At 68.6% G+C, this 195,004-nt stretch carries 182 protein-coding genes and 2 pseudogenes; 153 read left to right on the top strand and 31 right to left on the bottom strand.

Going from position 1 to position 195,004, the window contains the following annotated elements:
* The 50 genes from accB to B5F23_RS05650 all read left to right on the top strand — a co-directional run.
* Positions 1-306, top strand: a 306-nt coding sequence (gene accB, locus B5F23_RS05405; RefSeq protein WP_143786365.1) for an acetyl-CoA carboxylase biotin carboxyl carrier protein, incomplete at its 5' end; no start/stop codon positions are given.
* Positions 307-316: 10 nt separating this feature from the next.
* On the top strand, positions 317-745 hold the full coding sequence (fabZ, locus tag B5F23_RS05410) for a 3-hydroxyacyl-ACP dehydratase FabZ (protein ID WP_087352578.1): 429 nt from the start codon (positions 317-319) through the stop codon (positions 743-745).
* 59 nt (positions 746-804) lie between these two features.
* Positions 805-2,142 (top strand): acetyl-CoA carboxylase biotin carboxylase subunit, encoded by a 1,338-nt coding sequence (gene accC / locus B5F23_RS05415; protein WP_087352580.1) that lies wholly within the window; start codon positions 805-807, stop codon positions 2,140-2,142.
* The gene (gene accD, locus B5F23_RS05420; protein ID WP_087352582.1) at positions 2,135-3,856 is read left to right on the top strand and encodes an acetyl-CoA carboxylase, carboxyltransferase subunit beta; all 1,722 of its coding nucleotides are present in this window, start codon (positions 2,135-2,137) and stop codon (positions 3,854-3,856) included. Before accC ends, accD begins: the two co-directional genes overlap by 8 nt.
* The gene (locus B5F23_RS05425; protein ID WP_087352584.1) at positions 3,844-4,662 is read left to right on the top strand and encodes a DegV family protein; all 819 of its coding nucleotides are present in this window, start codon (positions 3,844-3,846) and stop codon (positions 4,660-4,662) included. Before accD ends, B5F23_RS05425 begins: the two co-directional genes overlap by 13 nt.
* A gap of 418 nt (positions 4,663-5,080) precedes the next feature.
* Entirely contained in the window at positions 5,081-5,452 is a 372-nt protein-coding gene (rpsL, locus tag B5F23_RS05430) for a 30S ribosomal protein S12 (protein ID WP_072374142.1), read from the top strand.
* 41 nt (positions 5,453-5,493) lie between these two features.
* The gene (gene rpsG / locus B5F23_RS05435) at positions 5,494-5,964 is read left to right on the top strand and encodes a 30S ribosomal protein S7 (RefSeq protein ID WP_087352586.1); all 471 of its coding nucleotides are present in this window, start codon (positions 5,494-5,496) and stop codon (positions 5,962-5,964) included.
* Positions 5,965-5,989: 25 nt separating this feature from the next.
* The gene (fusA, locus tag B5F23_RS05440; RefSeq protein WP_087352588.1) at positions 5,990-8,086 is read left to right on the top strand and encodes an elongation factor G; all 2,097 of its coding nucleotides are present in this window, start codon (positions 5,990-5,992) and stop codon (positions 8,084-8,086) included.
* Positions 8,087-8,125: 39 nt separating this feature from the next.
* Positions 8,126-8,434: a 30S ribosomal protein S10 gene (gene rpsJ, locus B5F23_RS05445; RefSeq protein WP_072374151.1), complete on the top strand. Its 309-nt coding sequence runs from the start codon at positions 8,126-8,128 to the stop codon at positions 8,432-8,434.
* 293 nt (positions 8,435-8,727) lie between these two features.
* Positions 8,728-9,435 carry a LytR/AlgR family response regulator transcription factor gene (locus B5F23_RS05450; protein WP_158096126.1) on the top strand — a complete coding sequence of 236 codons (708 nt, stop codon included), beginning with the start codon at positions 8,728-8,730 and terminating at the stop codon, positions 9,433-9,435.
* Positions 9,436-9,437: 2 nt separating this feature from the next.
* A complete protein-coding gene (locus B5F23_RS05455) occupies positions 9,438-10,355 on the top strand; it encodes a hypothetical protein (RefSeq protein ID WP_087352592.1) in 918 nt (305 codons plus the stop codon).
* The gene (locus B5F23_RS05460) at positions 10,352-11,299 is read left to right on the top strand and encodes a GHKL domain-containing protein (protein ID WP_087352594.1); all 948 of its coding nucleotides are present in this window, start codon (positions 10,352-10,354) and stop codon (positions 11,297-11,299) included. The genes B5F23_RS05455 and B5F23_RS05460 overlap by 4 nt, the downstream gene beginning before the upstream one ends.
* A gap of 128 nt (positions 11,300-11,427) precedes the next feature.
* Complete coding sequence (locus B5F23_RS05465; RefSeq protein ID WP_087352596.1) at positions 11,428-13,170, top strand: hypothetical protein; 1,743 nt, start codon at positions 11,428-11,430, stop codon at positions 13,168-13,170.
* 184 nt (positions 13,171-13,354) lie between these two features.
* A complete protein-coding gene (locus B5F23_RS05470) occupies positions 13,355-15,193 on the top strand; it encodes a hypothetical protein (protein WP_143786366.1) in 1,839 nt (612 codons plus the stop codon).
* Positions 15,194-15,320: 127 nt separating this feature from the next.
* Positions 15,321-15,941: a bifunctional phosphoserine phosphatase/homoserine phosphotransferase ThrH gene (thrH, locus tag B5F23_RS05475; RefSeq protein WP_087352600.1), complete on the top strand. Its 621-nt coding sequence runs from the start codon at positions 15,321-15,323 to the stop codon at positions 15,939-15,941.
* A 279-nt stretch (positions 15,942-16,220) separates the two neighbouring features.
* Positions 16,221-16,841: a 50S ribosomal protein L3 gene (gene rplC / locus B5F23_RS05480; RefSeq protein WP_087352602.1), complete on the top strand. Its 621-nt coding sequence runs from the start codon at positions 16,221-16,223 to the stop codon at positions 16,839-16,841.
* A gap of 37 nt (positions 16,842-16,878) precedes the next feature.
* Positions 16,879-17,505: a 50S ribosomal protein L4 gene (gene rplD, locus B5F23_RS05485; protein ID WP_087352604.1), complete on the top strand. Its 627-nt coding sequence runs from the start codon at positions 16,879-16,881 to the stop codon at positions 17,503-17,505.
* On the top strand, positions 17,505-17,807 hold the full coding sequence (rplW, locus tag B5F23_RS05490) for a 50S ribosomal protein L23 (RefSeq protein ID WP_087352607.1): 303 nt from the start codon (positions 17,505-17,507) through the stop codon (positions 17,805-17,807). The genes rplD and rplW overlap by 1 nt, the downstream gene beginning before the upstream one ends.
* A 141-nt stretch (positions 17,808-17,948) precedes the next feature.
* Entirely contained in the window at positions 17,949-18,785 is an 837-nt protein-coding gene (rplB, locus tag B5F23_RS05495) for a 50S ribosomal protein L2 (RefSeq protein ID WP_087352609.1), read from the top strand.
* A gap of 30 nt (positions 18,786-18,815) precedes the next feature.
* Positions 18,816-19,076 (top strand): 30S ribosomal protein S19, encoded by a 261-nt coding sequence (rpsS, locus tag B5F23_RS05500; RefSeq protein ID WP_072374173.1) that lies wholly within the window; start codon positions 18,816-18,818, stop codon positions 19,074-19,076.
* A 14-nt stretch (positions 19,077-19,090) separates the two neighbouring features.
* Complete coding sequence (gene rplV / locus B5F23_RS05505) at positions 19,091-19,453, top strand: 50S ribosomal protein L22 (RefSeq protein ID WP_087352611.1); 363 nt, start codon at positions 19,091-19,093, stop codon at positions 19,451-19,453.
* Positions 19,454-19,459: 6 nt separating this feature from the next.
* Complete coding sequence (gene rpsC, locus B5F23_RS05510) at positions 19,460-20,170, top strand: 30S ribosomal protein S3 (protein ID WP_087352613.1); 711 nt, start codon at positions 19,460-19,462, stop codon at positions 20,168-20,170.
* Entirely contained in the window at positions 20,170-20,595 is a 426-nt protein-coding gene (rplP, locus tag B5F23_RS05515; RefSeq protein ID WP_087352615.1) for a 50S ribosomal protein L16, read from the top strand. The genes rpsC and rplP overlap by 1 nt, the downstream gene beginning before the upstream one ends.
* Positions 20,596-20,601: 6 nt before the next feature.
* Entirely contained in the window at positions 20,602-20,817 is a 216-nt protein-coding gene (gene rpmC / locus B5F23_RS05520; protein ID WP_087352617.1) for a 50S ribosomal protein L29, read from the top strand.
* Between the two features lie 17 nt (positions 20,818-20,834).
* Complete coding sequence (gene rpsQ / locus B5F23_RS05525; protein ID WP_087352619.1) at positions 20,835-21,101, top strand: 30S ribosomal protein S17; 267 nt, start codon at positions 20,835-20,837, stop codon at positions 21,099-21,101.
* Positions 21,102-21,177: 76 nt separating this feature from the next.
* Complete coding sequence (gene rplN, locus B5F23_RS05530) at positions 21,178-21,546, top strand: 50S ribosomal protein L14 (protein WP_075575863.1); 369 nt, start codon at positions 21,178-21,180, stop codon at positions 21,544-21,546.
* Positions 21,547-21,559: 13 nt separating this feature from the next.
* Positions 21,560-21,877 carry a 50S ribosomal protein L24 gene (rplX, locus tag B5F23_RS05535; protein ID WP_087352621.1) on the top strand — a complete coding sequence of 106 codons (318 nt, stop codon included), beginning with the start codon at positions 21,560-21,562 and terminating at the stop codon, positions 21,875-21,877.
* A 376-nt stretch (positions 21,878-22,253) separates the two neighbouring features.
* Positions 22,254-22,814 carry a 50S ribosomal protein L5 gene (gene rplE, locus B5F23_RS05540; protein ID WP_087352622.1) on the top strand — a complete coding sequence of 187 codons (561 nt, stop codon included), beginning with the start codon at positions 22,254-22,256 and terminating at the stop codon, positions 22,812-22,814.
* 65 nt (positions 22,815-22,879) lie between these two features.
* Positions 22,880-23,065: a type Z 30S ribosomal protein S14 gene (locus B5F23_RS05545; protein WP_075279264.1), complete on the top strand. Its 186-nt coding sequence runs from the start codon at positions 22,880-22,882 to the stop codon at positions 23,063-23,065.
* 90 nt (positions 23,066-23,155) lie between these two features.
* Positions 23,156-23,554 (top strand): 30S ribosomal protein S8, encoded by a 399-nt coding sequence (gene rpsH, locus B5F23_RS05550; RefSeq protein ID WP_087352624.1) that lies wholly within the window; start codon positions 23,156-23,158, stop codon positions 23,552-23,554.
* Between the two features lie 28 nt (positions 23,555-23,582).
* Entirely contained in the window at positions 23,583-24,119 is a 537-nt protein-coding gene (gene rplF / locus B5F23_RS05555; protein ID WP_087352626.1) for a 50S ribosomal protein L6, read from the top strand.
* 59 nt (positions 24,120-24,178) lie between these two features.
* Complete coding sequence (gene rplR / locus B5F23_RS05560; protein ID WP_087352628.1) at positions 24,179-24,547, top strand: 50S ribosomal protein L18; 369 nt, start codon at positions 24,179-24,181, stop codon at positions 24,545-24,547.
* A 9-nt stretch (positions 24,548-24,556) separates the two neighbouring features.
* Positions 24,557-25,078, top strand: a complete 522-nt coding sequence (gene rpsE / locus B5F23_RS05565) for a 30S ribosomal protein S5 (RefSeq protein WP_087352630.1) — start codon at positions 24,557-24,559, stop codon at positions 25,076-25,078.
* Between the two features lie 2 nt (positions 25,079-25,080).
* Positions 25,081-25,266: a 50S ribosomal protein L30 gene (gene rpmD / locus B5F23_RS05570; protein WP_087227327.1), complete on the top strand. Its 186-nt coding sequence runs from the start codon at positions 25,081-25,083 to the stop codon at positions 25,264-25,266.
* A 9-nt stretch (positions 25,267-25,275) separates the two neighbouring features.
* A complete protein-coding gene (rplO, locus tag B5F23_RS05575) occupies positions 25,276-25,725 on the top strand; it encodes a 50S ribosomal protein L15 (RefSeq protein ID WP_087352632.1) in 450 nt (149 codons plus the stop codon).
* Positions 25,719-26,996: a preprotein translocase subunit SecY gene (secY, locus tag B5F23_RS05580; RefSeq protein ID WP_087352634.1), complete on the top strand. Its 1,278-nt coding sequence runs from the start codon at positions 25,719-25,721 to the stop codon at positions 26,994-26,996. The genes rplO and secY overlap by 7 nt, the downstream gene beginning before the upstream one ends.
* Positions 26,997-27,045: 49 nt before the next feature.
* A complete protein-coding gene (locus tag B5F23_RS05585; protein WP_087352636.1) occupies positions 27,046-27,672 on the top strand; it encodes an adenylate kinase in 627 nt (208 codons plus the stop codon).
* A complete protein-coding gene (gene map, locus B5F23_RS05590) occupies positions 27,669-28,460 on the top strand; it encodes a type I methionyl aminopeptidase (RefSeq protein WP_087352638.1) in 792 nt (263 codons plus the stop codon). The genes B5F23_RS05585 and map overlap by 4 nt, the downstream gene beginning before the upstream one ends.
* Before the next feature lie 128 nt (positions 28,461-28,588).
* Positions 28,589-28,807 carry a translation initiation factor IF-1 gene (gene infA, locus B5F23_RS05595; protein ID WP_059052948.1) on the top strand — a complete coding sequence of 73 codons (219 nt, stop codon included), beginning with the start codon at positions 28,589-28,591 and terminating at the stop codon, positions 28,805-28,807.
* Positions 28,808-28,893: 86 nt separating this feature from the next.
* Positions 28,894-29,007 carry a 50S ribosomal protein L36 gene (rpmJ, locus tag B5F23_RS05600; RefSeq protein WP_013252436.1) on the top strand — a complete coding sequence of 38 codons (114 nt, stop codon included), beginning with the start codon at positions 28,894-28,896 and terminating at the stop codon, positions 29,005-29,007.
* Between the two features lie 15 nt (positions 29,008-29,022).
* Positions 29,023-29,394 (top strand): 30S ribosomal protein S13, encoded by a 372-nt coding sequence (rpsM, locus tag B5F23_RS05605; protein ID WP_087352640.1) that lies wholly within the window; start codon positions 29,023-29,025, stop codon positions 29,392-29,394.
* 10 nt (positions 29,395-29,404) lie between these two features.
* Positions 29,405-29,806 (top strand): 30S ribosomal protein S11, encoded by a 402-nt coding sequence (rpsK, locus tag B5F23_RS05610; protein WP_087218572.1) that lies wholly within the window; start codon positions 29,405-29,407, stop codon positions 29,804-29,806.
* Positions 29,807-29,821: 15 nt separating this feature from the next.
* Entirely contained in the window at positions 29,822-30,415 is a 594-nt protein-coding gene (rpsD, locus tag B5F23_RS05615; RefSeq protein ID WP_087352642.1) for a 30S ribosomal protein S4, read from the top strand.
* A 24-nt stretch (positions 30,416-30,439) separates the two neighbouring features.
* Positions 30,440-31,381: a DNA-directed RNA polymerase subunit alpha gene (locus B5F23_RS05620; protein WP_087352644.1), complete on the top strand. Its 942-nt coding sequence runs from the start codon at positions 30,440-30,442 to the stop codon at positions 31,379-31,381.
* 27 nt (positions 31,382-31,408) lie between these two features.
* On the top strand, positions 31,409-31,906 hold the full coding sequence (rplQ, locus tag B5F23_RS05625; RefSeq protein ID WP_087352646.1) for a 50S ribosomal protein L17: 498 nt from the start codon (positions 31,409-31,411) through the stop codon (positions 31,904-31,906).
* Between the two features lie 75 nt (positions 31,907-31,981).
* On the top strand, positions 31,982-34,384 hold the full coding sequence (locus B5F23_RS09700) for an ATP-binding cassette domain-containing protein (protein ID WP_158096127.1): 2,403 nt from the start codon (positions 31,982-31,984) through the stop codon (positions 34,382-34,384).
* 374 nt (positions 34,385-34,758) lie between these two features.
* Positions 34,759-35,553 carry a tRNA pseudouridine(38-40) synthase TruA gene (truA, locus tag B5F23_RS05635; protein WP_087352648.1) on the top strand — a complete coding sequence of 265 codons (795 nt, stop codon included), beginning with the start codon at positions 34,759-34,761 and terminating at the stop codon, positions 35,551-35,553.
* A 28-nt stretch (positions 35,554-35,581) separates the two neighbouring features.
* On the top strand, positions 35,582-36,502 hold the full coding sequence (locus B5F23_RS05640; RefSeq protein WP_087352650.1) for a putative manganese transporter: 921 nt from the start codon (positions 35,582-35,584) through the stop codon (positions 36,500-36,502).
* Between the two features lie 39 nt (positions 36,503-36,541).
* On the top strand, positions 36,542-37,324 hold the full coding sequence (locus B5F23_RS05645; protein WP_087352652.1) for a hypothetical protein: 783 nt from the start codon (positions 36,542-36,544) through the stop codon (positions 37,322-37,324).
* 145 nt (positions 37,325-37,469) lie between these two features.
* Entirely contained in the window at positions 37,470-38,528 is a 1,059-nt protein-coding gene (locus tag B5F23_RS05650) for a glycosyltransferase family 2 protein (protein ID WP_087352654.1), read from the top strand.
* 44 nt (positions 38,529-38,572) lie between these two features.
* Here B5F23_RS05650 and B5F23_RS05655 read toward each other — a convergent pair whose 3' ends face one another.
* Positions 38,573-39,697 (bottom strand): glycosyltransferase, encoded by a 1,125-nt coding sequence (locus tag B5F23_RS05655; protein WP_087352656.1) that lies wholly within the window; start codon positions 39,695-39,697, stop codon positions 38,573-38,575.
* Between the two features lie 89 nt (positions 39,698-39,786).
* Here B5F23_RS05655 and B5F23_RS05660 point away from each other — a divergent pair, with 89 nt between their 5' ends.
* The 4 genes from B5F23_RS05660 (at position 39,787) to ychF (ending at position 44,710) form a co-directional block, all read left to right on the top strand.
* On the top strand, positions 39,787-40,779 hold the full coding sequence (locus B5F23_RS05660; protein ID WP_087352658.1) for a glycosyltransferase: 993 nt from the start codon (positions 39,787-39,789) through the stop codon (positions 40,777-40,779).
* Between the two features lie 251 nt (positions 40,780-41,030).
* Positions 41,031-42,056, top strand: coding sequence for a hypothetical protein (locus B5F23_RS05665; RefSeq protein ID WP_087352660.1), 1,026 nt, complete (start codon positions 41,031-41,033; stop codon positions 42,054-42,056).
* 242 nt (positions 42,057-42,298) lie between these two features.
* Positions 42,299-43,615 carry a 4Fe-4S dicluster domain-containing protein gene (locus B5F23_RS05670; protein ID WP_087352662.1) on the top strand — a complete coding sequence of 439 codons (1,317 nt, stop codon included), beginning with the start codon at positions 42,299-42,301 and terminating at the stop codon, positions 43,613-43,615.
* Between the two features lie 18 nt (positions 43,616-43,633).
* Positions 43,634-44,710 carry a redox-regulated ATPase YchF gene (ychF, locus tag B5F23_RS05675; RefSeq protein WP_087352664.1) on the top strand — a complete coding sequence of 359 codons (1,077 nt, stop codon included), beginning with the start codon at positions 43,634-43,636 and terminating at the stop codon, positions 44,708-44,710.
* A gap of 17 nt (positions 44,711-44,727) precedes the next feature.
* Here ychF and B5F23_RS05680 read toward each other — a convergent pair whose 3' ends face one another.
* From B5F23_RS05680 to B5F23_RS05695, 4 genes are all read right to left on the bottom strand, one after another.
* Entirely contained in the window at positions 44,728-46,968 is a 2,241-nt protein-coding gene (locus B5F23_RS05680; RefSeq protein ID WP_087352666.1) for a toll/interleukin-1 receptor domain-containing protein, read from the bottom strand.
* Positions 46,969-46,977: 9 nt separating this feature from the next.
* Positions 46,978-47,694, bottom strand: a complete 717-nt coding sequence (locus tag B5F23_RS05685) for a hypothetical protein (RefSeq protein ID WP_087352668.1) — start codon at positions 47,692-47,694, stop codon at positions 46,978-46,980.
* A 111-nt stretch (positions 47,695-47,805) separates the two neighbouring features.
* Complete coding sequence (locus tag B5F23_RS05690; RefSeq protein WP_087352670.1) at positions 47,806-49,206, bottom strand: WD40 repeat domain-containing protein; 1,401 nt, start codon at positions 49,204-49,206, stop codon at positions 47,806-47,808.
* 18 nt (positions 49,207-49,224) lie between these two features.
* The gene (locus tag B5F23_RS05695) at positions 49,225-49,584 is read right to left on the bottom strand and encodes a hypothetical protein (RefSeq protein ID WP_087352672.1); all 360 of its coding nucleotides are present in this window, start codon (positions 49,582-49,584) and stop codon (positions 49,225-49,227) included.
* Positions 49,585-49,719: 135 nt separating this feature from the next.
* Here B5F23_RS05695 and B5F23_RS09955 point away from each other — a divergent pair, with 135 nt between their 5' ends.
* The 4 genes from B5F23_RS09955 (at position 49,720) to B5F23_RS05710 (ending at position 55,790) form a co-directional block, all read left to right on the top strand.
* Positions 49,720-49,845: a DNA repair protein RadA gene (locus B5F23_RS09955; RefSeq protein WP_241145807.1), complete on the top strand. Its 126-nt coding sequence runs from the start codon at positions 49,720-49,722 to the stop codon at positions 49,843-49,845.
* A gap of 146 nt (positions 49,846-49,991) precedes the next feature.
* Entirely contained in the window at positions 49,992-52,193 is a 2,202-nt protein-coding gene (locus B5F23_RS05700; protein ID WP_087352674.1) for a DUF3825 domain-containing protein, read from the top strand.
* A gap of 48 nt (positions 52,194-52,241) precedes the next feature.
* Positions 52,242-55,238, top strand: coding sequence for a hypothetical protein (locus B5F23_RS05705; RefSeq protein WP_087352676.1), 2,997 nt, complete (start codon positions 52,242-52,244; stop codon positions 55,236-55,238).
* Positions 55,239-55,250: 12 nt separating this feature from the next.
* Positions 55,251-55,790, top strand: coding sequence for a hypothetical protein (locus tag B5F23_RS05710; RefSeq protein ID WP_143786368.1), 540 nt, complete (start codon positions 55,251-55,253; stop codon positions 55,788-55,790).
* Here B5F23_RS05710 and B5F23_RS05715 read toward each other — a convergent pair.
* Positions 55,774-57,015, bottom strand: coding sequence for a hypothetical protein (locus B5F23_RS05715; RefSeq protein ID WP_087352680.1), 1,242 nt, complete (start codon positions 57,013-57,015; stop codon positions 55,774-55,776). The genes B5F23_RS05710 and B5F23_RS05715 overlap by 17 nt on opposite strands.
* 147 nt (positions 57,016-57,162) lie before the next feature.
* Here B5F23_RS05715 and B5F23_RS05720 point away from each other — a divergent pair, with 147 nt between their 5' ends.
* The 13 genes from B5F23_RS05720 to B5F23_RS05780 all read left to right on the top strand — a co-directional run bounded on the left by B5F23_RS05720 (position 57,163) and on the right by B5F23_RS05780 (position 78,513).
* Entirely contained in the window at positions 57,163-57,891 is a 729-nt protein-coding gene (locus B5F23_RS05720; RefSeq protein WP_087352682.1) for a vWA domain-containing protein, read from the top strand.
* Positions 57,892-57,972: 81 nt separating this feature from the next.
* Positions 57,973-59,172 (top strand): protein phosphatase 2C domain-containing protein, encoded by a 1,200-nt coding sequence (locus B5F23_RS05725; protein WP_087352684.1) that lies wholly within the window; start codon positions 57,973-57,975, stop codon positions 59,170-59,172.
* A 99-nt stretch (positions 59,173-59,271) separates the two neighbouring features.
* On the top strand, positions 59,272-60,780 hold the full coding sequence (locus B5F23_RS05730) for a hypothetical protein (protein ID WP_087352686.1): 1,509 nt from the start codon (positions 59,272-59,274) through the stop codon (positions 60,778-60,780).
* 82 nt (positions 60,781-60,862) lie between these two features.
* Complete coding sequence (locus B5F23_RS05735) at positions 60,863-61,171, top strand: hypothetical protein (RefSeq protein ID WP_087352688.1); 309 nt, start codon at positions 60,863-60,865, stop codon at positions 61,169-61,171.
* Positions 61,168-61,935, top strand: a complete 768-nt coding sequence (locus B5F23_RS05740; RefSeq protein ID WP_143786369.1) for a hypothetical protein — start codon at positions 61,168-61,170, stop codon at positions 61,933-61,935. The genes B5F23_RS05735 and B5F23_RS05740 overlap by 4 nt, the downstream gene beginning before the upstream one ends.
* A gap of 24 nt (positions 61,936-61,959) precedes the next feature.
* Positions 61,960-63,243 (top strand): type IV secretory system conjugative DNA transfer family protein, encoded by a 1,284-nt coding sequence (locus B5F23_RS05745; protein WP_087352692.1) that lies wholly within the window; start codon positions 61,960-61,962, stop codon positions 63,241-63,243.
* 2 nt (positions 63,244-63,245) lie between these two features.
* On the top strand, positions 63,246-64,517 hold the full coding sequence (locus B5F23_RS05750; protein WP_087352694.1) for a hypothetical protein: 1,272 nt from the start codon (positions 63,246-63,248) through the stop codon (positions 64,515-64,517).
* A 5-nt stretch (positions 64,518-64,522) separates the two neighbouring features.
* Positions 64,523-65,632 (top strand): transglutaminase domain-containing protein, encoded by a 1,110-nt coding sequence (locus B5F23_RS05755; protein ID WP_087352696.1) that lies wholly within the window; start codon positions 64,523-64,525, stop codon positions 65,630-65,632.
* Positions 65,629-66,309: a PP2C family protein-serine/threonine phosphatase gene (locus B5F23_RS05760; RefSeq protein ID WP_087352698.1), complete on the top strand. Its 681-nt coding sequence runs from the start codon at positions 65,629-65,631 to the stop codon at positions 66,307-66,309. The genes B5F23_RS05755 and B5F23_RS05760 overlap by 4 nt, the downstream gene beginning before the upstream one ends.
* Positions 66,310-66,368: 59 nt before the next feature.
* On the top strand, positions 66,369-68,816 hold the full coding sequence (locus tag B5F23_RS09705; protein ID WP_087352700.1) for an FHA domain-containing protein: 2,448 nt from the start codon (positions 66,369-66,371) through the stop codon (positions 68,814-68,816).
* Positions 68,813-70,339: a RyR domain-containing protein gene (locus B5F23_RS05770; RefSeq protein ID WP_087352701.1), complete on the top strand. Its 1,527-nt coding sequence runs from the start codon at positions 68,813-68,815 to the stop codon at positions 70,337-70,339. Before B5F23_RS09705 ends, B5F23_RS05770 begins: the two co-directional genes overlap by 4 nt.
* A 45-nt stretch (positions 70,340-70,384) precedes the next feature.
* Positions 70,385-77,233, top strand: a complete 6,849-nt coding sequence (locus B5F23_RS05775) for an ATP-binding protein (RefSeq protein ID WP_087352703.1) — start codon at positions 70,385-70,387, stop codon at positions 77,231-77,233.
* On the top strand, positions 77,233-78,513 hold the full coding sequence (locus B5F23_RS05780) for a hypothetical protein (RefSeq protein WP_087352705.1): 1,281 nt from the start codon (positions 77,233-77,235) through the stop codon (positions 78,511-78,513). The genes B5F23_RS05775 and B5F23_RS05780 overlap by 1 nt, the downstream gene beginning before the upstream one ends.
* A 78-nt stretch (positions 78,514-78,591) precedes the next feature.
* Here the strand turns inward: B5F23_RS05780 and B5F23_RS05785 are convergent, their stop codons facing one another.
* Complete coding sequence (locus B5F23_RS05785) at positions 78,592-80,112, bottom strand: LCP family protein (protein WP_143786370.1); 1,521 nt, start codon at positions 80,110-80,112, stop codon at positions 78,592-78,594.
* Between the two features lie 201 nt (positions 80,113-80,313).
* Here B5F23_RS05785 and guaA (B5F23_RS05790) point away from each other — a divergent pair, with 201 nt between their 5' ends.
* A complete protein-coding gene (gene guaA / locus B5F23_RS05790; protein ID WP_087352709.1) occupies positions 80,314-81,903 on the top strand; it encodes a glutamine-hydrolyzing GMP synthase in 1,590 nt (529 codons plus the stop codon).
* Positions 81,904-82,045: 142 nt separating this feature from the next.
* Here the strand turns inward: guaA (B5F23_RS05790) and B5F23_RS05795 are convergent, their stop codons facing one another.
* Together B5F23_RS05795 and B5F23_RS05800 are read right to left on the bottom strand one after the other, a co-directional pair.
* Complete coding sequence (locus B5F23_RS05795; protein WP_087352711.1) at positions 82,046-83,941, bottom strand: oleate hydratase; 1,896 nt, start codon at positions 83,939-83,941, stop codon at positions 82,046-82,048.
* A gap of 172 nt (positions 83,942-84,113) precedes the next feature.
* Positions 84,114-84,728 carry a TetR-like C-terminal domain-containing protein gene (locus tag B5F23_RS05800; RefSeq protein WP_087352713.1) on the bottom strand — a complete coding sequence of 205 codons (615 nt, stop codon included), beginning with the start codon at positions 84,726-84,728 and terminating at the stop codon, positions 84,114-84,116.
* Positions 84,729-84,879: 151 nt separating this feature from the next.
* Here B5F23_RS05800 and B5F23_RS10055 point away from each other — a divergent pair, with 151 nt between their 5' ends.
* From B5F23_RS10055 to B5F23_RS05865, 14 genes are all read left to right on the top strand, one after another.
* Positions 84,880-85,041: a hypothetical protein gene (locus tag B5F23_RS10055; RefSeq protein WP_342586916.1), complete on the top strand. Its 162-nt coding sequence runs from the start codon at positions 84,880-84,882 to the stop codon at positions 85,039-85,041.
* A 1,145-nt stretch (positions 85,042-86,186) separates the two neighbouring features.
* Positions 86,187-86,816 carry a TetR/AcrR family transcriptional regulator gene (locus tag B5F23_RS05810; protein WP_087352714.1) on the top strand — a complete coding sequence of 210 codons (630 nt, stop codon included), beginning with the start codon at positions 86,187-86,189 and terminating at the stop codon, positions 86,814-86,816.
* Positions 86,813-87,733: an ABC transporter ATP-binding protein gene (locus B5F23_RS05815; RefSeq protein WP_087352716.1), complete on the top strand. Its 921-nt coding sequence runs from the start codon at positions 86,813-86,815 to the stop codon at positions 87,731-87,733. The genes B5F23_RS05810 and B5F23_RS05815 overlap by 4 nt, the downstream gene beginning before the upstream one ends.
* 9 nt (positions 87,734-87,742) lie before the next feature.
* Positions 87,743-88,540, top strand: coding sequence for an ABC transporter permease subunit (locus B5F23_RS05820; protein WP_087352718.1), 798 nt, complete (start codon positions 87,743-87,745; stop codon positions 88,538-88,540).
* Between the two features lie 163 nt (positions 88,541-88,703).
* Entirely contained in the window at positions 88,704-90,656 is a 1,953-nt protein-coding gene (locus B5F23_RS05825) for an NUDIX hydrolase (protein ID WP_158096128.1), read from the top strand.
* Between the two features lie 154 nt (positions 90,657-90,810).
* The gene (locus B5F23_RS05830; RefSeq protein ID WP_087352719.1) at positions 90,811-93,390 is read left to right on the top strand and encodes a hypothetical protein; all 2,580 of its coding nucleotides are present in this window, start codon (positions 90,811-90,813) and stop codon (positions 93,388-93,390) included.
* Between the two features lie 102 nt (positions 93,391-93,492).
* On the top strand, positions 93,493-96,837 hold the full coding sequence (locus B5F23_RS05835) for an AAA family ATPase (RefSeq protein WP_087352721.1): 3,345 nt from the start codon (positions 93,493-93,495) through the stop codon (positions 96,835-96,837).
* Entirely contained in the window at positions 96,834-96,980 is a 147-nt protein-coding gene (locus B5F23_RS09710; RefSeq protein WP_158096129.1) for a hypothetical protein, read from the top strand. Before B5F23_RS05835 ends, B5F23_RS09710 begins: the two co-directional genes overlap by 4 nt.
* Before the next feature lie 60 nt (positions 96,981-97,040).
* Positions 97,041-97,547, top strand: a complete 507-nt coding sequence (locus tag B5F23_RS05840; protein WP_087352723.1) for a YbjN domain-containing protein — start codon at positions 97,041-97,043, stop codon at positions 97,545-97,547.
* A gap of 131 nt (positions 97,548-97,678) precedes the next feature.
* Positions 97,679-99,838 (top strand): Tex family protein, encoded by a 2,160-nt coding sequence (locus B5F23_RS05845; RefSeq protein WP_087352725.1) that lies wholly within the window; start codon positions 97,679-97,681, stop codon positions 99,836-99,838.
* 4 nt (positions 99,839-99,842) lie between these two features.
* Positions 99,843-100,484: a class I SAM-dependent methyltransferase gene (locus B5F23_RS05850; RefSeq protein ID WP_087352727.1), complete on the top strand. Its 642-nt coding sequence runs from the start codon at positions 99,843-99,845 to the stop codon at positions 100,482-100,484.
* Positions 100,485-100,601: 117 nt separating this feature from the next.
* Positions 100,602-101,024, top strand: coding sequence for a helix-turn-helix domain-containing protein (locus B5F23_RS09960; protein ID WP_241145808.1), 423 nt, complete (start codon positions 100,602-100,604; stop codon positions 101,022-101,024).
* A 38-nt stretch (positions 101,025-101,062) separates the two neighbouring features.
* Positions 101,063-101,791: a helix-turn-helix transcriptional regulator gene (locus B5F23_RS05860; protein ID WP_087352729.1), complete on the top strand. Its 729-nt coding sequence runs from the start codon at positions 101,063-101,065 to the stop codon at positions 101,789-101,791.
* A 136-nt stretch (positions 101,792-101,927) separates the two neighbouring features.
* A complete protein-coding gene (locus tag B5F23_RS05865) occupies positions 101,928-104,243 on the top strand; it encodes a hypothetical protein (RefSeq protein ID WP_143786374.1) in 2,316 nt (771 codons plus the stop codon).
* Here the strand turns inward: B5F23_RS05865 and B5F23_RS05870 are convergent.
* A complete protein-coding gene (locus tag B5F23_RS05870) occupies positions 104,240-104,911 on the bottom strand; it encodes a YoaK family protein (RefSeq protein WP_158096130.1) in 672 nt (223 codons plus the stop codon). The two genes, B5F23_RS05865 and B5F23_RS05870, sit on opposite strands and share 4 nt — an antisense overlap.
* Positions 104,912-104,990: 79 nt before the next feature.
* Here B5F23_RS05870 and B5F23_RS05875 point away from each other — a divergent pair, with 79 nt between their 5' ends.
* Together B5F23_RS05875 and guaA (B5F23_RS05880) are read left to right on the top strand one after the other, a co-directional pair.
* Positions 104,991-105,674 carry a class I SAM-dependent methyltransferase gene (locus tag B5F23_RS05875; RefSeq protein WP_087352735.1) on the top strand — a complete coding sequence of 228 codons (684 nt, stop codon included), beginning with the start codon at positions 104,991-104,993 and terminating at the stop codon, positions 105,672-105,674.
* Positions 105,675-105,710: 36 nt separating this feature from the next.
* Positions 105,711-106,697: a glutamine-hydrolyzing GMP synthase gene (guaA, locus tag B5F23_RS05880; RefSeq protein WP_087352737.1), complete on the top strand. Its 987-nt coding sequence runs from the start codon at positions 105,711-105,713 to the stop codon at positions 106,695-106,697.
* A gap of 501 nt (positions 106,698-107,198) precedes the next feature.
* Here guaA (B5F23_RS05880) and bsh read toward each other — a convergent pair.
* Complete coding sequence (gene bsh, locus B5F23_RS05885) at positions 107,199-108,164, bottom strand: choloylglycine hydrolase (RefSeq protein WP_087352739.1); 966 nt, start codon at positions 108,162-108,164, stop codon at positions 107,199-107,201.
* A gap of 200 nt (positions 108,165-108,364) precedes the next feature.
* On the opposite strand from bsh, the gene B5F23_RS05890 reads away from it, so the two are divergent.
* Together B5F23_RS05890 and B5F23_RS05895 are read left to right on the top strand one after the other, a co-directional pair.
* On the top strand, positions 108,365-108,577 hold the full coding sequence (locus B5F23_RS05890) for a hypothetical protein (RefSeq protein WP_087352740.1): 213 nt from the start codon (positions 108,365-108,367) through the stop codon (positions 108,575-108,577).
* A 61-nt stretch (positions 108,578-108,638) separates the two neighbouring features.
* A complete protein-coding gene (locus tag B5F23_RS05895) occupies positions 108,639-109,541 on the top strand; it encodes a DUF5131 family protein (RefSeq protein WP_087352743.1) in 903 nt (300 codons plus the stop codon).
* 36 nt (positions 109,542-109,577) lie between these two features.
* Here B5F23_RS05895 and B5F23_RS05900 read toward each other — a convergent pair whose 3' ends face one another.
* Together B5F23_RS05900 and B5F23_RS05905 are read right to left on the bottom strand one after the other, a co-directional pair.
* Positions 109,578-110,486 carry an ROK family protein gene (locus tag B5F23_RS05900; RefSeq protein WP_087352745.1) on the bottom strand — a complete coding sequence of 303 codons (909 nt, stop codon included), beginning with the start codon at positions 110,484-110,486 and terminating at the stop codon, positions 109,578-109,580.
* Positions 110,487-110,512: 26 nt separating this feature from the next.
* Positions 110,513-111,283: a GntR family transcriptional regulator gene (locus tag B5F23_RS05905; protein WP_087352747.1), complete on the bottom strand. Its 771-nt coding sequence runs from the start codon at positions 111,281-111,283 to the stop codon at positions 110,513-110,515.
* A 308-nt stretch (positions 111,284-111,591) separates the two neighbouring features.
* On the opposite strand from B5F23_RS05905, the gene B5F23_RS05910 reads away from it, so the two are divergent.
* The 12 genes from B5F23_RS05910 to B5F23_RS05960 all read left to right on the top strand — a co-directional run bounded on the left by B5F23_RS05910 (position 111,592) and on the right by B5F23_RS05960 (position 120,956).
* On the top strand, positions 111,592-112,992 hold the full coding sequence (locus B5F23_RS05910; RefSeq protein ID WP_087352749.1) for a glycoside hydrolase family 1 protein: 1,401 nt from the start codon (positions 111,592-111,594) through the stop codon (positions 112,990-112,992).
* A 132-nt stretch (positions 112,993-113,124) separates the two neighbouring features.
* Positions 113,125-114,507: a PTS sugar transporter subunit IIC gene (locus B5F23_RS05915; RefSeq protein WP_087352751.1), complete on the top strand. Its 1,383-nt coding sequence runs from the start codon at positions 113,125-113,127 to the stop codon at positions 114,505-114,507.
* Between the two features lie 146 nt (positions 114,508-114,653).
* Positions 114,654-114,953, top strand: coding sequence for a PTS sugar transporter subunit IIB (locus tag B5F23_RS05920; RefSeq protein WP_087352753.1), 300 nt, complete (start codon positions 114,654-114,656; stop codon positions 114,951-114,953).
* 34 nt (positions 114,954-114,987) lie between these two features.
* On the top strand, positions 114,988-115,323 hold the full coding sequence (locus tag B5F23_RS05925; protein ID WP_075279760.1) for a PTS lactose/cellobiose transporter subunit IIA: 336 nt from the start codon (positions 114,988-114,990) through the stop codon (positions 115,321-115,323).
* 125 nt (positions 115,324-115,448) lie between these two features.
* On the top strand, positions 115,449-116,831 hold the full coding sequence (locus tag B5F23_RS05930) for a 6-phospho-beta-glucosidase (protein ID WP_087352755.1): 1,383 nt from the start codon (positions 115,449-115,451) through the stop codon (positions 116,829-116,831).
* A gap of 109 nt (positions 116,832-116,940) precedes the next feature.
* Positions 116,941-117,426, top strand: coding sequence for a hypothetical protein (locus tag B5F23_RS05935; RefSeq protein WP_087352757.1), 486 nt, complete (start codon positions 116,941-116,943; stop codon positions 117,424-117,426).
* A gap of 54 nt (positions 117,427-117,480) precedes the next feature.
* A complete protein-coding gene (locus tag B5F23_RS05940; protein ID WP_087352759.1) occupies positions 117,481-117,693 on the top strand; it encodes a hypothetical protein in 213 nt (70 codons plus the stop codon).
* Positions 117,694-117,794: 101 nt separating this feature from the next.
* Positions 117,795-117,929 (top strand): hypothetical protein, encoded by a 135-nt coding sequence (locus B5F23_RS10035; RefSeq protein ID WP_275083204.1) that lies wholly within the window; start codon positions 117,795-117,797, stop codon positions 117,927-117,929.
* A gap of 59 nt (positions 117,930-117,988) precedes the next feature.
* Positions 117,989-118,738 (top strand): methionine ABC transporter ATP-binding protein, encoded by a 750-nt coding sequence (locus B5F23_RS05945; protein ID WP_087352761.1) that lies wholly within the window; start codon positions 117,989-117,991, stop codon positions 118,736-118,738.
* Positions 118,731-119,414 (top strand): methionine ABC transporter permease, encoded by a 684-nt coding sequence (locus B5F23_RS05950; protein ID WP_087352764.1) that lies wholly within the window; start codon positions 118,731-118,733, stop codon positions 119,412-119,414. The genes B5F23_RS05945 and B5F23_RS05950 overlap by 8 nt, the downstream gene beginning before the upstream one ends.
* Before the next feature lie 78 nt (positions 119,415-119,492).
* The gene (locus tag B5F23_RS05955) at positions 119,493-120,332 is read left to right on the top strand and encodes a MetQ/NlpA family ABC transporter substrate-binding protein (protein ID WP_087352766.1); all 840 of its coding nucleotides are present in this window, start codon (positions 119,493-119,495) and stop codon (positions 120,330-120,332) included.
* A gap of 225 nt (positions 120,333-120,557) precedes the next feature.
* Positions 120,558-120,956: a DUF3592 domain-containing protein gene (locus B5F23_RS05960; protein ID WP_087352768.1), complete on the top strand. Its 399-nt coding sequence runs from the start codon at positions 120,558-120,560 to the stop codon at positions 120,954-120,956.
* A 9-nt stretch (positions 120,957-120,965) separates the two neighbouring features.
* Here B5F23_RS05960 and B5F23_RS09965 read toward each other — a convergent pair.
* Positions 120,966-121,145: pseudogene (locus tag B5F23_RS09965) on the bottom strand (biotin transporter BioY); the annotation flags it as partial.
* 121 nt (positions 121,146-121,266) lie between these two features.
* Here B5F23_RS09965 and B5F23_RS05970 point away from each other — a divergent pair.
* The 8 genes from B5F23_RS05970 (at position 121,267) to B5F23_RS06005 (ending at position 129,814) form a co-directional block, all read left to right on the top strand.
* A complete protein-coding gene (locus B5F23_RS05970; protein ID WP_087352771.1) occupies positions 121,267-121,842 on the top strand; it encodes a hypothetical protein in 576 nt (191 codons plus the stop codon).
* 131 nt (positions 121,843-121,973) lie between these two features.
* A complete protein-coding gene (gene dpaL / locus B5F23_RS05975; protein ID WP_087352772.1) occupies positions 121,974-123,185 on the top strand; it encodes a diaminopropionate ammonia-lyase in 1,212 nt (403 codons plus the stop codon).
* A gap of 69 nt (positions 123,186-123,254) precedes the next feature.
* Complete coding sequence (locus tag B5F23_RS05980; protein ID WP_206392290.1) at positions 123,255-124,661, top strand: YgeY family selenium metabolism-linked hydrolase; 1,407 nt, start codon at positions 123,255-123,257, stop codon at positions 124,659-124,661.
* 81 nt (positions 124,662-124,742) lie between these two features.
* Positions 124,743-125,945, top strand: a complete 1,203-nt coding sequence (gene ygeW, locus B5F23_RS05985) for a knotted carbamoyltransferase YgeW (RefSeq protein WP_087352775.1) — start codon at positions 124,743-124,745, stop codon at positions 125,943-125,945.
* 142 nt (positions 125,946-126,087) lie between these two features.
* Entirely contained in the window at positions 126,088-127,029 is a 942-nt protein-coding gene (gene arcC / locus B5F23_RS05990) for a carbamate kinase (RefSeq protein ID WP_087352776.1), read from the top strand.
* A 30-nt stretch (positions 127,030-127,059) separates the two neighbouring features.
* A complete protein-coding gene (locus B5F23_RS05995; protein ID WP_087352778.1) occupies positions 127,060-128,013 on the top strand; it encodes an NTP transferase domain-containing protein in 954 nt (317 codons plus the stop codon).
* Positions 128,010-129,380: a dihydropyrimidinase gene (gene hydA / locus B5F23_RS06000; protein WP_087352780.1), complete on the top strand. Its 1,371-nt coding sequence runs from the start codon at positions 128,010-128,012 to the stop codon at positions 129,378-129,380. Before B5F23_RS05995 ends, hydA begins: the two co-directional genes overlap by 4 nt.
* A 47-nt stretch (positions 129,381-129,427) precedes the next feature.
* Positions 129,428-129,814, top strand: coding sequence for a Rid family detoxifying hydrolase (locus B5F23_RS06005; RefSeq protein WP_087352782.1), 387 nt, complete (start codon positions 129,428-129,430; stop codon positions 129,812-129,814).
* 384 nt (positions 129,815-130,198) lie between these two features.
* On the opposite strand, the gene B5F23_RS06010 is transcribed toward B5F23_RS06005, so the two are convergent.
* Positions 130,199-130,576, bottom strand: a complete 378-nt coding sequence (locus B5F23_RS06010; RefSeq protein WP_087352783.1) for a helix-turn-helix domain-containing protein — start codon at positions 130,574-130,576, stop codon at positions 130,199-130,201.
* Positions 130,577-130,741: 165 nt separating this feature from the next.
* Here B5F23_RS06010 and B5F23_RS06015 point away from each other — a divergent pair, with 165 nt between their 5' ends.
* On the top strand, positions 130,742-131,122 hold the full coding sequence (locus tag B5F23_RS06015) for a hypothetical protein (RefSeq protein WP_143786376.1): 381 nt from the start codon (positions 130,742-130,744) through the stop codon (positions 131,120-131,122).
* A gap of 102 nt (positions 131,123-131,224) precedes the next feature.
* Here B5F23_RS06015 and yqeC read toward each other — a convergent pair whose 3' ends face one another.
* Positions 131,225-131,944, bottom strand: a complete 720-nt coding sequence (gene yqeC / locus B5F23_RS06020; RefSeq protein WP_087352787.1) for a selenium cofactor biosynthesis protein YqeC — start codon at positions 131,942-131,944, stop codon at positions 131,225-131,227.
* A gap of 123 nt (positions 131,945-132,067) precedes the next feature.
* Here yqeC and B5F23_RS06025 point away from each other — a divergent pair, with 123 nt between their 5' ends.
* From B5F23_RS06025 to B5F23_RS06085, 13 genes are all read left to right on the top strand, one after another.
* Positions 132,068-133,234 carry a double-cubane-cluster-containing anaerobic reductase gene (locus tag B5F23_RS06025; RefSeq protein WP_087352789.1) on the top strand — a complete coding sequence of 389 codons (1,167 nt, stop codon included), beginning with the start codon at positions 132,068-132,070 and terminating at the stop codon, positions 133,232-133,234.
* An 11-nt stretch (positions 133,235-133,245) separates the two neighbouring features.
* Complete coding sequence (locus B5F23_RS06030; RefSeq protein WP_241145810.1) at positions 133,246-134,031, top strand: acyl-CoA dehydratase activase; 786 nt, start codon at positions 133,246-133,248, stop codon at positions 134,029-134,031.
* Between the two features lie 88 nt (positions 134,032-134,119).
* Positions 134,120-134,770 carry a sulfurtransferase-like selenium metabolism protein YedF gene (gene yedF / locus B5F23_RS06035; RefSeq protein ID WP_206392292.1) on the top strand — a complete coding sequence of 217 codons (651 nt, stop codon included), beginning with the start codon at positions 134,120-134,122 and terminating at the stop codon, positions 134,768-134,770.
* Between the two features lie 3 nt (positions 134,771-134,773).
* Positions 134,774-135,028: a DUF3343 domain-containing protein gene (locus B5F23_RS06040; protein WP_087352793.1), complete on the top strand. Its 255-nt coding sequence runs from the start codon at positions 134,774-134,776 to the stop codon at positions 135,026-135,028.
* A 200-nt stretch (positions 135,029-135,228) separates the two neighbouring features.
* Positions 135,229-136,377: an aminotransferase class V-fold PLP-dependent enzyme gene (locus B5F23_RS06045; protein ID WP_087352795.1), complete on the top strand. Its 1,149-nt coding sequence runs from the start codon at positions 135,229-135,231 to the stop codon at positions 136,375-136,377.
* 393 nt (positions 136,378-136,770) lie between these two features.
* Positions 136,771-138,696, top strand: a complete 1,926-nt coding sequence (yqeB, locus tag B5F23_RS06050) for a selenium-dependent molybdenum cofactor biosynthesis protein YqeB (protein WP_087352797.1) — start codon at positions 136,771-136,773, stop codon at positions 138,694-138,696.
* Positions 138,693-139,568: a molybdate ABC transporter substrate-binding protein gene (gene modA / locus B5F23_RS06055; RefSeq protein WP_087352799.1), complete on the top strand. Its 876-nt coding sequence runs from the start codon at positions 138,693-138,695 to the stop codon at positions 139,566-139,568. The genes yqeB and modA overlap by 4 nt, the downstream gene beginning before the upstream one ends.
* A gap of 65 nt (positions 139,569-139,633) precedes the next feature.
* Entirely contained in the window at positions 139,634-140,323 is a 690-nt protein-coding gene (gene modB / locus B5F23_RS06060; protein WP_087352801.1) for a molybdate ABC transporter permease subunit, read from the top strand.
* Positions 140,320-141,411, top strand: a complete 1,092-nt coding sequence (locus B5F23_RS06065; RefSeq protein ID WP_087352802.1) for a sulfate/molybdate ABC transporter ATP-binding protein — start codon at positions 140,320-140,322, stop codon at positions 141,409-141,411. Before modB ends, B5F23_RS06065 begins: the two co-directional genes overlap by 4 nt.
* Positions 141,404-142,351: a GTP 3',8-cyclase MoaA gene (gene moaA / locus B5F23_RS06070; RefSeq protein WP_087352804.1), complete on the top strand. Its 948-nt coding sequence runs from the start codon at positions 141,404-141,406 to the stop codon at positions 142,349-142,351. Before B5F23_RS06065 ends, moaA begins: the two co-directional genes overlap by 8 nt.
* A 1-nt stretch (position 142,352) precedes the next feature.
* Positions 142,353-143,285: a cyclic pyranopterin monophosphate synthase MoaC gene (gene moaC / locus B5F23_RS10085; protein WP_446723482.1), complete on the top strand. Its 933-nt coding sequence runs from the start codon at positions 142,353-142,355 to the stop codon at positions 143,283-143,285.
* Positions 143,282-144,334, top strand: a complete 1,053-nt coding sequence (locus B5F23_RS06080) for a molybdopterin-binding protein (protein ID WP_087352806.1) — start codon at positions 143,282-143,284, stop codon at positions 144,332-144,334. The genes moaC and B5F23_RS06080 overlap by 4 nt, the downstream gene beginning before the upstream one ends.
* A gap of 2 nt (positions 144,335-144,336) precedes the next feature.
* Positions 144,337-144,873, top strand: a complete 537-nt coding sequence (locus B5F23_RS06085; RefSeq protein WP_241145811.1) for a MogA/MoaB family molybdenum cofactor biosynthesis protein — start codon at positions 144,337-144,339, stop codon at positions 144,871-144,873.
* 709 nt (positions 144,874-145,582) lie between these two features.
* Here the strand turns inward: B5F23_RS06085 and selD are convergent.
* The 5 genes from selD to B5F23_RS06110 form a co-directional block, all read right to left on the bottom strand.
* Positions 145,583-146,623, bottom strand: a complete 1,041-nt coding sequence (selD, locus tag B5F23_RS06090) for a selenide, water dikinase SelD (protein WP_087352885.1) — start codon at positions 146,621-146,623, stop codon at positions 145,583-145,585.
* Positions 146,624-146,744: 121 nt separating this feature from the next.
* Positions 146,745-147,116: a YegP family protein gene (locus tag B5F23_RS06095; RefSeq protein WP_158096131.1), complete on the bottom strand. Its 372-nt coding sequence runs from the start codon at positions 147,114-147,116 to the stop codon at positions 146,745-146,747.
* Between the two features lie 663 nt (positions 147,117-147,779).
* Entirely contained in the window at positions 147,780-148,412 is a 633-nt protein-coding gene (locus B5F23_RS06100; protein ID WP_087352812.1) for an indolepyruvate oxidoreductase subunit beta, read from the bottom strand.
* A 4-nt stretch (positions 148,413-148,416) separates the two neighbouring features.
* Positions 148,417-150,186 (bottom strand): thiamine pyrophosphate-dependent enzyme, encoded by a 1,770-nt coding sequence (locus B5F23_RS06105; RefSeq protein WP_087352814.1) that lies wholly within the window; start codon positions 150,184-150,186, stop codon positions 148,417-148,419.
* A 44-nt stretch (positions 150,187-150,230) separates the two neighbouring features.
* Positions 150,231-151,865, bottom strand: coding sequence for a class I adenylate-forming enzyme family protein (locus B5F23_RS06110; RefSeq protein ID WP_087352816.1), 1,635 nt, complete (start codon positions 151,863-151,865; stop codon positions 150,231-150,233).
* A gap of 186 nt (positions 151,866-152,051) precedes the next feature.
* Here B5F23_RS06110 and B5F23_RS06115 point away from each other — a divergent pair, with 186 nt between their 5' ends.
* From B5F23_RS06115 to B5F23_RS06140, 6 genes are all read left to right on the top strand, one after another.
* A complete protein-coding gene (locus B5F23_RS06115) occupies positions 152,052-152,723 on the top strand; it encodes a response regulator transcription factor (RefSeq protein WP_087352818.1) in 672 nt (223 codons plus the stop codon).
* A gap of 9 nt (positions 152,724-152,732) precedes the next feature.
* Entirely contained in the window at positions 152,733-153,764 is a 1,032-nt protein-coding gene (locus B5F23_RS06120) for a sensor histidine kinase (RefSeq protein WP_087352820.1), read from the top strand.
* Between the two features lie 386 nt (positions 153,765-154,150).
* A complete protein-coding gene (locus tag B5F23_RS06125) occupies positions 154,151-154,930 on the top strand; it encodes an ABC transporter ATP-binding protein (RefSeq protein WP_087352822.1) in 780 nt (259 codons plus the stop codon).
* Entirely contained in the window at positions 154,920-157,043 is a 2,124-nt protein-coding gene (locus B5F23_RS06130; RefSeq protein ID WP_087352823.1) for an ABC transporter permease, read from the top strand. Before B5F23_RS06125 ends, B5F23_RS06130 begins: the two co-directional genes overlap by 11 nt.
* A gap of 326 nt (positions 157,044-157,369) precedes the next feature.
* A complete protein-coding gene (locus B5F23_RS06135; RefSeq protein WP_087352825.1) occupies positions 157,370-157,933 on the top strand; it encodes a PTS sugar transporter subunit IIA in 564 nt (187 codons plus the stop codon).
* Positions 157,934-158,125: 192 nt separating this feature from the next.
* On the top strand, positions 158,126-159,217 hold the full coding sequence (locus B5F23_RS06140; protein WP_087352827.1) for a glycerol dehydrogenase: 1,092 nt from the start codon (positions 158,126-158,128) through the stop codon (positions 159,215-159,217).
* 280 nt (positions 159,218-159,497) lie between these two features.
* Here the strand turns inward: B5F23_RS06140 and B5F23_RS06145 are convergent, their stop codons facing one another.
* The 3 genes from B5F23_RS06145 to B5F23_RS06155 all read right to left on the bottom strand — a co-directional run bounded on the left by B5F23_RS06145 (position 159,498) and on the right by B5F23_RS06155 (position 160,964).
* Complete coding sequence (locus B5F23_RS06145; protein WP_087352828.1) at positions 159,498-159,806, bottom strand: CDP-alcohol phosphatidyltransferase; 309 nt, start codon at positions 159,804-159,806, stop codon at positions 159,498-159,500.
* A gap of 110 nt (positions 159,807-159,916) precedes the next feature.
* Positions 159,917-160,585 carry an HAD family hydrolase gene (locus B5F23_RS06150; protein ID WP_087352830.1) on the bottom strand — a complete coding sequence of 223 codons (669 nt, stop codon included), beginning with the start codon at positions 160,583-160,585 and terminating at the stop codon, positions 159,917-159,919.
* A 70-nt stretch (positions 160,586-160,655) separates the two neighbouring features.
* On the bottom strand, positions 160,656-160,964 hold the full coding sequence (locus B5F23_RS06155; protein WP_087352832.1) for a helix-turn-helix transcriptional regulator: 309 nt from the start codon (positions 160,962-160,964) through the stop codon (positions 160,656-160,658).
* Between the two features lie 284 nt (positions 160,965-161,248).
* Between B5F23_RS06155 and aspS the strand changes: the two genes are divergently transcribed.
* From aspS to B5F23_RS06185, 6 genes are all read left to right on the top strand, one after another.
* Positions 161,249-163,018: an aspartate--tRNA ligase gene (gene aspS, locus B5F23_RS06160; protein ID WP_087352834.1), complete on the top strand. Its 1,770-nt coding sequence runs from the start codon at positions 161,249-161,251 to the stop codon at positions 163,016-163,018.
* Between the two features lie 429 nt (positions 163,019-163,447).
* Complete coding sequence (locus tag B5F23_RS06165) at positions 163,448-163,816, top strand: MarR family winged helix-turn-helix transcriptional regulator (protein WP_275083206.1); 369 nt, start codon at positions 163,448-163,450, stop codon at positions 163,814-163,816.
* Positions 163,816-165,555, top strand: coding sequence for an ABC transporter ATP-binding protein (locus B5F23_RS06170; RefSeq protein WP_087352838.1), 1,740 nt, complete (start codon positions 163,816-163,818; stop codon positions 165,553-165,555). The genes B5F23_RS06165 and B5F23_RS06170 overlap by 1 nt, the downstream gene beginning before the upstream one ends.
* The gene (locus B5F23_RS06175) at positions 165,556-167,394 is read left to right on the top strand and encodes an ABC transporter ATP-binding protein (RefSeq protein ID WP_087352839.1); all 1,839 of its coding nucleotides are present in this window, start codon (positions 165,556-165,558) and stop codon (positions 167,392-167,394) included.
* 573 nt (positions 167,395-167,967) lie between these two features.
* Complete coding sequence (gene crcB, locus B5F23_RS06180; RefSeq protein ID WP_087352842.1) at positions 167,968-168,342, top strand: fluoride efflux transporter CrcB; 375 nt, start codon at positions 167,968-167,970, stop codon at positions 168,340-168,342.
* 11 nt (positions 168,343-168,353) lie between these two features.
* A complete protein-coding gene (locus tag B5F23_RS06185) occupies positions 168,354-168,959 on the top strand; it encodes a flavin reductase family protein (RefSeq protein WP_087352844.1) in 606 nt (201 codons plus the stop codon).
* A 261-nt stretch (positions 168,960-169,220) separates the two neighbouring features.
* Here the strand turns inward: B5F23_RS06185 and B5F23_RS06190 are convergent, their stop codons facing one another.
* Positions 169,221-170,711: a lipopolysaccharide biosynthesis protein gene (locus tag B5F23_RS06190; RefSeq protein WP_143786377.1), complete on the bottom strand. Its 1,491-nt coding sequence runs from the start codon at positions 170,709-170,711 to the stop codon at positions 169,221-169,223.
* Between the two features lie 533 nt (positions 170,712-171,244).
* Here B5F23_RS06190 and B5F23_RS06195 point away from each other — a divergent pair.
* The 6 genes from B5F23_RS06195 to B5F23_RS09865 all read left to right on the top strand — a co-directional run bounded on the left by B5F23_RS06195 (position 171,245) and on the right by B5F23_RS09865 (position 178,297).
* Positions 171,245-173,941 (top strand): phosphoenolpyruvate carboxylase, encoded by a 2,697-nt coding sequence (locus tag B5F23_RS06195; RefSeq protein WP_241145813.1) that lies wholly within the window; start codon positions 171,245-171,247, stop codon positions 173,939-173,941.
* 314 nt (positions 173,942-174,255) lie between these two features.
* Complete coding sequence (locus B5F23_RS10090) at positions 174,256-174,690, top strand: DUF6088 family protein (RefSeq protein ID WP_446723484.1); 435 nt, start codon at positions 174,256-174,258, stop codon at positions 174,688-174,690.
* A 478-nt stretch (positions 174,691-175,168) separates the two neighbouring features.
* Positions 175,169-177,250, top strand: coding sequence for a Spy0128 family protein (locus B5F23_RS06200; RefSeq protein ID WP_087352848.1), 2,082 nt, complete (start codon positions 175,169-175,171; stop codon positions 177,248-177,250).
* A 476-nt stretch (positions 177,251-177,726) separates the two neighbouring features.
* The gene (locus B5F23_RS06205; RefSeq protein ID WP_087352850.1) at positions 177,727-177,999 is read left to right on the top strand and encodes a type II toxin-antitoxin system RelB/DinJ family antitoxin; all 273 of its coding nucleotides are present in this window, start codon (positions 177,727-177,729) and stop codon (positions 177,997-177,999) included.
* Positions 177,999-178,142 (top strand): hypothetical protein, encoded by a 144-nt coding sequence (locus tag B5F23_RS09860; RefSeq protein ID WP_206392298.1) that lies wholly within the window; start codon positions 177,999-178,001, stop codon positions 178,140-178,142. Before B5F23_RS06205 ends, B5F23_RS09860 begins: the two co-directional genes overlap by 1 nt.
* 14 nt (positions 178,143-178,156) lie before the next feature.
* Complete coding sequence (locus B5F23_RS09865; RefSeq protein ID WP_206392299.1) at positions 178,157-178,297, top strand: type II toxin-antitoxin system RelE/ParE family toxin; 141 nt, start codon at positions 178,157-178,159, stop codon at positions 178,295-178,297.
* Positions 178,298-178,501: 204 nt separating this feature from the next.
* Here the strand turns inward: B5F23_RS09865 and B5F23_RS06215 are convergent, their stop codons facing one another.
* Positions 178,502-178,792: a helix-turn-helix domain-containing protein gene (locus B5F23_RS06215; RefSeq protein ID WP_342586918.1), complete on the bottom strand. Its 291-nt coding sequence runs from the start codon at positions 178,790-178,792 to the stop codon at positions 178,502-178,504.
* A 147-nt stretch (positions 178,793-178,939) separates the two neighbouring features.
* Positions 178,940-179,398 (bottom strand): helix-turn-helix domain-containing protein, encoded by a 459-nt coding sequence (locus B5F23_RS10060; protein ID WP_087352890.1) that lies wholly within the window; start codon positions 179,396-179,398, stop codon positions 178,940-178,942.
* Between B5F23_RS10060 and B5F23_RS06225 the strand changes: the two genes are divergently transcribed.
* The 9 genes from B5F23_RS06225 to B5F23_RS09980 all read left to right on the top strand — a co-directional run bounded on the left by B5F23_RS06225 (position 179,307) and on the right by B5F23_RS09980 (position 190,732).
* The gene (locus B5F23_RS06225) at positions 179,307-179,654 is read left to right on the top strand and encodes a winged helix-turn-helix domain-containing protein (protein ID WP_087352852.1); all 348 of its coding nucleotides are present in this window, start codon (positions 179,307-179,309) and stop codon (positions 179,652-179,654) included. The two genes, B5F23_RS10060 and B5F23_RS06225, sit on opposite strands and share 92 nt — an antisense overlap.
* A gap of 291 nt (positions 179,655-179,945) precedes the next feature.
* On the top strand, positions 179,946-182,732 hold the full coding sequence (locus B5F23_RS06230; protein WP_158096133.1) for a DUF7604 domain-containing protein: 2,787 nt from the start codon (positions 179,946-179,948) through the stop codon (positions 182,730-182,732).
* A 97-nt stretch (positions 182,733-182,829) separates the two neighbouring features.
* Complete coding sequence (locus B5F23_RS06235; RefSeq protein ID WP_158096134.1) at positions 182,830-184,383, top strand: SpaH/EbpB family LPXTG-anchored major pilin; 1,554 nt, start codon at positions 182,830-182,832, stop codon at positions 184,381-184,383.
* A gap of 149 nt (positions 184,384-184,532) precedes the next feature.
* Complete coding sequence (locus B5F23_RS06240; protein ID WP_087352858.1) at positions 184,533-185,588, top strand: class C sortase; 1,056 nt, start codon at positions 184,533-184,535, stop codon at positions 185,586-185,588.
* Complete coding sequence (locus B5F23_RS06245) at positions 185,581-186,525, top strand: class C sortase (RefSeq protein WP_087352861.1); 945 nt, start codon at positions 185,581-185,583, stop codon at positions 186,523-186,525. The genes B5F23_RS06240 and B5F23_RS06245 overlap by 8 nt, the downstream gene beginning before the upstream one ends.
* Positions 186,526-186,952: 427 nt before the next feature.
* A complete protein-coding gene (locus B5F23_RS06250; RefSeq protein ID WP_087352863.1) occupies positions 186,953-187,195 on the top strand; it encodes a FeoA family protein in 243 nt (80 codons plus the stop codon).
* 42 nt (positions 187,196-187,237) lie between these two features.
* Positions 187,238-187,480 (top strand): FeoA family protein, encoded by a 243-nt coding sequence (locus B5F23_RS06255; RefSeq protein WP_087352865.1) that lies wholly within the window; start codon positions 187,238-187,240, stop codon positions 187,478-187,480.
* Between the two features lie 122 nt (positions 187,481-187,602).
* The gene (gene feoB / locus B5F23_RS06260) at positions 187,603-190,278 is read left to right on the top strand and encodes a ferrous iron transporter B (RefSeq protein ID WP_087352867.1); all 2,676 of its coding nucleotides are present in this window, start codon (positions 187,603-187,605) and stop codon (positions 190,276-190,278) included.
* A gap of 88 nt (positions 190,279-190,366) precedes the next feature.
* A complete protein-coding gene (locus B5F23_RS09980; RefSeq protein WP_087352869.1) occupies positions 190,367-190,732 on the top strand; it encodes a FeoB-associated Cys-rich membrane protein in 366 nt (121 codons plus the stop codon).
* Here the strand turns inward: B5F23_RS09980 and B5F23_RS06270 are convergent.
* The 3 genes and pseudogenes from B5F23_RS06270 to B5F23_RS06280 all read right to left on the bottom strand — a co-directional run.
* Positions 190,714-191,058: a type II toxin-antitoxin system RelE/ParE family toxin gene (locus B5F23_RS06270; protein WP_087352871.1), complete on the bottom strand. Its 345-nt coding sequence runs from the start codon at positions 191,056-191,058 to the stop codon at positions 190,714-190,716. The two genes, B5F23_RS09980 and B5F23_RS06270, sit on opposite strands and share 19 nt — an antisense overlap.
* Entirely contained in the window at positions 191,048-191,317 is a 270-nt protein-coding gene (locus B5F23_RS06275) for a type II toxin-antitoxin system Phd/YefM family antitoxin (protein WP_087352872.1), read from the bottom strand. The genes B5F23_RS06270 and B5F23_RS06275 overlap by 11 nt, the downstream gene beginning before the upstream one ends.
* A 139-nt stretch (positions 191,318-191,456) precedes the next feature.
* Positions 191,457-191,789, bottom strand: a pseudogene (locus tag B5F23_RS06280) (ATP-binding cassette domain-containing protein); the annotation flags it as partial.
* 348 nt (positions 191,790-192,137) lie between these two features.
* On the opposite strand from B5F23_RS06280, the gene B5F23_RS06285 reads away from it, so the two are divergent.
* Complete coding sequence (locus B5F23_RS06285) at positions 192,138-192,947, top strand: ZIP family metal transporter (RefSeq protein ID WP_087352874.1); 810 nt, start codon at positions 192,138-192,140, stop codon at positions 192,945-192,947.
* Positions 192,948-193,457: 510 nt separating this feature from the next.
* Here the strand turns inward: B5F23_RS06285 and gpmA are convergent.
* On the bottom strand, positions 193,458-194,222 hold the full coding sequence (gene gpmA, locus B5F23_RS06290; RefSeq protein ID WP_087352876.1) for a 2,3-diphosphoglycerate-dependent phosphoglycerate mutase: 765 nt from the start codon (positions 194,220-194,222) through the stop codon (positions 193,458-193,460).
* A 126-nt stretch (positions 194,223-194,348) separates the two neighbouring features.
* Here gpmA and B5F23_RS09720 point away from each other — a divergent pair, with 126 nt between their 5' ends.
* Positions 194,349-194,549, top strand: coding sequence for a FeoB-associated Cys-rich membrane protein (locus B5F23_RS09720; RefSeq protein ID WP_158096135.1), 201 nt, complete (start codon positions 194,349-194,351; stop codon positions 194,547-194,549).
* Positions 194,550-195,004: the final 455 nt, after the last annotated feature.

The following is a 195,004-nucleotide window of genomic DNA, read 5'->3' on the forward strand; positions in this document are numbered from 1 at the left end:
GCCGCGGCCCCCGCGGCCGCCCCGGCCCCCGAGGCCGAGCCGGCCGGCGACGCGCCGCTCGACATGGCCCACACCACCGCCGTGCGCGCCCCGATGGTCGGCGTCTTCTACGCCGCCCCCGCGCCCGGCGCCGAGCCCTTCGTGCACGTGGGGTCCAAGGTCAAGAAGGGCGAGACCCTCTGCGTCATCGAGGCGATGAAGGTCATGAACGAGGTCACCGCCGAGGCCGACGGCGAGATCGTCGACATCTGCGTGAAGGACGGCGACCTCGTCGAGTACGGCTGCTGCCTCATGAAGATCTACTAGGGAGGCGCACGTGAACAAGGAAGAGCTCAAGGGACTGCTCCCGCACCGCGAGCCCATGCTGCTGCTCGACGAGGCCGAGGTCGTCGACGGCGAGGCCCACGGCAAGATCACCATCACCGGCGACGAGTTCTTCGTCCAGGGCCACTTCCCGGGCAACCCCGTGGTGCCCGGCGTGATCCTGTGCGAGATGCTCGCGCAGAACTGCTGCGTCCTTCTCGCCGACGACCTGGCCGCAAAGGGGGCCACGCCGTTCTACACGAGCCTCGACAAGGTCCGCTTCAAGCACCCCGTCCGCCCCGGCGACACCGTGGAGCTCACCTGCCGCCTCACCAAGGCGCGCGGCCCCTTCCGCTTTGCCACGGGCGAGGCGCGCGTGGGCGACGACGTCTGCTGCGTCGCGGAGATGTCCTTCGCCCTGATGCCGGGCGAGAAGAACTAGGGGCCCGGACCCAAGGCAACCAGCGAGGGCGCCCCCGGGGCGCCGGGAGGGGCACTGCGATGTTCGACAAGATCCTCATTGCCAACCGAGGAGAGATAGCCGTCCGCGTGATTCGCGCCTGCAAGGAGATGGGCGTCAAGACCGTCGCCGTCTACTCCACCGCTGACGCGGAGGCCCTGCACGTGGCGCTCGCGGACGAGGCGTACTGCATCGGCGGGCCGCGCCCCGCCGACAGCTACCTCAACGAGGACGCCATCCTCACGACGGCGCTGCAGTCCGGGGCAAAGGCCGTCCACCCCGGCTACGGGTTCTTCTCGGAGAACGCGCACTTCGCCCGCGAGTGCAAGGAGTGCGGCCTCGTCTTCGTGGGCCCCTCGCCCGAGGTCATCGAGCGCATGGGCGACAAGGACGCGGCGCGTCGGACCGCCCGCGGCGCCGGCGTGCCCATCGTCCCGGGCTGCGACCTGCTCGCGAGCGCCGAGGAGGCCGAGGCCGAGGCCGAGCGCATCGGCTGCCCCGTGCTCATCAAGGCGCGCTCGGGCGGCGGTGGCCGCGGCATCCGCAAAGTCGAGCGCCCCGAGGACGCCGGACGCGCCTTCACCGAGGCCCACGCCGAGGCCGAGGCGGCCTTCGGCGACGGCGAGTGCTACATGGAGAAGTTCGTCTCGCCGGCGCACCACGTCGAGGTGCAGGTGCTCGCCGACGCCCACGGAAACGTGGTCAGCCTCGGCGAGCGCGAGTGCTCCGTGCAGCGCCGCAACCAGAAGCTCATCGAGGAGAGCCCGGCGCCGTGCCTCGACGCGCACCCCGGCGTGCGCGAGCGGATGCACAAGGCCGCGCGCGACCTCACCCGCGCCACCGGCTACGTGGGCGTGGGCACGATCGAGTTCCTCTTTGCCGACGACGGTAGCTTCTACTTCATGGAGATGAACACGCGCCTGCAGGTGGAGCACCCCGTCACCGAGTTCGTGAGCGGGGTCGACCTCGTCAAGTGGCAGCTGCGCGTGGCGTCCGGGGCCGAGCTGCCCTTCTCGCAGGACGACGTCCACATCCAGAACCACGCCATCGAGTGCCGCATCAACGCCGAGACCCCCGAGTTCCTGCCGTCGTGCGGCGACGTCACGATGCTGCACGTCCCGGGCGGCCCGCAGGTGCGCTTTGACTCGGCGCTCTACGTGGGGGCCGTGGTGCCGCCCTACTACGACTCGCTGCTCGGCAAGCTCATCGTCTGCTCGTCGACGCGCGAGGAGGCCATCCGCAAGATGCGCTCCGCGCTCGGCGAGCTCGTGATCGAGGGCGTGGCCGAGAACAGCGAGCTGCACCTGGACATCCTCGCCAACCCCGAGTTCGTGTCGGGCAACTACCACACCAACCTGATGGAGCACCTCTATGAGTAAGCGGGAGAAGAGCGTCAACGCCCTCGAGGGGCCGGCGACCGAGGTCATGGCCGAGATGCCGGAGCGCCACATCCTCGTGAAGTGCCCGGGCTGCCGACGCGTGATCGACCAGTACAAGCTCGTGGCCAACCTCGAGGTGTGCCCGCGCTGCGGGCGCCACCTGCGCGTCTCCGGGCGCAAGCGCATGCGCATCACGGTGGACGCCGGAAGCTTCGTCGAGTGGGACGCCGAGCTTGCCGCCACGGACTTCCTGGAGTTCCCCGGCTACGTGGAGAAGCTCGCCGCCGCGCGCGAGAAGACCCACGAGAAGGACGCCGTGGTCTGCGGCCGCGGGAGGATCGGCGGCCACGACTGCGCCCTGTTCTTCATGAACGCCGACTTCATGATGGGCTCGATGGGAACGGTCGTGGGCGAGAAGATCTGCCGGGTCTTCGAGCGCGCCCTGGAGGAGGGGCTGCCCGTGGTGGGCTTCACCGTCTCCGGCGGTGCCCGCATGCAGGAGGGCACGACCTCCCTCATGCAGATGGCCAAGGTCTCCGCGGCGGTGCGCCGCCACTCCGAGGCCGGGCTGCTCTACGTCACGGTCCTGACCGACCCCACCACCGGCGGCGTCACCGCGAGCTTTGCCATGGAGGGCGACGTCATCATCGCCGAGCCCGGCGCGCTCGTGGGCTTTGCCGGCCCGCGCGTGATCGAGCAGACCACGCACAAGCGCCTGCCCAACGGCTTCCAGCGCTCCGAGTTCCTCGTGGAGCACGGCTTCTGCGACCTCATCGTGGAGCGCAAGGACATGGTGGCCACCCTCGCCGAGCTTCTCGCCCTGCATGCGGGAGAGGCCCCGGCCGCGGGCGCCCCGCACGCGCTTGCCCACGAGGAGCCCCGTCGCGGCCGCGGCGCGCGCCCCAAGCGCTCGCCGGAGCCCGAGAGCGCCTACGACATCGTCAAGCTCACGCGCTCCACGGACCGCGCGACGGCCCTGGAGCTCATCGAGCGCGGGCTTGACGGCTTCGTGGAGCTCCACGGGGACCGCCTCTTCGCCGACGACGCGGCCGTGGTGGCCGGCATCGGCTGGAAGGGCGACCGCGTCCTCACCGTCATCGGCATCGAGCGCGGCAACTCCACCAAGGAGCGCGTCCGCCGCAACTTTGGCATGGCGCACCCCGAGGGGTACCGCAAGGCCCTTCGCCTCATGCGCCAGGCCGAGAAGTTCGGCCGCTCGGTGGTGTGCCTCGTGGACACCTCGGGCGCCTACTGCGGCATCGGCGCCGAGGAGCGCGGCCAGGGCGAGGCCATCGCCACCAACCTCGTGGAGATGAGCGGCCTGCGCGTGCCCATCGTGAGCGTCGTGGTGGGCGAGGGAGGCAGCGGCGGCGCGCTCGGCCTTGCCGTGGCCGACCGCGTGCTCATGCTCGGCAGCGCCGTCTACTCCGTGGTGAGCCCGGAGGGCTGCGCCTCCATCCTCTGGAAGGACGCGAAGCGCGCCGACGAGGCCGCCGCGGCCCTGCACATCACCGGTCACGACCTGGCCGAGCTCGGCCTGGTCGACGGCGTGGTGTCCGACCTGGGCCTCACGCACGCAGAGATCGCCCACGACCTCATGCGAGAGATCGAGCTCTCCCTGGACGAGCTCGAGCAGCTTGACGCAGACGAGCTCGTGGCGCGCCGCTACGACAAGTTCCGCGCGATGGGAGGGAGCCGCATATGCTCGCTCTAGTCACCGACTCGACCTGCGGGCTCACCCGCGAGGAGGCGTCCGAGCTCGGCGTCGACGTCGTCCCGATGGCCTACGTCGCCGACTTCGGCCGGCACAAGGAGGGCTTCGTCGGCGAGAACGGCGACTACGTGGGGCTCTTCTCGTCCAGCCGCCACGTCACGACCGAGGCCGTGCGCGCCTCCGCCTTCGAGCGCGTCTTCCGCAGCCACCTCGACGCCGGCGACGACGTGCTGTGCGTCACGATCTCCTCGCGCCTCTCCGGAACCTTCCGCAGCGCGGAGGAGGCCGCCCAGGCCGTGGGCGGCGACCGCGTTGCCGTGGTCGACTCCTGGCTCACCGCCGGCGCGCTCGAGTTTCTCGTGCGCCGGGCGCGCGCCCTCGCCGACGCTGGCCGCAGCCTCGCCGAGGTGGCAGCCGAGCTCGTCGAGCAGCGCGGAGGAACGAGGATCGTCTTCTCGGTCCCGGACCTCTCGGCGCTCAGCCGCAGCGGCCGCCTCGGCGCGATCAGGCGCGCCGTCGCGACCAAGCTCAACCGCTACCCCGTGATGGCGCTCTCCGAGGGCGGCATCGTCAAGCTCACGGACGGCCGCGGCGCGCGCGGCATGGCCGCGGCGATGGTCGACAGCGTGCCCGAGGGGGCCAGCGACCTGCTGATCTCCCACTTCGGGCCGCGCGGCGTCGAGGCGCGCGAGGTGTTTCTCGCCGCGCGCTCGCGCTTCCCCGAGGCACGCCTGCGCGTGAAGGACGGCGGCCCGGTCCTGGCCGAGCACCTGGGCCTCGGAGCCGTCGGGCTCTCCTGGATGTAGCCCTGGCGTACGCTCTCTTTGCACCGCACTCGATGCCCGCACCCCACAGGTGCGGGCATCTTCATACTCTGGAGCGGGGGAGTGCGGGCCGCCTCTCGACGTCTGGCGAGAAGTGCGGGCTGAGGCCGCCGAGAAGCCCGCACCTGTGGGGTGCGGTCCACAAGTGCGGTCCCCGGTTTCGATCCCCGGGTGCGGTCCACAAGTGCGGTCCACAAGTGCGGTCACGGGCTCGCCCCGACGTTCTTCTCGCCGATGCGTGAAGGAGCGGTGAAGGATGGATACGCCCGGACCCGTGGCGTTTTGACAACAGCGCACAGGCAGCGTAATCTTCATCGTCGCGTCAATCCGGGGCAGAGGTGCTGCTCGGCCCTTGAATACGGGTTAACAGGCACAACGTTAGGTATAGAAGGAGAGAGCTTTGCCTACAATCAACCAGCTCGTTCGCAACGGGCGCGTGAGCGTCAAGTCGAAGTCCAAGAACGCAGCCCTGCAGCACAACCCCCAGAAGCGCGGCGTGTGCACCCGCGTCTTCACCACCACCCCCAAGAAGCCGAACTCCGCCCTTCGTAAGGTCGCCCGTGTGCGCCTCGTGAACGGCATCGAGGTCACCGCCTACATCCCCGGCGAGGGCCACAACCTCCAGGAGCACTCCATCGTCCTGATCCGTGGCGGCCGCGTCCGCGACCTCCCCGGTGTCCGCTACAAGATCATCCGTGGCGCCTACGACTGCGCCGCCGTGCAGAACCGCCAGAAGGCGCGCTCCCGCTACGGCACCAAGCGCCCCAAGTAGTAAGCAGCCACTAATCGTCACCAGCTCTAAGGAGATACAACATGCCGCGTCGTGCAGCAGCCGTGCGTCGTGAGATTCAGCCTGACGCCGTCTACAACAACCGTCTCGTGACCCAGCTCATCAACAAGGTCCTTCTCGATGGCAAGAAGGCCACCGCCGAGCGCATCGTCTACGGTGCCTTTGACATCGTTGCCGAGAAGTCCGGCGAGGACGCCCTCTCCGTCTTCAAGAAGGCCATGGACAACATCCGCCCGACCCTCGAGGTCAAGCCCAAGCGCGTCGGCGGCGCCACCTACCAGGTGCCGATGGAGGTCAACTCCCGCCGCGCCACGACCCTGGCCATCCGCTGGCTCGTGAACTTCTCGCGCGCCCGCAAGGAGAAGACCATGGCCGAGCGCCTTGCCAACGAGATCCTCGACGCCTCCAACGGCGTGGGCGCCTCCATCAAGCGCCGCGAGGACCTCTTCAAGATGGCCGAGGCCAACCGCGCCTTCTCTCACTACCGCTTCTAGTCGCTGACCCGAGGAGAGGTAACTCATGGCAAAGGCCAAGTACAACCTTAAGGACATGCGCAACATCGGCATCATGGCCCACATCGATGCCGGCAAGACCACCACGACCGAGCGCATCCTCTACTACACGGGCAAGACCCACAAGATCGGCGAGGTCCACGACGGCGCCGCCACCATGGACTGGATGGTGCAGGAGCAGGAGCGCGGCGTGACCATCACCTCCGCGGCCACCACGTGCTTCTGGAAGGACCACGTCATCCAGATTATCGACACCCCGGGTCACGTTGACTTCACCTCCGAGGTCGAGCGCTGCCTGCGCGTCCTCGACGGTGCGGTCGCGGTGTTTGACGCCGTCGCCGGCGTCCAGCCGCAGTCCGAGACCGTCTGGCGTCAGGCCACGACCTACGGCGTCCCCCGCATCGCGTTCATCAACAAGTACGACCGCGTCGGCGCCGACTTCTTCCACGCCATCGAGACCATGAAGGACCGCCTGCACGCCAACGCCGTGGCGGCCCAGATCCCGATGGGCTCCGAGTCCAACTTCTGGGGTCTCGTCGACCTGGTCACCATGACCGCGTGGGACTTCAAGGAGGACGCCAAGGGCATGATCTACCCCGAGCCCATGGACGCCATCCCCGACGAGTTCGCCGACCTCGCCGCCGAGAAGCGCGAGGAGCTTCTCGACGCCGCCTCCAACTTCTCCGACGAGATCATGGAGGCCGTGCTCGAGGAGGCCGAGATCCCCGTCGACGACCTCAAGGCGGCCCTGCGCAAGGGCGTCATCGCCGGCGAGCTCAACCTCGTCTTCGTGGGCTCTGCCTACAAGAACAAGGGCATCCAGGAGCTTCTCGACGCCGTCGTCGACTACCTCCCGAGCCCGCTCGACGTTGCCGAGATCGACGGCACCAACCTCAAGGGCGAGGATGAGGTCCGTCACGCCGACCCCAAGGAGCCGTTCTCCGCACTCGCCTTCAAGATCATGACCGACCCGTACGTGGGCAAGCTCACCTACATCCGCGTGTACTCCGGCTCTGCCGAGGCGGGCTCCTACGTCTACAACTCGGTCAAGGACTCCCGCGAGCGTCTCGGCCGCATCCTCGAGATGAACGCCAACGACCGCGTGGACCGCGACGGCTGCTCCGCCGGTGACATCGTCGCCTGCGTCGGCCTCAAGAACACCACCACGGGCGAGACCCTCTGCGACGAGAAGCACCCGATCATCCTCGAGTCCATCCAGTTCGCCAACCCGGTCATCGACGTTGCCGTCGAGCCCAAGACCAAGGCCGAGCAGGAGAAGATGAGCGTCGGCCTGGCCAAGCTCGCCGAGGAGGACCCGACCTTCCAGGTCCACACCGACCACGAGACCGGCCAGACCATCATCGCCGGCATGGGCGAGCTGCACCTCGAGATCATCGTCGACCGTTTGCGCCGCGAGTTCAAGGTCGACTGCAACGTGGGCAAGCCGCAGGTCGCCTACCGTGAGACCGCCGGCAAGGCCGTCATGCACGCCGAGGGCAAGTTCGTCCGCCAGTCCGGTGGTCGCGGCCAGTACGGTCACGCCATCATCGACATGGAGCCCAACGAGGAGGGCAAGGGCTACGAGTTCGAGAACGCCATCGTCGGTGGCGTCATCCCGAAGGAGTACATCCCCTCCATCGACAAGGGCATCCAGGAGGCGCTCGAGAGCGGCGTCATCGCCGGCTACCCGGTCGTCGACATCAAGGTCAAGCTCGTCGACGGCTCCTACCACGAGGTCGACTCCTCCGAGGCCGCCTTCAAGATCGCCGGCTCCATGGCCATCAAGGAGGCCCTGCGCAAGTCCGACCCGATCCTGCTCGAGCCTGTCGAGGAGGTCGAGGTCGAGACGCCCGAGCAGTACATGGGCGACGTCATGGGCAACCTCTCCGGCCGCCGCGGCAAGATCGAGGGCATGGAGGACCGTCGCGACACCAAGGTGATTCGCGCCAAGGTGCCGCTGGGCGAGATGTTCGGCTACGCCACCGACCTCCGCTCCCAGACCCAGGGCCGCGCGAGCTACACCATGCAGTTCGACTCCTACGAGCCCGTCCCGAAGAACATTCGCGACGAGATCGTCGCCAAGAACGGCGGAAACGCTTCCTAAGTCAACGATCACGAGCCCTAGCTCATTTGGAGGTACACAGTGTCAAGCCAGAAGATCAGGATTCGCCTCAAGGGCTACGACCACGAGGTCGTTGACCAGTCCGCGAAGCTCATCGTGGACACCGCTCAGAAGACCGGTGCCCGCGTGTCCGGCCCCATCCCCCTGCCCACCGAGCGCAACCTCTACACGGTCATCCGCTCGCCGCACAAGGACAAGGACTCCCGCGAGCAGTTCGAGATGCGCACCCACAAGCGTCTCATCGACATCCTCGACCCGTCCCCGTCCACGGTCGACTCGCTCATGCGTCTTGACCTCCCGGCCGGCGTTGACATCGAGATCAAGCTCTAGGCCGTAGGCCATCTCGCATCTAGGGGAGCCCCCGACCTTCCTTCGAGAAGTGCGCGCTGCGAAACTTCTCTCCGGAAGGTCGGGGGCTCCCTGCGTTATGGACCACGAGGCCGCCGGGTTTGGGGTGGTGGGTCAATTGTTACGAATACCGTGCCAGATATGACAAACCTGGCGAGAAGAACGTGGGCTGAGCTGCGCCTTTGCGCGGCGTACGACGGCACGGGACGGCCAAACATGCCGGGGGGACGGTAAAATGGCTGCGTGATATGCAAGTTCGCTGGGGGGAGGTATCCATGAGCGTTGTCATCGCAGTCGTTGACGACGTTGCCAGCGAGGCTCGCCAGCTTGCGGACATGGTGCGCCGCTCGCCTAGCGTCGAGTCCCCCGATGTCGTCGAGCTCCTCTCCTCCGAGCAGCTGTACGACTACGCCGCCACCGAGCGCCCGCTCGACGTGCTCTTCGTCGACGTGTGCCTCGGACAGGACAGCGGCATCGAGCTCGTGGGCCGCCTCCAGGCGCGGGGGCGCGTCGCCCAGGTTGTCTACGTGAGCGGATTCGACGAGGCACACACCCGCGTCTACCAGACTCCTCACGCGAGCTTCGTACGAAAGCCGCTTCGCCAGGAGGACGTCGACCTGGCTCTCGAGCAGGCTCTCGCGCGACGCGAGGCCGCTTCGGCCGCCCCGCTCATGCTGCGGCACGACCACGTCGTCGACGTCGTGCGGCCCCAGGACGTCCTCTACGTGGAGAGCGACCGCCGCCACGTCATCATCCACACGCGAACGGAGACGCATCGGGTCTACGGCAAGCTCTCCGAGCTTCTCGCCAGCCTTCCGGCCAGCTTCGTGCGCTGCCACCAGAGCTACGCCATCAACCTGGACTTCGTTGACCGGTTGAGCGTCGAGTTTGTCACCCTCACGTCGGGGGAGTGCATCCCGGTGAGCCGCCGCTGGCGCGCCTCCGTCCGAGAGGCGCTCTTCGCGCGAGTTCGGGAGGGGTAGCCGTGCCCGCCCTGACGGCCTTTGCGCAGGTGTACGCCGCGTTTCTGCCCCAGCTGCTCATCGCCTACGCCTTTCTTGACCGGGCCCTGACGCCCCGTTGGGGCGCTGCGCTGCGCGTGACGCAGGTGGTGGTGGCCGCGCTGCTGGTGCTGCCGGTCGGCGACACCAGCACGGTGGGGACGGTGCTCTTCGTTGGAGTGGCGATGCCGCTCGTGTTCTACAAGGACGACGTACGCTTTCGGCTGCTGGTGGCCGCGCTGCTCACGGTGGTGACGAGCGTGTCGGAGTTTTCGGGCATCGCCGTCTGGATGGTCGCCACGGGGTGGGCGGAGTCCAACTCAGTCGTGGAGTCGCTGGCGCACTACCCCGCGCACGTGGCGTCGTCGCTTTTCTGCGCCGCCGTCAGCGCGCTCACGCTGTGGGTGTTTCTCAGGCAGCTTGCCGTGGTGCGGGCCCGCCTCCACGGCCGCGAGCTCACCCTCGTGGGGTTTCTCGTCTTGCAGGCCGCCTCGATCAACCTCTTTGGGAAGGCGATCATGCTGGGCTCGCCTGACGACGCCCCCATCTTCTGGGGAGCCGCCGTCCTCGGGCTGCTCTGCCTTGCGGCGGACGTCGAGGTGCTCCGTGCGGTTGGGCGCCTGCGCCTGAGGGAGCTCGAGGCCCGTCGCGTCGCTCGGATGTCTTGGGCCGTGGAGGAGCTCTCCGCCGGCGCCAGGCGCGAGATGGGCGCGCTCGAGGAGGTCGCCATGCTGCGTCACGACGCGCGCAACCACCTCCAGGTCCTGACGTCGCTCATCGAGCGCGGTCAGCGCGGAGAGGCCGCGTCCTATGCCCGCGCCCTCTCCGCCACCCTGTCATCTCGCGGCGAGAAGAACGCGGCCTCCGGCGGCGCGCCTGGCGACGTGGGGAGCGAGCCATGACGCGGATACTTGCCGTCTGGGTCACGGGGCTCGCCGCGGGCGCCCTCGTGCTGATTACGCTGGCGCTGCTGCGGACGCTGGCCCCGGTCTCGGGGCGCAGGCGCGCGGCGTGCCTGCTGTGCCCCACAAGCCAGATTCTCGTGACGTGGTTCGTGCACGTGGCTGTCTACGAGGGTCGCATCGACGAACTGGCCTCGCTCGCCGTCGCCGCCTGCACGGCTGGGTGCACCGTGCTGTGCGCCGCGCTGCTGCGGGCCCTCGTGGCGGCGGAGGGTGCCGAGGCGGTGGCCGAGGAGGCGCACGTCATGGAGGACGTCCTGGCGGCCCAGCGTGACCAGGCGCGCTCGCTGGCGCGGGCGCGCGACTCTGCCTCCGCGCTCCGCGAGCGCGCGGTTCGGACGCTGGACGGGGTGGCCGAGGCGCTCGAAGGCGGGAGTGACGAGCGGGCGCTCGAACTGCTGGGCGTAGGCGAGCGCTCCCTGCGCGCCCCGGAGCGCACCGCGTGCGCGCAGCCCGCGGTGGCAGCGCTGCTGGCCGCAAAGGCGGAGCGTTGCGCGGAGCTGGGGATGCGCTGGGACTGTCGCGTCAACCTTCCGGCGCGCCCGGACGTCTCGAGCGTGGCGCTCTGCATGGTCTTCTCTAACCTGCTGGACAACGCGGTGGCGGGCGCGCAGGCGTCTGGCGTGCCCGAGCCCTTCGTCCGCGTTCGAGCCCACGTGGCCCACGGGCTTCTCGCCGTGCGGGTCGAGAACCCCTGCGCGCCGGGATCGACGTCCGCGGCGCCGCGCCCGGGCGCGGGCAGTCTTCCCGAGCACGGCTGGGGCCAGCGCATCGTGGCCTCCGTCGCGGCGTCTCACGACGGAGACTTCCGCTTTGGCGAGAAGGACGGCGTCTGGCGCGCCGACGCGATCCTGCAGCTGGGAGAGGGGCAAGACGAGGCGTGAGGCATCACGCTCGCCCGTCTCGCCCGTCAAGTTTGACATGTGAGCCGTCAAGTGTGACAGCGCTCTTGAACCGGCATGCCCCGCGGGTCTAAAAACAGCCTGTATGCTGCCTGAAAGAGGGGGTACCCATGAAGCAACTGACGATGAGGAGGGCCCTTGCCGCACTGGCCCTCGTCGTTGCTGTGCTCGGCCTGGCAATCGTCCCGACCCTTGCTCGCGCCGAGGAGGGAGAGGCGGCTGCGACAGGTGATGTCGCGCTGGCCTCAGCGGAAGGGGCAGGTGACGATGCCCCGGACCTGAGCGGGACCTATCGCGTGACCTTTGACTACGGCGATGCGCGTATCGAGATCAATGATGGCCAGCAGACCTCGGGCTTCTGGTTTATATACACGGACGCGGAAGACCTGACATCAAAGGCCGACACGCTCAACGGCATCATTCAAGATAACGTTGCCGGGACGTTTTACGAAGGTTACACGGCACCCATGCTGTCTGGCGGAACGGGGACCTTCTTGGGCTGGGCAACATCTCCGAACGTCTCGTTTGACAAGGTGCTGGAGCCGAGCGACTTTGCGTATCTCGAGTCCGAGGGCTACTACAACCTGACGGTGACGGCGCGCTGGGGTGTTGAGTCGTCCGGCGGCGAGGAAACGCTGACGAGCTTCAAGATCGGGAACGGCGACATCTCTCTGGACGGGGTGGATGCATACCAGGTTCGCGTCCCCACGACGAGGCTGGTCTGGGAGGCGAATGCTGGGGCGGACTTCGAGGTTATCTCAGTTGCCGTTGCGGATTCCGAGGTTGCATCTGCGCAAAGCTATACGGATCAGATTACCGGGGAGACGGTGTGGAGCGTCGTTCCGGGCGTGGTCGGCGGGACGACGACGCTGACCGCAGTTGCTGTGGATGGGAGCAACCCCAACCTCAAGTTTGAGGACACAGTTACCGTCACCTGCACGCCCGGCGAGGGCTGGGTCCCCGCGCAGGACTTCACCATCGGGGAGGACGGCGTTCTCACGGTGCCGCTGTCCTGGGCGGACCTTGGCGGCTATAGCCTCTTTGACTGGGACTTCATGGAGGCGGTCCACTACGACCTGAGCGTCACCGTTGACGACCCAAGTGTCGCGCGAGTCGAGGGCTACGGGTACTCAATCACGCCCCTCAAGACTGGGACCACCACCATCACGGTGACGATTACCGACAAGTTCTACGGCGGGACCAAGTCCGCAAAGGCGACGCTTGCCGTGACGGACGGCCCGGCGATGACTGTCATCTCCAACGAGCAGGGGGCGACGCTCTCGCACGAGGCGAAGCTGGTCGACGATGGCTTTGACGGAACCTACAACGATGACAGCACGTGGCGCGAGCTCGACCTCGTGACCGAGTGGCTGGGCGGCGAGGCTGCCTCGGCCGCGGGAGACGCCATCAACGCCGCGGTCTCCGGGGTCAGCTCAATGTACGTCTACGACATCCATCTCGAGGAGTATGGTCAGGTCTTCGAGATTCCCGAGGACGACTCGGTGACAGTGACGCTTCCGCTGCCTGAGGGCATGGAGCCCGACGGCGTGCGCGTCTTCCACGTGGCCGACGACGGCACGGTCACGGACATGGGCGCCACGGTCGACGCCGAGGCCCGCACGGTGACGTTCACGACCACGCACTTCTCGACCTTCGTGATCGCGCGGGTCGGGACCGCGACCACGACGCAGCCCGCGGGAGAGCAGACCAAGCCCTCCGAGGTTGAGAAGACCGACAAAGCCGAGGCCGTTCCGGCGACGGGCGACCCGGGCAGCGCGGCCGCCCTGCTCGCGGCAGGCTCCGGCGCGGCGGCGCTCCTCGGCTCCCGCGCGCTCCGCAGGCGTCGCGGCTAGCGACTACACGGCGTAATCGAGGCGCCCCGAGCCGCCAGGCCCGGGGCGCCTCTTCGTATGCGCTCGCCCTTCTCGCCCGCCAAGTTTTACAGGGGAGGGGCCAATATTGACGTCCCCCTTGAGCGGGTGGTCGCCTACGGGATAAAACCATTCTGCACGCTATCTGAAAGATGGGGGTCATGTAATGAGGTCGAAGACAGGAAGATGGGGGCTCCCCACGCTGCTCTGTGCGCTGCTGCTTGCCGTGTGCGTTGCGTGCGGCGTGGCCCCGGCTACCGCCCGCGCCGATGAGGCGAGCGGGTCGAATGGTCCGGACGTGACGCTCTACGTGGTGGAGAACTGCGCGGAATGCGGCGGCGCCCATGCGGGCGACTACCAGCTGCTGGGCGGTCGCGAGATCTGGAACAGCCGCATCGACTACGTCTCCGTTGACGAGGGCGCGGGCGTGGTCGCGGCGGAAAAGGTGCTTGAGGGGTACGACGAAGGGGGCGTCGCCTTCCATCGGGTCAAGGTCTCCTCCCTCAAGCCGGGAACGGCGACCGTCTCCGTGCACTACGTCGACCGCGAGGGAAACCCCAACTCCGACGTCAACTACATCACCGTTGAGGTCAAGTCCGTGAGCGACCCCGCCGATCTGCCGGAGACCTATTCCACGTCGAGCGTCAAGCGCTACGCGATCGACATGGCCGACCCCTTCGGCGGCCTCTCTGACGCCTGGATCACCTCGGACAAGATCATGAGCCAGTCCGTTCTGGACACCATCGCCGAGAACCCTGAGCTTGACTACGAGCTTGGCGAGAGCGTCATGCTGGGCGACGGGCAGGACTACACGTTCATGGGCTGGGCCCACGACGGCCACTCGATGGAACTGGGCTCTGTGCCTTCGGAAGACGCGTTCAGCAACGTCTCTGCGGCGTTCTCCGAGGGGGCGTTCACCCACTACTACGACTGCCCCATCAGGGCAACCTGGAACCCCAACCCGGAGACCGGCGTGTACGAGCCCTGGGCTCCCGGCTCGGGCAACGAGCTGCTGCCCTACGTCCGTACGGCGGACGACTCGATCCTCTCCTTCGTGGACATGCCCGAGCTCGGCGAGTGGTACCGACTCGATTTCAAGTGCTCTGACGGCGTTGCCTACAACGGCACGGTTGGCGGCGGCTCGAGCCGCACTATGACGATCGAGCGCACCTTCCTGGACGCCGACGACCCGCTCTTTGACGCGAACGCCTACACGGAGGGCCCGGTCTGGGTCCGTGGGGACAACGGCGGCGACTGGACCTCCGTCATGTTCACCATCCCGGCCACCGGGGGCGTGAACTACCGCCTCGAGCCGGCGGACGCGGGTACCGTGGCCGTCAACAGCGTCGGCGACGGCATGCTTGGCCTGCGCGTGCAGCTCGACAAGCCCGCTACGCTCGTGGTTGAGCCGTCCGACACGGTGACCATCTCCAACGAGTCCGGTGCCACGCTCACCGTGCCGGCTACCTCGAGCGACCCCAACTTCTATCACTGGCTCACGCTCGAGACCGCCTGGCTTGATGGCGACGCCGCCCAGGAGCCGTTTGACGCGCTCGTCTCTGCGGTGGACGGCGTGACCAAGGCCTACGTGTATGACATCAGCCTGGTCGGGCCTGGCGGCGTGGCCGTCCAGCCGCTCGAGGGTGACGCGGTTGCCGTGACCCTGCCCATCCCTGAGGGCCTCTCCGCCGAGGGTCTCCACGTCTTCCACGTGGCCGACGACAGCACGGTCACGGACATGGGCGCCACGGTCGACGCCGAGGCCCGCACGGTGACGTTCACGACCACGCACTTCTCGACCTTCGTGCTCGCCAACGTGGGCGGCCAGCCCGACGGCGATGCTGTCCCCGAGACCAAGCCCGCGGGCGAGAAGAACGTGGCGGAGCCCTCCGACGAGGCGGTGCCTGCCACCGGTGACGCCGGCAGCGCGGCCGCCCTGCTCGCGGCAGGCTCCGGCGCGGCGGCACTCCTCGGCTCCCGCGCGCTCCGCAGGCGTCGCGGCTAGCGCCCGCAACACCACCCCGAACCGCGCCCCCGGAGACGTTGCGCTCCGGGGGCGCGTCTGTTTTCAAGTGGAAACGTGGGCGCGCTATGATGGGCGCGTCGTGCGGCGCCAACGAAAGGACGTCCCCATGAACATCGTCTGCCTCGACCTCGAGGGCGTGCTCGTCCCGGAGATCTGGGTCGCGTTCTCCGAGGAGTCCGGCATTCCGGAGCTCGCGCGCACCACGCGCGACGAGCCCGACTACGACAGGCTCATGGAGTGGCGTCTCAAGATCCTGCGCGAGCACGGGCTCGGCCTGGCGCAGATCCAGGAGGTCATCGAGCGAATCGACCCGCTTCCGGGCGCGCGTGCGTTTCTCGACGCGCTGCGCGAGCGCACCCAGGTCGTGATCATCAGCGACACCTTCGAGGAGTTTGCCCGCCCGCTCATGGCAAAGCTCGGCTGGCCTGCGCTCATGTGCAACTCGCTCGAGGTGGCGCCGGACGGCACCATCGTCCGTCACCTCATGCGCTGCGAGAGCTCCAAGCTCACCACCGTGCGCGCACTCCAGTCCTGCGGGATGGAGACCATTGCGGCCGGAGACTCCTTCAACGACCTGGCGATGATCCGTGCGAGCAAGGCGGGCTTCCTCTTCCGCAGCACGCCCGAGATCCGCGAGGCCAACCCCGACCTCCCGGCGTACGAGCGCTACGAGGACCTTCTCGCCGCGATACTCGACGCGCGGGGGAAGGGTGCCGTCACTGCTTAAGAACCCGGGACAACCCCGCATTCCTAAGCGGCGCGGCGAAGTGCCCCGCCCCATGGATACGCCCGGCGACGCGGAAAACGCAGCCGCAGCTCAGAGGCCACAAAAAAATTGCGAAGACATTGTGAATTCGCACGTGCACGTGTAGACTAGACAGGCTGCGCTAATGGGGACACGTGTGTCGAGTCCCCGGAGGGGCAGCAGATACAGGACGTGGTCCGCTGGGGACGGGCGCATGGGGCGCCTGAAGAAGCCCATGACCACCGGAGGTTAGGAAAGAGCATGGTCAGCACGATCCTTGGCCGCAAGCTTGGGATGACGCAGATCTGGGACGAGAACGACAACGTCGTGCCCGTCACCGTCATCCAGGCTGGCCCCTGCACCGTCTCGCAGGTCAAGACGAAGGCGACCGACGGCTACGACGCCGTCCAGATCGGCTTCGGAGACATCTCCGCCAAGCACGTCAACAAGCCCATGGCCGGCCACTTCAAGGCCGCCGGCGTCGAGCCGATGCGCTACCTGCGCGAGGTCCGCGTCGAGAACGGCGAGGAGCACAAGACCGGTGACGTGGTCACCGTCGCCGACTTCGCCGACGTCAAGGCCGTCGACGTCATCGGCACCTCCAAGGGCAAGGGCTTCCAGGGCACCGTCAAGCGCTGGAACTTCTCCCGCGGCCCCATGACCCACGGCTCGCGCAACCAGCGCCGTCCGGGCTCCATCGGCCAGTGCGCCTACCCCGCGCGCGTCCGCAAGGGCCTGCACATGTACGGCCACATGGGCGACGAGCGCGTCACGGTCAAGAACCTCAAGCTCGTCCGCATTGATGCCGAGCAGAACCTCATGCTCGTCAAGGGCGCTGTCCCCGGCGGCAAGAACGCCCTCGTCCAGATCCGCATGGCCTAAGTGCCAGGAAAACTCTTAGGCTAACAAGGAGGACAGAATGTCCAAGTACGCTATCAAGAACGTCGAGGGGGCTGAGGTCGGCCAGGCCGAGCTCTCCGCCGACGTCTTCGGCATCGAGCCGAACATCCCCGTCGTCCACCAGGTCGTGGTCTGCCAGGACAGCTGCGCTCGTCAGGGCACCCACTCCGTGAAGAACCGTCACGACGTCTCCGGCGGCGGCGCCAAGCCGTACCGTCAGAAGGGCACCGGCCGTGCCCGCCAGGGCTCCACGCGCGCCGCGCAGTGGACCGGCGGCGGCGTCGTCTTCGGCCCCACCCCGCGCACGCACAACAAGCGCATCAACAACAAGATGGTCAAGCTGGCCATGCGCTCTGTGCTCTCCGGCAAGGTCGCTGACGAGGAGCTCGTGCTCGTCGACGCCCTCTCCTTCGAGAAGCCCTCGACCAAGCAGGCCGTGGCCCTTCTCGGCGCCCTCGGCATCGCCGAGAAGCGCGTGACCGTCGTGGTCCCCGACGACGACATCAACACCTACCTGTCGTTCCGCAACGTGCAGGGCGTCAACGTGATCGGCGTCTCCGAGGCCACCACGCGCACCCTGATCGACAACGGCGCCCTCGTCATGACCACCGACATCGCGAAGAAGCTCGAGGAGGTGCTCGCATAATGAACTCCGTCTACGACGTGATCATCCGCCCGATCGTCTCCGAGCGTTCCTTCGACCTCATGGAGCAGGGCAAGTACACCTTCGAGGTGGCCAAGACCGCTCCCAAGGAGGAGATCGCCGCCGCCGTGGAGAAGCTCTTCGGCGTCCACGTGGTCAAGGTCAACACCATGAACGTCTCCGGCAAGAAGAAGCGCGTCCGCTACCAGACCCCTGGCACCACGCGCTCCTGGAAGAAGGCCGTCGTGACCCTCGCCGCTGGCGAGACGATCGAGATCTTCGGCAGCCAGCAGGCCGCCGAGTAGCTTCGGCACTCCGCCCGGGCCCCCGGAAGGGGGTTCGGGCTTGCATGCCGCGCACGATGGATACGCGCGGTACCGTGGTAATCCGGTGTCACCCGCCACTCCCTGAGCGGGCTGGCCAACGGAAAAGAAGGGAAAGAGTCAATGGCAGTCAAGCACCTCAAGCCCACGAGCGCCGGCAGGCGTTTCCAGACGGTCTCGGACTTCTCCGAGATCACCTGCACCACGCCCGAGAAGTCCCTTCTCGAGCCCCTGCCCAAGAAGGCCGGCCGCAACAACAACGGCCGCATCACCACCCGTCACCAGGGTGGCGGCCACAAGCGTCAGTACCGTCGCATCGACTTCAAGCGCCGCAAGGACGACGTCCCGGCCAAGGTCGCCACGATCGAGTACGACCCCAACCGCTCCGCCCGCATCGCGCTTCTCCACTACGTTGACGGCGCCAAGGCCTACATCCTGTGCCCCGAGGGCCTGCACGTGGGCGACGTCGTCCTCTCCGGCACCAAGGACGTGGACATCAAGCCCGGCAACTGCATGCCGCTCTCCGAGATCCCCGTCGGCACCCTGGTGCACGCCGTCGAGTTCCAGCCCGGCAAGGGCGCGGCCATGGCCCGTGCCGCCGGCACCTCCGTCCAGCTCATGGGCAAGGACAACGGCTACGCCGTCCTGCGCATGCCCTCCTCCGAGCTTCGCCGCGTCCTGCTGACCTGCCGCGCCACCATCGGTGAGGTGGGCAACGCCGACCACTCCAACATCGTGATCGGCAAGGCCGGCCGCAGCCGCTGGAAGGGCGTCCGCCCGACCGTCCGTGGTACCGTCATGAACCCGGTCGACCACCCGCACGGCGGCGGCGAGGGCAAGAACCACACCTCCGGCCGTCCGTCCGTGACGCCCTGGGGCAAGCCGACGAAGGGTTACAAGACGCGCGACCCGAAGAAGGCCTCCAACCGCCTGATCATCCGTCGCCGCAAGTCCAAGTAGCCGCAACACGAGTAGTAGGAGATAGAAAGCATGAGCAGAAGTCTCAAGAAGGGCCCGTTCGTGGAGACTCGCCTCCTCGCGCGTGTCGCCGCTCAGAACGAGGCCGGCACCAAGGAGGTCATCAAGACCTGGTCGCGCTCCTCGACCATCTTCCCCGAGATGGTTGGTCACACGATCGCCGTCCACGACGGCCGCAAGCACGTGCCCGTGTACGTCACCGAGTCCATGGTCGGGCACAAGCTGGGCGAGTTCGCCCCGACCCGCACCTTCCGTGGTCACAAGGAAAAGTAGGGGAGTGTAAGTAGATGCCTCAGAACACCACCACCAACGAGGTCCGCGCGACCGCCAAGTACGTGCGCGTTGCTCCGCGCAAGGCTCGCGCCGTCGTCTCGCTGATCCGCAACCTCCCCGTTGCCAAGGCCCTCGAGGTCCTGCAGTTCTCGACCCGCGCCGCCTCCGTCGACGTGGCCAAGGTCCTGCGCTCCGCGATTGCCAACGCCGTGAACAACAACAACCTGCGTGAGGACGACCTCTTCGTGAAGCTCGCCTACGTTGACGAGGGCCCCACGCTGAAGCGCATCCGTCCGCGCGCCAAGGGCTCCGCGTCGCGCATCAACAAGCGCATGAGCCACATCACCGTCGTCGTCGCTCCCCGAAAGGAGGCGTAAGCGAGCATGGGTCACAAGGTTCAGCCGACCGGCTTCCGTCTCGGTATCACCGAGGAGTGGCGTTCCCGCTGGTACGCCGATAAGAACTACGCCGAGACCCTCGGCAACGACCTCGCCATCCGCTCCTACCTCGAGAAGCGCCTCGCCAAGGCCGCCCTCTCCCGCGTGGACATCGAGCGCGCCGGCGACAAGGTCAAGGTCACCATCTACACCGCCCGCCCGGGCATCGTGATCGGCAAGAAGGGCGCCGACATCGACGTCCTGCGCTCCGACCTCGAGAAGGTCGCCAAGGTCGCCAAGGGCCAGGTCTCCGTCGACGTCGTCGAGATCAAGCGTCCCGAGCTCGACGCCAACCTCGTCGCCCAGTCCGTGGCCGAGCAGCTCGAGCAGCGCGTCGCCTTCCGTCGTGCCGTCCGCAAGGCCGTCCAGTCCGCCCGCAAGGCCGGCGCCAAGGGCATCCGCATCCAGTGCTCCGGCCGCCTCAACGGCGCCGAGATGGGCCGTCGCGAGTGGTCCCGCGAGGGTCGCGTGCCTCTGCACACCCTGCGTGCCGTGATCGATTACGGCACCTCCACCGCTCGCACCACCATGGGTGCCTGCGGCGTCAAGGTTTGGATCTACCTCGGCGAGAAGCTGCCCGGCCAGGCCACCCCGCGCCCGGCTCTCGAGGGCTCCTCGCGTCCTCGCCGCGGTCGTAACGAGAGGAGGGGCCGCTAATGCTCGCACCTAAGCGCGTTCTTCACCGCAAGGTTCAGCGCGGCTCGATGAAGGGTCACGCCAAGGGCAACACCGAGCTGCACTTCGGCTCCTACGGCATCCAGGCGCTTGAGGCCCACTGGATCACCAACCGCCAGATCGAGGCCTGCCGTGTCGCCATGACCCGTTACATGAAGCGTGGCGGCAAGGTCTGGATCACCATCTTCCCGGACAAGCCGATCACGAAGAAGCCGGCCGAGACCCGCATGGGCTCCGGCAAGGGCAACCCCGAGGAGTGGGTGGCCGTCGTCAAGCCCGGCCGCATCATGTTCGAGATCGACGGCGTCGCCGACGAGGTGGCTCGCGAGGCCCTGCGTCTTGCCCAGCACAAGCTGCCCATCAAGACCAAGATCGTCGCCCGCACCGACCAGGACGGGAAGGAATAGCCAACAATGAAGTACAAGGACATTCAGGCCATGAGCGACGAGGAGCTCGCCAAGAAGCTCGAGGAGGGCCGCGCCGAGCTCTTCAACCTCCGCTTCCAGATGGCCACGAGCCAGCTTGACAACACGGCTCGCGTCAAGACCGTGAAGAAGGACATCGCGCGCGTCCTCACCGAGCAGCGCGCCCGTCAGATCGCCGCGGAGAAGTCCGCCGCCCAGAACTAGATCGCAGGAGAATGACTATGGCTGAGACCGAGAAGAGGAACGCGCGCAAGGTCGTCACCGGGACGGTCGTCTCCATCTCTGGCGACAAGTCCATCACGGTGAAGATCGACTACCGCAAGCGTCACCCCAAGTACGGCAAGATGATGACCATCTCCAAGAAGCTTCACGCCCACGACGAGAAGAACGAGTGCGGCATCGGCGACCTCGTTACCGTCATGGAGACCCGCCCGCTGTCCAAGACCAAGCGCTGGCGCCTGGTCGAGATCGTCGAGCGCGCCAAGTAAGTATCAGTGACGAGCCATCCCACGTGTGCGGCGCGTCTGCGCACACCTCTGGGAGGGCAGGTTCGGAGGAACACCAATGATTCAGATGGAGACCATGCTCAACGTCGCTGACAACAGCGGCGCCCGACGCGTGAAGTGCGTCAAGGTCCTCGGTGGCTCCAAGCGTCGCTACGCCGGCCTGGCCGACGTCATCATCGGCGCCGTGCAGGAGGCCACTCCCGGCGGCTCGGTGAAGAAGGGCGACATCGTTCGCTGCGTCATCGTGCGCACCACCAAGGAGACCCGTCGCAAGGACGGCAGCTACATCAAGTTCGACCAGAACGCCTGCGTCCTGGTCGACAAGGAGGGCGAGCCCAAGGGCACCCGTATCTTCGGGCCCGTCGCTCGCGAGCTCCGCGACCACAAGTACATGAAGATCGTCTCGCTCGCGCCTGAGACGCTCTAGGGAGTGAGGACGAATGGCTAAGATGCACGTGAAGAAGGGCGACAAGGTCGTCGTCCTCTCCGGTAAGGACAAGGGCAAGGAGGGCACCGTCCTCGTCGCCAAGCCCTCTGAGGGCAAGGTCGTCGTCGAGGGCGTTGCCATCGTCAAGAAGGCCACCCGCCCCAACGCCCAGAACCAGCAGGGCGGCATCGTGGAGAAGGAGGCCGCCATCGACGCCTCCAACGTCATGGTGGTCTGCCCCAAGTGCGGCAAGCCCTCTCGCATGGGCCACGCCGTGAACGCCGAGGGCAAGAAGGTCCGCGTCTGCAAGAAGTGCGGCGCCGAGTTCTAAGAGCTCGGCCCTAGAGACCTTTCGGGAACCTCCCGGATTTCCTACGAGAAGTGCGCTTCGCGAAACTTCTCTCCGGAAATCCGGGAGGTTTCTTGCGTGTTGCTCGGCCGAGCCCTCTTGTCGCCGCACTGGTCTGTGCTCAGGGGGTCTGGGCAGAGCGTGCGGAATGTGGACATCCCGCGATGTGAGAAATCAACTGGAATTTCTGTGGACGAAGGCATAACATGTTTCCTTGCGTCTGTGGATAGGGAGAGTTCTGTCTCGACGGAACGGTCCTTCTCGCCGGCGCGCCAGACAGGCTCCCGGCCCCGCCAAGGTCGGGAGGCACGAGGTTGGAAACCCCGTGCTGAGAACCCCATGAGTTGAAGGAGTGAACATGGCAGACGAGAAGTACGTCCCCCGTCTCAAGGAGCAGTATTTCGCCACCGTGCGTGACGAGCTCCAGAAGCAGTTTGGCTACAAGAACGTCAACCAGATCCCGAAGATCGAGAAGATCGTCGTGAACATGGGCGTTGGCGAGGCCGCCACTGACGCCAAGGCCATCGACGGTGCCGTCGCCGACCTGCGCGCCATCACCGGCCAGCAGCCGCTCGTGACCCACGCCCGCAAGTCCATCGCCACCTTCCACCTGCGTGCCGGCATGCCCATCGGCGCCAAGGTGACCCTGCGCGGCGACCGCATGTGGGAGTTCCTCGATCGCCTCATCTCCATCGCCATCCCGCGCATCCGCGACTTCCGCGGCATCTCCCCGAAGAGCTTCGACGGCCGTGGCAACTTCTCCATGGGCGTGACCGAGCAGCTCATCTTCGCCGAGATCGACTTCGACAAGATCGACCACACCCGCGGCATGGACATCACCATCGTGACCACCGCTCAGACCGACGAGGAGGGCAAGGCGCTGCTCAAGGCCTTCCACTTCCCGTTCAAGGCTGAGTAGGTCAGATAAGCGAGCAACGGTGACCCGGCGCCGCCGGGCACCAGGAGCACTCTGAAGGAGGATTTGTGGCTAAGACTTCGATGATCGTCAAGGCTCAGCGCGAGCCGAAGTTCTCGACGCGCAAGCAGAACCGCTGCCAGCGTTGTGGGCGTCCCCACTCCGTCTATCGCAAGTTCGGGCTGTGCCGCGTCTGCTTCCGCGAGCTTGCGAGCAAGGGCGAGCTTCCGGGCGTCCGCAAGGCCAGCTGGTAGGACGCAGGGGCTCTCGCGTCCAGGCGCTCGCGCTACGGGTGCGGGCGAACCGGACACGCAGGTTCATCATTACCGAAGGAGAAGGATCCAATGAAGATTACTGATCCCATTTCTGACATGCTGACGCGCATCCGCAACGCGAACGCAGCCAACAAGGCCGAGGTGTCCATGCCCTCGACCAAGGTGCTCGTCGAGGTTGCCCGCGTCATCTGCGAGGAGGGCTACATCGCCGGCTACGAGGTCGAGGACACGACCCCGCAGAAGACCCTCCACATCACCCTCAAGTACGGCGCCCGCCACGCCAAGGTCATCCGTGGCATTCGCCGCATCTCCAAGCCGGGTCTGCGCATCTACTCCACCGCCGACAAGCTCCCGCGCGTCCTCGGCGGCCTCGGCACCGCCGTCATCTCCACCTCCAAGGGCATGATGTGCGACCGCGACGCCCGCAAGATGGGCATCGGCGGCGAGGTCATCGCCTACGTCTGGTAACTCTCGGCAGGAATGAAAGGAGACTGACGTGTCTCGAATTGGTAAGCAGCCTGTCCAGGTTCCGGCCGGAGTCACTGTGACAGTCGATGGCAGCACCGTTACCGTCAAGGGCGGCAAGGGCGAGCTCACCCGCACCTTCTCCGATCTGGTCAAGATCGAGCAGGAGGGCGAGGAGCTCCACGTGGTCCGCGTTGACGAGACCACCGAGTCCAACGCCCAGCAGGGCCTCACCCGCACCCTTCTTCACAACATGGTCGTGGGCGTGTCCGAGGGCTTCGAGAAGAAGCTCGAGCTCACCGGCGTCGGCTACCGTGCCACGCTCAAGGGCAGGGACCTCGACCTCTCCCTGGGCTACTCCCACCCCGTGATCTACGCGGCTCCCGACAACATCACCTTCGAGGTGCCCGACAACACCCACATCACGGTCAAGGGCATCTCCAAGGAGCAGGTCGGCCAGGTTGCCGCCGAGATCCGCATGAAGCGCCCGCCCGAGCCGTACAAGGGCAAGGGCATCCACTACGAGGGCGAGCACATCCGCAGGAAGCTCGGCAAGGCTGCCAAGTAGCCCTAAGGCCAGCAAAAGACCATCACCCCGTCAGGTGATGGCACGTCTAAGGAGAAGGAATGAACAAGCAGCAGGCGAAGAAGGCCGGTCTCAAGCGCCGCGAGCGCCGCGTCCGCGCCAAGATCTTCGGCACCGCTGAGCGTCCGCGCCTCAGCGTGCACCGCACCAACGCCAACATCTACGCCCAGGTCATCGACGATGCCGACGGCAAGACCATCTGCTCCGCCTCGACCCTCGACCCCGAGTTCCGCGCCACGGGCAAGCTCGGCTCCAACAAGGACGCCGCGACCTTCGTGGGCGAGCTCGTCGGGAAGCGCGCCGTGGAGAAGGGCGTCTCCGAGGTCACCTTCGACCGCGGTGGTCGCATCTATCACGGCCGTGTCAAGGCTCTGGCAGACGGTGCCCGCAGCGCGGGCCTGAAGTTCTAGGAGGATTCAATGGCACGTGATCGCAAGCGCCAGCAGGACACGGACCTTCAGGAGCGCGTCGTCTTCATCCACCGTGTTTCCAAGACCGTCAAGGGTGGCCGTCGCATGTCCCTCGTGGCCCTCGTCGCTGTCGGCGACGGCAAGGGCAACGTCGGCCTCGGCATGGGCAAGTCCGCCGAGGTGCCCCTGGCCATCCAGAAGGGCGTCGAGGACGCCAAGAAGAACATGTTCAAGGTTCCCGTGACCGAGCACGGCACCATTCCGCACGCCGTCGAGGGCCACTACGGCGCCGGCCACGTTCTGATCAAGCCGGCCATCGAGGGTACCGGCGTCATCGCCGGCGGCCCCGTCCGTCCGCTCTTCGAGCTCGCCGGCATCACCAACGTGCTCTCCAAGTCTCTCGGCACCAGCAACGCGATGAACATCATCAAGGCCGCCGCCGAGGGCCTGAAGGAGCTCTCCAGCCCCGCCGAGACCGCCGAGCGTCGCGGCCTCACGGTCGGCGAGATGTTCGTCGGGAAGGAGAACTAACCATGGCTCAGTCCCTCAAGATCAAGCTCGTGCGCAGCGCCGTGGCCTCCGTCAAGAAGGACCAGACGGCCACCTGCCGCGCCCTCGGCCTCCGCAAGATCGGCGACGTCGTCGAGCAGCCGGACAACCCGAGCATCCGTGGAATGATCTTCAAGGTCAAGCACCTTGTTGTCGTGGAAGAGAACTAGGAGTCACTCATGCAGCTCAACGATCTGCGTCCCGCTGAGGGCTCGCGCAAGAACCGCAAGCGCATCGGCCGCGGCAACTCGTCTGGTCACGGCACGACCGCCGGCCGCGGCACCAAGGGCCAGCTTTCCCGCTCCGGTGGCGGCAAGGGCAAGGGCTTCGAGGGCGGCCAGCAGCCGCTCGCCATGCGCCTGCCCAAGCTCCCCGGCTTCACCAACCACAACCGCGTCGAGTACGCCCCGGTGAACGTCGCCCGTCTCGAGGTGCTGTTCGCCGACGGCGAGACCGTCGACGCCGATAGCCTGGTTGCCAAGGGCGTCATCAAGCACAACTATATTCCCGTCAAGGTCCTCGGCGACGGCGAGATCACCAAGAAGCTCACCGTCAAGGTGGACAAGGTCTCCGCCTCTGCCAAGGCCAAGATCGAGGCGGCCGGAGGAAAGGTCGAGCAGGCGTGCTAAAGGGAATCGCCAACGCGTTTCGCGTTCCGGAGCTCAGGCAGAAGCTTCTTCTGACGGCAGCCATCCTGCTGCTGTACCGTTTCGGTGCGTATCTGCCCGTTCCGGGCGCGCCGTTCCAGGACATGCTCGGCACCTACCAGGCCGGCTTCTCCTCGAGCGGAGCGATGGCCGTGCTCAACCTGTTCTCAGGTGGCGCGCTTTCCCGCATGTCTGTGTTCAGCCTCGGAATCATGCCCTACATCACGGCTCAGATCATCCTGCAGCTGCTCCAGGCCGTGATTCCGTCGCTCGGCGAGCTTGCCAAGGAGGGCGAGGCCGGTCAGCGCAAGATCACCCAGTACACGCGCTACCTCACGATCGGCCTCGCTCTGCTCAACGCCATCGGCTATCTGTTCCTCTTCAGGACCTATGGCGTGAGCTTCGAGGGCATCGGCGTCCCCGAGCTCCTCATGGACGTCATCGTGGTGTTCACCATGCTGGTCGGAGCCATCGTCATCATGTGGCTCGGCGAGATCATCACCCAGAACGGCGTCGGCAACGGCATGTCGCTCATCATCTTCGCGAACATCATGTCCGGCCTGCCCGCCTCGCTCGTCTCCTCCATCACGGGAACGGGCAACGTCGTCCTGACGGTGGTCACCCTCGTCATCATCGTGGCGATCGTCCCGATCATCGTCTTCGTGGAGCGCGGCCAGCGCCGCATCCCGATTCAGTACGCCAAGCGCGTCGTGGGCCGTCGCATGATGGGTGGCCAGTCCACCTACCTGCCGATCAAGGTCAACACGGCGGGCGTGGTGCCGATCATCTTCGCCTCGGCGATCCTCTACCTGCCCGCGCAGCTCGCCGTCTTCTTCCCGACGGTCGGCTGGGTCCAGGCCTTCGCCAACGCGCTCTCCGCCGGTTGGATCAACTGGGTCCTCTCGGTGGTGCTCATCGTCGCCTTCGCGTACTTCTACTCCTCGATGGTGTTCAACCCCACCGAGACGGCCGACCAGCTTCGCAAGCAGGGTGGCTTCATCCCCGGCGTGCGCCCCGGCGCCGCCACCGCCGCCTACATCAAGAGCGCCATCAGCCACGTCACGCTGCCCGGCGCCCTGTTCATGGCCGTCCTCGCCGTCGTCCCGACGATCATCTTCTCGTTCACGGGTAACTCTCTCATCCAGGCCTTCGGCGGTACCTCGGTGCTGATCATGGTCGGGGTTGCCATGGACACGCTCTCTTCCATCGAGAGCCAGCTCAAGATGCACAATTACGACGGGTTCTTCAAGTAGGGGTCTGTCGCGCAGGGTTGGCAAGCGTTAAGGAAAGGCGGTCGGAGTCATGAACATCGTTCTTCTCGGCGCCCCGGGTGCTGGCAAGGGGACCCAGGCACAGAAGCTTGTCGCGGAGTATGGGTTTGCCCACATCTCTACCGGAGACCTGCTTCGTGCCGCCATCAAGGAGGGCTCCAAGCTCGGCAAGAAGGCCAAGGGGTACATGGACGAGGGCAAGCTCGTTCCCGACGACCTGGTCGTCGACCTGGTCAAGGAGCGTCTTGCTGCCGATGACGCCCAGAAGGGCTTCATCCTTGACGGCTTCCCCCGCAACACCGCGCAGGCGGTCGTCCTCGACTCCGAGCTCGCCGCCATGGGCCGCAACCTCGACGCCGCCCTTCTCGTCTCCGTGGAGCCGGGCGTGATCGTCGAGCGCCTGAGCTCGCGGCGCACCTGCCGCTCCTGCGGCTACACCGCGCCCGCCGGCGTTGACGTCTGCCCGCGCTGCGGAGGCGAGATGTACCAGCGTGACGACGACAAGCCCGAGACGATCCAGCACCGCCTTGACGTCTACGAGACTCAGACGGCCCCGCTGGTCGAGTACTACAAGGGTCATTCGATTCTCAGGGAGGTAGACGGAGACCGTCCCGTCGACGAGGTCTATGCCGACGTGAAGGCTCTTCTCGACCTATGATCAACATCAAGACTCCAGTAGAGATCGAGCAGATGAAGGCCGCCGGGGCGCTGTCCAAGGCGGCCCTTCGTCGTGCTGGCGCCCTGGTCAGGCCGGGCGTGTCCACAAAGGAGATCGACCAGGTCGTGGAGGGCTTCATCCGCCTCCACGGCGCGGTCCCCACCTTCAAGGGCTACGGCGGCTTCCCGGGAAGCATCTGCTCCTCCGTGAACGAGCAGGTCGTCCACGGGATCCCCTCTCCCTCGGTGCTGCTGCAGGAGGGAGACATCGTCTCCATCGACACGGGCGCGACCTACCAGGGCTGGGTCGGCGACAACGCGTGGACCTTCTACGTGGGCGAGCCGTCCGAGGCCTGGAAGGCGCTGTGTGAGTGCACGCGCGACTGCCTGAAGGCCGCCATCGAGCAGGCCGTCCCGGGCAACCACCTCGGTGACATCGGCGCCGCCGTGCAGGAGCTTGCCGAGTCCAACGGCTACGGGGTGGTCCGCGACTACGTTGGCCACGGCGTCGGCCGCGTGATGCACGAGGATCCTGAGGTCAGGAACTACGGCAAGCGCGGCCGCGGCGTTCGCCTCCAGGCGGGCATGGTCATCGCCATCGAGCCGATGATCACCCTTGGCACCTACGCGTGCCGGACGCTCGCCAACGGCTGGACGGTCGTGACCGAGGACGGCCTGCCCGCGGCCCACTACGAGAACACCGTCGCCATCACCGAGGACGGTCCCGTCATCCTCACTCAGGACGACAAGGGCCCCTGGTGCCCGATGCAGGGCGGCGTCGAGGAGTAGCCTCCGGCGTGAGCCCCGAACAAGACGGTTCTTCTCGCCATGTTGTGTTGGTCTGATGCAGCATGGACTCAATTCTGTAAATTCGGTATGATATTTGGTCGCTGTCAGCGTGTGGAGAGGGAAGTAACTTGAGCAAGCAGGATGCCATCGAGCTTGAGGGCAAGGTCATCGAGCCGCTGCCCAACGCAATGTTCAACGTCGAGCTCGAGAACGGTAAGACCATCCTCTGCACCATATCCGGCAAGATCAGGATGAACTACATCCGCATCCTGCCGGGCGACAAGGTCGTCGTGGAGATCTCCCCGTACGACCTGACCAGGGGGCGCATCACCTACCGTTACAAGTAGGCGCGCCTCCAATCAGCCTGGGATATTCACGCCAGCGGCTGGGCGAGTAGATAGGTACGTGTTAGAGCTACCGGAAGGAAAGTCTCATGAAGGTACGTCCTTCGGTCAAGAAGATGTGCGACAAGTGCAAGATCATCCGTCGCCATGGCAAGGTTTACGTCATTTGCGAGAACCCGCGCCACAAGCAGCGTCAGGGCTAAGGAAGGAGCTCCAAGTTGGCCCGTATCAACGGCGTCGATCTGCCGCGCGAGAAGCGCGTCGAGATCGGACTCACCTACATCTACGGCATCGGTCAGACCCGCGCCACCAAGATCTGCGCGGAGACCGGTGTTAACCCGGACACCCGCGTCAAGGATCTGACCGAGGACGAGGTCACCAAGATCCGTGACTACATCGATGCCAACTACACCACCGAGGGCGACCTTCGCCGCGAGGTGCGTCAGAACACCGCCCGCCTCATGGAGATCGGCTGCTACCGCGGCCTGCGTCACCGCAAGGGGCTTCCTGTCCACGGCCAGCGCACCCACACCAACGCTCGCACCCGCAAGGGCAAGAAGCGTCAGATCGGTGCCAAGAAGAGGGGCTAGGGAGTAGACAATGCCGCAGAAGAAGAACGCTCGCACCACGCGCGTCCGCCGCTCCGAGCGCAAGAACATCGCCGTGGGCCAGGCCCACATCAAGAGCACGTTCAACAACACGATCGTCTCGATCACCGACCCCCAGGGCAACGTGATCTCCTGGCAGTCCGGCGGCACCGTCGGCTTCAAGGGCTCCCGCAAGTCCACGCCGTTCGCCGCCCAGCTCGCCGCGGAGGCTGCCGCCAAGGCGGCCATGGAGCACGGCCTGCACAAGGTTGCCGTCTTCGTGAAGGGTCCCGGCTCCGGCCGCGAGACCGCCATCCGCTCCCTCCAGGCCGCTGGCCTCGAGGTTTCGGGCATCCAGGACAAGACCCCCATCGCGCACAACGGTTGCCGTCTGAGCAAGCGTCGCCGCGTGTAGCTAGGAGGAATATCAATGGCTATCGATAGGACCCCGGTCCTCAAGAGGTGCCGTCAGCTCGGCATCGACCCCGTCGTGATGGGCATCAACAAGACTTCCAACCGCGAGCCCAAGCGTCGTCGTCGCCAGGAGAGCGAGTACGGCATCCAGCTTCGCGAGAAGCAGAAGGCCAAGTTCATCTACGGCGTTCTCGAGAAGCAGTTCCGTCACTACTACGTCCTCGCCATGAAGCGCGAGGGCATCACCGGCGACAACCTGATGAGCCTCCTCGAGTGCCGTCTCGACAACGTCGTCTTCCGCCTCGGCTTTGCCCGCACCCGCAAGGAGGCCCGTCAGACCGTCCGTCACGGCCACATCACCGTGAACGGCAAGCGCGTCGACATCCCCTCCTACCAGGTGAAGTCCGGCGACGTCGTGGCCGTGGCCGACAAGGCCAAGGACCTTCTCCCCATCAAGGAGGCCCTCATCTCCTCCGAGCACATGGCCGTGCCGGCCTGGCTCGAGGTTGACATCGAGAAGCTCAAGGGCACCGTCCTCCAGCTCCCCACGCGCGATCAGATCGATCTCGACATCGACGCGCAGCTGATCGTCGAGCTCTACTCCAAGTAAGCCCGACCACGTTTGGAGGTAGCAATGTCCGAATTCATCCGACCCCAGGTGTCGGTCGAGGAGATCAGCGACAACCTCGCGCGCGTGAGCGCCGAGCCGCTCGAGCGCGGCTACGGCGACACGCTGGGCAACTCCCTGCGTCGCGTGCTGCTCTCGTCCCTCTCGGGCGCTGCCGTCGAGGCCATCCAGATCGACGGGGTCCAGCACGAGTTCACGACGGTCGAGGGCGTCTACGAGGACGTCACCGACATCGTCCTCAACGTGAAGGGCCTGGTCTTCCGCTCCATGGGCACCGGTGACGAGGCGGAGGCCTCCATCTCCGTTGACGGCCCGACCACGGTCACCGGCGGCGACTTCGACATTCCGGCGGAGTTCGAGCTCGTGAACCCCGACCACGTCATCTGCACGCTTGGCGCCGGCTCCCACCTCACCATGAGGATGCGCATCGGCGTGGGCCGCGGCTACGTCTCCGGTGAGGACAACGAGCGCGAGAACGACCCGATCGGGATCATTCACGTCGACTCGCTCTACTCGCCCGTGCGCCGCTGCGCGAAGGCCGTCGAGGCCTGCCGCGTTGGTCGTCACACCGACTACGACCGTCTCGTGCTCGAGATCGAGACCAACGGCTCGATCACCCCGCGCGACGCCATCGTCGAGGCTGCCAACATCATCAACCAGCACATGACGGCGTTCATGAGCCTGACCGACGAGGACGAGCCCGTCGAGGACGCCTCGATCTTCGCCGCCGGCACCGTCGAGGACAACGTCGAGCTTGACAAGCAGATCGAGGACCTGGACCTCTCCGTCCGCTCCTACAACTGCCTCAAGCGCGCGGGCATCCACTCGGTGCGTCAGCTCGTGGAGTTCTCCGAGAACGACCTTCTCAACATCAGAAACTTTGGCGTCAAGTCCATCGAGGAAGTCAAGGACAAGCTCGAGACCATGGGACTGTCCCTCAAGGCCTAGGCGCGCCGGATTTAGGAGAAGCAAGAAATGCGACACAACAAGAAGAAGGGCATGAAGCTCGGCACCGACGCCAGCCACACCAAGGCCATGAAGAAGAGCCTCATCCGTGCCCTGTTTGAGAACGACCGCATCAAGACCCTCGACGCGCGCGCCAAGGCCATCCGCGGCGACGTGGACAAGGTCATCACCTGGGCCAAGAAGGGCGACATCGCCAGCCGTCGTCTCGCCATCGCCAAGGTCGGCGACAAGGACCTCGTCCGCGAGGTCTTCGAGAAGGCCTCCCAGGGCATGTGGGCCGACCGCAACGGCGGCTACACGCGCATCATGAAGCTCGGCCCCCGCAAGGGCGACGCCGCCGAGGTCGTCATCATGGAGCTCGTGACCGAGCCGGTTCAGCCGAAGGTCAAGGCCGCTCCCAAGGCCACGGTCACCAAGGTCGAGGAGGCCCCCGTCGAGGAGCCTAAGGCCGAGGAGGCCGCCGAGGAGGCTCCCGTCGAGGAGACCACCGAGGAGAGCGCCGAGTAACACGCGCTCACAGAGGCGATTGACTGGGCCCCGGCTGTGCCGGGGCCCGTTTCTTTGAGGGGGAGGGCGAGACGCATGATAGAGGTCGACGACGCGAGCTTCTGCTACGGCGGGCGCACGGCGCTCTCGGGCGTCTCGCTGCGGCTCGCCCCCGGTACGCGCGTGGTCCTTCTCGGCCGCAACGGATCGGGAAAGTCCACGCTCGGACGCCTTCTGAACGGAGCGCTCGTGCCGAGCGCCGGCCGCGTGAGCGTGGACGGCCTCGTCGTCGGCGAGGCCGCGCCCCACGACCTGGCGCGGCTCGTCGGCTACGTGCGGCAGGACCCGCGCAACCAGATCGTCAGCGCGCTCGTGGAGGACGAGGTGGCCTTCGGCCCGAGAAACCTCGGCCTCGAGCGCTCGGACGTCGACGAGAGGGTCTCCGAGGCGCTCTCCGCGTGCGGGATCGAGTCCCTGCGCGGACGTATGACGACCGAGCTCTCGGGGGGGCAGCAGCAGCTCCTCGCGCTTGCCGGCGTGCTCGCCATGCGGCCGCGCTACCTCGTCCTCGACGAGGCGGGCTCACAGCTCGACGAGAGCTCGCGCAGGCTGCTCACGGGCGTCGTCGACGCTCTCGTGGCGAGCGGTGTCGGCGTCCTTGAGATAGCGCACGCCCCCGAGTCGCTCTTCGGGGCCGACCGCGTCGTCGTGCTCGACAGCGGCGAGGTCGCCTGGGAGGGAAGTGCGACGGGATTTCTCTCGGACGAGGGGGCCCTCGCGCGCTCCGGGCTGGACGCAGACCCCCTCGCGCGCGTCCTATCGCGCGCGGCCGGGCGCGGCTACGCGCTCGGCGCCTCCCTCGACGTCGCCGAGCTTCTCGCCTTCGTCGGGCCCTCGGAGATCGGCCTGCCGTCGGGGGCCGGCGAGCGAACCCGCTCCCACGCGCTGGAGGCAAGCGGTCTGTGCGTCTCGTACCAGGGCGTCGAGGCCCTTTCGGAGGCCGACGTGTCGGCGGCCGGCCTGACGCTCGTCCTGGGGCGGTCGGGCTCGGGCAAGACGACGCTCGCCCGCGCGCTTGCGGGGGTTCTCGAGCCGGACGCCGGCCTCGTCGCGCTCGACGGCGAGCCGGTTCGGGCGGGTCGCGTGGGCCTCTCGTTCCAGCGCGCCGAGGACCAGGTCTTCTGCGAGACGGTGCTGGAGGACATCGCCTACGGCCCCTGTGCGCGCGGCCTCGGCGAGACGGCGGCGCATGACGCCGCGCGTCTCGCAGCGTCCCGGACGGGGGTGGGGGAGGAGCTGCTCGAGCGGTCCCCCTTCGAGCTCTCCGGTGGTCAGATGCGTCGCGTGGCGCTTGCCGGCGTGCTTGCGGGGCGGCCGGACGCCTACGTCCTCGACGAGCCCACGGCAGGTCTCGACGCCCCCGCGCGACGCGAGCTCAGGGCCGTCGTGCGCGGCCTCGTCGACGAAGGGTTCCCGGTCGTCGTGGTCACGCACGACGCGGGCGAGTGGCTCGACGAGGCAGACGACGTCGTTTTCCTGGGCGACGGGCGCGTGAGGGCCCACGTGTCCGCCTCCGAGGCCGCGACGGACGTCTCGCCCTACGAGGCCGCGGGCCTTGAGCCCCCGACCCTCGTGCGCCTGCGCGCCGCACTCGGCCAGCCGCGTGCCCCGCGGCGTGGCGAGGCCCGCTCGGATCCGCGCGCCCGTCGGGAGGCGTCGGCGCCCCGCCCCTCCCGCCGCCGTCACGCCCGCGCCCTCGGCTCCTTCGTCCCCGGGTCCACGCCTGCGCACCGGGCCGACTCCCGCGTAAAGCTCGTCCTTCTCGTCATGGCCTCGATCGCCTCCTTCGCCGCGCCCGCCCCTCGTGGGCTTGCCGTGGCGGCCCTCGGCCTCGTGCTCGCGCTCCTGGCGAGCAGAACCTCCCCTCGACAGGTGCTCAGGGCCCTGCGGCCCGCGGCCCTCGTCCTGCTCTTCGCCCTCGTCGCCAACGCCGTGGTGCTCGTGGGGCAGCCGGGCCTCTCGTCCGCGGGGCTCGCGCGCGGCGCGACCGCGGTGGCTCGAATCGCGCTGGTGGTGGGGTTTGCGCTCGTCTTCTCCTCAACCACCGTGCCGCCTGCCATCTCGGACGCCATCGCGTGGCTGATGTCTCCGCTCCGAGCCCTGGGCGTGCCGGTGGGCGGCGTCTCGACGGCGGCCTCCGTCGCGCTGCGCTTCATCCCCATCACGGCCGAGGAGGTCGAGCGCATCAGATGCGCCCAGCGCGCACGCGGTGCCGACCTCGACGGGGGCGGGGTGAGGTCGCGACTGCGCGGCTGGGCGCAGGTGCTCGTGCCTCTTGTGGTGGGGCTCTTCCGTCGTGCCGACGAGCTCGCGGGAGCAATGGCGGACCGCTGCTACACCGGCGAGCAGACCTCGCTCGCAAGGCCGCTGCGGGCGCGCGACGTGGCACTTCTCGCCTGCGGCCTCGCGTGGGCGGTCACGGCGGCGTTGCTGGCGTAGCGCAGCGCGGCGAGAAGAACGCGGGCACTTCGCGACCGCACCTGCCGCCCGTATCCGGTGTCTGCGCTTTCCGCCCGCACCTGCCGCCCGCACCTGCCGCCCGCACTTCTCAAGTGCGGCCCTCAGGGCGGTTGCGGCCCGCACTTGTCGCCATGCGTCGAGTGGCCCACCGCACTCGATGGCGCGAGCGGCTGAAAACGCCCGCACTTCTTGGGTGAGGGCTCTGAGTGCGGGCGACAAGTGCGGACGACAAGTGCGGGCGGCGGGTGCGGGCGGCGGCTGCGGACGGCAAGTGCGCTTCGCGGGCGCCTGGGGACGCCCGCGCCGGCATCGCGTATCATCGTCGGGGAAACGAAAGCGGGGAGGGAGCACCCATGGCAGAAGCCACGCTCGTCATCAGGCTCGGATACCGCGGGGCGGGCTTCGCCGGGTTTGCGGAGCAGCCGGGAGGGGTGCGCACCGTGGCCGGCGAGCTGCGCGCCGCGTTGGAGACCGCGCTGCGCCGGCCCGTGGAGCTCACCTGCGCCGGCCGCACGGACGCCGGGGTTCACGCCATCGCCCAGTACGTGAGCCTCCCGGTGTTTGACGACGAGCTCGACCTGCCCGCGTACCGGCTCATGCGCAGCCTCGTGGCACTCACCCCCGACGACCTCTCCGTGGGCGGCCTCATGCGCGCCCCCGCGGGCTTCTCGGCGCGCTTCGACGCAATCAGCCGCAGCTACCGCTACCGGATCGCGGCCTCCGACGCGCGCCCCGTGCTCTCGTGGGACCATGCCTGGTGGTATCGCGGCGCGCTCGACGCCGACGCCATGGCCGCGGCGGCAGCGCACCTCGTGGGCGAGCACGACTTCAAGAGCTTCTGCAAGGCGACCTCTGCCGTCGACAAGCCCACCTGCCGGTTCGTGGAGACGCTCTCGGTGACGCGCGTGGAGGAGGCGGGCGAGAAGCTCGTGGCGCTGGACGTCACCGGCAACGCGTTTCTCCACAACATGGTCCGCACCATCGCGGGGACGCTCGTCGAGGTGGGCCGCGGGCATCGTGACCCCTCCTGGGTGGCCGACGTGCTCGCGGCGCGGGACAGGACGGCGGCCGGACCCTGCGCCCCCGCGAAAGGCCTGACCTTCGTAGGGGTAAAATACCCTGAGCTAACTTTGACCCCCTGGGAGTGACCTCCCGGGGACCTCGGGAGGAAATGACTTGGAGCTTCTTCTTCACGTCCTGGAGCACAGCTTCTGGGACACGCTCAGGCTCGTTCCGTTTCTGCTCGTCACCTACCTCGCCATGGAGGCGCTCGAGCACTCCGCCGCCGACCGGGTCCAGGCCGTCGTCGAGCGCTCGGGCAAGGCCGGACCGGTCGTGGGGGCGCTTCTGGGCGCCCTGCCCCAGTGCGGGTTCTCGGCCATGGCGGCGACGCTCTACGCCGGCCGCGTGGTCACGGTGGGCACGCTCGTCGCCGTGATCCTCTCGACCTCGGACGAGATGGTGCCGGTGTTCCTGGCGCACCAGGAGCCTGCGGGCCGGATGTTCGCCATCATGGCGGTCAAGGTCGTGGTGGGCGTCGTGGCGGGGTTTGCCGTGGACGCCTTCCTGCGCGCCTCGCGGCGCTCCGGGGACGGGCACGCGCACATCCACGAGCTCTGCGAGCGCGCCCACTGCCACTGCGACGACGGGGACGCCCACGAGGACGGCCGCGGGGGCGGTCACGCCCACGGCCACGGCCGCTGGGCCATCGTGCGCTCCGCCGCCGTGCACACCGCACAGGTGAGCGCCTGGATCCTCGTCATCACCTTCGTCTTCGGGCTCGTCATCGAGCTGGTGGGGACCGAGGCGCTCGCCGCGCTTCTCGCCAACCACCCCGTGCGCGCCACCTTCGTCGCCGCGCTCGTGGGGCTGATCCCCAACTGCGGCGCGAGCGTGGCGATCACCGAGCTGTACCTCGAGGGTGTCCTCACCACGGCCCCCATGCTCGCGGGCCTGCTCGCCTCGGGCGGCGTGGGCCTGCTCGTGCTGTGGCGCACGAACGCGGGCGCGCGGCTGAACGCTACCATCACCGTCTTTATCTATGCGGTCGCCGTGGCGGTGGGGCTTCTCGCCGGCGCCTTGGGTATTCTTTTCTAGGGCGTGCCGAGAAGGGCGCGCGGGCGAGAAGGGACTCTCATGGCAAGGAAGCGCGAGCGCTTCGAGCGCATCGACGTGCCCCGCGGGGGCCCGCACAGAAACCTCATCGGCGCGGTGGTGTGCGTCGCGGTCTTTGCCGTGGCGGCCCTGGTGGTGTACCTGGTGTGGAACCGCGTGCGGCTCGAGAGCCGCCTCGGCGACGCCAACCTCGACGACGCCCTCGCCGCCCAGGACGCGGAGGTGGTGCCGGACGGCGGCTACGTCGCGTCCACGGACGAGTTCGAGTGCGTGCTGCTCCTGACGGCAGACGGCCTGGAGGACGGGGCCACGCTCAGCGCCGCGCAGATCCTGAGCGTCAACAGGACCCAGGGCACTGCGGTGCTCGCCAACGTCCCCGTGGAGGCAAAGGTCACGGTGGACGAGGAGCCCACGACGCTCGCGGAGCTCTTCTCGTCGAGCGGGTACGCCGCGTGCGTGGCGCCGCTCTCGTCCGCCGCGAACGTCTCCTTCGACCACGTCATCGTCGCCACCGGCGACGTCATAGAGGAGGCCGCCGGCCTGGCCGGGCTGAGTCCGAGCGAGCTCATCAGGAGCGCGTCGGGCCTGCTCTCCAAGCTGAGGACCGACCTCGACGCGCAGGGGCTGCTCTCCCTTGCCGAGACGCTCTCCGACATCGGGGTCGCCAACCTCGCGACCGCCGAGGCGACGCTCGTCGCCGAGACGACGACCGACGAGGCGGGCAACGCGACCGAGACGGGCTACCAGGTCATCGACCGGGCGCAGCTCGGCGTGGCGCTGGGGCTGCTCGTCCCGGCGGCCTAGCCCCGCGGCGGGCGCGCGCCCTTCTCGGCCTGCCCACTGTGCGCATTTTGCCAAGGGGGTTCAGTGAGCCGCCAGGCGGCCCGACACGCTGATACCCTTGAGGGAACGCTCTGACGCGCGGCTCTCGAGACGGGAGGGATCGGGGATGCCGCACTACACGCCCACATCGCCTGTGGTCTCGGTGCTCATGGTCGTCATGGGCGCCGAGCGCTCGGTGAGGCGTGCGGTCGAGAGCGTGCAGAACCAGACGCTCTCGAACATCCAGCTCGTCGTGGTGGACGCCGTCGGCTCGGGCCAGGTGACGCGCCAGCTCGAGTCGATCGCCGAGCGCGACCTGCGCGTCGAGCTCGTCAGCGCGGGAGGGTGCGCGCGCCAGGAGGCCCTCGACCTCGCGCTCGAGCGCTCCAGCGGCACGTACGTGGCGGTGGTCGACGCCGACGGCTGGGCCGCGCCGAAGATGCTCGAGGAGCTCGTCGACCTCGCGGACGACCGCGCGCTCGAGCTCGTCGTGGGCGGCTTCACCCTCGCCCTGGAGACGGCGGGCGGGCGCACGGCCGAGCTCGACGTGGCCTCGGAGGACGAGGTGTTCCTGACGCAGCACGAGTTCAGGGCTGCCGCGTGGCGCATGTTCGCGACGGGGCAGCTGCTCCCGGCGAGCGCCAAGCTCTTCCGGCGGGACCGCGCCGAGGAGTGGGGCGCGCGCTTCTCGGCGGAGCGCGAGAGCGACCACGGCTTCGTCATCTCCTACCTGCGCGACGTGGAGCGCGTGGGCGTCTCCTCGAAGGCTCTCTACCACGTGAGCCGCTCCGTCGCGGGCCGCCCCGAGGGAGGGTACCGCCACCTGGAGGAGGAGCACGAGGCCCTGCTGGGGCTCTACCGCCACTGGGGGCTCGAGGGGGACGCCGCGAGCATGGAGACCCTGCAGAACCGCTACATCGAGCAGCTCGTCGACTGCGTCGAGGACATCTGCCGCGTGGGCAGCCCGGTGAGCTCGGGCGAGCAGCGCCGCCAGGTCGAGCGCATGCTCGGCACCGAGCACGCGCGCTTCGCCGCGAGCGTGGCCCGCCCGCGCAGCAGCCAGGCCCGCTCGATGATCGCCCCCATCCGCGCCGGCAACGTCACCCTGGTCTGCGTCCAGGCGCGCCTGCTCTCGCTGCTGCGCGGAGCCCGCTCGCTCGACGTGGCGCCGGACGCCTTCGTCTAGGGCGGGGCCCCGGACCCCGGTCGTCGGCGTCCCCGCCGCGGCCGCTAGACGCGGCTCCCGCGGCGGCTGCGCGCCGTCCTGAGGGCAAACCCCAGGCCGTTCTCGCGGATGCGGTAGAGCGCCTCCCGCACGAGGTGCGCGAGGTGGCGCCAGTCGCGCCCCCTCGGGGCGGGAAGCCCCACGACCTCGCAGTACAGGCGCTTGCCCCGCGGGCTTATCGCCCCGCTCGAGAGCACCACGGCTGGGTCGAGCCGCTCCATCGAGTCTTTTACGAGCCCGCGCACGGCCTCGTCTCCCAGGCCCGCCCCCTCGGCGGTGATGAGGGCGTAGTTGACGCCGCGCACCGCGAGGGCCTCGAGCACCCGCGGGTCCTTCTCGCCCGCGCGCTCCGCCGCGTCCATCATGTCGTTCCAGCGCTCGAGCGGGGTGAGGGGGGAGCGGCCCGCGAAGGACTCGGCCTCCATGAGGTCGCGCTCCCGGTAGTCGTAGACGCACTCGTCGGTGTAGGCGATGCGCTCCGTGCGGCAGAGCGTCTCCACGAGGAAGGGGTTGTCCGCCCAGCCCGCCCCGGGCACCTCCACAAAGCGGATGCCCTGCTCCTCGAGGTAGGCGCGCCGGTAGAGGGCCGACCAGATCGCGGGGTGGTGCAGCAGCAGCTCAACGCCGTCGCCCACGGCAAACGGTTGGCGGCGCGGGCGGACGCGCCCGCGGTACGGGCAGCTCACGCGGACGGGCCCCGAGCCCGCGGACGCGCCGGGGAAGACGCGCCAGTAGGCCCCCTTCGCCACGTCCACGCCCCGCTCCCCGCCACAGCGCTGCGCACAGGCGAGAAGCGCCTCGATGCCGTCTGGCTCGAGCGTGTCGTCCGGCTCGACGATGGCGACCCAGGTGCCGCGCGCCACGTCCAGGCCTCGGTTGCAGGACGCCCCGTAGCCCTCGTTGGGCTTGTCCACGATGACGTAGCGCGAGTCGGCGGCGGCGTGGGCGCGCATGACCTCGGCCGAGCCGTCGGTCGACCCGTCGTTGACGCACACGATCTCGAGCTCCCGGTGGGTCTGCGCCTCGATGCTCACGAGGCACTCGTCGAGCGTGGCCTGCGCGTTGTAGATGGGTATGATGACTGACACGAGGCTCGTGACGGGGCTCTCGCTCGCGCCTGTGGTGCTCATGTGGCCTCCCTGGTGACGGACGCGTGGGGCGCACGCTACGGGCGTACCCTATAATAGGTCAGTCCCGGACGGCACGCGAAAGGGGAGGAATGCGGCGGCCCGCCATCGTCATCGTGACCTTCATGCGCCAGCAGCTGCTGGAGGGTCTTCTCGACTCGATCCTCACCCTGACGGTGGCACCGTGGCGCGTGGTGGTGGTCGACAACGAGAACTCCCCCGAGACCGCCCGGATCGTCGCCGAGTTCGGCGCGCGGGCGGACGCGCAGTGGGGCCCCACGACCGGGGACGAGGACTCCGAGGGCGGCGCGTCGCGCGCCGTGTACGACCCGATGCCCGAGAACACCGGCGGGTCGGGCGGGTTCTCCGAGGGCGTGAGGCGTGCCTACGAGCTGGGCGCGGAGTGGTTCTGGGTCATGGACGACGACGTCAGCGTCCTCCCGGGCGCGCTGGAGACCCTCGGGCGCTGGAGCGAGGAGACCGACGCCGTCATGGGCCAGCGACGCGACTTCGACGACGGCCACTTCTACTGGCAGCACCGCTTCTGCACCGCGCTGGGAATCTACAACCCCTTCTCGCGCGACGGCTGGCGGCCCGGGGAGCGCTTCAAGCTCTGCAACGTGCTGTGCTTCGAGGGCAGCTTCTTCTCGCGCCGCGTGGTGGCGAGGATCGGCCTGCCCGACGCGCGCTTCTTCATCTACCTCGACGACGCGCTCTACGGCTACCTGGCGAGCAAGGTCACCGACGTCTACTACGTCCCCGACTACGTCCTGAGCCGCCGCCGCGAGGTCCCCAACCAGGGGATCGGGACGGTCCGCCAGCTCAACTCGACCTCGGACATGACGCGCTTCTACATCACGCGCAACCGGGGCTACCTGGCCCGCTACTTCCAGCTCTACGGGGACTACCACGCGCTCGGGTTTGCCGTGGGGACGGCCCTGACCTTCGCCAAGGAGCTCGCGAGGATCGTGCTGGTCGACCGAGGCAGCCTCGTCTCGGGGACGCGGCGGCTTCTGGCCGGCTGGCGCGAGCAGCGCCGGATCCAGCACGACCCCGCGTGGGAGCCGATGCCCCCGCTGGAGTAGGGGCTGCGGCGGGAGCCACGGCGGGAGGTTCTTCTCGCCGGGCGGTGGGGCAGGGCCGCGGTTTGCCACGCAGTCGGTTGGCTAATAAACACTTGAATGGCGAGAAAAGCCCTGTTGGCGCGAGGCCCCCGTGCGGTCCGCGCCGATTTCATACGCAGTCGAATGGCCACTGTGTGTAGATAGCTACCCCGGGGTAGGAATGTGGTAGGCTATAGACAAACGCGACCCCCATGACGGCGAAGGGGGCTCGCATGGCCATCCTGGTCTCCCACAACACAGCTCTTGAGATGCTCCGCTCCGTTCCGCCCCAGCTGGGGGCGCTGCCGCGGGTTGACCATCCCGTCGCCCTCGAGGGGGTCAGGGCGCGGGCCCGCGACGTGCACGCCGCCAACCTGCGCGAGCTTGGGGTCAGGAGGTCTCCCACGCACGTGCTCCTGCCCGCGGACGAGCGGGAGATCCGCTCCGCGGACGTGCGGTCCCACCGGACGAGGCTCGACGTGGTTCCCGAGGGGCTCCTTCTGAGGGCGGCTCCGGGGGTGTACGTCGCGGGGCCCGAGCTCTGCTTCATCCAGATGGCGGGCGTGACCTCGCGCGTGGGGGCGGTCGTGCTTGGCTACGAGCTGTGCGGCGAGTACGCGCACTTCTCGGAGCTGGTCTCCGGCTACTACGAGCGCGAGCCGCTCACGTCGGTGGCGCGGATCTCCGCGGCGATCGACGCCCTGGAGGGGCGGGGTGGCCTTCGCGGCGCGGGCGTGGCGCGCGCGGCGCTCGAGTGGGTGTGCGACGGGGCCCGCTCGCCCATGGAGACCGTGGTCTCGGCCGAGATGTACCTGCCCCGCGAGCTGCAGGGCCTCGGATTCGTGCGCCCGGAGCTCAACTTTGACGTGGCGCTTGACGAGGTTGCGGCGGCGATAACGGGCACGAGGCGCTGCTCGGTCGACGTCGCGTGGCCGGCGCGCAGGCGCGGGCTCGAGTACGACAGCCGGGAGTTTCACCTGGACCCCGCTCGTGACCTGCGACGCAGGGAGGCGCTGGAGCACATGGGCTGGACCATCAACGTGATCGACCTCGACCAGATGGCAGATCACCGCGAGCTCATGAAGACGGTGGCCCTCTTCGAGGGCGACGTGGAGCGGCAGCCGGGCGGGTCGGCCCCGCCCGAGGAGGTGGCCCAACTTCACGCGAGGCTCCTGCGGGCCACGCGCTGCGGGCTCGGACTCGAACGGGCGCTCTTCGGCGTCCCCGTCTGCCGGGGCAGCGTGCGGCTGCATTTGTGAGGCGTGGGTTTGATACGCACTGGAATGCGTATCAAACCCCGGACGCTGCGGAGGCCAGCAACAAATTCCCAGCTCAAGGACTTGGCGAGAAGAACCTCGAAAAAACGATACGCATTGAAGTGCGTATGAAACCGTACGGCGGGGAGCGGCCGGGGATCCGAGGTTCTTCTCGCCGGGCGGTGGGACGGGCGTAAGGCGTACAATGAAGCGTTGTCCGCACGTTACGAGAGGATGGGCAACCCGTGGCCGAGAAGCGCGACTTTCTCGATGAACTCATCGACCTTCAGAGCGACTGGCGCTCGCTCAAGGAGCTCCCCAACTCGATGGTGGGCTCGCTCGTGGGCGAGGACGGCGAGCGCAAGGTCTTCAACCCGGCCGACTACAAGGAGAAACCCTTTGCCAACTCCAACCGGTGCCTGCGTGTGGGCTCCGGTCACGACGGGGTCTGCTCCCGCTGCATCGAGGTCTGCCCGACCCACGCGATCACGATCCACAAGCAGTCGGTGAACATCAGCGAGGACTGCCGCAAGTGCGGGCTGTGCGCCGCGGTCTGCCCCACGGAGACCTTCTCCACGCGCCGCCACACGCCGCGCCAGGTCTACGACCAGATCGCGCGCGCGGCCTCGTCCTACGAGCAGTGCTACGTGACCTGCACCCGCGCGCTCAAGCGGATTCCCCAGGGCAACGAGGTGGTCCTCGCGTGCGTGGGAGCCATCTCGCGCGAGATGTGGTTCTCGCTGCTGGCCGACTACGACAACATCAGCGTCTACCTGCCCGTGGGCATCTGCGACCGCTGTCGTACCACCACCGGGGAGGCCGTCTACACCGACGCCATCTCCGACGCCGAGCAGTGGGCGGACGCGGCGCTCGGGCTCGAGGTCGAGCGCTCCGCGATGACCCACGAGCTCACGCGCGCCTACAAGCGCAGCCAGTTCGTGAGCGGGGCGATCCACTCCGCCGAGCGCCTCGTCTCGCGCAGCACGCCCGCGCTGGCGGGGGCCAAGGCGGTCGCCAAGAAGCTCTCCGACCACACGCAGCGCCTCAACCGCCTCCAGAAGGAGCTCGAGAGCGCGGTGGGGGCCAAGACCTCCAACAGCCGGATGCGCACCCTCACGCAGAGCCGCAAGCTCATGATGGGCGCGCTGCAGCACAACGAGGACCTCGCCGAGCGCGTGCGCCTCGAGGTCCCGGTGTGCGACTCGTCTCTGTGCACGATGTGCGGGGACTGCGCCAAGGCGTGCACGACCCACGCGCTCGACGTTGACCGCTCGGGACGCGTGACGGTCCAGAGCGCCTACTGCGTGAGCTGCGGTGCGTGCGCGCTCGTGTGCGAGGAGGGGGCGCTCACCATGGAGCCCATGGACGTGAGCGAGCTCGTGATCCCGGACAAGGTGGCCGAGGAGGTCGCGCGCAGGAAGGCCGAGGCCAAGGAGCGCGCGGGCAAGTACATCGAGCAGGGCAAGAGGCAGCTGGAGCGCGCCGCCGACGCCCTGGAGAAGCTCGACGACGGCTCGGAGGGCGCACGCGCCGCGGACGCCGCCTCCGGCCAGAAGGACTAAGGACGTAAGGAGAAGGACGTGTCCCTTTCGATCGGCATCGTGGGCCTGCCCAACGTGGGCAAGTCGACCCTGTTCACCGCCCTCACCAAGAAGGGTGGCCTGGCCGCCAACTACCCGTTCGCCACGATCGACCCCAACGTGGGCATCGTGGACGTGCCGGACGAGCGCCTGGGCAAGCTCGCCGAGATCGTGCACCCCGGGCGGATCGTGCCGGCCACGGTGGAGTTCGTCGACATCGCGGGCCTGGTCAAGGGCGCCAACGAGGGCGAGGGACTCGGCAACCAGTTCCTGGCCAACATCCGCGAGACCGACGCCATCTGCGAGGTCGTGCGCTACTTCAAGGACCCCAACGTCATGCGCGAGGTCGGGCGCGTCGGCGAGTTCGTCGACCCCGCGGCCGACGCGGACACGATCATGACCGAGCTCGTCCTGGCCGACATCCAGACGCTCGAGAAGCAGCTCCCCAAGCTGGAGAAGGAGGCCAAGCGCGAGAAGGACCTCGCGCTCAAGGCCGACGTGGCGAAAAGGCTGCTCGCGTGGCTCAACGACGGGCGTCGCGCGGCCACGATGGAGATGACCGACGACGAGCGCGCCGCCGCCAAGGGGCTCTTCCTCCTCACGATGAAGCCGATCCTCTACGTGGCCAACGTCGACGAGGACATGCTGGGGCAGGAGCTTGCGCCCATCGACGGCGTGACGCCGATTCCCATCTGCGCCAAGGTGGAGGCCGAGCTCTCCGAGCTCGAGCCCGACGAGGCGGCCGAGTACCTCGCGGACCTGGGCCTCGAGAAGAGCGGCCTGGAGACGCTCGCGCAGGCGGCCTACCGGCTGCTTGGCCTGCAGAGCTACTTCACCGCCGGCGAGATGGAGGTCAAGGCCTGGACGGTGCGCATCGGCGCCAAGGCGCCCGAGGCCGCCGGCGTGATCCACTCGGACTTTGAGCGCGGCTTCATCAAGGCCGAGGTGGCCAGCTACGAGGACTACGTGGCGCTCGGCGGTGAGGCCGGCTGCAAGAACGCCGGCAAGCTCCGCATCGAGGGCAAGGACTACGTGGTTCAGGACGGCGACGTCATGCACTTCCGCTTCAACGTGTAGGGCGCCCGTCGCGGGCGCTAGGGGTTTGCCTCGGAGACGGTGGCGGCCTCGTTGTGGTAGAGCCCCAGCTCGATTCCCTGCCGCACGCGCTCCTCAAGCCGGTCACGAAGCGCCTGTTGGTCGTTTGAGCTGCGGTCTACGGCAATGCGGACTATGCGCCCGTCATCGGTGGCGCCGATGACGAGGTCGCCCTTGGGGGAGACGGCGAGCCCGCGGAGCTCGCTTCCCAGCTCGTGGCGGGCGCTCGTTCCGTAGTTCTCCTCGGCGAAGAATGTGACGAGCGTCCCGTCCGCCATCCCGCAGGCAAAGAGCGTCCCGTCCGGAGAGGCCGCGATGGTCCGCGAGCGGGCCGAGGCCGAGGAGGTCATGCTTTCGGTGATGCCCTCCCGCTCGACCCATCTGCCCCACTCCTGGACAAGGGTGCGGGAGCCGTCTTCGCGCACGGTGCCGTTGCCCACGGCCACGACCCTGTCTGCGCCCGCGGCGATCGCGAGGGGCGTGGTCCCGCCCCGCGTGACGGCGGACTCCGGGTAAGAGACCTCGGCGGCACCGGGCTCCAGCACGGCGAGGTTTCCGTCACGGGTCCCAACGAACACGTGCCCCTCGGCGTCCAGGGCGGTGGCCTCCACCGCAAGGCCGTCGACCCTGCTCAGCACCCCTCCTGAGGAATCGAGCACGAGCAACGCTCCCTCGCACCCCACGGCAAGGGAGCCCCCGCCCTCCACGGCCGAGACGCACGTGGGAGCAAGTCCGTCGGGAAGGGGCAGCTCCGTGACGTTTCTCGTGGCGCAGTCCACGTGAAGGAGGCGCGGCGTCTGCGGGTCGCTGGGGCGGCGGGCCACCACGAAGAAGTCCTTCTCGCCCGACCCTGGGGCCAGGCTGAGGGCCTCCGTGGCATCGAGCGTCTCGTCAGCGCCCTCGATGGTTCCCGAGCTCGCGTCAACAAAGGTGATCGAACCGTCCCGGGCAAGAAACGCGGCCCGCTCGCCCGCCCCCAGGCTCACCCCGTCGACAAAGGACCGGTCGGTTGTGGCGAGAATCGTCGTGTCCCGCCGGACCTGCCACAGGAACACCTCGTCGGAGGGCGTGCGCACCGCCACGCTGGCGCTGTCCGGCCCCCACGCCAGCGTGCTGCCCTCCGGGTTTCGGGTGCCGTTGAGAAAGAGCAGCTGGGAGCCACGAGCGCCGTCCAGGATGACGATTCCTCCCTCGCCGAGGACCGCCAGATAGCTTCCGTCGGGCGAGAAGGACATGTCGAAGCTCGGTATCTCAAGGCGCGTGGTTGCCAGGCGCCTGCCGTCTGTCCCCGAGAGGGTCACGAGCGCTCCGTTTGCGCCCAGCTCTGCGGTGAGCCCAGAGGCCTCGGAGACGGCCTCTGCTCGCGCGACCTCTGGGAAGGAGAACCCGCGGGAGGCTGCCTCGTCCCTGCTCAGGAGCTCGGTGGGTGTGATGGCGTCAAGTGCTGACCTCATCATCAGCTGCGTCGAGTAACCGTCGTTGAGAGCTGCGTCTCGCGCGTACCCCTCGTCATCGAGCACCCGCAAGGTCCCGTCCGCGACGAGGTAGGGGTTGACCCGGTTGCCCACCTCGCTGGAGTGGACCAGCAGAGAGTTGGCGTAGCTGCGGCTTCCCACGAGCGACGACTCCCGGCTCACGGACCGGACCTGGTGATACGCGGAAAAGGCCCACAGGATGACGAGAGCTGAGAGGATGGTGAGGACGCGGGCGCCCCTTGCACGGGCTCTCGAGGCGCGCACGTACCTCTCGGCGTTCTCCGTTATGACCCCTACGCTCCCGGTGCCTCTGAGCGCGCGGGTGACCTCGCGAAGGCTTCGTCCCCGGAGTAGGTCCCGCCGCTTGCGCCCGTCCCTCAGCCAGCCTTCCGCGCGCGTCTCCACCGTGGCGGTGAGGTCGGAGAGCGGCGAGACGCGCCGATACTCCGCGGCTATGGAGCTGGCCGTCTCCGTGAGGTCCTTCTCGCCCTGATCCGCAGAGACCTCGAGGATGGGGCGCCTGTAGTAGCGTGCCTGACCCACCTCGTTCTGGCAGGGCGTCGAGTCGTACCACTCGCGCGAGACAACGAGCACCACGAGGCTTGCCCCGCGGATCGCATCGCTCACGCGCGCGTCCCAGATCTCTCCGGACCTCAGCTGCTCCGTGTCCTGCCACACGGGGATACCCCGGGCTTCCAGCTGCCGCACGAGCCCGTCCACGGAGGCTTTGCGGACGCGTGCGTAGGAGACAAAGACGTAGGGCATGGCTTCCTCCTAGCGCGGCGTGGGCAGTGGGGTCGCGGCGCGCATCCCCATGCCCTCGACGAAGTCCTCCGGGAAAGACTCGAGCTCCGCCGGTGACCAGGCTGCGGGCGAGCGTGCCGCCACCGCCTCGGCAATGCCCTGCACCCCAACGGCTTCCGAGTTGGCGTAGGGGGTCCACCAGCGGTCTCCCGCCCTCACGGCGAGGCGCTCACCGTCCTCGGTCCACCCCACGGCCTCGACGGGGGAGCCGTCCGGCGTGTCCCACTCGCGCGTGGGGACCATGGTGATGCCACTCCCCCCGTCGATCATCGTGTAGGCCGTGACGCCCCCCGACCTCGTCCCTATGACAAAGCGCGCCGGCTGGTACGCGGCGGCAACAGCCGTGATGTCGTCGGGCTCCCCGTGCGTCCCCTGGAAGGTGTAGCTGTGGTCCTCGTTGCCGTAGGTCAGGACAAACTCCTCCGCCCCGTCCGAGCGGATGGCAAAGGTGCCGTCTGGCGTGGCGCTCTTCAGCGACTCGCTCACCACCGCTCCGCTTGGCATCTCCCGCGCGGGCGCTATGCCCTCGAGGGAGTAGATGCTCGTCGTCACGCCGTTTCCGCAGCTCACAAACCCCTCGGCCGTTGCGTCCACCTGAGCGACGCCCGCCATGTGCGCGCCAAGGGTGCCCAGGGTCGCTCCCGTGGGCACGTCGATGACCTGCGCCCCTGCCTCGGCCGTGACCACGACGGCGCTCTCGCCCGAGACCGCCAGGTCCAGGGGCGCGCTCGTGGCTGAAAAGCCGATGGGGGAGAGCTCCGTGCCGCCCGGGGCGAGAAGCTCGAGTCGCCCGTCAAGTCAGATCACGGCGCCGATCTCCCCAAGGGCGCCGACGCACTCCGACCCCTCGGGCGCCGTGGCCCGCCCGAGCGGTTCCAGGGTCTCCCCGTCAACGAGAAGCACCTCGGAGCCAGTGCGCACGAGGGCTCTCAGGCCGTTGCGCGTCCGCTCGACCGAGAGCACGTCATCCGCTTCAAGCCGCGACTCCAAGGTCCCATCCCCTAGATTGACGAGCGCGAGGACGCCCTCGGCGGCGCCGAGTGCCCGGCTTCCGTCAGCTGAGACCGTAACGTCCCCGAGGGTCGCGCCATCATAGCCCGAATCGACCGCCTCCCATGAGCGCGTGTCAAAGCACCTGATGCCGTCCCCGTCGGCAACGACCAGGCACGATCCGTCCGGCGTGACGTCAAAGGCAGGGTGCCCCTCGTCGGAGACGCGGCGGTTGTCCGTGGCCTCGGCGGTTCTTGTCAGCCAGGTCTGGATGGTTCCCTCAGCCCCGGCAACGAAGGCACGCTCCCCGTCATCGGTGAGGGCGGCCCTTCCCTGGCGTCCCGTCCCCGCCGCCTCCTCCACAAGGCCGAGCTCGGAGACCTTCCAGACGGACGAGAGGGCGTCGATGGTCTGGAGGTAGCTGGTGTCCGAGTTGATGTTCTCGTTCGCGCCAATCTGGAGCAGCCTAAAGGCGGCGTACTCTGGGTTGTGGGCGGTGTCGAGGCCGTCCATGGCCTCCTGCAGCAGTTGGGCGTGGAAGCGGTAGTGCTGCAGGACCAGGTTGGCGGCGAGAAGGGCAAAGACGATGAAAAGCGCCGCACACGCCGTCCGTACCCTGCGGCTGACGAGTCGCTTCCGCTCCTTGTTGGCGTGCCGTTCCGATGCGGTCACATAGTCCCTCATGGTCGCGGTGGGGCGCTGATAGGGGTCGCTCGCAAGGGCGGCGAGCACGTCTCGGGCCCGGGATGCAGCCCGGACGTCCTGCAGAAGGTAGCTCGCGTCATGGTCGCACAGCTCCCAGCGCCTGGCCCGCTCGTCGAGGTCGTAGAACGAGTCGTAGAGGCTGACGTTGGAGCGCATGAGGAGCCTCCACGGATCGCTGTTCCTGCCCGCGCCCTGGGAGAAGTCCGCCCAGTTGCGCTCCCGCAGGGGAGAGCCGGGCTTGCCGGCCTGCTCCGGGCGCACCTCGTCAAGGCGCACGGGGATGGTGACGGCGGCGCGCGCCGCCTCGGCGCCTGCGGCAGGAAGAAACCTGGGGTCCTGGACCGCGGCGCGGGACATCAGGACGATGCAGATGTCGGCGGGCGCATCCGGGGAGCCAGGCTCGACTACGCTGTACTTCTCGGCACGCGCCACGCTTTTGGCGACAAGGGCGACGTCCTCGTCTGCCGCGCAGGCAAGGACGCAGATGCGCCGCCTCTGGTCCATGTAGCCCCCTCCCGATGCCTAGAGATTGCCTATCGAGACGCCCGTGCCGCTGCGGACGAGCTCCACGAGGTGCTGCGGCGTGTCCCCGAGGGAGTCTGCGCCCTCGAACATCGCTCCCATGCGGATCTTGCCCGCGCGCTCCGGGTTGACCCCCGGCATCCTGAGCGCCGCGAGTGACGAGCAGTTTCGGAACAGGCCGGAGAGGTGCTCGGCGTGCGAGGTGTCAAGCAGCTCGAGTCCGCGCACCTCCCGCAGGCGGGAGCACTCAGCAAACCAGTTGACGAGCGTCTGGGGCACGATGGGAGAGGCCACATCCGCCCAGCTGGGCTCCTCGTCTGCGGGGACCCTGACGGTTCCCCTCCTGAAGCTGCAGGTCATGCGGACCTCCGTCCCCTTGGTTGGCGCCATTCTACGCCGCTGTGCCGCCGCGTTGCGCAACGGGGCGGGCGGGCGTGGGACACGGTAGTCCCAGCGGCCGCGGAAGGCCGAGAAACCCATCGAAAGGGGAGCATCATGAGGATCAAGAGGCTCGTTCAGGCATGGCGGCGGCGCGACATCCGCGTCTGCCCGCACTGCGGGTACCGCGGTAGCGATTGGCCGGACAGCGGCGAGTGTCCGAGCTGCGGCGAGATTAGCTAGCCGCGCCCCCCCGCGGAGAAAGGGGCGCCCAAGGGGTGCCCCTTTCTTGCGGCGCGCGCGTCCGCCGATTCGTCCGCGGGCATTCCCAACCGTGGCTCGAATGTGTGAGATAACAGAAAGGCAACGCCGCGAAGGAAGTGGGAGTGATGCGGATGGACTCGCGCCGGGACATAAAGGTGTTTGTGTCTTCGACCTCGGTTGACCTTCAGGAGCAGCGGGAGGCGACGTTTAGGGCCATCCAGCGCCTCGAGCTCATTCCCGTGGTGATGGAGAGCTTTGGGGCCCACTCGCGCTCGCCGATCGAGGTGTGTCGCGAGAAGGTGGGCGGGTGCAAGTACTTCGTCCTTATCGTCGGCTTCATGTACGGCTCGGCCTACGAGGACGGCAAGTCGTTCACCGAGCACGAGTACGAGTGCGCGCTGGAGTCCGGCGCCAAGATCAAGGTCTTCATGCTGTCCGACAACGCCGAGGTAAAGGGCGCCTTCATTGAGAAGGGCGCGGGTGCCGTGAAGCTCGAGGCGTTCAAGGAGCGCCTGAGGAAGCGCCACACCGTCCAGTTCTTCGAGACCGCCGAGCAGCTGGGCGGCCTCGTCAAGGACGCCCTCACGGAGGAGCTCATCAAGAAGAAGGAGCCTCCCGTCCCCGTGCCCGTTCCGGCCACGTCCCTGGGCGAGGCCATCGAGCGGGCACTCACTGCGGCGGGGGCCAAGCCGGGCGAGGAGCTCGCGACGGCATGGGTCGGCAAGGTCCTGAGGGACGCGGGGATCCTCTGGAGCAGTCACGGCTACTCCAGGCTCAAGGCAATGCTCCTGGACTTCTCGGTGGAGAAGGGCGGCTTCCTGAGCTTCAGGGACGTCGTCCAGAACGGCGGCCCGCAGACGTTGGTCATCTACGTGCCCAAGTCCGGCCGGGCGGCCAAGAAGCAGGTGAGGGTGGACTGGGACAGCCCGCTCGCCAAGGCCGCGCTTGCCGCCTGCGACCTCGCGCTCGCCCGGGGCGGCCAGCCCGGGAAGAGCGAGAGCCTGACGGATGCCCCCGAGTCCGTGTCCCTCTCCGTCAACGTTCCCCAGAGCATGCGGGTCCGTCTCGCCTCCCTCCTCAAGGGTCTGGGCGAGAAGGACGTGCCCCAGCTCCTCGAGGTGGCCTGGGCCGCGGCACGCAGGAAGGGCGCGGTGCGTCGTGACGACGAGAGGGGCGAGAGGCTGATCTTCCCCGTCCCCCTCTCGGCGGACGCGCGGAGCGCCGGCTACGTCGAGGTCACGGTGATGCCCTCGGTCAAGAACGGACAGGAGGACAAGCCCTGGTACAAACCATGGTTTGTCTGCTTCGTCTCGATGAGCGTCCTCGGCGCCCCCGTGTTCGCACGCTTCCGCCCCATTGACGCGCTCGAGCGATTCTGCGGCCTCTCGCGCCTGCCCGAGGCCGTCCTCGGGCAGCTCGCGGAGCTTGCCCTTGACGAGCGCTGGTCATGGCTTCCCGCGAAGGAGGGGAGGCGCAACACCATCCTCGAGAACTATCTCCGGGCGACGTTTGCCCGCCTCGCCTGGCAGGACGGCCTCGTCGTCTGGAGGCGCGAGGAGGGCGGTCCCGGGAGACCGGCGCTGGCCGAGGACTTCTCCGGGGCCAGTCACATCTGCATCTCGGAGGACGGGACGTTTGCCGCCTTCAACACCGGGCTCATCTCGAGCTCGCTTAGTGACATCTACGCCTGCCTCAGGCGTGACGGGGGAGCGAAGGAGTTCTCCTGGGCGGGCTTTTGTACCGTGGGGAGAAGCGACCTGAGCCGTGAGCTCATCAGAAAGATCTCGCACCTGCCTCTTCGCGCGAGGTACTTCTCCAAGATCGGCGAGCTTCTCTACGATCCCGAGAGGACTCTCGTTCCCAACGTCGAGCACATCCTCGTGGGCAACCTCGAGAGGCTGCCCCTGGCGTTCCTTCGCCGCGAGCTCGGCGGGCTGCCCGGCCTGGCGGAGCTCTTTGACCAGGCGGAGCGGGACGAGGCCCAGCGCCCGGCACTTCTCGCCAGACTTAGAGGGACCCTCACCAACGACCGACTTGCCCTCGAGTCCCTGGAAAACGGCTTCAGGACCGCAGTCGAGCGCGCAAAGAAGCTGGTGGAGTGGGACTACAAGTTTGCGGTGCCCTCGTACTACCCGGCGAGGGACCGGATGAACTTCCTGCTGCCGCTTTGCTTCACGGACCCCCTCGTGGCCGACGCTGCGCTCGTCGTGGAGCTGCTCGAGTCCGGAAACTACGAGGGCCAGACCGTGCTCACGCTCCCCCAGGCTTTCGTCGACGCGCGCTGCATCGCGCGCCCGGCCAGCGAGTGGCTCCGTCCGCCAAGCTAGGGCTTCCGTCCCCGTGTCGCTGCCACCATAGACCGTCAAGGGGGTGCCATGGCGCAGGAGCAGACGATAGTCACCGTGTTTCTGGGCACGTCGGCCGAGCTCGAGGACGACCGGGTCCTCATGGGCGACTTCTTCGGCGAGCTCAACCAGCTCACGGCCGACCGCGGCGCGTACTTCCGCCTCGTGAGGTGGCGCTGGGACGGCCGCAACGACCCCCTGCGCGACTACGACGCCCTCGTGCGCGAAAGCGCCCTGTGCGTGTTCCTCTTCTTCACGACCGGCGGGCCCGAGATGGAGCGCCGCTTTGGCATGGCGCTCGAGGCGTTTCGCTCGCACGGCGCGCCGCAGATCGTCACGTGGTTCAGGAGCCTGCCGGACGGGCGCGCCCTCACCGCCGAGCTCGAGGCGTTCCGGACCCGCCTCGACCAGCAGCTGCACCACTTCTACAACACCTACGAGACGATCGACTCCGTGAAGCTCGGCCTCCTGCTGCAGGTTGCCCGCAGCATGGACCTGCGCTCGGGCTGGCAGGGCGAGAAGGACCACGGCCAGGCCCCCTCCTGGTCCCTCGGGACGATGCTGCCCGGGATGCCCGCGGCGGGCGGCCTTCCCCTCGGCGCCGCGACGTCGCAGCCCGCGGGCTCCGACGTCATGGGCCTTCAGATCAAGGGCGACGAGGTCTGCCTCTGGGGGACGCCCGTCATGAGCCTCTCCTCCGTCCCCGCCTACGCGGGCTGGCAGCGTCTCCACGCTGAGCGCGCCGAGCTCGACGCGCTCGAGCCCACCTACCAGAGGCTGCGGGCGCGCACCCTCGAGGACCCGGGTGACCAGGCTGCGCGCGACGCCCTTCTCGGCATCTCCCTGCGCCGCGAGGAGCTGGGAAAGTCCATCGACCTCGCACAGCGTCGCTTCCTCGAGTTCATGGCCGACATGTCGAGAAGAACCGTCCAGGGGGCCGGCGAGCTTACCGAGCGCCAGCGCCAGGCCTACCGCCTCGTGAACCGCGGCATGGTGGAGGAGGCCATCGCGATCCTTGACGCGGAGGAGATCCGCCGCGACCGCGACCGCGCCGAGCGCGACCTGATGGCGCTCGAGGCGAGCCGCGAGGCAGCCCTCGCGCGCCTGCGCTCCCACGTCTCCGAGCAGGTGCAGCTTGCCGAGCTGCTCGAGTCACGGCCGGGCGAGAAGAACGCCGAGCGCGCGGAGGCGCTCCTGCGCGACGCTGCGGACTGCGAGCGCGCGCACGCCCTGGGGTATCGCGCGCAGATGCGCCTCGCCGGCCTGCTCGTCGACGAGATGCGCCTCACCGAGGCGCGCACCTGCCTGCTGGGCGCCCTCTCCCAGATAGAGCCGATGACCCACGGGTGCTCGGACGAGGTCGCCTCCGACTTTGGGTCGATCGTCGGCCAGCTTCTGGAGGTGTGCCTCTCGCTGGGTGACGCGGAGACCGCCCGTCGTGCGGGCGAGAGCAGGGTCTCGTTCCTTCGCGAGGAGCGGCCGGACTGGGACCTCGCGCTCGCGGCCGCCCTTCGCGGCCTCGGCCGCGCGCTGACGCGCCTGGGGGAGTACGCCCCGGCACGCCGCTCCCTCACCGAGGCCCTCGAGATCCTGCCGGAGAAGACGAGCACCTATCACACCTCGGTCCTCAGGGAGAAGGCCACCGCGCTCGAGTCCCTGGCAGAGCTCCTCGTGCGCGAGGGCAGCTTCGAGGGTGCCGAGCACGCCCAGGTAAACGCGCTCAGCCTTCGCCTGGCCGCCGCCCGTCGCAAGGACGCGGATGACGAGGACCAGGTCAGGCTCGCGTGGTCGATGACGGCCTACGGTACCGTTCTCTTCCTCGCGGACGGGGGCAGCCCCCGGCGGGCGCTCAAGGCCTACGAGGCAAACGTGGGCAGGTGTCGCGCGCTCGCCAAGGGCCGCGACCCCGACCGCCTCTCGCTGCTCGCGTACACGCTGCTCCAGATGAGCCAGGCCAGGGTCACCGCCGACCTCGCGGACTCCGCCCTCGAGGCGGCCAACGAGAGCCTTAACATCTACCAGGGGCTCTACGGGCTCGAGCCTCGGGCGTTCGTGGGCAACTACGTCAACGCCATCTGCGTCGTTTCGGCGACGCTTGCCATGGGCGACCGCTTCGACGAGGCGGAGTCCCTGCTGCAGGAGGGATCTGGCCTGGTGGCGCCGTTCGCAGAGGAGAGGCCCGAGACGTACGGCCTGTTCCGGCTCCTGTGTGACTACGCGCTCCTGGAGGTCCGCAGCATCCGGGGGGACGAGGGCCTGCTGGAGGCCGCCCGCGCCGCTGCCGGGGAGGCCGAGCGGCTCATGGGCTACCTCCCGACCGCCGTCGAGTACCTCTACGTGTCCCTGCTGACCGAATTGGCGGACGCCGAGGATTGCCCCGAGCAGGAGGCGGTCGACGCTCTCGCCCGCGCGGAGCGGGTCGCCCGCGGGGCGGTCCAGGCGGGCAGGGACACGCTTCGAGGCCCCCTTGCCGAGGCCCTCTGTGAGTTGGGGCGCGCTCATGCCGAGGGAGACCCCCGCCAAGCGGCCTCCGAGTTCGCCGAGGCGCGCGACCTCCTCGAGGGGCTCGCCGCGGACTCCCCCGACCTCTACATGGGGATCCTGGCCTCCTGTGTCGACGGCCTCGTCCGTCTTGCCAAGAACGAGGGCGCGTGGGACGAAGTCCTGCGCGTCCGCACGGAGGAGCTCAGGCTCTTCGAGCGCGTGGGGTTAGGCTTTGAGGCGTGGTGGGTGACGGAGGCCCTCTGGGACGTGGGGGAGGCGCAGATGGAGCTCGACAGGCTCGCCGAGGCCACGGCCACCTTCATCGACCTCGAGGAGCGGTGCCGTGAGGAGGGGGACGGGGAGGTTCTTCTCGCGTGCTGGGAGAACCTCGGGCTCCTCTGCGGGCTGCAGGGCCTCTGGAGGGAGGCCGCCACCGCCTACGAGGTGGCCCTCGACGTCGCGGCCGACGTCGGGGCCGACGACGGGACGACCGACGAGCTGCGCGCCGAGCTCGCACGCGCCCGCGCCTCTGCGGAGGGCTGAGACGTGCCCCACGTGACCAGCATCTTCCTGGGGTCGAGCGAGGAGCTTGCGGCCGATCGCCGCGCGCTCGGTGACTTCATGGGCGGAGTGAACGACGCCTACGCGCCCCGCGGCCGACGCTTCAGCCTCGTGGAGTGGGAACGCGAGAGCATCGCGGTGGCGCGCCAGGAGGGTGGCAAGCAGGCGGAGTACAACGAGCTCGTGCGCGCCTGCGACCTCTGCCTCTTCCTCTTTCGCACCCGCTGCGGCGAATACACCATGCAGGAGGTCGAGGCGGCCCTCGCCGAGCGCGCCCGCACGGGGGCGCGCCCGGAGGTCGTCACGTGGATGAGGCGACCCCGCCCCGGCGAGAAGATCTCGCCCGAGCTGCGCGACCTGCGCGCACGCATCGACGCCGGCGAGCTCGACCTACCCTACCGCACCTACGACGACCTGCGCGTGGTTGAGCTCGACCTTCTCGCCCGGCTGCGCCCGTACGGGGCCGACCTGGAGCCTCGCCGGGTGGGGGACTTCGTCTACCTGGGCGACGAGCCCGTCATCGACCTGGGGTAGGGCCGCCCAGGGCGGCATTGCGCAGGGCCGCCCGGCATATCGCGGAGCCCACGACCCGAGAGAGCTCCACGCCCGCGAGCGCGAAGGAGAGCGTGGTGGGCGCGCTCGAGGAGAGCAGCGGGAAGGGGATGGCGGGAATCGGCACCAGGTGAAAGACGTAGAGGACGTTTCCCGCGGCCGAGGCCACAAAGACGGCGAGAAGCGCCAGCACGAGGTTCTTCTCGGCCGCGCTGAGCGAGGGCAGCGCGCGCAGGGACGCGACGGCGACGCTTGCCACGGCAAGGGCCGGCAGGGCGAGTCCCGCCCACCCAAACGCGGTGGCGGCCTGGCCGAGCGTGTAGAGGACGGAGGAGTCCGAGGTGATCAGCGTCGCACCGTCGGGAGCGCCGGAGCCCAGCGGGCGCGCGGCGCGGAGGGCCTCGCCAAAGAGGTTGAGGTCAAAGCCCGCGCCGTAGACGTCCTCCGGCGCGGAGAGCCATCCCATGAGGCGCTCGGGGAACAGGGCAAGGACGAGGGCGACAAGTACGGCTGCCGCCTCGGCGACGCCGAGCACGGCGCGGGACCGCCGCGGCGCGTTGAACACGTGGAGGGCCGCGACCACGAGCAGCAGCAGGAGAAGCTCGGCGAGCGAGCCCGAGACCGCGAGGAGCGCCGCCGCCACGGCGAGCGCCGCCGTGATGTCGCGCCGCTCGCCGCCCCGTGACGAGAAGGCCCCCGCGACGCCCGCGGCGAGCGCCGGGAGCGCGAGCGCCGCGGCATCGAAGTTCCACTGCCAGAAGCGGATGTGTCCGGTCCCCGCGGCGAGCCCGAGCGCGAGCAGGCCGAGCCCGAGGGCGGTGGCGCCGAGCTGGGCGTCGTCCGGCTCGCGGTCGGTGAGGCGAAGGGCGGCCAGGGCCGCCGCCGCAAGGAGGAGCAGCTCGCCGGTGCTGCCGAGCGTCGATGCGCCACGCAGGTAGAGGCCCATGGCGGCGAGGGTGGCGAGCGGCCCGAGGGGCGCCGCGTCAAGCCAGGGGCCGGCCGCGACGGCGGTGATGGGCGCGGACAGAAAGACGGCGTAGCAGGCGATCATTCCGACGGTGTTGTTGGTCATGAACGCGAGCGCGGCGAGGCATGCCGCGGAGAGGCCCGCGGCAAGCAGCGACGCCCGCCCCCTCCGGACGGCGGCGAGCACGCATGATGCGAGCCCAAGTAAAACGAACAGGCAGACGATGGCTTGGCAAGGCATGGTTACCCCCTTCTCGTGACTGAGAAAAGCGTGTTGGCGGGAACGCGACCATGTTGCGCAACGGAGCTCTTGGAGCGTGGGGCAGCGTGCTTGGTGTCATGAGGCGGGGCACACGGTCCCGCCCGACGCCAAGAGAGAGGACCTGCCATGTTCACCGAGACCCCGCGCTTCGCCAGCCAGCCGCCCGCCGCCATCGACAAGGACCACATGTCCGTGCTCATCGCGGTGGACACCTCCTCATCCGTCTCCGGTGCGGCCCTGCGCAACATCAACGCCAACCTCAACAACTTCAAGAGGATCGTCTGCGAGGACCCCGTCGCCGCCAAGTGCGTGGACGTCTGCGTCATCTCCTTCGACGACGAGGTCCGCGTGATCCAGGACTGGTGCCCCATCAAGGACATGCAGAGCTTCGAGCTCACGTGCGGCGGCTGCACCGACCTCAACGGCGCCGTCCTCACGGGCATCCAGAAGATCCGCGAGCGCAGCGCCGAGTACGTGGCGCAGGGCATCGTGGAGCGCAAGCCCTACCTCATCGTCATGACCGACGGCTTCGACACCGTGACCGGCAACGTGGACGCGGCGGCCGACCTCGTCTACCAGCGCGTCACCGGCAACAAGATGAAGCTCTGGTTCCTGGGCTACGGCGAGTACGACAAGGCCACCGCCTCCAAGCTCTGCCGCGCGCACGGCGACTGGTGCTTCGAGGTCAAGAACGGCGACTTCAACTTCAACGACTTCTTCGACTTCGCCGCCAACAGCGTCAAGGCCGTGAGCGTCTCCGCGCCCGGCGAGAAGGTCAAGGTGGACACCACCGTCGGCACCGACCAGAGCAACGTGGGCATGGTGCCCCTCCGCGACGCCTGGCTGAACGGCTAGCACCCTACAGGCCAACGCCCCCCCTGCGCCGGCGCCCCGCCTTCGGGGGCGCCGGCCCAACGAGAGAAAGGACTGGTTCACATGCTGCACACCTATGGTGCGAGCGTCGTCGGCCCGTGGCACGCCGAGGCCGGCGTTCCCTGTCAGGACTCCAACGCGTCCTGGGTCTCCGAGGACGGCACGCTCGCCGCGGCCGCGGTGAGCGACGGGCTGGGAAGCGAGCTCCACTCCGACGTGGGGAGCGAGGTCGCCTCGAGGGTTGCCGTCGACTACTGCGCCGAGCACGCGCGCCCCGGCGCAGACGCCCAGGAGACCATCGAGGTGCTCCGCGCCGCCTACCGGGCCGCCTACCTCGCGGTCCTTGACTGCGCCGCGGAGATGGGGGAGCCCGCCGGCGAGTTTGACGCCACGCTCAGCCTGGTTCTTCTCGACGGCGACCGCCTCTTCTGGGGGCAGTCGGGCGACTCCGGGATCGTGGCGGGCATGACCGACGGGACCTACGTCCTCGTCACGGACAAGCAGCGCGACGGCGAGGGCCGCGTGTACCCGCTCTGCTTTGACACCTGCTGGGACTTTGGCGTGCTCGAGGGCGCGGCGACCGCGCTGCTGTGCACCGACGGCGTGCTCGAGGGCATGATCGCCCCGCCGATCCTGGCCGCCAACTCGGACTGCCCGCTCGACCGCTCCAAGGCCCGCATGTTCCTGCACCCGCTCGCCGACGACGCGAAGCACCTCGACGAGGTGCAGCGCCAGGTTGCCGCCTACCTCGAGTCCTACCCGCGCGACCTCATCGACGACGACAAGACCGTCGTGGTGGTGTTTGACGACGAGCGCTTTCCCGAGAGCCAGCCGGAGGACTACTACGCCGAGCCCGACTACGAGGCCATCCTCGAGCGGGCGTACCAGAACCTCTACCGCGGCGACCGGCAGAAGTCCTCCGGGGCGGCGAGGGGGGATGGCGCGGCCGAGCCCGCGTCTTTGGAAGGGGGCGCGCCCGTTGCCCCCGAGGGTGCGGGAACCCCCGACCCCCGCGCCGACCCGGACGAGGGCGCTCCCGGCGAGTCGCCCGCGGTGCGAACGATCTGCCGCATGGGCGGGACCGTGGCCAAGTCCCTGAGGGACTCCACGCCCGCGCTCAAGCGAGCCGCCGGGGCCGCTCTCGAGGCGGGGGCGGTGATCGGGCGCGGCTGCATCAGGGCGATCGACGAGGCCCTTGACGCCGTCGAGGGCACGGCGCCCCCTCCGCCCGAGGACGCGGGTTCTTCTCGCCCGCGCGCGTGACGCAAGTGCACGGTTGCCGCCCCCTCGTTGCGCAACGAGGGGGCGGCGACGGCGCACACGATCGAGTTGTCGGTTCCGGATGAGGAAAGGGGAACGCACATGATCGTCTACGACCAGGACGGAACCAGGATCGAGCTCAAGGACAAGCTCGGCGGCGGCGGCGAGGGGAGCGTCTACTCCATAGCCGGCCACCCGCACTTCGTTGCCAAGATCTACACCTCCGACGCCGACGCGCACCGCGAGAAGATCGAGGCGATGGTCTCCATCGCGGGCGGGCCCGACAGCGCGCGCATCCCCAAGGCCGTTGCGTGGCCGATGGCGGCCCTCTACTCGGACGCCGCGCGCCGCACCTTCGTGGGGTTTGGCATGCGCCTCGTCAAGAGCGCGCACCGCCTCGAGGCGCTCCACGAGTACCCCGCTCCCGCGGGGATGCGCGTCACGATGCGCGAGAAGGTCGACTTCCTCGCGGAACTCTGCGACATCCTGGCGGCGCTGCATCAGCTGGGGCAGGTCGTGGGGGACTTCAACGGCGAGAACGTCATCATGGAGAAGGGCGGCCACCCCGCGCTCGTGGACGCGGACTCGTTCTGCGTGCGCGCGGGGCGTCGGACCTTCCGCTGCGAGGTCTTCAACGACGACATCGTGGCCCCCGAGATCGTTCGCGCGGCTCGCGCCTCCGGCGGCGGCTACGCGAGCTGTCCCGACGACGTTTTCACGACCCACGCGGACGACTACGCCCTCGCGGTCCACGTCTTCAGGATGCTCATGAACGGCGTCCACCCGTTCAGGTGCACGCCGGTGCCCCTCTCGAACGGCTCCGTCCCGGCTCCGGTGAAGACGCTCGTGCGCGTGGAGCGCGGCGAGACGCCGTTTTTCAGGAAGGTGCGCGGCGTCAAGGTGAGCCCGGTGGCCCCCGAGCTCAAGGAGTTCCCTCCCTATCTGGTGGAGCTCTTCCGCCGCGCCTTCGTGGACGGCCACGCCAAGCCCGCCTCCCGCCCCACCGCGCAGGAGTGGGGCGCCGCCCTCAGGCGCTACCGCGGCGAGCTCGTCTCCTGCGGCCACGGGCACTGGCACTGGAAGGGCGCCTCTGCCTGCCCGTACTGCGCCGCGGACGCCAGGTACGCGGGCGTTGCGAGCAAGCCCGTGCGGGCGGGCGGCGCACCCCATGTGACGACCCCGCCCTTCGGGGGCGCGAACCCCGCCTCGCGCGCCGCCAACGGCGTGGCCGCCGCCGTGCAGGCGCCCTCGCCCGCCCGCGCGGCGGGGCTGGGCGTGCCGTACTGGGTCGCCTCGCTGCTCATCGGCCTGGCCGTGTTCGCCCTCCTCGGCGCCGCCCTGCCCGTCTGCGAGCTGGCCGGCATCTCCCTGGGGATCGGCTACCCCGACTGGCTGCAGGTGGCCTTCCTCGTCTCGGCGCTCGCGGGCGTGGTCGCCTACAACCTGCTCTTCGTCACGCGCGTCGAGGGCAAGAGCTACCTCTTCGCCGGGGCGTCGGCGGTCGGGGGCATGGCCGCGCTCGTCCTGCTGTGCTTCGTCGTGGCCATCGTGCTCGGCATCCTGCTCGTGATCTTCCTCTTTGGCGTCGCCGTCGCCATCTTCTCCGACTAGCCGCGGCATGGCCGGGTCCCGCGCGCCGGGGCCCGGCCCCGCCGCCGTACCCGCCCGACCACCATCAAGAGAAGGGAATCCCATGAACAACGCGACCGACGAGCTCCTCATCGAGCGGATCCTCCGCGAGGAGTGCGGCTACTCCCAGCGCGCCGCCGAGGTGACGGCGCACGACCTCACGCACTTCGTGGCGGCAGACCACGACGACCTCGACGACGCCGTGGCGCGCTGGGTCCGCGACCGAGCGGACCAGGCCGACGTTGCCGTCGGGGGGCGCAGCGTGCGGGACCTCGTGGGGCTGGGCCTCGCCTACCCGGCCGCCCTCGTGTTCGCGGACTGGTACCGCTGTGACCCCGTGACGGCCTCGCGCGCGCTCGCCGAGCGGATGTGAGCGCGATGACCTACGAGGACGCGCTCAGGATGACGGACCGGGAAACCTGGTCCAAGCTCTCCGAGGAGGGCAAGGTCGAGGTGCTCCAGGCCGTGGAGGACCACATGGCCGCGGAGTGCGGCCGAGAGGCCCGCACCGTGGAGGGCAAGTGGCTCTACACGGGCGACGACGGCATCGAGCTCGGGCGCTACCAGACCGGGAACCAGACCATCTACGTGAACGCCTCCCAGCTGGGGGAGGGCTCGCTCTACGGCGACAACCCCGACAAGATGGTCGAGGCAGTCCTCCACGAGGGGCGGCACGCCTTCCAGCACGACGTGGCGGAGGGTCGCGTCCCCTACGAGGACGCCGAGACCGCCCAGGCCTGGGCCAAAAACCTTGAGCCGGGCGGCTACGTCCGGTTTGACGAGAACCCCCGCGCCTACTGGGACCAGCCCGTCGAGGCGGACGCCCGGCGCTTTGCGAGCGACAGGCTCTCCCAGCTGCGCTCGGAGAGAACCGCGATCGCGGAGCGCGACGCCGCGAGGGAGGCGGCGCGGGAGGCCTCGGGCGAGGCCCCGACGCAGGGCCAGGGTGCCGCGCCCTCCGGCGCCCCGGGGGAGGGCCCCTCCCACGCCGGGAGCGGGCAGGGCCTCTCCGGGGGAGGAGAGTCCGCGGGGGACGGTCACGACGACGCCCGCGGCGCGTTTGACTCCGCGGGGGACGCCCCGGGGGAGCAGAGCGTGGTTGTGCAACGGCACGGCCGCGGCCTGCGCATGATGTAGGCGTCCCGGGGAAGGAGAGATCGGATGGTCGCGAGAGACAGGGTTCTGAGCGGGTACGACTGGAGGGCGGAGGCCCCCGCCCCTACGCCTGACGCCGTCGTGCGGCTGGCGGGCACGGTCGGCGGCGCGCCGGCGACGCTCGCCCTCTCGGAGGGTGACCTCGCCACCCACGTGCTGTTCCTCGGGCCCTCGGGCACGGGGAAGACCAACGCCCTGCGCGAGCTCCTTCGCCAGGCCAAGGCCTCGATGCGCTCCGGAGACACGATGTGCGTCTTCGATCCTAAGGGGGACTTCCTCCCGCTGCTCGACCCCTTCCTCGACCTTGCCGTCCCTGGCGGGGCGGACGCGTGGAACGTCTGCGGCGACGTGGTCGCGGACGGCTGGGACGAGGAGAGCGTGGCGGCCAACGCGCGCGAGGTGGCGCAGACGGTCTTCGCCGACGCGATCGAGTGCTCGTCGAACCCGTTCTTTCCCAAGGCGGCCCGCGACCTCTTCGCCGACGTGCTCGGCGCGCTGTGCGTCTGCTCCGAGAAGGACCTCGACTTCCGGCGCAGGAACCTCAACAACCGCGCGCTGCGCGACTACCTCCTCGGGGCGACCGCCTCCGGGCTCCGCGAGTTCCTCGGGTGCGAGAAGCGCTTCTCGGGCTCGCTCAAGTACCTCGGCGACGGCTCGTCCGAGCAGGCGCTCGGCGTGCTCGCGGAGCTCCAGGAGGCCACGTCGGCGCTCTTCTCGGGCGCCTTTGGCGGGAGCGGGTCCTTCTCTTCGAGGCAGTTCCACCGCGCCGGGGTGGGGACGGTCTTCGTGGAGTACGACGTCACGCGCATGTCCACGCCCGCCTACCAGGTGATCATCGACTCGTTCATCAAGGAGGCCCTTGCGGGGAGGAGGGCGGGGTCGAGCACCTACGTGGTCATCGACGAGCTGCCCATGCTCCCGCACCTGCTCTTCCTGGAGAACGCCCTCTCCTTTGGCCGGAGCCAGGGCGTGAAGGTGATAGCGGCCGCCCAGAGCGTCGAGCAGCTCTACGACGCCTACGGGAGGGACGCGGGCGCCGCCCTCGTGTCGGCCTTCCAGACGCTCGTGTGCTTCCGCCCGAGCGACGAGGCGACGCGCGCCTGCGCGCGCGAGCGGTGCGGCGGCTGCCTGAGGGAGCTCTCCTACCTCTCCGGTGAGGGGCGGGCGAGCTTCGAGCTGCGCGATGCCCACGTGGTCGAGGACTGGGACCTCGCCTCCCTCGGGCGGGGAGAGGCGTTTCTCTTCCGCCCGTTCGCGGGCCCGCTGCGGTTTCAGTTTGGGAGGTACTAGGCATGGCAAGTATCCTGGGCGTGGGGACGGGGCTGACCGTCTGGGCGCGCGACCTCGTGGCGCGGGGAAGCGCCCTGCGCAAGGCGCGTCGGCAAAACGACGCGGCGCGCGGCATCGTGGGCTACGGGGAGGTCCCGTCGGAGAGCCTGCTCGTTGGGTCGTCCCGCTCGATCGTGCTGGGAGCCCCCGACGAGACCCGCGCGCTGGCGCTTTCCGGCCTCGCCCGGGAGTCCGCGGCGAGCGGCGCCTCCACGGTCGTCATCGCCGAGGGCGCGCGCGTGCTCGCGGGCGACCTCGCGTCCGCCGGGTGCCCGGGCGTGAGGCTCTTGGACTCCTCCCGGCCCCTCTACGAGCCGCTCGCGCGGCGCTCGGCGGACGGCGTGGCCGAGCTCTTGGACGAGACCTTCAAGCTCGTCCCGGGGGCGCCCCAGGAGGCCGGCGCCTACGTGGGGGCGCTCGTCCGCGTCCTCGGCCACAGGGGGCTCCCCGCGTCCGTTCGCCTGCTCGCGGAGTGCCCCCACAACCGCATGCACGAGGTGATCGCGCGGCTCGAGCTCTCGGGTGCCGTCGACGCCACCGAGGCGGCCGACCTCAGGGCGTGCCTCGACGTCCCGGCCGCGTGCCGCTCGTTCGTGGAGGGGTTCTTCCGCGAGGCGGTCGCCGAGGGGGCGCTTCTCGCCGACCCGCTCTCAATGTCCGTGCCGTCCATGGTCTGCGTGAGTGACGCGGCCCTCTCGAGCGTGCCGGAAACCCTCGTGCTGGACGTGACCTCCGGGCAGGCCCGCGCGCTTCTCGCTCTCGTCTTTGCCGAGACGCAGCTCTGCGCGCGCCGCTGCGCCCCGCTCACGGTGGCGGTCTGCGCGGGCTCCGTGGACGGGTGGGACATGCTCGCGCAGGCGCTCAGGAGCGCGGCGGGGACCAGCTGGGCCGTGGTCACGAGCGAGGCGCTCGAGTTCTTCTCGTCGGAGGACGAGCTCAGGCGCTGGGTGGCCTCGAGCTCCCGGGTGCTGTGCTTTGCCCAGGGGCACGCGTCGTCCGACCTGGCCTCGTCGGTCTTTGGCGAGTACGACAAGGTCGACGTCTCGTACACGCGCTCGGGCGGCGGGGGCTTTGGGACCTTTGGCGTCAACTACACGGACGGAAGGAGCACCACGCGCTCCATCAAGCGCGAGCGCGTGGTCAAGCCCGAGGAGCTGCGCGCGCTCGGCAGGGACGAGTTCTTCGTCCTCGAGGCGGGCCAGCCCGGGGTCGGCAGGGGAATCGCGGTGAGGTGAGGACGATGGGGAAGATCATGGACTACGTGCACGTGCCGTCGAGGTTCATGCCGCACCGGCCCGAGCCGGGTGCGCGGCGCGACGCCTACGACGCGCTGGTGGACGGCCTACTCGAGTATCGCGGGAGCGTCCGGGTGCCGCGCGGGGTGACGATGGAGGACCTGGACAGGCTCGTCGACCTGGTGAAGCTGGACTTTCCGGAGCTCTTCTACGTGGGCTCGGGGACCATCACCTCAAGGAGGCTCGGGCACTGCCAGGTCTCCCTCGAGTACGCCCCGTGCTACCGCCTGGGCGAGAAGGACGTCCTGTCCACGCTCGAGGCCATGGAGCGCGCGACCGACGAGGTGGTCCGTGAGCTCACCCTCACGCGCCCCCAGGTGCTGCCCGGGGCGGTGTCGTACGACGACCACACGCTCGACGACCTCACCGCGCTGCACGACTGGCTCGTCCGGCGCTTCGCGTACGCGGACGGGGACCGCCCGTACGCGCACGAGGCCCCCGGACCGCTCGTGTACGGCGTCGGGGTCTGCGAGGGCGTTGCCAAGGCGTACAAGTACCTCTGCGACCGCTGCGGCCTCGCCTGCTGCGTGGTCACGGGAGAGGCGCAAGACCCCGGGTGCCCGTCGGACGCCCCCGGGCCCCACGCCTGGAACCTCGTCAGGGTGCCCTCGCGCGAGGTGTGGCGCCGCCGCGACGAGCCGCCCCCGTGCCGCGAGGCCGAGTGGGCCAATGTGGACGTGACCTTCGACGCCTCGCTCTCGCACGCCATCGTCCGGCACGACTACTTCGGCGTCACGGACGCCGCGATCGCCGCGAGCCACCGCCGCGACGCGTCGTGCCCGCTTCCGGGCGGGAACGCCTCCCTGCGCTACTACGAGAGCAAAAACCTGGTGGCCACCGCCGCGACGCGCCTCGCCCAGATCGTCGACTTCGACCTGCCTCGCCTGGGCGGGGCGGAGTTCGTTATGCCGTGCATCTGGGGCGGCCGCCCCCAGGTGGACCAGGCGGTGGAGCACGGGCTGGCGAAAAGCTCCGAGCTCGGCCGCGCTGGCCGCGCCTACGCCATCTACCCCAACTACGACCGCATGGTCTTTGGCGTGGAGGTGCTCTCGTGAGCGGGGTCGCCGCCACGCCCGAGCTGCACGCGGCGCGCGCCGGCGGCTTCGAGGTCGCCGCGGCGACGCTGCGCGGGGCCCGACGGGAGGTCAACGAGGACCGTGTCAGCGTGTGCGGGCGGGGGTTCTGCGTCTTTGACGGCATCGGCGGGTGCGGGGCGGGCGAGGTCTTCGCCGAGCTCGCGGCCAACCGGGTGCGAAGGGGGCTCCTCGGCGGGGAGGACCCCGGGCGCGCGCTCGCGGGGGCGAGCCGCGACCTCGCGTCCCTGGGGCGGGAGGTGCTCCGCTCCCCGGGCGGCGCGACGGGCTGCGCCTGCGCGCTCGGCGAGGGCGGCTGTCGCCTCGCCGTCATGGGCGACGTCCGCGTCTTCCTCGTCGGGCCGGAGGGCGTCGAGGAGGTGTGCCGGGACGTCCCCGGCCTCGACGGCGCGTACCTCGGCGACGGCCGCAGTGCGCCGCGCGTCGGCCTCATCGGCGAGAGGCGCCTGGACGCGCACGTTCTTCTCGCCTGCTCGGACGGGTTCTGGCGCTTCGTGGGCGCGCGGGAGCTCGCGGAGGTCGTGCGGGGAGCGCCCACGCTCGGCGAGGCGGCCGCGCTGCTCGTGCGGCTTGCGCGGAGCTGCGCCTCGCCCGACGACGTGACCGTCGCCCTCTGCCGTCCGCTTGCCGAGTCCTGACCGAGGTAGCCATGGCCGGGCCGTACAGTGAGAGGGTCACGCCGCGAGGAGGAGTCGCCATGCCCGTTCCCATCCACTACGTGAGCCAAGCGATCGGCTCGTACCTGACCGCGCTCTACGGGGCGAGAAACGCCGGCGGCGGGCTCGAGAACCCCTGGAGGCTTCTGGGCACGAGGCCGAGCGAGGCGGGCGCCGTCGCGGACCAGATGGTCTCCAACGGCAGCTACTTCACCAGCTACGCGTGCGCGGGGACCTACCGGCTGCTGGCTGCGGGCGGTGCCCAGTACGGGCCCGTCGAGGAGCGCCGGAAGCTCTACGCCGGCCTCCTGGGGCCGCTCAGGCGGACGACCCGCAAGGCACGCTTTGTCCGCGCGGCGAGGGGCGGGACGGCTGCGGGTGCGCGGCGTGACGGCTCCGGCCGCCTGCGCCTTGGCGAGAAGAGCCAGGGATGGGTGCGCAAGAAGTTCTACGAGGCGTGGGTGCTCCCGCCCACCGACCACGAGATCGAGAAGCGCCTGGTCGAGAGCCTGAGGAAGCTCGACGGCGCGCGGGAGGGCAGCCTTGCCGCCTGCCTGCGCGCGGTGCTCGAGCGCGTGCTTGACGAGGCGCGCCTCTACCAGGAGCTGAGACGCGAGGCCGAGGCGGCGGAGGAGCGCGGCGAGGCGAGCCGCGAGATCATGCTGCTCGAGGACTACCGCGCCCTGCTGCCCATCTGGGTCTACACGCAGCGCACGCACGCCCACGAGGAGTGCGAGGGCCTGCCGGTCAACCTCTACAACCTCGACTTCTGGTCGTATCGCCCCTTTGCCGAGGACGGGGAGGGAAGAGGCTCGCTGCCGGCGCTCGTGGACGACCTCCGCTCCTGCTTCGAGCAGGATGCGCAGCTCGCGGGGCAGGGCCTCGTCGAGCGCTTTGTGCAGCGCGTAGACGATCTCTTCGAGCAGTGCGCGCGTGACGACGAGAGCGGCGGGCCCTCCCTGGCATTTGAGGACGGCTGCGACGTTGACGCGCCCTCGGTGAGGGAGCTCCTCGCTCGGCTGCAGGCGGGCGAGAAGGGCGTCGTCCCCGCATGGGCCGTGAACCGCGCCGAGCTCATCTGGCTGATCATGGTCTCAAGCTGCGTGGGGCTCGAGGCCGCGCTCGGTGGCGGCGGGACCCAGACGGCGGATGAGCTCGCGGCGGCGGAGGAGCTCCTCGACTCCGACGAGCTCGGGAGGGGCTCGGGGGTGGTCCCGCTGAGCTCCCGGGTCGGCTCGCACGGCGCGGGCTCCCTTGACCTCGACCTGGGGGACGAGGCGGGCGACGAGGGGGTCGTGTGCGTGCTGGGGCGCGAGCGCGACCCTGGGTTCTGGACGCCCTGGGCGGTCCGCGCGAAGGAGCTCCTGGGTGAGTTCTTCCTGCCCGAGACGCACCTTGACGCGACCGCGTCGGACGGCCTCCCCACGCAGCTGCGCGATGCCGCGATCGCGCACTTCGACCTCTCCACGAGGGAGGGGGCCGAGGCACTGGGGAGCTTCGCCCGCTTGGAGGCGGTCGGCTCCGGTCGCCTGGACGTGGCGGGGATGCTCGTCGACGCCGCGGTGCGCGCTCTCGGCGAGGGTCTGCGGGAATCCTTCGACTCGGGCTACGAGCCGGGCCAGGGGAGCGCGCTCGACCTGGGGACGGACGAGCGCTCAGGGGCCGGCACGCTCGTCGGCGCGGCCCGCGCAGCTGCGGAGGAGCTCAACAGGCTCCTGGTAGACGAGCTGCGCGCGCAGCGGGAGGACGAGTACGCCCGTACCGTCGCCGTGCTCGACGAGGAGGTTCCGGATCCCGAGGAGCGTGCCCTGCGGGAGCGCGAGGCAAGAAAGCGCCGCGACGCACGGGTGCCGAGCGTGCGGGCCGCCGTCTCGAGGTGGCTGGAGCGCGTGCTCGAGGGCTACTTCGACCAGCAGCGCGCCCTGCGCAGGCGCGACTCGGGGCCCGCGTTTGCGGGGCGCTCCCGGCTCGATGTCCTTCTCGACCAGCTGGAGGACGAGTACGCGGCGAGGTACGGGCACGACCCCTCCATGCGCCTGGCGGTCGGGCAGCTGCGCGACGGCCTCGTGCGGCTCCTGTCCCCGGCTCGCGTGAAGGTCATCTCGCGGCGGAAGGTGTGCGCGAGCGTCGACGAGGTCTTCTCGAGCCTCGGCAAGGCGGAGGGATCCCGCTACCTGACGCTGCCCTCGGCTGACGTCTCCGCCCGGCACGCGGTGCTCTACCTGAGCGGCGGCCGGCTCATGCTGGCAGACGCGGGATCGCTGCAGGGGACGGCGGTCATCCGCGAGCGCAGGGAGCCCTCGCAGGGGGCCGCCCTGGTTCGCGAGGAGGCGCTCGTGCTGGAGGGCACGGGGCGCAGGCTCGGCCGGATGCTCGACGCCACCTGGATGCCGTCGGAGCGCCGCGAGGTGCCGGAGGTCGAGCTGCGCCGCGGCGACGTCATCCGCCTGGCCGGGCAGACCGTGGTGAGGGTGGGGGGCGCGTCGTGACCGAGGACTTCATCGACGGAGGGGCCTCGCCGTCCCCGGGTGCGCCCGCGCTGTCCTTTGACGGGGGCTACTTCCTCTGCGCGGAGCCCGTCCCCCCACGCGCGCGGGCGCGCTCGAGCTCGGGCAAGAAGTACGTGTACCGCGGCACCTACGTGCGCGCGCTCGACGCGGGCGAGCTCAGGGTGCCCGCGTGCGCGATCTTCTTCGCGCGCGAGGGCCGCGACGTGGACTACGCGCGGGAGCGTGCGGGGCTCGTCCTGGGGTCTGCGCTGGGCGTGGGCCCGCGCACCCTCGAGGTGGACGCGAGCAGGAGGCTGCCCGACGCGGGGCCGGACGAGCGGGCCCTTCCCATGCTGGTCGAGGAGGACGTGGGCGTGAGCCTGGAGGACGCCCTGCGCGGCGCGCCCGTCCCGCGCTTCTCGGACGGCGCGGAGCTCGCCGGCGAGCCGCTCCCCGACCCGTCCACGCCCGAGGGCGCCCGCGTGGCGCACAAGATCCTGTTTGACGTGCTCTGCCAGGTGGAGGCCCTGCACCGGCAGGGGCTCTACCACCGCGACCTCCGCTCCGCCAACGTGGCCCTGCGCTCGTGGGGACCGGGGGCGGAGGGCGTGCGCGCCACCCTGCTCGACCTCGAGTTCGTGACCGGCGAGCGCCGGGGGCTCGTGCGCTGCGCGCCCTACTACGACCGGCTCTTCGCCGAGGGCGGCCTCGCGTGCCTGGGGCGCGCGCCCACGCTGCTCGAGCAGGACCTCGGCTACCTCGCGGTTCTCGCCGCCGAGGTGCTGTGCGGGCGAGCCGCGTCCGAGCTTGCCGACGACGAGGTCCGCGACGTCTTGCGCTCCCCGCACTGTCCGCTCAGGGTGGGGCCCGCGGGCGCCTTCTCGCGCCGCCTGCTGCTCCGCGACGTCTGGCGCGAGGCGCGCCTGGCGGGGCTGCCCACGGTCGGGGAGGCGTACGGGCACGTCTCGGCGCGGGCGGTCGCCGTCGCGCAGGGGGAGACGCGTCACGCCGGCTATGTTGACACGCTGGATCGCATTCGACTTGAGAGGAGCGTCGAGATGATCCTCGAGCAGCAGACGATCGAGCGGCTGGCCCGCGCGGTCTTCGAGAACTACCGCGAGCACCGCAGGAGGGACGGCCTGGACGTCGAGTACGAGACCTTCGACGAGCAGCCCGAGGACTTCAGGGAGTCCTGCCTCGAGCAGGCCCGCTCCTACTGCGACAAGGTGCGCCTCCTCGGGTGCGAGCTCGTGCTCGCCCAGGAGTGCGACGAGGCGAGCCGCGTCCGTTCGCTCAGCGAGGACGAGGTGGAGTTTCTCGCCCGCGTGGAGCACGACCGCTGGGTGGAGGAGCGCACCCGCGCCGGGTGGACATATGGCGCCGAGAAGGACGTGGAGCGGAGGGTCTCGCCGTACCTGGTGGGCTGGGAGGAGCTCTCCGACGAGGTCCGCGAGTACGACCGCGCGCCCATGCGTGAGATGATAGCGCTCGTGGAGTCGGCGGGGCTCGCGGTGACGAGGTAGGGCGCGGCGCCTGGCGGGGCCGATGTCTCGGGAGAGAGGGCTTTGATGGGAAAGACGACGACCAGCTATGGTCTCACGGTGGACTTCTCGCGCTGCGCGTGGGACCTGAGGGACAGGATGCACGACAGGGGCGTCCAGACCATCCTGCTCACCAACCTGGTGTGCGAGGCGGGCCTGTGCGGCCCGGGGACGTACTTCTCCGACTGCTACAAGCTTGCCAAGACCCTCGGGCGCAAGCTCACCCGCTTCATGGACGACCTGCTCGCCGCCGTCAACGACGACGTGCTGTGCATGGGGCACTGGGTCAGCCAGGGCGGAACGGCGGTCCATGCCCTCTTCTCCTACGAGTCGACCGAGGAGCCCAGCGAGGAGCTGCTCGTGAACCTCGCCCAGTGCCTGGGGGAGATCGCGCGGGGCGCGTCCAGCGTGCTCACCCTTGAGGGGCTTGCGGAGTCGTCCGAGGTGAGCCCCGCCCTGCGGCAGCTCTCCCAGCACCTGGGGGAGGACTGGGGAAGGGTTGCCCAGGCGCTGTCCGCGACCGGAGGGGTGGTCGTCGAGGTGGCCCCGGCGGGGTCCAGCGTCGGGCACGTCGTGAGGCGCGCGGACGAGCGCGCCGGCGAGCCCTCGCCCACCTCCTCGGGGGCCTCCCAGGCCCGCCCCGCCGTGCCCGCTCGCGACGCCTTGCTGGAGCCGGGGGTGGCGATCGAGGACGTCATGGTCCCGGGCTACCCGCCGCACGCCCTCGTCAACAAGGGGTCCGGGACCTCGCGGCGTCAGGTCGCGGCCCTCAAGGCGTCCGTGCGCATCGAGGACTGGCCGCGCCGCTGCGACGAGCTCCGCCTGCTCACCGGGCACGAGGGGCTCGACGACGAGGCGTGGCTCGCCATCGTTGCCAAGCAGGTCGCGGAGTCGCGCCTCGTGAGCCCCACGGACTCCCTGCCCGGCTACGTGGAGCTTCCCCTCCTGTTTGACCGCGGGGGGCGTCCGCTCTACGCGATCCTGAGGGCCTCGTCGGACCCCCTCGACGTGCGTCCCTCCCTCACCTCGGTCATGGACCACGAGAACGCCGCGGCAAACGTCCCGCTGGGCGTCTCGCCGGGTCCCGACCGGACCTTCCATGCCCTCGACTACCTGTCGTACCTGAGCTCCCGTGCCGCGCGCAGTGCCCATCTCCTCGACAAGCGGGCGTTCGCCGAGCTCGCGGCTCGCGTGGGCGAGGGGAGGGCGCCCGAGAGGGGGACGCTCGAGGCGCTCTCGAGATACGCCCAGGCGTGGGACGAGATGAACCGCGCCCTCGAGTATCTGGGGCAGCCGGGCGTCACGACGCTTCGCCAGGTCGAGGCCCTGGCGCAGGAGTGGTCCGCGCGCGCCCTGCGGCGCGTCGACCGTCGCGAGGCCCTGCGCGAGGTCATCGAGGAGTGCTCGGAGAGGTTCAGGGCGGTCGTGCCGTGGGGCCACCCCGTCATCAACGCCGACCTCGAGGGGCTGGACGGTCCCGAGGGCCCCTCCGACCAGGACCTGAAGGGGCTCGAGGACGCCTACGTGGCCCTCGTCGAGGAGATGGGGCGCGACGAACCCTACGAGGAGCGCGGGCTCGACCTCGAGCGGGCCGAGCAGCACTTCGGGCCGCTCGGAGCGATGTTCGACATGCTTCGCTCCTCCTTCGTCGCCGACCCCGTGAGCCTCGACCGCCTGCGTCGGGCCGACGCCCCGTCCCCCGCCCTCGCGGCGGCCGACGCCACCACGGACGCGGGGTCGCGGGTCGAGGACGGGAACGGCGAGGACCTCGGGGTGTCCGGGCCCCTTCCCGACGAGGCCTGCGCCGAGGGCGCGGTCGCCCTCGTGCCGGCCGCGGCCGACGAGGGGCTCCTGATTGACGAGGTCCCCTCCTTCCACCAGGGTGACGAGGGCCCGCGGGAGCTCGCCCAGGACGAGCTTCGCCAGCTCGAGGCCCTTGCAGCCCCGACGGGTCCTACGGCCGAGCGCGTCGAGGAGCCGGCCGAGCCCGCGGAGCCGGAGGGGGCTGACCTGCGCTCCCTGTGCCCCGAGGACTACCGCGCGGGACGGGAGTCGGGCGTGCCCTGCGACTTCTCGACCCTCTTCGAGCTCGGCTCGGGCAGGGTCTGGCCGCGCGCCGAGGTGCCCGAGGGCACGGACGCGTTCGCCCGCTGCGCCCTCATGGGCGAGCGCTCCCTGCCCGACGTCCTCGCGTGCGCCGAGGAGGCGCTGTGCGACGGCGTGCGCCCCGCCCGCGTCCACCGCATCCTCGACCCCGTCCGCTCCCTCGTCCCCGACAGCCCGGGCGACCCCTCCTACCAGAGGTTCTGGTCGCTCGCGGCCCTCGCGGACCGACTCGGGCTCGCGGCCGGGGCCGTCCAGGTCGACCAGCTGGTCGAGGACCTCGAGTACCTCACGCTCGGCGAGGAGACGCTCCCCCTCGGGCCGGGCCTCGCGTGCCTGCTCGCCGAGGCAGCCCTGACCGCGCTCACCCACCGTCTCTCGGGGAGGACCGTGGGGACGTTCCAGGCCCTTCTCGCTCTCTTTGACGAGAAGGACGTCCAGAGGGCCGCGCTGCAGACGATCCCGGACGACCTCGCGGCCCTCCTCGGGCGGCTCGAGGAGAGCTACGCCTACAACCCCGCGATCGACTACTCCGCCATGACGCTCCCGGCGCTCGAGTCCGTGAGGGTGCGCGGCGGGCTCGAGTCCCTGGCGGAAGAGGCCGCGCTGGCGCGCGACACGCCCCCCTCGACGAACTACCTGCCCGCAAAGAAGTTCTGGAGCGTCATGGCGACCAGGGAGGACCCGGAGTCTCACCTTGGGGTGGGGGTGCTTCTCGCCGACATGACGGGCGGCGGCGCGCGGGCGCGCGTGGACCGCGAGGAGCTGCACGACCTCAGGGTCGACGTCGACGACTCCCTCGACGCCGACCACAGGAACCTGTTCTGGACGGCGCAGGGGCACGGCGCCTACGAGCGGATCGTTGGCCAGGCGCGGCAGTCGCTCATCTCGACCGTCCGGAAGGTCTACGACCTCTACGAGCGCTACCTCGACCTCCTCGACGCAGGGGCCGCCGCGGCGTCCCCCGGCGTGAGCGGCGACGTCGCGGCCGGGCTCGACGTCGTGCACCGGGACGTCCTCAGCTCGCTGCGCGGCCTGAACGCCGAGCGACGGGGGGCGTGGGACACGCTGGTCGAGCGCGTCATCGCCCTCCAGCAGGACTACCCCTCGGGACGGCTCGAGGCGGGCGAGGAGGCCCCGGCGGGCCTCGCGGACGCCGCCCTTCCCCCCGACCTGCGGACGGAATCCGGGCGCGCGCTCGTCGAGCTGCTGCTCCACTCCCCGGCGCTGCGCGTCGACGGGAGGTGCGAGGTCCCGGGCGCGGCGCAGCTCGAGGAGCGCGTGGGGGCGAGCTGGGAGCTGCTCGAGCAGTCGTTCACGTTCAACGTCGTGGACGAGCGGCTCTACGACCTGCTGCGTTCGACGCTCGCGCGAACGCTGGGCGTGGTCGACGCCTCGGGAGGGGCGTCGGGCGGCGAGAGGGCGACCGGGGCCGTGCTGGCGAGATGGACGCTCGCCCTCGTCGACGCCCGCCTCGATGCGCTCAGCAGGGCGCTCGTGTCCCGTGCGGCCGCGCTGCTCGAGGGGGGAGCGAGCCTCGACGAGGGTGCGCGGGCCCTCCTGGGCGACGCCGTGGCGAGCGGTGACGTGGCACGCGTCTTTGCCTACGCCGACTACGAGGTCGACAACGCGCTCATCTCGCTGGCCGCGCCCCCGAAGAGCTACGAGGACGAGTTCTATGGCGGGCAGGACGGCGCCCTCGGCCTCGTCGACCCCATCTGCCGGGCGCTGAGCGGGGCGGGACGCCCCTTCAGCTACCGCAACCTCGCCTTTGACCCCGACCTCACCAACCAGTACGGCGCCGACCGCGCCGAGGCGGCCTTCTCGTCCTTCAGGGAGCTGAGAAGGGCGATCGGCGGCCTCAAGTCCTGCGTCAGGGAGCACCGGCTCCCCGTGGACGGCCTGTCGGTGAGGACGGCGGGCGAGGGCACCTCGCCGGCGACGACCCAGGCGCTCGACCGCGTCTCCCGCTACCTGCGCGAGATCTTCGGGGAGCTTGGCTTCGAGGACGCCGAGGTCACGCCCTCGGTGAGCCACGCGGACGTGGCGGCACCGGTCTCTTCCTGGCGCCTGAGGTTCTATGCGAGCCCCTCCGACACCGACTCGCGCGGGGAGCTGGTGTGCCCGCTTCGCGAGTTCGTGACGCTCTCGGACCCCGCCGACGGGCTGGGCCCGGCGTGCGTCGAGTACGAGGTCGAGATCTTCAGGAAGTACGACGAGCTCGAGAAGGCGCTCCTGAGGGAGACGCCTCCCGGAGACGTCAGGCGCATCGCCCTCTTCCTCGCCCTCTCCGAGTCCGACATGCTCACGCCGCAGATGCGGCGCGACCTCATGCCCGCGCGGACGACGCCCAGGGACCTCAGGGCGGCCGGCATGATGGTGCTCGACGAGGTTCTTGTCGCCTACCTTGCGAGCGTGCCGAGGACCAAGCGAAGCAACGACAGGCTCTCCGCCTTCTTCCGCTGCACGCTCCCCTTCACCGCGCCGCAGCCCTACGGAGACGACATACGCCGGAGCGCGGGCTCGCAGGGGTGGGGTGGCCCCGGGGCGGGCCAGCCGCCGCTGTTCTACGGGCGCGGGACCATCCTCCAGCAGCTCAGGACCAGGGCCGGGACCACCTTCATCTACGGCGCGCGCCGCATGGGCAAGACCTCGATCCTGCGCGAGTTTGCCGCAGAGGAGCGGGCGAAGCTGCACGACCCGAAGGGCTCCGAGGGGAAGCTCGCCTGCGTGGCGTACGTCGACGCGATGGGGTTTGCCGGCGTCGACCTGGACAACTTCTGGACGCAGTTCGTGGGGCGCGCCTTCGAGCGTGACGTTGCCGGGATCAGGGAGGCGCGCAGCGCGTCCGAGGTGCGCGACGCCCTGACCGCGGCGTCCCGGGAAAAGAGCTTCTACCTGCTCATCGACGAGGCGGACGACCTGCTGCGCTATGACTCGTTCCTGCGCGTCGGGCACCCGAGGAACGCCATCATGGACAGCCTCGTGGAGTACATGCAGCAAAACGAGAAGTTCCGCGTCATCCTGGGCGGCCTCCACGCCACCATGCGCTACGCCGACGAGCGGGCCCGTCCCAACCAGACCCGAGGCCAGCTCGGGCACGCGGTTGTGGTGGGGCCGCTCTGGGAGGGCGGGGCCTACGAGGACGCGGTGCGGCTCGTCCGCGAGCCCCTCAAGATGATGGGGTACGTCCTGCGGGACGAGGACGTCCTCAAGATCCTGAGCAAGGCCTGCTACTTCCCCAACCTCATTAACATCGTCTGCGAGCACCTGCTCGTGGTCCTGCGCCAGCAGCGCCGCCCCACCTCGACGGGGACCTTCGTGCTGGTTCCCGGCGCCACGGTCGACTCGGTCCTGCGCGAGGTGACCGGAGCGCTCGCCGAGAAGTTCAGGCTCACGATCGAGCTCGACCCCGGCTACGACGTCGCGGTCTCGGCCCTCATGTCGCTCGAGGCGGACAGCGCGGCCGAGGGGAGCCCCCGACGCGCGTTCACCGCCGACGAGCTTCTCAGGCAGGTCTCCGACGCGTGCGCGGGCGGGGACGGCCAGGGGGCGCCGGCGGCGCGCGACCTTGCGGACTCGGGCCTCCTCGACAGTCTGGGGAGCGACATCGACGAGCTCGTGCGCTTTGGGATCCTCAAGAAGGTGGACGACCTCGTCATGCTGCGAGACGGCTCCATGCGCGCACTCGTCGGGCAGCGCTGGGAGAGGGACAGCGCGCGGATGGTGCTTCAGGGCGCGTGCCGGCGCTACCTCGACCGCGACGTGCTCGACGGGCGCCTCGAGGAGGGGGAGGCCAGAAACATCGTCTCCGTGAAGGACGTGGCGCTCTTCTCGCCGGTCAACGCGCGCGACGCCGCGGCCGTGGGGGTGGCCCTCAGGGAGCACGGCCACTGCGTGGTCGTGGCGGGGGAGATCGCGGGCTCGAGGCTTCTGACGGAACACCCGGGCGAGCTGCTCCCGACCCTGTGCGGTGGCCTGCGCCCCGTGCTCGCGGACGGAGCCAGCCTGCGCGGCATGCTCGGTGCCGGCCTCCCGGACGAGCTCGTGGTGGTACCGGGGGGCTGGGGCCCCGAGGAGCTCCGGGCGCTCCGGGAGGCGGGCCGGACGAGCCCGTCTTCGCTCGGCGTGCTCCTCGTGGCCTCCCCGCGCACCGCCTGGGAGCTCCGCGACGAGCTTGCCCTGGCAGACGACGTCGTCGTCCCGACCCCGTGGAGCGACTGGACGTGCCTGGCGTGGGTGAGGGGCTTCACCGAGCGCTACGAGCGGACCACGACCGGAACGATCGAGCCGCGCGCGCAGCGTGCGCTCGCCGCGCGGCTGAGGGGGCTCTGCGGTGCGCAGGCCGGCGCGGTCGCGCAGGTCGTGGAGAACGTCCCGAGCGACGGGTCGTCCTTCTCGCTGAGGCAGGAGATGGAGGCTTTCTCCGGGCGCGCGCTCGATGAGGGGGACTTCGCCTGGGTGCTCGACGGGTCCTGCGAGGGCGCGGACGTGATCGCGCGAGTCTGGGGACAGCTCGCGGGCTTTGCCGACGCGGACGCGGAGCACCCGCTCGACGTGGCGTACACGGTGCGCGACTGGCTCGACTTCATGGACGTCGACGCCGGCCTCTCCCGCGCCGACCTCGAGGCCGTCCTCTCCTGGATGGCCGAGGCGGGCCTCGCGCGCCGCGTCGATGCGGGGGACGAGGGCGCCTTTGAGATGCGCGACTGGTTCATGCACGCCCTTCTCGCCCATGCGAGAAGCGCTGAGGGGGAGCGGGGTGAGTCGTGATGGAGCGGCCCAACCCCTTCCTGAGCGTCCCGACGCTTCTGACGTTTGCCCGCGAGGTCGCGCACGACCTCGCCGCCGGGGCCCGCGTGCTCGCCGTGCTCGGCCCGTACCAGCCGCGGCAGTTCCTGCACGCCGTGGCGAGGCTCACTGCGCTGGACGAGGCCGACGTGCGGGTCCTGGGGAGCACCGTGCAGGTGCGCGACTCCTCCGGCGCGGGCTCGGCGCGCCTCGTGGTGGCGCGGGCCCTGCACGTGAGCGCCGAGCTCTACGCGGGCACCGGGTGCGAGGGCTGGTACGGGGCCGTGCGCGTCTGCCCCACGGGGCTCACGCGCACGGAGCTGCGCGGGCTCGCGTTCTCCATGATCGCGAGGGAGGAGCTGTCGGGCGCGCTGCGCACGATGGTGATCGACTTCTGCTGCGAGCTCAGCGCGGGCAGCGTGGAGACCCTGTCGGACGCGCTCGAGGTGTGCCTGAGGCCGGAGTACCGACCGCCGGCGGCCTTCGTTCACCCGGGGGTCGTCGCGGCGGAGTGCGCCCGGAGGCAGGTCGGACGCCTGCGCAGCCGGGCCGAGGCGGGTGACGGGCTGCCGGGCACGGGGCGCGCCTCGGACGCCGATCTGCTCGTCGCGCAGTTCAGGCGCTCCATCATGGGTGGCCTGTCCAGGTCGGAGCCCCTCCAGGGCGCCGCCGACCCCGGGGCCAGGTCGGTCGGGCTCGACCTCATGTGGTGGCTCAACTGGTCCTACGGGCTCTGCGCGCGTCTGGACGGGGTGTGGAGCCCCGGGTGGGGCGTGCTCATGAGCGGGGAGCGCGCCTGGGAGCCCGTGGACGACGCGGGCGCGCGCTTTGACGTGTGCCGAGCGGACACGGTCTTCTCGGACGTGGTGTCCTGCAGGGAGGCGAGCGCCATGCAGGTGGGGTTTGGCCCCGTCTGGGAGCGCTACAAGGCGCACGCGATCGCGCGGGTGCTTGACTGCGGCGGGCGACCGGAGGACGAGGTGGGGCGCTTCCTCTACAACGGGGAGCGCCGCGTCATACGGCGCTTCAGCGACATGCCCCAGGTGGGCGAGCTCGCCCAGCAGGACCCGGAGGGATGGGGTATCGCCAACGATGACGGAGTCAGCTTCCGCCTGGCCAAGGAGCTGCGCAACAACGTGAGCCACGGCCAGGTCGAGCGCGTCGGGGCGCGCGACCTCGAGGCGCTCGGGAGGATGCTCGCTGAGCTTGAGAGGTACGAGCGGAACCCGTCTGCCCCGCGCTACCGTCGCTGCTTCTGCTAAGGGACGGGGCGGCCCGCGCGCCGTGGCGCGGGCCGCCCCTGCTGAGTCCTTGGACGGGAGGTTCTTCTCGCCCCTTGCCTAGCCCACCTGGTCGGAGCCGAGGACGACGATGACGTCGTAGCTGGTGGAGTAGCCGAGCGTGTTCTCGGCAACGTTGGACGCGTCGACGCCGAGGGTCTGGGCCACGCCGAGCGCGGAGCTCCGGGCGCTGCCGTTGTAGTAGACCATGGTCGTGGTGTTCTCGGTGGAGTTGGCGTTGTCCGCGTAGGGGGAGAAGCCGGCGGCCTCGAGGTCCGAGGACTTGGAGGCGGCCAGCCCGCTCGTGGCGGTGCCGTTGAGCACGAGGACGCTGCCGGTGAAGGAGGCCTCCTCCGCGTTGCCGTCGGAGCCGTCGGAGATGTTGGTGCCGCCCCCGATGGAGATGGCGGCGTCCGACGTGAAGTCCTGGCTGGCGTCGGAGTAGGGCGACTCGCCGGCGTCGACGCGCTCCATCATGGTGCGCCAGGCGGCCTCGTCGGGCATCTCGTACCAGACGCTGTCGACGTACTCGGAGATCGTGGGCGTCTGGCCGGAGTAGATGTCCTCGTCCGCGTTGAGGTTCTGGAACTGCATGGCGAGGCCCACGATGTCGGTGACGCCGAGCGTGGTGATGACGCTGTTGGTGAGCTGGGAGACGGTGTTTGCCATGCTCACGGGGTCGAGCTGGAGGACCTTCTTGACGATGGCCGCGATGACGGCGCGCTGGTTGGCGGCACGGTAGAAGTCGCCGCCGCCGTAGGCGTCGTAGGCGTGGCGGGTGCGCACGAGGGCGAGCGCCGTGGCGCCGTCGAGCTGGTGGGTGCCTGCGGTGAGGTTGATGCCGGCGTAGGTCTCGTCCACCACGTCGACCGGAAGCGTGACCTCGATGCCCCCGATGGTGTCGACGATCGAGGTGAACTGCTCGAAGTCGATCTCTGCGTAATGGGAGATGTCGACGCCCGCAAACTCGGAGACGACCTCGACCATGTAGGCCGCCCCGCCGTATGAGTAGGCGCTGTTGATCTTCTGGTCCCCGTGGGAGCCCATGCTGACGAGCGTGTCGCGCGGGATGGACACGAGCGTGACCTTCTGCGCGGGCGGGTCGATGCGCGCCAGGATGATGGTGTCGGCGCGGAAGTTGGCCGTCGAGTCGCCCCACTCCTCCGCACGGCCCTCGCTCTTGTCGACGCCGAGGAGCAGCATGTAGAAGGGCTGCTGCGGCTCGACCGAGACGAGCTGCTCACGGAGCTCGGGGGTGATCTCGTCGCTGAGGTTGCTGTTGATGCTGGCGATCCAGGCCGCCGCGGCCACGGCGGCGCCGGCAAAGACGACGAGAAGGGAGATGAGCACGCCGCGCAGGACGCGCCCGCGGCCCTTCTTCTTGCGACGTGCGGTGTAGGCGCCCACGCCGTCCGCGCGCGACGCCGCGAGGCGTGCTGGCGAGGAGGACGATCCGGAGCGTCGGGTGGTGCGAGGCTCGGCATCGGCGCGGCCGTGTGCGGCGGCGTGACCGTATCGGCTCTCTGACCGGCGCGCTTGCTCGGCGCTCGTCATGCGCCTGTGGGGTCTTCTGTCAGCCACGAGGGCCCTTTCTGATCGTGGTGAGGCGGTCTGCGCCCCTCGGCCTTGAGTCAGTCAGACGCACAAATGATAGAGAAGCGAAGTGTGCGACGCATGTAGGGGCATAAAATCACATCTATTCTTACGAAAATGCAATAATGGTATGGATTTGTGCCGAGGGCGCCCGCGCGAGGATCGGGCGCCGAGAAGACCGGAGGTTACATGAGCGAGGCCACCCCCAAGCAGTTTGTCGCGGTTCTGGACTTTGGCGCCCAGTACGGGCAGCTGATCGCGCGCCGCGTGCGCGACCTGCACGTCTATTCGGAGATCGTCCCGTGCGACATCCCCGCCGACGAGCTCGCCGCCATGGCGCCCGCCGCGCTCATCCTCTCCGGCGGTCCCGCGAGCGTGTACGCCGACGACGCCCCGTCCATCGACCCGGGCATCCTCGAGCTCGGCATCCCCGTGCTCGGCTTCTGCTACGGCCACCAGATCATGGCCGTGACGCTGGGCGGCGAGGTCGCGCACTCCGAGGTCGGCGAGTACGGCCCGGCAAAGATCGAGCGCGTGCCCGACTCCGCGCTGTTCAACGCTACGCCGCTCGAGCAGACCGTGTGGATGAGCCACCGCGACGCCGTGAGCCGCGCGCCGCAGGGCTTCGTCGTGACCTCGCACACCGACGTGTGCCCGGTGGCGTCCATGGAGTGTCCTTCTCGCAAGCTCTACTCCACGCAGTTCCACCCGGAGGTGCGCCACACCGAGCACGGCGAGCAGCTGCTCAGGAACTTCCTCTTTGACATCTGCGGCCTCGAGGCCAGCTGGACGATGGACAACATCATTGACGAGAAGGTCGCGGAAATCCGCGCGCAGGTGGGGGATAAGAAGGTCATCCTGGCGCTCTCCGGCGGCGTTGACTCGAGCGTGGTGGCCGCTCTCGTGCACCGCGCGGTGGGCGACCAGCTCACGTGCGTGTTCGTGAACCACGGGATGCTGCGCAAGGGCGAGCCCGAGATGGTCGAGGAGGTCTTCCGCGGCCAGTTCCAGGTGCCGCTCGTGCACGTGCACGCCGAGGAGCGCTACGCGGCGCTTCTGGCCGGCGTGACCGACCCGGAGGAGAAGCGCCGCCGCATCGGCACCGAGTTCTGGAAGGTCTTCTTTGACGAGGCCCAGAAGATCGGCGACGTGGAGCTGCTGGCCCAGGGCACCATCTACCCTGACATCATTGAGTCCGGGGCGAGAAAGACCGGCGGCAAGGCGGCCACGATCAAGAGCCACCACAACCTGATCCCGTTCCCCGAGGGCGTGCACTTTGACCTCATCGAGCCGCTCGACCACTTCTTCAAGGACGAGGTGCGCGAGCTGGGCGTGGCGCTGGGCCTGCCGGCGAGCATGGTGTACCGCCAGCCGTTCCCGGGTCCGGGCCTGGCCATCCGCATCATCGGCGAGGTGACGCCGGAGAAGCTGGCGATCCTCAAGGACGCGGACGCCATCGTGCGCGAGGAGCTCGACGCCTACAACGAGCGCCTGTTCCAGGCCACGGGTGAGCGCAACAGCGAGCACAGCTGCTGGCAGTACTTTGCCGTGCTGCCCGACATTAAGAGCGTGGGCGTGATGGGCGACGAGCGCACCTACGCGCGCCCGGTGATCGTGCGTGCCGTGGAGTCGAGCGACGCGATGACCGCCGACTGGGCGAAGCTGCCGTACGACGTGATCGGGAAGATCTCGAGCAGAATCGTGGCGGAGGTTCCCGGCGTGAACCGCGTGGTGTACGACGTCACGCCCAAGCCGCCCGCCACGATCGAGTGGGAGTAGGAAATCCGCCAGTTATGGGGGTATAAATCGTCAGTTATGCTGAAAATGCCCCGATAAACATGGTGTTTGCCATGCTGTTTCCGATTAAGGGGTTGGGGCGCGGCGCGCGGCTGGCTTCCGCCGCGCGCCGCGCCCGCCGCCGCTAGATCGCCTCGAACTCCCTCAGGACCTTCTCGATGTCCGTCCCCTTGATCTTCTTGAGCGCCTCCTTGAGCGCAAACCGCTCGACCAGCCCGAGCTTCATGTCGGTGATCGGCTTGCCGTCGCGCAGCTTCACGCTCGCCATGAGCAGGTCGCGCACGTCAAAGACGCTGCCCCACACCTCGGGCACGCCGCGGTCAACGTCGCAGAGCGTGTAGACTGCTTCCATGCCCGTGCGCATGGAGTACTCCGTGGTGAAGATGGTGTCGCGCGGGGTTTCGGCAAACTGACCGATGAAGGCAAAGTTGACCGCGCCGTCGGGCACCACGTCGGGACGGTCCCCCGCGGCGCGCGGCATGAAGAACGCCGTGATGTAGGGCATCATGACCGGCACCGTGTTGGCGTGGTGCGCGGCGAGCTCGGGGATGCGGTCCTCGGGAACGCCCATGTGGTAGAGCCACTCCTGGCAGATCTCCTCGCCGGTGCAGTCGCGCATGGGCTTTCTCACGTAGTTGCCGGGCTCGTCGGGGAAGAGGCCGTAGACCCAGACGCACAGCTCGCTCTTGGGCTGGTCACGGAACTGCTGCTGGCGGTTGAGCGTCCAGCTCATGAGCCAGTTGGAGTCGGTGCAGGTAACGATGCCGCCGGTGACCACGTGGCCGGTGAAGGGGTCGCGCTTGCAGATCGCCTGGATGTAGGGCGGGATCTCGCCGTCGAGGGTCGTCACCGTGGCGCTCATCCACTTGGTCTTCTCGGGGTCGCCGCAGAAGGTGTCGGGACGGCCGAAGCTGGGGTCCTGCGCGGCGATGCGGCGCCACATGTCCCAGCCGCCGCCCGGGGCGAGCTCGGGCCTCCACGCGGCGGGCCGGTCCTGCGCTCCCATGGTGGAGTTCTCTACGCAGCCGCCGTTGGTGATGAAGACGAGGTCGTCCTCGGTGAGGTCGATGACCGTGGTCGTGCCGGCGGAGTCACCGCCGTCCGCGGCCGTGCGGCTCAGCACGATGCGCGTCGCGACCTTCTTCTCGGGCGAGCTGTAGGGGTTGCGCGGGAAGGCCTCCTGCTGGATGCGCTGGATGGTGTCCTGTCCGGTGCCGGTGCGCGGACGCACCGGGCCCGCGTCGCCTCCGACGGAGAACCTGACGTCCTCGACCTTCGTGTTGAAGTGGAACTGCACTCCCGCTGCCCTGAGGTACTCGATGAGGGGCAAGATCATCGACTCGTACTGGTTGTACCTCGTGAAGCGCAGGGCCGAGAAGTCCGGCAGCCCGGCGATGTGGTGGATGTAGCGCTTGATGTAGAGCTTCATCTCAAGCGCGGAGTGCCAGTTCTCGAACGCGAACATGGTGCGCCAGTACATCCAGAAGTTGGAGGAGAGCACCTCGTCGTCAAAGAAGTCGGTGATGGGGCGGTCGTAGAGCTTCTCGTCGGGCGTGAAGAAGAGCTCCATGATCTCCATGGCCGCCTTGTCCGAGAGGCCGAACTTCCCGGCGCACCCCGCGTCTTGCCCGCGGTTCTTCGTCGCGCGGCAAAGCGAGTAGTTGGGGTCCTCCTTGTTGAGCCAGTAGTACTCGTCCAGGACGGAGACCCCGGGCGTCTCGATGGAGGGGATGGAGCGGAACAGGTCCCACATCACCTCGAAGTGGTTGTCCATCTCGCGCCCGCCGCGCATGACGTAGCCGAGGCCGGGGATGTCGAGGCCGTCGCACGCGCCGCCGGGAACGCCGTCCTTCTCGAAGATGTGGATGTTCTTGCCCGGCATCTGGGCGTCGCGTACGAGATAGCACGCGGCGGAGAGCGCCGCCAGGCCCGTGCCCACGATGTAGGCACTCTTGTGCTCGATGCCCGCGGGCTTCTTGGGACGAGCGAAGGCCTCGTAGTTGCCGCTTGAGTAGTACATGGTCGCACCTTTCTTACGTGCGCACCGGGCGTGTCCGATGCGTCTGGTTCCATGGTGGGTCCGCGGCGGGCGGCACACCATGGGCAGAACGGTGCTTCTGTACGGTTTCTTATCAATGCGGCCGGATTGTACAGACGGGCGAGAAGAACGGGCGAGGCTCGCGACGCGTCCCCTACGACGTGGCTGGTCCCTCCGGCACGCTGCCCTCGCTCCCGGCGACGTAGCCGCCGGGGACCTCGAGCCGGTCGAGCGCGGTCTCGATGGCGCCGTCCGCGACGGTGGCCACCCGCTGCACCAGCTGCTGCGGGTCGTCGCGCATGTCTCGGGCGATCCAGTCCAGAACCGTTCCGATGAGCGCGTGCGCGAAGAAGCGTGCGATGAAGTCCCTGTCCTGGTCGTGCACGTGCCTGCGCGCCGCGTGCTCGTCAACCACGTCCTTCACCAGGTCGCTTACCACGGGGACGAGAAACCGCTCCACCTGCTCGCGGCTCATGTCGTGGTAGATGCTCGTGATGAAGGGCTTGTTCTCGCGCAGGGAGAGAAACGTGTCGAGGAGGCCGGTCTGCCAGGTGTCGGCGGTCTTGTTGCCGGCGATGGCCCGTGCGGCGTCCTCCGCGCACGACCACTCGACCAGGTCGTAGATGTCCTGGAAGTGATAGTAGAACGTCATGCGGCTGATGCCGCAGTCGTCGGTGATGTCTGCGATGGTGATCTTGCCCAGGGGCTTTACGAGCAGGAGGCGCTTGAGCGACTCCTCGAGCGCGCGCTTGGTGAGCTTGCTTGACATGGGGCCTCCCGATGGTCGTTTCTCTCCGTATACCCTTGGACGACGGGTGGATGTGCGGGTAACTTCGACTTCAGGGTCGACGACGGCTCCGCTCTCCCGGCGACCCGTTCGCGGCGCAATCTCGCCGGGAGGTTCCGCGCGGAGGCTCTACGTGAGCCGCGTCACGGTGAGCCACTGGGAGACGTCGAAGACCCTGCCGGACGTCCAGAGCATGCTGCTCCTTGCCAACCTCTTCGTCACGACGACCGCCAAAGCGACCGACGACGGGATTGCCGCCCTTCTCGCTGGGCAAAGTTCGGTTGTGGCCGCTTAGGAAAAACGGGTTATGGCAGCCGCGGCTCACGAGCCGCTTAAGAATCCGGGGTTGTGGCAGACGGCACTTGGGGAGTGCTTAATAAAACCGAGTTGTGGCGAGAAGAACCCTCATGTCGGCTTAACAATCCGGGGTAATAGCACGGCCCGAGGCCCTTCTCGTCTGACGAAGAGCGGGACAACCCCGGATTCCTAAGCGTCTGTACGATCCGGTTTGCCACAACTCCGGTTTCTTAAGCGGCCATGGAGGGCGCGGTTTGCCGCCAGCCATTCGGGGTCTTGGGAGGTGCTGGGTGGCCCAGGGCCTCGCACACGCGATCCATGAACCTGATGCTGCTCTCCCAGTCGTTCAGCTCGTTGCAGGTCACCTCAAGAACGCGCACGTCAGGATGGGCGATTCGGTCAAACGGCTCTGCCGGCGTAGGCAAGGCGCCTAGCCCTGAGGGCGCATCGGCAGTTGGGATCCCGCGGCAGCCATCTACACTCCGTTCATCGGGCCGCCCTCCTTCGGGCGATGCCCTCTAGGAAGTCACGCAGGCGCGAAAAGGACGTGCTCGACGTCGCGGAGATCGACCGCACGGGCTGCGACCCCGCGCGCTACGCCCGCGTGGCCGCCGCCTACGCGGCCATTCGCATCGACTGCGTGGCCCATGGGGAGTAGGTGGGCAATCTGAAGACGAGGGGGCGGGTCGCCCGCCGGCGGTGCCTCATGACGTGGGCCCTGCCCTGGGCTTCATGCCGTTTGTTGCGGTTCACCTGCTGCTCGGGCTTGCGTTCGGGGCTCTCCGTGCCGTCCCTGACGTGCTTCACCCCCTTCGTGACGAGGATCTTGGGGCCCAAGCTCACGCGGGGGCTGCCCATAACGGCGCACGGACCTACCACGATGGCAAGCGGATTATGTTCGAGCCGATCGACAATGCCCTCTTTGGCGATTTCATGCGCTTGCTCGCCATTAAGCGGCGCTCAAACCGCAGGCCTTCCCGCTAACCCCTCAGCGCGTCGTCCCTAATCGCGCTTCGTATCGTGTCGATTGAGTGGCCACCGTCGTTCGTGAGACCGCGCTTGCTTTCACCTGCTCAGGCACCCTTCCATATCTGGGTCAACGGGGTAGCCTTGTTCTCGAAAGCCAAGGGAAAGCGAGGTTCCATGTCAGGTAGGTTCGAGCGCTTCGAGAGTCTTTCCGAGGACCGCAGGCGCGCCGTCGTTGACGCGGCGGTCGAGGTGTTCGGAGGCGATGACTACGCCTGCGCGTCCACGGCGGACATAGCGAGGCGCGCGGGCGTGTCGAAGAGCCAGCTCTTCTTCTACTTCAAGAACAAAAGGGACCTCTACCTCTACGTCCTCACAGCGGTCACCAGACGCGTGGCCGACGCGGTGGTCGACGAGCGCTGGTACCAGATTGACGACTTCTTCGAGATCATGCGCTACGCCGCGACTCGGAAGGCCGCCCTCGTCAGACTGAGCCCGCGCATCATGGACTTCTTCGTCCGGGCGTTCTATCCCGGTCACAGAGACGTTTCCGGGGTGCTCGACGCCTTCATGACTGATTCCGTGCCAATCATGGTGCGAACGTACCTGGGCCATGTGCACTGGGAGCGCTTTCGGGAGGACGTCGATCCCATGCGGGTGGTGCGCATGCTCGTATGGTGCGGAGACGGCTATCTCCACGAACGGCTGCGCGGTGGAGGGGCGTTCGATATGGGGGAGATGCTCTCTGAGTTTCTCGTCTGGCTCGACTGGCTCAAGAGGGCTACGTACAAGGGGGAGTACCTATGACTGCGAACGGGGCGGGGCCTGCGATTCGCGTGCGCGGGCTCACGAAGGACTACGGGCGAGGCCGTGGCGTCTTCGACGTCAGCCTTGAGGTGGCTGCGGGAGAAGTGCTTGGGTTTCTCGGCCCTAACGGGGCCGGGAAAACGGTGACGATGCGCCACCTCATGGGATTTATCAAGCCGCAGAAAGGAATGGTTCAGATTCTCGGGCACGACTGCTTTCGGGAGCGCCCGCAGGTGCAGGCCAGCTTAGGTTACCTGCCCGGCGAGGGCGCCTGCATGCAGGAGATGACGGCGCGGTCCTTCCTCGACCTCATGGCGGGGATGCGGGGCATGCGTGACCGCTCTCGGATGCTAGAGCTCGCCGATGTCTTTGAGCTGGACCTCGGTGCGCGGATCGGCGGGATGTCCAAGGGCAACCGGCAGAAGGTCGCGATCGTAGCGGCGTTCATGGCGCGCCCAGACGTGCTCCTGCTCGACGAGCCGACGAGTGGTCTTGACCCGCTCATGCAGGAGCGCTTCCTCGACCTCATGGCGGAGGAGCGAGCGCGGGGTGCCGCCGTCCTGCTCTCCTCGCACATCTTCGAGGAGGTCGGGCGTGCGTGCGACCGGGTGGCGTTCATCCGCGCGGGACGGGTGGCCATGACCTGCACCATGGACGAGGTGCGCTTGATGCGCGGCCGCGGCTACTCGGTCGAGTTCTCGAGCGCGGCCGAGCGCTCTCGCTGGGAGCTTGCCCACGGTGCCGAGCCTGCGGAGGGGGACGCCTGCGGGGTCGAGCTTGGCGACGTGCGCGACGTGAACGCCCTCATCCGCGAGCTCTCCTCCTACGACGTGGCCTCGGTTACGTCCCGCGAGCAGACGCTCGAGGAGCTGTTCCTGCACCTGTACGAGGGCGTCGAGCCCTCGCGGCAAAGCTAGGGGGTTCCGATGATCCTTCCTCTTTTCAGGCACGAGCTGCGCTCCTGCCTGCTTCCGACCGCAATCATCTCCGCAGTGGTGATTCTCTACGCCTGCGTCATCATCGGCATGTACGATCCCGAGCTCGGTGAGTCGCTTACCCTCATGCGCGATGCCATGCCTGAGCTCTTTGCCGCCTTCGGCATGGCCGGCCAGGGGACGACGCTTCTAGAGTTCGTCGTCAACTACCTGCACGGCTTTTTGCTCGTGGTGCTTCCCCTCGTTCTCGTGGCGGTGCTCACCAGTCGGCTCGTGGTCCGTCACGTCGAGCGCGGCAGCATCGCCTACCTGCTCGCACAGCCCGTAGGGCGCACGCGTCTCATGCTCTCGCAAGCGTGCGTTCTCATTCTCTGCCTCGTTCTTCTCGCGGTGGCGCTCACTGCGTTCGAGCTGGCTACGGCCCATGTCATGTTCCCCGGCGAGCTCGTTGCCTCCGATCTCGTCGCCGTCAACGTGGCCACGTTCTGTCTGTGGCTGTTCCTCTCCGGCATGTGCTGGGCGGGGGCCTGTGCCTTCCCGAACGTCTCTGCCGCGAGGTGGGCGGGCGTTGCCGTGTGCACGCTCTTCGTCCTTGTCCAGATGCTCTCGGGGATGGGAGACGAGCTTGCCTGGCTCGCCGACGTCACGCCTCTCTCGCTCCTCGACCCCCTCGGGGTCGCCTCGGGGGAGGTTGGCGCCGTCTTGGGCACGGCCGCTCTTGCCGTCTTGGGTGTCGTGCTCTCCTCTCTGGGGATCGTCGCCTTTTCTCGACGTGATCTGAGCGTGTAGGGGCTGATCTGAGACAGCTTGCCGACCTTCCATCGGGAGCTCCCGCGTCCGACCGGCCCCCTCGGCCCGCGCCGACCTCCCTGCCATGCGATACGATTGGGTAAGCGCCGACTCCCGCGCGGCGCGGGGATCGAGGAGGTTTGGCCGACGTCTCATGGAAAGCGTGCGCGTCATAAAGGTTTTTCTCGCCTCGCCGATGGACCTCGCCGAGGAGCGGGCCGTCTTCAGGAGGGTTCTCGACCGCATCAGCGACCGCTTTGGGCGGCGGCTGGGAGCTCGCTACGACGTCGTGTGCTGGGAGAGGGACGTGCGCCCGGACTGCGCAGACGACGCCCAGGACGTCGTGAACCGGCAGGTCCCGCTTGACTACGACGTCTTTGTGGCGCTCTTCCGCCAGCGCCTCGGCACCCCCACGCACCGTGCCCCCTCGGGGACCGTCGAGGAGTACGAGCGCGCGCTCGTCTACCGCGCCGCCCGCCCCGACGTCTCCATCATGTGCTACTTCCTGGGCGACGAGGGAGGCGAGGAGATCGGGGGCCTCAAGGCTCGAATGGCGGCCGACGGCGTGCTGTTCCACGAGGCCCTCACGAGGGAGAAGTTCGAGGACGCGGTCTTTGGCCACTTCACCGACCTCCTCCTGGAGAGGGTTCAGGTGGGGAGGGGCCCGAGCGACCTCAGGCCGGACCGCTCCGACGTTGCGAGGTCGGTCTCCGTCGCGCTGCTCGACGAGCGTGACCGCGTGCTCATACTCCGTCGCCCGCCCGACGCCAAGGTAGCCCCGGGTCTCTGGCAGCTGCCCGGCGGCAAGATGGACGCGGGGGAGGCTCCCGTGGAGACGGCGGTGCGCGAGGTCGGGGAGGAGCTGGGCTTTGAGCTGAGCCCCGACGACCTCACGTTTGTGAGGACCTTCCACTCGACGTCGATCGGGAAGGGCCGCCCGCGTCCGTTTGACATGTACCTCTACCTCTACGAGCCGCGCCTCGAGGCGGGCGCGGTGCCGACGCTCAGCTCGGAGTCGGACGCCTTCGAGTGGATCGACCTCACGAGGTTCCACCTCTTTGACGGGGCGTTTCTCGGGACGAACCTGGCCATGCTGCGCGTCTTGTGGCGCGAGCTGTGCCTCACCCGGGTTCTGGGTGCCGTCCTCGAGCACTGCGAGCGCTCGGGGTCCCTCGAGCTTCCCCGGGTGCTTCCCGGGGTCTCGGACGAGCGTCTGGCGCAGACCTACGCCACGCTCTCGCTGCTCGGGCTCGCCGAGGTGGGCCGCGGCGCCCGCATGACGGGCGCGACCTCGCTCAAGGTCCTCGCGGCGCTCTGCGACCTATCCCGTTCTGACGGCTCGGTCTTCGACGACTCGCACATCGACGTCGTGTCCCGGTTCGGCCTGGGGGACGCGGACTGCAGGCTGCTCCGTGACCACTTCGAGCGCGCGCTCTACTCCCACGAGTCACTGCTCGTCTCGCTCTCGTGCAAGACGCAGACGAGAAACAGCGTGCGCGACGTCTGCGACGTCCTTCTGTTCGGCCGTCTTGACGAGCGCCTGTACCTGCTGCTCAGGTGGGACTTCCACGCAGGCAAGTACCAGATGTTCGCGTCGGGCACCCCCGCTCCCGGGAGTGCGTCGTTCCGCGAGCGCGCGGACCACGTGGTCGCGCGCCGGCTGGACAGCTCGGTCTGCAGGCAGCTCGACCACCTGCTCGCAAAGAGCTTCACGACCTACCACCTGAGCGCGGGGAGCGTCGACGACGACCCCATCCTGCGTCGCTACGACGTCGACGTCTCCGCCTCCTCGGTCAGGGCCGGAAGGGAGGGGGACTTCCTCCGCGCGGTCCGAAACGTCAACAGGGCCGCGCGGCTCGCCCTGGAGTTTGGCTGGAGCTTCTCGACAGACGAGCTCAAGGAGCTGGGGTACTTCTCGTGGTGCGCCCTCGACGACCTCCTGGAGTGCGCCACGGAGTACCGGGGCCGCCCGGTGCGCGGCTTTGCGGAGATCATGCAGCACCTCAGCACGGCGGAGGTCGTGCGCCTCGCGTCCCGCCCGGTGGCGCTCGAGCCTGCGGACCTCGACGACGACCTCGACGTCTGCATCGAGTTCGCACGGGCCAAGCGGGCCTAGGGCAACCCGGGCCCGGCCGCGCGCGGGGACCGGGCGACCAAGACGTCCCGTTTGGGGAGAAGTGCCCGCGGACGCGAGCCGGGCCACGTATCATGGCCAGTAGGCGAATGACGCGCGTCTCGCTCCTTCCGGGACGCGGAGAAAGGCGGTTCGGATGTCTGAGGGTGCGGGGCTCTATGTTGCGGACGGGCTCTTTCTTGGCGACGCCGTACTTCTCGCCTTCATGGTCGTCGGCGTCGTCGCGGCCCTCGTGCCCATGACGCTGCTCTCTCGCTCGCCGGACGGAAGGCGTCACGTGTCTGATGTCCTCCTGGGCCTGCTCGTTGGCTTCTTCATCCTCACCTTCGTGCTGCTGGTCCCCGTCATCTGGGTGACGCAGGGGGGAGACCCGCTGCTCGCCTTCCTTCGCACCACGTTCCTCACCATCCAGAGCCCGACGCTCAACAGCGGCGCTGCCGACGTGGTGGGCGGCCTCCCGACGAGCTGGGTCGGGAGCGCCTACTGCGTCCTTCTCAACGTCTGCTACGTTGCGATGCCCCTGCTTGCCATCTCGAACATCCCGGACCTGCTGGGGCACCGCCTCTCGAGGCTGAGGTACTGGGCCATCTGCCGGTGGGGCGTCCGCGGGCGCAGCGTCTATGTCTTCAGCGGGCTGGGAGACCGCGAGATGTCCCTTGCCGGGGAGGTGCTCTCGCGCGCGGGAAAGAGGGGGGCCGCCGGGAGGGCAGGGCGTCCCGTCGTCATCTTCGCCAACGTCTCTCACGTCGAGAAGGACGAGTTCAGCGACGCTCTTATCGCCATCGACAGCGCCGACCTCCACTGCCTCGAGCAGGGCTTCTCCGACGTCGCCCTCAGGCTCTGCAACCCCATCCGCTTCAAGACGTGCTCGCTGTTCGCCCTCTCCGACGACGCCACGAGAAACGTGGCAAAGACCTGCACGGCGCTCGCCAAGCTCAGGGGGACTACCTCGACGGAGGGCGGAATCGAGCTCCCCGGGACCAAGGCCTTCCTCCAGTCCGCAAACGTCTGCGAGGGGACCGCGGCCGACGGGGACCTCCCCGTCAACCGCGTCAAGTTCTACGTGCGCATCGACTCGCCCGACGACCAGCTCGTCATAGACGCGGCCAACACGTCGACGGGGGGCGCGGAGGGCGTCTGCCCGCTTCGCGTGCGTACGCTCAAGGAGGAGTCGCTCGCCGCGTTCTCGCTGCTGCGTCGCGCCCCGCTGTACCGCGCGCTCTCCGACGAGCCGGCGAGCTGCGTCTCCCTGCGGCCGTCCGTCGCCCAGGAGCTCAACGTGCTCGTGCTCGGCTCCGGATCGTTTGCCGAGGCCATGGTGCTGAACGTGCTGTGGGCCGCCCAGATGCACAACGTGCTCCTGCACGTGACCGTCGCGGGGGAGGGCGTCGCCGAGATGGAGGCGCGCATGCGCATGCGCTACCGCGGTCTCTTTGAGATAGACGAGCACTTTGGCGCCGGGTACACGCAGAGAAACCTCTTTGACCTCTCGTTCGTCCCGTGCTCCCTGCGTTCCCCGGAGCTCTACCGCAGCGCGCTCGGCCCCCTGGCGGCCTGCGAGCACCTCTACCTCATCGTCGCGCTCGAGGACGGGGACGCGGCAAACCACGAGATCGCCCTCAACGCGCGCCTCTTCTACCTCGACTATCACGTAGGCGAGGCCGAGCCGCCCATCGTCCCCACGATCGCCGCCCTCATCAAGGACGAGTCGATGGCGCGTCTCGTCTCCGGGAAGCTTGACCTCGGCACGAAGTCCTACGGGATCGTGACCTTTGGCTCCGACCTGTTTGGCTACGACTCGGTCCTCTCCTCCGACCTCGAGCGGGAGGCGCAGAGCGCCGACGACGTCTACGGCTACGTGTGCGGAGTCGGCGGGGTCTTCCACGACGAGAGGGCCAACCCCGACGATGTCCGCACCCTGGTCGTCGACATGCTGGAGAACCCCCCGCGAGGCGGCGTCCGGTCTCAGGACATCAGCTCCGCGCCGCAGGTCATGTACCACTCGAACCTCGCGCAGGCGCTGCACGCAGAGTACAAGGCGTGGGCCATGGGGCTCGACTCTGGGGAGGGCGTGCGCGCCAACGCGGGCCTGGAGATCTCTGCGGAGGTCGTCGAGCGCATGGCGCAGATCGAGCACAATCGCTGGTGGGTCATGTACCTGACGTTTGGCTACACCTATCTGACGCCCGACCAGCGGCAGAGGTTCTCCTCGGTTCTCGGGGTCGATTTCGCGAACAAGAACCGCCTCCGGAAGCTCGACGAGGTGCGCAAGCACGCGCTTCTCTGCCCCTGGGAGCGGGTGTGGGACAACTACGCAAGCGCGGTGGGCGGCTTTGCCTACCGCCTTCCCGCGACGTTGGGGGAAGGCTCGACGCGCCTCGTCCTGCGGGTGCGCGGTGGTGCCCCCGACCTCGAGGCCATCAGGCTGCAGCTCGTCACGCAGCGGGACCACCTCGTCGTCGACTCGTGGGACGCCGGCTCGTCCCCGCACGCCGTGCCCTCGCTCCCGGCGGGCAGCTACCTGGTCCACCCCGTCTCCGCACCCAGCGGCTTCCAGGTCGCGGACGACGTCGAGGTCGTCGTGGACGGAAGGGACGAGGAGCTCACCGTCGACCTCTCCCTTCCCGACTGCTCCCCGCTCGTCAACCCGGCCGTCTACGACATGGCCTTCTGCTGCTCCATCTGGTGGCATCGGGCCAACGGCCTCTGGCGGTAGCCGGTCGCCCGCCGCGACGCCCCGGCCGGCCGGGATGCCGTATGCTAACCTGAAAAAGCGATGCGGGCGCCAGGGCGCCCTTCGTCCCAAAGGGGGCTTGTCATGGCAATGACCGGCGAGCAGATCTCCCAGCTCCTCTCATCCCTCAAGGTGTCGGACACGGCCGCGCTGCAGCTTGCCTGCGAGCTCTATCGGGCGCACGACGCGGAGCCCCTCGACATGGACATCGAGTCCGCGCCCGACGGCGCGTTTGCCTACCACCTCAAGACGGACTCCATCACCCGCCGCCTCGGAGACTGCGCCCTGCTCAACGGCGCGCTCGAGCGCGGGAGGGGCGTCGTCATGGGGCCCGCTCACAAAGACCTCAGGTGCTCGCACCGCAGCTGCGGGTTCTCCGTCTGCCCCGTCGCCCTGGCGGCGTGCTTCGCGCTCCACGAGGCCCTGCTGCCCCAGAGCGAGATTCCCCTGCTCGCAGAGGCGGAGGGGCGCCGGGCGAGAAGAACGCGCGCGGGGCGTCAGTTCGTCGAGAAGTGGGAGGCGCTGACCGTCGACTCCGAGCGCGCGCTTCACCTGCTCGTGAGCGAGCGCGAGAACGACTTTGCCGGCATGGTCGTCGCCGACGACGACTCCTACCGCGCCGACTTCGTCTCGGACGTCGCCGATCTTCTTGCCACGCTGGGCAAGATCGAGCGAGGGTCCGTCCGCAAGGTGCGCGCGATGTCGCTCATCAACCAGGTCGACCAGGAGAAGTTCACCTTCATCTCGACGGGGGACGAGAACCTCCGCCCACGCACGCTCTACGTGATCGACCGCCTGGGGGACTTCGTGTCCTTCAACCGCGCCGACCTCATCAAGGACTACGTGATCGAGCGCCTGGGACGCATCGTCGACGACCGCTACGTCCTGCTCGTGGGAACGCGCGCCGAGCTCATGCGCTTTGCGGGCCTTTCGAGCGCGTTTCACTTCACGTACGAGCTGAACCGCATCGAGCTGGGGTACATGACGCCCGACCGCGTCTTTGACCACTACCTCGAGGACCTGGACCAGCCCCTGCGCGACGAGGCCCTGCGCGACGCCACCTTCCGGGACCGGTTCTGCTCCTTCGTGGCCTTCAACGCCGACGCGCTCCCCTTCAAGGGACGCGAGCTCGCCGATTACCTCGCCAAGGGCTCGAACGCGGCCGGCAGACTCGACCTTCCCCGCAGCAGGTACCAGAGCTCCTCGCTCGAGGAGATGCTCGACGAGATTGTGGGCCTTGACGACGTCAAGGAGACCGTTCGCAGACTCGAGCGATTCGCCCTCTTCAGGAAGACGGCAGAGGCTCGCGGCGCCAAGCTGCCCCCCGCCAACTTCCACATGCTCTTCACGGGCAACCCCGGCACGGGCAAGACGACCGTCGCCCGGATGGTGGCCACGATGCTCTACAAGATCGGCATCACGCGCCAGAACGTCTTCAAGGAGGTCACGGCGAAGGACCTCATCGGGGAGTACGTGGGGAGCACGGCCCCCAAGACGGCGGCGGTCGTGGGCGAGGCGATGGGGGGCGTCCTCTTCATCGACGAGGCCTACGCCCTCGCAGGCGGCAAGGGCGAGCTGAGCGGCGCGGACTACGGCGCCGAGGCCGTCGCCGAGCTCATCAAGGCGATGGAGGACCGCCGGGACGAGCTCGTCGTCATCTTTGCCGGGTACGAGAAGGAGATGTCCGACTTCATCGAGACGAACCCCGGGATCTCGTCGCGCATAGGCTACAAGTTCCGCTTTGCGGACTACTCGACCGACGAGCTGCTCCAGATCTTCAGGAGGGACCTCGCCGTCGCGGGCTTCGACTACGACGGGGACGCCATCGACCCGGTGCTGCGCGAGACCTTCGACTACCATCGTCGCTTCCGCAGCTTTGGCAACGGGCGCTTCGTGGGAACGCTCGTCCAGAAGGCGCTCGTCAAGCACTCGAACCGCGCGGCCCAGGGCGTGGTAGCGCCCGAGGACACCATGCGCCTCTCGCTGGAGGACGTTCCCACGCGCCAGGAGCTCTTCGACATCCAGGACTGGCAGCCCCGCCCCGCCCGGGAGCTCCTTGCCCCGCTCGTTGGGATGGCGGAGCTCAAGGAGAAGATCTCCGAGCTCGAGCGGGTCGTCTCGTTCCACGAGAGCGGAAACCGCTCGGGCCTCAGGATGCCCCCGATGAACCTCAACATGGTCTTCACCGGAAATCCCGGCACGGGAAAGACCACGGTGGCCCGCATCATCGGCCAGGTTCTCTACAACGTCGGGGTGGTTCCAACGAACCGGTTCGTGGAGGTCGAGGCGAAGGACCTCACCTCGTCGCTCGTGGGCGGCAGCTCCCGGGCGGTGGAGGAGAGGCTCAAGGCCGCCGCGGGCGGCGTGCTCTTCATCGACGAGGCGTACGCCCTGCTCGAGACGAGCGCGGGCGCCGAGGTCATAGCCCAGCTCGTCAAGGCGATGGAGGACCACAAGGGCGAGCTCTCGGTGATGTTTGCGGGGTACGAGGCGGAGATGCGCAGGTTCATAGACCTCAACCCCGGCCTCGCGTCGCGAATCGGCTACACGTTCCACTTCGAGGACTACGGAACAGACGAGCTCGAGGAGATCTTCGAGCGCAAGATGACGAGCTATGGCTTTGCGCTCTCCGACGAGGCGCGCGCGGCCACCCGCGAGATCTTCCGGTACTTCCACAACGTGGAGCGCTTCGGCAACGGGCGCTTCGTCGACAAGGTGGTCCAGGAGGTCATCGCCAGGCGCTCGGAGGGCTCGTCCGACGACCCGGCGGCCATCGGGGCGGGGGACGTCCCCTCGATCGAGAGCCTGTGCAAGACCGTCTCGGTTCCCGTTCTGAGCCCGGACGACGCCTTCTCCGACGAGTCCCTGCGTCGCGTGGCGATTCACGAGATGGGCCACGCGACCTGTCGCCTCGGCCTCGTCGGCGAGACGAACATCATGGTCGTGACCGTGGAGCGCGAGGCGAGCGGGTCGCTCGGCTACGTGCAGCACAAGGCGTCCGCGACGGACATGCCGACGGCGGTCTACTTCGAGAACCGGATCGCGGAGCTCATGGGCGGCATGGCCGCCGAGCACCTCTACTACGGGGACTACTCCGCGGGCAACTCGTCAGACCTGCGCATGGCGACGACGCTCGCGCGCGACTACGTGGCCCGCTACGGGATGTCGCCGGCGGGCTACGTCCAGTACGTCGACGACGCCTCCGCAGGCTCCGGGCGGACGGAGCTCGTCGACCTCCCGCGCGAGGTGCGCGACGAGATGAACCGCGTCATGGGCGAGGCGTTCTCCCGTGCGCAGGAGACCATCAAGGCCCACAGGGAGACGTTCGACCGGCTGGTGGAGGTTCTTCTCGCCGAGCGAACCATATCGGGCGAGCGGATCATGGCCCTGTGGAGCGAGCTGAGCGGGAAGGAGGGTGATGCCCGATGAGCGAGAAGGGCTCCGAGGACCTCGAGCGGGCGCTTGCCGAGCTTTTGGGCTCCTCGACCAAAAAGAGCGGGGACGGCGCCGGGGAAGAGGGAGAATTCATGGACAGGCTGCGCGCGTGCGAGACGGAGGTCAACGGGCGCTGACATGACGCCCGGGCGCGCGAGCACGAGTGGCGGGCACGGACCTGGAGAAAGGAATCTGCCATGGCAAGCACGGAGTCACTGAGAAAAGAGTTCGAGCAGTACATGGACTCCCACGGCGTGAAGTACTCGACCGTCAACAGCGGGGACAACATCGACCTCCTCTCGTTTGACCGCGACGGGGAGAGCACGCGCGTCTTTGTGGACTTTGACGAGGAGGGCGAGGCGAGCACCGTTCACTTCTGCGTGCAGAACTTTGCCAAGGTGAAGTCCGAGGAGCTCCTGGCCAAGGCCCTGCTCGTGGTGAACGGCCTCAACATGCGCTTCCGCTGGCTCAAGTTCTACGTCAACACCGAGACCCTCAACATCACGGCCGACTGCGACGCCAAGGTCTTCCCCGGCTCCGTGGGCGAGGAGTGCACCGAGATCTGCTTCCGCGCCGCGAGCATCATCGACGACGCCTTTGACGACCTCGGCGAGATCATCGAGAAGGACGACGATGATGCGCCCAGTAGGGAAGAGCTGCTTGCCATGCTCAAGAAGATGATGGCCCAGCTCGCCGACGAGTAGCACCCTCTCCCGGCGCCGCGCTCCGGCGCCGGGAGAGCCTTTCGCGCGCGAGACCCCCTGCCCGCCCCTTTGCCCCGCGAGGTCCATACGGCTATCCTTATCCACTCATGCACCCAACCGAGGGAGCCTACATGGACATCATCGCCACGCTCGCGGAGGAGCTTGGGCTCAAGCCCGCCGCGGTCCAGGCCGCCGTCGACCTCATCGACGAGGGGAACACCATCCCCTTCATCGCGCGCTACCGCAAGGAGGCGACGGGCGGCATGGACGACGTCGCCCTGCGCGCGCTCGACGAGCGCCTTGCCTACCTGCGCAACCTGGAGCAGCGCAAGGAGGACGTCATCGTTCTCATCAACGCCCAGGGCAAGCTCACGCCCGAGCTCGAGGCGGAGATTCGCGCGGCCACCCAGCTCCAGCGCGTCGAGGACCTCTACAAGCCCTACCGCAAGAAGCGCATGACCCGCGCCCAGAAGGCCCGCGAGGCGGGGCTGGAGCCGCTCGCCAACATGATCATCATGCAGGTCACGCCCAAGAAGGGCGGCCCGCTCGAGGCGGCTGCGCCCTTTGTGACGCCCGAGGCCGCCGAGGCCGGGTTCGACACGCCGGAGAAAGCGCTCGCCGGGGCGGCCGACATCGTGGCCGAGACGGTGGCGGAGGACGCCGAGAACGTGGCCGACCTGCGAGCCTTCACCGAGGGCACGGCCGACATCGTCTCTGTTGCGGTGGACGCGGGCGAGAAGACCCCCTACGAGCCCTACTACGACTTCGCCGAGCCGGCGCGCAAGATCCCCAACCACCGCGTCCTGGCCATCGATCGCGGCGAGCGGGAGGAGAAGCTCCGCGTGCGCGTGCGGGTGGACGTGGAGGCGGCCGTGACGCGGCTCGGGAGCCGCTGGCCGCGCCGCCAGGGACCCTTCGCCCCGATCCTCGACGCTGCCGTCGCCGACGGCTACAAGCGCCTCATGGCACCCTCGCTCGAGCGCGAGCTGCGCGCCCGCCTCACCGTCCGTGCGCAGATGGACGCCATCAAGGTCTTTGCCAAGAACCTCGAGGGCCTGCTCTCCGCCCGCCCGGTGCGCGGCGCCCGCATCATCTCGCTCGACCCGGGCTATCGCACGGGCTGCAAGGTCGCGGTGCTCGACGAGACGGGCAAGCTCCTCGACCACGGTGTGGTCTACCCCACCAAGCCGCGCCACGACGTCGCGGGCACCAAGCGCGAGCTCGCGCGCCTCGTGAGCCGCTACGGCATCAACACCATCGTCATCGGCAACGGCACGGCGAGCCGTGAGACCGAGGAGGTCGTCTCCGAGTTCATCGCCGAGCAGGCGCCCGAGCTTCGCTACACCATCGTCAACGAGGCTGGCGCCTCGGTCTACTCCGCCTCCGAGCTCGCGAGCCAGGAGTATCCCGACCTCGACGTGACCACGCGCGGGGCCATGAGCCTGGGGCGGCGCCTCCAGGACCCGCTCGCGGAGCTCGTCAAGATCCCGCCGCAGTCCATCGGCGTCGGGCAGTACCAGCACGACCTCGACCAGGCCGAGCTCGCCCGCGCGCTCGGCAACGTGGTCGAGGACGTGGTCAACCGCGTGGGCGTGGACGCCAACACCGCGAGCGCGAGCCTGCTCGGCTACGTCTCCGGCATCACGCCCGCCGTGGCGCGCAACATCGTGGCCTACCGCGAGGAGAACGGCGCGTTCACCGACCGCGGCCAGCTCAAGAAGGTGCCCAAGCTCGGCCCCAAGGCCTTTGAGCAGTGCGCGGGCTTCCTGCGCATCACGGGAGGGGACAACCCGCTCGACGCCACGAGTGTCCACCCGGAGAGCTACGCGGTCGCCACCGCCGTCCTCGAGCGCGCCGGGGTGGGCGAGAAGGACCTCGCGCAGGGCGGCGTTCCCGACATCGCGCAGCGCGTGGGCAACCTCGCCGCGCTCGCCGACGAGCTGGGCTGCGGCTTCCTGACGCTGTTCGACATCGTCCACGAGCTCGAGAAGCCCGGGCGCGACCCGCGTGACGACGCGCCCGAGGTGGTCTTCAGCCGCGCGGCGCTCTCGATCGAGGACCTCCAGCCCGGCATGGAGCTCACGGGCACTGTGCGCAACGTGGTGGACTTCGGCGCCTTCGTGGACGTGGGCGTCCACCAGGACGGGCTCGTCCACATCTCCAAGATGGCGCGGCGCTTCGTCAAGCACCCGAGCGACGTGGTGGCCGTGGGCGATACGGTTAAGGTCTGGGTGGAGAAGGTCGACCGCGACCGCGGCAAGATCTCGCTCACCATGGTCGAGGGGAAGTAGGGGAGTGCCGGGCCTCGTTCCTACAACCGAGGCGGAGCTGCTCGCTGCGGACGAGGAGCGCGACGTGGCCATCTGCGGGCGCTCGCTCGCGCTCGACCGGCCCACGCGCTTCTCGGCGCAGAGGGCGCACGACACCACGCCGACGCCGTACTTCGTGCTCGAGGAGCTTCTCGGCGGGCTCGATCTCACCGAGTCCGATCACCTGCTCGACGTCGGCTGCGGTCAGGGCCGCGTGCTTGCGTATGCCGCCCGGTGTCTGCCGTGCCGCGCCACGGGCGTGGAGCTCGACCCTGAGCTCGCGTCCGTGGCGTCGGCGTGGGCTGCGCGCCACGAGCGCGTCTCGGTGGTCTGCGGGAGCGTGCTCGACCTGTCGCTTGCGCCCTACACGCACTTCTACCTGTTCAACCCGTTTGACACGCCGGTGCTCGAGGCGTTTCTCGCCAAGGTGGAGCGGGAGGCGCGCGGTCCGGTGACGCTCGTGCACATGTCGGACAACGGGGAGAGCTACTCCTACCTCGGTCGCGCCGGCTGGAGCGTGCTGCGCGAGGGGTCGTTTCAGGACTTTCGTCCCGCACCGGGCGTTTGCGTTCCCGTCTACGAGTGGCCGCAGCACTTCTCGGTGCGTCGGTTTGAGCCGGTGCGCTAGGGGCGGCGCTCGCAGGCGTTGCCCGTCCGGTCGGCGAACTGTTCGCCCGCGCGAATAGAAATCACCCCCCCTCGTGCATAGTGTGGGGCAGCACTTTCTCTCGGGGTGGGAGCCGCTATGGAGTACATGACGGTGAGGGATGCCGCGCGGCGCTGGGGCGTGACGGAGCGCCTGGTGCAACGCCTGTGCGCCGATGGCCGCATAAACGGTGCCGAGAAGTTCGCCGGCTCGTGGCGCATCCCGGAGGGCGCGCCCAAGCCCGTTGACCCGCGCCGCACGCCCGCACCCTCGCGCCCAAGGCGCCTTTCCAGCGACCACACCAACCTCATGCCTCTCATGAGCTCGGCCTTCGAGCCGGGACATGCCCGCGAGTTCGTGGAATCGCTCGATGCGGGACCACGTGCAGACATCGCGCGCTCCGAGCTCGCCTACTTTACCGGCTGCGCGAGCGAGGCGGTTGAGCTGGCGGGGCGGCACCTTGCGAGCGAGGAGCTGGGCATCCGGCTTTCCGCTTGTCTCATCTGCGCCTACGCCACCTGACGCTCGGTCGGATCGAGCGCGCCCGCAGCGCGCTCGAGATGGCGAGAGGAGCGCTTGCGCAGGCGTCTCTCGCGGATCCGCGCCTGCGCGCGGCGGAGGGCTTCGTCGCCCAGACGGCGAGCGTCCTGCTGCACCTGCCCGCACCTGCCAACGCGCCCGACGCGGGCGAGGTGATGCCGCTTCTGCCGCCGGGGCTGCGCGCCTTCGCGCTTTACGTGAGGGCGCATGCCGCCTACCTCTCGGGGGACTACGCCCACAGTCTCGGCATCGCCGAGACCGCGCTTCTCGCCATGGAAGCGGTCTATCCCATCCCGTCCATCTACCTGCACCTCGTTGCCGTCATGGACCTCGTGTCCCTGCGCCGTGCCGACGAGGCGCGCAGGCACCTGCTCGCAGCGTGGGAGCTGGCCCGTCCCGACGACCTCATCGAGGGGTTTGCCGAGCACCACGGGCTTCTCGGCGGCATGCTCGAGGCGGTGATCAAGCCCGCGTGGCCCGAGGACTTCCGGCGCATCATCGACATCACGTATCGCTTCTCCGCGGGATGGCGGCGCGTGCACAACCCTGTCACCGGCGACGACGTGGCCGACAATCTCACCACCACGGAGTTTGCCGCCTCGATGCTCGCTTCCCGCGGGTGGACCAACGCCGAGATTGCCCAGCACATGGGGGTCTCTCCCCACACGGTCAAGAGCTGCATCTCCTCCGCACTGCGCAAGCTTGGCGTCTCCAGCCGCCAGGAACTCCGCCGCTTCATGCTCGCGTGAGGTGCGGCGGGGTGCCTGTCCCGCGCGCCACCACCCGTTTTGGAGCGCTAACGGGTGATGCGCCGTCTTTCGCCCTCGCCGAGAATGGACCTAGGCGAATACGTGCCCCGAAGGCTTGGGGCTGGCGAGAAGGGCGGTGGGCGTGATGACGATGGCCAGGAGGATCTGCTCGTTTGTGGCGTGCGCGCTCGCCGCGATGGCGATCTGCGTGGGGCTGCTGCCCGCCGAGGCGCGGGCGGCGGGGAACGCCCCCGGGAGGCTTGTCATCGGCAACGTCACCGTTGACACCTCGCAGGGCGGCTACTGGACGACGGACAGCACAACTGGCGAGCTGACCGAATCAAGCGCAGGCGAAAGCTGGAACGTCCACTATGATGCGGGAAGCAACATCCTGACCCTGAACGGTGCGACCATCTCAGGTAGCGGAAGCGAGAATCCGTCAACCAACTATAGCAACGCTGCCATTTATGCGGACAGAAATGGACAGCCCGTTTCGCTGGCAATCGTTTTGGAGGGGGCAAACACCGTAAGCGCTTCCGTGGGCGTTTTTGTTTGGTCCGAGACAGGCGCAGCCAGCCTTGCCATCACGGGTCCGGGCAGCCTGAATGCCAGCTGTTTTCAGTGCGGAATCCTCGTTCAGAGCAACGGCAACAACGCTGCCCTGACCATCCGGGACGCCGATGTGGAGGCAGCGGTGACCAGCGCTGCCGGCGATGGGATCATGGTGCAGACGGGCATCAATTCGGACGCCTCTCTGACTGTGGATGGAGGCAGCCTGACTGCGGCTGGAAACGGCGACAGTGGCACGGGGGTTCGCTTTCAGTTTGGCAGCGGCGTTTCTGGCTCTGGAACGCCCGGTCTGACCGTCAACGGCAATACTGTCGTGCGAGCCAACGGTGGGATTGCGTCCAATTCCAGCCCTGTGACGCCCAACGGCACGGGCATCGTCTTTAACAACGGCACAGGCACCGTGTACGGCAACGTGACCTTGCAGGACAACCTGGAGGTTGGCAAGGACGAGAGCCTGACGATCCCGGGCGGCGCGAGCTTGACGATTCCGAACGGTCTCACGCTGACCAATCGGGGCACCGTGACCATTGAGGGCGGCGCCCTGACCAACGACGGTGTCATAGAAAACCACGGCACGCTGCCGAACAGCATCGGTGGAAACGGTACGGTCAGTCATATCCCGGAGTATACGTTCAGCTATCCGCAAACGCGGACGCTTGCGGAGGACCATGGTTCCGGCTTTTACACGGCAAAGGGAACCCTGTCCCTTGGTAGCAACCCGGTTCTGACCGGAGGAGGACGCGTTGTTGTGTACGGCACAAACAAGGCCGACTTCAACACCCTCACCCTGTCGAAAGACGACGATCCGACAAAGACCATCCCAGTTGGGATTTCTGCACAGCAGCAAGGATCTGGTGATGGGGTCTATCTGAAGAACCCAGAAGAGACGAGGGTCTTCGCTGTCCTGGGCGCTGATGAGGCTGCCGACTTCAGCGTGCTGTGCGAAATTCACAACATGGGGAAGGTTCCCAGCGGGCAGTATAGCGGCACGATCTGCCTCTACGTCGGCTATACCACGGACGGGACCGTCAAGGCGGGTGATGCGGCGAACGACGTTGATCTGAGCCAGCTGGATCGTTATGAGGTCGAGGTGAACCTGTCCGTTGGACATGTCCACAGCCCCGCTGCCGCGTGGTTGAGCGATGCGGGCGGACACTGGCACGCCTGCTCGGGATGCGCCGACAAGCTGGATTATGAGACCCATGCGCCCAAGACCGTCAACGCGAAGGCGGCGACATGCACCGAGGACGGGTATACCGGCGACACGGTGTGCTCCGTCTGCGGGTACAAGATCTCGCGGGGCGAGTCCGTCCCCGCCCTCGGCCACGACTGGGGCGAGTGGACCGTCTCCGAGCCCGCCACCTGCACGGATGACGGCATGGAGGAGCGCTCCTGCGCAACCTGCGGCGTGACCGAGGAGCGCACGCTGCCCGCCCTCGGCCACGACTGGGGCAAGCCCGAGTGGAGCTGGTCTGAGGACGGGGCCAAGTTCGTTGCCACGTTCGCCTGCGCCCATGACGCGGCGCACGCCCGGGAGCTGACCGCGGAGCCCACGTCCTCCGTCAGGGCGGAGCCCGCCTGCACCGAGGCTGGTGTCAGGGTCTACACGGCTACGGTCGAGCTCGACGGCGCAAAGTACACCGCGACCTCCGAGCAGGCCATTCCCGCCCTCGGCCACGACTTCCAGGACGGCGTGTGCACGCGCTGCGGCGAGAAGGACCCGGACTACGTTGCCCCCGCGGAGACGGATGAGCCGCAGAACCCCGAACCCGAGAGCGACGAGCTGCCCAACGCGGGCGACGCGTCCCTCCCGGCCCTGGCCGCCGCGGTCGCGGGCTCGCTGCTCTGCCTCGTTGCCGCGCCGCGCCTGCGCCGCCGCTAGCCCTCGGCGGGGACGAAGCGCACCGAGAGCAGGAAGAGCGCGCTTATCGCCAGGCAGGCGGGTTGGCCGACGAGGTCGATGAGGACCTTGCACAGCACCGCGCCGAGGCAGAAGAAGGTCACGAGCGCGGCGTAGCGGGCGGAGCGGTGCAGCTCGTGGCGGTCGCCGCGGAACACGCCCTCGTAGAGTGTCTCCCCGAGCGAGCGCAGGTTGCCGGTGCAGAACACGCTCGAGTAGGCCGAGCGCGTTCCGAAGAGGCGGAAGTTCTCGTAGGAGAGCGCCGCGCAGAACGATATGAAGCTGTTCACGAGGAGGTCGGGCGCGGCGGGCGGCAGCAGCGCCACGACGGCGAACGCCGCGGCCTCAAAGACCGCGACCCAGCGCATCATGGGGTAGCGGTTGTTGCCGTGCACGCTGGCGAGGATGTGCTTGGAGAGCACGATGCCAACGACGAACGCGATGATGGGCACGAGGTAGTGGCCCACGCCGGGCAGGTTGCCCGCGGCGAGGTTGATTCCAAGGAGGGCGACGTTGCCGGTCTGCCCGGTCGCGAAGACGTGGTCGTGCAGGAGGTAGGAGTACGCGTCCATGAAGCCTCCCGCGCAGATGACGGTGAGGCCGAGCCTCACGGGCACCTTGGTCCTTCTCGCCGACGACGCCTGCTCCATCTTGCCCTCCCGCTCGACTCCGCACCGACCGCGTGCCATCCTAGAACAAACGAGGCCCCGGGGCGAGCGGAGGAACAGGATGTCCGGAGAGGCGCAGAGGGTCGCGCGGGAGGCCGGTCTGGAGCTGCGCGAGGGCGCGGCGGGGCTGGCGCTCGCCGGCGACGGCATGGAGCTCACGTGCGACCTCGCGCGCCTGCTGCCGAGGCTCCGCCCGGACCGGCTCGGGCGCGAGCTGCTCGTCCGCGCGGCGCGCGTCCGGGGCGTCGCGGCGCCCACTGCCGTGGACGCGACGGCGGGCCTCGGCGAGGACTCGCTGCTGCTGGCGGCTGCCGGCTTCACGGTCACGATGTACGAGAAGGACCCGGTCATAGCGGCGCTCCTGCAAGACGCGCTCGACCGAGCGGCAAACGAGCCGCAGCTCAGCGCCATCGTCGAGCGCATGACGCTCGTGGAGGGAGACAGCGTGGCCGCCCTGCGCGCGATGGGCGCCGCCCCAGACGTGGTGTTTCTCGACCCGATGTTTCCCGAGCGCACCAAGAGCGCCGCGGTCAAGAAGAAGTTCCAGCTGCTGCACCGCCTCGAGCGTCCCTGCGAGGACGAGCGCGAGCTCCTGGACGCGGCGCTGACCGCGGGTCCGCGCAAGGTTGTGATCAAGCGGCCGCCCAAGGGGCCGTGCCTCGCGGGCGTCAGGCCCAGCCACGCGGTTGCGGGAAAGGCCGTCCGCTACGACGTGATCGTCCCGCCGAGAACCGCGTCCGAGTAAAATCAGGTTACTGAAGCCTCGACCAAAGGAGCAGGCATGGCACTCCCCAACAAGCGTCCGGATGACATGGCGCGCATCACCACCCCCGAGCTGGCGCAGGCCTTCATCGAGGAGCAGGTCGCAGCCGTGCGCGAGCAGGTCGGCGAGAAGAACGTCCTTCTCGCCCTGTCCGGCGGCGTCGACTCATCCGTGGTGGCCGCGCTGCTGATCAAGGCGATCGGCAAGCAGCTCATCTGCGTGCACGTGAACCACGGCCTCATGCGCAAGGGAGAGTCGGAGCAGGTCGTCGACGTCTTCAGGAACCAGATGGACGCCAACCTCGTCTACGTGGACGCCGCCGACCGCTTCCTCGACCTGCTGGCCGGCGTGGCCGAGCCCGAGCGCAAGCGCAAGATCATCGGCGCGGAGTTCATCCGCGTCTTTGAGGAGGAGGCGCGCAAGGTGGCCGGCGAGGTGGACTTCCTCGCGCAGGGCACCATCTACCCCGACATCGTGGAGTCCGACGGCGTGAAGGCCCACCACAACGTGGGCGGCCTGCCCGACGACCTGCAGTTCGAGCTCGTGGAGCCCGTCCGCCTGCTCTACAAGGACGAGGTTCGCGTGGTGGGCCGCGCGCTCGGGCTGCCCGAGTCCATGGTCGAGCGCCAGCCGTTCCCCGGCCCCGGCCTGGGCGTGCGCTGCCTCGGCGCCATCACGCGCGACCGCCTGGAGGCGCTGCGCGAGGCCGACGCCATCCTGCGCGAGGAGTTTGCCGCGACGGGGCTGGCCGGCAAGGTGTGGCAGTACTTCGTCGTGGTGCCCGACATGCGCGCCACTGGCGTGCGCGACGGTAAGCGCGCCTACGACTGGCTGGCCATCATCCGCGCCGTCAACACCGTCGACGCCATGACCGCCACGGTCCCCGAGCTCGACTGGGCGCTGCTCAAGAAGATCACCGACCGCATCCTCGCCGAGGTCCCGGGCATCTGCCGCGTGGCGTACGACCTCACGCCCAAGCCCGTGGGCACGATAGAGATGGAGTAGGCCTTATCGCCTGATTTTCTCCATTTTTGGCTTTTTACGGCCCTATTTTCGCCAGTTTTGGCGGGAGTAAGGCCGTAGAACAAAATGCGTTGCTATCGAAACGGCCGCCTGCGTAGGTGATATGCCCCTCATTTCCTGGACTTCTATTTCTCTGCCCAAGAAGGGGGATTGCCCTAGGTCAGACCGACACTCCTTGCCGACACTTATGAGCGCCGGCAAGGAGTGTCGGCAAAAATGGGGCCTCGAGCGAAGGAGTGTCGGCATCTTCTTGGTGTTTGTCGAGAAGTGCCGGCTTCGTCTGCCCTCCCAGCCGACACTTATAAGTGTCGGCTCCGCCGCCCCACCGCCCCGCCGCCCCATCACCCCGCTTGGGACCCGGCCGCCAAGACCCGGGCCGCGCGGACGGGTGAGGGTGCAGGGGCTGTGCGCGTCATGAGCGCTCCCCTCGCCCGGGCGCGAGGCCCGGGGCTTGGAGGATGGGTTGTAAAACGGTGCTGGCGACTAGGCGGCGGGCGTTGCGACGAGCGGCGCGGTGCCGGAGAGGTCGCAGGCAGAGAGCGGGTAGGCGCGGATGGTGGGATCGTCGTAGGTCGCGTGGTAGTAGGTCAGCGTGCTGGCCGAGAAGCAGCTGGTGTAGAGGGTCTTCTCGTAGGCGCCGTCGCCCATCCTGGCCACGCCGTCGGGCACGGCGGCCGCGCCGAGCGTGCGGAAGAGGCGGGTCACGTTGTTCTTCTCACCGTCCTGGACGGGGTAGCGCGCGTTCACGAACGCCGCGCGCACGAAGCGGGCCGGGCCGCCGTAGTCGCCGGGCAGGCCCTGGACGCCGCCGCCCGAGCCAAACGGCTTGAGGTCGGCGCGGTCCCAGGTGGCCGGCGCGGGCAGGCCGTCGGAGAGCGTGAGGTAGTTGCGCAGGTTCTGGCGGTGCCAGCCAAAGTCGGGCTCGTTGGTGAGCGTGTCGACGTCATCCTCCCAGACGCGCAGGCCGTCGGCCATGCACTCGACCACCAGGCTGTCGGTGGCGTCGCCGACGAGCCAGTGGAGGTTGGCCACCGGCAGGTGCTCGTTCACGGGCTTGGCAACCACGGTCACGCTCGGCAGCGCCTTGCGCAGCTCGTCGAGCGTGGAGAAGTTCCGCGCGACCCAGTAGGGGAACTCGTAGGCGGCGACGTTGGTGGTGCCGTCCACGGCGTCGGGGGCGTAGTGGGCGCTCTGCGGGAAGTTGAGGCCCGCGACCGCCAGGCCGGCGTCGTTGCCGCAGTCAAAGTAGAGCGGTATGCCCGCCACGACGATGCCCATGCCCATCACGGCGTGGCCGCGCACGGGGTCCCGGGGGCGCTCAAAGGCCGCGGGGACCTCTGCCGCCGGGGGCGTTACGACCACCTGCTCCCCGTAGCCCTGGGTCCAGTCCAGGTTCCGTCCAAAGTACATGGCGCCGTTCTTGTCGGTGAAGCGGATGCCCGTGCACATTGGGCCGCTCCCTTCTCGTCGGCGGCGGGGCCGCTGGCGCTCGTGGGGAAGACGAAGTCCTTGTTCCCAAAAAAGGGGAGAAAAAATCGGTAAATGGCAAATTTGCTAGGCAAACGGTGGGATAAACCATCGTAAACAGGCATCTAAGATGGAGCAGGGAGACATGTCGTCCGTATAATCTGCGTAGGAAAGGGGGCGCGATGGGCTTCTCGATAGACGGGGCGGCCCACGAGTTCGCCGCGCGGGCGGGCCTGGAGCTGCGTCGCCGCGACGACGAGGCCGGGCTGCTCGGCGCCGCGCTCGCCGCGCGCCCGCGCAAGGTCGTGGTGAAGCGCCTGCCCAAGGGCCCGTGGCTCGTGGGCGTCAGGCCGAGCTATCAGGTTCGGGGCAAGGCCATCCGCCGCGTTGTGTAGCGGCCGGCGGAGGGCCCTCGTGCTACCCTAGGAACGTGCGTTCCTGTAGGGGGTGCGAGGCGTGCACGACATCTGGAACCCGTGGCACGGGTGCCGCAAGGCGAGCGAGGGCTGCGCCAACTGCTACATGTTCACGATGGACCGCTGGCGCGGGCTGGACGGGTCCGTCGTGCGGCGCAACAAGGCGGCCTTTCGCTACCCGCTGTCCCGCTCGCGCGACGGCTCGTTCAAGGTGCGTCCCGGCGAGCTCATCCGCGTGTGCATGACCTCGGACTTCTTCGTGGGGGAGGCGGATCCTTGGCGCGACGAGGCCTGGGACGTCATGCGCCAGCGTCCCGACGTGCGCTTCTGGTTGCTCACCAAGCGCCCGGAGCGCTTTGCCGCGTGCCTCCCGGACGACTGGGGCGAGGGTTGGGACAACGTCATGCTCAACGTCACCTGCGAGAACCAGCGTCGTGCCGACGAGCGAATCGCGATCCTGCTTGCCACGCCGGCGCGCCACAAGGGCATCATGTGCGCCCCGCTCATCGGGCGGGCGGACATAGAGACGTACCTGGAACTCGGCGAGCGCGGCGGGGACGGCGTACGCGGGTGCGGCATCGAGCAGGTCATCTGCGGCGGCGAGAACTACGAGGGCGCCCGCCCGTGCGACTTCGACTGGGTGCGTCTGCTCGCGGCACAGTGCCGCGAGCACGACGTGACGTTCGCGTTCACCGAGACGGGCACGGTCTTTGTGAAGGACGGGCGGACCTATCGCCTGCGCGACCACCGGCTCCAGTCCGAGCAGGCGTTCAAGTCCGGCGTGAGCATTGCCGGCCGGCCAATCGAGTGGCGCCTGCACGACGCGCTCGGCCTGCCGATTCCCGCCGAGGAGCTCTACCAGCCTCGCTTTCGCGAGCGCTGCGAGACGTGCGGGCAGCGTCTCATCTGCAACGGCTGCTCCGACTGCGGTCGCTGCGCGTGAGCCAAAAGGGGACAGACCCCTTTTGGCTCACGCGCGTCAGCGAGACCGCTCCATGGCGAGGAAGTGCTCGTAGGCGCCGATGAGGTTGGCATCGTTGAAGAAGCGGCACGCCACGATGTCCGTCTCGGGGAAGGCGTTGTCGAACGAGGCGTTGAAGCGCCGGTGCGCGTCTCTCACGCCTTCCACGAAGAGCGGGTTCTGGCTGATGCCGCCGCCGAGGCAGACACGCTCGGGGTCGAGCCAGCACTGGATGTTGTGAATCTGCAGGGCAATCTCGTCGCACACCCGACGGAACACGCCGGCGACGACCTCGTCCCCGCCTTCGAGCCAGCCGAAGAGCTGCCGTCCGTCGCAGCCGTCGATTCCCTTTGCCCGGGCAACGCGCTCGCATAGGGATTTGGTCGAGCAGGCGGACGACCAGAGACGGTCGTTTGCAATGGGGTCGCAGACCCTCTCGGGCCAGGAGGTGAGGACCTTCGAGGCCTCCCCCGCAAAGAGGTGCGCTCCCCGCAGGACCTTGCCGCCGGCGACGACTCCGCCACCGATGCCCGTCCCGAACGCGAGCACCACGCCGCAGTCGACGCCCTGCAGATTGCCACGGGTGAGCTCGGCGATCGCCGAGCAGCGCGCGTCGTTCTCGACTTCGATCGTGAGGCCAAAGCGCCTCTCCCACTCCGTCACGTCGACGCCGTAGTTGTAGAGCAGTGCGCCGCCCGTCCGGATGTACTTCCGGCGCGCGTCGATCTCTCCCGGCATGGAGAGGGCCAGGCCCTCGACGTCACCCATGCGGGCGAGGATGCCCTCGATGGCCTCGAGGAACGGCTCGGGGTCGTGACTCTCCCCGTCGGGGGTGGGCACCTCCCCCTTGCCCTCGAGGCCCGGTCCGCACATGGTGCAGTACTTGATCGCGGAGCCGCCTACGTCGAGAACTGCCAGCTTCTTCATGTCCTTCTCCTGTCCCTGCCTGCTGCCTATATGACGTTCACGTCGCGCAGCTCGGAGCGCATGCCGTTGCTGCGTGCGACGGAGAACTCGAAGGGCGTTCCGTCGTCGAGGAAGCCGACCTGGGAGATCTCGAGCAGGGGGGTGCCCGCGTCGAGCCGCAGGCGCCCGGCCTCCTCCTCGGTCGCGCCCACGGCGCGGATGATGCGGTGGAAGCTCGAGATCTTGAGCCCGAGCGTGTCCTGGACGAACGAGTAGACGGAGTGGTAGAGCTGATCGCGCTTGAGGCCGGGCGTTACGTCGATCGGCATGTAGGTGTACTCAATCGTAATTAGGTCGTTCTCAAGGCAGCGCACCCGGCAGAAGTAGTAGGTGAAGTCGTCGGGGGAGATGCTCAGGTGCCGCGCGACGCTCTCGGGCGGGTTCGTGACCGAGAAGTCGTAGACCACCGAGCTCACGCTCCTCCCGCGCGCGCTGTGCGAGGCGGTGAAGCCAATCGGCTGGTCGGACCTGGTGAACCCGAACGTGTCCTTCCGCGTGCCGTCCTCGCCCACGAGCAGCGGGTCGACGCCCCCCGTGTCGAAGAGCTCCGTGGTGTTCTTCACGTAGGTGCCCGACCCGCGCTTGCTCGCGATGAGGCCCTTCTCGGTGAGGATCTCGAAGGCGCGCTTGACGGTGATCTTGCTCACGCCGTAGCGGTCGCAGAGGTCCACGACCGTCGGTAGCTTGTCGTTGGGCACGAGGTCGCCGTCCTCGATGCGGCTCTGGATGTCCTGGGCAATCGTCTCGTACTTGAGCATGGCGGCCTCCCTCGTGCTTCCCGCGGTCCTCGACGCGCTCCGCGAACGGTCTTGTTTCGCCCGCGAGCGGTTTGATTTTGCGGCCAGGCAAGAGGGCGCGGGTTCGTGCGCGTTGCGCCCCGTCGGGCTGGTCGGCTGCAAAACCCCAGTTCATCGACGTGGTTTTCGTCTGACGTAATCCATTATCTTCCTTTGTCCCCGTCTTTGTCGGCAATAAATCCGCTACATAGAGAAAATAAGAGCGCTACAATTCAACTAACAAAGCGCGACAAAGAGCCGCGCAGGACGAGCGAGGAAACGGAGGCGTCATGGCAGAACTGACCCTGCCCGAGGACTTCTTCTTCGGGGCGGCGATGTCCGGCCCGCAGACGGAGGGTGGCTGGAACGTGGGCGGCAAGCTCGAGAACGTGTGGGACACCTGGTCCAACGAGGACATCGGGGCGTTCCACAACCGCGTGGGCTCCTACGTGGGCAACGACTTCATGCACCGCTACAAGGAGGACCTCGCCATCCTCAGGGGGCTCGGGCTCGACGGCTTCCGCACGTCGATCCAGTGGAGCCGCCTGCTCGACCAGGACGGCAACGTCAACCCCGAGGGCGCGGCGTGGTACCACGAGCTCTTCCGCGCGGCGCGCGAGGCGGGGCTCGAGCCCTTCGTGACCCTCTACCACTTCGACCTCCCCACCTACCTCTTCCGCCGCGGCGGCTGGGAGAGCCGCGAGACCTGCGAGGCGTACGCGAACTACGTCGAGAGGGCGCTCCGCGAGTTCGGCGGGGAGGTCCGGTACTGGTTCACGTTCAACGAGCCGGGCGTCGAGCCCGAGAACCGCTACTGGCACGGCGGCTGGTACCCGCAGCACCACAGCTTCCGCGAGGCCGTGGCGGCGCAGTACAACATCTCGGTCGCGCACGCGCTCGGCGTCGCCCGCTACCGCGCGGCGCGCGAGGAGGGCGCGCTCCGCCCGGACGCGCGCATCGGCATCGTGTGCAACTTCAGCCCCTCCTACACCAGGGAGGACCCGAGCGAGGCCGACCTCGAGGCGCTGCGCATGAACGACGGCCTCACCACGCGCTGGTGGCTCGACCTCGCGACCAGGGGCAGCCTGCCCGCGGACGTGCTCGAGACCCTCGAGCGCCTCGGGGCGCCCGTCCCGGCGCGCCCCGGCGACGAGGAGGTCCTGCGCTCGGGCGTCGTGGACTGGCTCGGCTGCAACTACTACCAGCCCTGCCGCGTGCAGGCGCCGACCCGCGACCGCGACGAGTGGGGCAGCCCGCTGTTCGCCGAGCCCTACGTCTGGCCCGGGCGCGTCATGAACGAGTCCCGCGGCTGGGAGATCTACCCCAAGGGCATCTACGACTTCGGCATGAAGTGCCGCGACGAGTACCCCGACCTCGAGTGGTTCGTGTCCGAGAACGGCATCGGCATCGAGGGCGAGTACAGGAACCGCGACGAGGGCGGCCAGATCCAGGACGACTACCGCGTCGACTTCGTGCGCGACCACCTCGCCTGGATCGCCCGCGCGATCGACGACGGCGCCAAGTGCCGCGGCTACCACTACTGGGGCCTCATCGACAACTGGTCCTGGGCGAACGCCTTCAAGAACCGCTACGGCTTCGTCGAGGTCGACCTCATGGAGAACTACGACCGCAGGCCCAAGAGGTCCGCGGCGTGGCTCAGGGAGGTCGTCGCGACACACGTGGTGAAGTAGGTCCTCGGGCCGGGCCGGGGGGGAACGGTCCCGGGCTCCCTCCCCCCGGTCCGGCCACCGGATACGCGTCCCCCGGAGAGGGGCGCGATGGCACGGCTAGTGTTCCCGACAGTTCAGTTAGGAGTGAAAGACATGGCCAACGGACAAAGCTTCCTCGACAGGTTCGCGGAAGTCTCCGCCAAGGTCGGCAACCAGGTGCACCTGAGAAGCCTTCGCGACGGCTTCGCCACCATCATGCCGATCTTCATCCTCGCCGGCATCGCGGCGCTGCTCAACAACGTCGTCTTCACGTTCCTGTGGAGCGCGGACCCGGGCAGCCCCGGGCTCTTCCCGAACGCCGACGTGCTCGCCACGGCCCAGTACTGGGGCAACTCGCTCACGCAGGGCGCGCTCTCCATCTCGGCCGTCCTGCTGTGCGCCATGGTGGGCTACAGCTTCGCGAGCAACAAGCGCTTCGACAACCCCGTCTCGTGCGTGGTGGTGGCGCTCGCGGTCTTCTTCATCATGATGCCGCAGGCGGTCGCCGCCGACCTCTCCGCCTCGTCGCCGCTCTACGTGGCCGAGGAGGTGACCACCGCCCAGGTCTCGGGCGCGTTCGTCACGGACTACACGGGCACCAACGGCATGTTCACCGCCATCATCATCGGCCTGTTCGCGCCCACGCTCTTCATCAAGGTCTCGGGCGTCGAGGGGCTGCGCATCAAGATGCCCGAGGGCGTGCCGCCCGCGGTCGAGAAGTCCTTCAACGTCCTGATCCCGATGCTGCTCACCCTGGGCGCCTTCGGCGTGCTCTCGATGGCTCTCTACGCGGGCTTCCAGACCGACGTCACCGCCCTCATCAACACCTTCATCCAGACCCCGCTGCGGGCCCTCACCACCAACCCGGTCGGCCTCGTGGTGATCTACTCGCTCGGCGTGTTCCTGTTCACCCTCGGCATCCACCAGTCCACCATCAACGGCGTGCTCGTCGAGCCCGTCCTCACGGTCGTGCTCGTCGAGGCCATGGACCTCTACTCCGCCGGCGGCATGGACGCCGTCCTGGCCCGCCCGGACGTCTGGCTGAACATGAACGTCATCAACGTCTACGCCCTCATGGGCGGCTCCGGCTGCACCCTCGCCCTGCTCATCGCGACGTTCGTCTGGGGCAGGTGGCGCCCCTCCCGCGAGGTGGCCAAGCTCGGCATCCTGCCCGCCATCTTCAACATCAACGAGCCGGTCATCTACGGCTACCCGATCGTGTTCAACATCCCGCTCATGGTCCCGTTCGTGCTCAACACCGTCATCGGCATCCTCGTCGGCTACTTCGCCACGGTCGTCGGCCTCGTCAGCCCCACCTGCATCCAGGTGCCCTGGACCACCCCGATCGTCGCCTCGGGCGTCCTGTCCACGGGCGGCGACATCCGCGCCGGCGTTCTCCAGATCGTGCTGCTGGCGATCTTCACGCTGGTCTACCTGCCCTTCATGAAGGCGTCGGAGACCGCGCAGCGCAAGCAGTTCGAGATAGCCCAGGAGTAGCCGCGTAGCTCGCCCCACCTGGGGCCGCAGGCGAGCAAAATCTCCCCGCGCCTGCGGCCCGCCCTGCCTCAGACTGTACGTAACCGCACGTAACGCGCCCGAAAGGGCCGCGGGGGCGCGAGCCCCGCAACGAAAGGAGCGTCACCATGAAGATCATGCTCTGCTGCAACGCCGGAATGTCCACGAGCCTGCTCGTCCAGAAGATGCAGAAGGAGGCCGCGGCTCGCGGCATGGACGTGGCCATCGAGGCCCGTCCCATGAACGAGGCCATGGACCACATCGGCGAGGCCGACGTCATCCTCCTCGGGCCCCAGATCGGCTACGCCAAGGGCGACTTCGAGAAGGCCGTCGACGGCCGCATCCCCGTCGCCGTCATCCCGATGGTCGACTACGGCCGCATGAACGCCCCGAAGATCCTCGACGACGTGGCCGCCCTTCTCGGCTAGCCGCGAGCACCCGACCGCAGAGAGGAGAGGTCTGATGGACGAAGAGATGGAGATGATCTGCTTCCAGATCATCAGCTGCGTGGGCACCGCAAAGTCCTGCTACGTCAACTCCATCGCCAAGGCCGAGGAGGGTGACTTCGAGGCCGCCGAGGAGCTCATCAAGCAGGGTGACGAGGCATACGCCGCCGGGCATGACGTTCACATGCAGCTTCTGACCTCCGAGGCCAACGGCGAGCGCAAGGGCACCCCGCTGCTGCTCCTGCACGCCGAGGACCAGATGGCGAGCGCCGAGACCTGCAAGCTCATGGCGCAGAACTTCGCCAAGGTCTACCGCGAGCTCCTCGAGCTCAGGGGCGTGGCGAGCGCGTAGCGCGAGGCCGCGCCGGCGCCTGGGAGCCGGGCACAACCGCATGTTCATCGCACGTTGAAGGGCGCTGCCGGAGACGGTGGCGCCCTTCTGAGAAAGGGAGCGTTTCCGACAGAAGGGAGCCATACATGGCCGAGAAGAACGAGAGCACGCAGGGCCGTCGCCCGATCAAGATCGTCACCATAGGCGGTGGCTCGAGCTACACCCCCGAGCTCGTCGAGGGCTTCATCAAGCGCTACGACTCCTGCCCGGTGCGCGAGCTGTGGCTCGTAGACGTGGAGGAGGGGCGCGAGAAGCTCGAGATCGTGGGCCGGCTCGCCCAGCGCATGGTCGAGGCGGCCGGCCTCCCCATGGAGGTCCACCTCACGCTCGACCGCCGCGAGGCGCTCGCGGGCGCGGACTTCGTCACCACGCAGTTCCGCGTGGGGCAGCTCGACGCGCGCATCAAGGACGAGCGCATCGCACTCAAGCACGGCCTCATCGGGCAGGAGACCAACGGCGCGGCGGGCATGTTCAAGGCCCTACGCACCATCCCGGTGATCTTCGACATCATCCGTGACATGGAGGAGCTCTGCCCCGACGCCTGGCTCGTCAACTTCACCAACCCGGTGGGCATCGTGACCGAGGCGGTGCTGCGCTATACCAGCTGGAAGAAGATCATCGGCCTGTGCAACTGCCCGATCTCCATGCGCTTTGGCATCGCCAAGTGGATGGGCGTGGACCCGGACCGCGTGCGCATGGAGCTCTCCGGCCTCAACCACCACTTCTTCGTGACCGACGTCTTCATCGACGGGAGGAGCCGCTTCGACGAGGTGCTCGAGCGCTACTGCGAGCTGCCCGTAGAGGAGCTCGGCACCATGAAGAACATCATGGCCATCCCCTGGTCCAAGCGTCTCATCCGCGGCCTGCGCGCCATCCCGGTGAGCTACCTCAACTACTACTTCTCCACGCGCGAGGAGCTCGAGCAGCTCGAGAGGGACTATCGGGCCCACGGCGTGCGCGCGGAGGTGGTAAAGCAGGTCGAGGCCGAGCTCTTCGAGCTCTACAAGGATGCCGGGCTGCACGTCAAGCCCAGGCAGCTCGAGGAGCGCGGCGGCGCGTACTACTCCGACGCAGCGTGCTCGGTGATCGACTCCATCGTGAACGACCGCGGCGACGTCCAGTACGTCGACGTCCAGAACAGGGGCGCCGTCACGAGCCTGCCCTACGAGAGCGCCGTGGAGTGCGCCTGCGTCATCACCGGTGACGGCCCCAAGCCCATCGTGGTGGGGGAGCTCCCTCCCGCCATCAGCGGCACCATCCAGATGACCAAGAGCTTCGAGCGCATGGTTGCCGAGGCCGCCGTGACCGGAAACGGGGACGTTGCCGTGGCGGCGCTCGTGGCCAACAAGCTCTGCGACTCCGACGCCGTGGCCAACGAGGTCTTCGACGAGCTCTGCGAGGCGCACAAGGACTACCTCCCGCAGTTCTACAACGCCGACGGCACGCCGAGGGAGGCCGCGCGCGTTTAGATGGCGTGCGTCTCGTGGGTATAATTGCTCACGTTGAGGGCGCGTCGGCCGTCGGCCGACGTCACGTCTGTGATAGGCACGGTTTGGCGTGGGCCGGGAGAAGAGGGTCATGAGAAAGTCGACGTTCATCGGAAACCTTGTCGCGTGGGTCGTCGTGGCGGCGGTCTGCGTTGCGTTTCTCGCCTGGTACCACATGAGCGACATGGACGTTGTCGCCGCGGCCATCGGCGACTCCGCGCTCGTCCAGCTGGGCGTGGTCGCGGCCTCGCCGGTCCTGCTCTTTGCGATGGGCGTCCTGATCGGCCTGACGCTCGTGTGGTTCAAGAAGATCACGCTCGGCCGCGGCTTCAAGGTGCTGTGGCGCGTGGTGGGGATCGCGGGCCTGGCGCTCATCGCCATGTCTGCCGCCCCGATGCTCTCGCCCGAGATGGAGAGCGCCTTCATGTGGGCCTCCGTGATCGTGGTCTACGTGTCCATCGCCGCGCCCATCCTCATCATGATGTTCGGCCTCGCCTACGCGCTCGGCTGTGCGGGTACGGACGCCAGCAAGCGGGGGCCGTTCGCCAAGTACCTCCCTGACGACCACTTCGAGTAGGGCGCGCGTGCCCTAGACTGGTGGTACCTGCCAATCCCGTGGGGGGAGGCTGCCATGAGCAAGCGGTCCTTCGTCGTCAACCTCGTCGTGTGGTCGGCGGTGCTCGTCGCGTGCGGGGCCTTCATCGCGCTCAACGTGGACTCGGCGCTCTCGCACGTGAGCGGGGGCCTCGGCGTGGTGTACGCGCTCGGCCTTGCCGGCGTGTCCGGGCCGGAGCGGCGCTCGCCCGCGGACGACGGTGACGCCGGGCCGGTTCTCCCCGCGTGACGCCGGGCCGCGCGCGGTGACGGGCCTCCGCGCGCGGGGCTTTCATTGCGGGAAGGTTACGGCGCTTGCGCGCCTCGCGCGGCGTTGGTAGTCTAGCCCGCATGCTTTGCGCAGCCGGACATAACGCGATGATGACCCAGATGATGGTCATGGGGATGCCCAAGCCCGGGCACTCCATCCTCGCGTGCGGCGCGCGTGTGCGGCTCGTGCGGGTGGAGACCGGGCGCCTCCAGTAGGGCCGGCTCCGGCGGGAGACGGCCCGTCCCTGTCACCCCCGTGAGCGGAGCCACCTCCCATGATCCAGATAAGAAACCTCTGCAAGACCTACGGCGGCGCCGTCGACGCGCCGCATGCCCTCGACGACGTCTCGCTCGACGTCGCCGACGGGGACATCCTGGGCGTCATCGGCATGAGCGGCGCCGGCAAGTCCACGCTCGTGCGCTGCCTCAACCTGCTCGAGCGCCCCACCTCCGGCCGGATCGTCGTGGACGGCCAGGACGTCACCTCGCTCGCCGGCGCGGAGCTGCGCAGCTACCGCCGCCGCGTGGCGATGGTCTTCCAGAACTTCGGGCTTCTCGCCCAGAAGACGGTGCTCGCCAACGTGTGCTTCCCGTACCTCGCGGCCACGGGGCGCGTGACCGACCAGAACCGCGCCCGCGCGCTCGAGCTGCTCGAGATGGTGGGCCTGGCCGAGCGCGCCGACTCCTACCCGAGCCAGCTCTCCGGAGGCCAGCAGCAGCGCGTGGCCATCGCCCGCGCGCTGGCGTGCGAGCCGGACTACATCCTGTGCGACGAGGCCACCTCGGCGCTCGACCCGGCGAGCACCAACACCGTGCTCAAGCTGCTGCGCCAGATCAACCGTGACACCGGCGTGACGATCATCGTGATCACGCACTCCATGGGCGTGGTCGAGAAGATCTGTCGGCACGTGGCGGTGCTCGAGGCCGGGCGCGTGGTGGAGCGGGGGAGCGTGGCGGACGTCTTTGCCGCGCCGAGGTCGCAGGCCGCCAAGGTGCTGCTGGAGAGGGTTGATTGGGATGCCTAGCCTTGTTTCCGAGTTCGTGGCCGAGTACGGGGCGCTTCTCGCCGAGGGGACGCTCTCGACCATCGTGATGACGCTCGTCCCCACGGCCATCTCGTACGTGATCGGCCTCGCGCTCGGCGTGGTGCTCTACCTCACGGCGCCCGGCTCGCTGCGGCCCCTGCCGGTGCTCAACGCCGCGCTCGGCTGGGTGGTCAACGTCCTGCGCTCGTTCCCGTTCATCGTGCTCATGGTGTTCATCATCCCGCTCACGCGGCAGATCATGGGCACCGGGTCGGGCCTCGCCGGTATCATCCCCCCGCTCGTGCTGGCCACGGCGCCCTTCATCGCGCGCATGGTCGAGCAGTCGCTGGCCGAGGTGCCGCGCGCGACCGTGGAGGCCGTGGAGGCGTGCGGCGCGAGCGTGCCGAGGATCGTGCTCTCGGCGCTCCTGCCCGAGGCGCTGCCGTCGATCGTGCGCGGCGCGGCCGTGGTGCTCATCGCCGTGCTGGGCTACACGGCCATGGCGGGCGCCATCGGGGCGGGCGGCCTGGGCGACATCGCCGTGCGCTACGGCTACTACCGGCGCGTGGACGAGGTCATGTGGGTGGCCGTCGTGGTGCTCGTCGTGATTGTGCAGGCCATCCAGAGCGCCTGCGACCTCGCGGCCCGCAGGGTGGACCACCGCATGCGCGGTTAGGCGCCCTTCTCGCCCTTGCCTCAACCTCTGTCGAGAAGAACCTCGATATATCAAAACTCAAAGTAAAGGAGTCTCACCATGTCTTGCGTTTCTCGCCGCTCCCTCCTGTCCGCCGCCGCGCTGCTCGCCACGGGCGCGCTCGCCGCGTGCTCCGGCTCGGGCGACGCCGGGTCCTCCGAGGGTGGCTCCACCCTGCGCGTGGGCGCCTCGCCGAGCCCGCACGCCGAGATCCTGAGCGACTTTGCCGCGCCGCGCCTGGCCGAGCGGGGCATCACGCTCGAGGTGCGCGAGTACACCGACTACCTGCTGCCCAACCAGGACGTCACGGCAGGAGAGCTGGACGCCAACTACTTCCAGCACATCAACTACCTCAACAACTACAACGAGGAGAACGGCACGGACCTCGTGAGCGCCGGCAAGGTCCACTTCGAGCCGATGGGCGTCTTCGCGGGCCGCTCGAGCGACCTCGCCAGCGTGCCCGAGGGCACGACGATCTCCGTGCCCAACGACGCCACCAACGAGGGCCGTGCGCTGCTCCTGCTGCAGGAGGCGGGCGTGATCGCGCTGTCTGAGGACGCCGGCCTCACCGCCACGGCAAACGACATCGCGGACAACCCGCACGGCGTGAGGATCCTGGAGCAGGAGGCGGCGATGCTGCCGTCCACCCTGGCCGACGTGGACTTCTCCGTGATCAACGGCAACTACGCCATCGACGCGGGGCTCACGCTGGCCGACGCGGTCGCCGCCGAGAGCGCGGAGTCCGACGTCATCGCCAACGAGTACGCCAACGTGATCGCCACGACGCCCGAGCTCTCGGACGACGAGCGCGTGCGGGCCCTCGTCGAGGTGCTCCAGACCGACGACTTCAAGGCCTACCTCGACGAGACCTTCGGCGACGCCGTCCAGGCCGCGTTCTAGCTCTGGGGAAGCCTGCGGCGAGAAGGACCTGCGGCCTGCGGGTTCTTCTCGCCGCAGGCTGACGCGGCCCGGGCCGTATGCCGCTGCGTCCGTTCAGGCCCGACGGGCGCGGTCTGCCCGTTCTCGTGAGCCCCCTCCTGGTGCTAAGCTCCCATGAGAGCAAGCGATTCCGCGGCGCCCGGCGCGGCCCGTGGCGTCCCGGTCCAGAGAGCGTGGGAGCCCGACATGTCTGACGGCATCATGATCGTCCTCATCTTCGCGCTGATCGCGCTTCTCGGCGGCGGCACGACCGCGCTCGTCCTCCTGATCGCCAAGAAGACCCGGGAGCGCAAGGAGCGCGCCTACACCGCCGAGACGGTCGGTACCGTCGTGCGCGTGCGTCCCGGAAGCGTCGATCGCCCCGCGGTCGTGTACGTGCGCTACGAGGTCGACGGCATCTCCTACGAGTGCCACGAGACCGTGAAGCTCGCGAGCGAGCTCGTCAAGCTCGGACCCATCCCCATCGGCCAGCGCAAGCGCGGCAAGATCGCCTCGCGCGTGGGCAGCCAGGTGCGCGTAGCGTACCTGCCCGAGGACCCGTCGCGGGCGATTCTGGCGGACAACTCGGGCCTGGTGAACGTGTAGGACCTCGCGCTACCGCTCCAGCGTCGCGCCCAGCGCACGGTTGACTCGCTCCGCTACGCCCACGCTCAGCGCCACCTTGATCGCGTCCGGCACCACGAACGGCACGACGGCAAAGCCCAGGAGGTAGCCCCCCGTGGGTCCCAGCAGCACGCCGACCCCGCCCTGAAGGCCGGAGAACACCGGAACGCCCGCCGCCGTCGCGTGTCGGTGGAGAGTCTCATGGTAGGCAGCGAGGACTTCTGGGCGTTCATCGAGGGCAACGTCGACCCATCCAGGATCGTCACCAAGGTCAACCGGTGGGGTGGCACGCATGAGGGTCGCTGAGCTCACCGACACCCGTCTCGTCGTCGAGCTGTCCGAGTGGGACCTCTGGGAGCTGGAGCGCTCGTTTGGCGTGTGCCTGCCGGGCGGCACGTGGCTCATCCCCGGACGCATGGCCGCATCCGACGGGTTCTGCGCGAGGGCGGACGAGATGCGGGTTAGAGGCGCGGACGGGGCCTTCACCGGCGACGGGCTCGATGACGCCGAGCGGCTCGTCGTCGCCGAGGCGGTCTGCTCCCTGTGGCCGTGGGTCTGCGACAGCTGCGACGTCCGCTTCGTCGGCGAGGACGGGGAGCTGTGGTGCCGGGGCGGCCACCACCTCAAGGTCGAGGTCCGCGCGCTGCGGTCGAGCGCGTGGTCTCCTCGGACGGCTCGGGGGCGCTGCGCAGGCTCGTGGTCCGCACGGCGGACGCGCGCGTCTCCCTGTCTGCGTCGCTGGAGGGGGTCGAGGCACTGGACGCCCTCCTCGCCGAGCGCGTCCGCCCGTCGTAGCCGCCGAGAAGAACGAACAGTCCGTGTGATGGTCGTGGAGTGGTTTTTCTCGGCCGTCCGTTCGCAGGCATAAACATGCCGTCTGCCGCCGCTTTAAAAAACCCCTTGAAACCCCCTTGAAATATGCCATGATATGGGCTAACAAACTTTTTGTCTGGTAATCAGACAAAAAGTCGGTAAGCCGCCACGGAGCGAGGAGGACGCGTGAGCGAGAAGATCAGGTGGGTCGCCAACAAGATGCCCAAGAGCGAGGACGCGCAGCTGGCGGTGATGGCGCTCGACAACGTGGCGAAGGCCCGGGCCTTCCACCGCGGCTTCCCGCAGTACTCCGTGACGCCGCTCGCCAAGCTCGACGGCATGGCCGAGCGCCTGGGCCTCGGCGGCCTCTTCGTCAAGGACGAGTCCTACCGCTTTGGCCTCAACGCCTTCAAGGTGCTCGGCGGCTCGTTCGCCATGGCGCGCTACATCGCGCAGGAGATGGGGCGCGACGTCTCCGAGATGACCTACGACTACCTCACCTCCGAGCAGTTCCGCGAGGACTTCGGCCAGGCGACCTTCTTCACCGCCACCGACGGCAACCACGGCCGCGGCGTGGCCTGGGCTGCCAACAAGCTGCACCAGAAGGCCGTCGTCCACATGCCGAAGGGCTCCACCAAGACCCGCTTCGACAACATCGCCAAGGAGGGCGCCGAGGTCACCATCGAGGAGGTCAACTACGACGACTGCGTGCGCATGGCCGCGGCCGAGGCCGCAGAGACCGAGCACGGCGTCGTGGTGCAGGACACCGCCTGGGACGGCTACGAGGAGATCCCGTCCTGGATCATGCAGGGCTACGGCACCATGGCCGCGGAGGCCGCCGATCAGCTGCGCGCCCTCGAGGTCAACCGCCCGACGCACGTCTTCGTCCAGGCCGGCGTGGGCTCGCTCGCGAGCGCCATGGTGGGCTTCTTCGCCAACCTGTTCCCCAGCTGCCCGCCCAAGTTCGTGATCATGGAGGCCGGTGCCGCCGACTGCCTCTACCAGGGCGCGCTTGCCGCCGACGGCGACCCGCGCATCGTGGGCGGCGACCTCCAGACCATCATGGCCGGCCTCGCGTGCGGCGAGCCCAACACCATCGGCTGGGACATCCTGCGCAACCACGCCGACGCCTTCGTCTCCTGCCCGGACTGGGTGGCCGCCAACGGCATGCGTCGCCTGGCCGCCCCGGTCAAGGGCGACCCGGCCGTCACCTCCGGAGAGTCCGGCGCCGTGGGCATGGGCGTCATCACCGCCATCATGACCGACCCGGACTACGCCGACCTGCGCGACGAGCTGGGCCTCGACAAGAACAGCCAGGTCCTGCTCTTCTCGACCGAGGGCGACACCGACCCGGAGCGCTACGCGCAGATCGTGTGGGACGGCGCCTGGAGCAGGTAGGCGGGGGACGACCGGGGCCCGGGGCCCCGTTGGGAACGTATCGGAAGCGTCAGAAAGGACGTAAGCAAAATGGCCAAGGAACTGGACTTCGATCAAATCAGGAAGGCAGCCGAGGGCTACGGCAAGGACATGACCGCGTTTCTGCGCGCCATGATCTCCCACCCGTCCGAGTCCTGCGAGGAGGGCGAGGTCGTGGCCTGCATCAAGGCCGAGATGGAGAAGCTCGGCTTTGACAAGGTGGAGGTCGACGGCCTGGGCAACGTCATCGGCTGGATGGGCGAGGGCGACAAAATCATCGCCATCGACTCGCACATCGACACCGTGGGCATCGGCAACCGCGACAACTGGGAGGCCGACCCCTACGAGGGCTACGAGACCGACGACGTCATCTACGGCCGCGGCGGCTCCGACCAGGAGGGCGGCATGGCCAGCGCCACCTACGCCGCCAAGATGATGAAGGACCTCGGCCTCATCCCGGAGGGCTACAAGATCATGGTCGTCGGCTCGGTCCAGGAGGAGGACTGCGACGGCATGTGCTGGCAGTACATCGTCAACAAGTACTTCGACGGCCCGGAGGACGCGCGCGAGAAGATCGAGTTCGTGATCTCCACCGAGCCCACCGACGGCGGCATCTACCGCGGCCACCGCGGCCGCATGGAGATCCGCGTGGACGTGCACGGCGTCTCCTGCCACGGCTCCGCGCCCGACCGCGGCGACAACGCCATCTACAAGATGGCCGACATCATCGCCGACGTCCGCGCCCTCAACAACAACGGCTGCGACGAGTCCACCGACATCAAGGGCCTCGTCAAGATGCTCGACCCCAAGTACAACCCCGAGCACTTCGAGGACGCCCGCTTCCTCGGCCGCGGCACCTGCACCGTCTCCCAGATCTTCTACACCTCGCCGTCCCGCTGCGCCGTGGCAGACTCCTGCGCGATCTCCATCGACCGCCGCATGACCGCCGGCGAGACCTGGGACTCCTGCCTCCAGGAGATCCGCGACCTGCCTGCCGTCAAGAAGTACGGCGACGACGTCAAGGTCTCCATGTACATGTACGACCGCCCGAGCTGGAAGGGCACCGTCTACGAGACCGAGGCCTACTTCCCCACGTGGATCAACGCCGAGAGCGCCGCTCACGTCCAGGCCCTCGTCGACGCGCACCACGCGCTCTTCGGTGACGAGCGCATCGGCTGCGAGGCCTCGATGGACAAGCGCACCGGCCGCCCGCTGACCGACAAGTGGACCTTCTCCACCAACTGCGTCTCCATCCAGGGCCGCTACGGCATCCCGTGCGTGGGCTTCGGCCCCGGCGCCGAGAGTCAGGCGCACGCCCCCAACGAGGTCACCTACAAGCAGGACCTCGTGACCTGCGCCGCGCTCTACACCGCCGCGCTCAACCTCTACGACCCGTCCAAGAAGACCGGCGACGTGACGGTCTTCCGCGCCGGCGCCACGGACAACGACATCCAGTAATACGGGGGACCGTCCCTCCGTATCGTCAAAGACGCAATGAGGCAAGGGGGGCGTCCCTTTGCCTCGGGAAAGGAAACCACAATGGCTAAGGACTTCTCCGCCCTTCTCGACGAGCTCTCCGGCTACGACTTCTCGGGCATGTACGACTCCGACTTCCTGCACACCTGGGACAAGACCACCGACGAGCTGCGCGCCCTCTACGCCACCGCCGCCGCCCTGCGCAACCTGCGCGAGCGCAACATCTCGCCGCGCATCTTCGACTCGGGCCTCGCGGTGTCGCTCTTCCGCGACAACTCCACCCGCACGCGCTTCTCGTTCTCCAAGGCCACGAACCTCCTGGGCCTCCAGCTCCAGGACCTCGACGAGGGCAAGAGCCAGATCGCGCACGGCGAGACCGTCCGCGAGACCGCCACGATGATCTCCTTCATGGCCGACGTCATCGGCATCCGCGACGACATGTACATCGGCAAGGGCGACGCCTACATGGCCGAGGTCGCCGAGTCCGTCGACGAGGCCTACAAGGACGGCGTGCTCGACCACCGTCCCACCCTCATCTCGCTGCAGTCCGACTCCGACCACCCGACGCAGTCCTCCGCCGACATGCTCTACCTCATCGAGGAGTTCGGCGGCCTGGAGAACCTGCGCGGCAAGAAGGTCGCCGTGACCTGGGCCTACTCGCCCAGCTACGGCAAGCCGCTGTCCTGCCCGCAGTCGCTCATCTCGCTGCTGCCGCGCTTTGGCATGGACGTGACGCTGGCTCACCCCGAGGGCTACGACCTCATGGGCGACCGCGTGGAGGCCGCGAAGGCCTACGCCGCCGAGTCCGGCTGCACCTTCAAGCAGGTCAACACCATGGCCGAGGCCTTCGAGGGCGCCGACATCGTCATCCCCAAGAGCTGGGCTCCCTACGCCGCCATGGAGAAGCGCACCAACCTCTACGCCGAGGGCGACGACGCCGGCATCAAGGCGCTCGAGAAGGAGCTGCTGGCCCAGAACGCCACGCACCAGGACTGGTGCTCCACGACCGACCTCATGGCGAAGACCGCCAACGGCCAGGACACCATCTACATGCACCCGCTGCCCGCCGACATCTCCGGCGTCTCCTGCGAGCACGGCGAGGTCATGGCCGACGTCTTTGACATGCACCGCGTGGGCATGTACAAGGAGGCCAGCTACAAGCCCTACGCCATCGCCGCGATGATCTTCCTGCAGAAGGTCAAGGACCCGGTGGCCACCCTGCGCGCCCTCGAGTCCGCCGCCAAGCCCCGCTGGAACCAGGCGTAGCCAACCGCTAGCAACCTGGGGGCCGCCGGGTCAGTCGCGCGCTCACTGCGCTGCGCGCAGAAGTCGCGCGCCGACTGCCCGGCGGCCCCGCCGTTAGAGGTTCTTCTCGCCAAGCCCTTATCCGCATAAGGAGCAATATAAAATGTCAAAGAGAATCGTCATCGCGCTGGGTGGCAACGCGCTCGGCAAGAACCTGCCCGAGCAGATGGAAGCGGTCAAGCACACCGCCCGCGCCATCGTGGATCTCATCGAGCAGGGCAACGAGGTCGTGGTGGCCCACGGCAACGGCCCGCAGGTGGGCATGATCCAGGAGGCTATGACCCAGCTCACGCGCTCCAACCCCGAGAAGTACATCCCGTGCCCGCTCTCCGTCTGCGTGGCCATGAGCCAGGGCTACATTGGCTACGACCTGCAGAACGCGCTGCGCGAGGAGATGCTCGACCGAGGCATCGAGAAGGGCGCGGCCACGGTGCTCACCCAGGTCGAGGTGGACCCGGACGACCCGGCCTTCGCCAACCCCACCAAGCCCATCGGCGCCTTCATGACGCGCGAGGAGGCCGACCGCATGATCGCCGAGCGCGGCTACGACGTGGTGGAGGACGCGGGGCGCGGATTCCGCCGCGTGGTGGCCTCGCCCAAGCCGGCCGGCATCGTGGAGCTCGACACCATCCGCTCGCTCGTGGAGACCAACCACGTGGTCATCGCCTGCGGTGGCGGCGGCATCCCGGTCTTCCCGACCGAGGGACACCACCTCAAGGGCGCCGCGGCCGTCATCGACAAGGACTTCGCCGCGGCCAAGCTCGCCGAGCAGCTCGACGCCGACTTCCTCGTGATCCTCACGGCGGTCGAGAAGGTCGCGGTCAACTTTGGCAAGCCCGACCAGCAGTGGCTCGACGATCTCACGCCCGAGACGGCCGAGCGCTACATCGCCGAGGGCCAGTTCGCGCCCGGCTCGATGCTGCCCAAGGTCCAGGCCGCGCTCGCCTTCGCGCAGTCCGGCCCCGGCCGCAGCTCGCTCATCACGCTGCTCGAGCGCGCGAGCGACGGAATCGCGGGCAAGACGGGTACCATCGTACGCGGATAGAACGGCGAGAAGGACGGTGAGGCTCGCGGGATGAGACCCGACCTCAGGGCATATCTTCTGGACGACGGCGGGCACCGGGTGTTTGGGCCCGGCCCCGTCGAGCTCCTCGAGCGCGTGGGGGAGCTGGGGAGCCTGCGCGCGGCGGCAATCGAGATGGGCATGGCCTACACCAAGGCCACGCGCATCGTTCGCGACGCCGAGCGCGCCTTCGGCTTTCCCCTGACGGAGCGGACCGTGGGCGGCTCGGGCGGGGGAGGGTCGAGCCTCACCCCCGCCGCCCGCGACCTCATCGTGCGCTACCGTGCCTTCGAGCGCTCGAGCGAGCAGGCGCTCGTCTCGGCGTACGCCACGTGCTTCTCGGGCTTCGAGGGCGTCGCCCGCCTGGGCTGCGTGGTCATGGCGGCAGGCGCGGGCGAGCGCTTCGGCGGCGCCCCGGGCGAGAAGCTCACGGCGCCGCTCGCCGGGGTCCCGGTGCTCGAGCGCACGCTGCGCGCCCTGCCCGACGACCTTCTCGACGTCGTGGTGGTGAGCGCCCACCCGGCTGTGGCGGAGCTCTGCTCCCGACTGGGCGTGAGGTGTGTGGAGCCCGACGGCCCGCTCAAGGGGCAGACCATGAGCGCCGGCCTCGCCGCGCTGGGAGGGCGCGCGGGCTGCCTCTTCGTGACGGGCGACCAGCCGCTGCTCACGCAGGGGAGCGTGCGCAGGCTCGTCGAGGCCCTCGCGCGCGAGCCGCGCTCGATCGTGCGCCTGGCGTGGCGTGGTCGCCCCGGCGCGCCGGTGCTCTGGCCGCACGACCTCCTCGGCGCCCTCGCGCACATCGAGGGGGACGCCGGCGGGACGGCGCTTCTCGCCGGGCATGCCGAGCTCTCGTCGCGCGTGCGCCTCGTGGAGGCCGCCGACGAGTGGGAGCTCGCGGACGTGGACACGGCAGAGGACCTCGAGCGCCTGGAGGCCGCCCTGCTCGGGAGAGAGGAGACGGCATGAGGATTCTTGCTGGCGGAACGCTCGTCACGCCGGAGGGCCTGCGCCGCGGCGACGTGGCCCTGGAGGGCGAGAAGATCGCGGCGATCAGCGCGCGCCTTGAGCCGGCCGCCGGCGACGAGGTCGAGGACGTCACCGGGTGCTGGGTCTTCCCCGGCTTCATCGACGCGCACACGCACCTGCAGTGCTGGACCGGCATGGACTGGACGGCCGACAGCTTCGAGACGGGCACGTGCGCGGCCGCCTGCGGCGGGACCACCACGATCGTGGACTACGCCACGGCCGACCGCGGCGTGCGCATGGAGGAGGCCCTGGCCGAGTGGCACCGCCGCGCCGAGAGCGGGGCGGGCTGCACCGCCAACTACGGCTTCCACATGGCCATCGCCGAGTGGGGCGAGGACGGCCCGGAGCAGATGCGCGCCATGCGCGAGGCGGGCGTCTCGAGCTTCAAGACGTACCTGGCCTACGACCACCTGCGCCTCACGGACGCCGAGACCCTGCGCGTGCTGGAGTGCTGCCGCGACCTCGACGCCGTGCTCTGCGTGCACTGCGAGAACGGCGACGTGGTGAACGAGCTGCAGCGTCGCGTGCTCGCCGAGGGCGTCACGGGCCCGGAGGGGCATCCCCTCTCCCGGCCGGCCGAGGCCGAGGCGGACGCCGTGAGCAGGCTGCTGTACCTGGCCCAGATCGCGGGGGCGCGCGTGAACGTGGTGCACCTCTCCACCGAGCTGGGGCTTCTCGCCGTGCGGGCGGCCCGGGCGCGCGGCCAGCGCGGCATCTACGTGGAGACCTGCCCGCAGTACCTCACGCTGGACGAGACGCGCTATCTGGAGGGCGGTGCGGACGGCTTCGCGGGCGCCAAGTACGTGATGAGCCCGCCTCTGCGCGCGGCCTCCGACGTGCGCGCGCTGCGCGGGGCGGTGCTGGCCGGCGAGGTGGACTCCATCGCCACGGACCACTGCTCGTTCAACCTCGCGGGGCAGAAGGACCGCGGGCGCGGTGACTTCACCAAGATCCCCAACGGCGGCCCGGGCATCGAGCACCGCCCGGCCGTGATGGCCACGACCTTCGAGGGCCAGCTCGGCCCGCGCGAGCTGTGCCGCCTCATGAGCGAGGGGCCGGCGCGCGTCTTTGGCATGTGGCCGCGCAAGGGCCGCCTGGCCGTGGGCGCCGACGCGGACGTCTGCGTGTGGGACCCCTCCGCGCGCTGGGTGATCTCTGCGGCCACGCAGCACCAGGCCGTGGACTACACGCCGTGGGAGGGCTTCGAGGCGCACGGCCGCGCGCACCTGGTGTACGTGGGCGGCGAGCTCGTGGTGCGCGACGGCGAGCCCACCGGATGCGCGCCCGGCCGCTACGTGGCAAGATGATGCGAGGGGACAGTCCCTTCGCATCCTTCGAGACTAAGGAGAAGAACATGGCAATCGAGGCAATCGTCACCGACAAGGCTCCCGCCGCGCTCGGTCCCTACTCCGCCGCCGTTTCGGCGCCCGCGACCCGCGCGATCCACGTGTCCGGCCAGCTGCCGATCGACCCGGCCACCGGCGAGTTCGCGGGCGAGGACATCGCCGCGCAGACCCGCCAGAGCCTCACCAACATCAAGAACATCCTCGAGGCCGCCGGCGCGAGCATGGCCGACGTGGCCGAGGTCACGGTCCTTCTCGACGACATCGCGGACTTCGGCGCGATGAACGAGGTCTACGGCGAGTTCTTCACGGCGCCGTACCCCTCGCGCGCGGCGTTCGAGGTCGCGGCGCTGCCGAAGGCGGCCAAGGTCGAGATCAAGGCAGTGGCCTACCTGTAGGCTGAGCCTCACCGGTGATGGAGCGCCGGGCGATTTCCACGCGGAAGTGCTCTTCGAGAAACTCCCGCTTAGGAAATCGCCCGGCGCTCGCCGTTTCGGGCCCGCAGATGCCGAGAGGGGCGGGGTGGGGTGTTGATCGCGTCAGCTGCCCGCACTTGTCGCTAAAGCCTCACGTGGGAGCCTGCACTTGTTGCCCGCACTTGAGGAGTGCGGGCTTGGAGGCGGGCAGATGGGGCACTCGATGGGGTTTGTCGGGTGGGGGACCGCACTTGTTGTGTTAAGAGGCGCAAAATGCCCGCACTCCTCAAGTGCGGGTGAGAAGTGCGGGTGAGAAGTGCAGGCGAGAAGTGCGGGGTGGGCTTGCACCTCGTCGGATCTTCTCGCCTAGGCCTTCACCTCGCGCAGGAGGTCGGCGGGGTCGACGCCGTAGAGGCGGGCGACCTTCACGAGGTTGGTGGTGCTGGGCTCAGACGCGCCGGACTCCCACTTGGAGACGGCCTGGCGGCTCACGCCGATCTTCTCGGCGACGAACTCCTGCGTCATCTTGCAGCGCTCTCGGTGGGAGCGCAGCACCTCGGAAAGCGAGCGGCGCACCGCCACCGACTCCGGGTCCTTGCGCGGGCGGTCCTGTCGGACGAACCAGCGGATGGCGAGGACACACACCGTGACGAAGAGGACCCAGGGGATAATGCGCGCCAAGAGCGCCGGCAGCACAAAGACGATGAGCTCAAAGGGGCCCAGTCCGATTAGTCGACCTTCCATCTCCGCTCCTCTCCCCGCAACGTTGAGTCAAATGTAGCGCTGCGGTCCGGTTGCGGACAGCACCTATCGCGCAACGTGCGGTTGCGCTTCGGTTGCGGCTCGTCGCGCGCACGCGGCGTCGCTTCCAAACGCGCGGCCTACCGCTCCGCCGGCGACGTGCGTGGCGTGGGCGACGGGGAGTTTGCGGTCCTTCTCGGCAGGCCGGTGCCTTCCGGTGAGCCCGCGGGTCCGATCGACGAGCACGACAGCGTGTCCACGCTCGGGCGGGCCAGAAGCCGGCTCGCCCGCCTGGCGTGCCGCGTGGTGGGCTCGCTCGTGAGACGCGCCGTGCGGCGCAACCAGTCGGACCTCAACCTGCTCTTCGTCCACAACATCCCGTTTCGCGCCATCGCCAAGATGTCGGGCGGCCGCGTGAGCGCGGAGATGGTCGGCGGCATCGTGGACGCCTGCAACGGGCACCTGCTGCGCGGCGCCCGGAAGCTCGTGGGTGGCTACGTGCGCGACGCCCGCGAGAACCGCGCCTGGGAGCGACGCCTGACGGGGTAGGGCCGTGCATGCGCGATCTTGGCCGCGTTCGAAATCGCGTCAACAGTGATGTCAGAGTCATTTTTGCGGCAGTGTCGCAAAAAAATCGAGCCCCTCATGGAGTTACGTGCAGCGGTGGGGTCTTGAGCGCGTGAGCCCTCTCCCGCAAAGCTCCACGAGCCGACCGGCGCGCAGGCTTCCCGCAGTCACTGGGACGTCAAGCCTCCGCGCGAGCTCGCGTGCGCGGGCGAGAAGCTCGTCGGTGTCCGCCTGGTTCACCAGCACGCGCGTGGCCAGGCCCTCGGCGGCTATCACGCGCGCCACGAGCTCGGGCGTCGCGGCGTCGTCCGGCGCGCACCCGGCGAGCTCGCAGAACCGCTCGGGGCGGTGCGCCACCTCGCGCACGGGCCGGCCAAGGCCGCTCGCTCCGACCACGAGGATCGTCTGCGCGGACCCCGCCGGCACCACCGGCTCCCACGGCGCGTGCGCCTTGAGCGGCAGGGCGCGCGAGCCGTCCGCCTCCACGAGCACGTAGTCCGCGAGCTGCGCCAGCGCCGCCGGGGGCAGCGCGGGCGCCGCGAGCTTGCCGGCGTCGCGGTCCTTCTCGCCGGCCGGCGAGCCGACGCAGACGACGCGCTCTCGCTCGAGCGTCGCCGCAACGGAGTCCGCGTCGCTCCCGTCGAGCGTCGTCACGCCCGCAAACGGCCGCACGTGCGTCGTGGTGGTGAGCGCCACCGTGCCCGGCAGCTCGCGGGCCAGCGCCGCCAGCAGCGACGTCTTCCCGCCGCTGCCTATCACCGACGTCACGCCGCGGCCTACGCGCAGCAGCCCGGCAAGTCCCATGGCGCACCTCCTCGAAGAAATCCTACCGCTCGGGAGCATTGGAGTTTCAAAACTACAACGACAGATTACTCTTTGTTTGGTTGCCAAACTCGTTGGATGGACCACGGACCGACAGGAGGACCCATGACCGCCGCCACCGCCCCCATCGAGCTCCCGCGCACCTTCGAGGAGTTCAACGAGCAGCGACGCCAGAGCTTCCTCAAGGTCAAGGACTTCAAGCAGGCCGGGGGCAGGCTCGTGGGCTACCTCTGCAGCTACACGCCGCTCGAGGTGATCGACGCGGCCGGCGCCTCCGCGGTCGGGCTTTGCGGCACCTCCGACGAGGTCATCCCCGCGGCCGAGGAGGTCCTGCCGGCCAACCTCTGCCCGCTCGTCAAGTCGACCTACGGGTTCGCGTACTCGCAGAAGTGCCCGTTCACGCACTTCTCCGACCTCATCGTGGGCGAGACCACCTGCGACGGCAAGAAGAAGATGTACGAGCTGCTGGACGAGCTCAAGCCCACGCACATCCTGCACCTGCCGCAGGGCCGCTCCCGCGAGCACGAGCGCGAGGGCTGGTACCAGGAGGTCGTCGCCCTCAAGGAGGCCCTCGAGCGCACCTACGGCATCCGGATAGCCGACGACGACCTGCGTGAGGCCGCCCGCCTGCGCAACCGCCTGCGCCGCGCGACGCTCGCCCTCTTCGAGCTGCAGCGCTCCGATCCGCCCGCCATGAGCGGCGTAGAGCTCATGAGCACGATGTTCGCGGGTACCTTCAACTTTGACGTGCGCGCCTACGTGGAGAGCCTCGAGCGCCTCTGCGAGCAGCGCAGCGCGCAGGCGGCCGCGGGGGAGTCTGCCGTCAGTCCCGCGGCAAAGCGCATTCTGATCACGGGGTGCCCGGTGGGCGGCGTCATCGGGAAGGTCGGGGCCACCATAGAGCGCAACGGCGGCGTGGTGGTGTGCGAGGACGACTGCGGCGGCGAGCGCACCAACCGCTTCATGGTGGACGAGGACGCGCCGGACATCCTGCGCGCGATCGCCGAGCGCTACCTCAAGATCAACTGCTCGGTCATGACGCCCAACGAGGACCGCTTTGTCGCCACGCGCGAGATGATCGAGAAGTATCGCGTGGACGGCGTCATCGAGTGCGTGCTCACGGCGTGCCACACCTTCAACGTGGAGGCCGCGCGCATGGAGCGCGCCGTGGAGGCCGCCGGCGTGCCGTACATGAAGGTCGAGACCGACTACTCCTCCGGCGACCTCGGCCAGCTCGAGACGCGCATCGCCGCCTTCATCGAGACGCTCTAGGGGAGGGGGACGTGTCGTCCGGACGTCTGGGCATGGGCGTGGACATCGGGTCCACGGCCACGAAGGTCGCGGTGGTCGACGCCGACGGCGGCCTCGTGCGCACCGAGCTCATGCCCACCGGCTTCTCGAGCGTGGACGCCGCGGAGCGCGCCCGCGCCGTCCTCGAGGCGTGCAAAAGTGACAGGCACCTTTGCACGCCTGACGTGCGCGTGGTCGCCACCGGCTACGGGCGCGTCGCGGTGCCCTACGCGGACAAGGTGGTGACCGAGATCACCTGCCACGGCCGCGGCGCCGCGCGCCTGTTTGGACCCGAGGGCACCGTGATCGACGTGGGCGGTCAGGACACCAAGGTCATCCGCCTGCGCGCGGGGCGCGTGGCCAAGTTCGCCATGAACGACAAGTGCGCGGCGGGCACGGGGCGCTTCCTCGAGATCATGGCGGACCGCCTGGGCGTCTCGCAGGGGGAGCTCTCCGCGCTCGCCCGCGCCGGCGAGCCGACGAGGATCTCCAGCATGTGCACCGTCTTCGCGGAGAGCGAGGTCATCGGCCTTGTGGGCCGCGGAGAGCCGCGGGAGAACATCGCCAGCGGCGTGGTGGAGAGCGTCGTGGCGCGCGTGGCGACGCTGGCGGCCTCGTCGGGCGCCGCGGCGCCGTACTACCTGACGGGCGGGCTCTGCGACAATGGCTACGTGGTGGAGCGTCTGGCCGCGCTTCTCGGCGCCCCGGTGACGACCTGCCCCGAGGCGCGCTACGCCGGTGCGCTCGGGGCCGCGCTGACGGCGCTTGACATGGGTTAGCGAGCGGCCGCGCGGGGAGGTCCTTCTCGCCGCGCGGGTCTGTGGGACGAGATGACGGTGGCCCCGCGGGGCCTGACGGGAGGCAGACATGGCAGAGACGGTGCTGACGATCGACGCGCGCGGCGACGCGTGCCCCATCCCGGTGGTGAAGACGCTCAAGGCGCTCGGCGCGCTTGCGGGCCCGGGCGCGGTGGAGACGCTCGTGGACAACGAGGTGGCCGTGCAGAACCTCACGCGCATGGGGGAGGGACGCGGCTGCGAGGTCGTGGTCGAGCAGCTCGGCCAGAAGGAGTGGCGCGTCACCGTGCGGGCCTCCGAGGCCGTCGTGGTGGGCTCCGGCGAGGCCGAGTCCGTGACCTGCGACGTGCCGGCGGGCGCTGACGGGGCCGCCGCGGCCGCCCCGCGCAACGTGGTGGTGGCCATCACGGCCGAGACCATGGGCACGGGCGACGACGAGCTGGGCCGCAAGCTCATGAAGGGCTTTGTCTTCGCGCTCACGCAGCTCGACGAGCTGCCGTCCTGCGTGCTGCTCTACAACGGCGGCGCGCACCTGAGCTGCGAGGGGTCGGACGCCCTCGATGACCTGCGCGGCCTTGCCGAGTCGGGCGTGGAGGTCCTGACCTGCGGGACGTGCCTCGACCACTACGGGCTCACCGACCGCCTTGCCGTGGGCGAGGTCACCAACATGTACGTGATCGCGCAGCACCTGTGCGGCGCGAGCCACGTGGTGAGGCCGTAGGGCGTGGCGCGCGTGCGGGTGCCGTCGCTCGTGGTGAGCTTCCCCACCACCGCGGCGGCGATGGCGTGCGAGGAGTGCTGCGCCCGCCGCGGCCTGCCGGGCCGGATGATCCCCGTGCCGGGGGAGATCTCGGCCGGCTGCGGCCTGGCGTGGAAGGCGGCGCCGGAGCTGCGCGACGAGCTTGCCGCCGCGCTCGCGGTCGACGGCGTGCCCGTCGAGGACATGGCCGTGGTGGGGCTGCTCGAGTTCGTGCGGTAGGGCGGCGGGGTCGCAGGGCCGCGGCGTGCGGCCCGAGTTTGTAGGCGCGAGACGACACTTTGCGGGGCAGAAGTGTCGTTTGGCTCCTACAGTCTGAGTTTGTAGGCACGAAACGACGTTTTTCTCGCCAAGAATGTCGTTTGGCTCCTACCGTTTGCTGTCCGTCAAGAAACTGCCCGGCGAGAAGGACGTGAGGCCCGATGATCTACCTGGACAACGCCGCGACTACGCTGCGCAAGCCGCGGCAGGTGGTGGACGCCGTGTGCGCGGCGCTGGGCGCGCTCGGAAACGCCGGGCGCGGCGCCGGTGCGGGCGCGCTCGACGCCGGGCGCGTGGTCTGGGGCTGCCGCGAGGCGGTCGCGCGCCTTCTGGGGTGCCTGCGCGCGGACCACGTGTGCTTCTCGGCAAACTCGACCGCGGCGCTCAACGCGGCGATATCCGGGCTGGTGGGGCCGGGGGAGCGCGTGGTCACCACGGTGCTCGAGCACAACTCGGTGCTGCGGCCGCTCGCGCGCCTGGCCGACGAGCGCGGCGTGACGGTGGAGCACGCCGGCTGCGATGCCCATGGGTTTCTCGACATGGCCGAGCTGGAGCGCCTGGTGGTCCCGGGCACGCGCGCCGTGGTGGTGACGCACGCCTCCAACGTGACGGGCAACCTGGTCGACGTGGCGCGGGTGGCGCGGATCGCGCACGCCGTGGGGGCGCTGTGCGTGGTGGACGCCTCGCAGTCGGCGGGCGCGGTGCCCATTGACATGGCGGCCATGGGCCTCGACGTGGTCTGTTTCACCGGGCACAAGGCGCTCATGGGCCCGCAGGGCACCGGCGGCATGGCGGTGGCCGAGGGCGTCGACGTGCGGCCGTGGGCCGAGGGCGGCACGGGGGTGCGCTCATTCGACCGGCGCCAGCCGGACGGCTGGCCCACGCGCCTCGAGGCGGGGACGGCCAACGCGCACGGCCTCGCGGGGCTCGCGGCGGGCGTGGCCTTCATCGAGGAACAGGGCGGCGCCGCCGTGGTGGGAGCGCGCGAGCACGAGCTGGCCTGGAGGCTCTACCGGGGCGTCTGCGGCGCCCCGGGCGTGAGGGTCTACGGCGGCTGGGACGTGGCGCCCGAGCGCTGCGGCTCCGTGGTGGCGCTTAACGTCGGGGCGCTGGACTCCGCCGAGGTCGCCGACGCGCTGGAGGCCGGGTGGGGCGTCGCGTGCCGCGCCGGCGCCCACTGCGCGCCGCTCATGCACCGTGCGCTCGGGACCGAGCGCCAGGGGATCGTGCGGCTCAGCACCTCGTGGTTCTCCACCGAGGACGAGGTCGACGCCGCTGCCGCCGCGGTTCGCGAGATCGCCGCGGGGTAGGGCCGCCCCTTCCCGCGCCTCTTCTCGCCGGCGCGTCGCGTGGCTCCGCCCTTCTCCCTCCCGCCTGCCTTCCCGCTTTCGCATCGTGTACACAGTTGCATCATTGATGCAAAGGCCGACACGCCGCCTACCTGCGGAAACGTTTCTGCGATGTGCGGAGCGGCGGCTGAGGGGGTGTACACGATCGCGAGAAGGGGCAAGGAGAGACGAGAAGGGGCGAGAAGAGGCGGGGCGTGGCGGGACGGCGTGCCGCCCGGGGGCGCTACGGCGCCGCTCGCAGCGCGGTGGCGCAGTGCCAAACTTATTGTGAGGTATACTTACAACTTGGAATTGGGCGGGCGACGTCCACCGTTAGACTTATGAAAATATAACGCCTACGAGGGAGTTCGTTAGATGCTGGTAGTGATCAGGGGTGCGGGGGACATCGCCACGGGCGTGGCGCTGCGCCTGCACCGCGCGGGGATGCGGGTCGTGATGTGCGACCTGCCCACCCCCACCTCCATCCGGCGCACCGTGTGCTTCTCCGAGGCCATCCGCCTGGGGGAGACGCGGGTCGAGGGCGTGCGCGGGGTGCTCTGCGCGGATGCCGCAACCGCGCGTGCCGTCGCGCGGGCGGGCGACGTGGCGGTGCTCGCGGACCCGGACGCGTCCTGCGTGGCAGAGCTCGCCCCGGACGCGCTCGTGGACGCGATCCTCGCCAAGCGAAACCTCGGCACGCGCCGCGGCATGGCGCCCGTCGTGGTGGGCGTGGGGCCCGGCTTCACCGCGCCCGTGGACTGCGACGCTGCGGTCGAGACGATGCGCGGCCACTACCTGGGCCGCGTCTACTACCAGGGGTCGCCGCTGCCCAACACGGCAGTGCCCGGCCTCATCGGCGGCTACGCGGGCGAGCGCGTGATGCGTGCGCCGGCCGACGGCGTCTTCGAGCCCTGCGTGGAGATCGGCGCCACGGTGCGCGCCGGGGACGTCTGCGCGCGCGTGGCCGGCGAGCCCATGTGCGCGACGATCGACGGCGTGGTGCGCGGCCTGCTCCAGGCCGGCGTGCGCGTGACGGCGGGCATGAAGTCCGGCGACGTGGACCCGCGCTGCCACCCGGAGTACATCGAGACCTCCTCCGACAAGGCGCTCGCCGTGGGCGGCGGCGTCCTCGAGGCGATACTTGCCCTCTCGGGCGGTGCCGCGGGCGACCGGGGCGAGAAGAACGACGCCCCCGCGCTCGGCGACACCTTCTCCGACCAGGGCTTCGTTTCCGCCCTGCGAGACGAGCTCGCCGCGGGGCGCCGCGTGGCGCTGGCCAGCCTGCTCGCCACACGCGGCTCGATGCCGCGCCACGAGGGCGCGCGGCTGGCCGTGCTGGAGGACGGCCGCGTGCTCGGCACCGTGGGCGGCGGCAACGTGGAGCGCGTGGCCGAGTCCCGCGCCCGGGCACTTCTCGCCGGCGAGAAGAACGTGCAGCTTCCGGACGCTTCCGCGGCCCAAACCGACCGAAACCCGCACGCACCCGGAACCGCGCAGCTTCCGGACGCTTCCGCGGCCCAAACCGACCGAAACCCGCACGCACCCGCGCTCGAGTGGCTCACCCGCGACGCCAACGACATGGCCTGCGGCGGGGACGCGCTTCTCGCCGTGCGCGCGCTCACGCCCGACGACCTCCCGACCCTCGAGGCGCTTCTTGGCGCGCTGGGGTCCCGCGGAGCCGCCACGCTCGAGGAGCTGTGGGCGGACCCGTCCGCGCCCGAGCTCCGCGTGGCGACCGACGCCCGCCTTGCGCCCCGCGCGAGCTGGGACGAGGCGTCCGCCACCTACCGCGAGCCGGTCCTGGCGAGCGCGACCTGCCACGTCTTTGGCGCGGGCCACGTGGGCTCGGCGCTCGTGCCGCTGGCGGCGTCCATCGGCTACGAGGTGGCCGTCTACGACGACCGCCCGGAGGCCGCAGATCCCGCGCGCCTCCCGTCGGCGACGTCGGTGAGCTGCGGCTCGTTTGCCGACCTCGCCGCCGAGGCCAGGATCGGCGCGCATGACGCCGTGGTGGTGCTCACCCATGGCCACGCCGCCGACGAGACCGTTCTTCTCGCCGTGCTCGCGCGCGAGGCTCAGCCCGCCTACGTGGGCTGCATCGGGAGCCGCCGCAAGGCCGCGCTCGCCCGCGCCCGACTCGAGGCGGCCGGGATCCCCGCCGAGCGCGTTGCGTCCGTGCACCTGCCCATCGGCGAGGACATCCTCGCCGTCACGCCACAGGAGATAGCCGTCTCGATCGCGGCCCAGCTCATACGCTGCCGCGCCGGGCGGAGGACGCAAGGGGAAGGGACTCGCTCATGAGCATGGACAGAAGGAGCTTCGTCGCTCTGATGGCCGGCACGACCGCCGCCGCCGCGCTCGCCGGCTGCGACTCCGGCTCGCCCTCGGGCGACGGCATGGACGCCCCCGCGGCCGACGCCACCTCCGGCGAGAAGACCCAGGTCGTCGTCTTTGCCGCCGCCTCCATGACCGAGAGCCTCACCAAGGCCGGCGACCTCTTCACGTCCGGGAGCCCCGAGTACGAGCTCTCGTTCAACTTCGACTCCTCGGGCACGCTCAAGACCCAGATCCAGGAGGGCGCGGACTGTGACGTGTTCATCTCGGCGGGCCAGCTCCAGATGGACCAGCTCGACGCCGAGGACGAGACCGGCAGCAACACCGAGGGCCTCGACCTCATCGACTCGGCCACGCGCTTCGACATCCTCGAGAACGAGGTCGTGCTCGTGGTGCCCGAGGGCAACCCCAAGGGCGTGGAGAGCTTCGACCAGCTCGCCGAGCTGCTCGCCGCCGGCGACGTCTTCATGGCGATGGGCAACTCCGACGTGCCGGTGGGCCAGTACACCCAGAAGATCCTCGCCTACTACGGCCTCTCCGAGGAGGAGCTCGCCGCCGCGGGCACGCTCACGTACGGCTCCAACGTCAAGGAGGTCACCTCGCAGGTCTCCGAGGGCGCGGTGGACTGCGGCGTGGTCTACAAGACCGACGCCTTCTCGGCCGGCCTCACCGTGGTCGACTCCGCCACGGCCGAGATGTGCGGCCAGGTGGTCTACCCGGCCGCCGTGACCAAGAACGCCCCCAACCCGGACGCGGCGCAGGCCTTCCTCGACTACCTCAAGGGCGACGAGGCCTCGGCGTGCTTCGAGGAGGTAGGCTTTACCCCGCTCGCCAACTAGGGCAGTGGCCGGGGGCGGTCGGTGGCCGCCCCCCGATCGCCCCGCCCCACGGAGAAGGACCGCGCATGGACTGGTACCCGCTCGTAAACTCGCTGCGCATCGCCGCCATCTCGACGGTGATCGTCTTCTTCCTGGGCGTCTGGCTCGCGAACCTCGTGGTCCGCGCGCCGCGCCTGGTGAAGGGCGTGCTCGACGTGATCCTCACGCTGCCGCTCGTGCTGCCGCCCACCGTGGTCGGCTACCTGCTGCTCATCCTGCTGGGCCCGCGCCGGCCGCTCGGCATGCTCGCCGCCGAGTTCCTGGACCTGCGGCTCACGATGACCTGGTACGCCGCGATCTTCGCCACGGTGGTGGTGAGCTTCCCGCTCATGTACCGCACTGCGCGCGGCGCCTTCGAGGCCTTCGACGAGACGCTCGCCGACGCCGGGCGCACCCTCGGCCACTCCGAGCGCTGGGTCTTCTGGCGCGTCAAGATGCCCTGCTGCCTGCAGGGCATCGTGGCGGGCGCGGTCCTCGCGTTCGCGCGCGCCCTGGGCGAGTACGGCGCCACGTCCATGATCTGCGGCTACACGCCCGGCTCCACCGCCACGGTCTCCACGACGGTCTACCAGCTCTGGCGCACCGGCGACGACGCGGGTGCCTTCGCGTGGGTCATGGTGAACCTCGCCATCTCCGCCGTGGTCCTTCTCGCCATGAACTGGTTCGAGGCCCGCGGGCGCGCGAGCTCCGCGGCGGCGCGGGGGGCGGCGCGATGAGCCTTACGGTCGACGTCCGCAAGCGCCTCGGCGACTTCACCCTCGACGTGTCGTTCGAGGTCGAGGACGCGCGCGAGACCTGCGCCCTTCTCGGCCCGTCGGGCTGTGGCAAGTCGCTCACGCTCAAGTGCGTGGCGGGCGTGCTCACCCCGGACGAGGGGCGCATCGTGCTGGGCGACCGCGTGCTCTTTGACTCGGAGGCGCGCGTGAACCTGCCGCCGCAGCGCCGGCGCGTGGGCTACCTCTTCCAGCAGTACGCGCTGTTCCCCACCATGACGGTCGAGCAGAACATCGCGGCCGGCGCGGTGGGCGTGGACCGGCGCGAGCGCGCCCGGCGCGTGGCCGAGCAGGTGCGGGCGTTTCGCCTCGGGGGGCTCGAGCGCCTGCGCCCGGCGCAGCTCTCCGGCGGGCAGCAGCAGCGCGTGGCCCTGGCGCGCATCATGGCGGGTGAGCCGGAGCTCATCATGCTCGACGAGCCCTTCTCGGCGCTCGACGGGCACCTGCGCTGGGAGCTCGAGATGGAGCTCACGGACACCCTGCGGAGCTTCCCGGGCGGCGCGCTGTACGTGAGCCACAACCGCGACGAGGTCTACCGCATGTGCGACACCGTCTGCGTGATCGACCGCGGCCGCTCGGAGGAGAAGCTCACCGTGGCGCAGCTCTTCTCCACGCCTGCGACGCTGGCGGCGGCGCTCATCTCCGGGTGCAAGAACGTCTCGGCCGCGCGCGTGGCGGGCGAGAAGGACGCTCTGACGCTGCTCGCGTGCGCGGACTGGGGCGTGACCCTGGCGAGCTCGCTGCCGCTGCCCGAGGGCGTCAGCCACGCCGGCCTGCGCGCCCACTACCTGCGGGTCTATCGGCTGGGGGAGGTGCCTTCGGGCGCGGTGAACGTCGTGCGGTGCACGGTGGACCGCGTGATCGACTCCACGTTCTCCACCATCGCGATGCTCGCCACGCCCGGCGGCGCGCGCCTGCGCTACGAGTGCGAGAAGGACGCGTGGGCGGCGCTCGCCGGCGAGCGCGAGCTTGCGGTGGTGGCCGACCCCGGAATCGTGATGCCGCTTGCCGGGGGTGGCGCGGATGCGTGACGGGGAGGGGCGGCTCGTAGAGTACCTGCGGCTCTCCGTGACGGACCGCTGCAACTGCCGCTGCACGTACTGCATGCCGGCCGGCGGCGTGCCGATGCTCTCGCACGCGGACGTGTGCAGCTTCGAGGAGCTCGTCGAGATCACGGCCGCGCTCGCCGAGCTCGGCGTGCGCAAGGTGCGCCTCACCGGCGGCGAGCCGCTCGTCCGCCGCGGCGTCGTGGGTCTGGTGGAGATGCTGCGCGCGGTGGGCGGCGTGGAGGAGGTCGACCTCACGACGAACGCCACGCTGCTCGCGCCGCTCGCCGCGCCCCTGCGCGCGGCGGGGCTCGACCGCGTCAACGTGAGCCTCGACACGCTCGACGCGGCGCGCTACGAGGCCGTCACGCGCGGTGGCCGACTCGCCGACGCGCTCGCCGGGATCGAGGCCGCGCGCGCCGCGGGCTTCTCGCCCATCAAGATAAACTGCGTGCTCATGGGCGGCGTGAACGACGACGAGGTCCCGCGCCTTGCCGCGCTCGCGCGCGAGGCGCACACGGAGGTGCGCTTCATCGAGCTCATGCCCATCGGGGAGGCGGCGTGCTGGCCCCGCGGGCGCTTCGTGGACGCCTCGGCGGTGCTCGACGCAGTGCCCGAGCTGCGCCCGTGCGGCACGGACGGCGTGGCCGAGCTCTTCTCGGCGCCCGGGTGGGCGGGGCGCGTGGGGCTCATCCGGCCGATGAGCCACCGGTTCTGCAGCCGCTGCACGCGCGTGCGGGTGACGGCGGACGGCCGGCTCAAGCCGTGCCTGCACACGGCCGACGAGGTCGCGCTGCGCGGGCTTCACGGCGAGGCCCTGCGCGAGGCGATTCTCGCCGGAATCGCGCTCAAGCCGGCGCATCATGGTATGGACGGGGCCCACGCGAGCGAGTCGGCGCGGGCCATGAACGAGATTGGGGGCTAGCGTGGAGGGCTCGATCAAGGCCGACGACCTCACGCACGTCAACGAGCAGGGCCGCGCGCGCATGGTGGACGTCTCCGCCAAGCCGGCGACCGACCGCGTCGCGCGCGCCGCCGGCTTCGTGCGGATGGCGCCCTCCACGGTGGGGCTCGTGCGCACCGGAGGGGCCAAGAAGGGCGACGTGCTCGCGGTGGCGCAGGTGGCGGGCATCATGGCCGCCAAGCGCTGCTGGGAGCTGGTGCCGATGTGCCATCCCGTGCAGCTCACGGGTGTCGACGTGCGCTTCTCGGTGGGGGAGGGCGGCGTGGGCATCGAGGCCACGTGCCGCTGTCACGGCGAGACGGGCGTGGAGATGGAGGCCCTCACGGCGGTCTCCGCGGCGGCGCTCACGGTCTACGACATGCTTAAGGCGCACCAGCGCGACATGGTGATCGAGGACGTGCGCCTGGTCGAGAAGCGCGGCGGCGCGAGCGGCGACTACGCGGCCGGCGCCGCGCGGGGTGCGGCCACGGTCGAGGCGGTGTGCGTGAGCGAGGAGAAGGGCACGCGCAAGCGCCCGGTCGACGCCATCGAGCTCGTGGTGGGCGAGGGCGTTTCCGGCGACGCGCACGCCGGCAACTGGCACCGCCAGGTGAGCCTGCTTCCGGCTGAGGCCGTTGACGAGCTGCGCGACCGCCTGCCCGACCTCGCGCCCGGCGACTTTGCCGAGAACATCCTCACCCGCGGGGTCGACCTCAAGGCGCTGCCGGTGGGCACGGTGCTGAGGGCCGGCGCGGCCGAGCTCGTGGTGACCCAGATCGGCAAGGAGTGCCACACCGCCTGCGAGATCCGCAGGCTCACGGGCAGGTGCGCGATGCCCACCGAGGGCATCTTCTGCGTGGTCACGCGCGGCGGCACCGTGCGTGCCGGGGACAGTCTGGAGGTGGTCGCACGATGAGGCTCGTTCGCACCGAGGACGCGGTGGGGCACGTCCTCTGCCACGACATGACGCAGATCCTGACCGGGGACTCTCCGGACGCCCCGCGCTTCAAGGGGCCGCGCTTCAGGAAGGGCCACGTGGTGACGGCTGAGGACGTCCCGGTGCTGCTCTCCATGGGCAAGGTGAACCTCTACGTCTGGGAGCTCGAGGACGGCATGGTCCACGAGGACGACGCGGCCCGTCGCATGGCGGCGCTCGTGGCCGGCCCCGGCACCGAGGCGACCGGAGCGCCCTCGGAGGGCAAGATCAACGTGCGCGCCGCCGTGGACGGCGTGCTGCTCGTGGACTCCGAGCGCCTGCGCGCCGTGAACTCGGTCGAGCAGGTGATGGTGGCCACGCGTCGCGGCGGCTTTGCCGTGCGCGCCGGCGACCTCGTGGCGGGCACCCGCGTGATTCCGCTGGTCATAGCCGAGGAGCAGCTCGCGCGGGCCGAGGCCGCCGCGGGCGAGGAGCCGCTGCTGTCCGTGGCGCCCTTCTCGCTGCGCACGGCCGCCGTGGTGGCCACGGGCTCCGAGGTGGCCTCCGGGCTCATCGAGGACCGCTTCACGCCGGTCATGGTGGACAAGCTCGCGGCGTACGGCATCGAGGTCGTGAGCCGCTCCACGCCGGGCGACGAGCGCGACGCCGTGGTCGCCGCCATCGACGAGACGCGCGCCGCGGGCGTGGACCTCGTGCTGTGCACGGGCGGCATGAGCGTGGACCCGGACGACAACACGCCCGGCGCCATCCGTGCCGCCGGCGCGCGCGTGGTGGCCTACGGGGCGCCGGTCCTGCCGGGTGCGATGCTGCTCGTGGGCTACTTCGACGAGCCGGGCGGACGGTCGGTCCCGGTGCTCGGCGTGCCGGGCTGCGCGATGTACAACAAGGCCACGGTGCTCGACCTCATCCTGCCGCGCCTGGCGGCCGGCGTGGAGGTCACCCGCTCCGACCTGGTGGCGCTGGGCGAGGGCGGGCTGTGCCTGGGATGCACCGAGTGCACCTACCCGCACTGCCCCTTCGGGAGGTAGCCGTGGGCGAGAAGAACCCCGCGTCCGCAGGCGAGAAGAACCCCGCCTCTGCGGCCCGCACCGCGGCCGTCGTCACCGTGAGCGACCGCGCCGCCGCCGGCGTCTACGAGGACGCGACGGGCCCGGCGGTGAGCGCGCTTCTCGCCGAGCGGGGCTATGAGGTGGTGCGCGCGCTCGTGGTGTCCGACGAGCGTGCCGAGATCGAGTCCGCCCTCGTCCACGCCGCCGAGCGCGACGTGGCGCTCGTGGTGACCTGCGGCGGCACGGGCCTCTCGCCGCGCGACGTGACGCCCGAGGCCACCGCCGCGGTCTGCGAGCGCATGGTGCCCGGGATCGGGGAGGCCATGCGCGCCGCGTCGATGCAGGTGACGAGCCGCGCCTGCCTCTCGCGCGCGACGGCCGGCATCCGCGGGCGCACCCTCATCGTGAACCTTCCGGGCAGCCCGCAGGCGGCCACGGAGAACCTCGAGGCCGTCATCGACCCCATCGGCCACGGCCTCGACACGCTGCGAGGCGGCCCCATGAGCTGCGCCCGGTAAATTCGCTGAGGACCGCCGTCCCGCTGGTGGTTACCCCGTGCTCCCTGCACATGCGGGGAGGGACCCGGACGCTTCTTCGGATCACCCGGCTACGCCGCGCAGCTCAGCTCCTCGCGGCTCTGCCCGATGGTCTTCCGTCCCGGTGGCTTCTTGGGCTTCCCGCCGCGGCACCGCTCGGCGTACCAGCCAGCGCCGCCGCGAACTCCTCCGCCCAGTTGTCGGTCATGTAGGCCGAGCCCTCGATGCCTCCGGGACGCCCATGCCTCTGTGGTGGAACTCTCGGAGGATCCCCTCGCGCCCCCTTGGGTGCATCGGACTTCCTCTGGGACCAGACTTGGCCCAAGATTTTGTCTAAGGTCACGGGATGATTCCTAAAGTGTCCACGTTAGAGAACAGTTGTTTTCGGTGCTCCCCGCGCATGAGGAGATGATCCCAGCATCGTGCCTGTGAAGACGCGCGGTGATTCCCCGGACATCTCGCATCGTAGGTTTGACGTCCACCCTGCGGTGCAGGGTGCCCGAGGCACGGAGCCCAAGCGAAGATCGAGTTTTGCTCATGCAAATCTCGTCTGTCATTTTGGCCATAACTTGCATAATCGCAGCTAGAGAGCTTACTGCGCAACAAAGGTCGCAAGTGAAACCCGAGATATGCACGAGCAAAACGAGAAGTCGGCAGCCGGGTCCGCCCAGGCAGCTCGCGTCTGCCCAACCTACCCAACCACCACGGACTTCTCGCCGCGCGGGACGGCGCGGCCGATGACGGCCGCGGGCAGGCCCTCGTCGACAAGCGCGTCCACGAGCCGCTCCGCGTCCTTCTCGCCGAGCGCAAGAAGCAGGCCGCCGGAGGTCTGCGGGTCAAAGAGCACGTCGGCCAGGTCGAGCGGCAACTCCTCCGCCATCGCCACGCGCGGGGCGAAGAAGTCCCGGTTGCGGTACGCGCCCGCGGGGATGAGCCCGAGCGCTGCCATCTCGCGCGCCCGCGCCATCACGGGCACCGCCGCGGCGTCGACCTCCAGCGTGACGCCGCTTGCCTCGGCCATCTCGCAGGAGTGCCCCATGAGCGAGAAGCCCGTGACGTCGGTGGCCGCGTGCGGCCAGACGCCGAGCTCGCGGGCCAGCCGCAGGGGCGCCTCGTTGAGGGTGGTCATCGAGTCCGTTGCCACCCTGAGCCCGGCTGCGTCGAGCAGCTCCGCCTTCGCCGCCGTGGTGAGGACGCCCGTCCCGAGCGCCTTGGTGAGCACGAGCGCGTCGCCGACCTGCGCCCCGCCGTTGGCGAGCAGCTGCCGCAGCTCCACGAAGCCCGTCACCGCGAGGCCGTACTTGGGCTCGTGGTCGTTGATGGAGTGTCCGCCCGCCACCACGCAGCCCGCGCGGGAGCACACCTCGGCGCCGCCGGCCAGGATCTGGCCCGCCGCCTCGATGCCCAGGCAGTTGGGGAAGCACAGGAGGTTGAGCGCCAGCGCGGGCGAGCCGCCCATAGCGTAGACGTCGGAGAGTGCGTTGGTGGCCGCGACCTGGCCAAACAGGAACGGGTCGTCGACCATCGGCGGGAAGAAGTCCGTGGTTGAGATGAGGCCGCGGCCGTCGCCGAGGTCCCACACGCAGGCGTCGTCCGAGGCGTCGAAGCCCACGAGGAGCTTCTCGCTGGGCACGCGCGGCAGGTCCGCGAGCACGCCGGCCAGCTCGCCCGGCGCGATCTTGGCCGCGCACCCGGCCGCCTCCACGAGCTCCGTGAGCCGCACGCCTGTCATGTCCATGTCCGCCCCTCTCCGTGGCGCATCAATAAAGCGTGTGAACCGGAGTGTGTCCCCAATTCACAGATAAAGGCCCCAGGCGCGATGAAGGGCGCCCGGGGCCTCCGGGGGTGCTGCGCTAGTTCTCGTCTGCGGCGAGCGAGGAGTCTGCCTCCGCGCGCGTCCTCTCGATGCGCCTGAGCAGGCTCTCCTTGAGCTCGTAGGTGTGCGAGCGCGCGATGTCGCCGGCATCCTCGGTGATGAAGCGGAAGAAGTAGTGGCCGTCAAAGTCCTCGTAGATGCGGAACTTGGGAGACTTCTCGCGATCGAAGGCGTCGATCGTGCTGTCCTCGATCTCGGCGCCCGCAGCGCTCTTGCGCACGCACTCGATGCCGTGCAGGCACTCGTCCTTGGACGGGAAGATGATCGAGGACATGAGGATGTGCCCGTTGCTGGCGCAGAGGTTGAAGCAGTAGCGGCCCTCGTTCTCAACCACGACGTACTGACCCATGGGAATCACCACCATAATCCGTTTACTTGCCGATTACAAAATGTTAGTTCGGCTGCGGGGTCCCGCGCGCGGCGCGTACGCGGGCGGTCGGTTTTGGTCGGGGAGAGCGGTCTGGCGCGCCGGGGTCTGCGCCCGTCCCGCTTACGTGGCGGATACGCGGCGGACATTTGGGGTAACATTTCATTACATCCCCCGAAAAGACGGGATGGTGTGGTCGGGGGACGCACCATCCCACCAGACGGCAAAAGGGTCCCGGTCGCGAGCTGCGACCGGGACCCCGTCTGTCTGCGGCCGGGACGCGTCCGCCCGCGCGCCGGCTGGCTCCCGCCCTGCCAGAAAAGCGGCCCGATTGGGTGTGCGGCCGCCCCCGCGCTTCTCGCCAGCCCCGTTCTGCCGCGAACCCGCTGCGACTGGGTGGCATCCCTTATATAAAGAATGAGTTCATATCAAAAACCCCACCCAACGGGTGCGAAAACCTGGCAGTCACTCGGGTTTTAGCGCCCGTTGGGCGGGGCGTGGGGTCGGGCATATCAAACATGCCGCCCAATCGCGGCCAGTTTTGGCAGCGGCGGCGAGAAGGGCAGCGCAGAAGGCGAGAAGGGCCACGCGGGCGGCGAGAGGGGCCCCGCGGGCAGCGAGAAGGGCCACGTACCCCCGGCGCGGCTACCGCGCCTCGCCGCGCCGGGCGGCGTCGCGCCCCGCCTCGAAGGCCGCGAGGTTGGCCTCGACCGTGGCCGGCGGCACGCAGCGGCGCACCGCCTCGCGCCAGAGCTCCTCCCCAAACGGCAGCGCCGTCGAGAGGGCGCCGACAAGCACCACGTTGGTGGACTTGGGCGCGCCGAGCCCGCGCGCGATGACGCCGGCGTCGAGCAGGTGGGCGCCCATCTCGCGCAGGCGCGGGCGGACCTTGGCCGGCATCTCCGCGTTCCCGATGTTGACCGAGACGGGCGTGATCTGCTCGTCGTTGACGAACATGCGCCCTCCCTCGGCGAGGTAGTGCTGGGCGCGCAGGGCCTCCACGGCCTCGAAGGCCACCACCACGTCGGCGCACCCCGCGTCGCAGACCATCGTCGAGACCTCCTCGCCCACGCGGATGACCGTGCTCACCGAGCCGCCGCGCTGGCTCATGCCGTGGATCTCCGAGACCTTGACGTCGAGCCCGGCCTCGGCTGCGACCTCGGCGAGGAGCTTGCCGGCCAGGATCGTGCCCTGGCCGCCCACGCCCACCAGAAGGATCGTCTTGGTGCCGTCGATGACGCCGGCCTGCTCGGCCGCCGCGTTCTTCTCGCTGGTCATGGCGCTACTCCTTTGAGATGCAGTGGAACGGGCAGGACTGGACGCACTGGTCGCAGCCGATGCACTGGGTCGGGTCGATGGTGGCGGTGCCGTCCTTGGCGCGGCCGAGAGCGGGGCAGCCGATCTTCATGCACTGTCCGCACGCGCGGCAGTCGCGGATGGTGGGGAGCTTGCCGCGGCTGCGGTCGATGAGGCGGCACGGTGCCTTGAAGACGATGACGCTGAGCTGGCCCTCGTTGGCAATGGCCTCCTTGAGGGCGCCGCGCACGGCCATGAGGTCCTGCGCGTCGACCTCGCGCACGTCCTCAACCCCCATCGCGCGGCACAGGGCGAGAAGGTCGAGCGCCTTGCCCGTGGGGCTGTCGAGCGGGCCCACGCCGTGCCCGGAGTCCGTGAGGGTGACGCCGTTGACGGGGTTGCCCTGCGTGCCGGTCATGGCCGTCGTGCGGTTGTCCAGGATGCACAGGGTGCCGGTCCCGCCGTTGTAGATGGTACCGAGCAGGCTCGTGATGCCGGAGTGCGCGAAAGTGGAGTCGCCGATGACGCCCACGACGGGGCGCCCCGTGCGGCCGGGCGTGCCGGCGAGCTCCATGCCGTGCGCCATCGAGAGCGACGCGCCCATGTCGATGACGGTGTGGCACGCGCCGTAGGGGGCCACGGCCCCGAGCGTGTAGCAGCCGATGTCGCCGGTCACGATGGCCTTGCAGCGGCGCAGCTCGGTAAAGACGAGGCGGTGCGGGCAGCCCGGGCAGAACGCCGGCGGGCGCGGCGGGAGGTCGGTGGCCGCGTCGAGGTGGGCGGGCTCGGCCAGCCCGAAGGCGGCGCGGATCTTGGCGGGCGTGAGCTCGCCGGCAACGGGCAGCGGCGCGGCGGGCGGCTCGGCGAGCGCGACGCCGAGCGCGCGGACGCGCATCGTGAGGTAGTCACTCGCCTCCTCGATCACGTAGCAGCGCTCGACCGAGGCGGCGAAGTCCGCCAGCGCGGCGGCCGGCAGCGGCCAGACGAGGCCGAGCTTGAAGGTGCTCGCGTCGGGCAGCGCCTCGCGGACGTGCTGGTAGACGGCGCCCGAGCAGATGACGCCGACCTTCTCGCCACGACGCTCCACGCGGTTCCACCCGCACGTCTCGGCATACTTCTCGAGCTCGGCGGTGCGCTCGTCCACGGCCGCGCGGCGGCGCACGGCGTTGGCGGGCATCATGACGTACTTGCCGATGTTGTCCTCGTAGGCGCGTGGCTCGGCGTCCGCCCGCTCCTCGGACGGCGAGACGAGCGTGCGGGTGTGCGCGATGCGCATGGTCTCGTGCAGCATGACCGGCGTGTCGAAGCGCTCGGAGAGCTCGAAGGCCTCGCGGCACATCCCGTAGGCCTCGGCGGAGTCGGCGGCGGAGAGGCACGGGATCCGCGCGAAGGCGGCGTAGAAGCGCGAGTCCTGCTCGTTCTGGGACGAGTAGCACGACGGGTCGTCGGCGGCGAGAAGCACGAGCCCGGCGTTGACGCCCGTGTTGCAGGCGCTCATGAGCGGGTCGGCCGCCACGTTGACGCCCACGTGCTTCATCGTGACGAGCGAGCGGACGCCTCCGATCGCGGCGCCCAGGCCCACCTCGAGCGCGACCTTCTCGTTGGGGGCCCACTCGCAGTAGACGCTCTCCTTGCGCACGAGCACCTCGAGGGTCTCGGTGGACGGCGTGCCGGGGTAGCCCACGCCTACGGCGCAGCCCGCCTCCCAGGCGCCCTGCGCGATGGCCTCGTTGCCGGACATCAGGTGCTTGTCCATGTTGCTCCTCTCCGGGGACACGTTGGGGCAGCCCCTCCGTGTCGTCACTGTCCCGACTCGCGCGCGACGAGGCCCTCCGCCCCGTACTTGGCGCGCAGCGCCGGCTTCTCTATCTTGCCCGTGGGGTTTCTCGGCACGGGCGCAAAGATGATCTTGCGGGGTCGCTTGTAGCGCGGCAGCCCGCGGCAGAAGGTCTCGACGCCCTCGACGTCCAGCTCGGCGCCCTCCTTGAGCTCTATCACGGCCGCCGCGATCTCGCCGACGCGCTCGTCGGGCAGGCCGATCACGGCCACGTCGTGGATGGCGGGGTGCCCCATGAGGTAGTTCTCTATCTCCACGGGGTAGAGGTTCTCGCCGCCCATGATGATGACGTCCTTCTTGCGGTCCACGATCCAGTAGAAGCCGTCCTCGTCCTGGCGGGCCATGTCGCCGGTGTGCAGCCAGCCGTCCACGAGGGTCTCCGCGGTGGCCTGCGGGTCCTTGTAGTAGCACTCCATGAGGCCGGGCCCGCGCACGCACAGCTCGCCGACCTCGCCGGGCGCGACCTCGGCGCCGGACTCGTCGACCAGCCGGCACTCCCAGCGATACCCTGGCACCCCGATGGCGCCCACGTGGTCGAGGTTCTCCATCCCCAGGTGGACGCAGCCCGGGCCCATCGACTCGGACAGGCCGTAGTTGGTGTCGTAGGCGTGGTTGGGGAACACCGCGCGCCAGCGGCGGATGAGGCTCGCGGGCACGGGCTGGGCGCCGATGTGCATGAGGCGCCACTGGTCCAGGTGGTAGTCCTTGAGGCGCACCGTCCCCTGCTCGAGCGCCACGAGGATGTCCTGCGCCCACGGCACGAGCAGCCACACGATGGTGCAGCGCTCGTTGGAGACGGTCTCGAGCACCGTGCGCGGGGAGACGCCGCGCAGGAGTACGCCCCGGCTGCCCGTGAGGAGGCTGCCGAGCCAGTGCATGCAGGCGCCGGTGTGGTAGAGCGGAGGGATGCAGAGGAAGACGTCGTCGTGGGTCTGCTGGTGGTGGACCTGCTCCATCTCGGCCGCCTGCGTGAGGCTCTGGTGGTGGTGCAGGATGGCCTTGGGAAAGCCCGTGGTGCCGCTCGAGAAGTAGATGGCGGCGTCCTCGTCCTCGCGCAGCGGGATCTGCGGGTCGGCCGAGGAGCACAGGCTCGCCAGCTCGCGGTAGGACTCCGCCCAGGTGGGGCAGTCGTCGCCCACGTAGAACAGCAGGCGCCCCGCCTGGACGCGGTCCACGATCTCCTCCACGCGGCCGATGAACTCCGGGCCAAAGACGAGGATGTTGACGTCGGCCTTGTCGATGCAGTACTCGATCTCGTGGGCGGAGTAGCGGAAGTTGAGCGGCACCACCGTGGCGCCGCTCTTGAGCACGCCAAAGTAGAGGGGCAGCCACTCGATGCAGTTGTAGAGCAGGATGGCCACCTTGTCGTCCTTGCGCACCCCGCGCGAGAGCAACAGGTTGGCAAAGCGGTTGGCCTTCTCGTCAAAGACCTGCCAGGTCATCTCGCGGCGGAAGGGCTCGTCGTCGGTGGTCTCCACGAGGTCGTAGTCGCGCCAGGTGATGTGGCGCCTCTCGCGCCGCTCGGGGTTGACCTCCACGAGGGCCACCTCGTTGGGGTAGCGGCGGGCGTTGTCGCGCAGCATGTCGACGATGGTCATGGGCCGGCCTTTCGAGTTTTGTGTGCGTCCGTCCATGATAGCCGCGCGAGACGCTCGCGTGACGGGGCCGTTACACGCGCGTGACGTGGCGCCGGCGAGAAGTGCCTCGCGTTGGCGAGAGGGGCCGCGCGCCTGTGCTACGCTGACCCGTGTCAACCGCGCCCGCGCGAAAGGAAGGCGACGCACATGAGACGGCTGCTCGTGGTGGAGGACGACCGGCGTATCCGGGACGAGCTCTGCGTGCTGCTCGCCCGCAACGGCTACGAGGCCCTCGCGCTCGAGACCTTTGACGACGTCGCGACGCAGATCGTGGACGCCGCCCCCGACCTGGTGCTTCTCGACCTCAACCTGCCCGGGGTGGACGGCCAGTACGTCTGCCGCGAGGTGCGCCGGCGCTCCGAGGTGCCCATCGTCGTGGTCACCTCCCGCGACAACGACATGGACGAGCTGCTCACGCTCTCGCTCGGTGCGGACGACTTCGTGCCCAAGCCCTACAACGACCAGGTTCTTCTCGCCCACGTGGCGACGGTCCTCAAGCGGAGCTACGGAGAGTCCGCGGCAGCGGCGGAGATCTCCCACGGCGGGGTCACGCTCGACACGGCGCGCTGCCGCGTCACCGCCGGCGGGCGCACGGCCGAGCTCACCAAGAACGAGCTGCGCATCCTCGCGCTGCTCATGCGCAACGCCGGCGCGGTGGTGAGCCGCCAGCGCATCCAGGAGGAGCTCTGGGCCTCGGACGAGTTCGTGGACGACAACACGCTCACGGTCAACGTCAGCCACCTGCGCTCCACGCTCGCCAAGATCGGCGTGGAGGACTTCGTGCGCACCAAGCGCGGCATGGGCTACCTCGTGGAGTAGGGGGAGGTCATGGGGCTTGCCGCCTATCTCGCCGACCGGGTGGTCCCGGTCTTCGTGGGCGCGCTGGCGCTCGCCTTCGTGGCGCTCGTCATGAGCGTCTACGGGGTCGAGGGCGCGGTCGTGGCCTTCGTCTGTGGCGTGCTCGCGCTCGCGGCGCTCCTCGCGCTCGTGCTCGACTGGCTGCACCGCCGCTCCTTCTACCGGCAGCTCGTCGACACGATCGACGCGCTGGGGGACCGCGGCTTCCTCTCCACGGAGCTCGTCGAGCGCCCGCGCTTCCTCGAGGGGGAGCTCTTCTTCGACGCGCTCGACCGCGAGTCCAAGGCCATGCGCGACCACGTGTCGGCCGCGCGGCGCGAGCGCCGGGAGTACCGCGAGTACGTGGAGACCTGGGTGCACGAGATCAAGACGCCCATCGCGGCGGCGCACCTCGTGGCGCGCAACAACCCCTCGCCCGAGATGGACGCCGTCGACGCCGAGCTCGACGCCATCGAGGGCTACGTCGAGCAGGCGCTCTACTACTCGCGCGGCACCTCGCTCGACCGCGACTTCCAGATCCGCGAGGTCGTGCTCGCCGACGTGGTGCGCGACGCCCTGCGTCACAAGGCCCGCACGCTCATCGGCGCGCGCGTGGCGCCCGTGCTCGGCGAGCTCGACGCCGTGGTGCACGCCGACCCCAAGTGGCTCTCCTTCGTGCTCGGCCAGGTGCTCGTGAACGCGGCCAAGTACCGGCGCGAGGACGGCGAGCAGGGTCACGTGCGCATCTGGGCGGAGCGGCGCGAGACGGGTCTCGACTCGTGGGTCACGCTGCTCGCCCTGGCCGACGACGGCATCGGCGTGCCCGCGGCGGACGTGGGCCGCGTCTTTGACAAGGGCTTCACCGGCGAGAACGGGCGCCGCTTCGCGCGCTCCACCGGGATGGGCCTCTACCTCGTACGCGAGCTCTGCGAGAAGATGGGCGTGAGCGTGTGGATGGAGTCCGAGGAGGGCGCGGGGGCAACCGTTTTCCTCTCGTTCCCGGATATGGTCGAGCGCGCCTGACCCGCTTCTGTGCAATCTGGCCCTTCGAGCCATGAAATCCGGCCTCGCGTGTGCAGTTTGGCCTCTCAGTCCATGCGTTTTCCCGGTCTGGAGTAGCGGCCGCCTGCGTTTTCCCAGTTGACGATATAAATTTCCAATCCATTTTCTTCCGCGGGACCATTTTTGCATGGACTGAGAGGCCAAACTGCACCCGGAACCCGCGGTCTCATGGCTCGAAGGGCCAAACTGCACGTTCCGGAGCGCCGCGCGGGCACCGGCGGCCGCGCGGCGCCCCGCCCGCCCAACCTTACGAAAGCCTAAGCTAGCGATAAGCCCGTCCGATGGCACCCCGGGGCGGCGAGAAGGACTATGGTCTCGTACCGAAAGCCAAAACGAGAGGAGCCCCCATGGCACCTTCCCACTCGCGGCCCGTCCTGTCCTGCCAGGACGTCGAGAAGCTCTACGGCAGCCGCAACAACGTCACCCGCGCCCTCGACGGCGTCTCCTTCGACGTTGCCTCCGGCGAGTACATCGCCATCATGGGACCGTCGGGCTCGGGCAAGACCACGATGCTCAACTGCGTCTCGACGATCGACCGACCCACCTCGGGCCACATCTACGTCGACGGCCAGGACATCACCGCGCTTCGCTCGAGCCAGCTCTCGCGCTTCCGCCGCGAGCGGCTCGGCTTCGTCTTCCAGGACTCCAACCTGCTCGACACCCTGACCGCACGCGAGAACATCGCGCTGGCGCTCACGATCAACCACGCGCCGGCCCGCGAGGTCCCCGGGCGCGTGGAGGACGTCGCCGCGCGCCTCGGCGTGTCCGAGGTGCTCGACAAGTTCCCGCACCAGATGTCAGGCGGCCAGAAGCAGCGCGTCGCCGCGGCACGCGCCATCGTCACGAACCCCTCGCTCGTGCTCGCCGACGAGCCCACCGGTGCGCTCGACTCCAAGAACTCGCGCCGCCTGCTCGAGAGCCTCGAGGCCCTGAACGCCGAGGGCGCCACGATCATCATGGTCACGCACGACTCCTTCGCCGCGAGCTACGCGCGTCGCGCGCTGTTCCTCAAGGACGGCCGCATCTGGAGCGAGATCGTGCGCGGCTCCAAGACGCGCAAGCAGTTCTTCGACGAGATTATGGACGTCGTGTCCTTCCTGGGAGGGGAGGGCGCCGATGTACGCTAAGATCGCGCTCGGCAACGTCCGCAAGTCCTTCCGCGACTTCTCGGTCTTCTTCCTGACGCTGGCCTTCGGCGTCTGCGTCTTCTACGCCTTCGGCTCCATCACCGATCAGGCGGCCGTGCTCCAGATGGCCGAAGACCAGCGCCGCATGGTGGAGGCCCTCGTGGACATCCTCGGCGGCGTCTCCGTGTTCATCGTCGTCATCCTCGGCTTCCTCGTGGTCTACGCCAACCGCTTCCTCATCCGACGGCGCAAGCGCGAGTTCGGCATCTACCTCACGCTCGGCATGGACGTGCGGCACGTCTCGCTCATCGTCGTCATAGAGACGCTCGCGGTGGGCGTGGTGGCGCTCGTGGCCGGCCTGGTCCTGGGGCTCGGCCTGTCGCAGGTGATGATGTACCTCACGGCGCACATGTTCGAGGCCACCATCTCGGGCTTCGTCTTTGCCTTCTCGCCCTCGGCGTGCGCCAACACCGTCGCGTGCTTCGCGGGGATCTTCCTGGTGACGCTCGTGTTCAACGTCACCACGGTGAGCCGCTACCACCTCATCGACCTCATCAACGCGGACAAGGTCAGCGAGAAGGTCAAGCTTCGCAGCCTGCCGCTCTCGGTGGTTCTGTTCGTGGTCTCGGTCATCCTCATCGGCGTGGCGTACGCCACGCTGCTCGAGCACGGCATGATGGAGGAGGGCCCGTACTTCGCCGTCGCCACGGGGCTCGTCACGGTGGGCACGCTGCTGTTCTTCTTCTCCATCTCGGGATTTCTGCTTCGCCTCGTGCAGACGAGCCGCAAGGTGTACCTCTCCGGCCTCAACATGTTCGTGATGCGCCAGCTCAACAGCCGCATCAACACCGCGTGGCTCTCCATCAGCCTGGTGTGCGCCATGCTCTTCGTGGCCATCTGCGGCGTGTGCACGGGCTTCTCGGTGGCCACGGGCATGAACGAGGCGCTCGTCGCGGGCACGCGCTACGACATGTCGCTCGTGAGCTACCCCACGGGCATGATCGGCGAGCACGCGACCGACGGTCCGGCCGCGGCCGACAACTACGACGCCATCGCCCGCCTGCGCGCCGACATCCCCGCCTACGACGAGCTCTTCCGCGACGCCGTGCAGGTCGACACCTACGACCGCGACGCGTCGGGGCAGCCGCTCGTGGAGCAGACGGTCGAGTGGTTCACGGAGAACACCAGCTACGACGGCAACGCCACGGTCACTCAGATGATGGCGGGCAACAGCGAGACGCTCGTGACGCTCGTGCGGGTCTCCGACTACAACGCCCTGTGCGCGTTGATCGGCGAGAAGGGCGTCGACCTCGGGGACGACGGCTGCGTGTGGTGGAGCGACATGTCCTCGCTCAACGACTTCTGGCGTGCCGCCGCCGAGCAGAACCCGGAGCTCACGGTCCAGGGCCGGACCCTGCGCTTCGTCGACGAGGCCGTGGTGAACGCCCCGCTGAGCGACACCGCCGCGGGCGGCACGGTCTCCGGCGCGCTCATCGTGCCCGACGACGTGGTTCCCGAGGGCATCGGGCCGAGCATGACGGCGGTCAACCTCATGTACAACGGCGAGCGCGCCGAGGTGGAGGAGCGCGCGACGGCGGCGATCGATGCGGCCTACGGCGACATCATGGGCCAGGGCGAGACGATCGACGCGTGGCCGGTCTGGAACCCCGTCAGCGCCCAGGGGCTTCTCGACCAGTCGAGCGGCACCACGGTCGTGGTGACCTACCTGGCGATCTACATCGGCTTCATGCTGCTCGTGAGCTGCGCGACGGTGCTCGCCCTGCAGCAGCTCTCCGAGGCGGCGGACAACGTGAGCCGCTACCGCGTGCTCGCCGAGCTCGGCGCCGAGCGCTCCCTCATCGACCGCGCGCTGCTCGTGCAGGTGGGCGTGTACTTCCTGTTCCCGCTCGTGGTGGCGGTCGCCCACGCCGCGGTGGCCCTCTCGGTGGTCAACGACATCGTGGCCCTGCTGACCGGCTACCAGATCGGCACGGCGCTCGTCGGGACGGTGTGCTTCGTGGTGGTGCTCTACGGCGGCTACTTCCTCGTGACCTACCTGACCTCGCGCTCCATGGTCGCGCGCTCGGGGGGGGGCGCTCCTAGCCGCGCCTAGGGGCTAGCGAGCGCGCCCCGCGCAGGCGGTGGCGGGGCCGGGCCGGGTTGGGCCGGGCCGGGCGCACAATTCCGGAATTGTGCGAGATCGGGCCTGCCGAGGCGGCGGAGTCGCCGGCGAGAAGAACCTCCAACAGGCACTTTGTTCCCATCCGGACCCTGGCGGCCGCACAATTTCGGAATTGTGCGGCCGCGTCGCGTCCCGCGCGGGCGACCGCTGGCCGAACGCACTTCTCGCCAGCGGGGGGAGCGGCCGGGATGCGGGTACCATAGCTGAATGGAAGGGAAGCGGACCCTCGCCGCGCGCGGGGGGCACAGGAGGGCAACATGGGACTGTTCGACAAGATCAAGAGCGCGTTCACCTCGTCTGACGGCGCGATGGTTCCGCCGGAGGCCTCGTTCGCCACGCGCCCGGACACCGTCTACGCCCCCGTCTCGGGCGTGCTCGTGAGCCTCAAGGAGGTCAACGACGAGGTCATCTCCGCCGGCCTGCTCGGTGACGGCTACGGCATCCTGCCCACCGGCGCGGGCGTGCTGTACTCTCCGGTCACGGGCCGCATCGGCGCCACCACGGTGACCAACCACTCCATCGCCATCGCCACCGCCGAGGGCATGGAGGTCCTCATCCACATCGGCATCGGCACGGTCAACATGGGCGGCAAGGGCTTCAAGCGCCTCGTCGAGGCAAACGACGAGGTCCGCGCCGGTCAGCCGCTCATGACCTTCAGCGTGGACGCCATCAAGCTCGCCGGCTACGAGGAGGTCGTGGCCTGCGTCATCTCCAACCCGGACGCCTACGACCGGATTGACCACGTGGGCGAGTCCGGCACGCTGCTCGGCGGCCGCCCGCTCGTCAAGATTGGCGACCCGCTGCTCGTCGCCAGGCGTTAGCCGCGCCCCGGCGGGCGGTCCCTCCGCCCGCCGGGCCTCGAGCCCGCCTTCGCGCCCCGTCCGTCGGCCACCCCGCGGGCGGGGCGTCTTTGCGCGCGGCCCCGCGGCGCGCGACCCCGCGTGCGGACCCCGCCCCAGGCGCATCTCGAGTACCATCGTCTCGTCCGTTTTCTCTACCGAGAGGGGATCCACATGGCACGAATCTTCATCAGCCCGTCCAAGTACGTCCAGGGTCCCGGCGAGCTCGCGCGCATCGGCGAGTACGTCGGCGCCTACGGCAGCCGCGCGCTCGTCATCATCTCCGCCGGCGGCCTGCGCCGCTCGGGCGACGAGATCTCCGCGAGCTTCTCCGCCGCGGGCGTCGAGCTCACCTACGACAACTTCAACGGCGAGTGCTCCCAGGCCGAGATCGACCGTCTCGTCGCGGTCGCTCGCGACTGCGGCGCCGACGTCGTGGTGGGCGTGGGCGGCGGCAAGATCCTCGACACCGCCAAGGCCGTGGCCAACGCCGCCGACGCGCCCGTCGTGATCGTGCCCACCATCGCCGCCACCGACGCGCCGTGCTCGGCGCTCTCCGTGGTCTACACCGACGAGGGCCAGTTCAAGGAGTACCAGTTCTTCAAGCAGAACCCCAACCTCGTGCTCATGGACACCGACGTCATCGCAGCCTCCCCGGTGCGCCTGACCGTCTCGGGCATGGGCGACGCGCTCGCCACCTTCTTCGAGGCGCGCGCCTGCCTGCGCTCCGACGCCACCACCTGCGCCGGCGGCCACGTGACGAGCGCCGCCATGGCGCTTGCGCGCCTGTGCTACGAGACCCTCATGTCCGACGGCCTCAAGGCCAGGCTCGCGCTCGAGGCGGGCGCCTGCACCGAGTCCGTGGAGAAGGTCATCGAGGCCAACACGCTGCTCTCCGGCTTGGGCTTCGAGTCGGCGGGCCTCGCCGGCGCGCACGCCATCCACAACGGCCTGACCGTCCTGCCCGAGACCCACGCCTACTACCACGGCGAGAAGGTCGCCTTCGGCACGCTGACCCAGCTCGTGCTGGAGAACGCTGACGAGCTCTACGAGGTGCTCGACTTCTGCGTGGAGGTGGGCCTGCCGGTGACGTTCGCCCAGCTCGGCGTCGAGGACGCGAGCTACGAGCGCGTGCTCGAGGTGGCGCGCCTGGCCTGCGCGCCGGCCGACACGCTCGGCAACATGCCCTTCGAGGTCACGCCCGAGAAGGTCGCCGCCGCCATGCTCGCCGCCGACGCCTACGGTCGCGCGGCGCTCGCGGAGTAGGGGAGGCGCCTGCCGCGTTAGGTGCAGGTTGCGGACGGTTTTACGTCTCAGACCGTCCACAACCTGCACGTCTTCCGGGAACGTGCAGGTTGCGGTCGCTTTGGCGAGAAGAACCGTCCACAACCTGCACGCATCCGAGGAACGTGCGGCTTCCGGTCGGTCCCGGGTCCCAGACCGTCCGCAACCCGCACGTTCTTCTCGCCAACGCACGCGCAAACGAAAGCGGGGCCGGCACCCTCTGAGGTACCGGCCCCGCCTGCGTAATCTGGTTGCCCTGACCCTAGGCGTCCTTCTCGCCCTTGAGGGAGGCGTAGAACGTGGCGTGGTCAAAGACGTCCTTGATGGTCTGGCCGCTCACGAAGGGAAGCGCCAGGAACTCGTCTACGGTCGGGACGAGCTCGGAGCAGTCGACGAAGTGGTTCTTCTCGTTGCGGCGGCTCGTGTCCTGCGCGCGCCAGGACTCGTAGTTGCAGTCTGTCAGATAGTAGACGTCGGACCCGATCTTCATGTAGACGGAGTGGTTGCAGTGCAGGTATTCGGCCAGACCCTCGTAGTTGATGTCGAGAGCCTCAGCAGCCTTCTTTCCCATGGCGGCTCCTTTCGTCGGCCAACCAAACGGACGTTGGTAAGACTATAACCCGTGCGGCCGTCCGTTATGCGCGTGTTTGCCGAATGTTAGGCGAGCGTTGCCCCGGGCGGTCAGAGCGCGCCGGCGAGAAGAACGCGCTCCAGCTCGGCGGGCGTGTCGACGATGGTGGTGGCCCCGGCCTCGACGAGCGCGGCCACGCTACGAAACCCCCACGAACATGCAACGCACCTGCAGCCCACGGCCGCGGCCGTGGCGACGTCCACCTCGGAGTCGCCCACGTAGGCGAGGCCCTCGCGTCCGCGGCCCATGCGATCGAGGGCGGCCTCGACCATGTCCGGCGCGGGCTTCTTGCGGACGCCGGCGGCCTCGTTCTCGCCGAGCACCGCGTCGAAGGCGCCCGGGAACTGCCGCCCCACGAGCTCCTGCACGGCGAAGTCCGCCTTGTTGGAGACGACGGCGAGGCCCAGGCCGGCGGCGCGCAGGCTGGCGAGAAGCTCGCGGATGCCGGGGTAGGGGGCGGTGTGGTCCTCGCAGTGCGCTCCGTAGTGGGCGCGGAAGGAGTCGAGGACCGCGGCCTCGACCTCGGCCGGGGTGCCCTCGGGGACGGCGCGGTGGATCAGCAGCGCGATGCCGTTGCCCACGAAGCGGCGCACCTCATCTATGGTGCGCGGCGGCATGCCGTGGGCGGCGAGCGCGGCGTTGGTGGAGAGATGCAGGTCGCAGAGGGTGTCGAGCAGGGTGCCGTCGAGGTCGAAGACGACCGTCTCGCATGCGGGCATGGTGGTCCTTTCGTTTTGGCTCGCTTGAGGGTAGCACGTCGCGGCGCCGCGGGGCGGCGCGGGCTGGCGGCTACTGCTCGTCCTGGGCCCGGACCTCCCGGGGGGCCTTGCCCTGGTCGTACTCGACGAGGCAGCGCGGGGGCACGTGCCCGAGCCCGAAGAAGAGGTCGGTCAGCGGCACGCCGAGCGAGTCCGCGATCTTGACGAGCTTGTCGAGCGAGGGGTTTGCCTTCCCGAGCACGAGGTCGTTGTAGTACGTGCGGTTCATGGGGACCATCTTGGCGAGCTGGGTCTGGCTCACGCCGCGCCTCTCGCGCAGCTCCTCGATCCTCTCGCCCACGCGCCTGCGGACGTATGTGCACGTCTCACCAGTGTCCATGACCCCATGCTAGGGGCCGCCCGCAAAATGCCTGTCGGATATAACCGGAAGTTGCCCGGACTCGAGTGAGGGCAACGTGGAGCGAGAAGGACGGCGACCCCCGCGCCCCGCGCCGTCCTTCTCGCCCCGTGCGCTTTATTGTGTTCCGGTTACGCGACCGCCCCGGCTCGCGCGCCCGTAGTACAATCGCCTGCACGTGCGACGCTGCGCTGTCTACGCCACGCCGCCGTCCCAAGTCCACCGCCGCCCGATCCGACACGGGGCGGCCGCGAAGAAAGGCACCTATGGACTCCCACACCATGCACACGCACACCTGCGGCGAGCTGCGCCGCGAGAACATCGGCCAGCAGGTCACGCTGACCGGCTGGGTCTGGCACCGCCGCGACCACGGCGGCCTGATCTTCGTGGACCTGCGCGACCGCGACGGCGTGACGCAGGTCTCCTTTGACCCGGAGCACTCCGGCGGCGAGGCCTTCCACGCGGCCGAGACCATCCGCTCCGAGTGGCCGATCAAGGTTACGGGCGTGGTGCGCGAGCGCCCCGAGGGCATGGAGAACCCCAAGCTCGCCACCGGCCAGATCGAGGTTCTTATCGATGCCATCGAGGTCCTCAACTCCTCCAAGACCCCGCCGTTCCAGATCGAGGACCACGTGGACACCGCCGAGGACGTCCGCCTGCGCTACCGCTACCTCGACCTGCGCCGCCCGCGCATGGCCGCTAACCTGAAGATGCGCTCCGACTTCACCTTCGCCCTGCGCGAGGCGCTGCACGGCCGCGACTTCATGGAGGTCGAGACGCCGGCCCTCTTCAAGTCCACGCCCGAGGGCGCGCGCGACTTCCTCGTTCCCTCCCGCACGCAGCCCGGCCACTTCTACGCGCTGCCGCAGTCCCCGCAGCTCTTGAAGCAGCTGCTCATGGTGGGTGGCGTCGAGCGTTACTACCAGGTCGCCAAGTGCTTCCGCGACGAGGACCTGCGCGCCGACCGCCAGCCCGAGTTCACGCAGGTGGACATCGAGATGAGCTTCGTGGACCAGGACGACGTCATGGGCGAGCTCGAGGACGTGCTGGCCGACGCCTTCGCCAAGATGGGCGTCGAGATGCCCACGCCCCTTCGTCGCCTCGACTACTGGGACGCGATGGACACCTACGGCTCCGACAAGCCCGACACGCGCCTGGGCATGGAGCTCCACGACGTGACGTCCATCTTCGCCGAGTCCAAGTTCAAGCTCTTCGCGAGCGCCGCGGCCACCGAGGGCCAGTACGTCAAGGCCATCAACGCCAAGGGTGCCGGCGCCTGGCCGCGCGCGCAGATCGACAAGCTCGCCGGCGTGGCCGCGGAGTTCGGCGCCAAGGGCCTCGCCTGGATCGCCTTCCGCGAGGACGGCTCGGTCAACAGCCCCATCGTCAAGTTCTTCTCGGACGAGGAGATGGCCGCGCTGCGCGAGGAGATGGGCGTCGAGCTGGGCGACCTCGTGATGTTTGCCGTGGCCGACCGCAAGGGCGCCGACGAGATCCTCGGCGGCATGCGCCTGCACATGGCGGGCGCGCTCGGCGTGCCGCGCGAGGGCCACGACTTCCTCTGGGTCGTCAACTTCCCGCTCTTCCACTGGGACGACGAGGCCGGCCGCTACGAGGCCGAGCACCAGCCCTTCACCCTGCCCACCGAGGCCGACGTCGAGAAGATCCGCGCGAACCCGCTCGCCATCGGCTCGGCGACCTACGACTTCGTCATGGACGGCTGCGAGGCGGGCGGCGGCGGCATGCGTATCCACAACGCCCAGATGCAGATGGACATGCTCGAGCTCATGGGCTTCACGCAGGAGCGAGCCCGCGAGCAGTTCGGCTTCCTCATGGACGCCCTCGAGTACGGCGCGCCCCCCATGGGCGGCTTTGCGCTCGGCCTCGACCGCGTGTGCATGCTGCTGGCAGGCGAGGAGTCCATCCGCGACGTCATGGCCTTCCCCAAGACGTCGTCCGGCAGCGACCTCATGTCCGACGCGCCGGGCGAGGTCTCGACCAAGCAGCTCAAGGAGGTCGGCCTGCGCCTGCTGTAGCGCGAGCCGGCGAGAAGAACGTCCATGTCCGGGCCCGTCCCCGCACCGTCGCGGGGGCGGGCCCGTTCTTCTTGCCGCGCCTTGACGTAGGAGCTTGGCGACAGTTTTTCGGGCCAAGGTGTCGTTTTGCTCCTACGTTGCGGGTCTGTAGGAGCTTGGCGACGTTTTCGCGGCCGGAAGTGTCGTTTTGCTCCTACAGACGATGCGGGCCGGGTCGCCACCGACCCTTGACGCGGTGCGTCGCCGGTGTATTCTTGCGTAGACAACAGTTGACGCGTCAAGGAGTTACAGATGGACGAGAAGAACGAGCCGCGCCTCGGGCGCTCGCTCGACGACCCGCACATGCGCGTCATGCGCGTCTACGCGGCCTAGTGCGGCTACCTGAGGCCCCGTGCGGCAGAGCTGGGGATAGGGCAGGGGCAGCCCAAGATTCTCGTGTACGTGGCGGCCCACGGCCCCGTCAGCCAGCGCGAGATCGCGGACTTCTTCGAGCTCGACCCCGCGGCCGTCTCGCGCTCGCTCGACGCGCTCGAGCGCGCGGGCCTCGTGGCGACGGCGCCCGGTCGCGACCGGCGCTCCAAGGCCGTGACCGCCACCGAGCGAGGCCTTGGGACGGCTCACGCGTGGGAGCGCGTCTGCGACGCCGAGCGTGAGGTCGTGTTGGGGGGCTTCACTGCCGAGGAGCGGGAGCTCTTCATGGGTCTTCTCGCCCGTGCATACGCGAACCTGCGCGCTGCCGGCCGTGGCGAGAAGAACCTCGCCACCGACCCCGCCAGCCCGAAGGGGGGCGATCGCTGATGGACGGCGTCCGCCTGATTGCGCACTACCTGGGAAGCTACCGGAAGGACTTTCTCCTCGCGGTGCTCTGCGTGGCCCTGGAGACCTCGCTCGAGCTGGTGATTCCGCTGCTCATGGCCAACGTGATCGACGACGGCATCATCGGTCGGGACCTGGGCGCGGTGGCCGTGAACGGCGCGCTGATGTTGGTGTTCGCCTTCGGTGCGCTCGTGCTGGGATTCACCTACGCGCGCTTCTCGGCGCGGGCCGCGATGGGCCTCGGCGCCAACCTGCGCGAGGCCGAGTACACCCACCTGCAGGAGTTCTCGTTTGCCAACCTTGACGACTTCGAGGCCTCCTCGCTCGTCACGCGCCTCACGACCGACGTGACGGTGATCCAGAACGCCCTCGTCTCAGGCACGCGCCCGCTCACGCGCGGCCCCTCGATCCTCATCCTGGGCCTCGTCTTTGCGGCGGTGATGTCGCCCGAGCTCGCGGTGGTCTTCTTCCTGGTGCTGCCGGTTCTCGCCGTGGCGATGTTTCTGGTGGTGCGGCACGTGGGGCCGCTCTACCGGCTGCTGCAGTCCGCGATGGACCGGCTGAACGACGCGCTGCAGGAGGACCTCGCCGCAATCCGCGTGATCAAGGCGTACGTGCGCGAGGGCCACGTGGCCGACCGCTTTGCCGAGGTCAACGAGAGCCTGGCCAAGACGGGCACGCGTACCTTCCGCACGGCGGTCCTCAACACCCCGATCTTCCAGGGGACGATGTACGTGACCTGCGTGGCCATCCTGTGGATCGGCGGGCAGATGATCCTTGCCGGCACCCTCATGGTGGGCACCTTCACCGGCTTCATGAGCTACATCTTCCAGATCGTGAACTCGCTCATGATGATCTCCAACGTGTTTTTGCTCCTGGCGCGCGCCGTCACGAGCGTGGAGCGCGTGGGCGAGGTGCTTGACGAGCGGTCCACGATCATCTCGCCGGAGGGCGCGGTCACGGAGGTGAGCGACGGCTCGGTCACCTTTGACCACGTGAGCTTCAGGTACGCGGCCGACGCCGAGCGCGACGTCCTGGAGAACGTGTGCCTGGACCTGGCGGCGGGCTCCACGGTGGGCGTCCTCGGCGGCACGGGCTCGGGCAAGTCGACGCTCGTGCAGCTGATCGCGCGCCTCTACGACGTGAGCTCGGGCGCCGTGCGCGTGGGCGGCCGCGACGTGCGCGCCTACGACCTCGCGGCCCTGCGCGACGCGGTGGGCGTGGTGCTCCAGAAGAACGTGCTCTTCAGCGGCACGGTGCGGGAGAACCTGGCCTGGGGCAACCCCGACGCCACCGACGAGCAGATGCTCGAGGCGTGCCGCCTGGCGCGCGCCGACGAGTTCCTGGACCGCATCGGCGGGCTGGACGGCGACCTCGGCCAGGGCGGCGCGGGCGTCTCCGGCGGCCAGAAGCAGCGCCTCTGCATCGCGCGCACGCTGCTCAAGCGCCCGAAGGTCCTCATCTTCGACGACTCCACGAGCGCCGTGGACATGGCCACCGACGCGCAGATCCGCGAGAACCTCGCCACGCTCACGGGCGTCACCAAGATCGTCATCGCGCAGCGCGTGGCCTCGGTCATGGACGCCGACAAGATCGTGGTGCTGGACGAGGGTCGGGTGCACTCGCAGGGCACCCACGAGGAGCTTCTCGCCAGTGACCCCATCTACCAGGAGATATACGAGTCCCAGATTGGATCTGGAATCAGCGGGGAGGTGGCCTAGATGCCCTCGCGCCAGTCTGCCGCGCCCGCGCGGCCCAAGAACCTGCTCTCGACGCTGCGGAGCCTGCTCGCCTACATGAGCCACGCCCGCTGGATGCTGCTCGTGGTGGCGGTGCTCGTCACGCTCTCGGGGCTCGCCAACCTGGTGGGCACCTACATGATCAAGCCCGTGGTCAACGCCGTGGGCGCCGGGGACGCAGACGCCCTCGTGCGCGGGGTGGCCCTGACCGCGGTGGTCTACGTGGTGGGCGTGGCCAGCGCGGCGGGCTACACGCAGACCATGGTGCGCGCGGCCCAGAAGGTGGTCTTTGACATCCGTCGCGACCTCTTCGCGCACATCGAGCGGCTGCCGCTCTCCTTCTTCGACCGCACGCGCCACGGCGACGTGATGAGCTACTTCACCAACGACGTGGACACGGTCTCCGAGGCGCTCAACAACAGCTTCGCCAACCTCGTCCAGGCGGCGGTGCAGATCGTGGGCACGCTCACGCTGCTCTTTGTGCTCGACTGGCGCCTCACGCTCATCACGGTTGCCTGCGACCTCGCGATCGCGCTCTACGTGCGCTTCTCGGGCAGTCGCTCCAGCAGGTTCTTCGCGCGCCAGCAGGCCGAGCTCGCCGGGCTCGACGGCTACGTGGAGGAGATGATCTCCGGTCAGAAGGTCGTCAAGGTCTTCAACCACGAGGCGGCCAATCTCGCGCGCTTCCGCGAGCTCAACGACCGGCTGCGCGAGGCGGGCACCTCCGCGCAGGCCTACGCCTCAACGATGGTGCCGGTGACGGTGTGCGTGGGCTTCGTCAACTACGCCATCGTAACCATCGTGGGCGCGCTGCTGGCGCTTGCGGGCACGATGGACGTGGGGTCGCTCGCGAGCTACCTCGTCTTCGTGCGCCAGGCGGTGGCGCCGATCAACCAGTTCACGCAGCAGGGCAACTTCCTGCTCACGGCGCTTGCGGGCGCCGAGCGCATCTTCTCCGTGATGCGGCTCGAGCCCGAGGTGGACGAGGGCACGGTGGTCCTGGAGCACGCCAACGACGTGGAGGCCGCCCGCATGGCCGCAGGCGCCGCCGGCTGGGCCTGGAAGATCGACGGCGAGCACGTGCCGCTTCAGGGCGACGTGGTCTTCTACGATGTGGACTTTGGCTACGAGGAGGGGCAGACCGTGCTCAAGGGCCTCTCGCTCTACGCCAAGCCCGGGCAGAAGATCGCCTTCGTGGGGTCCACGGGCGCGGGCAAGACCACGATCACCAACCTGATCAACCGCTTCTACGAGGTGCGCTCCGGCGTCATCACCTACGACGGCATCGACGTGCGCGACATCGAGAAGGCGAGCCTGCGCCGCTCGCTGGGCATCGTGCTGCAGGACACGCACCTCTTTGCCGGGACCATCGCGGACAACATCCGCTTCGGCAAGCTCGACGCGACCGACGAGGAGGTGGTGGCCGCCGCCAAGATAGCCAACGCCGACGGCTTCATCCGGAGGCTACCGCGCGGCTACGACACGCCGGTGGTGGCCGACGGCGCCAACCTCTCCCAGGGCCAGCGGCAGCTGCTCGCCATCGCGCGCGCCGCGGTGGCGGACCCGCCGGTGCTCATCCTCGACGAGGCCACCTCGAGCATCGACACGCGTACCGAGGCCCTCATCCAGCGCGGCATGGACGCGCTCATGGCGGGGCGTACGGTCTTCGTGATCGCGCACCGGCTCTCCACCGTGCGCAACGCCAACGCGATCATGGTGCTCGAGCACGGGCGGATCGTGGAGCGCGGCACGCACGAGGAGCTTCTCGCGGCGCGCGGCGAGTACTGGCAGCTCTGGACCGGCGCCCGCGAGCTGGACTAGGCGCAGCTGGCGAGAAGAACCCCGCTGGTGTGCCAGCGACCTCGGTGCGGCCGGGGGTTCCGGGGCGGCCTCGGTCCCGGCGCGCCGCCGATCCCGACGCTGCCCCCGGCGCGGCCTCGGGTCCCGGGGCGGCCTCGGGCCCGGCGCGCCCCCGATCCCCCGGCGCACAATTCCGGAATTGTGCGCCGGGGGGCGGGCGCTGGGGGGCAAAACGCCTGTTGAGGTTCTTCTCGCGCTTAAAAAGCCGGGTTACGCAAGGCGTTTTTCGCACAAATCCGAAATTGTGCGCCGCGAGCGGGCGTGACTCTCGCTCGCGCCCCCAGCACGTCATCTGGCGCACAATTCCGGAATTGTGCGCCCGCGGGGAGACGCGTTGGCGAGAAACCCCAGCTCGCTCGCCGGCACTCATGGCGACGGGCGTCGTTCAGCCCCCGATTCCCGCACAATTCCGGAATTGTGCGCCAGGGCGCGGGGCGCGCCCGGGGTCGGCGCGCGCCACGCGACGCTTCTCGCCGGGGCGGGGCATCGGGTACAGTGGTTGCCGAACATCACACGACGACGATTGGGGGAGACGTGGCCGAGTTTCTGGCCGTGGCCCTGGGTGGCGCCGCCGGCAGCGTGTGCCGCTGGGGGCTGGGGGTGGCGCTGTCCGGCGCGCTGCCCGGGCTGCCCGCGGGCACGCTGGTGGCAAACGTTGTCGCGGGGCTGGTGATCGGCCTGGTGACGGGCGTGAACTCGGTTCTCCCACTGCCCGAGCCCACCCGCCTGCTGCTCACGGTGGGGTTCTGCGGCGGCCTCTCCACCTTCTCGACCTTCTCCAACGAGACGTTCCAGCTGCTCGAGGCGGGCCAGGTGGCGCCCGCGGCGGCGAACGTCGTGGTGAACGTGGCCACGTGCCTCGTGGCCGTGTGGGCGGGTACGCGCGTGGGCGCGGCGCTTGCGGCGTGAGGGGGGCGGACGTGGCGAAGCAGGTCTGGCGCGGCGGCAACATGCTCTACCCGCTGCCCGCGGTAATGGTGAGCTGTGCAAGCGCGGTGGGCGAGAAGAACATCGTCACGGTGGCGTGGGCGGGCACCGTCTGCACCAACCCGCCGATGCTCTCGATCTCGCTGCGTCCCGAGCGGCACAGCTACGGGCTGATTCGCGAGTCCGGCGAGTTCGTGGTGAACCTCGTGACGCGCCGGCTCGCGCGCGCCTGCGACTGGTGCGGCGTGCGCTCCGGGCGCGACTATGACAAGTGGGCCGAGTGCGGCCTCACGCCGGCGCCGGCCGCAAAGCTCGAGCTCGCGCCGGCGATCGCGGAGAGCCCGGTGAGCATAGAGTGCCGGGTGCGCGACGTGCTTGAGCTGGGGAGCCACCACCTGTTCCTGGCTGACGTGGCGGCGGTGCAGGTGGAGGAGTCGCTGCTCGACGAGCGCGGCCGGCTCGACCTGGGCCGCGCGGGACTCGTGGCCTATAGCCACGGGGAGTACCTCGAGCTGGGGCGGCGCCTGGGGAGCTTTGGCTACTCGGTGCGCAAGAGGCCCGAGCGGCAGGCGGGCCGCGGGTCGCGACACCGGCGCTGACTCACGTGGCGAGAAGAACGTGCGACTTGTGGACTTTTTTCTCGGCCAGACCGTCCGTAACCTGCACGTGTCTGAGGAACGTGCGAGTTATGGACGGTTTGGACCCTCAGACCGTCCGCAACCTGCATGGATTGGGAGAACATGCAGGTTGTGGTCGAATTGACCCGCTAGACCGTCCATAACCTGCACGTACCGGGCCAACGTGCTGCCTGCGGACGTTCTTCTCGCCAAAACCGTCCGCAACGTGCGCGTACCGCCCGGCTAGTAGCCCCGCCCGGCCTGGGCGCGTATCCGCGCGTACTCCATCACGAGCAGCGTGAGCAGGATCGCCATCGAGACGAGGGACCCGAGCACCGCGCCGGCCAGCCCCGCGTAGTTCACGAGAAGCATGGACACGGGCACCGCAAACGCAAACGCGACGAGGTAGAGCTTCGAGACCGCGCCCTGGGCGCGCAGCAGCGTGACGATCTGGTACAGGAAGTCGATGCAGGCGCACACCCCGCCCGTCGCGACCATCACCAGGCAGAGCCCCCGGAACTGCTCGAAGTCCAGGCCGTACATGAGGCTCATGATCGGGATGCCGAGCCAGCCCATGAACAGCGCCATCGCGGCGGTGATGAGCGCTATCACGCCCACCATGGCGAGCACCAGCAGGTCAAAGCGGCGGTGCTTCTCTGGGTCGTCCCAGATGCGCGCCAGGCGCACGAGCTGCGGCTTGTAGATGAACCCGGCCACCATGAGGATCGAGTGGGCGGGGAAGTACATGGCGTTGTAGTAGAGCTGGTTGTCGTAGGAGAGCGCGCCCTCCATCGCGAACTTGGGCACGGAGTCGATTAGGTTGTAGAGGAAGAGGGCCACAAACAGCGGGAAGCACTCCACGAAGAGCTCCCGCACGCCGCGCAGCGTGGCCGGCATGCTCCGCTCCGTCTCGAAGTAGGCGAGCGGCACGGTGAGAAGGACGAGCGAGGCCACGGCGCCCACGGCCATGGCAAAGCTCGCCACCACGAGGTTGCGGGTCACGAGCAGCGCCGCGGAGAACGCCACGAGGCCCAGCACGCAGCGCACCGCCTGGGAGAGGCCGGCCAGGTAGAGCTTGTCCTTCTGCTGCAGGCGCCCCTCGTAGACGTCCGCCAGGCCGTCGACCGCGCGAAAGACCAGGACGCCCATGCAGACCGAGAACATGAACGGGTCGTAGCCGCGCACCTGGCACCACAGCCACCCCACCACGAGCATGGCGGCGCAGGTGAGAAAGCGGTTGACCTGGTAGTCGAGGAAGGAGCGCATGTCGTCGAGGTCCGAGACCTGGTAGGTGCGCACCCCGTAGTTGGCCAGGAACAGCAGGAGCGTGCCCACCGTGAAGGCCATCGAGAACAGGCCCGCCTGCTCCGCGCCCACGAGCCACGTGGCCACCATCGTGAGCGCGGGAAAGAGCATGCCCCAGGCCGCCTGGCCGAGCGTGTTGCACACGTAGTCGCGCTTGGTCTGGTGTGCGAGGTACTGCTCGGTCTGCTCGGAGAAGCGCCCGCCAAAGACGGCGGAGATGAGGCGGTTCCACCAGTTGTTTACCACGCGGGCGAGAAACCCGGGCTCGCGCTCGGACCTCCGCTCGCGCCGCGCGTCCGCGCGCCCCCTCCCGCGCGACCTCCCGCTCGTCACCACGCCGTAGCGCGGCGTGCGCGGCGTGCGGCTCGCCGGTCGCACCGGCGTGGGCTCCTTGCGTCGTGCGAGGCGCTTGAGCGGGTTTGCTGGCATGGGGACGTGGCTCCTCTCATTTGCTCTCGCCGTGATTGTAGCGCCTGCCCGTGACAAGAATGTAAAGCGCTGGGTCGGGGTACAATCGCCGTACGCCGACGGCACGTAAGTCCCGCTCGCTGGGCCGCGCCCCCGAAAGGGGGTGAGCCCCATGGATCAGCTGATAGTCTTCCTCAAGCTAGCCGGCGCACTGGCCAGCCTAGCCGCAGGTATCATCCGAATCCTGTCCGCAGCGAGCGAGTTTAGCAACCGAGACGAGGACGACCGCTAGCCCAGTGAACTAGCGGTCGTCTCCCCACTCTATCGGGCGCGGCCCTGCCTCCTACAGCGGGCTGTGCCGTCGGTTACATGATACCCATCCGCTCCGTCGCTATGCAACGCCCGTGCGTGAACATCGCGTTTCTCGCATGGGGTCTTTCTGGGGGGTCTTTCGCGTTCGAGGCTCCTCGGGGTATCGTATATGCCACCGTACGTCCGTCAAAGGAGCAACGTTGGCCGAGAAGAACCACAAAAGCGATATGGACTCCGCTATCATGCCCGCCTCCGAGACCGCCCGCGCGCTCCTGGCCGGCTTCGAGGTCCCGGAGAGCATCGCTGAGAACATGGCGCTCTTCCTGCGGCTCGTCCGCAAGGTGCTCGACGAGTACGACTCGGGCCTGCGCCGCACCTTCGACGTTCTTCTCGCCGACGCGATACGCGCCAACGCCGACGAGGCGGCGGACACGCCCGCCGAGCGAGCCGCCTTCGAGGACCTCGAGCGCGTGATCGACGGGCTTGACGAGCGCTCGACCACGCTCGTGATGCGCGCCTTCGTGGCCTACTTCCACCTCGCCAACATCTGCGAGGAGAACTACCGCGTGGCCTCGCTGCGCGCCCGCGAGAGCGCGGTCCCCACCTCGGCGGACGAGGACCCCATCAACGACATCACCGTCGCCTACCGCCAGCTCGTCGACGAGTGCGGGCGCGGCAAGGCCCTCGCGCTGCTGCGCCGCCTGGAGTTCCGCCCGGTCTTCACCGCCCACCCCACCGAGGCGCGCCGCAAGGCCGTCGAGGGCAAGATCCGCCGCATCGCCGAGCTGCTGGAGGGCCGCGCGGGCCTGGACGGCGTGGCGCTCGCGGAGAACGAGCGTCGCCTGCTGCAGGAGATCGACGCGCTCTTCCGCACCTCGCCGATCGCGCACAAGAAGCCCACGCCCGTCGAGGAGGCCGACACCATCGTCGACATCTTCGACAACACGCTCTTTGACATGGTGCCGGACGTCTACCGCCGCTTCGACGACTGGGAGCTCGGCGAGAAGGCCGGGACCGTGCCGCCCGTGTGCCCGGCGTTCTTCCACCCCGGCAGCTGGATCGGCTCGGACCGCGACGGCAACCCCAACGTCACCGCGCGCGTGAGCCGCGCCGTGGCCGAGAAGTTCCGCGGTCACGTGCTCGCGCGCCTCGCCGACGCCACGGAGACCACCGGCCGCAACCTCACGCTCGACGCCATCTCCACGCCGCCGTCCGAGCAGCTCATGAACCTCTGGAGCCACCAGGTCGAGATGAGCGAGGCCCTCACGGCGCGCGCCCTGGGCATCTCGGCGAGCGAGCTGCACCGCGCGTGCATGCTCGTCATGGCCGAGCGCCTGCGCGCCACCATCGAGCGCACCGCCGACATCATGTACGCGAGCCCCGACGACTTCCTCGCCGACCTGCGCGTCGTTCAGTCCTCGCTCGCGCGCGCCGGCGCGGCCCGCACCGCCTACGGCCCCGTCCAGCGCCTCATCTGGCAGACGGAGACCTTCGGCTTCCACCTCGTGGAGATGGAGTTCCGCCAGCACTCGCTCGTGCACTCCCGCGCGCTCGAGGACATCCGCGAGCACGGGCGCTGGGGCGAGCGCGGCGAGCTCGAGCCCATGACGCGCGAGGTCATCGACACCTTCCGCGCCATCGCGCAGATCCAGCGCAGAAACGGCGTGGACGCGGCGCGCCGCTACATCATCTCCTTCACCAAGTCCGCCCAGAACGTGGCCGACGTCTACGAGCTCGCGCACCTCTCCTTCGCGCACGAGTGCGACGTGCCGGTGCTTGACGTGATCCCGCTGTTCGAGCAGGTCGAGGACCTCGAGAACGCCGTCTCCACGCTCGACGACATGATTCGTCTGCCCGAGGTGCAGCGCCGCCTCGCCGAGACGGGCCGCCGCCTGGAGGTCATGCTCGGCTACTCGGACTCCTCCAAGGACGCCGGCCCCACCTCCGCCACGCTCGTGCTGCACCGCGCGCAGGCCGAGATCGCGCGCTGGGCGGAGGACAACGGCATCGACCTCGTGCTCATGCACGGCCGCGGCGGCGCGGTCGGGCGAGGCGGCGGTCCCGCCAACCGCGCGGTGCTTTCGCAGCCCGCGGGCTCGGTCAACTGCTGCTTCAAGCTCACGGAGCAGGGCGAGGTCATCTTCGCGCGCTACGGCGACCCCACGCTGGCGCGTCGCCACGTGGAGTCCGTGGTGGGCGCCACGCTGCTGCAGTCCGCACCCTCCATCGAGTGGGTCAACACGGAGACCACCGAGAAGTACGCGGGCCTCGCCGCCGAGCTGGACGGCGCCTCGCGCGAGCGCTACCTCGAGCTGCTGCACACCGACGGCTTCGCCGAGTGGTTCTCCGAGTGCACGCCGCTCGCCGAGGTGGGCCTCATGCCCATCGGCAGCCGCCCGTCCAAGCGCGGCCTGGGCGCCAAGTCGCTCGACGACCTGCGCGCCATCCCGTGGATCTTCTCGTGGAGCCAGGCGCGCATCAACCTGGCCGCGTGGTACGGCCTGGGGACCGCCTGCGAGCGCGTGGGCGACCTCGAGCGCCTGCGCGAGGCGTACGCCGAGTGGCCGCTGTTCACCACGTTCATCGACAACGTGGAGATGTCGCTCTCCAAGGTGGACGAGCGGATCGCCCGCCTCTACCTGGCGCTCGCCGAGCGTGACGACCTCGCCGCCGCGGTGCTCGAGGAGATGGAGCTCACGCGCCGCTGGGTGCTCGCCATCGTGGGCGACGAGTGGCCGCTGCAGCACCGCCGCGTGCTCGGCCCCGTGATCCGCATGCGCCTGCCGTTCGTGAACGTGCTGTCCGTGACGCAGGCCCTCGCGCTGCGCCGCCTGCGCGACGAGGAGAGCCCGCTCACGCCCGAGGAGCGCGAGAGGCTCGTCTACCTCATCCTCTGCACCGTCTCCGGCGTGGCCGCCGGCCTGCAGAACACGGGGTGATGCGGGGGGTCACACGTTACGTGGAGATTATGCGCGACGGCCTGCCCGCTCGCGCCGCGGGCCGAGGTCCCAGGCGGGCCTTGGCCCGCTTTTTGCGGTGCGGCCGCCGTCCCTCGCCGAGCGTTCCTCTCGGCCGCCTCTCTCGCCGAGTGCGCGATATTCCGGGTTTTCTCGCCGTCCGCGCCTACGGCTCTTAGCTGCCAACTGGGGAAACGTCGAGTTTGTGTCGGTAAACTTGAAATAGAAACCCCCGAATATCGCGCACTCGGCAAGCGCCCGGCGAGAAGAACCTCGCGACGTCGGAGGTCCGGGCCCTGCGCACGGTTTTAGGTGCGGGGCGTGCGTTTGACTCGGACTGCGCCGCGCTCAATGCGCTGGGGCTTGACTACCAGGTTCCGGCACGCCACGTGTATGTGAGCGGCGGCCCCTACAAGGCGTACAGCTACGGTCCGTGCCCAATTGATCTGAGGCGCCGGGCTAACCGAGGCCTTCTCGACTGCTCTCACATAACCTGCGCCGTCGTTCAGACCCTCAAGGCGCTCGGGAGGAGCGACGTTGACGATGAGGTGATCGAGCGCATCGCGCGCAATCTGAGCGACGGGGACGCCGAGACGCTCCGAAGGGAGTCTGGGGGACTCACCTCGTGGGTCGCAGGGGCGGATGGGGGGAGAGGCACGATGGATGGAGTCGCACGGGCAGACGAAACGGGTATACTCGGTGACGACAGAGGCAAAAGCCCTCCTGTTTGACGAGTGTGTGAGCCTAGGCTCAGGGACAGCCGCCGTGTAGGGGCGGCTGTTCCCATGTATGGAGCCCAAGCCTTGGACCACCCTAGCTAACGAGAAGAACCAGAATGCTCAGCGTCGCAACGAACACGGCGCACGATAGTACGAGCATGATGAGCTTGGACAATGGGAACCCTCCAATCTTCCTGCGAGACTCGGAGGGCGCCGCCTGCCGTCGTGGCAAGTATACCACAGAATAGAACATGTGTTTGCTAACTCGTTCCGGTGGGTTGGGGCGTAAGTCGCGATCTCCGCAGCTCGCAGGCTGAGAAAAACCGACCACTCATAAGACATCCCCCCTCCCATAAATGACCATTTTTGTTGCTTGTGTCAGGCAATAGACGTACACTGCCCACAAACTCGCTAAACCACCCGGGGGTGGTGCTTTTGCAAAGCGCGGGTTGGATGCAGGTGAAACGGAAGCGAGAAAGGAACGATTGGAATGAGGAAGAGGGACGCGAGGGGCGTCATCAGGCGCGTCGCCGCTGCCGGCCTCGCCGTGCTCACGGCGGCCACGATGGCGGTCTCGAGCCCGCTGACCGCAATCGCCGCGGAGGCGGGGTCCTCGAGCGGCGCCGTCACGCTCGACAAGACCGCGACGCCGCTCGACGAGAACGACCAGACTAACGTCAAGCTCTCCATCGGTTCGACGGAGGAGACCACCGTCTCTGATGTTGTCTTCGTGCTGGACAAGTCGGCCAGCACCGACATTCGTCAGGAGGCAATGAACATGCTCGACGAGCTCAAGACGCGCGCTGACGAGGGCAACCTCGTCAAGGTTGGCGTCGTGAACTTCGAGCAGGGCGTGCTCGAATCCCTTGAGCTCACGGAGCTCAACGACGAGAACTACGAGACCATCAAGAAATCCATGATTTTCCACGAGGTTGACTCGAGTGGAACTAACATCCACTCCGGTCTCGTCGCTGGCGAGCGGATGCTTGACGCGGACACGAGCGTGTCTGCGTCCAACAAGCACCTCGTTCTCGTGACCGATGGCGTGGGGTATCTCTGGGGAGCCGACGGGACCCCCTACTCCATTTACAGCGAGAGTATCGCGAACGGCGAGGAGAACCTCTACGCAAGTCACGAGACGCTTGACTGGCACCACCCCGACTCGTCCTACTACAACGAGTTCCTCGATATGGCGACGTGGCTGAACACGCACGGTGCCGACATTGCCACCGACATGGAGGCCTATCAGATTAAGTATGAGGCTGGCCAGTACCAGGCAAAGAATTATGGCGTTGAGTCTGGTCAGGGATATGACACTGACTGGAGCACGGCCGCGAATGGCAAGTTCGCTGGCAAGAACAGCTACGTGCCCGCCGAGGACGTCACCAGCACGATGAGCGCGTCTGACGCCGCAATGTATATGGTTGCCACTGAGTGGGCGCAGATTTCCAGCAAGTACAATGCCTACGCCTATGAGGATCCTCGCTACGCCAAGGACGGAAGTTACATTTGGGCTGCGAACGCCATCTCTAACCTGAGCGACCTCGGCGGCTACTCCACCACGCTCCCTGAGACTGTGGAGGAGTACGACGGCATGTTTGACACCGTCAAGAGCTCTGTCCTCTACGAGATCCAGTCCGGCGTCGTTACCGACGAGATCGGCTCCGACTTCGACCTCGTGAGCCTCGACAGCCTGCAGATGACGGTCGGCGGCAAGACGGTTACGGGCACCGTTAACGCGGAGAACAACACTGTTACCTTCGGCAACGACTACGTCGTGACCTACGAGAAGGCTGCGGACGGCACCGAGACCCTCACCTGGGAGATTAACGCCCCCGTCGAGGCCGCCAACGGCATCACGCTGAGCTACGACCTCCAGCTCGTCAACAAGTCGACCGTGCCGGGCACCTATCACCCGAAGACCAACGAGTCGGCCACGCTCGACTATGTCCGTCACGACGAGTCGACCGGCGAGGAGACGTTCCCCGTTCCGACTGTCGACTACACCGTCGAGGAGCCCGCTCCCGTGACGCCTGACCCCATCACCGTGTCCGGCGACGTCTTCAACGTGGCCAAGGTCCTCGAGGGCGCCACGCTCAAGGACGGCCAGTTCGAGTTCCAGCTCGCTGACGCCAACGGCAACGTGATCGCCACCGCCACCAACGACGCCGAGGGCAACGTCGTCTTTGACAACTTCACCTTCGAGGCCGCTGGCACCTACGAGTACACCGTCTCCGAGGTCCTGCCGACCGACGACGATCCCAACACTGACGGCGTCCAGAAGGACGGCGTGACCTACGACCAGACCGTCGAGGGCCTCAAGCTCGAGGTGACCGAGAAGGACGGCAAGCTCACCTACCAGGCCTACACCGATGAGGACGGCGCGACGTTCAACAACGTCTACAAGGCCGCCGAGGCCCCGGCCGAGGACAAGCCTGCCGATGACACCAAGAAGGACGAGACGGTCCCCAGCACGGGTGACCCGACCTCCTTCGCCGCCGTCGCCGCGACGCTCGTCGCCGGCGTGGGAGCGGGTGCTGCCGGCATCGCGATGAGGCGCCGCAACAAGTAGCCCCTCCTCGTCAGATGACGTGACGCGGGGCGTCGCCCGGGATGACCGGACGGCGCCCCGCTTTCTTTTGCCGCGCCGCTCGCACAATTCCAAAATTGTGCGCCCGCAAACGGCCTCCAAGGCGAGAAACCCCAGCTCGCAAGAAGCCCCGCTTAAAAAACCGGCGTCGTCCCCACCCTCATTTCGCACAATTCCCAAATTGTGCGAAATGTGCGGCTGTCAGAGCACCCCCGCCGCAAACTCCGACTTATGCTCGAGCAAAACCCGCAGCTCGTCAGTTAAACCTCACATAACACCAGGTAGCGCCTGCGTCGTCACTCCATAGCCCGGCGAGAAGAACCTCTTGCTCGTACATAACTCGGAGTTCGCCATCGTCCCCGCCGCCAGCGTCCTGACACAACGCACCAACTGAGCAACACATTTAACAACGAATGTATGTACAATAGTATCAATATAAACCAGATTTGGAGGAAACCATGCCTACGTCGACACTTACCATTCGTTTGGATGAGGACCTCAAGCGCGGGGCGGCGGAGGTGGCCGACTACTACGGGCTCGACCTCTCCTCCGTGACGCGCGCGTTATATAAGCAGATGGTCAACACGCGGCGCATCCCCCTCACGTTCGCTCCCGAGGAGCCCAACGATGAGAGCCTGGCGGCAATCTCCGAGGGGAACGCCTTCCTCGCATCGGGCAAACCCGGCCGCTTCACCAGCGGCGACGATCTGCTCGAGGCGGCGATGTCGTGATGGTCCGCCTCACGGCGGACTTCTCGTCGGTATTCAGCCGCGACCTCAAGAAGAAGGCGCGCAAGCGCGGCTGGGACCTCTCAGAACTAAAGAGCGTCATTGACCTGATCCTTGAGAACAGTCCCGACGCTCTCGAGGTCTAAGGCATCGTCACAACATGCACTCTCTGACAGGTAACTGGGCGGGCAGGAAGGAGTGCCACGTCGCCAATGCCGGAGACTGGCTCGTCATCTGGTCGTCCAACGACAAGGTTGCCTACTTCGAGCGAACCGGAAGTCATGACGAGCTCTTCAGATAGCCCTGCATAGGTAGAGGCAATCGCGCCTCCCGGCTCCTTCCGCACAATTCCAAAATTGTGCGCGCGCAAACGGCCTCCAAGGCGAGAAACCCCAGCTCACCAAAAGCCCCGCTTAGAAAATCGGCGTTGTCCCCACCCTCATTTCGCACAATTCCCAAATTGTGCGAAAGGGACATCGCCTCCGCCACCAGTGCGCCGCGCGCGCTACTCCTCGCTATCCGGCGCGTTCGCGCGCCTTGTGGCCTGCTGCTCGCCGTCGTACTCGATGGGCCCGACCGTGTCGACGCCCTCCAGCAGGTACGACATGCTCACGTCCAGGCCCCGGGCGATCCTCTCCACGGTGTCGAGCGTGGGGGACTTGCGGCCGTACTCAACGTCGACGAGGTACGACTTGTCCGCCCCGATGGCGAGCGCGAACTTCCTCAGCGAGAATCCGCTCTCCGTCCGGAGCGCGCGCACGCGGCGCCCAAAAGCCTGTCTGGTCTCCATGCTCATAGCAGCAGCGTACGTGGCCCCAAGAGCAGCCTGTCAGGTCATAGGCTCCCGCCACGGCAAGTGGGGTGGGAGGGGGTATAAACGTCACCCCCCCCCAGGCGAGAAGAACCAGGCGAGAAGAACCCCGCACCGCACCCGCGCCCTGCGCTACCGCCGCCCCGCGCCGCCGGCCCTCCCGCACCCGTCGTACTCGCAGCGCACGCGCCGGGAGTCCACCTCAAAGAGCAGGTACGACATCGGGACGTCAAGCCCTCCCGCTATGCGCTCGATCGTGTCGAGCGTCGGCGCCGTTCGCCCGTGCTCGATCGCGAGGAGGTGCGACTTGTCCACCGCGGTCATGAGGGCAAAGCCCCTCAGTGAGAGTCCGCGCTCCGTGCGCAGGAGGCGGACGCGTCGGCCGAAGGCCTGTCTTGTCTGGCTGCTCATAACAGCAGCGTAAGGGGCCAGATGTTGCAAGTGTACGCATATAGACGTACACTCACGATATGCCGGATTCCACCCGAGGGGGGACACCATGACAGACACCGAACGTGGGGACGCCGCCGCAATGACGCCTCTCGCCGAGAGGAAGCCCCCTCGCCGCACGAGCCCCGCGCTCGCCCGCATCCGCCAGACGCCCAACGGCCCGGTGCGCCTCACGCCCACCGAGGTCCAGATCCTCTCGTTCCTCGGGCGGCACGAGGGGCACCCCTGCTCCAAGGCGCAGATCGCCGCCGCAATCGGCCGCAACGAGAAGACCGTCGACCGCCTGCTCTCCAAGATGCGCAGGAACCAGATCGTGATCTCCGAGGCCGTCCACTCCGAGAACGGCGCGCAGCTCGCCAACGTCTACCGCCTCACACGCTGGGCACAGCCTAACTAGGCAATCTGAGACCTCACGGTATCCCTCGTGCTTTGCTGGCAAAACATGGGATATACTGCCCTCGCTGAGCGATACCCCCTCCCACTGAAATTGCAAAACTAATATGGGTTTAGTACCCCCTCCGAAAAAGGGTTAACAATCCCAATGCATGCGATTCTTAAACTGTCTTCAGATTAAGAGGTTGGTGTGCCTCTGTAGCGCGTGTGCGGTGCATGCGAGAAGGCCTTGGCGGACAGAGAAGGCAGGAGTCGTCCAATGCGAAACAATCGGAGAAGAGGGCCGCTCGGCAAGATGGCCGCAGTGTTCGCCGTCCTCGTGGCGGCGCTGGCGTTTGGATTGTGCCTGGCGCCGAGCGCGGCGCTTGCGGAGGGCGAGGCATCGCTCGGCGCCCCGGAGCACGAGAAGACCATCACGGACAACGGGGACGGCACCTACACGCTCACGCTTGACGTTACTGGCGCGACGGATAGCTCCTCCGAGACGGTCAACAAGCCCGTTGACATCGTGCTCGTGGTGGACCAATCCAGCAGCATGAACGACAACGATCGGATGGAGAATGTCCGCAACGCCGCGATTGAGCTTGCCAATAGCGTGCTTGCCGACAATGGGGACGGGCAGGTTCGCATCTCGGTTGTCCTTTTTGGTACATACACGCAGGACAAGGACGGCAACACCAAGGTAGGTGGCTCGGGTTGGTTGACGTCGGCAAATCAGGTAGCCAATGAGATTCCGAGTGAAGCCCCTAACGATCAGACGGGCATCTTTGAGAATGGCAACGGAACCAACTGGGAGGCTGGTCTCCGTGAGGCAAACAACATCATCTCGAGCTCTGACCGACCTGACGCAGAGAAGTACGTGATCTTCCTCTCTGATGGCCAGCCAACGTACAGGCTTGAGGATGCAGAGGGCCACGATACTGGGATGATTGAGACATGGGCAGGTAGGTTCTTTGATCGGACGAGTGGAAAACGTGTTTACTGGATAAGGGTGCCATTCAGTGACGGATACTTTTCAACCAGCCCATTAGGTGAAATAGGTGGCGGAGCTCAAGTAGATACGAAGAATGTTGAGTTCGTTGAGGGAGATGGCCAGAATAACCCCAACGGCGGGAACTCCGATGCAGCGCTTCCTTGGGCAAAGGAAATCGTTGATTCGGGCGCCACGTTCTTCTCGGTGAGTGCTGAGAGTGGTACGGATGATCTGATGCGGTTGTTCCACCGACAGGTGACTGGTTCTACAGACGGGTTCTATTCCGCTGGTGACGCTGACTCGCTCAACAAGGCGTTCGAGGATATTACGAGCACGATTCTTCGCGAGGCGTCGTACAGGAACGTCGTTATCACGGACACGCTGTCCGAGTATGTCTCGGGCGTGACGTCTGAGGGCGACTTCACGAGTAACGGTCACGTTGATCCGAGCACGTTCGAGTACAAGAGGAACGGAGCGACTTGGGAGGGCGCTCCGAAGGCGAGCGTTGATGACTACGGTGTCATCACGTGGGATTTTGGAGAGGACTTTACTCTTGATGCTGGTGTCACCTACTCGGTGAGCTTCAGGATTGCGCCGAACCAGGATGCGTTTGATGCGGCTGCCGCCAAGGGTGAGGAAACGAACTTCCCCACCAATGGTCAAGCGACCGTCTCCTATGAGGTGTTCAAGACCGTGAATGGCGAGCCGGCGGGCGAACCCGAGTCGGGGTCTGAGGGTTATGGCTCTCAGCAGGTGCCTGTGCCCGTCTCGACGCTGACCATAACCAAGGAGTGGGTCGGCGAGGGCACAAGGCCTGAGTCTGTCACGGTGCAGGTCATGCAGGACGACGCGAACTACGGTGACGCGGTCACGCTCTCCGCTGAAAACGGCTGGACCGCCAACGTGACCGTTCCCGCTGGCCCCAAGGGCCACACCTACACGGTGGTGGAGACAAGCGGCAATGGCGCTTGGACACCGAGCTACGCGTACGCCGTGGCCGATGGCAGCACAACCTCTACTTCAGACAACCAGGGCGTGACGCTCAGGGGCACCGCTGCTCAGAGCGCTACGGCAACCGTTACCAACACTCCGACGGTCACGCCGCTCACGCTGCAGGACATCCTCCATGTGACCAAGACGATGCGCGGGCACGCGCTCGAGGAGGGCATGTTCGACTTCACGGTGACGGCTGTAAATGACGTCTCAGCGGCGTTTGCGGGCTTCACCAACGGAAACACTCTAACGTTGCAGAACGGTGCCGCCGCGATGGGCGAGCCTGACACGGTGCACACGGGCAACCAGCTCACGTTTGACTACGACGACCTTGGTGTCACTTATGCGTACGAGTACCGCGAGTCCCCCACCTTCCACGAGGGGTACGAGCTCGACGGCGTTACGTTTGACAAAACGCAGTACCGCGTTGAGCTGACTGCGCAGAAGGTCGGAGATTCCAGCGACATTCAGGTCCATGTCAATGTGTACACGCGCGAGGGTGATACGGGCGATTGGGGCGATCCAACAAGCTACACGGTCACAAAGGACATCATGTCCACCACTGATATCAAGATTGCCTTCGAGAACACCTACACGCCTCTTGGTCTCACGGTGAAGAAGGTCAACCAGGACGGCGGTGCTCTCACTGGCGCCAAGTTCACGTTGCGCGTTGATAACGGTAACGGCACGTACAACGAGACGACTGATGCGGTTGCTGATTACGTTCACGACAACGTTGGGATGACCGGAGATGCGCTCACCGGCGAGGGCATTGAGGTTGGCGATGACTCCACCGTAAGCTTCTACGGCCTTGAGGCCGGGAAGACCTACTGGATCGTGGAAACGTACGCCCCCACGGGTTACCAGATTTCCGAGCCGTACAAGCTCGAGGTGAGCGCTGACGGCGCGACGGCGACCTTCTATGGCAGCGACGGCGCGCAGATTGGGAACCCAAAGACTTTCTCTGATCGTATGGTCTCCATCAACTTCAAGGACCGTGGGCTCGATCCGATTCCTGAAACCGGTGGCATTGGCAACGTGCCGCTCTATGTCGGCGGCATCCTGGCCGTCGCGGGCTCGGTGGTGATCTCTCGCAAGGGGCGTGCCAACGGCTAACAGGTTCTTCTCGGCAGAGATGCCGAAGGGATGGCAAGTGTGTAAGGGGACGCTACTGCGTCCGGAATGTCGCCAAGGCGGCAGAAGGAGGTTTGGAATGAGTTTGAGGGAGAGGCTGAGGAGTGTTGCCGCTGCGGTTGCGACCGCGGCACTGGCGCTCGCCGTGGCGCCGGCGGTTGCCATGGCAGCGCCCCAGGCTCAGGGAGGCAACTCCCTGACCGTGAACGGCGTCAAGGCTGGCGACACGGTTACGATTTACCAGATCGTTGAGACCACGGTTGACGACACGAACAATGAAGCTAGCAACAACTTTGTTGCAAACTTTGGCGTTGACTTTGACGAGGAGTGGACCGGCGCTACCAGTTCTCTTCCTAATCAGCCGGGCTATCCTGTCGAGGCGACCGAGGCGATGGCCAACACCATTGCTACTTATGTGAACGAGCACGCAATTGATTGGACCGAGGGTACTCCAGGCGACCCTGTGGTTGGGGCCACCAAGTACACCGCCTCGGACGTCCAGAGCAACTCTGTGAAGTTCGAGAACATCGAGGCTGGTCAGTACCTTGTCGTGGTGACCAACGCCAACGATGCGACTCGTGTCTTCCAGAACACGATTGTTTCCGTGCTTCAGACGCTTGAGGACGGCACGCTCAAGCCTGCTGATGCCACGGTCAACGTGAAGTACACGAACCTTGTTGATCCTGATGACCCGACGAGCAGCGTCGTGAAGAAGCAGGTCAAGAAGGAGGGTGCCGCTGACAGCACCTATGCCGACACTCTTGATACCGCCGACAAGAACGACACCGTGACCTTCCAGATCACGACTGTGATTCCGCGGTACACTGCCAACTACGGCACTCGTGGCTACGCGTTGTCTGACGATATGCCGGATGGTCTCGTGCGTTCTTCTGATGGCTTTGTGGTCAAGGCCGGCGAGGCGACCCTCACCAGTGAGCAGTACACCCTTGCCCCTGGCCAGGATGCTGATGACTTCACCCTCACGCTTACCGAGGACACCCTGAAGAACTTTGGCGGCCAGACGCTGACCGTCACCTACAACGCCACTTTCAACGGTGAAGATCTGCCGACGTATGATGCTGCCGAGATTAACACCGCCACGGTGACGTTCAAGACTGACTCCATCAACGATAACGTGAAGAGCGACACTGACTCTGCTTACGTTGTGGTGTATGGCCTGACCTTCAACAAGGTGAACGATGAGGGCACCATGCTTGACGGAGCTGAGTTTGAGATCAAGGACGGTGACAACGTCGTTGCCACCGCAACCTCTGATGACGGTGTGGTGACTGTAAGCGGTGCGCTTGCTGCTAACGTGACCTACACGCTTCACGAGACGAAGGCTCCTACCGGGTATATGTGTGTCGATGATGCCACGTTTACGATTACCTCTAACGTCCAGAAGGACGGCGAGGGCGTCCCGACCGGCGGCGCTTTGGTCACGCTGAAGGATGCCAACTACGCCGCTGGCAACCAGCTCAACGGGCAGGGCGCGCTTGTCGATCCTGACTCCAACATCTTTGCGGTGCTTCCCGAGACCGGCGGCACTGGCACCGTTGCTCTGACCGTTGTGGGCGTTGGCCTCATGGCTGGCGCGGCGTACCTCGTCGTGCGCTCCCGCAAGGAGAACTAGTTTTTGACTGACTTGAGCTGATAGGTTCTTGTCGACATGTGGGGCGGAGGGGCCAGGCGTCTCTCCGCCCCCGCGCGTCTTTTTGCTGCCGTTTTCAGTTGGTCTTCAAGTCCGTACTTCTCGACCCGTTCTTCTGACCGGAGGGCAAGGTGAAGAGGGCTCGTCTCGTCATAGCGGCGCTGGTGTTTGTGCTCGGTGCAGTGTTGATCGCGTACCCGTACGTGAGCGATTACGTGCACAAGCAGGAGCAGCGCGGCGTCATAACCGTTCAGGAGGAGACCGTCGAGGAGACCGACGACAGCGCTCTCAGAGAAGAGCTCGCCCGCGCCCAGGACTACAACGAGCGCCTTCTCTCAAGCAAGACCGTTGTTACGGATCCCTTTGACCCCGACGCGCTGGGCGTGACGGACGAGGAGTACGAGAGCCTGCTCAACCTTGGCGGCGACGGTGTGATGGGGACGCTGGTCATCCCGAAGATCGACCTGCAGATGCCCATCTACCACTACACCAACGACGAGGAGCTGCAGGCGGGAGTGGGCCACATGGAGTCCACGTCTCTGCCGGTGGGCGGGGAGTCCACGCATGCCGTCCTCGCCGGGCATAACGGGTTGCCGTCTGTGAAGATCTTCGACCGCCTCGATGAGCTTGAGGTGGGGGACTACTTTGTCATCGAGGTGCTGGGCGAGGAGCATGCGTATTGCGTGACCAGCAAGGAGACCGTGCTGCCGGAGGAGACCGATAGTCTGACGGTGGTGGACGGCGCGGATTTGGTGACGCTTGTCACCTGCACGCCGTACGGCGTCAACACGCATCGGCTGCTTGTGCACGCGGAGCGCTGCGAGCTGCCGGCTTCGTGGGACGAGGTGGACCGGGAGGCGACGGAGGCTTCTGCGGCGGCGCCGGATGTTCCACTCTTGGAGTTCACGCTGCTGGGGCTCGCCGTTGCCGCGGGCCTGCTCGTGGCATGGGCGCTCGCCCGCCGCGCGCGCCGCGGGAACGGACGGCCCGGCGGCCCGGGAGGGGGCGGGAGGCACGGACGCGCCCGGGGCGGCTCGCGGAGCGGGGGGAGCCACGAGGGGAGGCACTTCTCCACGGGCCCTGACACGCAGGGGAGGGACGTCCCCGCGGCCTCGCGCACGCGGGCGCAGGGCGTGCTTCCCGTGAGGCCGACGCCGCGCGGGGGAAGGCGGTCGCGTCATGGCTAGCCACCTGGCCCCGCGGGAGCGTGCGGGCGCGCGCCGGGCGGCCGGCGTCGTCCGGGCGGTCGTGGGCGTGGCGGTGTTTCTGGCCGGCGCGGCGCTCTTCATGTGGCCCACGTTCGAGGCCGGCGTCTCCCAGGAGGAGGCCGACGCCGTGATCAGGGAGGCCGCCGCCGAGAACGAGGCCGTTGCGAGCGAGGACTCCGCCGCCTACGAGTACCTGCGCGCCTACAACGAGCGCGTCCGCTCGGGCGAGCTCGTGGTGAACGACCCGTGGGGGATCGGCTCGGACGCCGAGGAGCTTGCCTCGGTGGGGCTCGCCGACGGCGTTGTCGGGTCGCTCACGGTTCCCTCGATGGACGTGCACCTGCCCATCTACCTCGGCTCCACGCACGAGAACCTGGAGCGTGGCGCCACGCTCGTGGCCGGGACGTCCGCGCCGCTTGGCGAGGAGAGCTCGAACGTGGTTCTTGCCGGGCATCGCGGCTACCTCACCAACGGGCTCTTCCGCAACATCGAGAGCGTCCAGGTGGGCGACCTGCTCCAGATAGAGACGCCGTGGGACACGCTCGTGTACCGCGCCGTGGAGATCTTGGTGGTCGACCCCGACGACGTGGACTCCGTGCGCGTGCAGGAGGGCCGCGACCTGGTGACGCTGCTCACGTGCCACCCGTACGGCACGACCGAGCGCCGCTACCTCGTGGTCTTTGAGCGCACGACGGATCCGGCGGACCTGGCGGCGTTTAGCGAGGAGGAGGCGACGGCGGACACCGTGCTGCCGGTGGTCGACGCGGTCACGGAGGCGCTCGAGCCGAGCGAGTCGCCGGCGCTCGTGGTGGAGCGGTGGGCGCGCGTGGCAGGCCTCGCGATCATGGTGGCGCTTCCGGTCTGGGCGGTCGCGCACGCGGTGCGCGGCACGCTGCGACGCCGGCGCGCGGGGTAGGGGTCGCGGGGGCGTTTGTCCCGCCCGACGCATCGTGTACACCCCGAGGGAGGGCTGTGCCGAGGTCCTTCTCGCAAAACCCCAGCTAGGCGACTTGCCGAGAAGAACGTCGGCCCGGCCCCGGTGTACACGATGCGAAGGGGGGGCGCCGGCGTGTCGCGGCGCGCGGCAAAACCTCACACCCATCGTCTCCTTTTTCTTCTCGCCGCAAAGAAATCCCAGTTGGCACGGTTGCCAAGCAGAAAAAGAAACGATGGGTGCGAGGTTTGACGCGGGTGAGACGCGCCTACGCCCCCAAAAAAGTTTCCCTTAGGTAACCCAATCCGCGAACGGCACTTGCGCGCCCCCAAGTTAGGCGTATATTACTTTTGTTCAAGTCAACCATCCTCAACTTTGGGAGGCGAGAAGTTCTTTGGGAGGCGAGCAGATGGCAGCTCGGGCTTCGGCGGCGCAGCTCCCGCTCGCGATGGTGGGCGAGAGCGAGGTGGCGCGTGTGGCCCACGTCCGCGGGGACGCGGAGACGCGCCAGCACCTCGCGAACCTCGGCTTCGTGGAGGGAAGCGAGGTCAAGGTGATTTCTCGCGCCGCGGGCGACGTCATCGTGAGCGTGAAGGGTGCGCGCCTCGCGCTCAACCGCGCGATGGCGAGCCGCATCGCGGTGGTTCTCTAGTGTATTGGCGCTGGCTCTGCCGGCGGGAGAGAAAGGCAGTACATGGCAACTCTTAGGGACGTGAAGGTGGGGGAGAGCTGCTCGGTGGCCAGGCTGGCCGGCACGGGCGCGCTCAAGCGCCGGATCATGGACATGGGCCTCACCAAGGGCACGCGCGTCTACGTGCGCAAGGTGGCGCCCCTCGGCGACCCGATCGAGCTCACGGTGCGCGGCTACGAGCTCTCCATCCGCAAGGAGGAGGCCGCCAGCGTCGAGGTCACCGACGTGCACCGGGGCGAGGCGTAGGGCAGGTCAGGGCAAGGCGAGAAGCACCGGCCGGAAGCGGCCGTTTTTCTCGCCACGTGAGTTAGCCAAAGCTAACAATTGTCACCATCCAGGTGGCATTTGAGAAGGACGAAAGGCAGGGTATGGCAGAAACCATCATCGGTCTCGCAGGCAACCCAAACTGCGGCAAGACCACGCTGTTCAACGAGCTCACGGGCTCCAACGGCTACGTCGGCAACTGGCCCGGCGTCACCGTGGAGAAGAAGCAGGCCGCCTGGCGCGCCAACCGCGACGTCACCTTCGTCGACCTGCCCGGCATCTACTCGCTCTCTCCGTACACGCCCGAGGAGGTGGTCTCGCGCGACTACGTCGTGCGCGAGCGCCCCGACGCGCTGATCAACCTCGTGGACGTGACCAACCTGGAGCGCAACCTCTACCTCACCACGCAGCTGCTGGAGGCCGGCCGTCCCGTGGTGGTGGGCCTCAACATGTGCGACCTGCTCAAGGAGCGCGGCGACGTCGTGGACGCGGCCAAGCTCTCCGAGATGCTCGGCGTGCCCGTGGTGGAGGTCTCCGCGCTGCGCAACACCAACCTCGACGAGCTGGTCAACAAGGCCGTGGCCGCCGGGCGCGCCGGCAGGGTGCAGCCGGGGGCGCGGTGCTTCTCGCCGGAGGTCGAGGAGGCGCTCGGCAAGATCGCGGGGATCATCGCGAGCTCCTGCGACGCCGAGCTCTCCCGCTGGTACTCGATCAAGGTCTTCGAGCGCGACGCGGAGGCCATCAAGGCGCTGGCCCTCACGAAGGCGCAGCTCGCTGAGGCCGAGAAGGTCATCAAGGCCGTGGAGTCCGCGCGTGACGACGACGCCGAGTCCATCATCACCTCGGAGCGCTACGACTGGATCGCTGGCGTCATGGAGGCGTGCGTGCGCAAGGCGCCCAAGAAGCTCAGCATGTCCGAGAGGATCGACCGCGTGGTGACCAACCGCGTGCTGGGACTCCCAATCTTTGCCGTGGTCATGGTGCTCGTGTACTACATCGCCGTGTCCACCGTGGGCACCTGGGGCACCGACTGGGCCAACGACGGAGTCTTTGGCGACGGCTGGCTGTGGAACCCCGCCGACCAGGCGGCATTTGAGACGGCCACCGAGGAGTACGACGCCGGCTTCTACGGCGACAAGATCGACGGCTTCCTGGCCGCCGCGGAGGAGGCCGGCATCGCCACCGACGACGTGAGCGCCGCCGTGGAGACGCTCGCCGAGGACCCGGAGGACGCCGATGCGCAGGCCGCGCTCTCCGCCTTCGTGGCCGAGGCCGAGGCCGCCGGCGTCACCGCCACCGACGTCCCCATGCACGACGGCGACGGCAACTTCATCGACTCGAACGACGAGGTCGTCACGCGCATCGACGCCGAGGGCAACCCCGTGCTCGCCGACGGCCAGGAGCTCGCGGTCATCGACACCGTGACCGCGGCCGACTTCGAGCAGGCCGTGGCCGCGCAGGAGAGCGCCCCGGCGCTCGAGGACTACGGCAGCTTCGTCCCGTCGATCCCGTCCGTGATCGAGGGCTGGCTCGCCGCCGCGGGCGCCTCCGAGTTCGTGAGCGCCCTCGTGCTCGACGGCATCGTGGCTGGCGTGGGTGCCGTCCTCGGCTTCATCCCGCAGATGCTCGTGCTCTTTGTCATGCTCTGCTTCCTCGAGGACTGCGGCTACATGAGCCGCGTGGCCTTCGTCATGGACCGCGTGTTCCGCCGCTTCGGCCTCTCCGGCAAGTCCTTCATCCCGATGCTCATCTCCTCGGGCTGCGGCGTGCCGGGCGTCATGGCCACCAAGACCATCGAGAACGAGAAGGACCGCCGCATGACGGCCATGCTCACCACGATGATCCCGTGCGGCGCCAAGACCCCGATCATCGCGCTCGTCATGGGCGTGCTCATCGGCGGCTCCGACGCGTGGTGGGTCGCCCCGATGTTCTACTTCCTGGGGCTCGCTGCCATCATCGTGTCCGCGCTCATGCTCAAGAAGACCAGGATGTTCGCCGGAGACCCCGCGCCCTTCGTGATGGAGCTGCCCGACTACCACTTCCCGACGCTCAAGAGCTGGTGGCTGCACGTGTGGGAGCGCATCTCCGCGTACCTCAAGAAGGCCACGACGATCATCTTCGCCGCGTCCGTCGTGGTGTGGTTCCTGCTTGAGTTCGGCTTCGCCAACTGGGCGGGCGGCAACGGCGCCTTCGGCTTCCTCTCCCTCATGGACGGCGCGCCCGAGTACTACACCGACTACTCGCTGCTCGCCATCGTGGGCAACGCCATCGCCTGGATCTTCGCCCCGCTCGGCGCCGACAGCTGGCAGGCGGCTGCCGCGTCCATCAACGCCCTCATCGCCAAGGAGAACCTCGTCTCCACCTTCGGCGTGATCTACGGCATCGGCGACGCCACCGAGAACTCCGTGACCATGTGGAGTGGCTTCGCCGGCATGTTCACCGACGCCTCCGGCATCCTTCACGTCGGCGCGATGTGCGCGTTCGTGGCGTTCAACATGCTCGACGCGCCGTGCTTCGCCGCCATCGGCACCATCCGCCGCCAGATGGACAGCCCCAAGTGGTTCTGGTTCGCGATCGGCTACCAGTGCGTCTTTGCCTGGGTCGTTGGCCTCATCATCAACCAGCTCTGGGAGCTCTTCGCGCTCGGCAACTTCGGCGTGTGGACGGTGGTTGCGTTCGTCCTGCTTGCGGCCATGGTCTTCCAGATCGCGCGCCCGATGCCCAAGGACGAGACCGCGGACGAGAAGATCCTCTCGTCCCTGTCCGAGTCCGCCGCGTAGCAAACGCGAGAGCCGCCTCTCGCGTACGCCCAGCGCCCGTCGCCGGCCGGCCCCGGCGGCGGGCGCTCCTGCTCAAGGAGGAACTACGATGCTTGACGTGATTGTCGTTCTTGCGGTGGCCCTGGTGGTCGTTGCCGCCGCGGCCCGCTACGTGCGCACGCTGCGCCGGGGAGGCTGCGGGTGCGGGTGCTCGGGCGCAGCGGAGTCGCACGTCTCCCGCCCGCGGGTGGCCGACACCAACGAGGGCCACTACCCCTACGTCATGGACCTCACGGTCGAGGGCATGCACTGTGAGCACTGTCTCGCTGCCGTGGAGACCGAGCTCGACGCGATCGGCGGGGTGTGGGCCCGCGCGAGCCTGCCCGACCGGGTGCGCGTCCTCTCCAAGGGTCCCGTCGACCCCGCGGCGCTCGCGGCGGCCGTCGAGGCGGCGGGCTACCGCGTGGTGGGGTAGGGGGCTTCCCCGTCCTTCTCGATGATAGACGCGTAGTCCCGGAGGGTTGAGAAGACGCGGTGCACGAGGACGGAGTCCTCGTCGTTGTAGGAGTAGAGCATCACGTATCGCTTCACAAAGCACGCGCGCAGGCCGCGCGCCGTGCACGAGGGCTGTCGGGAGACGGCATAGAGCCTCGGGTTTCGCGAGATGCGCTCTACGGCATCCTCGAATGCAGCCAGGCAATCGCGCGCCGCACGGGGGCTCGCAAGGTTGATGGAGACGTACCTGGCAATGCCGTCAACGTCTTGTCGGGCCAGATCGGTCCACAGAACCTCACAGGCCATACCGCTCCCGAATCTCGCTGAGGCCAGCGCGCATGTCGGAGACGCGGCCTGCGCGTATGTCCCGGTCCGCCTCCTGCAGCAGGCGCTCTAGGTGCTCCGCCGGCGTCTCGCGGCGATACTCTCGGAATAGGTCTGCGTCGATGACAACGAACTTCTCGTAGCCGTTCTTTGTCACGATGACCGGCTCGCCGGCGCGTGCGACCTTCTCGGCAAAGGCCGCGCTGTCCTTAAGATCGCTGATGGGTACGCAAGTTGCCATATTTGCCTCCTCATTCTGGGCTAATTATACCAAGCGCGGCGGAGGAGAAGACACGCTGCCAGGGCATGAGGAGGCGGAATGCGGGACTGTGGAGGCCCGCGCGGCAGCCCGTCTCCGAGCCGCCGCGCGGGCGGGCGCCCTACAGCGCCCAGTCGGCGCTCTCGCGCTGGAGGCGCACCATGCGGGCGAAGAGGCCTCCCGCCGCCATGAGCTCGTCCGGCGCGCCCTGCTCGGCCACGCGCCCCCCATCGAGCACCACCACGTGGTCGGCCGCCATGACGGTGCGCATGCGGTGCGCGATCACGATGACCGTCTTCCCGGCGAGGAGCCTCGACAGCGCCCCCTGCACCTCGGTCTCGCTCTCCACGTCGAGGCTCGCGGTCGCCTCGTCGAGAAGCACGATCGGCGCGTCCTTGAGCAGCGCCCGCGCGATGGAGATGCGCCGCCGCTCGCCGCCGGAGAGGCGCGCGCCCGCGGCTGCTCCCCGAGCGCGTGGCGCGCCGCCGGGGCCTAGGCGGGGGCTGCCGCGCCGAGCGCGCGGGCGGGACCGACACGTGGTGCGGGCCCGCCGTCCTTCTCGCCGGCCGACTTCCCCGCGCGCCGGGCGCATCGTGTACACCCAGAGGGGGGCCGAGCCGAGGTTCTTCTCGCAAACGCCCAGGTAGACGACTTGCCGAGAAGTGCACCAACCCTCCGGAGGTGTACACGATGCAAAAGGGGACGCAGAGAGGGGAGCACTACCTGTGAGGTTTGCGTGCGCCGCCGCTCCCTCCCGTATACTTGCTGGCGAGAAATACCTCTAGAAAGGTAGGAATTACGCATGGACGCAAGCACCCTCACGGCGCTCTCCTGGGCCGCGGTCGGATGCGGCTTCACCTGGCTCATGACCACGGCCGGGTCCGCCGTCGTGTTCTTCTTCAGGAGCGAGCGCAGGCTCATGCACCACATCTTCCTCGGATTTGCCGCCGGCGTCATGGTGGCGGCGAGCGTTTGGTCGCTGCTCAACCCCGCGATCGAGCAGGCCGAGGGCCAGGGCGTCCCCGGCTGGCTGCCCGCGGCGGGCGGCTTTTTGCTGGGCGTGGCCTTCCTCATGGCGCTCGACACGCTGCTGCCGCACCTCCACGCGGACGCGGAGCAGCCCGAGGGGGTGCCCTCGGGGTGGAAGCGCACGACGCTGCTCGTCTCGGCCGTGACGCTGCACAACATCCCCGAGGGGATGAGCGTAGGGCTGCTCTTCGCCATGGCCGCGCAGGCGGCCGGGGCGGCGGGCGAGGCGTACCTCGGCATGGCGTTTGCGCTGGCCATCGGCATCGGCCTGCAGAACTTCCCGGAGGGGGCGGCCATCTCGCTGCCGCTCGCGCGCGAGGGGATGAGCCGCCGCCGCGCCTTCGTGGCGGGCAGCCTCTCGGGCATCGTGGAGCCGATCTTTGGCGTGGCGGTCGTGCTCGCCGCGGGCTGGGTCAGCCCGTACATGCCGTGGCTGCTCTCGTTCGCCGCGGGCGCGATGATCTACGTGGTGGTGGAGGAGCTCGTTCCCGAGGCGCACCTCGGCGAGCACTCCAACGTGGGCACGCTCGGGTTCATCGCGGGCTTCGTGGTGATGATGGTGCTCGACGTGGCGCTGGGGTAGGGTCGCGCCCGCGGCGTCCGTGGACGTCGCGTTGTGGAGAAGATATGTAAGCCGAGGTTAACAGTAGGAATTAAACAGAGTTAACTTATTCTAACAGTGCGCCGAGAAAAGCGGGCGACTCGCACGACGGCGCAAGACGTTTAACCCTGCCCGAGCGGCGGATCCTCTCCCCGCCGCAGACGGCGAACCCTCGCGCCACCTGCCAACCCCCTCTATGGCAGGTGGCGCCTCTGTCATCGGGCCCCAAACTTCGACTTGTGTACGAGCAAACGGTTCTTCTTGCCTGGCGAGAAGAACCACGCACGCCGTCTACCAGCGCACATGTGAAGTCAAACCAACAAACCCCGAGTTTTGCTCGTGCACAAGTCAAAGTTCGCCCCCACCCCAACCCGGTCGGCGACCTTCGACCTATAGCACGGGGCCCGGCAGGTTGCTAAGCAAGAGTTTCTCGAAAGAGCACTCTTGCGTGCAACCTGCCGGGCCCCTAACGCGCGAGTGGGCGAGCGCTGCCTACTTCTTGGCCTTGCCCTGGTTGGCGACGGCGTTGATCTTGGCCTCGATGGTGGCCGGGTCGCCGATGTAGTGCTTGTCGATGACGTTCCAGTCCTTGTCGAAGGTGTAGGCGCAGGGCACGCCGGTCGGGATGTTGACCTCGAGGATCTGCTCGGGGGTCAGCTTCTCGAACTGCATGACGAGGGCGCGCAGGGAGTTGCCGTGGGCGGCGATCAGCACGCGCTTGCCGGCCTCCATCTGCGGCTTGATCTCGGACTCAAAGAACGGCCAGGCGCGGGCGATGGTGTCCTTGAGGCACTCGGTGTAGGGGAGGTCCTCCTTGGGCACGTCGCGGAACATCTCCTGGACGTGCGGGTCGCGCTCGTCGCCGGGCTCGAGGGCGGGCGGCTGGACGTCGAAGGAGCGACGCCAGATCTTGACCTGGTCCTCGCCGTGCTCGGCAGCGGCGTCGGCCTTGTTCAGGCCCTGGAGGGCGCCGTAGTGGCGCTCGTTGAGCTGCCAGGCCTTGTGGACGGGCAGCCAGTTGCGGTCGAGCTCGTCGAGCACGCAGTTGAGCGTGTGGATGGCGCGCTTGAGCAGCGAGGTGTAGCAGACGTCGAAGTCGTAGCCGGCCTCCTTGAGGGCCTTGCCGCCCGCGTGGGCCTCCTCGCGGCCGGTGTCGGTGAGGTCGACGTCGGTCCAGCCGGTGAAGAGGTTGAGCTTGTTCCACTCGGACTCGCCGTGGCGGACGATGACGAGCTGCATGGTCTGATCGTCGTTCATTGGAGACACGTCCCTTCTTCTCGGTGCGAAGTCTGGCGGCGGGTTGCCGCTTGGGTATATAGTAGCCGCATCGGGTATAGTTGCCCTTGGTTAACACAAAAGTTTTCCGACAGGGAGGTGCCCCACGTGAACCTCACGGACGCTCTGGTCCTCGCCGTGGTCGCCGCGCTGCTCGCGCTGGCGGTCCGCTCCATCCTGCGCTCGAGGCGCGCCGGCGCCTGCTCCGGCTGCGGCAGCGCCTCCACCTGCTCGGCCCACGCCACCGGTTCGCCCTGCCCGGCCGCCGCCGACATGCTCGACCGCGTCGAGAAGAACCTCGGCAAGTAGGCGCCCCGCGACCCCGGTGCGGCCCGGCTCGCCCCGGCCCACCGCGCCGCGCCCCGGTCCGTCGCGGCCCCGCCCCGCTGCGCTTAAGAAATCCGGGTTATGGCAGAAGATCCGGCTGCGACGCTTAAGAAGTCGGGGTTATGGCAGGGCTCCGGCCGCGACGGCCGCACTTCTCTCCGGGGTGTGTCTATGAGGCAGGGAGAAACCCCAGGTAGATGGCGTGTCACGTCCAGCCGCAACGAGGGCGGGGCGAGAAGTGCGTGGGAGCCGCTGCCACAACCCCGATTTCTTAAGCGCGCCGGCCGGGCGCATTGCCATAACGCGGATTCTTTAAGCGGAGGCGCCCGGCGGCGGAGGCGCCCGGCGGCGGAGGCGGCCGGCGGGCGGAGGCGCCCGGCGGCGGAGGCGCCCGGCGGGCGGAGGCGGCCGGCGGCGGCACCCCCGCCCGCCCGGCA

It is taken from the genome of Olsenella sp. An188, assembly GCF_002160255.1.
GTDB lineage: Bacteria > Actinomycetota > Coriobacteriia > Coriobacteriales > Atopobiaceae > Thermophilibacter > Thermophilibacter avistercoris.

Excerpts from the sequence above, each read along its gene's own strand:
- accC (WP_087352580.1), top strand. The coding sequence starts at position 805 with ATGTTCGACAAGATCCTCATTGCCAACCGAGGAGAGATAGCCGTCCGC.
- accD (WP_087352582.1), top strand. The coding sequence starts at position 2,135 with ATGAGTAAGCGGGAGAAGAGCGTCAACGCCCTCGAGGGGCCGGCGACC.
- B5F23_RS05425 (WP_087352584.1), top strand. The coding sequence starts at position 3,844 with ATGCTCGCTCTAGTCACCGACTCGACCTGCGGGCTCACCCGCGAGGAG.
- rpsG (WP_087352586.1), top strand. The coding sequence starts at position 5,494 with ATGCCGCGTCGTGCAGCAGCCGTGCGTCGTGAGATTCAGCCTGACGCC.
- fusA (WP_087352588.1), top strand. The coding sequence starts at position 5,990 with ATGGCAAAGGCCAAGTACAACCTTAAGGACATGCGCAACATCGGCATC.
- B5F23_RS05450 (WP_158096126.1), top strand. The coding sequence starts at position 8,728 with ATGAGCGTTGTCATCGCAGTCGTTGACGACGTTGCCAGCGAGGCTCGC.
- B5F23_RS05460 (WP_087352594.1), top strand. The coding sequence starts at position 10,352 with ATGACGCGGATACTTGCCGTCTGGGTCACGGGGCTCGCCGCGGGCGCC.
- B5F23_RS05465 (WP_087352596.1), top strand. The coding sequence starts at position 11,428 with ATGAAGCAACTGACGATGAGGAGGGCCCTTGCCGCACTGGCCCTCGTC.
- B5F23_RS05470 (WP_143786366.1), top strand. The coding sequence starts at position 13,355 with ATGAGGTCGAAGACAGGAAGATGGGGGCTCCCCACGCTGCTCTGTGCG.
- thrH (WP_087352600.1), top strand. The coding sequence starts at position 15,321 with ATGAACATCGTCTGCCTCGACCTCGAGGGCGTGCTCGTCCCGGAGATC.
- rplC (WP_087352602.1), top strand. The coding sequence starts at position 16,221 with ATGGTCAGCACGATCCTTGGCCGCAAGCTTGGGATGACGCAGATCTGG.
- rplD (WP_087352604.1), top strand. The coding sequence starts at position 16,879 with ATGTCCAAGTACGCTATCAAGAACGTCGAGGGGGCTGAGGTCGGCCAG.
- rplW (WP_087352607.1), top strand. The coding sequence starts at position 17,505 with ATGAACTCCGTCTACGACGTGATCATCCGCCCGATCGTCTCCGAGCGT.
- rplB (WP_087352609.1), top strand. The coding sequence starts at position 17,949 with ATGGCAGTCAAGCACCTCAAGCCCACGAGCGCCGGCAGGCGTTTCCAG.
- rpsS (WP_072374173.1), top strand. The coding sequence starts at position 18,816 with ATGAGCAGAAGTCTCAAGAAGGGCCCGTTCGTGGAGACTCGCCTCCTC.
- rplV (WP_087352611.1), top strand. The coding sequence starts at position 19,091 with ATGCCTCAGAACACCACCACCAACGAGGTCCGCGCGACCGCCAAGTAC.
- rpsC (WP_087352613.1), top strand. The coding sequence starts at position 19,460 with ATGGGTCACAAGGTTCAGCCGACCGGCTTCCGTCTCGGTATCACCGAG.
- rplP (WP_087352615.1), top strand. The coding sequence starts at position 20,170 with ATGCTCGCACCTAAGCGCGTTCTTCACCGCAAGGTTCAGCGCGGCTCG.
- rpmC (WP_087352617.1), top strand. The coding sequence starts at position 20,602 with ATGAAGTACAAGGACATTCAGGCCATGAGCGACGAGGAGCTCGCCAAG.
- rpsQ (WP_087352619.1), top strand. The coding sequence starts at position 20,835 with ATGGCTGAGACCGAGAAGAGGAACGCGCGCAAGGTCGTCACCGGGACG.
- rplN (WP_075575863.1), top strand. The coding sequence starts at position 21,178 with ATGATTCAGATGGAGACCATGCTCAACGTCGCTGACAACAGCGGCGCC.
- rplX (WP_087352621.1), top strand. The coding sequence starts at position 21,560 with ATGGCTAAGATGCACGTGAAGAAGGGCGACAAGGTCGTCGTCCTCTCC.
- rplE (WP_087352622.1), top strand. The coding sequence starts at position 22,254 with ATGGCAGACGAGAAGTACGTCCCCCGTCTCAAGGAGCAGTATTTCGCC.
- rpsH (WP_087352624.1), top strand. The coding sequence starts at position 23,156 with ATGAAGATTACTGATCCCATTTCTGACATGCTGACGCGCATCCGCAAC.
- rplR (WP_087352628.1), top strand. The coding sequence starts at position 24,179 with ATGAACAAGCAGCAGGCGAAGAAGGCCGGTCTCAAGCGCCGCGAGCGC.
- rpsE (WP_087352630.1), top strand. The coding sequence starts at position 24,557 with ATGGCACGTGATCGCAAGCGCCAGCAGGACACGGACCTTCAGGAGCGC.
- rpmD (WP_087227327.1), top strand. The coding sequence starts at position 25,081 with ATGGCTCAGTCCCTCAAGATCAAGCTCGTGCGCAGCGCCGTGGCCTCC.
- rplO (WP_087352632.1), top strand. The coding sequence starts at position 25,276 with ATGCAGCTCAACGATCTGCGTCCCGCTGAGGGCTCGCGCAAGAACCGC.
- B5F23_RS05585 (WP_087352636.1), top strand. The coding sequence starts at position 27,046 with ATGAACATCGTTCTTCTCGGCGCCCCGGGTGCTGGCAAGGGGACCCAG.
- map (WP_087352638.1), top strand. The coding sequence starts at position 27,669 with ATGATCAACATCAAGACTCCAGTAGAGATCGAGCAGATGAAGGCCGCC.
- rpmJ (WP_013252436.1), top strand. The coding sequence starts at position 28,894 with ATGAAGGTACGTCCTTCGGTCAAGAAGATGTGCGACAAGTGCAAGATC.
- rpsK (WP_087218572.1), top strand. The coding sequence starts at position 29,405 with ATGCCGCAGAAGAAGAACGCTCGCACCACGCGCGTCCGCCGCTCCGAG.
- rpsD (WP_087352642.1), top strand. The coding sequence starts at position 29,822 with ATGGCTATCGATAGGACCCCGGTCCTCAAGAGGTGCCGTCAGCTCGGC.
- B5F23_RS05620 (WP_087352644.1), top strand. The coding sequence starts at position 30,440 with ATGTCCGAATTCATCCGACCCCAGGTGTCGGTCGAGGAGATCAGCGAC.
- rplQ (WP_087352646.1), top strand. The coding sequence starts at position 31,409 with ATGCGACACAACAAGAAGAAGGGCATGAAGCTCGGCACCGACGCCAGC.
- B5F23_RS09700 (WP_158096127.1), top strand. The coding sequence starts at position 31,982 with ATGATAGAGGTCGACGACGCGAGCTTCTGCTACGGCGGGCGCACGGCG.
- truA (WP_087352648.1), top strand. The coding sequence starts at position 34,759 with ATGGCAGAAGCCACGCTCGTCATCAGGCTCGGATACCGCGGGGCGGGC.
- B5F23_RS05645 (WP_087352652.1), top strand. The coding sequence starts at position 36,542 with ATGGCAAGGAAGCGCGAGCGCTTCGAGCGCATCGACGTGCCCCGCGGG.
- B5F23_RS05650 (WP_087352654.1), top strand. The coding sequence starts at position 37,470 with ATGCCGCACTACACGCCCACATCGCCTGTGGTCTCGGTGCTCATGGTC.
- B5F23_RS05655 (WP_087352656.1), bottom strand. The coding sequence starts at position 39,697 with ATGAGCACCACAGGCGCGAGCGAGAGCCCCGTCACGAGCCTCGTGTCA.
- B5F23_RS05660 (WP_087352658.1), top strand. The coding sequence starts at position 39,787 with ATGCGGCGGCCCGCCATCGTCATCGTGACCTTCATGCGCCAGCAGCTG.
- B5F23_RS05665 (WP_087352660.1), top strand. The coding sequence starts at position 41,031 with ATGGCCATCCTGGTCTCCCACAACACAGCTCTTGAGATGCTCCGCTCC.
- B5F23_RS05680 (WP_087352666.1), bottom strand. The coding sequence starts at position 46,968 with ATGCCCTACGTCTTTGTCTCCTACGCACGCGTCCGCAAAGCCTCCGTG.
- B5F23_RS05690 (WP_087352670.1), bottom strand. The coding sequence starts at position 49,206 with ATGGACCAGAGGCGGCGCATCTGCGTCCTTGCCTGCGCGGCAGACGAG.
- B5F23_RS05695 (WP_087352672.1), bottom strand. The coding sequence starts at position 49,584 with ATGACCTGCAGCTTCAGGAGGGGAACCGTCAGGGTCCCCGCAGACGAG.
- B5F23_RS09955 (WP_241145807.1), top strand. The coding sequence starts at position 49,720 with ATGAGGATCAAGAGGCTCGTTCAGGCATGGCGGCGGCGCGACATCCGC.
- B5F23_RS05700 (WP_087352674.1), top strand. The coding sequence starts at position 49,992 with ATGCGGATGGACTCGCGCCGGGACATAAAGGTGTTTGTGTCTTCGACC.
- B5F23_RS05705 (WP_087352676.1), top strand. The coding sequence starts at position 52,242 with ATGGCGCAGGAGCAGACGATAGTCACCGTGTTTCTGGGCACGTCGGCC.
- B5F23_RS05715 (WP_087352680.1), bottom strand. The coding sequence starts at position 57,015 with ATGCCTTGCCAAGCCATCGTCTGCCTGTTCGTTTTACTTGGGCTCGCA.
- B5F23_RS05720 (WP_087352682.1), top strand. The coding sequence starts at position 57,163 with ATGTTCACCGAGACCCCGCGCTTCGCCAGCCAGCCGCCCGCCGCCATC.
- B5F23_RS05725 (WP_087352684.1), top strand. The coding sequence starts at position 57,973 with ATGCTGCACACCTATGGTGCGAGCGTCGTCGGCCCGTGGCACGCCGAG.
- B5F23_RS05730 (WP_087352686.1), top strand. The coding sequence starts at position 59,272 with ATGATCGTCTACGACCAGGACGGAACCAGGATCGAGCTCAAGGACAAG.
- B5F23_RS05735 (WP_087352688.1), top strand. The coding sequence starts at position 60,863 with ATGAACAACGCGACCGACGAGCTCCTCATCGAGCGGATCCTCCGCGAG.
- B5F23_RS05745 (WP_087352692.1), top strand. The coding sequence starts at position 61,960 with ATGGTCGCGAGAGACAGGGTTCTGAGCGGGTACGACTGGAGGGCGGAG.
- B5F23_RS05750 (WP_087352694.1), top strand. The coding sequence starts at position 63,246 with ATGGCAAGTATCCTGGGCGTGGGGACGGGGCTGACCGTCTGGGCGCGC.
- B5F23_RS05755 (WP_087352696.1), top strand. The coding sequence starts at position 64,523 with ATGGGGAAGATCATGGACTACGTGCACGTGCCGTCGAGGTTCATGCCG.
- B5F23_RS09705 (WP_087352700.1), top strand. The coding sequence starts at position 66,369 with ATGCCCGTTCCCATCCACTACGTGAGCCAAGCGATCGGCTCGTACCTG.
- B5F23_RS05775 (WP_087352703.1), top strand. The coding sequence starts at position 70,385 with ATGGGAAAGACGACGACCAGCTATGGTCTCACGGTGGACTTCTCGCGC.
- B5F23_RS05780 (WP_087352705.1), top strand. The coding sequence starts at position 77,233 with ATGGAGCGGCCCAACCCCTTCCTGAGCGTCCCGACGCTTCTGACGTTT.
- guaA (WP_087352709.1), top strand. The coding sequence starts at position 80,314 with ATGAGCGAGGCCACCCCCAAGCAGTTTGTCGCGGTTCTGGACTTTGGC.
- B5F23_RS05795 (WP_087352711.1), bottom strand. The coding sequence starts at position 83,941 with ATGTACTACTCAAGCGGCAACTACGAGGCCTTCGCTCGTCCCAAGAAG.
- B5F23_RS05800 (WP_087352713.1), bottom strand. The coding sequence starts at position 84,728 with ATGTCAAGCAAGCTCACCAAGCGCGCGCTCGAGGAGTCGCTCAAGCGC.
- B5F23_RS05810 (WP_087352714.1), top strand. The coding sequence starts at position 86,187 with ATGTCAGGTAGGTTCGAGCGCTTCGAGAGTCTTTCCGAGGACCGCAGG.
- B5F23_RS05815 (WP_087352716.1), top strand. The coding sequence starts at position 86,813 with ATGACTGCGAACGGGGCGGGGCCTGCGATTCGCGTGCGCGGGCTCACG.
- B5F23_RS05820 (WP_087352718.1), top strand. The coding sequence starts at position 87,743 with ATGATCCTTCCTCTTTTCAGGCACGAGCTGCGCTCCTGCCTGCTTCCG.
- B5F23_RS05830 (WP_087352719.1), top strand. The coding sequence starts at position 90,811 with ATGTCTGAGGGTGCGGGGCTCTATGTTGCGGACGGGCTCTTTCTTGGC.
- B5F23_RS05835 (WP_087352721.1), top strand. The coding sequence starts at position 93,493 with ATGGCAATGACCGGCGAGCAGATCTCCCAGCTCCTCTCATCCCTCAAG.
- B5F23_RS09710 (WP_158096129.1), top strand. The coding sequence starts at position 96,834 with ATGAGCGAGAAGGGCTCCGAGGACCTCGAGCGGGCGCTTGCCGAGCTT.
- B5F23_RS05840 (WP_087352723.1), top strand. The coding sequence starts at position 97,041 with ATGGCAAGCACGGAGTCACTGAGAAAAGAGTTCGAGCAGTACATGGAC.
- B5F23_RS05845 (WP_087352725.1), top strand. The coding sequence starts at position 97,679 with ATGGACATCATCGCCACGCTCGCGGAGGAGCTTGGGCTCAAGCCCGCC.
- B5F23_RS09960 (WP_241145808.1), top strand. The coding sequence starts at position 100,602 with ATGGAGTACATGACGGTGAGGGATGCCGCGCGGCGCTGGGGCGTGACG.
- B5F23_RS05860 (WP_087352729.1), top strand. The coding sequence starts at position 101,063 with ATGGCGAGAGGAGCGCTTGCGCAGGCGTCTCTCGCGGATCCGCGCCTG.
- B5F23_RS05870 (WP_158096130.1), bottom strand. The coding sequence starts at position 104,911 with ATGGAGCAGGCGTCGTCGGCGAGAAGGACCAAGGTGCCCGTGAGGCTC.
- B5F23_RS05875 (WP_087352735.1), top strand. The coding sequence starts at position 104,991 with ATGTCCGGAGAGGCGCAGAGGGTCGCGCGGGAGGCCGGTCTGGAGCTG.
- guaA (WP_087352737.1), top strand. The coding sequence starts at position 105,711 with ATGGCACTCCCCAACAAGCGTCCGGATGACATGGCGCGCATCACCACC.
- bsh (WP_087352739.1), bottom strand. The coding sequence starts at position 108,164 with ATGTGCACGGGCATCCGCTTCACCGACAAGAACGGCGCCATGTACTTT.
- B5F23_RS05890 (WP_087352740.1), top strand. The coding sequence starts at position 108,365 with ATGGGCTTCTCGATAGACGGGGCGGCCCACGAGTTCGCCGCGCGGGCG.
- B5F23_RS05900 (WP_087352745.1), bottom strand. The coding sequence starts at position 110,486 with ATGAAGAAGCTGGCAGTTCTCGACGTAGGCGGCTCCGCGATCAAGTAC.
- B5F23_RS05905 (WP_087352747.1), bottom strand. The coding sequence starts at position 111,283 with ATGCTCAAGTACGAGACGATTGCCCAGGACATCCAGAGCCGCATCGAG.
- B5F23_RS05910 (WP_087352749.1), top strand. The coding sequence starts at position 111,592 with ATGGCAGAACTGACCCTGCCCGAGGACTTCTTCTTCGGGGCGGCGATG.
- B5F23_RS05915 (WP_087352751.1), top strand. The coding sequence starts at position 113,125 with ATGGCCAACGGACAAAGCTTCCTCGACAGGTTCGCGGAAGTCTCCGCC.
- B5F23_RS05920 (WP_087352753.1), top strand. The coding sequence starts at position 114,654 with ATGAAGATCATGCTCTGCTGCAACGCCGGAATGTCCACGAGCCTGCTC.
- B5F23_RS05925 (WP_075279760.1), top strand. The coding sequence starts at position 114,988 with ATGGACGAAGAGATGGAGATGATCTGCTTCCAGATCATCAGCTGCGTG.
- B5F23_RS05930 (WP_087352755.1), top strand. The coding sequence starts at position 115,449 with ATGGCCGAGAAGAACGAGAGCACGCAGGGCCGTCGCCCGATCAAGATC.
- B5F23_RS05935 (WP_087352757.1), top strand. The coding sequence starts at position 116,941 with ATGAGAAAGTCGACGTTCATCGGAAACCTTGTCGCGTGGGTCGTCGTG.
- B5F23_RS05940 (WP_087352759.1), top strand. The coding sequence starts at position 117,481 with ATGAGCAAGCGGTCCTTCGTCGTCAACCTCGTCGTGTGGTCGGCGGTG.
- B5F23_RS10035 (WP_275083204.1), top strand. The coding sequence starts at position 117,795 with ATGCTTTGCGCAGCCGGACATAACGCGATGATGACCCAGATGATGGTC.
- B5F23_RS05945 (WP_087352761.1), top strand. The coding sequence starts at position 117,989 with ATGATCCAGATAAGAAACCTCTGCAAGACCTACGGCGGCGCCGTCGAC.
- B5F23_RS05950 (WP_087352764.1), top strand. The coding sequence starts at position 118,731 with ATGCCTAGCCTTGTTTCCGAGTTCGTGGCCGAGTACGGGGCGCTTCTC.
- B5F23_RS05955 (WP_087352766.1), top strand. The coding sequence starts at position 119,493 with ATGTCTTGCGTTTCTCGCCGCTCCCTCCTGTCCGCCGCCGCGCTGCTC.
- B5F23_RS05960 (WP_087352768.1), top strand. The coding sequence starts at position 120,558 with ATGTCTGACGGCATCATGATCGTCCTCATCTTCGCGCTGATCGCGCTT.
- B5F23_RS05970 (WP_087352771.1), top strand. The coding sequence starts at position 121,267 with ATGAGGGTCGCTGAGCTCACCGACACCCGTCTCGTCGTCGAGCTGTCC.
- B5F23_RS05980 (WP_206392290.1), top strand. The coding sequence starts at position 123,255 with ATGGCCAAGGAACTGGACTTCGATCAAATCAGGAAGGCAGCCGAGGGC.
- ygeW (WP_087352775.1), top strand. The coding sequence starts at position 124,743 with ATGGCTAAGGACTTCTCCGCCCTTCTCGACGAGCTCTCCGGCTACGAC.
- arcC (WP_087352776.1), top strand. The coding sequence starts at position 126,088 with ATGTCAAAGAGAATCGTCATCGCGCTGGGTGGCAACGCGCTCGGCAAG.
- B5F23_RS05995 (WP_087352778.1), top strand. The coding sequence starts at position 127,060 with ATGAGACCCGACCTCAGGGCATATCTTCTGGACGACGGCGGGCACCGG.
- hydA (WP_087352780.1), top strand. The coding sequence starts at position 128,010 with ATGAGGATTCTTGCTGGCGGAACGCTCGTCACGCCGGAGGGCCTGCGC.
- B5F23_RS06005 (WP_087352782.1), top strand. The coding sequence starts at position 129,428 with ATGGCAATCGAGGCAATCGTCACCGACAAGGCTCCCGCCGCGCTCGGT.
- B5F23_RS06010 (WP_087352783.1), bottom strand. The coding sequence starts at position 130,576 with ATGGAAGGTCGACTAATCGGACTGGGCCCCTTTGAGCTCATCGTCTTT.
- yqeC (WP_087352787.1), bottom strand. The coding sequence starts at position 131,944 with ATGGGACTTGCCGGGCTGCTGCGCGTAGGCCGCGGCGTGACGTCGGTG.
- B5F23_RS06025 (WP_087352789.1), top strand. The coding sequence starts at position 132,068 with ATGACCGCCGCCACCGCCCCCATCGAGCTCCCGCGCACCTTCGAGGAG.
- yedF (WP_206392292.1), top strand. The coding sequence starts at position 134,120 with ATGGCAGAGACGGTGCTGACGATCGACGCGCGCGGCGACGCGTGCCCC.
- B5F23_RS06045 (WP_087352795.1), top strand. The coding sequence starts at position 135,229 with ATGATCTACCTGGACAACGCCGCGACTACGCTGCGCAAGCCGCGGCAG.
- yqeB (WP_087352797.1), top strand. The coding sequence starts at position 136,771 with ATGCTGGTAGTGATCAGGGGTGCGGGGGACATCGCCACGGGCGTGGCG.
- modA (WP_087352799.1), top strand. The coding sequence starts at position 138,693 with ATGAGCATGGACAGAAGGAGCTTCGTCGCTCTGATGGCCGGCACGACC.
- modB (WP_087352801.1), top strand. The coding sequence starts at position 139,634 with ATGGACTGGTACCCGCTCGTAAACTCGCTGCGCATCGCCGCCATCTCG.
- B5F23_RS06065 (WP_087352802.1), top strand. The coding sequence starts at position 140,320 with ATGAGCCTTACGGTCGACGTCCGCAAGCGCCTCGGCGACTTCACCCTC.
- moaA (WP_087352804.1), top strand. The coding sequence starts at position 141,404 with ATGCGTGACGGGGAGGGGCGGCTCGTAGAGTACCTGCGGCTCTCCGTG.
- B5F23_RS06080 (WP_087352806.1), top strand. The coding sequence starts at position 143,282 with ATGAGGCTCGTTCGCACCGAGGACGCGGTGGGGCACGTCCTCTGCCAC.
- selD (WP_087352885.1), bottom strand. The coding sequence starts at position 146,623 with ATGACAGGCGTGCGGCTCACGGAGCTCGTGGAGGCGGCCGGGTGCGCG.
- B5F23_RS06095 (WP_158096131.1), bottom strand. The coding sequence starts at position 147,116 with ATGGGTCAGTACGTCGTGGTTGAGAACGAGGGCCGCTACTGCTTCAAC.
- B5F23_RS06100 (WP_087352812.1), bottom strand. The coding sequence starts at position 148,412 with ATGACCAGCGAGAAGAACGCGGCGGCCGAGCAGGCCGGCGTCATCGAC.
- B5F23_RS06105 (WP_087352814.1), bottom strand. The coding sequence starts at position 150,186 with ATGGACAAGCACCTGATGTCCGGCAACGAGGCCATCGCGCAGGGCGCC.
- B5F23_RS06110 (WP_087352816.1), bottom strand. The coding sequence starts at position 151,865 with ATGACCATCGTCGACATGCTGCGCGACAACGCCCGCCGCTACCCCAAC.
- B5F23_RS06115 (WP_087352818.1), top strand. The coding sequence starts at position 152,052 with ATGAGACGGCTGCTCGTGGTGGAGGACGACCGGCGTATCCGGGACGAG.
- B5F23_RS06120 (WP_087352820.1), top strand. The coding sequence starts at position 152,733 with ATGGGGCTTGCCGCCTATCTCGCCGACCGGGTGGTCCCGGTCTTCGTG.
- B5F23_RS06125 (WP_087352822.1), top strand. The coding sequence starts at position 154,151 with ATGGCACCTTCCCACTCGCGGCCCGTCCTGTCCTGCCAGGACGTCGAG.
- B5F23_RS06130 (WP_087352823.1), top strand. The coding sequence starts at position 154,920 with ATGTACGCTAAGATCGCGCTCGGCAACGTCCGCAAGTCCTTCCGCGAC.
- B5F23_RS06135 (WP_087352825.1), top strand. The coding sequence starts at position 157,370 with ATGGGACTGTTCGACAAGATCAAGAGCGCGTTCACCTCGTCTGACGGC.
- B5F23_RS06140 (WP_087352827.1), top strand. The coding sequence starts at position 158,126 with ATGGCACGAATCTTCATCAGCCCGTCCAAGTACGTCCAGGGTCCCGGC.
- B5F23_RS06145 (WP_087352828.1), bottom strand. The coding sequence starts at position 159,806 with ATGGGAAAGAAGGCTGCTGAGGCTCTCGACATCAACTACGAGGGTCTG.
- B5F23_RS06150 (WP_087352830.1), bottom strand. The coding sequence starts at position 160,585 with ATGCCCGCATGCGAGACGGTCGTCTTCGACCTCGACGGCACCCTGCTC.
- B5F23_RS06155 (WP_087352832.1), bottom strand. The coding sequence starts at position 160,964 with ATGGACACTGGTGAGACGTGCACATACGTCCGCAGGCGCGTGGGCGAG.
- aspS (WP_087352834.1), top strand. The coding sequence starts at position 161,249 with ATGGACTCCCACACCATGCACACGCACACCTGCGGCGAGCTGCGCCGC.
- B5F23_RS06170 (WP_087352838.1), top strand. The coding sequence starts at position 163,816 with ATGGACGGCGTCCGCCTGATTGCGCACTACCTGGGAAGCTACCGGAAG.
- B5F23_RS06175 (WP_087352839.1), top strand. The coding sequence starts at position 165,556 with ATGCCCTCGCGCCAGTCTGCCGCGCCCGCGCGGCCCAAGAACCTGCTC.
- B5F23_RS06190 (WP_143786377.1), bottom strand. The coding sequence starts at position 170,711 with ATGCCAGCAAACCCGCTCAAGCGCCTCGCACGACGCAAGGAGCCCACG.
- B5F23_RS06195 (WP_241145813.1), top strand. The coding sequence starts at position 171,245 with ATGCCCGCCTCCGAGACCGCCCGCGCGCTCCTGGCCGGCTTCGAGGTC.
- B5F23_RS06200 (WP_087352848.1), top strand. The coding sequence starts at position 175,169 with ATGAGGAAGAGGGACGCGAGGGGCGTCATCAGGCGCGTCGCCGCTGCC.
- B5F23_RS06205 (WP_087352850.1), top strand. The coding sequence starts at position 177,727 with ATGCCTACGTCGACACTTACCATTCGTTTGGATGAGGACCTCAAGCGC.
- B5F23_RS09860 (WP_206392298.1), top strand. The coding sequence starts at position 177,999 with ATGGTCCGCCTCACGGCGGACTTCTCGTCGGTATTCAGCCGCGACCTC.
- B5F23_RS09865 (WP_206392299.1), top strand. The coding sequence starts at position 178,157 with ATGCACTCTCTGACAGGTAACTGGGCGGGCAGGAAGGAGTGCCACGTC.
- B5F23_RS06215 (WP_342586918.1), bottom strand. The coding sequence starts at position 178,792 with ATGAGCATGGAGACCAGACAGGCTTTTGGGCGCCGCGTGCGCGCGCTC.
- B5F23_RS06225 (WP_087352852.1), top strand. The coding sequence starts at position 179,307 with ATGACAGACACCGAACGTGGGGACGCCGCCGCAATGACGCCTCTCGCC.
- B5F23_RS10060 (WP_087352890.1), bottom strand. The coding sequence starts at position 179,398 with ATGCGGGCGAGCGCGGGGCTCGTGCGGCGAGGGGGCTTCCTCTCGGCG.
- B5F23_RS06230 (WP_158096133.1), top strand. The coding sequence starts at position 179,946 with ATGGCCGCAGTGTTCGCCGTCCTCGTGGCGGCGCTGGCGTTTGGATTG.
- B5F23_RS06235 (WP_158096134.1), top strand. The coding sequence starts at position 182,830 with ATGAGTTTGAGGGAGAGGCTGAGGAGTGTTGCCGCTGCGGTTGCGACC.
- B5F23_RS06245 (WP_087352861.1), top strand. The coding sequence starts at position 185,581 with ATGGCTAGCCACCTGGCCCCGCGGGAGCGTGCGGGCGCGCGCCGGGCG.
- B5F23_RS06250 (WP_087352863.1), top strand. The coding sequence starts at position 186,953 with ATGGCAGCTCGGGCTTCGGCGGCGCAGCTCCCGCTCGCGATGGTGGGC.
- B5F23_RS06255 (WP_087352865.1), top strand. The coding sequence starts at position 187,238 with ATGGCAACTCTTAGGGACGTGAAGGTGGGGGAGAGCTGCTCGGTGGCC.
- feoB (WP_087352867.1), top strand. The coding sequence starts at position 187,603 with ATGGCAGAAACCATCATCGGTCTCGCAGGCAACCCAAACTGCGGCAAG.
- B5F23_RS09980 (WP_087352869.1), top strand. The coding sequence starts at position 190,367 with ATGCTTGACGTGATTGTCGTTCTTGCGGTGGCCCTGGTGGTCGTTGCC.
- B5F23_RS06270 (WP_087352871.1), bottom strand. The coding sequence starts at position 191,058 with ATGGCCTGTGAGGTTCTGTGGACCGATCTGGCCCGACAAGACGTTGAC.
- B5F23_RS06275 (WP_087352872.1), bottom strand. The coding sequence starts at position 191,317 with ATGGCAACTTGCGTACCCATCAGCGATCTTAAGGACAGCGCGGCCTTT.
- B5F23_RS06285 (WP_087352874.1), top strand. The coding sequence starts at position 192,138 with ATGGACGCAAGCACCCTCACGGCGCTCTCCTGGGCCGCGGTCGGATGC.
- gpmA (WP_087352876.1), bottom strand. The coding sequence starts at position 194,222 with ATGAACGACGATCAGACCATGCAGCTCGTCATCGTCCGCCACGGCGAG.